The sequence below is a fragment of the Rufibacter latericius genome (genome assembly GCF_003721515.1).
In the GTDB taxonomy this organism is placed as follows: Bacteria; Bacteroidota; Bacteroidia; order Cytophagales; family Hymenobacteraceae; genus Nibribacter; species Nibribacter latericius.
Genome location: NZ_RJJD01000003.1, coordinates 1 through 230,686, shown reverse-complemented (window position 1 = coordinate 230,686; position 230,686 = coordinate 1). Strand labels below are relative to the sequence as shown.

At 48.7% G+C, this 230,686-nt stretch carries 186 protein-coding genes, 5 tRNA genes and 1 riboswitch (1 of these 192 cut by a window edge); of the genes, 94 read left to right on the top strand and 97 right to left on the bottom strand.

Annotated elements, in window-relative coordinates; translation table 11 throughout:
• Window positions 1-398, top strand: the end of a protein-coding gene (locus EFB08_RS06670) for a PD40 domain-containing protein (protein WP_123126166.1). The gene continues 490 nt to the left of window position 1, outside the view; 398 of the gene's 888 nt are visible here — the last part of the coding sequence; the start codon falls outside the window, past its left edge; its stop codon occupies window positions 396-398.
• An 85-nt stretch (window positions 399-483) separates the two neighbouring features.
• Here the strand turns inward: EFB08_RS06670 and EFB08_RS06665 are convergent, their stop codons facing one another.
• The 3 genes from EFB08_RS06665 to EFB08_RS06655 form a co-directional block, all read right to left on the bottom strand.
• Window positions 484-1,791, bottom strand: coding sequence for a metal-dependent hydrolase family protein (locus tag EFB08_RS06665; protein ID WP_394342954.1), 1,308 nt, complete (start codon window positions 1,789-1,791; stop codon window positions 484-486).
• Window positions 1,784-2,710, bottom strand: a complete 927-nt coding sequence (locus EFB08_RS06660; protein ID WP_123126165.1) for a PhzF family phenazine biosynthesis protein — start codon at window positions 2,708-2,710, stop codon at window positions 1,784-1,786. Before EFB08_RS06660 ends, EFB08_RS06665 begins: the two co-directional genes overlap by 8 nt.
• 152 nt (window positions 2,711-2,862) lie before the next feature.
• Window positions 2,863-3,666, bottom strand: a complete 804-nt coding sequence (locus EFB08_RS06655) for a DUF1206 domain-containing protein (protein WP_123126164.1) — start codon at window positions 3,664-3,666, stop codon at window positions 2,863-2,865.
• Window positions 3,667-5,249: 1,583 nt separating this feature from the next.
• Here EFB08_RS06655 and EFB08_RS06650 point away from each other — a divergent pair.
• The 7 genes from EFB08_RS06650 (at window position 5,250) to EFB08_RS06610 (ending at window position 9,127) form a co-directional block, all read left to right on the top strand.
• Window positions 5,250-5,332 (top strand) — tRNA-Leu (locus EFB08_RS06650).
• Window positions 5,333-5,839: 507 nt separating this feature from the next.
• Window positions 5,840-6,148 (top strand): hypothetical protein, encoded by a 309-nt coding sequence (locus tag EFB08_RS06640; RefSeq protein WP_125077668.1) that lies wholly within the window; start codon window positions 5,840-5,842, stop codon window positions 6,146-6,148.
• 14 nt (window positions 6,149-6,162) lie between these two features.
• Complete coding sequence (locus EFB08_RS06635) at window positions 6,163-6,507, top strand: hypothetical protein (protein WP_123126161.1); 345 nt, start codon at window positions 6,163-6,165, stop codon at window positions 6,505-6,507.
• A 325-nt stretch (window positions 6,508-6,832) separates the two neighbouring features.
• A complete protein-coding gene (locus EFB08_RS06625) occupies window positions 6,833-7,279 on the top strand; it encodes a hypothetical protein (protein ID WP_123126159.1) in 447 nt (148 codons plus the stop codon).
• 23 nt (window positions 7,280-7,302) lie between these two features.
• Entirely contained in the window at window positions 7,303-7,434 is a 132-nt protein-coding gene (locus tag EFB08_RS23865; protein WP_262707467.1) for a hypothetical protein, read from the top strand.
• Between the two features lie 361 nt (window positions 7,435-7,795).
• Complete coding sequence (locus tag EFB08_RS06615; protein WP_123126157.1) at window positions 7,796-8,221, top strand: hypothetical protein; 426 nt, start codon at window positions 7,796-7,798, stop codon at window positions 8,219-8,221.
• Between the two features lie 477 nt (window positions 8,222-8,698).
• Window positions 8,699-9,127, top strand: a complete 429-nt coding sequence (locus EFB08_RS06610) for a hypothetical protein (protein ID WP_123126156.1) — start codon at window positions 8,699-8,701, stop codon at window positions 9,125-9,127.
• A gap of 2 nt (window positions 9,128-9,129) precedes the next feature.
• Here EFB08_RS06610 and EFB08_RS06605 read toward each other — a convergent pair whose 3' ends face one another.
• The 5 genes from EFB08_RS06605 to EFB08_RS06590 all read right to left on the bottom strand — a co-directional run bounded on the left by EFB08_RS06605 (window position 9,130) and on the right by EFB08_RS06590 (window position 10,930).
• Window positions 9,130-9,312: a hypothetical protein gene (locus EFB08_RS06605; protein WP_125077667.1), complete on the bottom strand. Its 183-nt coding sequence runs from the start codon at window positions 9,310-9,312 to the stop codon at window positions 9,130-9,132.
• 16 nt (window positions 9,313-9,328) lie between these two features.
• On the bottom strand, window positions 9,329-9,658 hold the full coding sequence (locus tag EFB08_RS06600) for a hypothetical protein (protein WP_123126154.1): 330 nt from the start codon (window positions 9,656-9,658) through the stop codon (window positions 9,329-9,331).
• 372 nt (window positions 9,659-10,030) lie between these two features.
• Window positions 10,031-10,228, bottom strand: a complete 198-nt coding sequence (locus tag EFB08_RS06595; protein WP_123126153.1) for a hypothetical protein — start codon at window positions 10,226-10,228, stop codon at window positions 10,031-10,033.
• A 4-nt stretch (window positions 10,229-10,232) separates the two neighbouring features.
• On the bottom strand, window positions 10,233-10,385 hold the full coding sequence (locus EFB08_RS23445) for a hypothetical protein (protein WP_165864817.1): 153 nt from the start codon (window positions 10,383-10,385) through the stop codon (window positions 10,233-10,235).
• 50 nt (window positions 10,386-10,435) lie between these two features.
• Window positions 10,436-10,930: a hypothetical protein gene (locus EFB08_RS06590; protein ID WP_125077666.1), complete on the bottom strand. Its 495-nt coding sequence runs from the start codon at window positions 10,928-10,930 to the stop codon at window positions 10,436-10,438.
• A gap of 438 nt (window positions 10,931-11,368) precedes the next feature.
• Between EFB08_RS06590 and EFB08_RS06580 the strand changes: the two genes are divergently transcribed.
• On the top strand, window positions 11,369-11,854 hold the full coding sequence (locus EFB08_RS06580; protein ID WP_123126150.1) for a hypothetical protein: 486 nt from the start codon (window positions 11,369-11,371) through the stop codon (window positions 11,852-11,854).
• Between the two features lie 740 nt (window positions 11,855-12,594).
• Here EFB08_RS06580 and EFB08_RS06575 read toward each other — a convergent pair.
• Window positions 12,595-13,278, bottom strand: a complete 684-nt coding sequence (locus EFB08_RS06575) for a hypothetical protein (protein WP_123126149.1) — start codon at window positions 13,276-13,278, stop codon at window positions 12,595-12,597.
• Between the two features lie 110 nt (window positions 13,279-13,388).
• Between EFB08_RS06575 and EFB08_RS06570 the strand changes: the two genes are divergently transcribed.
• The 3 genes from EFB08_RS06570 (at window position 13,389) to EFB08_RS06560 (ending at window position 15,403) form a co-directional block, all read left to right on the top strand.
• The gene (locus EFB08_RS06570; protein ID WP_123126148.1) at window positions 13,389-13,868 is read left to right on the top strand and encodes a hypothetical protein; all 480 of its coding nucleotides are present in this window, start codon (window positions 13,389-13,391) and stop codon (window positions 13,866-13,868) included.
• Between the two features lie 289 nt (window positions 13,869-14,157).
• Complete coding sequence (locus EFB08_RS06565) at window positions 14,158-14,994, top strand: hypothetical protein (RefSeq protein WP_125077665.1); 837 nt, start codon at window positions 14,158-14,160, stop codon at window positions 14,992-14,994.
• A 13-nt stretch (window positions 14,995-15,007) separates the two neighbouring features.
• Window positions 15,008-15,403 carry a hypothetical protein gene (locus EFB08_RS06560; protein WP_123126146.1) on the top strand — a complete coding sequence of 132 codons (396 nt, stop codon included), beginning with the start codon at window positions 15,008-15,010 and terminating at the stop codon, window positions 15,401-15,403.
• A 49-nt stretch (window positions 15,404-15,452) separates the two neighbouring features.
• Here EFB08_RS06560 and EFB08_RS06555 read toward each other — a convergent pair whose 3' ends face one another.
• The 3 genes from EFB08_RS06555 to EFB08_RS06540 all read right to left on the bottom strand — a co-directional run bounded on the left by EFB08_RS06555 (window position 15,453) and on the right by EFB08_RS06540 (window position 18,870).
• Window positions 15,453-16,328 (bottom strand): DNA/RNA non-specific endonuclease, encoded by an 876-nt coding sequence (locus EFB08_RS06555; RefSeq protein WP_123126145.1) that lies wholly within the window; start codon window positions 16,326-16,328, stop codon window positions 15,453-15,455.
• 228 nt (window positions 16,329-16,556) lie between these two features.
• Window positions 16,557-17,552: a restriction endonuclease gene (locus EFB08_RS06550; RefSeq protein ID WP_165864816.1), complete on the bottom strand. Its 996-nt coding sequence runs from the start codon at window positions 17,550-17,552 to the stop codon at window positions 16,557-16,559.
• Window positions 17,553-18,465: 913 nt separating this feature from the next.
• Window positions 18,466-18,870, bottom strand: a complete 405-nt coding sequence (locus tag EFB08_RS06540) for a hypothetical protein (RefSeq protein WP_125077663.1) — start codon at window positions 18,868-18,870, stop codon at window positions 18,466-18,468.
• A 1,078-nt stretch (window positions 18,871-19,948) separates the two neighbouring features.
• On the opposite strand from EFB08_RS06540, the gene EFB08_RS06530 reads away from it, so the two are divergent.
• The gene (locus EFB08_RS06530; protein ID WP_123126140.1) at window positions 19,949-20,980 is read left to right on the top strand and encodes a hypothetical protein; all 1,032 of its coding nucleotides are present in this window, start codon (window positions 19,949-19,951) and stop codon (window positions 20,978-20,980) included.
• Window positions 20,981-21,185: 205 nt separating this feature from the next.
• Here the strand turns inward: EFB08_RS06530 and EFB08_RS06525 are convergent, their stop codons facing one another.
• Together EFB08_RS06525 and EFB08_RS23315 are read right to left on the bottom strand one after the other, a co-directional pair.
• Window positions 21,186-22,409, bottom strand: a complete 1,224-nt coding sequence (locus EFB08_RS06525) for a tyrosine-type recombinase/integrase (protein ID WP_123126139.1) — start codon at window positions 22,407-22,409, stop codon at window positions 21,186-21,188.
• Window positions 22,379-22,636, bottom strand: a complete 258-nt coding sequence (locus tag EFB08_RS23315) for a hypothetical protein (protein ID WP_125077661.1) — start codon at window positions 22,634-22,636, stop codon at window positions 22,379-22,381. Before EFB08_RS23315 ends, EFB08_RS06525 begins: the two co-directional genes overlap by 31 nt.
• A 210-nt stretch (window positions 22,637-22,846) precedes the next feature.
• Here EFB08_RS23315 and EFB08_RS06520 point away from each other — a divergent pair, with 210 nt between their 5' ends.
• From EFB08_RS06520 to EFB08_RS06510, 3 genes are all read left to right on the top strand, one after another.
• Window positions 22,847-23,257, top strand: coding sequence for a response regulator (locus tag EFB08_RS06520; RefSeq protein WP_123126138.1), 411 nt, complete (start codon window positions 22,847-22,849; stop codon window positions 23,255-23,257).
• 176 nt (window positions 23,258-23,433) lie between these two features.
• On the top strand, window positions 23,434-23,865 hold the full coding sequence (locus tag EFB08_RS06515; RefSeq protein WP_123126137.1) for a hypothetical protein: 432 nt from the start codon (window positions 23,434-23,436) through the stop codon (window positions 23,863-23,865).
• Window positions 23,866-24,117: 252 nt separating this feature from the next.
• Complete coding sequence (locus EFB08_RS06510) at window positions 24,118-24,558, top strand: hypothetical protein (protein ID WP_125077660.1); 441 nt, start codon at window positions 24,118-24,120, stop codon at window positions 24,556-24,558.
• Between the two features lie 156 nt (window positions 24,559-24,714).
• Here EFB08_RS06510 and EFB08_RS06505 read toward each other — a convergent pair whose 3' ends face one another.
• From EFB08_RS06505 to EFB08_RS06485, 5 genes are read right to left on the bottom strand one after another with little or no spacing between them, the layout of a single operon-like run.
• Window positions 24,715-26,274 (bottom strand): NFACT RNA binding domain-containing protein, encoded by a 1,560-nt coding sequence (locus EFB08_RS06505; protein WP_123126135.1) that lies wholly within the window; start codon window positions 26,272-26,274, stop codon window positions 24,715-24,717.
• 2 nt (window positions 26,275-26,276) lie between these two features.
• Window positions 26,277-27,038: an MBL fold metallo-hydrolase gene (locus EFB08_RS06500; protein WP_123126134.1), complete on the bottom strand. Its 762-nt coding sequence runs from the start codon at window positions 27,036-27,038 to the stop codon at window positions 26,277-26,279.
• Window positions 27,035-27,313, bottom strand: coding sequence for a hypothetical protein (locus EFB08_RS06495; RefSeq protein ID WP_123126133.1), 279 nt, complete (start codon window positions 27,311-27,313; stop codon window positions 27,035-27,037). Before EFB08_RS06495 ends, EFB08_RS06500 begins: the two co-directional genes overlap by 4 nt.
• A gap of 24 nt (window positions 27,314-27,337) precedes the next feature.
• Complete coding sequence (locus EFB08_RS06490; protein ID WP_123126132.1) at window positions 27,338-27,715, bottom strand: response regulator; 378 nt, start codon at window positions 27,713-27,715, stop codon at window positions 27,338-27,340.
• A 2-nt stretch (window positions 27,716-27,717) separates the two neighbouring features.
• Entirely contained in the window at window positions 27,718-32,982 is a 5,265-nt protein-coding gene (locus EFB08_RS06485; protein ID WP_123126131.1) for a PAS domain S-box protein, read from the bottom strand.
• Window positions 32,983-33,117: 135 nt separating this feature from the next.
• On the opposite strand from EFB08_RS06485, the gene EFB08_RS06480 reads away from it, so the two are divergent.
• Together EFB08_RS06480 and miaA are read left to right on the top strand one after the other, a co-directional pair.
• Window positions 33,118-34,203 (top strand): glycosyltransferase, encoded by a 1,086-nt coding sequence (locus EFB08_RS06480; protein WP_123126130.1) that lies wholly within the window; start codon window positions 33,118-33,120, stop codon window positions 34,201-34,203.
• A complete protein-coding gene (gene miaA / locus EFB08_RS06475) occupies window positions 34,200-35,120 on the top strand; it encodes a tRNA (adenosine(37)-N6)-dimethylallyltransferase MiaA (protein WP_123126129.1) in 921 nt (306 codons plus the stop codon). The genes EFB08_RS06480 and miaA overlap by 4 nt, the downstream gene beginning before the upstream one ends.
• A gap of 98 nt (window positions 35,121-35,218) precedes the next feature.
• On the opposite strand, the gene EFB08_RS06470 is transcribed toward miaA, so the two are convergent.
• Window positions 35,219-36,262 (bottom strand): aldo/keto reductase, encoded by a 1,044-nt coding sequence (locus EFB08_RS06470; protein ID WP_123126128.1) that lies wholly within the window; start codon window positions 36,260-36,262, stop codon window positions 35,219-35,221.
• Between the two features lie 225 nt (window positions 36,263-36,487).
• A complete protein-coding gene (gene pfkA, locus EFB08_RS06465) occupies window positions 36,488-37,459 on the bottom strand; it encodes a 6-phosphofructokinase (RefSeq protein ID WP_123126127.1) in 972 nt (323 codons plus the stop codon).
• Window positions 37,460-37,825: 366 nt separating this feature from the next.
• Here pfkA and EFB08_RS06460 point away from each other — a divergent pair, with 366 nt between their 5' ends.
• Window positions 37,826-38,191 carry a tellurite resistance TerB family protein gene (locus EFB08_RS06460; RefSeq protein WP_227006238.1) on the top strand — a complete coding sequence of 122 codons (366 nt, stop codon included), beginning with the start codon at window positions 37,826-37,828 and terminating at the stop codon, window positions 38,189-38,191.
• A 12-nt stretch (window positions 38,192-38,203) separates the two neighbouring features.
• On the opposite strand, the gene EFB08_RS06455 is transcribed toward EFB08_RS06460, so the two are convergent.
• From EFB08_RS06455 to EFB08_RS06400, 12 genes are all read right to left on the bottom strand, one after another.
• Complete coding sequence (locus tag EFB08_RS06455) at window positions 38,204-38,845, bottom strand: hypothetical protein (RefSeq protein WP_125077659.1); 642 nt, start codon at window positions 38,843-38,845, stop codon at window positions 38,204-38,206.
• 95 nt (window positions 38,846-38,940) lie between these two features.
• A complete protein-coding gene (locus EFB08_RS06450; RefSeq protein ID WP_123126124.1) occupies window positions 38,941-40,707 on the bottom strand; it encodes an SLC13 family permease in 1,767 nt (588 codons plus the stop codon).
• A 160-nt stretch (window positions 40,708-40,867) separates the two neighbouring features.
• Window positions 40,868-42,061 (bottom strand): aspartate aminotransferase family protein, encoded by a 1,194-nt coding sequence (locus tag EFB08_RS06445; RefSeq protein WP_123126123.1) that lies wholly within the window; start codon window positions 42,059-42,061, stop codon window positions 40,868-40,870.
• 547 nt (window positions 42,062-42,608) lie between these two features.
• Window positions 42,609-43,064 carry a Spy/CpxP family protein refolding chaperone gene (locus tag EFB08_RS06440; protein ID WP_123126122.1) on the bottom strand — a complete coding sequence of 152 codons (456 nt, stop codon included), beginning with the start codon at window positions 43,062-43,064 and terminating at the stop codon, window positions 42,609-42,611.
• 10 nt (window positions 43,065-43,074) lie between these two features.
• Entirely contained in the window at window positions 43,075-43,494 is a 420-nt protein-coding gene (locus EFB08_RS06435; protein ID WP_125077658.1) for a hypothetical protein, read from the bottom strand.
• Window positions 43,495-43,550: 56 nt separating this feature from the next.
• Window positions 43,551-44,090 carry an RNA polymerase sigma factor gene (locus EFB08_RS06430; protein ID WP_123126120.1) on the bottom strand — a complete coding sequence of 180 codons (540 nt, stop codon included), beginning with the start codon at window positions 44,088-44,090 and terminating at the stop codon, window positions 43,551-43,553.
• Between the two features lie 174 nt (window positions 44,091-44,264).
• Window positions 44,265-45,218: a transketolase family protein gene (locus EFB08_RS06425; protein WP_123126119.1), complete on the bottom strand. Its 954-nt coding sequence runs from the start codon at window positions 45,216-45,218 to the stop codon at window positions 44,265-44,267.
• A gap of 1 nt (window position 45,219) precedes the next feature.
• Complete coding sequence (locus EFB08_RS06420; protein ID WP_123126118.1) at window positions 45,220-46,608, bottom strand: vWA domain-containing protein; 1,389 nt, start codon at window positions 46,606-46,608, stop codon at window positions 45,220-45,222.
• A 56-nt stretch (window positions 46,609-46,664) separates the two neighbouring features.
• The gene (locus EFB08_RS06415; RefSeq protein WP_123126403.1) at window positions 46,665-47,522 is read right to left on the bottom strand and encodes a transketolase; all 858 of its coding nucleotides are present in this window, start codon (window positions 47,520-47,522) and stop codon (window positions 46,665-46,667) included.
• 140 nt (window positions 47,523-47,662) lie between these two features.
• Window positions 47,663-48,109 (bottom strand): thioredoxin-dependent thiol peroxidase, encoded by a 447-nt coding sequence (gene bcp / locus EFB08_RS06410; RefSeq protein ID WP_123126117.1) that lies wholly within the window; start codon window positions 48,107-48,109, stop codon window positions 47,663-47,665.
• Between the two features lie 158 nt (window positions 48,110-48,267).
• Window positions 48,268-50,193, bottom strand: coding sequence for a M23 family metallopeptidase (locus EFB08_RS06405; protein ID WP_123126116.1), 1,926 nt, complete (start codon window positions 50,191-50,193; stop codon window positions 48,268-48,270).
• The gene (locus EFB08_RS06400; RefSeq protein WP_123126115.1) at window positions 50,180-50,791 is read right to left on the bottom strand and encodes a fumarylacetoacetate hydrolase family protein; all 612 of its coding nucleotides are present in this window, start codon (window positions 50,789-50,791) and stop codon (window positions 50,180-50,182) included. The genes EFB08_RS06405 and EFB08_RS06400 overlap by 14 nt, the downstream gene beginning before the upstream one ends.
• A 237-nt stretch (window positions 50,792-51,028) precedes the next feature.
• Here EFB08_RS06400 and EFB08_RS06395 point away from each other — a divergent pair, with 237 nt between their 5' ends.
• A complete protein-coding gene (locus tag EFB08_RS06395) occupies window positions 51,029-51,823 on the top strand; it encodes a M48 family metallopeptidase (protein ID WP_317125585.1) in 795 nt (264 codons plus the stop codon).
• 202 nt (window positions 51,824-52,025) lie between these two features.
• Here EFB08_RS06395 and EFB08_RS06390 read toward each other — a convergent pair whose 3' ends face one another.
• The gene (locus EFB08_RS06390; RefSeq protein ID WP_123126113.1) at window positions 52,026-52,847 is read right to left on the bottom strand and encodes a 3'-5' exonuclease; all 822 of its coding nucleotides are present in this window, start codon (window positions 52,845-52,847) and stop codon (window positions 52,026-52,028) included.
• 10 nt (window positions 52,848-52,857) lie between these two features.
• Complete coding sequence (locus tag EFB08_RS06385; RefSeq protein ID WP_123126112.1) at window positions 52,858-54,240, bottom strand: UDP-N-acetylmuramate--L-alanine ligase; 1,383 nt, start codon at window positions 54,238-54,240, stop codon at window positions 52,858-52,860.
• 463 nt (window positions 54,241-54,703) lie between these two features.
• On the opposite strand from EFB08_RS06385, the gene dnaB reads away from it, so the two are divergent.
• The 6 genes from dnaB to EFB08_RS06355 all read left to right on the top strand — a co-directional run bounded on the left by dnaB (window position 54,704) and on the right by EFB08_RS06355 (window position 62,601).
• Entirely contained in the window at window positions 54,704-56,263 is a 1,560-nt protein-coding gene (gene dnaB, locus EFB08_RS06380) for a replicative DNA helicase (protein WP_227006258.1), read from the top strand.
• 159 nt (window positions 56,264-56,422) lie between these two features.
• The gene (locus EFB08_RS06375; RefSeq protein ID WP_125077657.1) at window positions 56,423-56,998 is read left to right on the top strand and encodes a glycosyl-4,4'-diaponeurosporenoate acyltransferase CrtO family protein; all 576 of its coding nucleotides are present in this window, start codon (window positions 56,423-56,425) and stop codon (window positions 56,996-56,998) included.
• Between the two features lie 188 nt (window positions 56,999-57,186).
• Window positions 57,187-57,636, top strand: coding sequence for a hypothetical protein (locus EFB08_RS06370; RefSeq protein WP_125077656.1), 450 nt, complete (start codon window positions 57,187-57,189; stop codon window positions 57,634-57,636).
• Between the two features lie 175 nt (window positions 57,637-57,811).
• On the top strand, window positions 57,812-59,773 hold the full coding sequence (locus EFB08_RS06365) for a S41 family peptidase (protein WP_123126108.1): 1,962 nt from the start codon (window positions 57,812-57,814) through the stop codon (window positions 59,771-59,773).
• 280 nt (window positions 59,774-60,053) lie between these two features.
• Window positions 60,054-60,992 carry a GlxA family transcriptional regulator gene (locus tag EFB08_RS06360; protein WP_123126107.1) on the top strand — a complete coding sequence of 313 codons (939 nt, stop codon included), beginning with the start codon at window positions 60,054-60,056 and terminating at the stop codon, window positions 60,990-60,992.
• Window positions 60,931-62,601, top strand: coding sequence for a serine hydrolase (locus EFB08_RS06355; protein WP_125077655.1), 1,671 nt, complete (start codon window positions 60,931-60,933; stop codon window positions 62,599-62,601). Before EFB08_RS06360 ends, EFB08_RS06355 begins: the two co-directional genes overlap by 62 nt.
• A gap of 15 nt (window positions 62,602-62,616) precedes the next feature.
• On the opposite strand, the gene EFB08_RS06350 is transcribed toward EFB08_RS06355, so the two are convergent.
• Window positions 62,617-64,710, bottom strand: coding sequence for a S9 family peptidase (locus EFB08_RS06350; protein WP_123126105.1), 2,094 nt, complete (start codon window positions 64,708-64,710; stop codon window positions 62,617-62,619).
• Window positions 64,711-65,018: 308 nt separating this feature from the next.
• On the opposite strand from EFB08_RS06350, the gene EFB08_RS06345 reads away from it, so the two are divergent.
• Window positions 65,019-66,485 (top strand): carbohydrate-binding protein, encoded by a 1,467-nt coding sequence (locus EFB08_RS06345; RefSeq protein ID WP_123126104.1) that lies wholly within the window; start codon window positions 65,019-65,021, stop codon window positions 66,483-66,485.
• Between the two features lie 225 nt (window positions 66,486-66,710).
• Here the strand turns inward: EFB08_RS06345 and EFB08_RS23440 are convergent, their stop codons facing one another.
• The gene (locus EFB08_RS23440) at window positions 66,711-66,884 is read right to left on the bottom strand and encodes a hypothetical protein (protein ID WP_165864815.1); all 174 of its coding nucleotides are present in this window, start codon (window positions 66,882-66,884) and stop codon (window positions 66,711-66,713) included.
• A gap of 257 nt (window positions 66,885-67,141) precedes the next feature.
• On the opposite strand from EFB08_RS23440, the gene EFB08_RS06335 reads away from it, so the two are divergent.
• The 8 genes from EFB08_RS06335 to EFB08_RS06300 all read left to right on the top strand — a co-directional run bounded on the left by EFB08_RS06335 (window position 67,142) and on the right by EFB08_RS06300 (window position 71,901).
• A complete protein-coding gene (locus EFB08_RS06335; RefSeq protein WP_123126102.1) occupies window positions 67,142-67,522 on the top strand; it encodes a PH domain-containing protein in 381 nt (126 codons plus the stop codon).
• Window positions 67,523-67,702: 180 nt separating this feature from the next.
• Window positions 67,703-68,089: a methionine-R-sulfoxide reductase gene (locus EFB08_RS06330; RefSeq protein ID WP_123126101.1), complete on the top strand. Its 387-nt coding sequence runs from the start codon at window positions 67,703-67,705 to the stop codon at window positions 68,087-68,089.
• Between the two features lie 12 nt (window positions 68,090-68,101).
• Window positions 68,102-68,560: an AAA family ATPase gene (locus tag EFB08_RS06325; protein ID WP_227006237.1), complete on the top strand. Its 459-nt coding sequence runs from the start codon at window positions 68,102-68,104 to the stop codon at window positions 68,558-68,560.
• A complete protein-coding gene (locus EFB08_RS06320; RefSeq protein ID WP_123126100.1) occupies window positions 68,553-68,867 on the top strand; it encodes a peptide-methionine (R)-S-oxide reductase in 315 nt (104 codons plus the stop codon). The genes EFB08_RS06325 and EFB08_RS06320 overlap by 8 nt, the downstream gene beginning before the upstream one ends.
• Window positions 68,868-69,142: 275 nt before the next feature.
• Window positions 69,143-69,997 carry an ABC transporter ATP-binding protein gene (locus EFB08_RS06315; RefSeq protein WP_123126099.1) on the top strand — a complete coding sequence of 285 codons (855 nt, stop codon included), beginning with the start codon at window positions 69,143-69,145 and terminating at the stop codon, window positions 69,995-69,997.
• Entirely contained in the window at window positions 69,981-70,757 is a 777-nt protein-coding gene (locus tag EFB08_RS06310) for a hypothetical protein (protein ID WP_123126098.1), read from the top strand. The genes EFB08_RS06315 and EFB08_RS06310 overlap by 17 nt, the downstream gene beginning before the upstream one ends.
• Window positions 70,758-70,772: 15 nt before the next feature.
• Window positions 70,773-71,153: a GntR family transcriptional regulator gene (locus EFB08_RS06305; RefSeq protein WP_123126097.1), complete on the top strand. Its 381-nt coding sequence runs from the start codon at window positions 70,773-70,775 to the stop codon at window positions 71,151-71,153.
• Between the two features lie 10 nt (window positions 71,154-71,163).
• Entirely contained in the window at window positions 71,164-71,901 is a 738-nt protein-coding gene (locus tag EFB08_RS06300; protein ID WP_123126096.1) for a hypothetical protein, read from the top strand.
• Between the two features lie 95 nt (window positions 71,902-71,996).
• Here EFB08_RS06300 and EFB08_RS06295 read toward each other — a convergent pair whose 3' ends face one another.
• Window positions 71,997-72,674: a peptide-methionine (S)-S-oxide reductase MsrA gene (locus EFB08_RS06295; protein WP_123126095.1), complete on the bottom strand. Its 678-nt coding sequence runs from the start codon at window positions 72,672-72,674 to the stop codon at window positions 71,997-71,999.
• A 389-nt stretch (window positions 72,675-73,063) separates the two neighbouring features.
• Between EFB08_RS06295 and EFB08_RS06290 the strand changes: the two genes are divergently transcribed.
• A complete protein-coding gene (locus tag EFB08_RS06290; RefSeq protein ID WP_123126094.1) occupies window positions 73,064-75,550 on the top strand; it encodes a TonB-dependent receptor domain-containing protein in 2,487 nt (828 codons plus the stop codon).
• 251 nt (window positions 75,551-75,801) lie between these two features.
• Window positions 75,802-76,845, top strand: coding sequence for a ferredoxin--NADP reductase (locus EFB08_RS06285; RefSeq protein WP_123126093.1), 1,044 nt, complete (start codon window positions 75,802-75,804; stop codon window positions 76,843-76,845).
• 93 nt (window positions 76,846-76,938) lie between these two features.
• On the opposite strand, the gene EFB08_RS06280 is transcribed toward EFB08_RS06285, so the two are convergent.
• Both EFB08_RS06280 and EFB08_RS06275 read right to left on the bottom strand, forming a co-directional pair.
• Window positions 76,939-77,379: a hypothetical protein gene (locus tag EFB08_RS06280; protein WP_123126092.1), complete on the bottom strand. Its 441-nt coding sequence runs from the start codon at window positions 77,377-77,379 to the stop codon at window positions 76,939-76,941.
• Window positions 77,380-77,818: 439 nt separating this feature from the next.
• Window positions 77,819-78,991, bottom strand: coding sequence for a transglutaminase domain-containing protein (locus tag EFB08_RS06275; protein ID WP_125077654.1), 1,173 nt, complete (start codon window positions 78,989-78,991; stop codon window positions 77,819-77,821).
• Window positions 78,992-79,168: 177 nt separating this feature from the next.
• Between EFB08_RS06275 and EFB08_RS06270 the strand changes: the two genes are divergently transcribed.
• On the top strand, window positions 79,169-79,504 hold the full coding sequence (locus EFB08_RS06270; protein WP_123126090.1) for a hypothetical protein: 336 nt from the start codon (window positions 79,169-79,171) through the stop codon (window positions 79,502-79,504).
• 154 nt (window positions 79,505-79,658) lie between these two features.
• Window positions 79,659-80,036, top strand: coding sequence for a hypothetical protein (locus tag EFB08_RS06265; protein ID WP_123126089.1), 378 nt, complete (start codon window positions 79,659-79,661; stop codon window positions 80,034-80,036).
• A gap of 109 nt (window positions 80,037-80,145) precedes the next feature.
• On the opposite strand, the gene EFB08_RS06260 is transcribed toward EFB08_RS06265, so the two are convergent.
• Window positions 80,146-80,904, bottom strand: coding sequence for an MBL fold metallo-hydrolase (locus EFB08_RS06260; protein WP_123126088.1), 759 nt, complete (start codon window positions 80,902-80,904; stop codon window positions 80,146-80,148).
• Between the two features lie 169 nt (window positions 80,905-81,073).
• Window positions 81,074-83,017, bottom strand: coding sequence for a glycoside hydrolase family 2 protein (locus EFB08_RS06255; RefSeq protein ID WP_123126087.1), 1,944 nt, complete (start codon window positions 83,015-83,017; stop codon window positions 81,074-81,076).
• A gap of 502 nt (window positions 83,018-83,519) precedes the next feature.
• Here EFB08_RS06255 and EFB08_RS06250 point away from each other — a divergent pair.
• Window positions 83,520-84,644 (top strand): glycoside hydrolase family 43 protein, encoded by a 1,125-nt coding sequence (locus tag EFB08_RS06250; RefSeq protein ID WP_123126086.1) that lies wholly within the window; start codon window positions 83,520-83,522, stop codon window positions 84,642-84,644.
• Between the two features lie 386 nt (window positions 84,645-85,030).
• Here EFB08_RS06250 and EFB08_RS06245 read toward each other — a convergent pair whose 3' ends face one another.
• The 5 genes from EFB08_RS06245 to hppD form a co-directional block, all read right to left on the bottom strand.
• Entirely contained in the window at window positions 85,031-86,041 is a 1,011-nt protein-coding gene (locus tag EFB08_RS06245; protein WP_123126085.1) for a PorP/SprF family type IX secretion system membrane protein, read from the bottom strand.
• A 4-nt stretch (window positions 86,042-86,045) separates the two neighbouring features.
• A complete protein-coding gene (locus EFB08_RS06240) occupies window positions 86,046-88,661 on the bottom strand; it encodes a gliding motility-associated C-terminal domain-containing protein (protein ID WP_123126084.1) in 2,616 nt (871 codons plus the stop codon).
• 901 nt (window positions 88,662-89,562) lie between these two features.
• Window positions 89,563-90,246 carry a hypothetical protein gene (locus EFB08_RS06235; RefSeq protein WP_123126083.1) on the bottom strand — a complete coding sequence of 228 codons (684 nt, stop codon included), beginning with the start codon at window positions 90,244-90,246 and terminating at the stop codon, window positions 89,563-89,565.
• Window positions 90,247-91,042: 796 nt separating this feature from the next.
• On the bottom strand, window positions 91,043-92,791 hold the full coding sequence (locus EFB08_RS06230) for a phospho-sugar mutase (RefSeq protein ID WP_123126082.1): 1,749 nt from the start codon (window positions 92,789-92,791) through the stop codon (window positions 91,043-91,045).
• 72 nt (window positions 92,792-92,863) lie between these two features.
• Window positions 92,864-93,964 carry a 4-hydroxyphenylpyruvate dioxygenase gene (gene hppD / locus EFB08_RS06225; RefSeq protein WP_123126081.1) on the bottom strand — a complete coding sequence of 367 codons (1,101 nt, stop codon included), beginning with the start codon at window positions 93,962-93,964 and terminating at the stop codon, window positions 92,864-92,866.
• A gap of 158 nt (window positions 93,965-94,122) precedes the next feature.
• On the opposite strand from hppD, the gene EFB08_RS06220 reads away from it, so the two are divergent.
• The gene (locus EFB08_RS06220) at window positions 94,123-94,518 is read left to right on the top strand and encodes a hypothetical protein (protein WP_123126080.1); all 396 of its coding nucleotides are present in this window, start codon (window positions 94,123-94,125) and stop codon (window positions 94,516-94,518) included.
• Between the two features lie 313 nt (window positions 94,519-94,831).
• Here EFB08_RS06220 and trpS read toward each other — a convergent pair whose 3' ends face one another.
• From trpS to EFB08_RS06190, 6 genes are all read right to left on the bottom strand, one after another.
• A complete protein-coding gene (gene trpS / locus EFB08_RS06215) occupies window positions 94,832-95,806 on the bottom strand; it encodes a tryptophan--tRNA ligase (RefSeq protein ID WP_123126401.1) in 975 nt (324 codons plus the stop codon).
• 96 nt (window positions 95,807-95,902) lie between these two features.
• Window positions 95,903-96,556: an alpha/beta fold hydrolase gene (locus EFB08_RS06210; RefSeq protein ID WP_125077653.1), complete on the bottom strand. Its 654-nt coding sequence runs from the start codon at window positions 96,554-96,556 to the stop codon at window positions 95,903-95,905.
• A gap of 29 nt (window positions 96,557-96,585) precedes the next feature.
• A complete protein-coding gene (locus EFB08_RS06205; protein WP_123126078.1) occupies window positions 96,586-97,380 on the bottom strand; it encodes a queuosine precursor transporter in 795 nt (264 codons plus the stop codon).
• 337 nt (window positions 97,381-97,717) lie between these two features.
• A complete protein-coding gene (locus tag EFB08_RS06200; RefSeq protein WP_123126077.1) occupies window positions 97,718-98,635 on the bottom strand; it encodes a ribonuclease Z in 918 nt (305 codons plus the stop codon).
• 19 nt (window positions 98,636-98,654) lie between these two features.
• Window positions 98,655-99,032 (bottom strand): STAS domain-containing protein, encoded by a 378-nt coding sequence (locus tag EFB08_RS06195; protein WP_062545662.1) that lies wholly within the window; start codon window positions 99,030-99,032, stop codon window positions 98,655-98,657.
• Window positions 99,033-99,100: 68 nt separating this feature from the next.
• A complete protein-coding gene (locus tag EFB08_RS06190) occupies window positions 99,101-100,036 on the bottom strand; it encodes a phosphoribosylaminoimidazolesuccinocarboxamide synthase (RefSeq protein WP_123126076.1) in 936 nt (311 codons plus the stop codon).
• A 203-nt stretch (window positions 100,037-100,239) separates the two neighbouring features.
• Window positions 100,240-100,354: riboswitch (SAM riboswitch) on the top strand.
• Between the two features lie 279 nt (window positions 100,355-100,633).
• Between EFB08_RS06190 and EFB08_RS06185 the strand changes: the two genes are divergently transcribed.
• From EFB08_RS06185 to EFB08_RS06175, 3 genes are read left to right on the top strand one after another with little or no spacing between them, the layout of a single operon-like run.
• Window positions 100,634-101,971, top strand: coding sequence for an O-acetylhomoserine aminocarboxypropyltransferase/cysteine synthase family protein (locus tag EFB08_RS06185; protein WP_123126075.1), 1,338 nt, complete (start codon window positions 100,634-100,636; stop codon window positions 101,969-101,971).
• A gap of 4 nt (window positions 101,972-101,975) precedes the next feature.
• Entirely contained in the window at window positions 101,976-103,031 is a 1,056-nt protein-coding gene (locus EFB08_RS06180; protein WP_123126074.1) for a homoserine O-acetyltransferase family protein, read from the top strand.
• Window positions 103,010-104,257, top strand: a complete 1,248-nt coding sequence (locus EFB08_RS06175; protein ID WP_123126073.1) for a homoserine dehydrogenase — start codon at window positions 103,010-103,012, stop codon at window positions 104,255-104,257. The genes EFB08_RS06180 and EFB08_RS06175 overlap by 22 nt, the downstream gene beginning before the upstream one ends.
• A gap of 390 nt (window positions 104,258-104,647) precedes the next feature.
• On the opposite strand, the gene lysA is transcribed toward EFB08_RS06175, so the two are convergent.
• The 12 genes from lysA to EFB08_RS06115 form a co-directional block, all read right to left on the bottom strand.
• Entirely contained in the window at window positions 104,648-105,793 is a 1,146-nt protein-coding gene (lysA, locus tag EFB08_RS06170; protein WP_123126072.1) for a diaminopimelate decarboxylase, read from the bottom strand.
• Complete coding sequence (locus EFB08_RS06165) at window positions 105,786-107,120, bottom strand: aspartate kinase (RefSeq protein WP_123126071.1); 1,335 nt, start codon at window positions 107,118-107,120, stop codon at window positions 105,786-105,788. The genes lysA and EFB08_RS06165 overlap by 8 nt, the downstream gene beginning before the upstream one ends.
• 118 nt (window positions 107,121-107,238) lie before the next feature.
• Window positions 107,239-107,835, bottom strand: coding sequence for a T9SS type A sorting domain-containing protein (locus EFB08_RS06160; protein ID WP_123126070.1), 597 nt, complete (start codon window positions 107,833-107,835; stop codon window positions 107,239-107,241).
• A 342-nt stretch (window positions 107,836-108,177) separates the two neighbouring features.
• The gene (locus EFB08_RS06155; protein ID WP_123126069.1) at window positions 108,178-109,395 is read right to left on the bottom strand and encodes a beta-ketoacyl synthase N-terminal-like domain-containing protein; all 1,218 of its coding nucleotides are present in this window, start codon (window positions 109,393-109,395) and stop codon (window positions 108,178-108,180) included.
• A gap of 31 nt (window positions 109,396-109,426) precedes the next feature.
• Window positions 109,427-110,713, bottom strand: coding sequence for an adenosylmethionine--8-amino-7-oxononanoate transaminase (gene bioA / locus EFB08_RS06150; protein WP_123126068.1), 1,287 nt, complete (start codon window positions 110,711-110,713; stop codon window positions 109,427-109,429).
• A complete protein-coding gene (bioD, locus tag EFB08_RS06145) occupies window positions 110,703-111,356 on the bottom strand; it encodes a dethiobiotin synthase (protein ID WP_123126067.1) in 654 nt (217 codons plus the stop codon). Before bioD ends, bioA begins: the two co-directional genes overlap by 11 nt.
• On the bottom strand, window positions 111,305-112,468 hold the full coding sequence (locus EFB08_RS06140; protein ID WP_123126066.1) for an aminotransferase class I/II-fold pyridoxal phosphate-dependent enzyme: 1,164 nt from the start codon (window positions 112,466-112,468) through the stop codon (window positions 111,305-111,307). The genes bioD and EFB08_RS06140 overlap by 52 nt, the downstream gene beginning before the upstream one ends.
• Window positions 112,469-112,477: 9 nt before the next feature.
• On the bottom strand, window positions 112,478-113,515 hold the full coding sequence (bioB, locus tag EFB08_RS06135; protein ID WP_123126065.1) for a biotin synthase BioB: 1,038 nt from the start codon (window positions 113,513-113,515) through the stop codon (window positions 112,478-112,480).
• A 370-nt stretch (window positions 113,516-113,885) separates the two neighbouring features.
• Window positions 113,886-115,211: a toxin-antitoxin system YwqK family antitoxin gene (locus tag EFB08_RS06130; protein ID WP_123126064.1), complete on the bottom strand. Its 1,326-nt coding sequence runs from the start codon at window positions 115,209-115,211 to the stop codon at window positions 113,886-113,888.
• A 71-nt stretch (window positions 115,212-115,282) separates the two neighbouring features.
• Complete coding sequence (locus tag EFB08_RS06125) at window positions 115,283-116,467, bottom strand: acetyl-CoA C-acyltransferase (protein ID WP_193553961.1); 1,185 nt, start codon at window positions 116,465-116,467, stop codon at window positions 115,283-115,285.
• A 424-nt stretch (window positions 116,468-116,891) separates the two neighbouring features.
• Window positions 116,892-117,806 (bottom strand): tetratricopeptide repeat protein, encoded by a 915-nt coding sequence (locus tag EFB08_RS06120; RefSeq protein WP_123126063.1) that lies wholly within the window; start codon window positions 117,804-117,806, stop codon window positions 116,892-116,894.
• A complete protein-coding gene (locus EFB08_RS06115) occupies window positions 117,803-118,771 on the bottom strand; it encodes a VWA domain-containing protein (protein WP_123126062.1) in 969 nt (322 codons plus the stop codon). The genes EFB08_RS06120 and EFB08_RS06115 overlap by 4 nt, the downstream gene beginning before the upstream one ends.
• A 282-nt stretch (window positions 118,772-119,053) precedes the next feature.
• Between EFB08_RS06115 and EFB08_RS06110 the strand changes: the two genes are divergently transcribed.
• The 14 genes from EFB08_RS06110 (at window position 119,054) to EFB08_RS06045 (ending at window position 142,057) form a co-directional block, all read left to right on the top strand.
• Window positions 119,054-119,141, top strand: a tRNA-Ser gene (locus EFB08_RS06110).
• Between the two features lie 111 nt (window positions 119,142-119,252).
• Window positions 119,253-119,326: transfer RNA gene (locus tag EFB08_RS06105), tRNA-Pro, on the top strand.
• 65 nt (window positions 119,327-119,391) lie between these two features.
• Window positions 119,392-119,465: transfer RNA gene (locus tag EFB08_RS06100), tRNA-Arg, on the top strand.
• 428 nt (window positions 119,466-119,893) lie between these two features.
• Window positions 119,894-122,692 (top strand): hybrid sensor histidine kinase/response regulator transcription factor, encoded by a 2,799-nt coding sequence (locus EFB08_RS06095; RefSeq protein WP_123126061.1) that lies wholly within the window; start codon window positions 119,894-119,896, stop codon window positions 122,690-122,692.
• A gap of 579 nt (window positions 122,693-123,271) precedes the next feature.
• Window positions 123,272-124,609, top strand: coding sequence for a sugar porter family MFS transporter (locus tag EFB08_RS06090; RefSeq protein WP_123126060.1), 1,338 nt, complete (start codon window positions 123,272-123,274; stop codon window positions 124,607-124,609).
• Window positions 124,610-124,621: 12 nt separating this feature from the next.
• Complete coding sequence (locus EFB08_RS06085) at window positions 124,622-125,539, top strand: carbohydrate kinase family protein (RefSeq protein ID WP_123126059.1); 918 nt, start codon at window positions 124,622-124,624, stop codon at window positions 125,537-125,539.
• Window positions 125,540-125,550: 11 nt separating this feature from the next.
• Window positions 125,551-128,625, top strand: coding sequence for a SusC/RagA family TonB-linked outer membrane protein (locus EFB08_RS06080; protein WP_123126058.1), 3,075 nt, complete (start codon window positions 125,551-125,553; stop codon window positions 128,623-128,625).
• Between the two features lie 21 nt (window positions 128,626-128,646).
• On the top strand, window positions 128,647-130,344 hold the full coding sequence (locus EFB08_RS06075) for a RagB/SusD family nutrient uptake outer membrane protein (protein WP_123126057.1): 1,698 nt from the start codon (window positions 128,647-128,649) through the stop codon (window positions 130,342-130,344).
• A gap of 133 nt (window positions 130,345-130,477) precedes the next feature.
• Window positions 130,478-132,445: a glycoside hydrolase family 32 protein gene (locus EFB08_RS06070; protein WP_123126056.1), complete on the top strand. Its 1,968-nt coding sequence runs from the start codon at window positions 130,478-130,480 to the stop codon at window positions 132,443-132,445.
• 70 nt (window positions 132,446-132,515) lie between these two features.
• On the top strand, window positions 132,516-133,886 hold the full coding sequence (locus EFB08_RS06065; RefSeq protein ID WP_165864814.1) for a DUF4960 domain-containing protein: 1,371 nt from the start codon (window positions 132,516-132,518) through the stop codon (window positions 133,884-133,886).
• 282 nt (window positions 133,887-134,168) lie between these two features.
• Window positions 134,169-135,725, top strand: coding sequence for a glycoside hydrolase family 32 protein (locus tag EFB08_RS06060; RefSeq protein WP_123126054.1), 1,557 nt, complete (start codon window positions 134,169-134,171; stop codon window positions 135,723-135,725).
• A gap of 196 nt (window positions 135,726-135,921) precedes the next feature.
• Window positions 135,922-137,433: a glycoside hydrolase family 32 protein gene (locus EFB08_RS06055; protein WP_123126053.1), complete on the top strand. Its 1,512-nt coding sequence runs from the start codon at window positions 135,922-135,924 to the stop codon at window positions 137,431-137,433.
• A gap of 241 nt (window positions 137,434-137,674) precedes the next feature.
• A complete protein-coding gene (locus EFB08_RS06050; protein ID WP_123126052.1) occupies window positions 137,675-140,266 on the top strand; it encodes a membrane or secreted protein in 2,592 nt (863 codons plus the stop codon).
• Window positions 140,267-140,452: 186 nt separating this feature from the next.
• Window positions 140,453-142,057 carry a M1 family metallopeptidase gene (locus EFB08_RS06045; RefSeq protein WP_227006236.1) on the top strand — a complete coding sequence of 535 codons (1,605 nt, stop codon included), beginning with the start codon at window positions 140,453-140,455 and terminating at the stop codon, window positions 142,055-142,057.
• A 98-nt stretch (window positions 142,058-142,155) separates the two neighbouring features.
• Here EFB08_RS06045 and EFB08_RS06040 read toward each other — a convergent pair whose 3' ends face one another.
• The gene (locus EFB08_RS06040; RefSeq protein WP_123126050.1) at window positions 142,156-143,748 is read right to left on the bottom strand and encodes a M20/M25/M40 family metallo-hydrolase; all 1,593 of its coding nucleotides are present in this window, start codon (window positions 143,746-143,748) and stop codon (window positions 142,156-142,158) included.
• A gap of 108 nt (window positions 143,749-143,856) precedes the next feature.
• Window positions 143,857-144,288 carry an acyl-CoA thioesterase gene (locus EFB08_RS06035; protein ID WP_123126049.1) on the bottom strand — a complete coding sequence of 144 codons (432 nt, stop codon included), beginning with the start codon at window positions 144,286-144,288 and terminating at the stop codon, window positions 143,857-143,859.
• 435 nt (window positions 144,289-144,723) lie between these two features.
• Here EFB08_RS06035 and EFB08_RS06030 point away from each other — a divergent pair, with 435 nt between their 5' ends.
• Window positions 144,724-146,520 (top strand): glycosyltransferase, encoded by a 1,797-nt coding sequence (locus tag EFB08_RS06030; protein WP_123126048.1) that lies wholly within the window; start codon window positions 144,724-144,726, stop codon window positions 146,518-146,520.
• Window positions 146,521-147,085: 565 nt separating this feature from the next.
• On the top strand, window positions 147,086-148,447 hold the full coding sequence (locus EFB08_RS06020) for a glycosyltransferase family 4 protein (RefSeq protein WP_165864813.1): 1,362 nt from the start codon (window positions 147,086-147,088) through the stop codon (window positions 148,445-148,447).
• Window positions 148,448-148,755: 308 nt separating this feature from the next.
• Here the strand turns inward: EFB08_RS06020 and EFB08_RS06015 are convergent, their stop codons facing one another.
• Window positions 148,756-150,750: an alpha amylase C-terminal domain-containing protein gene (locus EFB08_RS06015; RefSeq protein WP_317125584.1), complete on the bottom strand. Its 1,995-nt coding sequence runs from the start codon at window positions 150,748-150,750 to the stop codon at window positions 148,756-148,758.
• A gap of 220 nt (window positions 150,751-150,970) precedes the next feature.
• On the opposite strand from EFB08_RS06015, the gene EFB08_RS06010 reads away from it, so the two are divergent.
• A complete protein-coding gene (locus EFB08_RS06010) occupies window positions 150,971-153,793 on the top strand; it encodes a DUF4961 domain-containing protein (RefSeq protein ID WP_123126044.1) in 2,823 nt (940 codons plus the stop codon).
• 206 nt (window positions 153,794-153,999) lie between these two features.
• On the opposite strand, the gene EFB08_RS06005 is transcribed toward EFB08_RS06010, so the two are convergent.
• Both EFB08_RS06005 and EFB08_RS06000 read right to left on the bottom strand, forming a co-directional pair.
• Window positions 154,000-154,737, bottom strand: a complete 738-nt coding sequence (locus tag EFB08_RS06005) for a ThuA domain-containing protein (RefSeq protein ID WP_227006235.1) — start codon at window positions 154,735-154,737, stop codon at window positions 154,000-154,002.
• A 292-nt stretch (window positions 154,738-155,029) separates the two neighbouring features.
• On the bottom strand, window positions 155,030-155,902 hold the full coding sequence (locus tag EFB08_RS06000) for an arylamine N-acetyltransferase family protein (protein ID WP_123126042.1): 873 nt from the start codon (window positions 155,900-155,902) through the stop codon (window positions 155,030-155,032).
• A gap of 695 nt (window positions 155,903-156,597) precedes the next feature.
• On the opposite strand from EFB08_RS06000, the gene EFB08_RS05995 reads away from it, so the two are divergent.
• Window positions 156,598-157,200: a porin family protein gene (locus EFB08_RS05995; protein ID WP_165864812.1), complete on the top strand. Its 603-nt coding sequence runs from the start codon at window positions 156,598-156,600 to the stop codon at window positions 157,198-157,200.
• A gap of 185 nt (window positions 157,201-157,385) precedes the next feature.
• Here EFB08_RS05995 and EFB08_RS05990 read toward each other — a convergent pair whose 3' ends face one another.
• The 4 genes from EFB08_RS05990 to EFB08_RS05975 form a co-directional block, all read right to left on the bottom strand.
• Window positions 157,386-157,919 carry an SRPBCC family protein gene (locus EFB08_RS05990; RefSeq protein ID WP_123126040.1) on the bottom strand — a complete coding sequence of 178 codons (534 nt, stop codon included), beginning with the start codon at window positions 157,917-157,919 and terminating at the stop codon, window positions 157,386-157,388.
• A 103-nt stretch (window positions 157,920-158,022) separates the two neighbouring features.
• Window positions 158,023-158,493: a VOC family protein gene (locus EFB08_RS05985; RefSeq protein ID WP_123126039.1), complete on the bottom strand. Its 471-nt coding sequence runs from the start codon at window positions 158,491-158,493 to the stop codon at window positions 158,023-158,025.
• 7 nt (window positions 158,494-158,500) lie between these two features.
• Entirely contained in the window at window positions 158,501-159,049 is a 549-nt protein-coding gene (locus tag EFB08_RS05980) for an SRPBCC family protein (protein WP_123126038.1), read from the bottom strand.
• 12 nt (window positions 159,050-159,061) lie between these two features.
• Window positions 159,062-159,514: an SRPBCC family protein gene (locus tag EFB08_RS05975; protein ID WP_123126037.1), complete on the bottom strand. Its 453-nt coding sequence runs from the start codon at window positions 159,512-159,514 to the stop codon at window positions 159,062-159,064.
• Between the two features lie 234 nt (window positions 159,515-159,748).
• Between EFB08_RS05975 and EFB08_RS05970 the strand changes: the two genes are divergently transcribed.
• On the top strand, window positions 159,749-160,735 hold the full coding sequence (locus tag EFB08_RS05970) for a GlxA family transcriptional regulator (protein ID WP_123126036.1): 987 nt from the start codon (window positions 159,749-159,751) through the stop codon (window positions 160,733-160,735).
• Window positions 160,736-160,871: 136 nt separating this feature from the next.
• On the opposite strand, the gene EFB08_RS05965 is transcribed toward EFB08_RS05970, so the two are convergent.
• A complete protein-coding gene (locus tag EFB08_RS05965) occupies window positions 160,872-162,848 on the bottom strand; it encodes a sialate O-acetylesterase (protein WP_193553960.1) in 1,977 nt (658 codons plus the stop codon).
• Window positions 162,849-163,091: 243 nt separating this feature from the next.
• On the opposite strand from EFB08_RS05965, the gene EFB08_RS05960 reads away from it, so the two are divergent.
• Together EFB08_RS05960 and EFB08_RS05955 are read left to right on the top strand one after the other, a co-directional pair.
• The gene (locus EFB08_RS05960; RefSeq protein WP_123126035.1) at window positions 163,092-163,775 is read left to right on the top strand and encodes a response regulator transcription factor; all 684 of its coding nucleotides are present in this window, start codon (window positions 163,092-163,094) and stop codon (window positions 163,773-163,775) included.
• The gene (locus EFB08_RS05955; protein WP_123126034.1) at window positions 163,772-165,139 is read left to right on the top strand and encodes a sensor histidine kinase; all 1,368 of its coding nucleotides are present in this window, start codon (window positions 163,772-163,774) and stop codon (window positions 165,137-165,139) included. Before EFB08_RS05960 ends, EFB08_RS05955 begins: the two co-directional genes overlap by 4 nt.
• A 201-nt stretch (window positions 165,140-165,340) precedes the next feature.
• Here the strand turns inward: EFB08_RS05955 and EFB08_RS05950 are convergent, their stop codons facing one another.
• From EFB08_RS05950 to EFB08_RS05925, 6 genes are all read right to left on the bottom strand, one after another.
• Window positions 165,341-166,033 carry a hypothetical protein gene (locus tag EFB08_RS05950; protein WP_123126033.1) on the bottom strand — a complete coding sequence of 231 codons (693 nt, stop codon included), beginning with the start codon at window positions 166,031-166,033 and terminating at the stop codon, window positions 165,341-165,343.
• 260 nt (window positions 166,034-166,293) lie between these two features.
• On the bottom strand, window positions 166,294-169,434 hold the full coding sequence (locus EFB08_RS05945; RefSeq protein ID WP_123126032.1) for an efflux RND transporter permease subunit: 3,141 nt from the start codon (window positions 169,432-169,434) through the stop codon (window positions 166,294-166,296).
• A gap of 109 nt (window positions 169,435-169,543) precedes the next feature.
• The gene (locus tag EFB08_RS05940) at window positions 169,544-170,653 is read right to left on the bottom strand and encodes an efflux RND transporter periplasmic adaptor subunit (RefSeq protein WP_123126031.1); all 1,110 of its coding nucleotides are present in this window, start codon (window positions 170,651-170,653) and stop codon (window positions 169,544-169,546) included.
• 38 nt (window positions 170,654-170,691) lie between these two features.
• The gene (locus tag EFB08_RS05935) at window positions 170,692-172,002 is read right to left on the bottom strand and encodes a TolC family protein (RefSeq protein ID WP_165864811.1); all 1,311 of its coding nucleotides are present in this window, start codon (window positions 172,000-172,002) and stop codon (window positions 170,692-170,694) included.
• A 209-nt stretch (window positions 172,003-172,211) separates the two neighbouring features.
• Entirely contained in the window at window positions 172,212-173,000 is a 789-nt protein-coding gene (locus tag EFB08_RS05930; protein WP_123126029.1) for a transporter, read from the bottom strand.
• A 269-nt stretch (window positions 173,001-173,269) separates the two neighbouring features.
• Window positions 173,270-173,611, bottom strand: a complete 342-nt coding sequence (locus EFB08_RS05925; protein WP_123126028.1) for a tetratricopeptide repeat protein — start codon at window positions 173,609-173,611, stop codon at window positions 173,270-173,272.
• A 62-nt stretch (window positions 173,612-173,673) separates the two neighbouring features.
• Between EFB08_RS05925 and EFB08_RS05920 the strand changes: the two genes are divergently transcribed.
• From EFB08_RS05920 to EFB08_RS05910, 3 genes are read left to right on the top strand one after another with little or no spacing between them, the layout of a single operon-like run.
• A complete protein-coding gene (locus EFB08_RS05920) occupies window positions 173,674-174,411 on the top strand; it encodes an electron transfer flavoprotein subunit beta/FixA family protein (RefSeq protein ID WP_123126027.1) in 738 nt (245 codons plus the stop codon).
• Between the two features lie 2 nt (window positions 174,412-174,413).
• The gene (locus EFB08_RS05915) at window positions 174,414-175,388 is read left to right on the top strand and encodes an electron transfer flavoprotein subunit alpha/FixB family protein (RefSeq protein WP_123126026.1); all 975 of its coding nucleotides are present in this window, start codon (window positions 174,414-174,416) and stop codon (window positions 175,386-175,388) included.
• Window positions 175,389-175,398: 10 nt separating this feature from the next.
• A complete protein-coding gene (locus EFB08_RS05910; protein WP_123126025.1) occupies window positions 175,399-176,010 on the top strand; it encodes a bifunctional nuclease family protein in 612 nt (203 codons plus the stop codon).
• A 209-nt stretch (window positions 176,011-176,219) separates the two neighbouring features.
• Here the strand turns inward: EFB08_RS05910 and EFB08_RS05905 are convergent, their stop codons facing one another.
• Both EFB08_RS05905 and EFB08_RS05900 read right to left on the bottom strand, forming a co-directional pair.
• Window positions 176,220-177,026 carry an ABC transporter ATP-binding protein gene (locus tag EFB08_RS05905; protein WP_123126024.1) on the bottom strand — a complete coding sequence of 269 codons (807 nt, stop codon included), beginning with the start codon at window positions 177,024-177,026 and terminating at the stop codon, window positions 176,220-176,222.
• Window positions 177,027-177,068: 42 nt separating this feature from the next.
• Complete coding sequence (locus tag EFB08_RS05900) at window positions 177,069-177,797, bottom strand: MlaE family ABC transporter permease (protein ID WP_123126023.1); 729 nt, start codon at window positions 177,795-177,797, stop codon at window positions 177,069-177,071.
• Window positions 177,798-177,906: 109 nt separating this feature from the next.
• Between EFB08_RS05900 and EFB08_RS05895 the strand changes: the two genes are divergently transcribed.
• The 6 genes from EFB08_RS05895 to gldG all read left to right on the top strand — a co-directional run bounded on the left by EFB08_RS05895 (window position 177,907) and on the right by gldG (window position 183,820).
• Window positions 177,907-178,620 (top strand): SDR family NAD(P)-dependent oxidoreductase, encoded by a 714-nt coding sequence (locus EFB08_RS05895; protein ID WP_123126022.1) that lies wholly within the window; start codon window positions 177,907-177,909, stop codon window positions 178,618-178,620.
• Window positions 178,621-178,637: 17 nt separating this feature from the next.
• A complete protein-coding gene (locus EFB08_RS05890) occupies window positions 178,638-179,426 on the top strand; it encodes a DUF695 domain-containing protein (protein ID WP_123126021.1) in 789 nt (262 codons plus the stop codon).
• A gap of 183 nt (window positions 179,427-179,609) precedes the next feature.
• Complete coding sequence (locus EFB08_RS05885; RefSeq protein WP_123126020.1) at window positions 179,610-180,326, top strand: SDR family oxidoreductase; 717 nt, start codon at window positions 179,610-179,612, stop codon at window positions 180,324-180,326.
• Window positions 180,327-180,335: 9 nt separating this feature from the next.
• Window positions 180,336-181,256, top strand: coding sequence for a gliding motility-associated ABC transporter ATP-binding subunit GldA (gene gldA, locus EFB08_RS05880; protein ID WP_123126019.1), 921 nt, complete (start codon window positions 180,336-180,338; stop codon window positions 181,254-181,256).
• Between the two features lie 132 nt (window positions 181,257-181,388).
• Window positions 181,389-182,117 (top strand): gliding motility-associated ABC transporter permease subunit GldF, encoded by a 729-nt coding sequence (gene gldF, locus EFB08_RS05875; RefSeq protein ID WP_123126018.1) that lies wholly within the window; start codon window positions 181,389-181,391, stop codon window positions 182,115-182,117.
• The gene (gldG, locus tag EFB08_RS05870) at window positions 182,111-183,820 is read left to right on the top strand and encodes a gliding motility-associated ABC transporter substrate-binding protein GldG (protein ID WP_123126017.1); all 1,710 of its coding nucleotides are present in this window, start codon (window positions 182,111-182,113) and stop codon (window positions 183,818-183,820) included. Before gldF ends, gldG begins: the two co-directional genes overlap by 7 nt.
• Window positions 183,821-184,116: 296 nt before the next feature.
• Here the strand turns inward: gldG and EFB08_RS05865 are convergent, their stop codons facing one another.
• Window positions 184,117-185,163, bottom strand: a complete 1,047-nt coding sequence (locus tag EFB08_RS05865; protein WP_123126016.1) for a LacI family DNA-binding transcriptional regulator — start codon at window positions 185,161-185,163, stop codon at window positions 184,117-184,119.
• A 349-nt stretch (window positions 185,164-185,512) separates the two neighbouring features.
• Here EFB08_RS05865 and EFB08_RS05860 point away from each other — a divergent pair, with 349 nt between their 5' ends.
• The 5 genes from EFB08_RS05860 (at window position 185,513) to EFB08_RS05840 (ending at window position 195,839) form a co-directional block, all read left to right on the top strand.
• Window positions 185,513-188,614 (top strand): SusC/RagA family TonB-linked outer membrane protein, encoded by a 3,102-nt coding sequence (locus EFB08_RS05860; protein WP_123126015.1) that lies wholly within the window; start codon window positions 185,513-185,515, stop codon window positions 188,612-188,614.
• A gap of 68 nt (window positions 188,615-188,682) precedes the next feature.
• Window positions 188,683-190,167 (top strand): RagB/SusD family nutrient uptake outer membrane protein, encoded by a 1,485-nt coding sequence (locus EFB08_RS05855; protein ID WP_123126014.1) that lies wholly within the window; start codon window positions 188,683-188,685, stop codon window positions 190,165-190,167.
• 19 nt (window positions 190,168-190,186) lie between these two features.
• Window positions 190,187-191,644: a hypothetical protein gene (locus tag EFB08_RS05850; RefSeq protein ID WP_123126013.1), complete on the top strand. Its 1,458-nt coding sequence runs from the start codon at window positions 190,187-190,189 to the stop codon at window positions 191,642-191,644.
• A gap of 264 nt (window positions 191,645-191,908) precedes the next feature.
• Entirely contained in the window at window positions 191,909-194,152 is a 2,244-nt protein-coding gene (locus tag EFB08_RS05845) for an alpha-amylase family glycosyl hydrolase (protein WP_123126012.1), read from the top strand.
• Window positions 194,153-194,270: 118 nt separating this feature from the next.
• Window positions 194,271-195,839, top strand: a complete 1,569-nt coding sequence (locus EFB08_RS05840) for an alpha-amylase family glycosyl hydrolase (protein ID WP_123126011.1) — start codon at window positions 194,271-194,273, stop codon at window positions 195,837-195,839.
• A gap of 152 nt (window positions 195,840-195,991) precedes the next feature.
• On the opposite strand, the gene EFB08_RS05835 is transcribed toward EFB08_RS05840, so the two are convergent.
• The 5 genes from EFB08_RS05835 to EFB08_RS05815 all read right to left on the bottom strand — a co-directional run bounded on the left by EFB08_RS05835 (window position 195,992) and on the right by EFB08_RS05815 (window position 204,703).
• Entirely contained in the window at window positions 195,992-197,317 is a 1,326-nt protein-coding gene (locus EFB08_RS05835) for an MFS transporter (RefSeq protein WP_227006234.1), read from the bottom strand.
• 133 nt (window positions 197,318-197,450) lie between these two features.
• Complete coding sequence (locus EFB08_RS05830) at window positions 197,451-199,208, bottom strand: alpha-amylase family protein (protein ID WP_123126010.1); 1,758 nt, start codon at window positions 199,206-199,208, stop codon at window positions 197,451-197,453.
• 229 nt (window positions 199,209-199,437) lie between these two features.
• Window positions 199,438-201,756, bottom strand: a complete 2,319-nt coding sequence (locus EFB08_RS05825) for a glycoside hydrolase family 65 protein (protein WP_123126009.1) — start codon at window positions 201,754-201,756, stop codon at window positions 199,438-199,440.
• A 335-nt stretch (window positions 201,757-202,091) separates the two neighbouring features.
• The gene (gene pgmB, locus EFB08_RS05820; protein ID WP_123126008.1) at window positions 202,092-202,754 is read right to left on the bottom strand and encodes a beta-phosphoglucomutase; all 663 of its coding nucleotides are present in this window, start codon (window positions 202,752-202,754) and stop codon (window positions 202,092-202,094) included.
• A gap of 50 nt (window positions 202,755-202,804) precedes the next feature.
• Window positions 202,805-204,703, bottom strand: a complete 1,899-nt coding sequence (locus EFB08_RS05815; protein ID WP_123126007.1) for a glycoside hydrolase family 13 protein — start codon at window positions 204,701-204,703, stop codon at window positions 202,805-202,807.
• A gap of 399 nt (window positions 204,704-205,102) precedes the next feature.
• On the opposite strand from EFB08_RS05815, the gene EFB08_RS05810 reads away from it, so the two are divergent.
• A complete protein-coding gene (locus EFB08_RS05810) occupies window positions 205,103-206,254 on the top strand; it encodes an alpha/beta hydrolase-fold protein (RefSeq protein WP_123126006.1) in 1,152 nt (383 codons plus the stop codon).
• 126 nt (window positions 206,255-206,380) lie between these two features.
• Here EFB08_RS05810 and EFB08_RS05805 read toward each other — a convergent pair whose 3' ends face one another.
• Complete coding sequence (locus tag EFB08_RS05805) at window positions 206,381-206,584, bottom strand: hypothetical protein (protein WP_123126005.1); 204 nt, start codon at window positions 206,582-206,584, stop codon at window positions 206,381-206,383.
• Between the two features lie 279 nt (window positions 206,585-206,863).
• Between EFB08_RS05805 and EFB08_RS05800 the strand changes: the two genes are divergently transcribed.
• A complete protein-coding gene (locus tag EFB08_RS05800) occupies window positions 206,864-208,108 on the top strand; it encodes a family 1 glycosylhydrolase (RefSeq protein WP_123126004.1) in 1,245 nt (414 codons plus the stop codon).
• A gap of 209 nt (window positions 208,109-208,317) precedes the next feature.
• Here EFB08_RS05800 and EFB08_RS05795 read toward each other — a convergent pair whose 3' ends face one another.
• The 3 genes from EFB08_RS05795 to EFB08_RS05785 form a co-directional block, all read right to left on the bottom strand.
• On the bottom strand, window positions 208,318-209,874 hold the full coding sequence (locus EFB08_RS05795) for a tail fiber domain-containing protein (protein WP_123126003.1): 1,557 nt from the start codon (window positions 209,872-209,874) through the stop codon (window positions 208,318-208,320).
• Window positions 209,875-210,272: 398 nt separating this feature from the next.
• Entirely contained in the window at window positions 210,273-211,793 is a 1,521-nt protein-coding gene (locus tag EFB08_RS05790; RefSeq protein WP_123126002.1) for a tail fiber domain-containing protein, read from the bottom strand.
• 460 nt (window positions 211,794-212,253) lie between these two features.
• Window positions 212,254-213,231, bottom strand: coding sequence for an ROK family protein (locus EFB08_RS05785; RefSeq protein WP_123126001.1), 978 nt, complete (start codon window positions 213,229-213,231; stop codon window positions 212,254-212,256).
• 729 nt (window positions 213,232-213,960) lie between these two features.
• Here EFB08_RS05785 and gyrB point away from each other — a divergent pair.
• Together gyrB and ppk1 are read left to right on the top strand one after the other, a co-directional pair.
• Window positions 213,961-215,916: a DNA topoisomerase (ATP-hydrolyzing) subunit B gene (gyrB, locus tag EFB08_RS05775; RefSeq protein ID WP_123125999.1), complete on the top strand. Its 1,956-nt coding sequence runs from the start codon at window positions 213,961-213,963 to the stop codon at window positions 215,914-215,916.
• A gap of 157 nt (window positions 215,917-216,073) precedes the next feature.
• Window positions 216,074-218,176 (top strand): polyphosphate kinase 1, encoded by a 2,103-nt coding sequence (ppk1, locus tag EFB08_RS05770; protein ID WP_123125998.1) that lies wholly within the window; start codon window positions 216,074-216,076, stop codon window positions 218,174-218,176.
• Between the two features lie 77 nt (window positions 218,177-218,253).
• Here ppk1 and EFB08_RS05765 read toward each other — a convergent pair whose 3' ends face one another.
• A complete protein-coding gene (locus EFB08_RS05765; protein WP_123125997.1) occupies window positions 218,254-219,180 on the bottom strand; it encodes a Ppx/GppA phosphatase family protein in 927 nt (308 codons plus the stop codon).
• A gap of 267 nt (window positions 219,181-219,447) precedes the next feature.
• On the opposite strand from EFB08_RS05765, the gene greA reads away from it, so the two are divergent.
• Both greA and EFB08_RS05755 read left to right on the top strand, forming a co-directional pair.
• Window positions 219,448-219,921, top strand: a complete 474-nt coding sequence (greA, locus tag EFB08_RS05760) for a transcription elongation factor GreA (RefSeq protein ID WP_123125996.1) — start codon at window positions 219,448-219,450, stop codon at window positions 219,919-219,921.
• Between the two features lie 8 nt (window positions 219,922-219,929).
• Window positions 219,930-220,340 (top strand): HIT family protein, encoded by a 411-nt coding sequence (locus tag EFB08_RS05755; RefSeq protein ID WP_123125995.1) that lies wholly within the window; start codon window positions 219,930-219,932, stop codon window positions 220,338-220,340.
• A gap of 102 nt (window positions 220,341-220,442) precedes the next feature.
• Here the strand turns inward: EFB08_RS05755 and ruvC are convergent, their stop codons facing one another.
• Window positions 220,443-221,015 carry a crossover junction endodeoxyribonuclease RuvC gene (gene ruvC, locus EFB08_RS05750; protein WP_123125994.1) on the bottom strand — a complete coding sequence of 191 codons (573 nt, stop codon included), beginning with the start codon at window positions 221,013-221,015 and terminating at the stop codon, window positions 220,443-220,445.
• Here ruvC and EFB08_RS05745 point away from each other — a divergent pair.
• From EFB08_RS05745 to EFB08_RS05705, 9 genes are all read left to right on the top strand, one after another.
• A complete protein-coding gene (locus EFB08_RS05745; protein WP_123125993.1) occupies window positions 221,007-222,017 on the top strand; it encodes a lysylphosphatidylglycerol synthase domain-containing protein in 1,011 nt (336 codons plus the stop codon). The genes ruvC and EFB08_RS05745 overlap by 9 nt on opposite strands.
• Complete coding sequence (locus EFB08_RS05740; RefSeq protein WP_123125992.1) at window positions 222,017-223,144, top strand: glycosyltransferase; 1,128 nt, start codon at window positions 222,017-222,019, stop codon at window positions 223,142-223,144. The genes EFB08_RS05745 and EFB08_RS05740 overlap by 1 nt, the downstream gene beginning before the upstream one ends.
• Window positions 223,141-223,398 (top strand): hypothetical protein, encoded by a 258-nt coding sequence (locus EFB08_RS05735; RefSeq protein WP_123125991.1) that lies wholly within the window; start codon window positions 223,141-223,143, stop codon window positions 223,396-223,398. The genes EFB08_RS05740 and EFB08_RS05735 overlap by 4 nt, the downstream gene beginning before the upstream one ends.
• A 186-nt stretch (window positions 223,399-223,584) precedes the next feature.
• Window positions 223,585-224,808, top strand: coding sequence for a PP2C family protein-serine/threonine phosphatase (locus tag EFB08_RS05730; RefSeq protein WP_123125990.1), 1,224 nt, complete (start codon window positions 223,585-223,587; stop codon window positions 224,806-224,808).
• Between the two features lie 167 nt (window positions 224,809-224,975).
• On the top strand, window positions 224,976-225,575 hold the full coding sequence (locus EFB08_RS05725; RefSeq protein WP_227006233.1) for a polysaccharide deacetylase family protein: 600 nt from the start codon (window positions 224,976-224,978) through the stop codon (window positions 225,573-225,575).
• A gap of 3 nt (window positions 225,576-225,578) precedes the next feature.
• On the top strand, window positions 225,579-226,670 hold the full coding sequence (locus EFB08_RS05720; protein WP_123125989.1) for a glycosyltransferase: 1,092 nt from the start codon (window positions 225,579-225,581) through the stop codon (window positions 226,668-226,670).
• Window positions 226,671-226,756: 86 nt separating this feature from the next.
• Entirely contained in the window at window positions 226,757-227,518 is a 762-nt protein-coding gene (locus tag EFB08_RS05715; protein ID WP_123125988.1) for a TatD family hydrolase, read from the top strand.
• Between the two features lie 4 nt (window positions 227,519-227,522).
• Entirely contained in the window at window positions 227,523-228,596 is a 1,074-nt protein-coding gene (locus EFB08_RS05710; RefSeq protein WP_123125987.1) for an asparaginase, read from the top strand.
• 81 nt (window positions 228,597-228,677) lie between these two features.
• A tRNA-Ser gene (locus tag EFB08_RS05705) sits at window positions 228,678-228,767 on the top strand.
• Between the two features lie 777 nt (window positions 228,768-229,544).
• Here the strand turns inward: EFB08_RS05705 and EFB08_RS24005 are convergent.
• Together EFB08_RS24005 and EFB08_RS05695 are read right to left on the bottom strand one after the other, a co-directional pair.
• The gene (locus EFB08_RS24005) at window positions 229,545-229,760 is read right to left on the bottom strand and encodes a PLD nuclease N-terminal domain-containing protein (RefSeq protein WP_165864810.1); all 216 of its coding nucleotides are present in this window, start codon (window positions 229,758-229,760) and stop codon (window positions 229,545-229,547) included.
• 149 nt (window positions 229,761-229,909) lie between these two features.
• Entirely contained in the window at window positions 229,910-230,530 is a 621-nt protein-coding gene (locus EFB08_RS05695) for a hypothetical protein (RefSeq protein ID WP_123125985.1), read from the bottom strand.
• Window positions 230,531-230,686 lie beyond the last annotated feature (156 nt).

Here is a 230,686-nt window from a genome sequence, read left to right as displayed (position 1 = left end):
AGCAACCTCCCATGAGCCTGTACCTGGCTGTACCTTCCACTAAAACTACCGTGAAACTGGAAGAATCGGTGGGCCGAAGCCTGCATAAGGTTCCTAAGAAAGCAGCGATCTCCTACCTGGTACCCCTTTCTGATTCTATAGCCGAGATCAAGCTTTGGAACCCCAAGACAGGCGAGAAGGAACTACTCATCCAGGCTCTGCCAGGAAGCCAGGATTATGCGTGGCTACCCGATGGCCGGCTGCTCATGGCCCAAGGCGCGAAACTCTTCGTCTACCGCCCCGGCACCGATCCCCGCTGGAAAGAAGTAGCCGATCTAAGTAAAAGCGGCATCAAAAACATCACCCGCCTGGCGGTAAGCCCTCAGGGAAACCACCTTTCCTTTGTAGCCAATCATTAGAAACTTCCTCTAAAAGAGAAATCCGCTTTGGGCCTGTTTTACAGAAAACAAGCCCAAAGCGGATTTCTCTTTTTAAAGCAGAGCCTTAAGGCTGCCGATAGATTTGGCCGCCTTTCATCACCAACTGTACTTTACGGATCGCCGCCACATCCTGGGTTGGATCTCCTGAGACCGATATCAAATCAGCGAGAAGGCCAGCCTTAACCATACCCAGGCGATTGTCCAGGTGAAATCGTTTGGCGTTACCTGAAGTAGAGGATCGCAGTACCTCCAGTGCGGGCATACCATAATTCACCATCAACTCCAGTTCGCGGGCATTGTCGCCGTGGGGGTAAACTCCCACATCGCCACCCATGACTATGGGTACTTTGGCGGCAAGGGCAGCCTTGAAGTTGGCCCGTTTTTGGGCGATGCGGGCTGGTTCAGGGTCTTGCCCTTTACGCCAGCCGTTGTATTGCAGAATGGCATCGCCGGCGGCAAGGGTAGGGCAGAGGGCCACATCTTTTTTGGCCATCAGTTTGAATACCTCCTGCGTAGCACCGTCCCCGTGCTCAATAGTTTCTACGCCGGCTTCCACGGCCCTGCGCATTCCTTCGGGGGTGCTGGCGTGAGCCACTACAGGTCGTCCACTACTAGAAGCAATCTCAACTATCAGTTTCAACTCGGCTAGGGTGAAGGTTGGCATGGCTTCACCGTTGGGTCCCCAACGGGAATCGGCGTAGACTTTCACCAGGTCGGCCCCTTTGCCTATTTGGTCGCGTACCACGCGGGTGATGGCATCAATTCCGTCGGCGGCCTCGGCTCCCTGCGGAACCTCGAAGGCGGGATCAAAGCCCTTGGGCCCGTAACTGCCCGTCGCGATCATTGCCTTGCCGGCCACCAACATCCGCGGTCCCGGGATAATGCCTTGGTCTATGGCTTGTTTCAATCCCACATCGGCGTACTCGGCACCTTCGGAACCAAGGTCACGAACGGTAGTGAAACCAGCCAGGAGCGTGTTTTTAGCGTGTACCGTGGCGCGGGCAACCCGCAGGGCATCGGCTTCTTTCAAGACCTGATCGTTCCAGGAGGTCTCGTTGTAAGGGTGCAGCAACAAGTGGGAATGTCCTTCTATGAGTCCGGGCATCAGGGTTTGGCCGGATAAGTCCAGAACTCGGGCATTCTGCGGAAGGGTGGTTGACTTGGCAGGTCCGGCGGAAAGGATTCGTTCGCCCTGCACCACTACTACCCAGTCTTTCTGCAGGATTTGTCCGTCAAAAACTTGGCTGGGCTTTAAGACAAACACCGAATCGGTTTTGGGCTTGTTTTGGGAAAATCCCTCTGAAAACGCCATCGCTACCAACAGAAGAGGCAACACTCCCTTCAGGAAACTTCCTTTGAAGAGCTTACACATACCATACCCCCTTCGCGATAAGTTGCACCTGACCCCCTACTTTCAGGTCAAAATGGTCACCGGCGGTTAAGCGGCCTTGCAGTTTTATGGTAGCGTTGCGGTTGATCTCATACCCTTGCTCCACCAGCAGGTCTAACTCCTCTTTCTGAAAATACCGATGCCGAAGCAGATAGGCAAGTAAACAGCCGTTGGCACTGCCTGTGGCGGCGTCTTCAATGACTTGGCCATTTTCCAGGGCCAGCATGCGGGCGTTTACCTGGTGTTCTGGGGAGTAGGTCTCAGGGCAGAAAAAGTAAAGCGCAACCGAGAGGCCATCTGGGCGCTGAGTTTTATACAATCCGTACTGCTGAAGAAAGGCCAGGAGTTTGGCGGGTTGCACCTGCAGTTGCTGAATATCGGTTAATCTCTTCAGCGGAACGATCAGGAAAGGCAATCCGGTAGATACTTCCTGCACCGGAAAATCAGGATGAATCGTGTCTGGGGAAACCCCGAGCAGGTGAGCCACGGCTTCTCGGGGAATAGGCTCCCCCAAGTTGGGTTGGATTTGCTGCATCATCAAAAAGGCTGGCTTTTCTACCTGATAGGAGAACGAAACGGGAATCTGGCCCACCTTCACCTGCAACCGGACCTCTGGTACCTGCTTCTGCAGCAGAACTTGCTGGATGACGAAGGCAGTGCCCAATGTAGGATGCCCGGCAAAAGGAACTTCGTATTCCACCGTGAAAATTCTGGTAGGAAAGGCATCGTCAACCGGTGTTTCAGACAAAATGAACGATGATTCGGCGAACCCAATTTCCTGAGTGATTTGCTGCATTTGCTCGGTGCTCAGGTTCTGGGATTGTAGAAACACAGCCAATTGGTTTCCCTTGTAAGGAGCATCGGCGAAGACGTCTACAATGTAGTAGGGTATGGTTTGCATGGCCGGAAGTTAACAAGTATCCGGCAGAAGAAATAGAACCATGGGCTTTGGACCTAGTTTTCAGAAAACAGATCAAAAACCAGACCGGTGTCTTCTGCCCTGGTTCGGGAAAGGAGACACCGGTCTGGTCTATGGTTTCTTTGGTTGTGCCATTAATGAATGGAGATGTTGCTATACCTGGATTGCACAAACATAAAGATTCCATAACCAATTAAGCCCAGCGCAACAATGGCTAATAAGAGATTCCCAAAGGGGGAGGTTTGTAGAAAGGAGAAGGCACTTTCGGTACCTCCGGCTTTATTGGGCTGCTGTAACCAGGCCGCTTTTACAAACAAGAAACCCACAATTCCGAAGACAATTCCTCGGGCAGAGAACCCCGCCTGACCGGCTTTTTTGAGGACATCAAACCGGTCACGGGGAAGTCCGGTAACATCCTTCATAAAGGACGCAGTAATACCTTTGTACAATTGATTTAGCCCTTTTCCTATAATAATTAACCCGATAATGATGGCCATATATTTACCGAAGGGTTTGTCTAGTAGGGTGGAAAGCATGTCCTTTTCCCGGGAGCCCCCACCACCAGATCCTCCTCCATCACCAGTGGCCATTTTGAAGGCGACAAAAGCAAGTGATCCGTAAAGTAATCCGCTAATAGCATAACCAATCCGCTTCAACATCCCTTTTGAATCAGAGCCTTTGTTCTCTGTGTCTTTAATAGCCTGAATGAATCTCCAAAGCGCATACCCCAACAAACCAACCGCTAAAATACCCAGTAAAAAACTACCTCCAGGGAAACTCTTTACCTGAAGAAGAGCATCTGAGTTAGAGGCTTTCTTACCACCCATTCCTAAAGCCGACATGGCAGTTAGCGCACCAACCAAAATGTATACTATACCTTTGGCTACATACCCTGCCTTGGCGAGCGATTCAATTTCATGCTTTCTTTGTCCGTTCATTTGATTGTTTGTTAATGTATTTAAAGGCGATAGTTGAAAGGTAATAACGTTTTAAGCTAAAATATTATGAGGTTATATAAATCCTTAATATGGTAACGTGTCTGTAAAAATTTGATTAGTTGTTTCTGTTCTAAAGCCTAATTGAACTAACGTTAAAAACAGTAGTTTACTAGAAGGACTTTTTATTAAATAATTAATTCACTAGTAATTAAATTAAAATTATTTAAAGCTCTTTTGCTTTCCTTGTGTATTGATAATGATATTAGCAAATACCTTTATGAACAGGCGTTGATTCCAATTTGAACCTTCTTGAACCACATCTTTAGAGATTCCTTAACTTAAAGTAAAGCATGGGGTTTGAAAGCATAATGCATTGAAAAGCAATCGGAAAATATTCTTGTTTAAATAAATTACTTTAGGTATGCTCTTGTTTTGGTGAAGAGGGTATCTAAGAACCTATTTGATCTGGTACTTCAAAGAATCTGTCCCTTACCAGAGATTTCTGGTGAAAGAACTTTTCTCTTCCTTAATAAATACGGACTAAGTTAATTGGAGTTGTTAACAGCAAGATTTAGGATGCTTAAAGTGTTAGGTGAAAACTAAGTTTTGGTTTATACTTTGCTGATGCTTGCTACCTTATATTTCTGATAGGAATACATACTGACTTAGGATGGACTCCAAATAAGGAAAGATTATAAGTATTTTGAATGAATATAATAAGATATGCTTTAATTTCTTATAAGATTAGGTATAATGTTTTGTATTTGCTTTAATATATTTAAATAAATACCCGTGAAGTTTTAATATTAAATAGTTATATTATTTTTTAGTTATAAATTAATTAAAACGATAATCATTGAGTTGTCTTACAAGACTTTTTTTATAAAATTTTTAAATGTATAGGGTATGCATATCTAAAAAACAACAAGTTTTTTATTGATTAAAGAGTACTATTTTTATTTAATTTAATTTCTAAATGAATTCTTAATGATGGTGAATGTAAAAGGATTAGCAGATACTATTGTTTTGTTCAACTAATTTGAAATAAGATATGATCTGTGTAAATAAATATTGCTTAAGCTTGGTGGTTGTATGGATTAAAATACACTTAAAGTAATTGTTATATATATTGGTTAAGATTGAAGTAAAATAGTAGATTCTATAATGTTTAGAAATATTTCGTAATTAAAGATATGGGATAATAATGTAGCAAATTTAATTGCATGTTTGGCTTTGGGAGGATGTAAGCTTAGAGATATTGAATTAAGTTATTTATTACTGGTTGGATTAAAATGGATTTTGGTAAACCTTGATTTTCCTTTTTGTTAAGTTGTTTATTTGGCGTTTTTTTGGAAAAATGCCAAATAAACAACTTATTCATAATCAGTTTTTCTTGAGTGAACTTGTTCTGTACATTCGGCGCTTTAAGTACATAATTAGAGGCAATTGTTTGTAGTATCCATTACAATAATGGAGTGCAGGGTGCTTTGATGGGTCAAAACTTTTTTAAAAGAACTTGCAGGGAAAGGAAGGAAATAATACATTTGTACCACAAAACGGGGAAGCGACCTTGTTTGTGCTTTGCGCACGTGGTGAAACTGGTAGACACGCCATCTTGAGGGGGTGGTGCCCTACGGGTGTGGGAGTTCGAATCTCCCCGCGCGCACTGATTAATTATGAAAGCCCTGTAACTTAGATAGTTACAGGGCTTTTTTGTTTTGGTGTGTGTAAAAGTGTGAGTATTTCAGATCAATTCCATAAGAATTTGAATATATTTTGGTAGGAATGCCTTAGGGTATGTGTCATTAGAATAGCACCTAATTTTTGATATAGCTTACATATTCCTTCAGGTTACCTTTCTTTATGGTTCCTCCATTCTCTAAACCCAACATTTTAAATTTTGGAGGCATTGATACGGAGACAAGCCCGGTTTCCTGTGTTCCTAAGACCAGCTGTAGGTAGATTGACGTCTTGGCTGCGTTTGGGAGCAGGTACACATAGGCGAAACTTGGTGTGCGGTTAAGGATGGCGTCCTCAATCTCCTTTGTTTCCATTATCCGGTAATTCAGTCCGTAGTTCTCCTGTATCTCCTGTTAACAGCCATCTGGGAAGCGGCAGCGAGGTGGAACTCTGAGGGGTTGGTGTGGGTTTCTCTGGGGACCAAACTACCCAGATGAACAGGAACGAGAACCATTTTTTGTTGCTGGGCCTCCTTCTCCGGGAGGCCAAAGAACACCAGTTAAAAAAGTCAAGCACCCAAGCCGCTTTTGACCTGCTGGATGAGATCAAGAAAACAATCTCCATAATTAACTGCGAAGATGAACAAGACGGGATAGCCCTTTTGGAGTTAGGGTCTGCCTCGAAGAACCTTTCGGTTGCCGAGGGTCTGCTATACCAAGGGAAGGTTACCCATGCGCTTACGCTCACAAAATTCAAATTGACTAAGCTTCTCAACAAAGCGCCTTTGTTTGGGCAACCGTAGGTATCTTTGCCCCTGTGAACGAATTCAAGGTATACTACATCAGAACCAAGCGTACAGAAAAGGCAGACTGGTACATGGCCGGCTTCCTTGAGCGGGATGGGGTGTACTTTGCCAAAGGCTACCTCTACTCCAAACTAGAGAGCAGGTACAGCAAGATCTTCGATGGGCAGGTGCACGGCGTAAAACCGGCCTTGGCGAAGCAGTTCCTGAATAAGCATCCGGGTATCAATGGCTATGCCTCCACCGGCTGGATGAACTATCTCAAGATTAGCGAGCGGTCTCCTTTTGGAGAGGACGTGATGGCCAGCTTTCGCAGTGCGCTTACTCTGTTTGAGGCGCAGTATGACCTCGCCCCGTAGTGGCTGCTGGTGTTTAGCGTGGCAAGGGGGAGGTAACAATAACTTAATTCCCTACATCCAAACTTAACACCCCAGCAACATGCCCTGCCCTACCTTTGGACTGTTAAAAATGGTTTTTGGGGAGATGGTGGTTCGTCTCCCTTTTTTTTGCCTAACTCTCCCCTTTTCTCCCCCGTAAAACAGATAGTTCAATGTAAGTCTTGTAATTGAAGGGAGGTTCTTGGGGAGCCTCCCTTTTGTTTTAACAAAAAGCCCCAATTCAAAACAATCGCTATCTTTGGGGAACTTCAAATAATTCTAAATGAATAGACTTTTACCTATATTCATGCTACTTCTTGTAGTATTCTCTTCTTGCAGCGACAATTTAAGCCAAAGTTACGAGGAAAAGGTGTCCCTTCTTCAAGGCAGGTGGAAGCAGGTGCAGCAAACCAGCGAGCTTTATGCTTCTAGTGGGGTCTACCTTAGGGGCAACAAAATGAAACTTACCGAAGATATAGCCCTGCTTGTTTTCAAAGATAATATCATGGGCTATTTAGCCAACACGTCTAGAAACGGAGAGCCCGTTCTTGTAGAGGGCACGCCCTACAAAGTCTCGGATGTCGAGGGACAAACAGTAATTGAAAAAGCAGGCGTCAGATACAAATTAGATTTAATCAACCGTTTCAATCTCCGTTTACGCCTTGAGGAACCCACCAAAGAGGGGAAAGTTGTTTGGATCCTTGATTACTCAAGGGTAAATAGCACCAAACCAACCACACCAGGTTTCAACTAACCAATAACCCTATACTAAATTCAATGAAAAGATTATTCCTCTTCCTGATGCTTGCAGCATTTTCAGGTTGTTCCAGTGACGATGAAGATGAAAAATCTCTAACTGTGGAGGGCACCAAAGCTCTCCTGCAGGAGAATGGCGAGAAGAGTCAATAAAGTTCGAAGAACTCACTCCTGACAGATCACGAATGGTAGTATGGTCCCACACCATCGATCACCTTTTGATATATACCGAAATGCTCTTCTCAAACAATTCCGTCATATCACACCATTACAATAAAACAAATGGCAATCCTGACTCCATTGTTCTGTCTTCAACGGAGGAATTAATACTTGTAGAAAGGGAAGTGAATAAGTACTTAATGCTTCAAGGCGTAGAGAAAAAAGTGATCAACTTGAACCGCGATAGTTTACAATTAATGGAGACAATCACTGGAAGGTACGAAGGCAATCCTAATATAGTGGAACAAACCACAACCTTCAGAAGAATCAACCAATAACCCTATTCCAATATTCAATGAAAAGATTACTACCCTTCTTACTTCTAGTTTCAGCCTTTTTCTGCGCATGTGACAACAAGGATGAAGGCAGTGACCTGACAGTTGATGAGGCCCATAGATTACTACAGGGTAAATGGATTGATTCCCGGGGGTGGGTGGAGACCTATGGTACAGACGGCAAGGTGCATAGTAAAAGTGAAACTAGAAGTGGGACAGTTATCCTTGAATTTGAGGGAGACACCCTGCGGGAAAGCCCTAATAAAGGCCCTGGTACAACAGGACCTTATTCACTTATGGACCGAGATTCTAACATATCCATCATCTTCTATAGGCAAGAACACGAAATAAGCAATCTGAAGATTGATAAGATGCGGCTCATATTCAGATATCCCCAAAGCGACCAACAAGTGATCACCATTACCGATTACCAAAGGATTGATTAATCCTATATCCTTTACTAAATCGAAATTCAATGAAAAGCCTGTTACCGCTATTGTTGCTATTCCTTGTGGTATTCACCGGATGCAAGGACGATAAGGAAGACGATACTTCACCCTTAGCAGAAACGAAAGCCTTGCTTCAGGGGAAATGGCGAACCGTTGCTGTGAAGGACAATGAGTATTCTCAAGACGGATCAACATTGATTAGCTCTACCACTAAGCCAGTAAATCATACAGAATTTATCTTTTCAGGCGGTTCTGTCATTTTCAACTATTACAATCCGACAGATAGCTCTGCGGTGTATTCCATTAAAGAAGAGTTAAAGCTAAGTGAGAGAACAGGCAACAGGTACTTAATGCTTAATGGGATAGACCACCAGATATCCTCCTTGATTCAGGACACTCTGAAACTATCGGCTAGATACACGAGGCCTCCCCACCTTCTAGAACAAACAACCACTTTTAGAAAATTAAACCACAATGAAGAAACTCCTACCCTTGTTGGTGTTATTAATTCTAGTATTCTCCGGTTGCGGAGATAAAGACGAGGAGGAGGTTACCCCAGAACCTACCGAGACCAAAGACCTCATAATTGGGCGATGGGTCGCTACTGGTGCCAAGGAGGAAGCAATCAGCTCACAGGGGCAAGTGGTGGAGACCCGGTCTCACCCCTCACACGGAGTTGAATTTGAGATAACCCAAACAAACCTGGATTCTTATATTGGTGACAAACTAACCTATCCAAATCCCTACACTTTAGAGGAAAGGCAGGGTAAGTTTTTTATTGTTATGAATAGGGCTGAATATGAGGTGGTGACAGTCACCAAAAAAGACCTAATGCTGCAGTATACCCAAGTCGAAACAAACGATTCTAAACTATTTATATATTTATACTTCACTCGTAAATAAACTTAAACCAATTTGAGATTCAATTGAAGCAGACCCAGCAAGGGACTGGTAGCGGGCGGAGGTGGGTTGAAGACAAAACTAGCCAGGTCCGGAGTGATGTTTACCTGATGTTGGAGGTGGTGCTGGGCGGTTCTGGTGAGCGGCATGTTTTGTTTCTTCAGGTGGATAAAAGGCTTGGTCATCATTCCGGTAACCTAGCGTTTAGCAGAAGGCGTGTGGGTGTCTCATTTTTACCGCATCCGGCACAAACGCCTCGCCTTTCCTGCCGTCCTCATCCATCCACTGCCAAGAATAGCGGCCATTCTTAAGCCAGCGGATAATGTCTTCATTGTCCTCTCTCCTTACATTGGTCCTGCTATCAGTATAAGCGAAGTAGATGACGAAAGCTAGGGCTTGTTCATGCTTGAAGGCAATCTCCTTTAAAGGGGTGGCGATGTCCTCCGGGTCAAAGAAACCAAGATGAGGGCGGCCCTCAGCGGTAATGCCGGCGTGCTTGCGGTGGTGCAGCATGGTATGTTTCTCCACCTCCATGGTGTTGAGCAGGATATGGATCTCGGCCTCTACCGTGGTTTAGGAGGTAGGCTGTTTCGTTTCTACCGGCTCTGGCTCTGGTATCCCGAAGAAGGAGCCTACTCAAGGCTGCTCAGAAATTGTGACATTATTCCCGAAGGACTGCTTTGGGATATTGAATGAAGGGTTTACTGAGGAAGGGGTGATTTGGAGCTGTAATGCGGTTTTCATATATTTGCGTGATTGATTATTGTAAGTATTTGATTGAGAGGATGGTTGCAACCTTCCTTTTCCGTTAGGCGGCAATCCCTAGAAAGCGCCTAACTTCTAATTCAGTGACCCTGTAGCCCTTTGATTTGCCTAGGGTAGGGGCCAGCTTGATCTTGCCGCTGTCTATGAGATTATCGGCCGTGGCCCGGCAGCACTCCAGGCGCTTGGCCAATTGGGGATGGTGTAGACCCTGTTCCTGATCTCCTCCTCCGCTAGCTTCCCCGCGAGTCTTTCTGCCGCCAGGTTGATGACTTCCTGCTGACCTTCCTCGTTGAGGACCAGCTTTGCCCCATTATGTGAAATAATGACTTCTGCCTTCATGTGTTTAGGGGATGATAGGGGCGAAGTGGTCTAATCTTAGAAGCAGCTTTGTGATGCGCTTTTTGGCCTTCTTTTCGGTGGCGTATCTGGGATTAGGGGTTTCCTTTAGTTTTGACAGGATGTAGTCGCTGAAAGCCTCGCATTGTGACGCCTCCATGCCCTCCCCTTTTTTTAATCTCTTCCACAGATAGGATGCGTTTTCGAAACTTAGAACCCCGTTTCTATAGCCTTCCTTGGCAATGACAGTAAGCCTGCAGGAATATCTGCAAGTTGTGGTAGAAAAGCATGGATTCTTTTTTCTACCACCTGAGCCCGTTTAACTTTCAGCGAGAACTTATATTCCTTAAGACGGTCCTGAAGGTTCCTGAACGCCGTAATAGAATCATATTGTGCTTTCAGCCCTTCGATATCAAGGGTGCCTAGCTTTTGGGTGACCTCTTCGGCCTTTTCTACTGTAAGGGTTCCATTCTTGACCATTTGATCAATATCAAACTGGATCAACTGAATCAAGGTATTTGTGGCAGAAGCAATTTGAGCGGCTTTTCTTTCTGCTTCCTTAGCTTCCATTTGGGCTATTTTGGCGTTCTGCTCCGCTACCAACTTTTGCAAGGCTTTCACCTGTTGTGATTCTTTGCTCACAACTGGAGTAGACTTTTTGAAGGGAGTTACTAATGTTCTGGGTTGGGTTATTTGGGTTTTCATGGCTTGAAATATTTTAGTTAAATTTTTGATTTTCTGTAACAACGACTTGTATATAGCGTTTAAAGATTATCTGCGGCGTCCTGCCGATGGTTACTTCAAGCACCCCCTAATTTTTTGAGTAGCTTTTCCTCAGCATCTCTTGCTGCCTTTGTCTCTGCGGCCAGCTTAATAGCCTCTGAGTAGATTTTATTCCCTTTTATCTCTCCGTTCACCACGTCATACACTCGCTGTCTACTTTTTAGGCCACATCGTTCACGCAGGATTTGCCCATAGTTCTCCGGCATTAGGTCTTTAAGCCGGGTTTGATTGGTGTTGCTTATGGTTATCATGGGACAATGATTTGGTGTATATTTGGTTATTCTCTAATTATTATTTCAAAAATTCGTCAAAATGGAAATAAGATACAACAAAGAGGAAAATTAATTTCCAATTTATAATATGGCTGTATTAACAGATAATGAAAAGTCTATAAGCGAGAGAGTTGTATCCCGCTATGAACTGCTTGGATACAATAAGATGAAGGCAGGTAAGACTGAGTTTGCTCAAGTCTTAGGTGTGAGTAATGCTAATCTAAGTAAGTATATGTCTTTAGATAGGCCCTTTCCAATTGATTCTATTGTCAAATTGGCAAATAAACATAATCAATTGTCTACAGATTTGATTCTATTCGGTAATGACCCCATTACTAGGGGCAGTGTTTTTGTTCCTTATGTAGAATGGCGTGATTTCCCTGATTATATTCAGCGATTGATTAATGGTGATACTAGTGAACCTAAAAACTTAATAAACTTTCCTTTTAGGCCTTATAATTGGGATGAAAGTCATCATAAAGAGAAATACTTAGATGAATTTGGATTTCCAAGCAATAGTTATACTGCAAAGAAGTTCAGGGCTTTTCAAAATTATACAAATAATATTACTTGAATACCTGCAGGCACAATTGTTCTTTGCTTCAGCACGAAGTCAGATTATAGTGATTTAATTAAAGGTAGGCCGTATTTTGTCTTAACTAAAGTAGAGACAACCACTGTAAGATTTGTTGAGCAGAGAGAAGGAAAGATTTACTTTGAAACAGACTTAACTGATGTAGATGGAATTGATTTCAATATTGATGATGTTTTAGAAATGTGGTTAGTAGTCAGCGCAATTGTGAGGGAATTTCCTAGGGCAACCATATATCCTTCCAAGAATCTATCATATAAACTTATGGACTTATCTAAGCAGTTAGATGAAATTTGACAAGAGTGGGATAAGGTTATTGGTATTAAGTAATTAAATCTTTTTACCCTCTTTCTTTAATATTTTACGGCTAGACTAAGCATCAAGGAGAGAGTTCCCTCTCCTTGAAATACTACTTGCTCAGCCAGAACACAGCCACCACAATCACCAGCAGCAGCCCCATCAATAGGTAACCGGTCCTATCCAGTTTCTCATCCTCTTCGCCCCCGAACATCAGGTGAGCTCATCCAAGAAAGCCTTTACAAGTCTCTTAATAAACCCCATTATGGCCAAGTATATCCAATGGTCAAATGGTTACAATTGCCTGACTCAGGTTTGATTCCAATAGGAATCGAGCTAAAGCTGTGTTGATAATCCATGGTTAAGTTGGGGAATAAAAAGGAGAGCAGTTCGCTCTCCTTCAATCCTACGATAATAAGTAATTCTTATTGAGCTTGCCGTTGCTTTAGAGAGCCTTTATTGGTCCTAAACATCAATCCAAGGGTCAAAGAGTTACCGCCTGCATGTTGTAGGTAGTATTGCCCACTTCTTCTCTCAAAATACTTTTGACTGTCAAAGTCACGGCGATAATTTAAAAAGAGGTAAGCGTTATTGAAGTAAAAGCCGAGTTCGGCGCCGCCAACAGGGGAGGCCATAATTGCCGGAGTCTCTATGATAGAGCCTGGCTCGTAGTTGTCCTTGTTATACTTGACCGGCACCACTGCAACATTCAAAGCCGCCCCGCCTTCCACAATCAATCTGACCTTAGAGGAAAGGGGTAGCTTATATCCAATCAAAGCTGGAATCTGGAGATAAGTCACTGTCTTGGGCTTGTTTTCATAAAAAGAGCTGCCCACATGGTCTGCTCCCTTGACAATACGGTTTGCCTCAAACTTCAATTGCAGAGACTTGTTTAGGTCAGTTGATAAAACTGCCCCGAATGTGTGATCCTTATGAGGGACATAGTCATCCCCGCCGCTTCTGCGAAGCTTAACCTCAGTGCCTTTAACTGAAAACTTAGTAATACCTCCTTTTATGCCGAGATAAGTCTTAGTGGTAAAAGGTGTATCCTGGCCATAGGATGCCTTGGATACTTCAAGTACTAATAGTAGCGAGTAGAATTTCTTCATTAAAGATAATTATAAATTCTTGAGTTTTTAATCAGTGGCAAATGTAGGTACTATAGTCCTAATGTTTTCTTCTGCCAGTATTGTTCTTTAACCTTTATAAATATTTAACTATGTCCAAACTACCAGAACATTTTATTTGGCTTAATTTCAAGTACCTGATCGAGCTCACTACATTATTTAGTCCTGATGTATTACATGCTGTTGATGAGTTAAATGCAGACATTACATTCCAGCACCTGGATGATGATGATGAACATGTTGGAGAGCCTGTTATAATAGGAGAACTGGAGCTTCTGTATTTTAATTTAGGATGGGTTAGAGCTAACCTTGTAGATCACATGTCTTTGGGTAGACCATACTCATCCAGTGAAGATGCTTTGATTGATATGAGGGTATGGAGAATCAAGGATAATATAAAGCAACAAATAGGGGGAGTCTCTAATGGCAATATTCTATTTGTAAATAAATTCATTATTTATCCTGAGTTTAGAAACCAGGGGCTTGGTGAAGAGGTGATGAGAGGGGTCATCAAGCACTTTGAATTCAAATGTGGCTATGTCGGGCTTAAGAGTACCCCTTTGCAGTGCTAGGCTGAGGACTTAACAATGAAGCATTATGGGTTTAGAAAAAGGTTGAGGCTTGATGATTTGGAGCAGAACCCTGAAAAGGCTCAAGTGAAACTCAATGAGTTCTTTGGAAGATGTGGTTTTACTGAGCTGGAAAGTCACCCTAATATATTTGTATTGAAAGTTCATTCAAAGAAGTAAAATAAGCGAACTAGGTACTTCTGGTCCATCTTCTCAAAGGCCCAAGTGCCTTGCTGTTTAAGAACTTGGTGGTATTTTTACTCTCCAACCTAACTTGGCTAAGGACCCTGCAATGAAACAACTGCTTCTACCTCTATCCTTAATCTTGCTATTTTTCGGCTGCCAGGAAGAGGATTCTCCCATAGAACCAGAAGGGCCCTGCCACATAAGCTTGGTCTCTTTCCCTAACTACTTCATCCCACATTCCTATGGTTACTACTTCAACGAGAAGGAGCAGCTTGAGCGCATCACCGTCAACTCGGTAGACTCCTTGAGCAAACCGCAATCCTATGACGTTCTTTTATCCTATGACAAGGACGGAAGATTGGTAAGGGAAGAATCAAAGGATGTAGCTTGGGAGAACATGTACAACGATAAGGGGCAGTTAACCCAGCAGAATAAGAGTGTCAACACTCCCCCTGGAAGACAGACATATGTTTATCTCCATAGTTTCAATTATCTGGGCCGGCTCTTCCTTACCTCCATCCACACGGCTGATATGTCATACGCCTTGTCCATTGCTACCTATGACTACAGCCCTGAAGGATTAGTGTATCAGATCATAAAAACAACTTATGCAGAGGAGGGGGAGTTGCCAGACCCTTCTAAAAAGTATGTGTACAGTGTCTATGTCACCTTTGATGGGAAGAAGAACCCATTTCCATCCTTACCAATCATGTCCTTGGGAGGGCATCCAGGATATGTTGATCAGCTTCCTCCAATGCTTTCGTCTGGAAACATCACCCGCTACAAATTAACCAGAAGGTTCCAATTCGGCGCAGGCTTCTCCGATTACTCGATCCGCTACACCTACGATGAAGAGGGATACCCTTTGGAATCTAACATTGTCCTTCCTGATGGATACATATTGAGTGATACAAAGCGCATCTTCACCTACTCCTGCAAATAAACTCTTCTGCTTCATGGTCATCTACAATAGCGGGTTCTTGATATTGGATTACGATCCAACCACAGACATTCTGACGGTCAGCTTTCCACCTGTAGACGATATTCTCTTTCCTGAGATCAGTAGGTCCTTTGGCCTGATCGTGGAGCATGCAAGGAATTACGACATCAAGAAGGTCCTGATTGATGCAAGGAATACACAGGTAGACCTGCAGGAGGTGGAGTTTGCTGTGGTTATTGAGGAGTTTGTCAGATATCTCTCCACCACAAGAGTGGAAAAGATAGCGCGCCTATCTTCCCCGAGCTTTTTCAGGGAGAATTTGGTTGAGAAAGTGTTTATGGAGAATCATAGCCATATTCAATTTCAAAGCTTCAATGACTCCGAAGTAGCAATTGAGTGGCTGAAGGGGTAACGATTAGGTCTTATCGTATCAATCTGCTTGCCAGAGAGCAAAGGTCTCGCTATTGGGTAGGGCCCGTATCTGTTTTCGCTTCCAGCACCTGTTCAATGTTGTCAGGGAGCACTGAAAGGAGGTTGTATCCAGTCTCTGCCTCAATAGCATCTACTGAGGTCCTGTAGGAGCCCCAGGAGGAGTTTATAGAGTTGATGTTAAGGGTATTCACAGCTATCACCCTGGTGCTGGAAGTGATCCTGGAAACATCATCCTCACCCTCGGGAAGGATTACCTTTACCTTCCAAATCTGGCTTGGCACAGTGACCCGCCCGTTGTCAATCGTGTTCTTGGCTCCCATGCTGCCCGTTCCTCCCACACCGTAGCTTCCCATGATGACATAGACTTCGTTTCCGTCCTGCACCAGATCGCGCGTGTAGTCCTCCAGCCTTGCCCAGGTCTGCTGGTTGTAGTTGGATGCCTGGGGAATCATGTTGGGCATCAGAAAGGAAGCGGAGTTGTCCTGAAAAGACCTAGTTCTGTCCGCAGAAGGGGTGTTGTGGCCTCTGTCAAAGACGCTTCCTGTATAGCTGCTGGCCGTCACCCGGTACCAACCGATAGGCAGGGAACTGTCCGGTGAGAAATCGTCTTGCCGGGGAACGCTACCCATCCAATCTTGGGTCAAATGCCAACTTACCCAATTGGGGGTGCCTCTATTCCTACTGTATGACAAGGCATACTGGGGCTTTCCCATCAGGTAATTGTTGGAGTTGCTTATGTCGGTGGTGGCGTTGCTCGGGTTACCAAACGTAAGGTGCTCACTGTAAATTTGGTCAGGGCTCTTTTTTGGTACTACCTCGGTCTCCTTACAGCCGGCAAGAACAAGGAGCAATAGGGTAAGGCTGGTAAGGTAGTTTCTCTTATGCTTAACCTTTGGTGATGACATGCGATAAGAGTTTACTAAACTAATCCATGAACAGAGCAGAAGTATGGATGATGTTTTGTAATTAGAGGTTAAATATCCTTAATTTTTGATTGGTGTAAACTGAATGGTTTCTGCATTTTTATGATAACATTGTAAGCAAGTCTTAACATCGCTTTAATGGTGTTATATTTTGTTGAATTAGGTAAAAAGCCTTGTATAGTTCATGAAATCTATACAAGGCTTTTAGATTTATAAATTTTTATTCAATAAATTAATTCCTGCATTCAGAAGCATTTTAGAAAACTCCATTCCATTGACTAATTGAATTTGGTTTTCTTTAGCAAGGTTTTCTGCCCTTGAATCAAACTTGCTTGCTGTAGTTATTACCCATGCAATTTTATTATAACCATCAGCAATACTTTCCTTGTTAGTTTTGTAGTCAAGCACTTGAGTAGTTCCCCATTCATTAATTTGCCCTGTTTGGAATTTTGCTTGAATGTAAATTATTAGTTTAATGTTTTCAAAAACAGCTACTATATCTGCATCACCCTCTTTGTTGCTTTCATTTTTTGCAGGAATAGTAACCTCGTTTGCCCCAATAGTTTTGAAGTATGTTTTTACTAGCTTCTCAAATTTGTCGGGATTTAATTCACTTTTGATGGATTCTAAAACTAATCCCGCTGTTTTTTCAACTATTATAGAATGTAGATGGATTGGTTTATTCTTTTTATAGTTATCAATGCTATTCTCAATGCTATTTTTTAAGTCATCAATCTGAGCATTTGTTTGTCTGATCTTCATTCTTGAAGTCAGCTTCGAGTCAGCAAACTTGTCTCTGGGAATGTTTTTGTAGAGAACGTTAACCTTTCTGGCAAAGCCAAGATCATAACATGACCCATCTTCTTTTAGTAACAAATTGCTATTTGTGAAAACCTTTTTTTTATCCCAAGTTGTTAAACCATCAGAATAGGTTTCACCAATGATAAAGGGTTTTTCATCAATTATTTCGCAAACGTAAAACGTCCCCCAACTAGGGACAATGACTATATCTCCCTTATTGAATTTTAAGAAGTTCCATAGGTTATGTCTTGTCCTAGGGACAGTATTCCAAACTTCCTTAAACTTTGAATTGAAGGAATTCCAATAATTCTTCAAGACTTGATCAATAATGTCGTTACTTGTCAGGTCTGAGAATCCAATGGTAAGATATCCCTTGTCTTGTAATGGATATGATAACTCAGCCATGTGAGATATCCGGTGTAGCCAATAGTGCATTAGGTGTTCTTGAGAAATTAAATTGTGAGTAAATGTAAGTTTCAATGGTATTGGAATTTGTAATCTTTAGTTTCCCACCAACCAATGGTTAATCATTAATAATCAATTAATTTGAAGCAGTTACTATTTTTTTGTCGATTATAAGAGATGATGCATGATCCAGAAAAATCGAAAAAGAGTAAAATGCGGCCTATCCAATATTTAGCCTGCCTCAAAAAGTAAAGTCTTTGGATTACTCAAAGTCATAATCGTTGGGGCTTGTGTTCAAGAAATACAACACATGATTCCCGCCAGACTAGGCCGATGCTTTGCATCTGGGTGATCTAAAAGTGGTGAAGTTATCCGGCTCCTGAAGCATAAATTGGTAAAACTTAGACCTATTCTCTCTTAGGTTTTTTGTTCACGGTTAGTTCCTTCAAGTTTGACCCAGGCACTCAGCCATTACCTCTTCCGGTACATTTCTTAGGAACATGGAAATGATTGATTTCAGAAGAAAGGCACTGCCAAACGTGAGCCCTCTTTTTAACCTGTTGATGCTCTCCTCTAGGTACTGGAGGCAGTACCCAATCATTTTTGCTGTCTGCTGATCGCAGTAATCGTTATTTGAGAAGCAGATCAATAAACCCCGCGTTTCTTGCATGTAGCAGAAAAGGTCAGAGGAAGTCTCTGGTCCTTCCATTTGGATACTCTCCACTTTATCTTTAATCCCTATTAATTGCTCAATACAGGAGAGCTCAGATTCCATTTCTTGTGTTAATGTTCATTAGTGAATTTGAACGAGCCTTTCAAATGGCTCTTCCCATCCCAATCCACCCTTGTTAGCCAACAGAAAAGGACCTTTTGATTTGTTAGAAGCTTACAAATGGCAGTTGGAGTACCAGAATTACTGCTGCTCCAAATACTCTAACTTATGGGTGGTGTCGTCAAAATATATCTCTATGGGATATCCTGATTGGTTATAGATATAGGAAAGTTTAGACTCCAGAGTGGGTGCGTATTTGACGCTAACGGGATTGTTGGGGCTGAGATGGTAAATGAAGCTATTGAGATAAGAATGGGGAAGCCCATAAGGGGCAATGATAGAACCCAATTGATAGAAGGGGTTTTTCTTATCGTCGTAGCTGATAGCCATGTCAAGGAAAGGATCCTCCCTGGCGCCTGAAACCGAAAGTGGGTGTAAGCGGTAGCGGACCACGTTGCCCTTGCCGTCATATTCCAAGACATGCTCAGACTGGGGGGCTGCCGATGCTCTGTTGCCGGATAGAACTGATGCGCCCCTGGCCATCATAGGATAAGGAGTAGGTGATAGAGTAATAATAATCCGAAGGGGTTTTAAGCCAATGGGTGGTTGAGGTTACCTGGGATATCCTCCCGTTTGCATCATAGGTTATTTCGTTCCGCCTGTCAATCATCGTTGAGGGGCTCGGGTTTTGGTAAGGATCAAGTATAGAAATCATCCAGGACAGACGGGCAAGGTTGTCATATTCATGCACGGCATTTACGATAAGCTTGCTGTTGATATCCATCTCTTTATAATATCTGAGGAGTCCTTCATGATAGTCGAAGGTAGCGGTTAACTAATATCCGGGGCGCTCGGTGCCCGTGGCCGTCAACTTGGAAAGGTGCATTAGCTCAGGTAAGGGCATAGCTTACTCCTCTGCCTTATCATCGGAGCAGGAGATGGCCGCAAAAGACAGAAGCAAGAGGGCAAGAAATGGTAGAATGTTTTTCATGTGGTTTGTTGAGGTTCGCCTATGAATGCAATGCATTAATTCTCATCCAAGCTTCATGGCCAAAGCATGAAGAGAACAACTAAATGGGGTGAAATATAAGACATTTATTTTTGACCCAATCTATCAAAAGCTGTCGGCAGCCATGGCAAACTGCTCCCTCTTCAATTACCTCCTTTTGGATTAGTCTGGTGTGATCCTGTTTGGGATCGAAGCAAAGACCTAATGCTTTTCAGATTTTTAAAGCCAAAAATCAATCAAGTGAAATTAAGGAGGTATTGCTTTAGTTCGAATCCGCTCGTTACATCAACCCCTTTTTTAAACCTGATCTTGGTTCGATTCCATTTGGGATCGAACCAATGTTGCTTTGATAAATAATAAGTTATGTTAGTTGGGCCTATTTCCCCGATCTCGAAGATTAATCAGCTGTCAACGTGTTCTGAGTAGATGTTCTCCTAGGGGGGCTAGGTTCTTTCCCGTTGAGATTAGAGTAAAACGGTGTTAGATTGTCAGTTTTATGTGTTAGTTCCTAGGTCACATCCTTGAACGGCTCATTAAATTTTAACTTTACTAGGGATAAAATAATTTAATTGGTATATTCTCCATCTATTAATTAGAATAATTAAAATACAATTTATGGAAAATATTAATATCGAAAAGTTAAAAGATTATATACGTTGTCATTTGCCTTTGATTTTGGGGGTCTTAGGAATCATATTTTTGTGGGCAGGAGAATTCTTAGATGGTTTAAAAGGAACATACGATTGGAGTGAAGGCTTAAGAAAAGCATCTAGATATGCTTTCAAAACAGGAGGTGTTACAATTTTGACTTCAGGGGTATTTGCTGCTGTACTTAAATCATTCCAGTATTCTGGTGTTTTCAGGGAAGAGATAGAAAAAGTAGTTTTTGGTAATCACTTCCTTGAAAGGAGAAAAGATCTGCCTGAATTGTGGAAAAATATAACCAATGCTGTGTACCAAAGTAAATTCCCTGATGTATCTAATGATATAAACGAAATGATATTTTCAACTTACCTGCCAAGAGATAAAAAATATTATTATAGAAACTTTCATGTGACAATTGACATTTCAAAATTGGAACAAAATGGAATGATTACATATAAACAGGCCTCACGTTATGAGATTATTCCAGCTCATGGATTGAATAATATAGACCTTGATATTTATGCTACTATAGATGTAAAGGGGAAGTTTTTTAAAAATGGCATCACCTCTTACAAAATAGATGGCAATGAATATAAGTTAGATGGCAATGAATATGTAAATGACTCAGCTAATTCAGCAACAAATAAAGTTCATGGGCAGATAGAACATAAAACTAAAAAGATTGGCCAAGTTGAAAGGCACGAATACACTATCAAAACAAAATTAACTGGAAAAAAAGTATATTCGGTAGAGAAAATTGAGGAAAGGGCATATTCAATTAAGGAAGATAACATAAAAATTTTTCGTGTAGGTACATTTACCAAGGGTATGGAAGTCAATGTTTTCTTTCCTAGGAATATGTGTGTATACTTTTTTGATATAGGCGTAATTGAAGAATTCAAGTCTGAGAACGATCAAGTTAGTAACCACTTAAAAAAAGTTCACAAAGACGGAGTTATACTACCTCAACAGGGTTGGGGGTTATATTTTATAAGAAAATGAAATAATCCGTTAAAAGTTAAAACTTTTTCGTTTATTGGTTGTTATATATTTAGTAGTAGGTCCTAAGTATCAGCTTGAAAGCACGAATTTCAACATTATAAACTTAATTTGTCATGGTTACAAGGATAAAAGAATTAGTTTAACAAATGGTTGAGGACAAGTTGTCTGGGACTAAACGGGAGATTCTACATGTTTATGTAAGTCTTTACTTTTTAGCTATTCGCTCAAACGCTGCCAGCGTCTTGGCAAACTGCTCCCGGTCAGCGTTCCTCACATAGATCCGGGTAGACCTCGGGTCATCATGACCCAGCACGTCCTGCACAGTCCGATCATTGGCGCCTCCCTCAAACAGGTTTGTGGCACAGGTCGCTCGGCAGCGGTGACAGCTGGCCAGCTCCCACTTCTCAAAGGATTTCTCCACCCGTTTCCCGTGTTTGTAACGCACCCGCTTCACAGGAGCCTTGATACCAGCCAACCGGCATACCTCCTTTAAGGCTTCGTTCAGCTTCTGGTTGGAAGGGACGGGGAGGAGCTTCTTCTGTTTCCCTTGGTACTTGGCCACGATGGCCGCGGCCTCCTGGTCCAGCGCTACCCGGCAGGGGAACTCTCTCTGCTTGCCTCCCTTGATCTGGTAGTACTCCAGCACCTTCACCGCTTGGCCTCCCGGAAGGTCAAAGTCATACACGTTGCTGGGGTCCAGGTTGTGCAGGTCTGACCACCTAGGTCCTGTCTTGAAGATGAACACCATCAGGTCCTTGGCGAGGCTCAGAGAGGCCCTACGCGCTCTTAGGTCCTGTGAGCGTAGTTCCTTGCTCTTTTCCCCTGCTTCCTTTGGTAGGCCTGCAAGGGCCTCCGCTGAGGCGGTCTCCGGATCGAAGGCAGCGATCTTCGCCTGCTCTTCCCGGGTGAACACGATGCCCGCCGAGCTCTTGGTGGCGGCAATGTCCAGCCAGTCCAGCCCGTGCACGTTGATGCCTGCCTGGGTAAGGGTGCTTTTGATGCACCCGATGTGTTTGGCCGCGGTTCGGTCAAAGATCTCTTCGGTTTCGGCTAGGTATTCATGGTAGTCGGCAATGAAGGCCTCGTTGATCACGGAAGGGGTGAAGCCTTCGCCGGCGAACTTCTCCAAGTGCTCCACCACCGTGCGGCCATTCTTAAGGTGCTTCTCGGATACCCGGCCCCGGTTGTTCTTGGCCCACACCTCATACCAATCCCGGAAGGTGACGGGTTCATGATGGGTTCCTTTGGCGTTTTCCTGCTCCCTGAGGAGTTTCTCGGGCTGCAGTTCTTCCAGTACCTTAGCCCTGAGTTGTTCCTTCAGGAGCTTCCTTTTGGCTACCCTGGCGGCTTCCAGTTTCTCGCCCACCAAAAGCTCAAATCGGCGCAGGTGGTTGTTGATCACCTTGAAGTTCTTTTGCTTGGAGCCCACCTTCTGGCCTTCCTTGCTGAAGTGGGCCCCGCCAGGCAGGAGTAACCCGTGGACATCCGGAGCTCGTGCCGGTCAGTGATGGGGTCCCGAAGCCAAGGTGACCGGATCTCGGCATAAATTGCCTGCTCGCCGTTTTTGTTTACCTTCGTGTGCAGATAAAACCGAGTTTCCATTGAGTATGCAAGGCTAGTGTGCGTGATGGTGTGCGTGATTCTCCCTGAATCCATAGTAATTTATGGATAATAAAGCAGGCAGGAAAGCCAATTAAAGGTCTTTGTTTCCTAAAGAGTTATATAGAATAACAAAGGTTCGAATCTCCCCGCGCGCACTGTTGATTTAAGCCTTGTAACTTAAAGAGTTACAAGGCTTTTTCTTTTTTGTGTTAAATGAGGGTGAATACCTTGGGTATTTGCTGGATCGCTGTTCAAACTTGAAGAATGATTAAGAAACTGAACAAGGTATTGTTGATTGACGATGACGAAGTCACTACTTTTTTGAATTCCCGGCTTATAAGTAAAATGGGCATTGCAGAGGAAATTCTAACTGCCAGAGATGGAAAAGAGGCCTCCCAAATGTTGCTTGACACCTGTTGTGCAAAAGAAGTGGGCAGTTGTATATTGGACCTTGTTGTGGTGGACATCAACATGCCTGTTATGGACGGCTTCGAATTCCTGGAGGCTTACGCCTCAATGCACTTAGGCTGCTCTCCCAAAGTGGTCCTTTTGTCCTCTTCCTCTGATCCGAGGGATATTGAAAAAGCAAAGGAATTTAACTTGCTTGGTATCATCCCTAAGCCTTTAATGGAGGAAGCCCTAAATTCTCTTTTGGCAGAATTTTGCCAAAACTAATCCAGTTGCTGCTTGTCTCCAATTTCTTCAAACTGGTAAGATTTGCCACGGTTTTATATTACGACAAGATACATTCAACGAGCCGTTAGATTAATTCATCGGCCATAAAGGACTTTTCAACTAGTCTAGGTTTCTGAATTGGTACCTTGGTTTTAGATTTAGGAAAGTTTCCTAACATGGTCATTCTCAAAAATTGGTTAATCACCATCAGCTACGAACCAGCCGACGACATCATGTTCGCCAAACTTCCCAACGTGGAAGAGTTTGGTGCAAGGGAGCTAAAGCATGCTCTTGAAGTAGTGTCCGAGAATGTAGTGAGTTATGTCGTTAAGAACCTTCTCCTGGATTCTAGTGATGTTTCCGTAGTTAAAATGGAGGATAGGGTGTACCATGCTACCGTGAAGGACTTTATCTTAAAACTTACCTCCACCCAGCTTGAGCGATTGGCAAGGCTGAACAACTCTATTCAGAACCTTGAATCACGAGCTGTGTCAACCGTCACTGAAATTTTCCATCAAGAAAACTCCAAAATTCAGTTCAGGGCCTTCAACGATAAAGAAGCTGCAATGGATTGGCTGCGAACTCCTAAGTTTACCGACCCTCTCTAAGGCAATCTTATTCCTAACACGAAGAAACCTACTTATTGCGCCTTAATTCCTTACAGCGCGTTCTTAAAGCTATTTAGCCCATCCTTCTGGTAGGTGACCTTCCCGTGGGTTCCCGTTGTTCTTTATCGACCCGAAGCATCTCAAGGTAATCCTGTCTTCTTGCCTAAATGATTTCTGGCTTTTGGGATGACTGGGCTTATGCTTTGCTACATAGAAAACATCTTTATATTAATCAATCCATCCGAGGTTTCCATGAGAAAGCATTGTTTTCTTCCCTTGTTGTTCCTTCTTGCTTTGGTGTCTTGTAAAGATGAAGATCCAGTTCCTCTTAGCAAACAAATCCTTGGCGAATGGAAAGAAAACCGCACAACATCCATCTTTTTTGATCAGGCTAATCGGGAGTTATACCGGGAAGTACACGGCCTTAATGGGAAGTACGTATTCGGGGAGACCACCTTTGGAACATATAAGGTCACTATTTCGCCGAATAGCTACTATATCGTAAGAGAAAACGGCAAGGACTACCTCGTCCTTGAGAACAGCCCGGTAGAAAAGTATTTGCTTAAGATAAGAGGGGGTGTGATGACATGGTCTTGGGAGAATTACCAATCGCAGTACTATGACCCTTCCACAGACGAACTTAAACCTTCGGTTCGCCAAAGCGTCTCAGTGGAGTTCATAAGGTTGGAGTAGCCCCTTGAAGAAATGGGTTGTAACCCTTGGATTTATATTGGCTTAGACTAAGCCGTCTTCCTTGAAAAACAGAGAAGTCCTTTGGAACACCAAAGGACTTCTCTGTTTTAGGCTTGAATTAAGCAAACCAGGCCTAAAACGATTACTATGTAGTTGTTAGAATTGCTTAAAAGGATTTTCCGGCTTCACCAGGAGGACCTTTTCTCGTTCTACTATTACAGAGCCTGGTGTGGCTCCTTTGGCTTTACGGACGTACTTTTTTGGGGTGTACAGAACCGGACAGAGGCTATCGCTTTTCCGCTTGGAGTAAAAGGCCGCCAACTGGGCTGCCGTTTGAATCACGGGCAGGGGAAACGTTTTTCCGGATTGGAATTTGATGACTACATGAGAGCCAGGAACATCTTTGGCGTGCAGCCAAAGGTCATCTTTGTGGGTGTGTTTTAGGGTCAGCTTGTCGTTTGCCTTAGCGTTTTTGCCTACCAGAATTTTAAACCCCATGGTTTCGAAGGTATGATAGGGTAACTCCACCTGGCTCACGGCCTGGGTAGGGGTGTACTGTTTCAGAAATTGCCGTAGCTGTGGGGCGTTCCCCAGGCTTTCCAGTTCCTGTAATTGGCGGGTAAGGCGTTCTACTTCTTCTTCCTTGCGGGTGGATCTTTCTTCCAGGAGTTGGAGTTCTATCTTTTGGTTTTTGGCTTTTCGGTAAAGCCGCTCGGCCGTTTTCTGGGGCGTTTCTGTAGCGCTGAGTTTAATCACCCGGTTGGCATCAGTGTAGAAGTCATATAATTCCACTTCTTTGCTGCCCGCTGGGATGTTGGTGAGATTGGCCATGATCACATCAGCGGTTTGGGAATAGGGGGTGCCGTGGTGCCACTTTTCTAACTGCTCCTGAATCTGCCACCAGATCTTCTGAGCACCCTCCAGTTGTCGGCTAATTTGACGGTGGGTGGCGGCATAGTTCTTCTGGAAGTACTCTTGTGCCCGATATTGGGGTACAAAGGCGTTAAGGGCCGTAATTGGGTCAGAAAAGGAATCCAAGATGTCTCCTAAAGGAAGAAGCGAAAGCCGGAGGAGCTTATTGATAGTAATAAGTTGATAGGAGGGAGGATTCTCTAATAGGGAAAGCATCTCCTGTACCATTTCCCATTGTTGGGCTGGGTTTTGGTTTTCATAGCCTTTTTCCTGCAAATACAGCCAGGGAACATCCCCTAGGGTAGGCAGCAGTTTCCGGAGGTTTAGAGGAGCCTGGAGAAAAGCCTCCTTTTCCAGGTGCCAAGGTTGGTCCATCTGCCGGTAGTCCAGCTCCAGGTCTTTGGAAAGCTTCTTATGAAACAACTCCACTGCCTCATCTTCCACAAACAAAACCACATTAGACCGGTTACCAAAGAGTTTGAACAGCAGCACTCGATGGTTCGAGAACCTGATATAAAAGCTCCGTTCCTGTTGGTGTACGCGTACCTCCTGCACTTCTTCTCCAATAAGCGCAGAAAACAGATCCACGGAATTTTGCCGAGCCCGATTAAAGTTCTGCGGAAATTGCAGGCTGGAAAAAGTGGATGTCTGAATGGCTTTAATATAGAACTCGCGCTCCCCTTGGTAAAAAGCTAGCATCAGCTCGTCTTTTTCCTGGCTGAAAGCTGCTTGCAGGGTAAAGCCGCGTAGCTCTGAGTCAAGCTTATAGGCTAATTTCCGTAAAAAGAAGTAATTCTGATGCACGGTTATAAGGTAAGGGCGAGCCCGTCATAGGCCAGCTTCGCAAAGGAAGGCAATTCCTTTTCCACTACCCGGTGCAGCCCCAGTAAATGACTGATGTGGGTTAAATAGGCTTGCTCCGGTTCCAGTTCCTCCAATACTGCCAAAGCTTCAGAAAGGGAGAAGTGGGAAATATGCGGCTCTTTGCGAAGGGCGTTTAAGACCACAATTTTTGAGCCTTTGATTTTTTTCTTCTCCGTTTCTGAGATGTAATTGGCATCGGTGATGTAGGTGAAATCCCCGATCCGGAAGCCGAACACCGGCAACCGGTGGTGCAATACATTTATAGGGGTGATGGTGATGCCGTGGACCTGAAAGGGTTCATTCTGGATAGGGTTCAATTCAACCCGGGGCACCCCGGGGTACGTTTTGTTGGTGAAGATGTAGCTGAATTCCTGCTGTAACTGATTAAGGACCCGCTGATCGGCGTACAGGGGCATGTCAATGTGCTGCATGAAATTGAAAGCCCTGATGTCATCCAAACCAGCGGTGTGGTCTTTGTGTTCGTGGGTAAAAAGTACGGCGTCTACCCGTTTCACCCGCTCACGCAGCATCTGCTGCCTGAAATCAGGTCCTGCATCAATGATCAGAGATTTTCCGTCTACCTCCACCAGAATAGAAACCCGCAGCCGCTTGTCTCTGTAATCTAAGGAACGGCAAACCTCGCATTCGCACCCAATGACGGGTACGCCCTGAGAGGTGCCAGATCCTAAGAAGGTTATTTTCACGCAGACGTTATAGTTTGGTGTTTGATGGCCAGGTACAGCTCCTGACTTTCAGGGCGCAGACTCTCCGGACGTAAGTCCACCGCCCGGAGAATCTCCACCAGACAGTTGATTTTCCCTTCCAAAGGGAAATATTTATTCACTACCGCTACTTTGGTGTCCTTCAAAATACAGAAACCTGATTTAAAGGTACCCTTCTCATATCGCAGCATGTACTCAGACTCTGCAAAAATATCTTCTAACCGGTTTAAAAAGGGCCGGGTATATTTCAGCTGCATATGTTATTTTAAATTGAAGACGTCTTAGTGCACGTATTCCTTTACGGTCTGCACCAGCATGTCAAAGTCCAGAGGCTTAGGGAGGTACGCGTTGATACCCGCTTCTTTGAATTGTTCTAATGTGTAGTTGTTCGCATTACCCGTAACAGCAATAATGGGAATTTGAGCGATCTGCGGATCCTGGTTGGCGCGAATCTCACGGGTGCATTCCATTCCGTTTTTTACCGGAATGTTCAAATCCATTAGGATAGCGTCTATTTTCTGATCCTGCACCTTTTTTAGAACTTCTCCGCCGTTCTTGGCCGACACTACCGTGTAGTTCTGCAGTTCTAGGATTTTCTTGGTAAGGTTCAGAATCACAGAGCTATCCTCTGCAATCAAAATGGTTTTAGACTCGGCCATGGCTAGTTCGATAAGATTTTATTTCGATAGTTTGCTCTAAAATTAGTAAAACTTGACTCTAAATCAGAAAAGGTGGTGTCAACAAATGTGAATTTCCCTTTTTTAATGTCGTGCTCCAGTTCTTGGGCAAGGGTAGATACAGAGTCAAGGCCCAAGGTGGAGGCTGTCCCCTTGATTTGATGCAGTGTACTTAAAATACTCTCATAATGTTGTGCGTCCACTTCTTTTTTGGCTTCTTCCAATAATTCAGAGGTTTCTTCCTCAAAATCAACGTACAACTGCAGGGCAAACTCGTCTCCGCCTATGCTTCTGAGTTGCTCTACCACGCTCATATCCAGCGCAAAGTCGGCACTTTCAGGCACCGTATTTAGATCAGAAATATTTTCATCTGGTTGGGTTTCTGCGGGTACTCCGTTGCCCAGCCATTTCATAATCCGGTCATGCAGGTCTGCAATCTTAACCGGTTTAGAGATATAATCGTCCAGTCCTTTGTTCAGAAACTTCTCTGCATCATCTTTCATGGAGTATGCCGTCATGGCCACAATAGGCGGACAATCAACCCCTAAAAGCTTTTTAAGCTCGTGCGTAGCGGTGACTCCGTCCATCTCGGGCATCTGAATGTCCATGAAGATGAGGTCGTAGGTTTTATTGGTGGCTTTCTCAATAGCCTCATAGCCATTAGAAGCAACGTCAGCGTGGCAACCCATTCGTTCCAGAAGTTTTAACGCTACTTTCTGGTTTATTTGGTTGTCATCTACCAGGAGCAATACCGGCTCGGGATCAAAGGTGCCCACTTCTTCCAGTTCCTTGGATAGCTGGAGCTGCTCATGGATCTGGTTGATGTTCTCAGCTTCCTGGCATTTGATGGTAAACCAGAACGTACTTCCTTTCCCGGCCTGAGACTCTACGCCAATCTCACCGCCCAATAGTTCGCTTAGTTGTTTAGAGATTGCCAGCCCCAGCCCGGTTCCTCCGAAGGTTTTAGAAGAGGAGTTATCCAACTGAGTAAAATTGGTGAAAAGTAACTGTATATCTTCTTCACTGATGCCAATTCCAGAGTCTTTCACCCGGAATATGAGTTTATGCGCCTCGCCCTCTCCGCTCACTCTGCTCACTTCTACCCGCACGCTGCCTTCGTTGGTGAACTTGATGGCGTTTGAGGTCAGATTTGATAAAACCTGCAGTAAACGGGTTTCATCGGTGACGATGTACCGCGGGGTATCCTCTGAGATGTCAAAGGTGAAAGTGAGGTCTTTCTGAACGGCGCGGTTGGCAAACAGGGCATGAATTCTCTCCAAGGAGTTATAAAGATCAATACCGCCTAAATTCAACTGCAGTTTACCCGCCTGTATCTTAGAAAGGTCCAGAATGTCATTCAGGATCTCCAGCAAGGCATCTGAGGACTTCCGCAGGGTGTCTATGTAGTCCATCTGCTCCTCGTTGTTAGCCGTATGATGCAACACGTCAATCATGCCAATGATCCCGTTCATAGGGGTCCTTAATTCATGGCTCATGTTGGCCAGGAACTGGTTTTTCACCTGCAAGGAATTCTCGGCTACTTCTTTCGCCCTGATCAACTCGCGTTGGGTGTCTTTCAGTTCAGTGATGTCGCGGCAAACACCTTCAATGGCCACGGGTTCCTGATCAGCGTTCAGAATGAGGCGGGAGTTGATTAACACCTCAATTTCCTGTTTCTGAGGCGTTAGAAGGGCAGTCTCGAAGTTCCTGACGCTTTTCTGCTCAAAGAGCATACGCAGCAATTCGTCCCTATCCCCTGGATGGGCATAGAGTTCGTTAGCGTTCATGCGCATGGCCTCGTCTGGGGTGTACCCCAACACCTCTTGCATGGAAGGGCTGATCAGCTGGAACTGGCCCTGCATGTCTGTTTTGTAGTACAAATCCTGAAAAGACTCAAAAATCTGCCGGAACTTCTCTTCATTCACGGCCAACGAAAGCTGTGAGATCTTCTTCTCGGTGATATCCAAGGCAATGGCCGATACGTCTTCAAAGCTGCCGTCTTCCAGGTAAATAGGGTTCAGCAACACTTCGCGCCAGAAATTGGTCCCGTTGGGATGATGCAACTCCACCTCAAACTGCTGCGGCTGGCCGGTAAATGCCCTTTCATAAGCCTCCTTTATCAACCGGAAGTACTCCTGGGAAACAATGGAACTCACCACCTGGCTCAGTTTATTGCCTACTGCCGGTGCATTCCCTGACCATGATTGGATTTCACTGGAGAAATTTTGGTTATAGGAAGTTAACTGGTATTGCCGGTTGATGGACCACATCAAATGGGTGCCGCTTTCAAAAATGGCCTTCAGGCGGGCGTTCTGGATGTTGATCTGCTCCTCGTTTCTTTTCCGCTCAATAGCCAGGGCTACCTGGTTGGAGATAAAGTGAAGAATCTCAATATCTGTCTGCACGTAGGCCTCGGGGTTCTTGTAGTCGCGTACGGCAATTACCCCAATGATGCGTTCACCAATGGAAAGAGGGGAGGAGAGCATCACCTCCGGCACTACCCCGTTCACCTCAATCTTACCGTTGTTCACCAATTCCATGAAATCGGCTTTGGAGGCATACAGAGGTTTGCCGGTTTTGATGATGTACTCGGTCATGCCCAGCGAGAAAGGCCGAGGTGCTGCCGGCACATTCGAGAGCTGGTCTACATAGTACACGAAGTTGATAAGGTCTTTCTCCTCGTCAAACAGGGCGATGTAGAAGTTGTGCGTCTCAATAATCTTGCTGAGTTCCCGGTGAATGGCGCTGTACAAAGACGGCAAATCTTTGGAGCTGATAGCCAGGTTAGCGATACTGTAATATACCTTCTGCAGGCGCTCAGCCTTGATCCGGTCAGTAATGTCGTGGAGGATGGCGCGGGTGGCAATGGGTTTGCCGTCTTGCCAGCTGCAGTTGATACTGCCAATCAAGTGAATCGGCTTGCCGCTTTTGGTCAGGAAAACCGTTTCTATTTTATTTACATCCTCGCCCTTGTACAGGTTGCGGAGCTGGTAAATGAGCTTGGCCTTATAATAGGGGTGCACAATGTCATTGAGGGTAAGGTTCTCAATATCGAAATCATTGTACCCCAGCTTCTCTTTCCAGGCGCGGTTAACGAAGATGAATTTATTGTCGGTGGAGATGTTCTGGATTAAGTCATGGGCATTGTCAAAGAGGTCCTGGAGCCGGATTTTGTTGTCCTTCAGGGCTTCCATGGCAATCCGCTTGTCAGTCATGTCTTTCCCTACGGCGGTAATGCCTACCACTTTGCCTTCCACGTCCATCTCGAACATGATGTTCCAGCGCAGGATCTTCACCGATTGCGATTTGGTGATCAGGTCCCACTCATAATAGCTGCGCAAGGTCTGGTTTTGCAGCGCCTTCCGGATTTCCTGGATTCTGGTAGCTCTTTCCTTCTCTGGAACGAACAACTCATAATAATTCTGCCCGATGACTTCTTCACGCTTATAGCCCGTGTACTGCAGGAAATAATCGTTCACGTACACCACCCGCAGATCCAGGTCCATGCTCACGTAAGCCAAGTTTACCTGACTCAGGAAAGAGCGGAACTGGTGCATGGATTCGCGTAGTACCTCCTGCCGACGGATCAAAGCCTGGGCTTCTTTGCGGGAAGTGATGTCGCGCACAATACACTGGACAAAACTCACGCCCTCCAGCATAATGGCACTGAAACTGATTTCACTGTCCAGAATGGTGCCGTCAGATTTCTCAATGCGCCACTCCAGGCTACGGGGCTGTCCGTCGTGTAAGGTGCTTTCAATCAGGTGCAGCGATTTCTCTACCGAAGAGGAATGGTCTGCCTGTAAACCCGGGGAGAAATCAGCCAATCGTTTACCGATGATGTTCTGTTTGTCACAGTCCAGGAGAACCGTGGCCTGGAAGTTACAGTCAGCTATCTGGGTATGGTTAAGCAGGAAGATGGAGTCGTTGGAAGACTCAAACAGGGTCTTGTATTTCCCCTCTGAGTAATGCAACTCCTGCCGCAGTTCAAACCTGGAAAGGTAGGAACTGACTTCGAAGCCTAAATGATTGATGAACTCCGTGAGGCTAGTAGTCATGTTCATGGCATCATCTATCAGCAGGATGATGGTGGCCAGGTACTGTTTGTCTGTGCTGATGGGCATAGCCAGTACCTCCCGTTTATTGAAAAGGTGCTGAAAGTTGCGCGAAATACTTAACAGCGACCGGTTCTTGTTTTTATTCTCCAGCTGGCTTAAAAAATCAGGATTCAGGGCCAGCACGCTTTTATCTTTTAACAGGGATGTCTGGTCTCCCTTGCAGGAAATCAGCTGCACCAGTCGGGTGGAAGGTTGGAACACAAACACACCGCCTCCGCAGATGTTGGGATGGGAAACCAGCTCATGGAGCACCCTTGTAAGAATGTCATCCGCGGTTTTCAGGTTGTTGAGCAGGGGAAGGAGCTTGGCCATGAATTCCTGCTGTTCCTGTCGTTGCCGACCGCCTTCTGAGGTTCCGCGGGAATCTTCCATGGGTTTGGCTGTGCCCAGAATCACATCCTGACCGAAGTATTTACCACACCTGAAGGACAGCCAAAGCGGGAAATGGGTACCGTCACTACTCTTAAACCACCAGTCGAACCGCTGGGTTTTGCCCTCACAAGCCTGCAAAATCCTTTTCCGAAAAGCGATCCTTTCAGAGGGATTTAAGTCAAATGCCTCAAAAACGCTCTTGCCCACCAGTTGCTGCTTTTCTACCTGTATTAAGCCCGCTGTTTCTTTGTTCATGTCAATGAACAGACCCTTTTTATCCAGGATAAACAAAGGCTCGGTGCTTTCCTCAAAAATAGTGCGGTAGCTGGATTCTGTAGCGAACATGTCCCCGGCAGGCATCACCTCGGCCGAGGCCGCCCGCACGGCAATGTACAACAGTTCAAATCCGTCCTGGTGCACCAGGCTGGATTTGAAGTACAGCAAGTTGGTATCCAGAATCTTGACTTTGGGCTGAAAGAAACCGCTTAAGTTCTTGCGGGAACGCAGCAGGCGCACGTTGCGGTCAAAGTCATGGCTCTGCTTCTCGTCCAACATTTCCTTGATGTTCATTTCCTCGGGAATGTCCTCCCCTTTGAAAATGGCCTCTTTTGCCTGTTGGTTCGTGGCCAGCAGGGTGCCATCAGTAGTGCACACAAACATGTATTTCCGGCTACCGCTCACATGCTCCGCAAAGTCAATCAACTGCGATGCTGCGGCTTTTTGGGCTGTCCTGTTTACTGCTGTGGTGCTCTGTGTCATCTGCTTAGGTCTGCTTTACAAGTAGCTGATTTCCTTTTGAAGGTACTTGGCGGGAAAACAGCTATTTTAGCAAAAATAACCGAAAAATTGGTTTTTTTACATAGAAGGCACCCGCAACCTTGAATATCCCTGAATATGGTTAAATCCATTGTTTTCACGGTCACCACCGATCTTACCCATGACCAACGAATGCAGCGGATTGCCTCCTCTCTGACTCAAGCCGGGTATGACGTGACCTTGGTTGGCCGAAAGGTGCCCACTTCTTCTGATTTGCCGAAGAGGCCTTTCCAGCAACACCTTTTTAAGTGTCTTTTCCTGAAAGGACCCTTGTTTTACCTGGAGTTTAACCTGCGCCTGGTCTTCTGGTTTTTAAGGCATCGGTTTGATATCTACGGGGTAGTAGACGCTGATACCGCCCTCGCTGGGCTGCTAACCGTTACCTGGCGCCGGAAGCCCCTGGTGTTTGATGCCCATGAACTTTTCCCAGAAATGCCGGAGGTAGTTAACCGTCCCTTGGTGAAGGGTTTTTGGGCAGTTTTAGAGAAAATGGCCTTTAAACGGGCCTCGCTCGCCTATACCGTCAGTGCCTCCCTGGTAACCTACTTTCAGGAGAAATACCAACGACCCGTGCACCTGATCCGGAACATGCCTCTTCGCCAGTTTGCCTTGCCCGTGCCGCAAACTTCCCCTTATTTTATCTACCAGGGGGCTCTGAACGTGGGCCGGGGACTGGAAGTAACCCTGCAAGCCATGCAACAGGTACCCGCGAGGTTAGTCATCTGTGGCGAGGGGCCGTTAAGGCCTCAACTTGAAGCCCTTTCCCTTGAGTTAGGTTTACAAGACAAAGTCACTTTCAAGGGAAACCTGGCTCCGGATGCATTGGCTGAGGTTACGTCCCGGGCCTTGGCTGGCGTCATGCTGCTGGAAAATCAAGGATTAAGTTACTTCTACTCGCTGGCCAATAAGTTCTTTGACTACGTGCAGGGCGGCATCCCGCAGGTTTGCGTACCCTTTCCCGAGTACCAGCAGTTAAATGCTCTCCATGAAGTAGCCCTTTTCGCAAATACGCAGGTAGAGGAAGTACGGGCTGCGCTATTAACTTTGCTGCACGACCAGGAAACCTACCAACGGTTAAGGCAAAACTGCCTGCGTGCCCGCGAGGAGTGGAACTGGCAGACCGAAAAGCAACACCTTGTTGACCTATACGCCGGAATTCAATGAAGCAGCCCCGATTTTTAATTGTAGTGGTGGGCCCCACCGCTGTAGGTAAAACTGATTTCTGCGTCCAATTAGCCCAGCATTTCCAAACCGAGATATTGTCCATGGACTCCCGGCAGTTCTTCCGCGAATTAAGCATCGGGACCGCGAAACCCAGCCCAGAGGAGCAGGGAGGCGTTGTCCATCATTTTATTGATTCCCACTCCATTTTGGAGGAATATAATGCCGGGGCCTTTGAAGAAGATGCCTTGCATTTGCTGCAGAAGCTGTTTCTAGAGCATCAGGTGGTCATCGCCACGGGCGGATCTGGACTTTACGTTCGGGCACTGTGTGAAGGACTGGATGCCATGCCCGAGATCTTGCCCGGCATCCGGGAAGAACTGACTCAAAGATTGGAGCGGGAAGGCTTACCGGTTCTGGTGCAACAACTTCAGGAACTAGACCCCGAATACGCAATTCAAGTTGATGTGCAGAATCCCCAGCGGGTAATACGGGCGTTGGAGGTTTGCCTGAGTAGTGGACAGCCGTATTCTTCCTTCCGGGTTAAAAGCGGAGAACGGGAGCGGGACTTTCATATCCTCAAGATCGGGCTGAACCGTGACCGGCAGGAACTCTACGATCGCGTTGACCAACGCATGGACTTGATGCTGGAGCAGGGGCTTTTGGAGGAAGTGGAAAGCATGTTACTTTATCGGCAGCACCAGGCGCTACAAACCGTTGGATACACCGAGTTGTTTGACTACCTGGACGGCGCTTATCCTTATGAGGAAGCCGTCAGGTTACTCAAGCGCAACAGCCGCCGCTACGCCAAACGCCAGCTCACCTGGTTTACCCGCGACCCGGAGATCAAGTGGTTTCATCCCAGCCAGTTTACCCAAGTTCTGGCGTACGTCCAGAGTGAGATTTCAAGATTAGGGTAAGATTGAAAACAAAAGCTGCGGTTGTTTCAAGGCCTTTTTAGTAAAAGTTACCTTAAAACAACCGCAGCTTTACCTTGAAGGGGCTGCCGATTAATGGTTTATTTAGAGTAAAAAGGGGGCAGGGGATTTAGCTTGGTGTTCTGCCGTTGGTGCCAATAAGGGTAAATAGGCGGGGCTTCGCTGGCTTTGTCCAACCGCTTGACTTGCTCTTGGGTGAGGTTCCAGCCAACGGCGCCTAGGTTTTGTCTGAGCTGTTCCTCGTTTCTGGCGCCAATGATGATGCTGGAGACCGTGGGGCGCTGAAGTAACCAATTCAGCGAAATCTGGGCTACCGTTTTGCCGGTCTCTTCGGCAATCTGATCTAGCACCTCAATGATGGTATAGAACTGTTCTTCGTTGATGACCGCCTCTGGTACGGGGCTGCCGCCTTGCGCCACCCGGCTGTCTTGCGGCAGAGGCTGGCCCCTCCGGTATTTTCCGCCTAAGCGCCCGGCTGCCAGCGGTGACCAGATGATGGCACCTACATTTTGATCAAGGCCCATGGGCATCAGTTCCCATTCGTACTCGCGGTTCGTGAGGGAATAATACACTTGATGCGCAACATAGCGGTTCCAGCCGTATTTCTCAGAAACGGCCAAGGATTTCATGAGGTGCCACCCGGAAAAATTGGAAGCTGCAATGTAGCGCACCTTGCCGCTTTGCACCAGATCGTCGAGGGTTCGCAGGGTTTCCTCCACGGGCGTGTTCCCATCGAAACCGTGCATGTGGTAAATATCAATGTAGTCGGTATTGAGGCGTTTAAGGCTGCCTTCCACCTGGCGCATGAGATGGAAACGGTTAGAGCCTTGGTTATTGGGACCCTCTCCGAAGGGGAAAGTGCCTTTGGTGGAGATCAGGACATCGGGTCTACGGCTTTCCAGGGCTTTCCCGAGAATCTCCTCAGACATCCCCTGGGAGTAAATATCGGCGGTGTCAAAGAAGTTAACGCCGGCCTCCAGGCAGAGGTCTACCATGCGGCTGGCTTCGGCTACTTGTGTGTTGCCCCAGGCTTTGAAGAAATCGCCGGTGCCCCCAAAGGTGGCTGTCCCGAAACTGAGCACCGGTACCCGCAACCCAGATGCACCCAAAAGTCTGTATTCCATATCAGTTGGTTTGAGATGAATGCTTAAAAACGGCATTCGCCCAGATTGGGTTTGTAAAAGGCGGGAAGGGAGAGCCCCCTGATTTTAAAAGGAGAAAAGTCAACTTCTTTTATTTGCTAGTTTATGGAAGCTGATGCCGAACGGCTTAAAAACAGAAATGCGTTTTGAAACCGTTTCCTTAGAATCGGGGCCAAAACGCCTTTCTGAATGGTTCTGAGGTGTGGGCTACACGCTCAATACTTGCACTAACTTCAGGAAGCTCTCGCTGATTGGCTTTTTCTTGGTAATGGTGTCTATGAAAGGAGTATACACCAGCTCGCCGTTCATGACGCCTACCATCTCGTTGGAGCGACCGGCAATGAGGCCTTCTACGGCGGCCATGCCCATCTGGCTGCTCAGCAGGCGATCGGCGGCGGTGGGAGTACCTCCGCGCTGCACATGCCCGATGATGGTCACCTTGGCATCCATCTGGGGCAAGGCTTGCTTTACCTTGGCGGCAATTTCAGTCGCTCCGCCTTCTTCGTCTCCCTCGGCCACGATAATGATGAACGAGGTTTTGGAGCGCCGCCAGCCTTGCTGCAGGGTTTCAATCACTTCAGACATAGAGGTGATGGTCTCAGGGATCATCACCATCTCGGCCCCGCCGCCAATGGCGCAAGGCAAGGCAATGTAGCCTGAGTCGCGGCCCATCACTTCCACAAAGAACACGCGTTCGTGGCTGTCGGCGGTGTCTCTGATTTTGTCAATGGCGTCAAGGGCGGTGTTCACTGCGGTGTCATACCCAATGGTGTAGTCGGTGCCGAACAGGTCATTGTCAATGGTGCCGGGGCAGCCGATGATGGGAATGCCGTATTCCTCAAAAAAGATCTTGGCGCCGGTGAAAGTACCGTTCCCGCCGATGGCCACAATGCCTTCGATCCCGAATTTGGAGATCTGCTCAAATGCTCTCTTTCTGCCCTCAGGGGTTTGAAACTCAAGGCACCGTGCCGATTTAAGGATGGTGCCGCCTTTTTGGATAATATTGCTCACGGAATGGGAGAACAGCCGGTAGATCTCTCCTTGGATCATTCCGTTGTAGCCTCTTCCAATTCCGTATACTTCTAACTTATGGTAAACTGCCGTCCGCACAACGGCGCGGATACAAGCATTCATGCCTGGTGCATCTCCTCCAGACGTAAAAACAGCTATTTTCTTCATCTTTACTTCTAAAACGAGCCGCAAAGTAAGGCATTACCCAAGAAAACTCAAGCTTTTTGGTGAGTCAACTACCAAAAACTAAAATACGCCCTTCGTTTTGCGACCAGTGATTTGTAAGCTTTTTCTTCTTACTGTACGATTAAAAGACCGGAATAGAAAAATTTAAATACTTTTTGCGCAATGGTGCAGCAATTTTTTCTAAAAGTGCGTAGATTATAAGGTGAAATTCGGATTGCGCAACATTTGTGCAAAAGGCGTGCAACCACCCGAAAAAATCTTCCACCATCAATCATCTAACCTATGTTTTCAATTTTTGAGAGTGAAGAAACAAAACGGCTTAAGAGCCATATTGTTAATCTAGGGGCGTTGGCAAAGATTGATGGGCACATAGATTCGGCGGAGATGGAGCATATCATCGCCATTGGCGAACGAAAGGGCATGCGGGCGCAGGATGTGCGGGCGCTGCTGGCCAACTGCGGAAACGTAAAGCTTACCATGCCCAATAATGACATCGACCGCTTTGACCAGGTGTATGACCTAGTGGAGATGATGCTGGCCGACGGAATTGTAGACGACAGTGAGATGGATTTCTGTATTGACATCGCCACCAAAATGGGTTTCCGGAAGGCAGTGGTGGGCGTGCTGGTCAAGAAGATCACTACCGGGGTGAAAGACGGACTCTCCCGCGAGGAAATCAAGAACGAAGCCATTCATTTCCTGGAGCTCCAGTAAGGACCCCTTCTTTTAGTCTCCTGTCTCTAGTTTATTGAATTTCCCTTTCTCCCAAAAGTACGTAGCCGTGTAGTTTTCGGCACCCACTGAGATTCCATCGTGCGGTATTCTTACGCCCTTTTTGCGGGTGGCGTAATCATAATACGTTGCGGTGTCAGGGGCCAGCCTTAAGTAGTGGATGCTCCTTTTTTTTTCTTCTATATCATACAAGCGGTCCCGTACCAGCACAAACTCCTGGAACTCATTATCTGCCTTTTTCAGGAAAGCATACACAAAAGCCGAATCCCGTTCCAAGAGTTGAACGGCGTAATCCACTTTTTTGTCACCGTTGAAATCTGCCTGTAGGTAATAAGGTCCCTGCTCTTCCTTGGGAATGCGCTGCACATCAAAGGTACTAAGCACGGGCAGTTGCCATAACCCATGGGTGCGGTCCAGGTGCACCTCTAACTCGGCAGGAAGCTGTTGCTTTACATCCTGGGGCAGGGTTGTGGTGGCGGTGCCGTCAATTGGGGTATCGGTAACCGAATCAGCTACCTGGTCAAGGGAAGCGGTGTCTTGGGCAATGGGTTCAGTAGAAAGCGTTTCCTGGGCTTTTTCGGGAGAACAGCCCCAAAACAGCAGCAGAGTGACAGAAAGCAAAAAAGAACGGTTCATGCGAAAAGGAAGTGTTGCCTTCTCTTTACGCATGAACCGTTCTTCTGGCTACCTGGGCCAGTTCTGTTTAGAGCCTATTTTAGCAAAAAGAGGCTTTAAGCTTCTTTCAGGGGCCAGAAAATAGGCACCATAATCAGGATGATGATGACCAGCAAAAGGGTGAGGCCAGAGCCAATCTTCAGGAAATCTTTGAACGAGTATTTGCCCGGTCCATACACCAGAATACACGAGGGCTCAAACGGTGTCACCAACGAGACGGAAGCAGAAAGCATTATGGCAATAGCGAAACTACGCGGACTTGCACCTAGCTGTATAGCCGTCTGGATCGCCACGGGCAGCACCACCAACGCCGCCGCCGCATTGGACATGGGTTGGGTCAGGAAAACCGTCAAAATGACAAACCCAGCCAGAATTACGATGATCCCGAAGGGTTCCAGCAAGCCTACAATGGTATTAGCCAGGAACTTATCGGCACCGGTGTTTTCCATGGCCATCCCGAAGGCGGTCATCCCCCCGATCAGAATAAGCAGGCGCCAGTCAATTACCTGGTAGGCCCTGTCGGTGGAGATGCACTTAAACAGAACGCTCAGCACCGCTGCACCCAGGAAACAGATAGAAAGGGGCAACAGATTAAAGCTGCCCAATATAATAGCCAATAAAAAGAAGGAGAGAGTCAATATTCCCTTGCGCTTCTTGAACAAGATAGGAGTGAACTCATCCAGAACAGCCAAGTGCTGGTGGCTTTTCAGGTACTCCAAACGATCCGCCGATCCTTGTACCAGAAGCATATCGCCTAGTTGCAGTTGCACATCGCCAATCTTGGTCCTGATGGTTTCGCCCTGCCGTGATACTGCCAACACCACTAGCCCATACCTCCGGAGAAACTCAATCTGTTTGATGTTGTTCTGCAGAAGCTCTGATTTTCCCGTGATCAGGATCTCCGCCAACCGGATATCGCCTCCTACTAGGTCGTCTTCCACAATGACATCGGCCAGAATCTGAATTCCCTTGGTTTCTTTCACCTTAATCAGGTCTTCAATTTCGCCCTCCACCAGCAACACATCATTTGTTTTAATGCGGGTTCGGTAATCTGGCAGGAAATTCTCTTTGCTCCGGATGATGTTCAGAATCCTGAAACCCATTTTGGAGAGATCAGAGGTAAAGGCCACCTGACCGATCAAAGGAGAATCCTCCTGGACAATGATCTCGGTAAGGTAGGTTTTGATGTTGTACCGGCTGGTCAACCCTTGGGTAGTGGTGTTGGGCAGCATGCGCTTGCCAATGGTCATCATATAGGCAATGCCCACCAAAAAGATGACAAGGCCAACCCCGCTGAATTCAAAGAACCCGAAGGGCTCGTAGCCGGCTTTGCTCATGTATCCGCTGACGGCCACGTTGGTGGAGGTGCCTATAAGCGTACAGGTCCCGCCCAGAATAGAGGCATAGGCCAACGGCATCAGGAATTTGGAACTGCTGGCCCGCATTTTCTTAGCCACACCCACCACTGGTGTCACAAAGAGGGCCGTCACGGTAGTGTTGTTCATGAAAGCCGAAACCAGCCCCGGAAAAAACATGATGAAAAACAGCAGGGTATTAGGCCGATGGCCGGCATGCCGCATCAACCAGGTTACCAGGAAATCCAGAATACCCGTGTCTTCCAGCGCTGACCCGATCACGAATATGGAAGCCAGAATGATGATAAAATCACTACTGAAACCGGCGAAGGCCTCGGCGGGGGTAATGATCTGGAAGCTGGTTAAGACAATCAGCAGAATGAGAGTGACCACGTCTACAGAGAGTTTCTCTGAGGCGAACAGGGCAACGGCAGCCAAAAGTAAAAAAAGAACTAAGGCTATCTCCATGAGGGCTGCACAAGGTTAAACAGAAAGGTTTGGTATAAAAAGTCAGGTAAGGCAAAGTTGAAAACTTAGCTTAAACTAATTCGTGTCTTGTACTCAAACAGGATGTAAAAGGTTCAGGATTAAAAGAAGGATGATTTGATCTGATTTCTTCGAAAACATGCTATAAACGGACTTCCGGAGATATAGCCGCCAGTATAATGTCACAGGCCTCGTCAATCTCGGGGAAGGTGATGGTGAGGGGAGGGGCAATGCGCATGGACTTGTCACAGAACAAAAACCAGTCAGTGAGCGCACCTTTCAGAATGGCGTTGTCAATGATGGGTTTCAAGATTTCAAAAGACTCAAACTCTACGGCCATCATCAAGCCCAGGTTCCTGATTTCCCGAATTGCCGGATGTACCAGCCGTTCTTTGAACCGAGCCGCCTTGGCTGCAACCTGCGGCAGCAAGCCCTCTTCCAGAATCACCTGTAACGTAGCCAGCGAGGCCGCGCAGGAAACCGGGTGTCCGCCAAAGGTGGTGATGTGCCCCAGCATAGGATCGTTCTTCAGGGAATGCATGATTTCCTGGCGGGAGATAAACGCCCCGATTGGCATTCCGCCGCCCATGCCTTTGGCGCAGGTAAGAATATCAGGCACAACCCCAAACTGCTCAAACGCCCAGAAGGTACCGGTCCGGCCAAAACCGCTCTGAATCTCATCCAGAATCAGCAACGCACCTACTTCCTGGCACCGTGCCCGCAAAGCCTGCATATACTCCACCGAAGGTACCCGAACCCCAGCCTCTCCCTGCACTGTTTCCAAAATGACCGCCGCCGTACGGGATGTGATCTGCGCCAAGTCTTCCATTTGGTTATGGCGAATATGCCGAACATCGGGCAGAAGCGGACGGAACGCCTGCTTAAAGCTTTCTGATCCGTTCAAGGACAAAGCTCCCTGAGTAGACCCGTGGTATGCATTCGTAAAAGCCACCAACTCGGTACGGCTCGTGAAGCGCTTCGCCAACTTACAGGCACCCTCCACCGCCTCGCTCCCCGAAGAAACAAAGTACACATTGTCCAACCCGGCTGGGAGCGTTTCGGCCAACGCATGCGCCAGCTGAGCCGGAGGCGCCTGCACGATTTCTCCATATACCATTAGGTGCAAGTACTTGTCTAACTGCTCCTGAATGGCCTGCAATACCCTTGGATGCCGATGCCCCACATTACTTACCCCAATGCCCGAGATCAGATCCAAGTAGCGTTCACCATTGGGGCCATGCATGTAAACCCCCTCAGCCCGCTCCACTTCTAAAAGCAACGGAAAATCAGTGGTTTGGGCCTGGTGTTTCAAAAAAAGCTGACGCGGAGAGAGCATGGCAATTCAATTTAGTTTCAAGCAAAGATACGAAGAAGTAAATAGGGCTATTCTTCCTGTCGAGAATGGTTAATTGTTGCAGGTATGGGTTTTGTTTAAGAGCAAATTTCTGGAAAGTAGTTATTAAACACATTTTGCCTACCATGAGAAGGATGGAAGAAGAGTGGGGATGCAGGTTTAGAAATAGGATTGGTGAGAGCAAACCTTTTTGTGGCCATCGCATCACTGATTTGCAAACTTCAGATCAAGGTAGGTCCAAGTCTCAGACTTGAACCATGAAAAAAAGATCAGCAGAAAAAATCATCTCCCTACACACTTCAAAAGGGGACATGCGCTTGGTAAGCAGTAAGGAGGTCGTTGGTGAGAACACCAAAAACGGCGGGCACAGTGGTAGCTTCTGGACTAATAAGAAAGAAAGAGGCCCTAAATAAGACCACTCCAGAAAATCAATTATTGGATCTCAGTTTTACAGCTCATTTCCAAAAAATATCCTTAAAACAAAAAAAAGGGAGACTTTCGCCCCCTTCTCTCCACTAAAACCAACTCTTTATTTACTGGCGGTCTGAAGCCGTTCCAGCAGAAGTTTCGTGAATTCCCGCTCAGCCCGGTAAAATTGTGCCAATTGGCGCGGGCTTACAATGCGCAGGTACTTGTCCATATATTCTTTATCCAAATCCAGTTCGCGCTGGCGGAAGTTCAGGCGGGCTTCTAAACCGGCCTGGATCTGGGCATCGGTGTAGTTGTTCAGGTTCTCTTCCCGCAGGGAACGGCTTTTTTGGCGAAGTTCGCTTCTCCGGCGGTCATGCTCCTGGTACAAAGGCCAGAAACGCTGGGCCTGATCTCCGGAAAGGTTTACTTTGTCGGTGATGAACGCAATCTTGGCGGTTTCAATCTTCTCAATTCTGGCTTTGCGTTCCTCAGGGGTTTCCTTTTTCTGACCCTGGGCCAGGGCAACGGAACCCCAAAGCATCAGAAACAGAAACAATACGTTTGAAAACTTCATTCTTATACAATTAACGGTAGTCATACTCTTCTTCCAACAGCTCCTTTGCCTGTTCCTCACTTAAGTCGGTGCGGCGCACATCCAAGAATTCCAGCGACGGATTCGGCTTCACGGCGGGCACTTCGGCCAGGTCCGCGGTTTCCAGTTCTTCATGGGTCACCAGGTACTGGTAAATATCTCTTTGCGAGATCTGGGCCATTTCCATGTTCGCCGAAAAATCAGGGGAAAAGTACTGGGTGGCTAGGAAAGACAAAGCAAATACTACGCCCAAAGAAGCGCCTGCCAAGGCCGTCCTGAACTGCCAGAACCAGGACACCGGCGAAGCAGATCGTGCCTGGGCAAAGGCCGTCCGCTGCATGATGCGCGTGGGCAGGGCATCGAAATAATGCTCCGGTACGGTAAAGCCCGGGTCTTTGGGTAAATCTGCCATATCAAACTCCTTTTTCCTTTCCATCTGATTCTTAGATGTGTTTAGTGCCGAGTGGTTTAATCTTTCTTTAAATATTCTTCAATTTTTTTCACAGCGATGTGATAGGAGGCCTTGAGGGCGCCCACCGAAGTACCCAGAATCTCAGAGATTTCCTCGTACTTCATCTCATCAAAGTATTTCATGTTGAAGACCAGCCGTTGCTTGTCGGGCAGACGCAGAAGTGCCTTCTGGAGTTTCAACTGGATCTCGTCGCCGGAGAGCGCGTCTGTAGAATCAAGCTTCTCAGAGAGCTCCGCAGCCACGTCGTGGATGGGCAGAAAAAAACGTTTCTTTTTAGCGCTCAGGAAGTTGAGGCACTCGTTGGTGGCAATGCGGTAGATCCAGGTATAGAGCTGAGAATCTTTCCGAAAATTTTCCAAATGGGTCCAGACCTTCACAAAAACCTCCTGGGTCAGGTCATCGGCATCGTCATGGTCAATCACCATTTTGCGCACATGCCAATAGACCTTCTGCTGGTACTTGCGCACCAGTTGGTTGAAGGCCAGGTTCCGGGAATCGGGGTGCTGGAATTTCTCAAGAATCTCTTTGTCTTCCAAGGGAAGTGGATTGTTCGTGTTGGGTACTAGTCTTTAGATAGGAGTAGAGGTGTCGTCAAATTCTGGGTCGGTTATGGAAAGAAAAAGAACTTCCGTTTTGAGCCCGTTTTACGTAAATCGGGCTCAAAACGGAAGCATATTAAATAGCTAAAGATTAGAAAACGAACAATGTCCCTATTTACGGGCGATTACGCGCTGCACGGCGGCCACAATGCTCTGTTCGTTGAGGCCGTACTTCTCCATGAGTTCCTCTGGGGTTCCACTCTCCCCGAAAGAGTCATCCACGCCCACCAGTTCCAGCGGAAGGGGCAGGTTCTGGGCCAGCAAACGAGCCACCGATTCGCCCAGGCCGCCGTTGAACTGGTGCTCCTCGGCGGTCACCACGCAGCGGGTTTTGCTCACCGATGCCAGAATAGACTCCGTGTCTAATGGTTTGATGGTGTGGATGTTGATGATCTCGGCATCGATGCCCTGTTGGGCCAGCAGTTTACCTGCAAGTATAGCTTTCCAAACCAAGTGACCCGTGGCAATAATGGTTACGTCAGTGCCTTCGTTCAACATCACCGCTTTCCCGATTTCGAATTTCTGATCAGCAGGGGTGAAGTTAGGCACCACCGGACGGCCGAAACGCAGGTACACCGGGCCTTCGTAGGCGGCAATGGCAATGGTAGCGGCTTTGGTCTGGTTGAAGTCACAGGGGTTGATGACGGTCATGTGCGGCAACATTTTCATCATGCCGATGTCCTCCAGAATCTGGTGGGTAGCCCCGTCCTCACCCAGGGTCAAGCCCGCGTGCGAAGCGCAGATCTTTACGTTCTTACCCGAGTATGCCACACTTTGCCGGATCTGGTCATACACCCGGCCGGTAGAGAAGTTGGCGAACGTGCCGGTGAACGGAATTTTGCCCCCAATGGTCATACCCGCCGCCAAGCCAATCATGTTGGCCTCGGCAATGCCTACCTGGAAAAAGCGCTCGGGGAATTCCTTAATGAAATCACCCATTTTAAGGGAGCCCACCAGGTCGGCACAAAGGGCCACCACGTTAGGGTTGGTACGACCTAGTTCCAGCAAACCGGCCCCAAAACCGGAGCGTGTATCTTTAGATTCTGAGTAAGGGAAGTCCTTCATCTTAGTTGAAAAGTTTTATCGTAGTCGTTAAATTCGATTTAATGCTGAAATTCTTCACATCGGTGAATTTGCTGCCCTTCGCAGACTTAATCCGGTACACCAAACGGTAGTTGCCGGGTTGCAAAGGTACGCTTATTTTACTGCTGCCTTCGGGCAGGTTCCAGATCCAGTCCTGGGTTCCGTCATTGTTCAACAGGTACAGGCTTCCGTAGCCCTGCAGGTCCTGGGTGATGTTAAGCGAGCCGGGGGGCGCAAAAGTAACTTCCGTGGCCTGGCCCTGCCGAATGGTCACTGTCTTTTTAATGCGGGGCAGCGTCAGAAGCTCCACTTCATACGAACCGGTAAGGTATTTCTGTTGGCTGGGGAATCGCTGGGTCTGTAGCAGGTTTTGGTCGCCTTTTGCCCGCACCAGGGCCGTCACATAGCCATAGGAGGTTGGGGCATCTTGCCGCAGGTACAGGTAGCCTTGGGGAGCCTTCACTTTAAAAACATTGTGCCTTCCCGGCTTTATATCCAGGTTGCGTACCTTCACCGCCGGAATGGTGTTCACCACCAAGTCATAAGAAAGCAAGGCGTCAATCTCCAGTTCATCGGGTTTGCCCGCATTATCCAGGTAATGGACATAATTGTACTCGGGTTGGTCTGTGACGCTGTTCAGGAACGTCAGGTTCACGTTGGTTTCCACAGAGCGACCTCCTTCATCGGTCAATTCCACGGAAACCGTGGTTTTCTTCAGGGTGATGTTGATGACGTTTTCCAACACCTTTTGGAAGGTCTTGATGTCTGAGGCGTTGTAATACTGCCCCATGCACCCAAACTGCTGCGCATACCCCGGGTCGTCACCCAAACCAATGATGAAGGGCTTAAGGAAAACCCGCTTTTTCTGCAAGGCCAGGGAAGTGGCACAAGGGTCACCGCCGCAGCTTTCCAACCCATCGGTGATGATAACGATAACGTTTCGGGAGTTGGGGTCCTGCGGAAAATCATTCGCCGATTGTTCCAAAGAATAGGTGATAGGCGTATTTCCTTTGGGCGTGATCTGCTGCAGCTTTTTTTTGATGTTGCCCGCATTGTGGGCGGCAAACGGAACCTCCAGCTTGGTGTCTTTGCAGTTCTTGAGGTTGACCGGCGTCTGGTGCCCGTACACCCGCAAGGCGATCTCTAAGTTGGCATAGGAATCCAAGGAGTCTACCATGCGGGTGAGCATGGTTTTAGCCACTGCCCAGCGCTGGCTGGTTTCCCATTTGGCTTGCATAGATCCCGAGGCATCCAGCAGAAACAAAAGGCGGGTTTTTTTGGGCGGCGGCGCGGGCCTGTTTTGCGCGGTGGCAGGCAAAGCCAGCAAACCTCCTAACAGAAGGCAGATCAGCCACAAACAAACAGACCGCATCAGTTTCATTCCGCAGAAAAAACGGCAGGCACCCGAAGGCACCTGCCTGCTCTTTATTAATAATCGTTGAGGGTTTCCTTGAGTTGAACCAGGGCCTGCTCCAACTGCGCATCATTGGGCGCTACGCCATGCCATTTGTGGGAGCCCATCATGAAGTCCACACCGTAGCCCATCTGGGTATTCATAAGGATACAGATGGGAACACCTTGGCCAGTTAAGGCTTTGGCTTCGTCCAGAACGGGTAGCAGTTGCGCAAAGTCGTTGCCATTCTCGCAGTGCAGCACTTTCCAGCCGAAAGCCTCAAACTTGGCGCGCAAGTTGCCCAAACTCATCACGGCATCCACCGGACCATCAATCTGCTGACCGTTGTAGTCTACGGTCCAGATGAAGTTGTCTACTTTGTGGTGGGCGGCGTACATGGCGGCTTCCCAGATTTGGCCTTCCTCCAGTTCGCCGTCGCCGGTGAGCACGTACACCAATTTATCATCGCCGTTCAGTTTTTTCACCTGCGCCGCGCCAATGGCAACCGACGGACCCTGGCCTAAAGAACCAGATGCAATCCGGATGCCCGGTAAATGCTCCTCGGTGGCGGGGTGGCCTTGCAAACGAGAATTCAACTTACGGAACGTAGCCAATTCTTCGGGGTCAAAATACCCGGCGCGAGCCAGGGTGCTGTACCAAACCGGAGAGATGTGGCCGTTTGACAAAAAGAACAGGTCCTCGCCGATGCCGTTCATGTCAAACTCGGGCTTGTGGGTCATCTGCCGGAAGTACAGCGAAACCAGGAATTCGGTGCAGCCAAGGGAGCCGCCCGGGTGCCCCGAGTTCACGGCATGTACCATGCGCACAATGTCGCGGCGTACCTGGTGCGCCACGTTCAGCAGTTGATCCGCGTCGTAGTTGAATGGGTTCATATGATTCCTAAGGTGAGGTAATGGGTTGAAATTCTGAAAGGAAATTTGCGTCAACTCTGCTTCTGGCTCGTTTTCCTGAAAGAAGGCCAGAAACACAAAGGGGCCGCCTTCCCCTTTACGGAAAAAGCGGCCCCTTGCTTTTATTTCAGGAGTTGCGCCGTATGGTTCTTGGTATCTACTTTGGTGATGATGTCTTCGATGGTGCCTTCTTCATCTATCACGAAGGTGTAGCGCATGGTGCCCATGTACTTGCGGCCGTACATGTTTTTCTCTTGCCATACCCCGTACTTCTCCACGATCTCGTGCTCGGTATCGGCTAACAGAGGAAAAGGCAGATCAAACTTCTGGATGAATTTCTGGTGCGATTTCTCATCGTCTACGCTCACCCCCAACACCACGAAGCCTTTGGCCAGCAACGCATCATAGTTGTCGCGCAAGTTACAAGCCTGGGCCGTACAGCCGGGAGTATCGTCTTTGGGGTAGAAGTAGAGCACCACTTTCTTTCCCCTGAAGTCACCCATTTTCACCGGCAATCCGTTCTGGTCTTTCACCTCGAAATCTGGGGCCGCATCACCTATCTGTAGCATGCTTTTTAATTGTTAATTGTTAGTTGTTGATTGTTAATTGCTGGAGCTATCTATTATACCCGTTTTAGGCCTGATTTTAGGAAAACTGCCTTGAAACAGTTTACAAATCTATGAGATGGTTGAATTACCCTCCCAGACTAAATAAACAATCAACAATATTAAATCTTGGTAGTGTAAACGGCTTCGTTGCCCATGGCATCTTTCACGCGCAAAACCACCTCTCCGGCCAAAGGTACAGTTTTATCTAATTTCTCTGAGGTGAGCGTGGAGTTTTTGTGCTCCCATTTCAGGAGAAGCCATTGGCCGTTCACTTCACAGGACCAGGACGCAATCCCCGACAAATTATCCCAGATCCTGAAGCTGATTTGGTTAGCCGATTTGCTCGTTAATTTGATGGTGGGCGCGACAGTATCCGTTAAGACTTTGAACTTGCCCAGGTCTTTTGCGCTGAAGGTGATGGCGTCTCCGTTCCAGGTTCCGCCCAGGAAGCCGGCTCCTTTGCCCCAGCCCAATGCGTACACAGCCGCCTTGGTTTTGTCTACTGGAAGTTTCGAAGGACGAAGGGTTACTTTAGCCGGTTGAAAGAGTGTGGTCAACGGATTGTTGATGCTGAAGACATCCTGCGCATCACGGCTGGCTTGAAGGATCAAGGTGTCATACAGCGAGTTCTTTCCGAAGGTAATGTCCATAAACCGGTTAGAGTACAGGTACTCGGTGCCCGGCGGTACCAGGTGGCTGAAGGGGAACCGAACGCGCGTACCCGCTACCTCAGCGGAGTCTGGCAAGCCACCGATCATATTATATAGGTACACCGATCCTGCTTTGGTGGTGTACGAGGGGATGACTGCATATTTGTAGTTCCCCATGTACAAGTCCAGGTTACGGGGTGCTTTGGCCGTATCTGCGACCGTGACTTTCAGGATACTCTCTACTACCTCATGCCCAATTTTAGGAGTAGAAACCACCGGGGTACCTAGGGCTTTGTAGGCACTACTTTCCCCTTTGATATGGAAACGCAGCTGGGATACGTTTTTGTAGGAATCCGAGAGATCAACTAAGACTTCGTAGACTTTGCCTTCCTCAATCCGGAAGCGGCCGCGGGTTTGGTCTACCTCATAAATGGGCAAAGTATTGCCATCCACTACGTACAGCCGCTGGAACGCACGGTTCTTAAGTTTAATAACCGGATAGTTGATGTGCGCCGACACCTGCCGCTGCTTGTCAAAGGGAACACCGTCAATGGTATGCCGGTACACCGGTTCGCCGTTGATCTTGAGTTCCATGGCTTGCACGCCGTTGGTATTCGCTGCCCCGTTGTACTGGTCAATGGCTTGAATCTCCAGCCCCAGCAAGCCCGCAGCCGAGATGGTATCCCGAATGGAGTAGATGTTGCCTTCCTTAACAGGGGTAAACTCGCGGCGCAGGAATTCGCCGTTCACCCGGGCATCCAGGCTTTGAGGATTCAGGGCGAAGTTGTAAACGGTAGGCGGGATATGGTCTATGATCTCGGTGAAGCCGTAGCGCAATGGGTTAAGCAGGTTGTCCTTGGCATCTCGTACCTCAAAGTGCAGGTGCGGTCCGCCCGAGCCCCCGGTGTTCCCTGAGTAAGCAATGATGTCGCCTTTCTTCACCGGAAACTGGGCCTCATTGAAGAACGCATCCACATCAAACGCTTTTTTCTGGTATTGCATACCCAGCATGTAGTCGGCCAGCGCCGGGGCAAAGTGGTGCAAGTGTGCGTACGTGGTCACCAGTCCGTTCGGGTGGGTCACATAGATCAGGTACCCGTACCCGTAGCTGGAAACCTTCACGCGCGAGATATAGCCATCGCCGGCAGCGTACACGGGCAAGCCAATTTTGCCCTCGGTCTTAATGTCAATTCCCCCGTGGAAGTGGTTGGGCCTGATCTCGCCCATGCTCCCCGAAAGGAAGTTCTGGGTGCCGGGTTTAATGGGAAAGGTAAACGGGTTGGCAGCGAAAGGAGCTACAGGAGCCGAAGCCGGCGCCGGGGCCTGCCCTAGGGCAGCCCCGCTACTTCCCACCAGAAAAGCTACTACAAGTGAGCGGAATCTATTTAACTTCAAAATTCAATAGGTTTTTGTCTTCGATAAACGCCTCAAGTCGGTCTCCTATTTTAACGGGGCCAACGCCTGCCGGAGTACCGGTGAAGATAAGGTCGCCTTTCTTTAGCGTGATAAATCGGGACATATACGCCAGAATCGCGCCAAAGTCATGGATCATCATGCCAGAATTTCCCTGTTGCTTCAGCTCGCCGTTCAGTTTCAACCCGAAATTAATGTTATCAAAGGCGGCGAATTCTTCAACCGGTAAAAAGTCTGAGATGGGGGCAGAGCCGTTGAAGCCTTTTGCCAGCGTCCATGGCAAACCCTTAGTTTTAGCCTTAGTTTGCAAATCCCGGGCGGTAAAATCAATGCCTATGCCAATGCCATCGAAATACTTACTGGCGAACTTTGGCTGGATGTTCTTGCCTTCTTTGCTGATGCGCAGCACCAGTTCTACCTCGTAATGGATATCAGTGCTGTAGTCAGGGAAGTAGAAGGGTTCGTTGTTGCGCAGAACGGCGGTGTCGGGTTTGAAAAAGATCACGGGTTCATCGGGTACCTCGTTTTTCAGCTCAGCAATATGTTCAGCGTAGTTACGACCTATGGCAAGTATTTTCATGGCTAAATTTTTGTTTTCAAAGATAGGACTTTCTCGTGCTCGCCTCAAGCTTGGCAAAAAGAGATAGGCAAAAATAAAATTGGCATGGAATTGTATAGAGGATACTTAATAGATTTGCGCCCGGATTCTGGAGAGCTCAACACTTTGTCTTCGAATCTCCGTATAGGTCATCGTTCCTAGACAGAGGCAGTGCCGCGGCAGGATCTAAATTGTATTACTCTTAACCTATCTATGAAAATGAGCATGTTTAGAAATGCACTCCTCACATTGGCGGTTCTGCTGATGGTAGGGTGTACCACCGTTCCCATCACCGGCCGTCGGCAATTATCGTTGGTGGGTGACCAAGAGGTGATCCAGATGTCTTTCCAGGCCTATAGTGACCTGATGAAGCAAAGCAAACTCTCCACCAACGCCACCCAGACCGCTATGGTGAAACGGGTAGGTCAGCGAATCCAACAGGCCGTGGAAAGCTTTATGCGGCAGCAAGGTGCCTCTGCGCAGCTGGAGGGCTACCAGTGGGAGTTCAACCTGATCCAGGACGACAAACAACAAAACGCCTTCGCCATGGCAGGTGGTAAAACCGCAGTTTACACTGGGCTGCTTCCGATCACGCAAAACGAAACCGGTTTAGCCGTGGTTATGGGCCATGAGATTGCTCACGCCATTGCCAAGCACTCCAATGAGCGCATCAGCCAGCAGTTGGCCGCTGAGTTCGGGGGAGCAACTTTAGGATCTTTAGGCGGAGGCGCTTCATCCCAGGTGATTAATACTGCTTATGGTATCGGTGCCGGCGTAGGTCTGATGAAGTTCGGGCGTACCCAGGAATCAGAGGCCGACCGCTTAGGCTTGATCTTTATGTCCATGGCCGGTTACAACCCTGAGTCTGCTGTTTCTTTCTGGGAGCGTATGGCCGCCGCCAGCAACGGTCAGTCAACACCAGAGTTCCTGAGTACGCACCCTTCCAACGAAACCCGTATCGCGGATATCCAGAAGAACATGCCTGAGGCCAAAAAATACTACAAAGCACGCTAAGCCATGAAAGCCAGAACCAAATGGTTTATCTTCAGCGCTGTCCTGATAGCGCTCTTGTTGAAGTCTGACAAAGCAAGGTAGGATCCCTTTGATACTCCTTAACAGAAAGGCCTCTTTCATATGAAAGAGGCCTTTCTGTTTATTGGCAGTTTTTAGAAAATGGCTTTTAAAGGATTTTTAAAGCCTCATAAGCTGATTCTGATCACAGCTTCAAAGCTGTTTGCTGCAAAGCGCCTCTAAGCTTGATGCGAGTCAGCACCTTCTTGGTATACAACGGGAAATCGCCTTTCATCATCCAGTCATAGTAGCTGGGTTCTTTCTTGAGCACATCTACCACCGACACGTTTTTGTGTTTTCCAAAATTGAAGACTTCCACGCCGTTATTGTTAAACACAATTCGGCCAGCCAAATCTGCGGTTTTCTGGAAGGTGAATTTATGCAGGGCCTGCATATCGTTCTGTACGGGGAAAATTGCTTGGTCTTCGGCGCCCGGAAGAGGCACTTGCTCGTACTTTTCTACTTGAGCTTTCAGAATCTCGTAAGTGGCAATGTTATCTGCTTCTGCGCTGTGGGCGTTTTCTAAGGGCTTGTTGCAGTAGAACTTGTAGGCCGCCGAGAGCGTGCGCTGTTCCATCATATGGAAGATGCGGCACACGTCCACAATAGAGCGGTTCTCAATGTCAAAGTCTATGTCTACGCGCAAGAACTCCTCGGCGAGCAGGGGAATATCAAACTTGATGAGGTTGAAGCCACCCAGGTCACAGCCGCGCAAGAAATCATCCAGCCACCGCGCCAGCTTGGCGAAAGTAGGGCAGTCGGCCACGTCATCGTCGTAGATCTTGTGGATCATGCTGGACTCAATGGGAATAGGAATGGTGGGGTTGACGCGGGTGGTCTTGAGGATTTCCTCGCCATTGGGCATCACCTTCAACATACTGATTTCCACGATTCGGTCGCGGCAAATGTCCACTCCCGTGGTTTCCAGGTCAAAGAAGACGATGGGTTTGCGCAGATGTAATTTCATTGACGAGGTTTTAGGAAGCGGTAATGGTATCTGCCAACTGCTGCAAGTCCAGGTTCCCGAAGTTGCCGGACGTCATCATAAGCAGGTTTTTGTCTTTCCAGTTGTTGTTGAGCAGATACTCCTGCAGGGCCTGGTTATCGGTGTACACCTCGATTCCTTCATCGCCGAAAGCTGCCTTCAAATCCTGCGGGTCAAGTGGAGGCATGCGTTTGTGCTCCAGCGTTTTCGGGTTGAAGTAGACAATCTTCACATCCGGCGACAGGAAGGTGCCTTTGTATTGAGGCAGGAAGTCTTTGTTCAGGCTGCTGAAAGTGTGCAGTTCCAAGCAGGCAATAAGTTTTCTGTCCGGGAATTGTTTCTTCAGAGCCTCAGACGTGGCTTTCAGTTTAGACGGTGCGTGCGCGAAATCTTTGTAAACCAGCGTGTGCTCGTTTTCGCCTATTTTCTCTAAACGGCGGGCGGCTCCTTTGAAGGTAGCCAGAGCCTCATAGAAGGCTTGTCCTTTGATGCCGATTTGCTTGCAAACTTCCTTTGCGGCGCTGATGTTCCGCAGGTTGTGCTCCCCGAAAAGCTGGATTTCTACATCGTCCTTCTTGGTTTTAAGCACGGTTTTGCCACTTTTCTTTATTTTGTGCTCGTGGATGGTGTAGCCAATGTAGTTCACATCCGAGTTATTGGGCACGCACACTTCCTGCACCTGCTCATCGTCCTGGTTGTAAATGAGGGTACCGGCCTTGGGCGTCATGTCCACGAAAATTCGGAACTGCTCGCGGTAGTTTTCCTCCGTGGGGAACACGTTGATGTGGTCCCAGCTGATGCCGCTGATCACCCCGATGTGGTGGTGGTACTTATGAATCTTCGGCACGCGCTGGATAGGCGAGGACAGGTACTCATCACCTTCAATCACGATGATGGGAGCCTCCTCCGTGAGTTTCACCATCAGGTCAAAACCTTCCAGCTGGGCACCTACCGCGTAATCAAACTTGCGGTTGTGGTATTTGAGCACGTGCAGAATGACAGACGTGATAGACGTCTTGCCGTGGCTGCCCGCAATGACAATGCGCTGCTTGTTTTTGGACTGCTCGTAGATGAACTCAGGGAAAGAGAAAATAGGAATGTTGTGTTCCTGCGCGTAGAGCAGCTCGGGATTGTCCGGGCGGGCGTGCATACCCACAATCACGGCATCGGGGGTGGAATGAAGCTTTTCGGGGAACCAGCCTTCGGCTTCGGGGAGCAACCCTTCGGCGGCTAATCGGCCTTTGGCCGGTTCAAAAATCTCATCGTCTGAGCCTGTAACTTTCAGGCCTTTCCGGTGCAATGCCAGGGCGAGGTTATGCATAATGCTACCCCCAATGGCAATCATGTGAATGTGTTTATACGCCTCTGTACTCATGTAGTCTCAATCAAAGAGAGCAAATGTAGTGATTTTAGAATATGCCCTTCTACGAGAGCACCAACGGATTTGTGGATATCTCACCTGAAATTTGTGGATTACTCTTGAAGCCTGGTCCTGAAAATGCCTGTTTTAAGCCCGAGTCTCTATGTATTTTGGCCCGTTTTGAAGCCGTTTTTCCGAAAAGAAGCCTAAAACAACACTCCGATATTTTGTTTCTTGCCCGTGTTGTAGCCTAATCAAAAAAGATGTTACACCCTAAGCAGCAATGCCTATATTGCTTTCTCGGCTATTCAGCCGGAAATTCTTGAAAATACTTTGTTTGGGTTAACGCCTGAATTCAATCTGAGAGTCAAGGAAATAGGGGCTAGTCAAAAAAGGAACGGCCAGAGTGTGGATATGTAGGTCTTTTTTGTGGATTACCTGAGGCGGTAACATCATTACATTTGCTTTTATGGAGGAGATGAAATTAAAAGCGACGCGAGGTAAGGCTGCCTGGAACCCCAAGCAAACCGTATCTCCAGGAATGGGAAAGCTTCCGCCGCAGGCGTTGGAGCTGGAAGAGGCGGTGTTGGGTGCGCTCATGTTGGAGAAAGACGCCCTTACGGCCGTAATTGACTTATTAAAACCCCAAAGTTTCTACAAAGACGCGCATCAGCGCATTTTCAGGGCGATTCTGGCCCTTTTTGACAAATCAGAGCCGATTGATATTTTAACGGTTACCCAGGAACTGCGTGAGCAGGGCGAACTGGAGTTTGTGGGCGGGGCCTTTTACGTGACGCAGCTCACCACCCGCATCAACTCGGCAGCGAACATTGAGTTCCACGCCCGTATCATCACCGAGGCTGCCATCAAGCGCGACCTCATCAGTATTTCCTCTGAGGTACTGGGCCGCGCCTACGAAGACACCACCGACGTGTTCGACCTGCTGGACTCCACCGAGGCCAAGTTGTTTGAGGTGTCTGAAAGCAACATCCGGAAGAACTTTGATGACATGCAGTCCTTGATGCACAAAGCCATCAAGGAACTGGAGGCCAAAAAGAGCCAGAAAGAGGGGTTGACTGGGGTACCGAGTGGTTTTACTGCCCTGGACCGCGTGACCTCCGGTTGGCAACCTTCCGACTTAGTGATCCTGGCCGCGCGTCCGGCGATGGGAAAGACGGCGTTCGTGGTGTCGGCCATGCGGAACGCCGCCGTGGACTTCAACAAAGGGGTGGCTATCTTCTCCTTGGAGATGTCCTCCATTCAGCTCGTAAACCGTCTAATCTCCGCTGAGGCTGAGTTGGAAGGGGAGAAGATCAAGAAAGGAAACCTGGCAGACTACGAGTGGGCGCAGCTGAACCACAAGATCTCCCGCCTGAGCCAGGCGCCTATTTTCATTGACGATACTCCGGGCCTTTCCATCCGGGAGCTCCGGACCAAGTGCCGTCGTTTGAAGGCGCAGCATGATATCCAGATGGTTATCATTGACTACCTGCAGCTCATGAGCGGTAACACCGAGGGCAAAGGTGGCGGTAACCGTGAGCAGGAAATCGCGTCTATTTCCCGGGCCTTGAAACAGCTGGCCAAGGAATTGAACGTGCCGGTAATTGCGCTCTCGCAGCTTAGCCGGGCCGTGGAAACCCGTGGCGGCGACAAGAAACCAATGCTCTCCGACTTACGTGAATCTGGGTCCATTGAGCAGGATGCCGACATGGTAGTGTTCCTGTATCGTCCGGAATACTACGGTATCACCGAAGATGAGATGGGTAACCCGACGTTGGGCGTGGGTGAAGTCATCATTGCCAAACACCGGAACGGTGAGGTAGGCAGCGTGCACCTGAAATTCATTGGTAAGTACACCAAATTCGGGAACCTGGAAGACGGCTTCGGCGGCGGCATGGACGGCGGTGGCGGATTCCCGACCTCAGACTTTGACGGACCACCATCAGCGGGAGGACCAAATACCATCAGGTTAGGCAGCAAGATGAATGATGGCGGCGGTTTCCCGGCTTCCTCGTTTGACGATGCTCCTCCGTTCTAAACCAAACCATTTACTTGCCAAAAAAACACATCGGCCATTTCTGCAAAGGAATGGCCGATGTGTTTTATGGCAGTTTTCAGAAAAGTACCCCCAAAGACCTATCCCTAAAAGCCCTCTCTTCTAAGACCAATTCCTATCTTGTTGCTTATTTAGTCTTGAATGAAGAAAACTTTCTCTAAGTGGGCAATGGCAGTGGGCGCCACTCTGGCCACAATCTTATTGTGCTATTTCATTGCCGATAGTTTTGGAACCCAAAGTTTTGTGTTCAGTTGGGTGCTCAACTTTATGCTGATGGCATGGTATACTGTTTTGGTGACCTTGTTTCCACTCAGGCTGCATGCAGGATACTTCAATGCGCAAAATTGGGAACGCAGCGGGAGGGTTTATATTTACCTGGGAGTGCCACTCTACCGAAAACTGCTGAAAGTGATAGGTTGGGAGAAACTAAACAAGAAAGGCAACCCCATCAAAAAAGATATTTCGGCGCTCAGGGACCAGGAGCGAAATACCCGCAACTCGGAGTTCGGCCATTTGATTATCGGCATTATCGTTTTTAGTACTGCATTCCTTGTGAGCGATTCATGGGCAGAGGCTAGATGGCTGCTTTTGTTAAATATCCTCCTGAATATTTATCCCGTTCTATTGCAGCGTTATACCCGGCCCCGGTACACAAGAATCATTTCGGTTTTGCAGAGCCAAGAGGTTTCTAAAGGTCAACAGGATAGGGTGCTTTGAAAGGGGAGGGGCGCAGGTGTTTCCAATCTTTTTGCTTTTAAGCTTATTTTTAAAAAATAGCCTTAAAACAACCCGAGCCAGAAAGCGTTTCCTGAGTAAAACCGTATTAGAACGGGCCAGCTTTGGGGAGATTTCCGTTTCTGCTTAGGTTGTGGTAAGTTCGTGGTAGTGTTGCTTAGATTCATCCAATGAATACGTTTCAGTTAAAAAGAGGCATCCTCCGGATGGAAGGGGACCGGATTTTCATTAGCGGTCACCAAGCCAGGTATGTGAAAGTGCTGCATTTGGTGGCATCCATCTGCTGGAGTGTCTTTTTCTCCATACAGGCGCAGAAGCACTTTAAAACTTATCAGCTTACCCAACAAACCCACCACCTGCTTTTTACCGGAATCACGGCGGGCATTGTGTTATTCTGGCTGTACGTGGGCTACACCCGGGGCATCCTGGATTCGGGCCGAGACGAGTTTGATGTAAAGCAGATCGTGAAGGCCCAGAAAAAAACGCGCGCTTCAGATGAAGTGCCCATGATCACCCTTTTCCTGGACGATAACCGCCGCCGTACCCTGGAGTTCAACAACCTGGATGACCTCCATTTCGCTGATTCCTTAGCAGGACGCGGGGTACTCATTGTGGAATAGCAAAATAAGCTGGCGAAGTCTGCCGTTTTAAACAAAATAGGCTTTGGAGCCGCTTCCCAAAAAACAGGCCCAAAACCTTTTTAAACAGGAGAAGATGCCTTTGTGTAGGTGCAGATACAAAGGAAATGAACGTGCCTTTCGGTTTCAGTTTTGAACGGCCCAGAGAATTTTACTTATGAAGAACCACTACCCCCCACAATCTCTTGCCGCACCCGTCATCTTGCAGGTGACTTTCCCTCGGGCGATGTTCCTGCTGGTGATGGCTTTTCTGTTAGGTCTGGGACCCGCTTTCGCGCAGAATGACTTCGAGACCGAAAAGCAGCTGAACTTCTTCCGGATCTGGGGACACCTGAAATACTACCATCCTTCCTCGGCAATGGGGATGCTCCACGCCGATTCCCTGTTTCTGGCAAACCTTTCCAAAGTAGACTCGGCAAAAAACCAGAAACAAGTAAATGCTGTGTTCAAGCAGCTTCTGAAGGAAGTAGGCGTACCTGCTGGAGACAAATCGGGCGCGCAGAAAGACAATCCCAAAGGAGCTTTCCTGCTCAAGAACCTGGATGATACCTGGCGCACCAAATCAAAGTTCCTGTCTTCTGATAACCGCAAAATGCTCAACCAAATCTTTGAGCGGCGCTACACGGGTGACAAACACTATTACACCTATGTGCGCAACAACCCGTACGGCGGCACCATGCCCCACGAACCAGACTATACCACGGACCCCAAGGAGAACTTGCCTTATCCATTGCGCATGCTGGCCCTGGCTAAGTTTAAGGCCTTTGTAGATTATCTCTATCCCTACAAGCATCTCATGGACGAGAACTGGGATGTAGTCATTAGCCAGAACATTCCGCAGTTTGCCCAATGCGCTACCCGTGAGGAATATGAGCGTTTGTTGCTAGGCGTAAATGCGCGGCTGGATGATACCCAGGCCTATTCTTTTTTCCGGCAATTGAATTATCGCGAGAAGCTGTTCAAAAACCATTATTATCCCCCCTTTGATTACCAGGTAGCCGAAAAGAAGATCCTGGTCACCGCCGTCATTGACGAGGCTCTCTGCAAACGATCCAACATCCGGCGGGGCGATATTATAGAAGGGTTGGACAGTGTTTCGGTAACTGAGTGGGTAAACGCCCTGGGTGCGGTGCTGGCCGTCTCTAATCAATCCTCTTTGTGGTCAAGGGTAGGAGAGTGGGGCGATAACCTGCTGTTCCGCTCAGAAGACCCTGTGATGCAGGTCCAGCTCACCCGGGGCGAAGAGAAACTCAACACCACCCTCCGGCTCATGGATCCTTCGCAGGCCGCCAAAGCAAAGCTCATTGATACCTATTTCAAAAAGAAGCAAGCGGTGCCCCCCAAGAAAAGCAAAGGCTTGGTTTATGCCGCCAAAGGCATTGTCCACTTCAAGATTGACGATACCTTCCGGATGATCAAAGACGAAACCTCTGAGGAAGATTACCGACTCATGGATTCCCTCTTCAGTCGGGCAACCAAAGCCCGAGGCATCATCTTTGACATGCGCGGCGAGCCTGATAACAGCGATTTCGTGTTCCATTATGCATTCAAGAAGTTTGGGAAACCAGACCATTACTTTGCGCGGTATTACCAGTTGAATCCGTACCAGGTGGGCTCCTATCGGTTGCTTACCCAACCTGAGGTGTATTACCCTACCGAAATCAAGCCTGAGGAAACTGCCTATGCCGGGAAAGTGGTAATTCTGGTAAACGGCACCACGCAAAGTATTGGCGAGTGGCACACTATGAGCCTTCAGCGGCTGTTTCCCGGGAGCATTACCCTGGGACAACCCTCCGCGGGAGCCGATGGCGATGTGAAAAGAATGGTGCTTCCTGGTAAGTACGTGGTGGCGCTCTCGGGCAACGGCATCTACTATCCTAACAATGCTGTTACCCAACGGCTGGGCGTTCGGCTGGATGAAGAAGTTCACCCCACCCTCAAAGGCGTTCTCTCCAGAAAAGATGAATTGCTAGCTAGAGCCATTGAACTCATTGGCGTGGAAGAGAAAAAGGACGATGAACCTTCTGTCACCAAGAAGACTGAGGCAAAGAAACCCGAATCTAAAAAATCAGAACCCAAAAAGGCAGAGACCAAAAAGGCTGAAACGAAGAAAACCTAGCCTCTAAAAGGTAGACTTTTTCTTGACGTAAAGCATATCTTTAAAACGCAGCGGCCTAATCATGATCAGATTAGGCCGCTGCGTTTTTAGATATGCCCATAGAGTGCCTGGAATGCCAAAGGCAAAACCATTTCGGCTATTTGAATTTGTATATTTACAGGCAATTACAACAAGCCATCACCTTGAGCCTGCCCAACTGTACACTTAAAGCAAAGGAACTTAGATTCGCCTGTCGCTTTAGAGAAAAAATCAGACGGCAAGTTCCTGCCCTTACCTTCGCATGAAAATCGTCTTCATAGTTCCACCCTTGGTTCACTTGCTTGACATCACCGGACCAGCACATATCTTCTATGAGGCCAAAGTGTTCCAACCTGAGCTTGAGCTGTGCTTCGCCTCCATTGACCCCCCCGCTGAGATAGAAAGCTCCGCTGGACTATTTTTCTCCAGATTGACTACGCACAGCTCCTTCTCGCTAAGCAAGGGGGACTATGTCTTCATACCTGGGATAGAATCTACCCTCCTTTCAGATCCCGCTTTCCTGGACTCTGCGCAAGATTTCTTCGGGTGGTTGAGGGAGCAGCATGCCTCAGGGGCGAACATCTGCTCCGTCTGCACGGGGGCATTTCTTGTGGCCGAGGCTGGTCTGCTGAACCAGAGGTCCTGCACCACCCACTGGGGGTATTTCTCCAGGTTCGCGGCCCGGTTCCCGGAGGCGGTACTGAAGCGCAACCGTCTTTTTGTGGAGGACAGGGGAATCTTCACCAGCGCGGGCGTAAGCTCTGGCATTGACCTCTCCTTATTTATTCTGGAGAGGCTGTATGGACAGAGACTTGCCTATGAGGTTGCCAAGATCACCGTGGTGTATTCCCGTAGAGGGACTGATGACCCGCAATTGAGTGTTTTCCTGCGCCACGGGAACCATCTGGAAGACAGGGTGCACGCCGCCCAGCAGTACATCTTTGAACACCTGGGAGAGAAACTGTTGACTTCAACCATCGCAGACCATGTCAACATGAGCCCACGGAACCTCACCCGGCTCTTTAAGAAGGCGACCGGGATGACGATTATTGAGTACCTCAACAAGGTACGGGCAGAGAAAGCCGGCCATCTGCTGAGAGAGGGCCATAAGCTGGACTACGTGGCAGCGCTGTGCGGCTTTGAGGGGGATAGCCAGCTCAGGAAGCTTCTCAGAACTTTCCCTAAAGAAAAAGGTCAATAGAGCGGCATTCTTGTTTTGTCCGGATAGAAGCCTTTTTTGTCCTTCCGTCTGCTTTTCTTCAGTGGTAGCTTTGCCTCGAAAGAAAACAATTAGCATGAAGAAAGCGGTCACTACCTCCCTGATACTCCTTTTTATTACCACCGTTCACGCCCAGATTGACCCACGTCTTAGGGGTTTAAAAATTCAGATAGAGAAGATACTGGAAGTCACCCATACGCCAGGCTGCGCAGTAGCGGTGGTGGAGGGCCACAAGGTACTCTATGCCCAGGGTTTCGGCTACCGTGATTATCAGCGGAAAATAGAGGCTGATGCCCACACCGTATTCCCAATTGGTTCTGTTACCAAAGCATTCACTGCCGCGCTCCTGGGGCAGCTTAGGGATAAAGGAAAGATTTCGTTTGAAGAAAACCCTTTAAGATATGTTCCCGCTCTAAAGTTCTACAATGAGGAGCTAAACAATGACTTGATCGTCCAAGACCTATTAACCATGCGAACCGGCCTTGCCCTTCATGACAAGGCTTGGTCAGGAATCCCGGTGAATGACAGGGATAGTCTGATAAGAAGAATCCAATACCTAGAGCCGGCGCATAAACTTAGGGTAAAATGGAATTACAGCAACTTCTCCTATTTTACCTTAGGTATGATAGGTGAGAAGCTTACGGGAAGAACCTGGGAGGAAAACGTAGAATCTTCGCTCCTTAAACCCTTGAGGATGAACAGCTCAAGCATTGGTTTAAAAGGATTAAGGGAGACCAGGAATGTGTCCTTGGGGTATAGTTCCATTAACGGCAAAATAGAAGAGGTAGAGTACCTGGACCTTACGGCCATGGCCCCGGCTGGAGGAATCAACAGCACTGCCCATGACATGGCCAACTGGCTGCTGGCCTGGATCAATAAGGGAAAATTAGAGGGACAGCAGGTACTACCGGAACAATATGTAGCGGAAGCCATAAGGCCACATGCAATTTTGCCAGCAGGCTATTTGCCGGATGAGGAATTCTCAGGAACTTATCTGGCAAATCTGGCAAATTACGGCTACGGATGGATTCTCTCTGACTACAAGGGGCATTATCGGGTTGAGCATGGGGGCAGTATAGACGGGTTCAGGGCATCCGCCGCATTTTTCCCTGACAAGAACCTGGGAATCGTTGTTTTAACGAACCAAGTCAGCTATCAGGCAGCCATGATGATCAGGAATACTCTCGCGGACAAATTGCTGGAGGTAAAAACGACGGATTGGATGGCGCTCTATCTGAAGAACCAGGAACCAAGCCAACCTCCTGCTGTATCACCGGTTAACCACCCAACTGCCCAATCAGCCACTTTCCTGTTCCCCAAGGGCGTGGCAGGTAGTTATACAAATCCCGGATATGGGAGAATCAAGCTATTTTACGAAAACGGCGAGCTGCACACTTACTTCAGGAAAAGAAAACTTACGATCATCCCTTCCCCGGCGGGAAAGGATGTTTTCCAAGCCATCACCACCGTTCCGCCCTATAGGACAGCGATGCCACCCATTCATTTTAAAAATAACCCAGAGGGTGAGGTAGTCTCCCTTTCCATTCAGTTCGAGGATGAGGTAAAGCCCATTGAGTTTGCCCGCGACTAATATGACGGCTTCTGTTTACTCCACCGGCAAGGCTGGTTCCGCTTCCCCAAAGAGATAGTGGTTAAACCATTGCCAGTTGTGCCAGGTGGCAGCCAGCCGTTCTTTGGGTTTATTGATACCGTGTCCGAAACCTTTGTAAACAATTAAGCGGGAAGGAATGCCCCGATCCTGGAGGCCTCGGTAAAGCTCGTACGCGTTAGGAATTGGAACCCGTCTGTCAAACTCCCCGTGCTGGATCAAGGTAGGCGTACTGGCCTTGTTGATGTTGGTCATAGGGGAGGTTTTTAGATAGATGTCCATATCGGCCCAAGGGGTGGCTTGCAGGTATTGCCGGGTGAAAGGAGTAATATCGGTGTTGACGTAGTAAGTGACCCAGTTGGAAATACCGGCACCAACTGAGATGGCTTTGAAGCGGTTGGTATTGGTGGTGAGGAATGCGGAGATATAGCCGCCCTGGCTCCAGCCCATAGACCCCATGCGGGTAGTATCTATCATTCCTTTTTTAGCCAGAAAGTCTACACCGCTCATGACATCCCACATATCCCCAACCCCCAGATTTCGCACGTTGAGCGACCGGAATTTTTCGCCGTAGCCGGCGCTTCCCCGGTAATTTACCCGCAAGACCAAGGCCCCTTTTTCTACCCATTGCAGCATGGGATAGACGTAAGAGGGAGTAGGGTCAGGAAGATCTATTCCGGTAGGACCGCCGTGGATGACTATCAGCAGCGGGTATTTTTTGGAAGCATCGTAATTACGGGGTTTGAGCAAAACTCCGTCTATGGAAGCTCCATCCGTACTCTGCCAGGTGATTACCTCGTTTATGGGCGTGTTCCAGCCTTTGATCTGTTCAGTGTTGGCGGTGATTTTTTTTAGGGGCTTATTGAGCTTTCCAGTATAGATTTCACCAAGGTCGGCGTGGTTACGGCCGCTTATCGCTACCACATCGGTGTTTTTGCTGAAGGCAAGGGTGTTTACTAAATCTAACTTGATATTCAGAGGTTTGGCCTTACCGCTTTTGGGGTCTACTTCAAACACCTTCTGTTTGGTCTTCTCTAAAGCACCAAGGTAGATGCCTTTTTCATTCCAGTCCAGTACATTTTTGTTTTCATCTATGGTTTGGGCTATTTCCCGGCTTTTGGCGGTTGGGGTATCATAGATAAATAAGCGATTGTTTTTGAAGAAATAGGTGGTGGAATCATCCAGGGAACTGCTATACACAAAGGATTTGCCATCTGGGCTCCATTTGCTGAAGAAATCACCGGTGGGGTTTGAAACCAAGGTTTTTACTTCTTTGGTGACTACGTTGAGGATGGCAATGTCTGACCGCAGACTGCTATTGATTAAAGGGTTGGGTTGCCGGTTAAACGCGATGGTTCTGCCATCTGGGTGCCAGGCGAAACTGGTCACGTGGAAATCTCCAGACGTGACTTTTCGGGCTACCGGCAGTTTAAAGCAGTCGTGGGGTTTGGCCGGCGGAGTAGCTCCTGTTTGCAGGGAATCCTTCTTAACCGGGTAACACGGCACTTGTCCCGCCAGGGCAATGGAGTCATAGTGGAAGTTCAATAACCAAAGGTGGCTTTGCTTAAAATCTTCGCCTTCTATTGTGAATGCCCCAAACCTTTCCTTCGTGGTTTTCTCTTTTTTGCTTTCAGCCTCGGCTTTGGTATAGGCCAGCCGCTTACCGTCTGGGCTCCATTCATAACTGCCTACTCCGTCTTCGTCTTTTGACACTTGCAGCGCTTCTCCGCCTGTCACCGGAATGATGTACAACTGGTTTTTCTCGCCTCGGTCGGCCAGAAAACTCACGAATTTGCTGTCTGGGGTAATTCTGGCCGAGGTGCTGCTACCTTTGGCTGTTCTGGTGAGGGGCATGGGAGCGCCGCCTTCACGTGAGAGCCAGATTTCCGTGTCATAACTGTTGTTGGTCCAATCGGTGCTGGTGACACTATACACCACCGTTTTCCCGTCTGGAGAGACCAAGGGAGAGCCCACCTGTTTGAGGCTGATCACTTTCTCAAAAGTGATGGAGGAGCCCTGCTGGGCCATTACGTTCCCTGTAAGCCCGAGAATCAAAAGGAAAACGAACCCGATTTTTTTAAAGGTGGCCATTTTGTTTACCCAATATAAGATGCTTCTAAATTGTTTAATCTTAATAAATTAAACACTTTTGTGCCAAATAGTCCAATATCTCGTACTATTAATATACTAGTACTAGTTACTTTTTTATTCTTCCATCTAAATCTCTAAGAACATGGGCTTGTTTTCAGCCATTTTTGGGAGCGCGGGTGTCGTTAACCAGGAAGAATTACTTAGAGAATACGGAAAGCTCCTCACCCACGGGGCAGAAATAGAATTAGGTTTCAGACTGTTCCGGGACACGTTTTTTTACCACCAAACGGCTCATCCTAATAGGAACTATGATAAAACTAAAGACACTTCTTTTATTGAGCATCCTGGCTCTGGGGCCTCATCCGTTCAGATCTGAGGCGCAGCAAAAGCCCCATTTAGGTGCACCACGTGAACTTCCGGCCCGGGTGGAAGGTGAGAACTTTGACCGCGGCGGCATGAATGTCGCTTACTACGATAAGACCGTCGGAAACCGCGACCAGGCTTATCGCACGAGCGAGGACGTGGATATTGCCCGTAACGTCCACAACACAGGCTACCACATCAGCTCCATCCAAAACGGCGAGTGGCTGGAATACACGATTAAGGTCGCGGCAGGGGGCGATTATGATTTCACGGCATCCGTAGCAACCACCACTTCCGGCAAGAGCTTCCAAATCCTCATTGACGGCGTTAACCTAATGGGGAATATCGAGGTCCCCAACCGGGGCAGCTATCAAAGCTACTCCCTCACCCCCGTCAAGCGCGTGAGACTGAGCGCAGGCCAGCATCTTCTGCGGTTCCAGAGTAAGTCTGAAACTTTTGATGTCGATTACTTTGAATTTAAAAAAGCAAGCATCAATCCTCCGCGGTCTACCGGCAAAGTGAACCTGATTTTGGATTTAGACATCATCAGCGACTCAGACGATGCCGGGGCCCTGGCCGTCGTGCATAGCCTGATCCGGTCCGGCGAGGTCAATGTCCTTGCGATGATGATCACGGTGTCTTATCCATATAGCGCCCGGGCCACCGATGCGATCAATACCTACTACGGTCTTCCCAATATCCCGATCGGGACCCTTAGGGATAATACACTTCTATCTACGGGCGGCTGGTACAATCACATCTCCGCCAACTACCCCCACGATCTTGTTAATGCACCTAATGCGACGACTCTCTATAAGCAAATTTTGTCCCGGCAGCCGGATAAGAGTGTCGTGATCGCGACCATAGGGCCGCTCCGGAACATCGATAACCTGATGGCCTCCCCCGGCGGAATGGACTTGATCCGGCGAAAAGTGAAGAGGCTGGTCACCGCGGGCGGGCGGATCAAGGAAGACGGCTCTTCCGGAACTTCCTTTAACTTCAAAATGTCGGCAGCCAGCACCCAACGGGTCATCAACAATTGGCCGGTGGAGGCTTGGTTTGTGCCCAACCAAGTGGGTGACAAGATTGCCACAGGAAATCGTCTCTTGGCGGCCAAATCCAACTCCAATCCTGTGCGCAGGGCTTATGAAATCGCGAAGAACCGATACAACGGCCCTGATTTCCGGCCGAGCTGGGACCAAATGGGCGTGCTGATTGCGGTGCGTGGCCTCTGGGGCGGGAAGCTGACTTCCGTGACCAGTGGACAGCTGAGATCAGACCCGGGCGGCAATGTCTCTTGGAAATACCCTTCCTCTACCTACCCAGACAAAAATCACCACTGGATTAAGCTTAACACGAGCACGCCCGAGATGAGGACCATCGTAGAGAATATGATGATGATTGATCCGTAAGGTGGAGAACTACCGTTCTTGAAAATGATCCAGGGCTGGTTTGAATTCCCGGGCAGCCCTGGATCATTATGTTTGACCGACAGATCTCTTTAAAGGGCCGGGGGATGTAGCTGCTTCCAACTTTTGGGCGGTACCCGCCCGATCCGCAAGCTTTTTCAAGCGGCCGCAAGCTTGGCTCCCGTAAGTTTTTGCGCTTGGGTGTATGCTTTAGGGACTACCAAGGCTTCACCGCCCGTCCCCGGGATAATGTACAACTGGTTTTTCTCTCCCGTCGGGCAGGAACCTCAAGAACTTGCCATCTGGGTTAATGCCCGCCGAGGTGCTGCTTCCTTTGGCCATGGGGGTGAGGGGCAGGGGAGCGGCACCATTTCGGGAGAGCCCACTTGTTTCATATTGCATGACTTTCTCAAAGGAGATGAAGGACTCCTACTGAACCCAAATGTTTCTTAAACAACCCAGAAATAAGAACCGATTTGTATTTGACTAACAGTGTTCTATTGGCCGTGAAGAAATTGCTTATAAATAGTTTAAACGCAATAAAATATAGGCTTTTCTTGCATATAGGCTAGTACCTGGTAAATTTAATTTATCTGGGTAGGAGAGAGCATCCGTCTTTACCCAATGCTTTCTTATCCGTCCACCTAAAACTGTAAAACATGGGATTATTTTCAGCATTGCTCGGAAACGCCGGCGCGGTAAACCAGGAAACGCTCATGAAAGACTTCGGAAAGTTGCTGGCCGAGGGCGAGTTGATTGAATTGGGTTTCAAGCTTATCAGGGATACCTTCATCTTTACTTCTAAAAGACTCATCCTCATTGAAGTGCAGGGCCTAACCGGCAATAAGGTGGAGTACTTGTCTGTCTCCTACAAAAGCATTTCCAGGTTCAGCGTGGAAACCGCCGGGACTTTTGAGCTGGACGCGGAGCTTAAGATCTGGGTTTCCGGCGAGGTGGAGCCAAGCATCAGGAAGAAATTCAACAAGGCAGTAAATGTCTACGAGGTGCAGAAAGTATTGGCGCTTCATGTTTTAAGATAAACCCGGACTAAACCAGCGCGTTGTTTCCTGCCTCAGGTTGTTTCCGTTTTGGCCTTGATTTGGCGAAAACGGCTCCTAAACACGCTTGGGTAATTCTGCGTACCTTTGCCGCGTTATCTTTACAGCAACGAGACTGCGCTAAAGTCAGTACTACTAGCAGAAGTAAATAGAGACTTAACCATGGAAAACGAAGAGAAAAAATATAACCAGCTTACCCCAGAGGAAGAATACGTGATCCTGCACAAAGGCACGGAGCGTCCTTTCACGGGCAAACTCTACACCGTCAAGGAGCCTGGCACCTACGTTTGCCGCCGATGCAACGCGCCGTTATACCGCTCAGAGGATAAGTTTGAGTCGCACTGCGGCTGGCCCAGCTTTGACGATGAGATACCGGGTGCCGTCACGCGCGTACCAGACGCTGACGGACGGCGTACCGAGATTGTCTGCTCCAATTGCGGAGGCCACTTGGGGCACGTGTTCCTGGGAGAACGGTTTACCTCCAAAAACACCCGCCACTGCGTGAACTCCATTTCCATGGCGTTTGTGCCGGCCAAGGAAAACGCCTAAAGACCAGCGCGGGTGGAGGCGATTCTTTTCATGGGCATGCAGGCATCTGGGAAGTCAACGTATTACAAAAAGTACTTCTTCAATTCCCATGTGCGCATCAGCATGGACCTGCTCCGGACCCGGCACCGCGAGCGCCTGTTTTTGCTTCTTTGCCTGAAAACAAGCGCAAAGCTGGTGATTGACAACACCAACCCCCGAAAAGAAGACCGCCAGGCGTACCTCCCGCTTCTGAAGGAACGCCGCTACCGCGTGATAGGATATTTCTTCCAGACCTCCCTGCCCGAGGCGCTTGCCCGAAACCAGGCTCGAGGAGGCCGGGATCAGGTAAAAGACATCGCCTTGTATGATGTGCGCAAAAAACTGGAGCCCCCATCTTTTGACGAGGGGTTCGACCAGATTTTCAGCGTACGCATCCACGGCGATGATTTTTTAGTGGAGGAGTGGGCTAAAACCGAAGAAGGGCATGTTTGAGAACCGGCACATCAACTGGGAGGCCAAACCCTCAGAAAACGGGTTGTACGTCTGTAGCCGCTGCGGTAATCCTTTGTTTTCATCTGCCCAAAAGTTTAATTCCAGGACCGGCTTCCCAAGTTTCTGGGGCCATCTGGAGGAAAATGTCCAACAACATCTGCTGGAAACCTACGGCCGGGATCGTATTCAGCTTCTTTGCCGCCAATGCGGCCTACACCTGGGCCATTTGTTCCAGGATAAAAGAACCCCTTCGCAGGTGCGCTACTGCATCAATTCAGAGGCTATTGCCTTCCAAAAGGAAAGGTAACTTTCTTTCAAACCCCTTCTTTCCTTTCTTCAACCATGCTGCTTTGGGGCTATTTTAGGTAAAATGGCTCCGAAGCAGCATGCCTTTATTTTGCCAGAGGCTTGTTGCTTCAACATGGGAGTAAGGTTTCCAGGCTTACCAAGGCTTTTTCTTCACTTTGATGAAATGAGGATTAAAATAAAAAATTCAAAATAATCTAGGGGAAAGTTGCAAATCTAAAAACTACTTCTACATTTGTAGTGTACTAAGTAACTAATACAGTAAACAAGGTGACTATGATACACATCAACAACATGAGTTTCGGGTACCGCAGGGGAGCTTTGATGTTCCAGAACCTGCACTTGTCGCTCTTCCGTGGCCATATTTATGGGTTGCTCGGGAAGAACGGAGCCGGTAAGTCCACGCTGCTGAAGAACATGATCGGGTTGGCGTATCCTACCGCCGGAATCTGCACCATAGACGGCGTTGACACTTCTAAACGCTCCCCCAAAGTATTGGAGAACCTGTACTTTATTCCGGAGGAGATTTATGTGCCTTCAATCACCACGGCCAAGTTTATTTCCAATACCGCCTGCTTCTACCCCAAATTCAACAAAGAGGAGTTTTACCAGTACCTGGAAGAGTTTGACGTGCCCCGCGATTCTGTGATGGACCAGCTTTCGTTTGGGCAGCAGAAAAAAGCCATGATCGCGTTTGGGTTAGCCACCAACACCAACCTCCTGATCATGGATGAACCTACCAATGGGCTGGATATTCCCTCCAAAGTGCAGTTCAGGAAAATCATTGCCTCGGCCTTGACCGAAGAACGGTGCGTGATCATTTCCTCGCACCAGGTACGCGATCTGGAAAGCCTGATTGACACCTTGCTGATCGTGCATGACCACGAGGTTGTGGTGAATCATGAGTTAGACAAGATCGCGGAGAAATTGGTGTTCGCTACCCTGCCTTCTACGGAGGGGTACGAGGTCTTGTATGCCGAGGAGTCTTTCCAGGGGAAAAATGCCATTCTTCCAAACCATGAGGGCGTGTATAGCCGGGTAGACATGGAACTGTTATTCAACGCTATTGTAGTTGGAAACCAACCGCTGCTTCACCTCTTACAAACCGAACAGTATGAAAACGCAATTTAGCTTTACCCGCTTCTGGTGGTTGTTCAAGAAACACACGGCAGAGCATTTCAGATATTACCTGATGTCGGCGGCCGTTTTGATGGGGATTATGACCTTGTTCCTGGGTTTCCTGATTATTTCAGAATCTGAGCCCATGAACGCCCAAAAGCAGACCTTTGTTTTTGTCATTCTGCTGTTGCTGACGGGTCCTATCTTCACCAGTACCATTTTCTCCCACTTAGGAGATAAGAAAAAAGCCATCGCCACGCTTACCTTGCCGGCTTCTCATTTTGAAAAGTACCTGGTAGCCTGGCTTTATTCCTATTTGCTTTTTCAGGTGGTATACATCGGCAGCTTTTACCTGGTTGCCTCCATCTTATTACCCCTGGATAACTGGAAAGGCCAAGAACTGGAAATGATGCGCTTGTTTTCTAAGGAAGATGGCCAACTATTTGCCTTGAACGGGTATTTTCTCCTGCACGCCATGACCTTTCTGGGTTCCATCTTTTTTGAGAAGTGGCATTTCATCAAAACTGCGTTCATCTTTTTCACCTTAGGCTTGGCACTGGTTATACTTAATAAACCCATCTTGCAGGCTATTACGGGCCGAGAACTGGAAGATGCTTTCCCTTTTTCAACGATAACTTTCCAGGAAGCAGGAGAATACTTCTTTGTTCAGTTTCCGCATGGCAATGACTTCCTGATGACAATGGCTTTAGTGGGAACCACCCTGTTTTTATGGGCAGGTGCCTACTTTAAGCTGAAAGAGAAAGAAGTGTAGGGTAAACCAAAGACTATGGAATTTAGAAACAACGAAGCCATTTACCTGCAGATAGCCGCGTACGTGAGTGAGAACATATTGCTGGGCAAATGGCAACCCGATGATAAAATACCGTCTGTACGTGAATTAGCGGTGGAACTGCAGGTAAACCCCAACACGGTCATGCGCACCTTTGAATACCTCCAAAACCAGGAGGTTATTTACAACAAGAGAGGAATAGGCTTTTTTGTAGACGCAGACGGCGTAAGCAAGGTGAAGAAACACCGGAAAGAGCGCTTCCTGCAACAAGATTTGCCCGAGTTTTTCCGCAATGTCTTCCTGTTAGACATTCCCCTGGAAGAACTTCAGGAACGCTACGAACAATTCAAATCAGAACATTTCACCCTTAACCCTTAAGTGGAAAGTCATGAAAAGAAGTACTATTTTAATAGTGGCAGCTTTGGTTTTATTCCTTGGCTCCTTAACGGCATTCAATTTCGTCATGAAGGCGGAGTTTGAAACAGGGAATTACAAAGATCCGCTGGCTGGTTTTGTTTCTCAGAATTATACCAACTTTCAGGTGGTAGAGGTGAACGGCGGCAGTAAGATAAGTGTGAAAATTGAGCAAGGCCCCTACAAAGTCTTTTTGCACAACCGAGTTCAGGAAAGTGTACAGGTAAAGCAACAAGGCAATAAACTGGTGGTGGATGTGAACCAAAAGGACGAGGCAATCTGGTCGAACGGGCGCTATGTGGTGTACATTTCCTGCCCTGAACTAACTAACCTGACTACTTCGGCGCGCTACACCTTAAAAGGAAAACCACAGGTGGACTTGTTTGATGACAACCCTTACGGTTCTAAAATTGTATCAATAGAAGGTTTTAAACAAGACAGCCTCAGCCTTCAACAGGACCATGGCACGGCAGTGAAATTGGTCAAAACGAAACTCAATAATCTTCACGCGATTGTGGGCGCTACCCAAGGAAGCGGTTCAAAGCTTTTCCTTGGCAAAGGAAACCAAATCAATTCAGCCGCTTTGGATATTAGAAACAAAAGCTTCTTACACATGAATGATGTGGTGATTCCGTCAGTGGCTTACCAATTCTCAGATAGTGCCCGAGCAGATTTCACCGGTGCTGCTTTGGCTTATCTTAACAAGAAGTAGAATAAGGTTCCCTAAGCAAGACACCTCCGTTTACCGCTTGTTTTGGCAAAATCAACTCAAAACGAAGGAGGCTTTTCATAGTTTAGAAATGCGTTTCAGGAACAATGGGCTACGTTTCGTAGGAGGGGTTGAGCTAAGATGATTTGTTTTCTGGCTTCGCTCAACGGCATTTTTTGTAACAAGAACTCTGCTTTGGGTTTTGGCCAGAACCCCGCCAGGTAAGCGTTCAGCTGAGAGGCAGCGGTGGAGTTCAGAAACTCAGGGAAATTAGGAAAGCTTTTGAGTAACTCGCTTCTTAAAGCAGGGTTGCGCTGCAGGTACCATTTCTGATGACGTTCTTCTGCCAAATAGAACTTTTGAAAGGGAAGAACCAAGGTGAATAGCTTCTGCTGTATCTTTTTTTCTTCCTGGGCGATGCGTTGCCGTATTATTTCTTCCTGCCCCGGCGAGCGGAAGAAGATAGCGGAGGTATATTGTCTTTTCCAGGGTGCTTTAGTAGGGGAGTGGTTGGTGAAGAATAGGTCCAGAAGCTGTCTGTAACTTACCAGTGAAGTATTTATCTCCAGTTGAACTGTCTCAATATGTTGTCCAAGATTCCAGTAAGTAGGATTATCTGAATCTCCGCCGACATAACCTACCCAGGTTTTCTGTACGCCTTCCACCCCTCCAAACAATGCCTCTGGTTTCCAGAAGCAACCCATGCTGAAGGTCACTAAGGATGATTCCCCTTTTACTGGATTTTGGACGGAGGTGGTTTGTTCTGGAGGTCTCATTGCTGTTTTAATGGTATTTTCTCCAAATTAGGCTTAAATCAGGTGATAGCTTTTAATAGGTAAGCTGCTTCGGTTCTTTTATAACGGTAACATTTACGACCTGTTTTCACAGGGCAATGGAACGTGCTTGCCCTTTGCTTTAAGGACAGTTCTTTTTAAACAAGAAAATTGACTTTAAACAGATAGATTCACTAAAAGGCAAAGTTCTGGTTTGTCACATTTTTTAGGGATTTCATCACATTTTATTTCCAAAGCGCTCGGGGGTAGCTAATCTTGAACCATGAATACTTTCACTCTCGGTCTTAACCTACTCCTGGAACAGGACCTTTAGAAGTAGGCCGGAGTTTAATCTGATAGGTGATTCTTTACTATTCTTAATCAACAAACGTATGAAAAAAGTACTACTCATGGCGGTAGCCGGAATTCTGTGCGCGCACCAAACTTTTGCCCAGGCACCCACTCCTCCCAAATCAATGGCCGTTGCCGCACAACCAACCCCTAAAGGAAACGGGAAAATTGCCGGGGTGATTTTGGAGGAAACGGGCCAGAAACCCATTGAATTTGCCACCATTTCCCTGGTAGAGAAAGCATCAGGGAAAACGGTAGACGGCACCGTGTCTGATGATAAAGGAAGGTTCTCTCTGGGGAAGGTTGCGGAAGGACAATATAAGTTGTCGGTGAGTTTTCTGGGCTTTGAAACCAAGGTGTTTGACAACATCACGGTGGGCAACAAAGAAGAGGTGAACATTGGGGTAGTGGCCCTGAAGGGAGGAGCTAGGACGTTAGACGAGGTTTCAGTGGTAGGCGATAAACTTCTGGTGGAGGAAAAGGTGGACCGCATGGTGTACAACGCCGAAAAAGACATCACCAACGCCGGGGGTACCGCCACCGATGTCCTGAAGAAAGTGCCCGGGTTGACCGTTGATCTGGAAGGGAACGTGGCCCTGCGCGGTAGCTCCAACATCAGGGTGTTGATCAACAACAAACCATCGGCGGTAATGGCAAGCAGCGTGGCCGATGCTCTGCAGCAGATTCCGTCAGATATGATCAAAAGCGTGGAAATCATCACCAGTCCCTCGGCGAAGTATGATGCCGAGGGTACGGCCGGAATCGTCAACATCATTACCAAGAAAAACAACCTGCAGGGGGTAAACGGCATGGTGAACGCTTCCTACGGAAACCGCATTAGTGTTGTGAACGGAACGGTGAATTACCGCAAGGGTAAATTAGGGGTGAATACCAGCCTGGGGTACAACTGGCGCAATAATCCCGCCGAAAACATCCGCGAAACCGTGTACCGCGGCATTCCCGGTATTGATCGCCTGAGCCAGTCTATGAAAGGCAAACGCGAGGGCGAGTTCCAGATGCTGCAGTTCGGGGCCGACTATGAACTTACCAAAAGAAGCAGCCTGTCGGCTGGAGTTAGGATGCAGAGCGGCGAGTTTGTTTATCTGACAACCCAAACCTCCACCCAATACCTGAACGGAGGCGTCATCGGGAGCAATACCCGGGTGAACCGAAACCAGTTCGATAACATGAACTACGACATCAACCTTGATTTCACCCAGCAATTTGCCCAACCAGGACGTGAACTGAGCGTTCTGGGTTTGTTGAGCCGCAACGACAGAGAGAATTCCAATCTCGCCGATGTCTACAACCTGGATCAGCAGTTGGCCTTGAAAGAGCAGAACCTGAACGATGCCTACAATGAGGAGAAAACGTTTCAGGTAGATTACACGCATCCGTTCAAAAACAAGCACCTGCTGGAAGTGGGCGGAAAAGCCATTCTGCGCTATGTAGAGAGTGATTACCAGTTTCTGGTGGCCAATCCTGCGGCAGCTCCCTTTGTGACAGAACCCTCCCGGACCGATGTTTTTGCCTATCACCAGAATGTGGGGGCGGCCTATGCTTCCTATGAATTCAGTGTGAACAAGAAATACAACTTCAAGTTGGGAACCCGCTATGAACACACCAAGGTAGACGGCGACTTTACCTCAACCCAGACCTCTGTGGCGCAGAGCTACGATAACTTTATTCCCAGCTTTGCCGTCTCTAAAGCCCTGAAAAACAACCAGACGCTGAAGTTCAACTACACCAAACGCATCCAGCGCCCGCAGTTGGGTCTGCTTAATCCCTATGAAAACCGCGCCGACACCTTTAACATCCAGGTGGGAAATCCTAACCTGAACGCCGAGATCACCAATGCCTATGAAGTGGGCTACAGCACGTTTTTCAAAAGCGGGTTCTCCGTTAATGCCACCGCTTTCTGGCGGCAAACCAACAATTCTATTGAGGCCTATACTCTGCCCACCGATGAAGGCGTGAACTACACCCGGTTCGCAAACATCGGGCGGAATGCCAGCTACGGACTTAGTTTGTTCAGCAGCATGAAGTTCCTTAAGAAGGGTAACGTCAGTGCGAATTTGAACGTGTTCTACCTGGACCTGCAAAGCGAAACTTCGCTCCTGAATGCCTCTAACGCCAGCGTAATGTACAATGCCAACCTGAATACCTCGTATGTTTTCGGGAAGGGAATCAGTGCGCAGGTTTTTGGGCAGTTCAATGGACGCCGGGTAACCCTTCAGGGCAGAACTTCTTCTTTCGCTGTTTTTAACCTCGCTTTGAAAAAAGACATCTTAAATAAAAACGGAAGCATCACGGTAGGAGTGGACAACCCATTCTCTGCCTCACTGCGGCAGCGGAATATCTTCAAAACACCATCGGCCGAACAGGTCAATACCATGTATATCTATAACCGACAGGTGAAAGTAGGGGCCAGCTATAAGTTTGGGAAAATCACCGCGAAAACCCAGCCCAAGCGTAAAAAGAAAATCAACAACGATGACGCCAAGTCTGACGGCGATTCAAACAACTAGATTGGGTTGAACCTTCTCCTCCTCCTGGTGACCTGATGGATTCCACCCGGGGAAGGAGAAGTTTAGCTTGCTTCCGTTTTGAGGCTATTTTTGATAATAAAGCCCTTAAACGGAAGTAGGGTAGAAGTGGGGCTTTCAAAAACTTTGGGAAGGCCTTGTCCTCAAGCAGGAAGTGAATCTTTCAAAATCTAAATTGTCTCTGCCAACCTTAAATCCGTTTAGAGATTATTTGGCTTGAAAGTATTCTTTTGATGGATTCTACGTATCACTCGCTTACCATTACCCAGATCAGAGAAGAATTGCCCGGGGTGAAAACCTTTGTTTTCGGGGGAGAAGATGCCAAGGCTATTTCCTACGTGGCTGGTCAGTACCTCACTTTAGTGACCCAGGGAAAAAAGGAGGAAATCAGGAGGTCGTATTCCATCACCTCGGCCCCGGTGCTGGGTGAATCCCTGGCGATTGGGGTAAAACGCGTGGAGAACGGTTTTCTTTCCCGTAAGTTGATTGACCAGGCCAAGGTGGGCGACCAAATCCAGACCATTGGCGCGGCCGGTTTCTTCACTTTGCCCGAGGATCTTTCTACCTACGGACAGGTGTTCTTCTGGGCCGCCGGGAGTGGCATCACTCCTATATACTCCTTATTGAAAACGCTGCTCCACGGGCATCCCGACATTTCGGTGGTGCTGGTGTACAGCAACCAAAGCCCTGAAGTGACTATTTACCGGCAGGAGTTAACGCAACTGGGAAAAGAACATCCAAATCGGTTTGTGCTTCATTTCCTGTTCAGTAATTCGCCCAGGTTAAACCAGGCCCGCTTGCACAAAGAACTTTTAAAGCAACTGGTGCGGCAATACAGCAAAGTGTCTTCGGCTGAAGTATTATGTTATGTATGTGGGCCTGAAAATTACCGGCGCCTGTGTCTCTATGGCCTAAGGGAAATAGGAGTGCCAGCGGCCAACATCCGCCAGGAGACTTTCAGTACCACTAAAATCCAGGTGAAAGTTACTCCACCGGATACCTATCTGCATACTCTTGAAATCATATACCAAGACCAGGTACATCGCCTGCAAACCCAGTACCCCGATACCATTTTACAATCGGCGAAAAAAGCGGGGATAGCCTTGCCCTACAGCTGTGAAGCCGGCCGATGCGGGAACTGCGCTGCTACCTGCCGGCAAGGCAAAGTCTGGATGTCATATAATGAAGTGCTCACCGAGAGGGAAGTTAACCGAGGGCTTGTCCTCACCTGTGTTGGCTATGCGGTAGGGGGAGATGTGGTGCTGGAGGTACCGTAGCGCTTAGGGCCCATTTTAAGATAACTAACCTGAAAACTAAAAAGGCATCTCCATTCTAAAGAGATGCCTTTTTTGGTGCCTTGATTTCTGCTGTTACCTGCCTGAAGAAAAGATGGTGTTTTCATTTCCTACCTGCATCAGCCAGTCAAGAGCGGGTGCCACTTCTTCAAACATTTTGATCTGGAATTTATCACCAATGTGCTGGTGTAGCTGGTGAAACGACATCTGGCCGTAAATTCCGGGGGCCAGCACCTGGCTCATGTACTGTAAACCAAGTTCCATGACTTTAGGAGTCCAGAACTGCACAATCCAGTCGTTGGCTACGTTCCAGGGTCCAATCAATTCTTTGTGGTTGTTCAGCAAACGGGGGCACGGCTGCTCCTGCAGCATCTTGATATAATGGGTGCCACCCTGCATCACAGTATCTAAGGTCTGGATGCCAACCCATTGGGCATGAATGTATTCGTTATTTTGGGTCCGCTCAGCAATGAGGAAGACATCTCCATTCGGTTTCTTCAGTTCAACTTTCGTCATTGGAGTGAGTAATGTCCATGGATGACACAAAGGTACTATTCTTTTGCTTTCAACGTGAATTCACTGTAGGTACCTACTTTCTTCCTACGTATAAAAACGGATCAAAGTAACCCAATCCTTCCCTCACAAGCCACTTTTTACAAACTATTTTGGCCTTACTACCTGGTTTGCGGCTAAGGCTTGTCTTTCCTGTATTTTCCCAACGGCTGTTTAATTTTCCAATGTATTTGCATAATAGATCATTAGCCGCGAAGATGTAGTGACGAGTTTGCAGCAAGTACACCTATTGCTAAGAGCCGTGTGAATAGCCATAGAGCAGTATTTTGGGGGATTGCTAGAAGTAAATGGAGGCCTTAATGGAGCTCAGATACGTTTAGGGGCCGTATTCCAAAAAACAGGCCCTAAACAGAACGCACTTCAAATCGATTTTTCCGATGGTTCAGTTCTTATCGGCTAAGGCTTGTCGGTAAAACAAGGTGTGGCGCTGGCTTGCGGGAGTTTTCAGGTACCTTTTTAAAAATATTTCCTGTTTCGCTACCTGGACAAAAGCCTTCTCTACCATGGCCTTCATGTTCTGTAAAGACAAAAAGAGATTTGTATTATCGGCGGGTTTGATCTTCTGGAGAAGGCGTTTGGTCTGGCTGAACTGAGAGTTAAGGTCGTTTGTCATCTGCCGAAGTTCCTGGTCAGGCTTGATCGGTTGAAACCGGTTGTTCCGGTACTGAATAAATTGGTTTAGTTGTTCTATGCCGGTGTTGAAGGAAACCACGGCTTCGTTGTACAAGTCAATGGTCTCGTTTTCGCGCACAACCGAAAGGTTCTTTTTCAGGTGGTTCAACTGGTCAAGAGCCACCGCGGGAATCGTAGGCTGGATTTCTATTCTTCTGATGGCACCTGTAAGTTGCGCTTTTTCAGAGGACGCTTCATAGGTGGCAAGGGAATCCTTGAAATGGAAAACCGGTCTGGGTTGAGGCGCGGCACCTCTGGAAGTAAGGAATTCCTGGTAGGTAAGAGGCTGGGCCAGAAACTGCCAAAGGGGATCAAACGGAAGGTGCGTCTGCACCATTTTGGCGGGCGACACCATATAATACTTCGGATTGATGCGCGGAACAAACTTCCCTCTCTCCACCATTCCGGCTCCCCAGGTAGGATCAAAGAGGTACCATTGGCCTCCCAGATTAGCGGCACACCAGGCATGCGACATGGGCGCAGAAGTTCCTCGGGGCACTACAAACCCAGTGATCAGGTAAGAAGGAATACCAGTCTTGGCGCATAGTTCATGGAAAACCTCGGCATAGCCCTGGCACACGGCTTTTCTGGTAATAAGCGTCTGCGCAATGAGCGACTGCTTTTCATAGTACAGCGGCATACGCGACAGCGCCTGCACATCATAGGCAATGTTGGAGGTAAGCCACTGGTAAATGGCTTTCACTTTATCCTGGGGTGATTTGTAGTGGGTGTTGATGAACCGGGCAATACCATCAATGCTTCTGGCCTGGGCAGCCGGAATCACCGGGGCGGAGGTAGACACCTCATGTGGTTCAGCGTAATTCTGCCCCGAAACCTGAAAAGAAAGTACAAAAAGAAAAAAAATGGCAACCAGCTTAGACATGGTGTAAGTCCCTGAGAAAGAAAGGAAATCCTTGTTTTTGTAACGAAATAACACCGCCAGATGAGATAACGTTTCCGGGTTTGTTTTATATGATTGCCGGAGAACCCCTTTTTATAATTTATTTGGCTTTATACTTGTAGTTGCCTTTTAAAATATTTCGCAACTCAGATAAAGATTATGAAAAGACAGATTGTACAATTAGTGGTTTTGGTGCTTTTCCTGATTAGTGCGGCTGCCTGCTCCAGTTCCAAAAACACCAGCAGTTCGCGTTACCCAACCGGTACCCGTACTTCCAAAAGCCAAAGAACCTCAGATTCATTCCCCGGTATCCATTTCCCAGACGGTAGAACCAACTCCTCCACCAGAGGCCTTCCTCCGGGACAAGCCAAAAAGGTGAACGGTGACCAATCTGCCCGTGCCTATGCCCCAGGCCAGCAGAAGAAACACGGAAAAGGCCACGGCAATGGCAATGGTCACTACGGTGGGAAAAAGAAAAAAGGTAAAAAGCATTAGAACCCGTTATAAAAGGGATTTATATAAAGGAGGGCTTGCCAAAGGCAGGCCCTCCTTTTTTGATTAAACCACCATTTCTAACAGTATAGCAGGGGTGGTTCTAAACAACCCGCCTTCGTCCTCGTAAACGGGTATACACCTTACTTTAAAGACTATGGCTATTCTAGATATTTTTGACGACGATAATAAAGACTCCAAAAAGGCGAACAACCTGAACGATGAATACCATCAGCGAAACGCGCCCGGAAACCAACCAGACCCATCGGCCAAGCGGAACATAGGTTTGGGCGGCGATACCGAACGCAATGACCAGAAAGACAAACTGGAGAACCTGCACATCGGGGGGAACGAGATCACCGGTTACGGGGCTAACGACCCTGCCAGCAAGGAGTCTGACACCCAGGGCCCTGGCTTTGAAATGGAAGGAAGTTATGACGCCATGGACGGTAGTGCCAACGGTCTGCGCATGAACGACCAGCCGCTGGACAGCAAAGAAACCAATTCTGAAGAAGCCGATTACAACCGGCTCTAAGAATGCGTTCTAAAACGAAAATCGGGGTTCCCACTTGCAGAAAGTGGGAACCCCGATTTTCGTTTAAGGCCCTTTTCAGGGAAATGGCCCTAAAGGAAAGCGTTGTGAGCTAGCTCTTAGGATACCATTCCCGCAGGCGGACCTCAATCTGCTTTTTACCGGCCTCCACCTGGGCTTTGAACGCGTTTACATCACTCAGTCCCTCCTTGCCCCGGTAATGGTACGGGTACACGACTTTCGGTTTGAATTCCAGCACAGCGGAGGCGGCCTGGTTTACATCCATGGTGTAAGGCAGGTTCATGCACACGAACGCCACGTCAATGTTTTTGAGGGCCCGCATCTCGGGGATATCCTCAGTGTCACCAGACAGGTACACGTTTTTGTTCCCCATTCTCAAAACATATCCGTTCCCGCGGCCTTTGGTGTGCATGGCATCGGCAGATTCTGGCAGGTTGTACATGGGGATGGCCTCAATGTCAACTCCTAGCTGTTGGGTTTTGGCGCCGTTCTTCAGCACCACCGCTTTGGCTTTCATGGCTTCGGGTAACTGGTCTACCACTGCCTGTGGGGCAACTACCATGGCAGTAGTGGTGGGTAGGGCCTGCAAGGTTTTGGTATCCAGGTGGTCAGGGTGGATGTCGGTGATCAGAATCAGGTCTGGCTTGGCCAGGTTGGTGAACAGGGCAGCTCCACCGTACGGGTCTACCCATATAGTTTTCCCGTTCCACTGCAAGACCACCGAACCATGGGTGACGGGCTGAACCACCAAGTCCCCTTTTTCGGTTTTGATGCGGTCGGGCTGAGGCAGGTTTTGCGCCCCAACTTGAAAAGTGCCGATGCTGAAAAGCAGGAGCAAGAGTTTTTTCATAGGTGTATTCATTAGATGGATATACTGAATATAGGACAATTTAACCTAAAATTTGTTTCCTGTAGTTTTACGCAGCCAGGAGGCCTAAAGATAAAAGAACCTGTTTCAGAGGCGGTTCTTTGAAAACGGCCCTGAAACAAGTTCTTCCTTTTTTTTTTAACTAAGCGGGTTATTCCTTTTTCTTCTTCTTACGCCCCACCCGTTTGCTGGCTTGTGGCTCTATACCACAGTCCTGGGTACTGAGCAAGCCCGCCGGAACCGTCAGTTCTCCCGTATGGAAGTCAAGGAGCCCGTTTTTCTCCTCTTCAATGTTGGTGGCCTGGGTATAGACATCTCCCGCAATGCGGCGTTTCCGGAGTTCCTGCTTAAAAGCTCTGATGGACTCGGTGCGTTCGTCAGAGCTTTGGGGTCCGCCGTAATCTGAGAACCCGAAACCTCCCCATTCGCTTACAATCAACGGTGTTTGTCCGCGGTAGAAGTACTGGTCACCAATCACCAACGGCAGCACGGCTACGCCTTCCATTTCGCCGGCGGTCAGTTTATCAAGCAGCTTCTTCCACTTGTTCAGTTTAGGTGTGTACAGGTGAGCGGTGAGCAGGTCAGACTTCAGCTTTCCTTCAAAAGAAATGTGCTGCCATCCGTCGTTATCCACTACCAGGAACTGCGGATACCTGATTTTCATGAAGTGGAAGATATCCATGATGTACTGGCGGGTCTCGGGGTTGGTCGCAATGTCCTGGGCGCCCCAGTCTTCGTTGTACAAACTCCAGATCACCACTGAGGGGTTGGTTTCGATGAGGGCCAGCATGCGCATAAGCTCAATGCGGTGGTTCTCGCGGCTCCGCTTGGTAGAAGAGTGCGGACTTGGCACCTCCACCCACAGCAGCAACCCAATTTCATCAGCCAGGTTATAGATCCTTGGATCGATACCGGCTATGTGTACGCGTACCAGGTTACAACCTAGTTCTTTCATGGCGTACATGTGGCGTCGCATTTCCTCGTACGTAGCGGTACCGGGCTGGTACAGGATTCCGTCTATGTAGATTTCCTGGTTGTTGAGGTAAATGTGCCTTCCGCGGGCCTCAATCTTGCGCAACCCGAAGTGCCCTTCTATTTCAGCGGAATACCCCGAGCTGTCAATCAACTGCGCCTCGAACCGGTACAGGTGAGGGTCCTCGGGGCTCCATAATCGGGCATTGGGCACTTCAATGGCTACATACTGGGCTTTCTGGCCAGCTTCCAGCCTTAGGTTGAAGTCGGAGGTGGAAATAGGTTCTGCGTGAGGACCTGCTTCCCGGTCATAGATGTTCAGCTTCAGGGTGTACTGGCCGGGATCATGAATTCTGGTGGTAAAATTGAAGCGCACCATGGAGTCTTCAATGATTCCCTGCACGCCTACGCGCGAGCGGAGGCGGTTGCGCTCAACGGTTTCAATCCAAACGCTGCGCACGGCTCCGGCGTAGGTCTGGTACCAGATTCCCCCGCGTTTGTACACGTGAGATTCCTGCTTGCCCCGGGGCACCTCGGCATCCATGCTGTGCGAGATGCGCACGGTAAGCCAGTTCACCGGCAGCAGGTGGTCTTCGTTGATCTCAAAGGAAAAGGAGTTGTATTCGCCGTAATGCACCTCGCCGCCCTCAATGTCGGTGAGCAGGCGGCCGTTAAGCCAAACCCGGGTTTCATACCCACACGCCCCAAAGGTGATCTGGTAAATGCTTTTCCCGCCGCTTTCCAGTTTCTCGGGTCGGGTGAACTCACGCTCATACCAGGCAATCACTTTGTCTTGCCAGGCGGGGGTTTGCAGCGTTTCTTTGTTCTGGGCCATGTGTTCCTCTACAGAACCTGGCCAGTTGGCGGTGTGCTTGTATTTATACCCCAGGTACCAAGCCTCCTGTAAGCCGCGGTCATCCTGGTCCAGGGAAAATTTCCACTCACCGTCCAGCAACGAGTACGTATTAGGCCGAAGCACTACCCGGGGGAGGGGGTTATCGGCGCTTATAAAAACATGGGAGCTATCTTCAAAATCAGCCTCTTTAGACTCCTCAATATTCTTGGAAACAATAGATTCTTCAGAACTCTCGGTCACGCTGAGGTTAGGGTGTTTAGAAGTCATGGTTGTAGATAATTGGTAAGGGTGATTTTTCTCTTTCTTTTCTTAAACGAGGTTTATTTCCGCTAAGGTTGTCTCTTATGGAAATCAGTTTAGATAAATGCTATTTTTCTTTTTCCTTATTTTGGGCCTTGTTTTAAGAAAGCAGGAGTAAAATGTTTGGGTATAAATGGTTTGAATTAAGCTTGAGACGGATTGTAATTCAAGCAGACGTTGAATTTAGACTAAACGTTTGTTAGGCCTTGATTTTCTGAAAATGGCCTGTAAACTGGTATTCAGCAAGAGAATAAACTTATCTTGCTTATAGAGGCCCTACTAGTGACGAGAACTCTGGAGTAATTAAGAAAAAGAAGTGGGGAGGAGATTGGTTTAGGAACCAGTCAAAGTAGAGAGGAGTGGCTTTCCCCTGATTATTGGGGACTTGACATTTTTAATTGCAATCGGTTGCGGAAGCCAAGGGGATTTGAGTATATTCACCTGATAAATCCTAACCCACAAACAAAAGATGACAAAGTTTAGAACCGCCAAGTATCTGCCTTTGGTATTGGTAGCTGCTTCTGCCTTGAACAGCGCCTGCCAAAAACAGGACGGAGCAGACACGAAAACTTCGGCCGATGAGAGCAGCACCCCTGCCGCTACCACTTCCCAGACCGATACTTCTAAGTACCTGTCTCAGCCACTGGTAAAAGACCTGTTCACCGCAGATCCGTCGGCGCACGTATTCAACGGCAAAATCTACATTTACCCTTCGCATGATACCGCCGCGGGTACCCCGGAGAATGACAACGGCGATCACTTTGACATGCGCGATTACCATGTCTTCTCAATGGATGATATTAACGGCAAGGTAACCGATCATGGGGTGGCCTTGCGCGTGAAGGATATTCCGTGGGCCGGTCGTCAGTTGTGGGCTCCAGACGCGGCGTTCAAAAACGGCAAGTATTACCTTTACTTCCCGGTGAAAGACAAGCAGGATGTGTTCAGAATCGGCGTGGCTACTTCTACCTCGCCATCGGGCCCGTTCAAAGCCGAGCCTAAACCTATTGAGGGCAGCTTCAGCATGGATCCCGCCGTTTTCACGGATGAAGACGGAACTTCTTACATGTACTTCGGCGGAATCTGGGGCGGTCAGCTGCAGCGTTGGGCTACCGGCAAGTATGATTCTACCGCGGCTCCGGAGCCAACCACCGGAAACGCGCTCCTGCCCAAAATGGCTAAGATGCGCAAAGACATGCTAGGGTTTGATGGACCGGTAAAAGACGTGCAGATTCTGGACGAAAACGGAAAGCCTTTCCCTGCCACTGACCATGACAGACGTTTCTTTGAAGCCGCCTGGGTGCACAAGTACAACGGCAAATATTACTTCTCATACTCCACCGGCGATACCCACAACATTGTGTACGCCATCGGGGATTCACCCACCGGACCGTTCACCTACAAAGGCGTGCTCCTGAAACCGGTGCAAGGCTGGACCAACCACCATTCGGTAGTGGAGTTCAAAGGCAAGTGGTACCTGTTCTACCATGACACGCAGCTATCGGGCAAAACCCATCTACGTAACGTCAAAGTAACCGAGCTAACCCACAACCCAGATGGCACCATCCAGACCATCAACCCGTTGAAGTCCTAAGTTTTATTCGATTTCAAATTTAAAGCCCGGCCTTTTATTTAGAGGTCGGGCTTTTTTGTGTAGGGGCAATCTCTGGTGGTAACCCTTTCTGCTTTGGCGGCGTTTTCAATAAAACATGTCCTAAAAGCAACCCTTGTTTAAAAAGCCAAGGTGTTTTAATCAGTGATTTACCGTGAAGGGCAACCACCAGGGATTGCCCATACTTTTCTTTGCCATCTTGGAGACAAGGCAGAGCTTGGTCTCTACAAGCAACCAAAAACGTTTAAATACAAGGCATAGTTGACTTCAGGTGAATTGGGGCAGTTTTCCTGAAAATAGCTCAAAATCAAGAGAGGCCAATCTCCTAGGAAATTGGCCTCTCTCTTTTAGTATCTAAAGAACCTGAATCAATGCATCCAGCGCGGACAGATTACTTTCCCTTTGTTGAAGAGTTTCAATCCCAGAACTACTTCGTGGGTGCCCGAGTTGGCGATGTTCAACTCTGAGGTGTTGTAGTCATAAGAGTAGCTGGCATCCATGATATGGCTGATGTTCACGCCCGCCATGAAGGCAAACGCATCCTGGTTTCGGAAAGAGACACCTGCCCAAACCCTGTCGGCGTATAGGGCCCTTAAGTTGAAATCTAGGGTGGTGGGGCTAGGCTCGGTGAGTTTCACCAAGACAGATGGTATCAAAACCACTTCGCGCCCTACGGGAAGTTTATAGCCTGCTGTTCCAATAAAATGCTTCTGTAGCACATTGTTCGAGGTTTCCTCTTCCTCGGCGGGGTTCAAGTCTCGGTTGCTTTTCAGGAGCTGCGCGCCAGATAGGCCAACGAAAAAGGAATTCGAGTAAATCCAGGTTCCTATTCCCAGGTCAAAGTAGTTCCGGTTCACGTAGTCGCTGGAAATGGCCGGGTCAGACGGATTGGTGAACGTAGCCTTGCTTGGATTGAACCCGTTGCGCAGGATACCCGCACTTGCCCCCATAGACACCGTGATGGTTTTGGTAATGGGTAGGTGGTAGGCGTAAGTAAGGTTCACATTCGTCCGGCTTAGAGGGCCCGTCACATCCTTGATCGCCTGGATTCCCACGCCATGGTGCGGATATGCCCGAACAAATCGGTTCTGGTTCACCTTGCGGGTGCTGGTGATGCCCTTGCCCCCCGTACGCACACTGGCTACCTGTTTGTTAAGTGGTGTGTGCGCACTAACATGGAAGGTTTTAGGAGCGCCTTCCAGTCCCATCCACTGCTGACGGGTTCCAATTTTTACCTCGGTATAGTCTTCAATCCCCGTGATGGCGGGATTCAGCAAATATCCATTTATCATGTATTGGCTGTACTGCGGCCGTTGTTGTCCCCAAACCGGGGCGGTAAGAAGCAGTAAAACCAGAAAAGTGCCTAAATATTTCTTCATCTGATTATTTGATAATGGTAATACTGCCCGTGAATGGTTTCTCGTCTTTCTTCAGGCGGATGATGTAATAATAGGTGGCCAACGGAAGCGGACTGCCGTTGTGCATTCCATCCCACGGTTGGCTGTACCCGTTTGAACTGAATACCTTGGCGCCATAGCGGTTGAAGATCTCTACCGTGGCATCGGGGTAATTCTCAATGTTCTTGATCTCCCAGAGTTCATTGATCCCGTCACCGTTAGGGCTGAACGTGTTCACCACCACAATTCTTGGCAACACAGTTACGGTTATATCATCCACAGCCTCACAACCGGCTCCGCTGGAAACAGTCACGGTGTAGGTAGTGGTGACATTTGGAGTAGCCACTGGATCCGCCACGTTCGGGTTGCTTAACCCGGTGGTAGGCGTCCATTTGTAGGTATTACCTCCTGTGGCTTTCAGTTGCAGCGATTGTCCCTGGATGATGGTAGTATCTCTACCTGCATTGGCCGAAATTGGGGCTACGGCTACCCTTACCGCGGTACGCAGAGGACTCACACAATCATTGGCACTAACTGCTTCTACATAGAAGGTGGCGTCGCCTGTCAAGGGTGGGGTGGCGAAAGGTGAACCGGAACCGATAGGGGAGCCGCCTGTAGCCTCGGTGTACCAAACATAAGTAAAAGGTCCGCCGGTGGCTGGAAGCACTTCCAACTGGGCCGAGCTTCCCTGGCAGGTGCTTACATCGGCTGCCTTCACAATCGGGGCTTGAGGCAACTCTTCAATGTTAATTAAAATGGCCTCCGCCGATGGTACAAAATCGCAGGTTGTGCCCTTGTATTTGGCAATCCTTCTAAACCAGGTTGGCTGCGACACGAAAGCTGGGGTAAAAGAAGCCCCGTTCTTGTTGTCAGTGCCGGGAGCGGCTGCGGCATCCACAAAACCGGTGGTGGCGCTGGTGGTGCTGCTTTGCCATACATATTCAATATCGCCGGAAATAAGGTTTCCGGTGAACGTAGGTGCATCGCCACGACAAACCAAGACCCTGTCTGCCTGAATCGTATTTTCACTTGGAAGAATAACCGGAAGGACCTCGATGATGATCTCGTTGCTGAGGTTCGGGGTATCACAGCCTTCAAAAGTCACCGTCCGGCGGTAAGCAGTAGTTTGCGACAAGGCAGCCGGTGAAAAGCTCTGCTGGTCGTTTCTTCCATCGGCCGGGGAGAATTCAGTTTCACCTACGGCACGGCTTTCCCAAAGATAGATTGGGCGGTTGGTGCCTACGGTGGCATCGTTCCCAGTTAAAGCAGCAGGTTTAGTATCTGCGCAAATGGTTTGAGCGGTACCAATGGTGTTCTGAATGTCCTGTTGTATGATATTGATGGTGAACTCGCTGCGCTCCAGGCTTTCGCAACCATTTTCCACTGCCGTGATATAGAACACCGTTCTGCTGTTCACCGGGCCGGCAAAATAACTGGATACCGGACCACCAGTATTCAGAGGTTGGGTACCGGTTGGGGTTGCGTAGAAATTATATCCTTTGGTGGGATCATTTGGACTAGGGGCTATCTGGTAGGTGCCGCCCACGCAGATAGAGGTTTGCGTCACCTGTAAAAAGGGCTTGGCCGGCCGAGGAGTAAACTCAACCGTGATGAGCGTAGGCGTTCCTTCCAAAGCATCAGAGCTTTCGCACTGATTTTCGAATTTCACCGATAAAACGTAGGTGCCTTTCTTTTCTGGAAACGTGATGGTTGGGTTCTCTTCGTTAGGATTGCTGATGGTAACCCCGGTACCCTGCACAACCTTCCACTCAATCGTTTCGGGTTTAATTGGTTCAGGGGTATTCGGGTCAAAAGGAGCAAGGGCCTTTCCGTTGGTAGTAAAGGGTACGCCAGGTTCTTCACACTCATTTAAGCCCTGTGGAGTCACCTGCGGATAAACGATCACTACCGTTTCTTCATGTACGTACCGGCCGTCTGATTCAGCATCTGGGTTTTCAGGATCAACAGGGTCTTCTGGGCCGTCTGGGTTATTTGGATCAAAGCAAGGCCCTTGGATTCTCAATTTTATGGTGTATTGGCCTTTTGCATTGAATTGGATAATCGGATTCTCAGAAGTCTCAGAAGTACCTTCAATGTATTTGGCAGTGGCTGGGTCTACCGGGTCTTCTCCATTCAGAATTTCCCATTTGTAGGTTAAACCAGTTTCCGGTGTAGACTCATTCTTTAGGGTTACTTTAACTGGAATTCCGCAGGAGTCTGGATCGGTACTTTGTGGGGTCATCGCTTCCCTTTTCTCCACACTGAACTTTGCTTCCTCTTTGTTGACGGTCATAGCCACCGCATCTGAGGTATCGGCGGCGCAGGAAGGTCCCAATACAATCACCGTGTAGCTCCCTGATTCCTCCAGCGGGAAAGTACTTTGATTGGCGTTTGGTATGTTAACCCCGTCTTTCTGCCACTGGTAGAGAAATCCGGCCCCGGAGGGAGTGGCTGTCAACGGAGTTCCGGAGCAGACGGTGGTTTGAGCTGGTGGAGTGATGGCCGCACCGCACGAAGGGGGCGGAGTAGTCTGTCCGAAAAGGAAAGAGGAGCTATAGAGATAAATAGCAAATATCAGCAAATAGCTTTTGAATGAATGCATTCGGTTTTCTGGAAAAAGTAAACAACATCAAAAACAGGTAAACAGGAGGAAGAAGGAAACTTCACAGAACTATTGCGTCTGCCTATCCAGAAACGGGGTTACAGGGGATGATCCAGATGTAGGAGGGTAGTAATAGTTATATCAAATGTCTTTCTTCTTAAGTGTATGAACCTCTTACTATTTATCGAAAAAAAGGCAACTTTATTATATCACAATCTTGAAAACGTCATCAAATTGTAAGAAAAGCCAAGGAGAGACTTGCCGAGGTAAACGTTAGTCCTTTCTTAGCAAGGTAGCCTTGATTAAAATTAAAAATAATATTGGATACACAATCCTGAACAGGCGAAATCTTTTAATGTACTATGCCTTACTTTCAAGATTGGATCTCATGCCAGATTTACCTTTACTCTAAAGACAATACTCTAACATAAAGCTTTTGTTTTATTTATAACTTAAAAAAAGAATATAGGAAGAAAGGATTTTAATATAGCTTTTTGGCTTAAAGAAAGAGGGTTCGTGGTTAAATTCAATTGAGGTAACCTTACATTGACGCATTTCAACTTTAGAGGGAAGTGTTTTTAGCTTAGTTTCCTGAAACACCCTCCAAAACGGAAAGCCCTTCCTTTATAGCGTAGGAGGGGCTTTCTGTTTTGGAGGATGTTACAGTAGGTTTGGGAAAAAGTTGGGCTTTTGTATTGGCTTTCAGGTGATTATTCAAGTAAATCAACTGGTCCAATGACTCACAAATGCTTAAGGAATTGAATCTAGATCCAGTTCTTTCATCGGCGAAGGTTCAGGTAAGTCATTTGAAATACACAAATGGAAAGGAGAAGGGATCCCATCCTTCAGACTATGAAGCCTTGGCAACCAGCTTTAGCGCAAAGTTGAGGTTCTCAAAATTCTAGTATTCAATCCAACCTTCCACGTTATAGCCGGCATCATTGGGATTCGTGGGGTTGAAGAAAACAGTTAAGTCTAACTCACCGGTTGCATTGGCAAATTTACCTCTTCCGCCAACCACTGCTAACTTGCCACTTAGATTTAACCTGGTAGCTGACACAGGGGTGATAATGGAAGGACTTGTGGGGGTAGTAAATAAGGCATCACCGCTGCCATTGAAAATTACCGAATTAATTACTCTGCCTGAAGCATCTGTAGCCGGCATTTGAAGCCAAGCATCTGCGGATGTGAGGGCAGCGAAATCTCCAGCCTGTATTAAAGGAAGTGGCCCGCCCAAAACAGGAAGGGTAGGAATTAAGGACACCGAGGCGGGGAGTGTGCCTACGGGAACCGGCTGAGGGACAGTGGCATCAGAAGTATAAGCCAATTGATTGAAGAAGGTGGTGATGCTTCCCATGTCTGTAGCAGTTCCGGTGCCCCCGCCAGGTAAGTAAGCAAAACTTGTATAGTTTGTACCGTTTACAACGGCCGGGGCAGGTGCAGTAGGTGAAAAGCGGTACCAGGTGGTACTAGTCATTTCAAAGAATACTCTTTCTGGCCCTTCATCGCTTTCCTCACAAGAAGTTAAAAGGCTGATGATGAACAAGGGGAGGGCTCGTTTTATGTACTGGAATACCTTTTTCATAAAATAAATAATAAGGGTTTACTCTTTTATAGGATATTTTATGCGCCATACCTTCCATTTGGGTTAAGTGGGAACCATATACTTCAACAATGCAGCTGGTTGCGTTTAAACATAGGTACTTATCAAAAGCAGCCATGCTTTGTACTATTTGTAAAATGTTGTTTAGGCGATAGTTATGGAATCTTAAAGTGAAAGTATCATGCCTTGCGTTTATACTTGCACAAGACACCCTATCCAATAACATGAAAAACGGAGGTCGATAATCTAGTTTGTACTTTGTAAGATTTACAAGATAAAATAGCCTTAGAGTTTATCCATAAGGCCGGTGCCCGTGATAGCCTGGCAAATGGATGGTACCGTCTTAAAATACCTTGCGTCATTCCAATCTTCTCAGGACTTCCATTTGATGCATCTCCTTATTCCGCGTTCATAGGATAGCCTGTTACCTTGTACTTTATAAGTAAAAGGTTGAAGCAGAAAAGTGTAAAAAGTAGTAAAGGTATTTCATTGGTTTAGGCCCAGATAGTAAATAATGAGCTTCAACTGAAGACACTGCACCATGGGACAGGTACAATTGTGTGTAAGGCGAAAGGGAGTTTTTGGATAAACCCAAAACGAAGATCAGGGGGATCTTATATGATAAGCTTAAGTTAATCAATAGTTTATATAATGCAAAGTAATTCAAGGCTTTGGTTTAGGGAGAGGAACTTTGTGCTTGTTTTGAGTAAAATGGCTTTAAAACAGAAGGGCCTTCCTGTAGCTTACAGGAAGGCCCTTCTAAGTTGAATAGGTAAATTTATTTCAGTTTAAGGTCTGAGATAATCGCCTGAATTTTGTCATTCAGTTTTTGGCCTACTTTTTCAAATTCATTGGCGGAAGCCAGGGGTTCGCGTACGCTGAAGTAGAACTTGATCTTCGGCTCGGTGCCTGATGGCCTGGCCGATACCTTGGTGCCGTCCTCGGTGAGGAACTGGAGCACGTTGGAGCTTTCCAGGCCGGTGGCGCTTTCCTCGCCGGTACGCAGGTTTCTGCGGAAGCCGGTTTTGTAATCGATCAGTTCGGCAACAGGTGAACCGGCAATGGTGTGGGGAGGATTCTCGCGCAATTCCTGCATCATCTCCTGGATTTCTTGCGCTCCGCGATGGCCTTTCTTCATCAAGGAGATAAGGTCTTCTTTGTAGTAGCCGAACTCCTGGTACATCTGGATCATGAGCTCATAGAGGCTCTTGCCCTGGTCTTTGGCTGCAGCCGTCATCTCCGCAATCATGGCGCAGGAAGATACCGCGTCTTTGTCACGCACGAAATCACCCACCAAGAAGCCGTAGCTTTCCTCGCCGCCGCAAATGTACTGGGCCTGGCCTTCTTTCTCGCGCATGATGGTGGCGATGTACTTAAAGCCTGTTAGAGTCTCATAGCAATCGACCCCAAAGCCTTCTGCCACGCGGTTGATCAAATCAGTAGTTACGATGGTGTTCACCACGTACTCTTTGCCGGTGAGTTTGCCCGCTTTCTTCCAAGCCTGCAGAATGTAGTAGGTGAGGAGTGCGGCAGTCTGGTTCCCGTTAAGCAGCACGAACTTCCCGTTCAGGTCACGTACGGCAATGCCCACGCGGTCAGCGTCTGGATCAGTGGCCAAAACTAGTTCGGCGTTCAATTCCTCGGCTTTTTGCATGGCCAGATTCATGGCATCTTTCTCTTCGGGATTCGGGTACACCACCGTCGGAAAGTTTCCGTCTGGGGTAGCCTGCGCCTCCAACACGTGCACGTTCGTGAACCCGAAACGCTCCAGCGCGCGTGGCACCAGGGTGATACCGGTTCCGTGGATAGGAGTGAAGACGATGCTCAGGTCTCTCTGGCGCTGGATCATGGCTGGATCCACCGACAAGGTCGCAACTTTGTCTAAGTAGGCTTGGTCTACTTCGTCCAGAATGAATTCAACGTTTGCCTCGTTGCGCTCAAACTTCACCTGGTCCAACGAAGTGATTTTGTTTACCTCGGCGATGATGTTTTTATCGTGTGGGGCGGTTACCTGACCTCCGTCGTTCCAATAAGCTTTGTAGCCGTTGTATTCTTTGGGGTTGTGCGAAGCAGTCAGGACCACACCGCTCTGGCAACCCAAGTGACGAATGGCGAAGGACAGTTCCGGCGTGGGGCGCAGTTCACTGAAGAAGTACACCTTGATGCCGTTGGCGCTGAATACATCGGCGACCACGTTGGCGAAATAAGGGCTGTTGTTTCGGCTGTCGTGGGCAATAGCCACGCTGATCTGCTGGCCGGGGAAAGACTTCAAAAGATAATTGCTGAGGCCTTGGGTAGCCATGCCCACCGTGTAACGGTTCATTCGGTTGCTGCCTACGCCCATGATGCCGCGCAAACCGCCGGTTCCAAACTCCAGGTCCTTGTAGAAGGAATCCGTGAGGGCATCGGCATCCTGGCTGTCAATAAGACGTTGCAATTCGGTTTTGGTGTCCTGGTCATAGGCACCTTCTAACCAGGTATTTACCTTGGTCAATACGGCTGGCTCCAGCGATAGATTGTTTTCCATAGTGTAGTAGAAAGAGACGAAAGCGTTTAGGGCCTGTTTTGCTGAAAACAGTTCCAGAACGGCTTTATTTGTTTATAGGTTACCCCGCAGGGCTTGTTCACGTTCAATCGATTCAAAAAGTGCTTTGAAATTCCCTTTCCCGAAGGATTTAGCCCCTTTCCGCTGGATGATCTCATAGAAAACGGTAGGTCGGTCCTCCACGGGTTTGGTGAAGATCTGCAGCAAGTAGCCTTCGTTGTCGCGGTCCACCAGAATGTTCAGGTCCTGCAGCGGTTTTAGGTCTTCGTCAATGGAGCCTACGCGGTCCAGCAGGTCTTCGTAGTAGGAACTGGGCACGCTCAGGAACTCTACCCCGCGGCGGCGCAACTCGCCCACAGTGGTCACGATATCATCCGTCGCGATGGCGATGTGCTGCACGCCCGGGCTGTGGTAAAAATCAAGGTACTCTTCTATCTGCGATTTCTTCTTGCCCTCGGCGGGTTCGTTAATCGGGAATTTCACGTAGCCGTTGCCGTTGCTCATCACCTTGCTCATAAGGGCCGAGTACTCCGTGGAGATATCCTCGTCATCAAAGGTGAGCAGCAACTGGAAGCCCATGACCTTGGCATAGAAATCCACCCAGGTGTTCATCTCGCCCCAGCCCACGTTACCTACGCAATGGTCTACGTGCTTCAACCCTACCGGTGCCACGGGAACCATGCTTTTGCGCGGCTTGAACCCGGGCATAAACGCACCAGTGTAGTTCTTGCGCTCCACGAAGGTGTGGATGGTCTCGCCGTACGTGTAGATAGAGGCGATGCGTACTTCGCCAAATTCATCGGTGAGGGTCTGCGGCTCGCCCGCTGATCTTGCCCCGCGTTTGATTGTCTCCTCGTAGGATTTGTAGGCATCGTCTACCCACAGGGCCATGACTTTCACACCATCGCCGTGCAGGCGCACGTGCTCTGAGATAGGTGAGTCTGGCAGGAGGGAAGTGGTGAGCATAAACCGCACTTTGCCCTGCTGAAGAACATAAGAAGCCCGGTCACGTACTCCGGTTTCAGGGCCGGCGTAGGCCACTAACTCAAACCCGAAGGCACTTTGGTAGAAGTAGGCGCTCTGTTTGGCGTTGCCTACATAGAACTCGATGTAATCTGTACCGTTGAGGGGAAGAAAATCAATGGGCTCGGCCATAGAAGAGGTTTTGGGATGAAAACTCTGGTTAGAATGACTGTTTTGTGTAAAAATAGAATAATTGTGCAGGAAAGAAAATAGGTTTTTAGCACAGGGATTTGGCCCGTCTACTTGGAAATAGTCTCAGATGTTATAAAATTTGTAAAAAATTAGAACGCATGAATATCCAGGAACTGAATACTGCGCTGGTAACCATCATCCAGAAAAAGCAGGAGCTAAGCAAACTCTCTTACAACGATGACCGCTATGACGACGTGGAAGAAGAGTTGCATGATTTGGAAGATGAGTTCAACGACAATTTCGGGGAGTATCTGGAAGACGTCCTCGGCGATGTGCACATGAAGGTTTGCCCAGATACAGATGTCCTGCTCCCTACTGCTTACCTGGCAGAAACCCTGAACGCAGAGGAGCTGAACGGCAAGCAAGGCGTTTGGGTGGAAGCCGATGCTTACCCTAACAAAGAGGCGCGTCTGGTGTTGGTGCCCAGCCCTACCCGCCTGATCTTAAGCGTAGGCAAAAACGTGCGCGAAGAAGTTTGGACCGCAGACGTATAATCTTTGCGTAAAGCTTGTTAGCCAAATTTACTTGTTAGAAATACGGCTCCTGCTAAGCAGGAGCCTTTTCTGTTTTAAGGCAGTTTTTAAGAAAACAGAGCAAAAACAAAACCCATTTGTAAGCCTTTCTCTTTTTGCAATAAGGCCTGATATTTCTAATATGAAGCAGGAAGTTTTTTCATTCTCTGTTTTCAGCTGACACCTTTTTAACTTATTTTATCAAAAGTGGTCGTAAACAAGAAAGCCGAAGCTGTTATGCTTCGGCTTTCTTGTTTATAGGTCATGCTATCAGATAAGCATTAGGGAAAACAAATCAAAATCCCAGCTTCTCGCGCACGCGTTGCAACACCGGTCCGCCTATGGCGCGGGCCTTGGCGGCTCCTTCGGCCAACTTGGCGTCAATTTCTTCCAGGTTGTTCATGTAGTAGTGGAAGCGCTCGCGGGGCTCAGCGTATTTGGTGATGATGAGGTCATAAAGGGCTTGCTTGGCGTGCCCATAACCATAGCCGCCGGCAAGGTAGTTCTGGCGCATGGTCTCAATCTGCTCAGGCGAAGCCAGCAGTGAGTACAGTTTAAAAGTATTGTCAGTAGCCGGATCTTTAGGGTCTTCTAATGCCTTACTATCTGACACGATGCTCATGATGCGTTTTCGCAGGTCTTTGTCTGGCAGGAAAATATCAACGGTGTTGCCGTAGGATTTGCTCATTTTCTCGCCGTCAATACCCGGCACGGTCATCACGGTTTCGTCTACCTTTACCTCAGGAATGACAAAGGTCTCGCCGTAGATGTGGTTGAAGGAACTGGCCACATCACGGGTGATTTCCAGGTGCTGGACCTGGTCCTTGCCTACGGGTACAAAGTTGGCATCGTAGAGCAGGATGTCGGCGGCCATGAGAATAGGGTAAGTAAAGAGACCGGCGTTCACATCGGCTAAGCCGCGGCGCGCCGATTTATCTTTGAAAGAATGCGCATTGGCCAGCATAGGGTACGGCGCGAAACAGCTCAGGTACCAGGTCAGTTCAGTGACTTCGGGCACGTCTGACTGGCGGTAGAAAATGTTTCGGTCTGTGTCAAAACCGAAGGCCAGCCAGGCTGCGGCCACAGCGTAGGTATTCATCCGGCGCTCCTGCGCATCCCGGATGGAGGTAAGTGAATGTAAGTCTGCGATGAAATAGAGCGAGTCGTTCTCTGACTTTTTAGAAAGCTCTATTGCTGGTAAAATGGCGCCCAGCAGGTTGCCCAGGTGCGGACGACCACTGCTTTGGATACCGGTAAGAATTCGTGCCATGTTGTACAGAATATTTGTGCAAAGAAAGCGATTGAAGGCCAAACGGGAAAGCCTTTCTGTTTTACCGCTGTTTTTAAGAAAAAGGGCTAAAACCTATCATGCTAAATATCGGTTGAGGATCGCACTTACTTCCTTTGCCCGACTCATCACCATGAGGTGTTCTCCGCCTTTGATGAGATGAAGAGAGGGGTGTGCCGGAACAGGTAAAACCTTGTCCCGGTCACCGTGCAAAACGATTACATTCTCCTGAGAAGCCTGGTGCCGCCAATCTAAAATCTGCTGCAACGACCAGCGCAGAAAAGGAATGTCCGTTTCCTGGAGGATGGTTTTCAATATGCCTTTCTCTTCTTGGGTTTTTGCCCCGAAAAGCCAATACGCAGGCAAAACCATTTGTTTGAATAGACTCAAGGGAAGCCAATGTTGCATCTGCAACGCCCCCGCCACGCGATAATGGAGCGGGAGTTTCCGGGTATCTGCCAGGCTTGACAACAAAATCACGCGTTTCACCTTGATCTGTTTGGCTATTTCTTGCGCCATCATGCCCCCGAAACTCAGGCCAATCAGCACGGGCGGATCCTGACCGGGTTCCATCTGTGAGATAAGTTTGGTGGCGTAAGTGGCCATGGTGTCTTCAGGATCAGGCGAAATCCACTGGATGACTTTAGGCGAAGGATGATTCAGTTGCAGGAACTGGAACAACCGTTCATCGGCGCAAAGACCGCTCAGCAGGTACAGAGGAGGTAGGTTCATGAAGCTCAGAACGGGTAAAGCTTCCCAGATCAATCCTGGGCGATAAACGTTTCCAAGGCTACTTCGCGGTCACCGGCCAAGTATCGGTCAATGATGGAGTGCGCCACGTACAGAACAGGAGTGAGGATTACCGCCACCGTGAATTTGTACAGGTAGTTGATCACCGAAACAGAGAGCACCGTCTTCAAATCCCAGTTCCCGAAGATATAAAAGGCGATGAACAGCACCACTATTGTATCTACCAGCTGAGATACCAGCGTAGAACCCGTTGCCCTTAGCCATATCTTGCGACTACCAGTCAAGTGTTTCAACCAATGAAAAACGTGGGCATCCAGTAATTGTCCCAGCAGGAAAGCCACCAAAGAGCCCACAATGATGCCCAGGCCCTGCCTGAACACTTTGCTGAAAGCAAAGTCCATGTCAAAGGCGGTGCCATTTGGTCCCTGACTGTTGATCTCTTGCCAGAACTGTGCCGGAGGCAAAGCAGTAGCAGCGATGATGACCAGGAAAGCATACGCAATCAGCCCAGCCGTCAAAAAGCTGATTCGTTTGACGCCATCCTTCCCGAAGTATTCATTGATGATATCGGTGGTAATAAACACCACCGGCCAAATGATGACCCCAGCTGTTAAATTGAAATCCAGCTTGGTTCCCAACACTGGGATTTGCGCACCTGATAACCCGAAGACACCCTCGCCTGAGAAAATCTTCACCCCAATTAACTCCGCCAGCAACGCATTCGTCAGGAAAATACCGCAGAGAACCATGAAAAGCTGCCGCTTCTTAAAGCCCATGCTTGATTTGAAAGAAGAAGGTTGCTGCATTGTGTGAGTTAATAGAAAGTTGATGAAAAGGGATGTAAAGATGAAAGAAACCGGTTAATAAGCAATAAAGATAAAGCTGGGAGTTTCCGGCTTGATTTGATTAGAATAGCCTTAAAATGTTGAAACTCCCTTAAAAGAAGTATGCTTTGTTTCTTCAATAAATGGAAAGAAGCAACCGGGAAAGCTGGTGTTTGCTTCTTGCTTTAATCGACATGCATTAATACTGAAAAAAAGGATCATCTGTCACTTAAAGCAAATTGCGTCACAAACAAACTCGTTGTTTTAAGGGCAAAATCACCAAAACGGGCTAAAAACAATAGATGTTATAGAAGCACTTCTACTCCAAAACACTAATCGTCTTCCCCTCGGTAGCCAAAGCGGTATTCGGGAAAATGGCTTGGGCCTCCTCCAGCAGAGGAGTAAGGTCTTTGTAGCGCGCGGAAAAGTGCCCGATGAGCAGACGTCTGACCTGTGCTTTCTGGGCCAGGGTAGCGGCCTGGGCGGCGGTGCTGTGGAAGGTATGCGTGGCGCGGTGCTCCATGTCGCTCAGGAAGGTAGACTCATGATAGAGTAAGTCCACGCCTTTCACAAAGGGCAAAATGTCTTCCTTGTACTTGGTGTCTGAACAGTAGGCGTAGCTGCGGCTGCGTTTGGGCTCGGTGGTCACCTCCTGGTTGCGCACCAGAATCTCGCCTTGCTCATTGCGGATGTCTTCTCCCCATTTAAGCCGGACCAATTGAGGGGGAGTCAGAAATTGGGGTAACTTCCCTTTGAGTAGATGACGGGGTTTGGCTTTTTCCTTGAAAAGGAAGCCACAGCATGGCACCCGGTGCTGCATAGGCAGTGAGTGCACCGTCATGTACTTGTCTTCAAAGATTTTTTTGCAGACAGTGGTATCTACCTCCACAAAATTGATGGGGTAGGGGAGTTGGGTGCCGCCGTATTTGAATTGAAGGGTGATGATCTCGGCCAAGCCTTTAGGGCCGAAGAGGTTCAAGTGGCCGGTGCGCTGCTGCAGGTGCATGGTAGAAAGCAGGCCTGCTAAGCCAAAGTAATGGTCACCGTGGAGGTGACTTATGAAGATATTACAAATGCGCTGATGCTTTACTTTGTATCGCATCAGCTGCATTTGTGTACCTTCGCCGCAATCAATCAGGTTAATCTGATTGCCAACTGTGAGTAGTTGGGCTGTATGATTTCGTTCAAAAGACGGGGTGGCAGAGGAGCTCCCAAGTATTTTCAGCTCAAAGTCCAAACTGCAGCCCGCTTAATATCTATTCTTCTTTTTTGGTTAGATCGCTCTCAATCTCGTGCAGGAAAACGCGGTCAATGCCTTCTTCTACGGTTGGCAGAATGTTCAGAACAGACTCTAATTTAGAGATAGTGATCAGTTTGGTTACGTGCTCTTGCAAGCCAGTTAAGATAAGAACACCTCCGGAAGAGTTGCAAAGACGGTTAGCAATCAGGATAGAGGAAAGTCCGGAAGAATCGGTATATTTTACGTTGGTAAGATCCAAGATCAGGTTAGTGATACCTTCTGCATTCAACTTCACAAACTCAGACTTCAAATCGGGCGCGATCGTGGTGTCTAGTTTTTTTTCATCTATGGTGATGATGGTGTAATTTTCTTTTTTATCAATTGTGTACTTCATAAGTAACAGCAAAAAGGTTTAGAGTGCGAATCTACCAATTTTTGGTGGAATATCTGTAACAATGTAAGCTAAAAAATGTTGGCGGCAATGCTCTCCTGCAACGTATGTGGCTGGCTTGCATACTCTTGGGGAGCAAACTTTTTGCCTAACAACTGCTCGTATAATTCTATGTAACGTTGGGAGATTTCCGAAATTTTGGAATCTGTCATTTCTGGTACCTGCTGCCCCTCTTTTCCCTGAAAGCCGTTCTCAATGAGCCATTGACGTACAAACTCCTTTGAAAGTTGCCGCTGTGGTTCACCCTTTTCCTGCCGCTCCTGGTAACCCTCTGAGTAAAAGAATCTTGAAGAGTCTGGCGTGTGTATTTCATCAATCACATAAATGATGCCATTTGCTTTGCCAAACTCATATTTTGTATCCACTAAGATAAGTCCTCGCTCAGCGGCCAATTCTGTACCCTTTTTAAAAAGCGCTCTGGTGTATTCCTCTAATTGGACATAATCTTGTTCCGCTACAATGCCCTGACGCAGAATTTCCTCTCGGGAGATGTCTTCATCGTGGCCTTCAGAAGCCTTGGTAGTAGGAGTGATGATGGGCTCAGGGAATGGATCGTTTTCGCGCAAACCTTCAGGTAAAGCAACTCCGCAAAGCGTACGTTTTCCGGCGCTGTACTCCCGCCAGGCGTGGCCTGCCAGGTAGCCTCTGATTACCATTTCCACTTTGAACGTTTCGCACTGCCGACCGATAGTCACGTTAGGAGCTGGATGGCTCAAAACCCAATTGGGCACTACGTTGGCCGTTGCTTCCAGAAAGGAAGCCGCAATCTGGTTCAATACCTGTCCTTTGTAGGGAATAGCGCGAGGCAGCACCACGTCAAACGCTGAGATGCGGTCTGTGGCCACCAAAGCCAACTTGTCTTTGAAATAATAGACATCCCGAACCTTGCCCCGGTAAAAGCCGGTCTGTTCTGGAAAGTGGAAGTTCGTTTCTTTTAAGGCTTGCATAGAGGATAACTAACGGTGACAAAGTTAGGAAAGGATATAGACGGGGCAAGAAAAATTCTATTAAGGAAGGCCTGTTTTCCGGGGATCACATTTACTAACATTTGTTGGTTTTTGAAAGTATTTCACAAATTATTTTGAAAATTATTTGTGTTTAAAGATTTCGTTGATAGATTTGCAGCATCAAGTCAATTATTCCGGTAGTTGATTTATAAAGAAGAGCGGAGAGACAGGCTCAATGAAGCTCTAGCAACCTACCAGCCGTGTAAGGTGCTAAGTCCTGATCCCAGGGGACATATTGCCACCTGGGGAATATAAATTGATACGAAGATGGAAAACCAATTCAACGCCACTTCTGACAATGCAGCGCCGCGCCTGACCATGGCGGCAACAGGTATCACCTCTAATCACATCTCTTCCATTACGCGAATGCGCACGATTTCCATTATGGATATTTGTTGCTGTTGTCGCTAATCCCTCCAGTTAAATAAATTTTTCTCAGGGGCCTGACGCACAGCAGCGACAGGAGGAAACCTATTACCTGTTCGTTTTACTGGCTCTTGAATTTGTTCAATTTTTCAATTGTAACCGGCTATTATCATGTCTAAGTCATATCATTTTGAAACTCTTCAGCTACACGCTGGCCAAGAAATAGATCCTACCACCCGCTCGCGGGCAGTGCCTATTTACCAAACTACTTCGTACGTGTTCGAGAACGCTGAGCACGGTGCCAACCTGTTTGCCCTAAAGCAGTTCGGGAATATTTACACCCGCATCATGAACCCTACCACCGATGTGTTTGAGAAACGCATTGCTGCCCTGGAAGGGGGCGTGGCGGCTGTAGCGGTGGGTTCAGGCCAGGCAGCCCAGTTTATTGCCCTGAACAACATCCTGCAGGCCGGCGACAATTTTGTGGCTTCCAGCAATTTATATGGCGGGTCTTACAACCAGTTTAAGGTGGCATTTAAGCGTTTGGGCATAGAAGTGAGATTCGCCAAAAACGATGATCCGGCAACTTATGCCGCTCTCATTGACGAAAATACCAAAGCACTTTATTTGGAGACCATCGGGAATCCCCGGTTCAATGTGCCTGATTTCGAGTCTATTGCCGCTGTGGCCAAAGGGCACCAGATCCCGTTGGTGGTGGACAATACCTTCGGGGCTGGTGGTTACCTGTTCAGGCCGTTGGAACACGGAGCAAACGTGGTGGTAGCTTCTGCTACCAAATGGATCGGTGGCCACGGAACCAGCGTGGGCGGCGTGATTGTAGACGGCGGTAACTTTAACTGGGGCAACGGCAAGTTCCCGCAGTTCAGTGAACCGTCTGAAGGCTACCATGGGCTCAATTTCTGGGAAGTGTTTGGTGCCAACGGACCTTTCGGAAACATTGCTTTCGCTATAAGAGCCAGGGTAGAAGGTTTACGCGATTTTGGTCCGGCGCTGAGTCCATTTAACTCTTTCCAGTTGATCCAAGGCTTGGAAACGCTTTCATTGCGCGTAGACCGCACGGTACAAAATGCTAAGGCTTTGGCCGAGTGGCTGGAACAGCATCCGTTGGTAGAAAGTGTTAATTATCCGGGCCTTGCCTCCAGTCCTTACCATGAGTTAGCGAAGAAATACCTGAAACGCGGTTTTGGCGGGGTTTTTAGTTTTAACCTGAAAGGCGGCAAAGAGGAAGCTGAGGTATTTGTGAACAGTCTGGAACTGGTGAGTCACCTCGCCAATGTGGGTGATGCCAAAACGCTGATCATCCATCCCGCCTCCACCACGCACCAGCAATTGAACGAAGAAGAGCAGTTGTCTGCGGGAGTGAATCCAACCCAGTTGCGGGTATCTGCAGGCATTGAGCATTTGGATGATATCAAAGCAGATTTTGAACAGGCGTTTGCCAAAGTGAAAGTACGGAAACCCAAGTTGGAGGCAACATTATCAGAGTAAAGCCATGTTGAAAGGACGCGTTTTTGAATACTATGAGGAATTTACCTTGGAGTCCGGGCGATCTTTGCCCGGCTTCCAACTTTTCTATACCACCTGGGGCACGCTGAACGAAGACCGCAGCAACGTAGTTTGGGTGTGTCACGCTTTTTCAGGCAATGCCTTTGTAAAAGACTGGTGGGGCGATCTGTTTGGCGAAGGCAAAACCTTTGATCCCGCTAAACACTTCATTGTCTGCGCTAATTCACTGGGTAGCTGCTACGGCTCTACCGGACCCTTGAGCGTAAACCCAGATACGGGCAAGCCATATTATCATGCTTTCCCCACCTTAACCAACCTAGATGTGGTGCGGGCCTTTGATGCCTTGCGTGAGCACCTAGGCATTGAGCAAATCAATGTCTTGATTGGAGGTTCTATTGGCGGACAGCAAGCCTTAGAATGGGCAGTGGAGTGCCCCGAGGTTACCAAACGGTTGGTGCAGATTGCCGGCAATGCCCGCCAAACTCCCTGGGCAGTTGCCCTGAACGAAAGCCAGCGCATGGCCATTGAGCAGGATGTCACCTGGCAGCTAGCCACCGATGATGCCGGTTTGCAGGGTATGAAAACAGCCAGGTCTATTGCGCTGCTTTCTTATAGAAACTATAACTCCTATAATCAATCGCAGAAAGAGCCTTCTTCAGACCTGAAACGTACTTATAGGGCTGCTTCTTACCAACGGTACCAAGGCGAGAAACTGGCCAAGCGCTTCAATGCTTTTTCTTACTGGCACCTTACCAAAATGATGGACAGCCACCATGTGGGAAGGAACAGAGGTGCTGTAGAGGAGGTATTGCGGCAGGTGCAGGCAGAGACGCTGGTGATTGGCGTAGATTCAGACCAACTATTTCCCCTGAATGAGCAACGCTTTGTTGCCAGAAACATCCCAAACGCCACGTTGCAGATCATCCGCTCTGAAGCCGGGCACGATGGCTTCCTTTTGGAAACCGATCAGTTAACTCATTACCTGGATACTTTTTTACAGAAAAAACAACAAAGAAAAACATGGATTCCCACCGTCTTCTAAAAATAGGTCTGTTTGGTTTTGGCTGCGTAGGGCAGGGTTTATACGACATCCTTTCCCGTGAAGAGTCACTTCCTTATAAAGTGGAACGCATCTGCGTGAAAGACCCAAAAAAGCTTCGGCCATTGCCCACTGAAAGCTTCACCTATGACTGGCATCAAGTCCTTCAGGACGACAGCCTTGATATTCTGGTAGAAGCTATCAGCGATGCAAACGAGGCTTACACCATTGTGGCTGAGGCGTTGCGCCGAGGCAAGAAAGTGGTAACGGCGAACAAAAAGCTGGTGGCCTATCATTTGCCTGAGCTGCTGAATTTGCAACGGGAATTCGGTGGAGCTTTGCTTTACGAGGCAGCGGTGGCCGGAGGCATTCCTATCATTAGAACGGTAGAAGAATATTTTTCAAATGAACCGCTGGAACGAGTACACGGCATTTTGAACGGTTCTTCCAATTACATCCTGAGCCAGATCTTTAAACTACAGAAAGGCTACGCCGAGGCCCTGAAGGAAGCCCAGGACAAAGGCTTTGCCGAGCTGGATCCCTGGCTGGATGTAGCCGGAGCTGATTCGCGCCATAAACTATGCATCCTGAGTGCGCACGCTTTCGGCCGCACCATTGCCCCCGAGGAAGTGGCTTTCTTCGGGATTGATTACCTCAACGGCCAAGATTGTGACTACGCCAAGCAAAATAATTCCGTGATCAAGATGGTCGCATCGGTGCATCTCACGGCGGATGGAGAGCTGGTACCGGTAGTGTTGCCTAGCTTGGTAGACAATTCTGATGATTTGTTTGTGGTAGAACAGGAGTTCAACGGCGTGGTGGTGCAAGGGACTTACTCGGGTGCGCAGCTGTTCAAAGGCCGTGGCGCCGGAGGGCACCCAACGGGGGCAGCTGTATTGTCAGACATTGTATCCATCAGCAACGGGTATTCTTACGGGTACAAGAAACTCCACAAAACCACCAATGCACCGGCTTTGGCGCTGGATTTCGAGTTTGACGTGTACCTGAGAAGCACAGAACCGGAACTGGTAGTGGAACTGGGTTTGACTAACCTGCAGAACGTGCAGCGTGAAAACGAATCCTTCAGCGTCACCGGAACAGTTTCACTGGGCAACCTCATCAAATCGCAGGAGCACATCAGAAAGGCCGGTGCTTACATCATGGCGTTGTCCTCTGATTTCGTGGGCGCTCCTGTTAAGAGATCGAAGGTAAAAGAAGAAGTGTCTTAACGTCTTTCCTCCCGAGGAAAAGATTATATAAAGCATAGGAACGGAGACTACCGTTTCTCAAAAGTAGCTTGTTTATTTAGTTCGTTTAATTTCCCAAAACACCTGGCTTCTGGCCGGGTGTTTTTGTTTTAGGCCTGTTTATAGGAAAAGGGCCTCAAAACAAAATCACCACTTGAGGCTTCGAATTTTAAGAAGAGCAGAAGTACACCAGATATGTATTTAGCCCTTTTTCTTGAAAATGGTCTTTAAACGAAAATTAAAGCTTCTCACATAAAAGCAGGCTTTTGATTCTGGCAGTAAAGAAAGGAGCCTCGGTTTCAGAGCCGTTTTTGGTAAAACAACCCTGAAACCGAGGCTCACTTGATAAAATTTAAGTCTGCCTAGGGCGATTTAAGAAAGATAGACCGCCTTAACCCGGTCGCGAAGGTTATATTCAGAGACCATCACTTCGCCGTACGCACCTGCCGTTCTGATGGCTACCAAGTCACCGCGTTTGGTTTCTGGCAGCTCCACGTCTTTGGAGAAGCAGTCGGTAGACTCGCAGATAGGGCCTACTACATCGTAAGTCTTAGTCGGCAATTCACTGGACAGGTTCTCAATCTTGTGGTACGCCTGGTACAAAGCGGGGCGCATGAGTTCGGTCATACCGGCGTCCAGAATCACGAAGTTCGTTTTCTGGCCGTGTTTCAAGTACAGAACTTTGGAGATCAGGTTTCCGCTGGCGGCCACCAAGGCTCGGCCCAACTCAAAATGCACCACTTGGCCGGGGCGTTTTATAAGTAGTTTGTTGAAAATGGCAAAGTAGGCCTCGAAGTCTGCGATGGGGTTTTCCTCGGGGGTACGGTAATCCACGCCTAAGCCGCCGCCTACATTCAGGTGGGGGAAGGTGAGTCCGCGTTCCTCGAACCACTGTTGCAGTTCGTTCACACGCAGGCACAGGTTCTCAAAAGCCCGTAGATCGGTGATTTGGGACCCGATGTGGAAGTGCAGGCCAATGAGTTTCAGATTAGGCCACTCGGCAAAGCGCGGTACCAGTTCCTCCAGTTCCCAGGCATTAATCCCGAACTTGTTTTCCTCCAGCCCGGTGGTAATGTGCTTGTGGGTGTAGGCATCTACGTTCGGGTTGATGCGCAAGGCAACCTGCGCCACTTTCCCTTTAGCAGCCGCCAACTCCTGGATTACCTCCAGTTCCTGCACCGATTCTGAGTTAAAGCAGAAGATATCAGAATCTAAGGCGAAGTTGATTTCGGCATCAGATTTCCCAACCCCGGCAAAAACCACCTGCTCCGGCGCAAAGCCGGCTTCCAAAGCACGGCGTACTTCGTTTCCGCTCACGCAATCGGCCCCGAAACCTCTTTTCAGGATCTCGGCCAAAATAGGGGCATTGGCATTCGCTTTTAGGGCGTAATGCACATGGTAACCGTATTTCCCAGCTTCGGCCTTAGCCGCGTCTAGGGTCTGTCCAAGAAGGGAAAGGTCATAGGCATAAAAAGGGGTTTGTTGCTGGGAGAACGCCCGAAGTTGTTCTTTAAGCATGGTTTTCCTCTCTTTCCTGAAAAACACCCTCGTTAATGGACACAAGCGCGTCTTCTTTATGCACGGTATTCACCAGGAAGCTGATGTTGTTTTTGCTTCCGCCGTAAGAGATCATGCGTAATGGAATATGGCCCAAAGACTGCACTACCCGCAGCGCCGCGCCAGGTTTGTCTTCCATGAAGTCGCCTACCACGCAGACAATGGTTAATTCTGTGTCGATCTCTACGGTGCCGAAACGCTGTAGTGCCTCGGTGATCTCGGGCAGGTAGGTCTGGTTGTCAATGGTCAGCGATACAGCCACCTCAGACGTGGTAATCATGTCAATTGGCGTTTTGAACCGCTCGAAAACCTCAAACACGCTACGCAGAAAACCATATGCCAGCAACATGCGGCTAGACTTTATCTTAATGGCAATGATGCCATCTTTTGCGGCAACTGCTTTGATTTTGTTCCCGGTTTTCTTAGAAGAAATGGTGGTTCCCTGCGCCTGAGGCTGCATGGTGTTCAACAACCGCACGGGAATGTTGTGCTGCTGCGCCGGAAGAATACTGGAGGGGTGCAGAATCTTCGCCCCGAAGTACGCCAACTCCGCCGCCTCGTCAAACGACAACTCCGCGATAGGGTAGGTGTTCTTCACGATGCGTGGGTCGTTGTTGTGCATCCCGTCAATATCGGTCCAGATCTGGATCTCGGAGGCTTTCACCGCCGCCCCGACAATGGAAGCCGTGTAGTCGCTGCCCCCGCGTTTCAGGTTATCAATCTCGTTATTGGCGTTACGGCAGATATATCCCTGGGTGATGAACAGCTGCGCGTCTGGATACTGGGCCAACTGTTTTCTCAGGTTCTCCCGGATAAAGGCATGATCAGGCTCCTCATCGGGCGTGATTTTCATGAACTCCAAAGCCGGAAGCAAAACAGAAGCAATCCCGTTCTCTTCCTGGAAAATCTGGAAGAGCTGGGTTGACAGTAGTTCCCCCTGGGCTAAAATGATTTTCTCTGAAGCAGGGGAGAACGCCCGGTTAAAGCAAGCCCGAATGTCAGTGAAAACCGTCTGTGCAACCTGTTTTCCCTTTTCCTTTGAAGTGTCCTGTTTATATAAGTCGGCAATCACCTGTTTATAGTGTTGCTCTAATTGCACTGTGAGAGATTCTGCCTGGGCTACATTGCCCTGGGCCAGTTGCTGCCCAATCTGCACCAGGTGATTGGTGGTTCCTGACATAGCAGAAAGCACTACAATCACGGGCTCCTGCGTGGGAAGCAGTTGTGAGACGGCACCCATCCGCTCGGCTGAGCCTACGGAGGTGCCCCCAAATTTCATGATTTTCATAGAAATAAAATAAAACCTGCGAATTTACTAAATGGAACGGGGATTATATAAAAGAAAACCCCACGCAGCGCTAATTTTTAAATAGCACCACGTGGGGTTTTCAAAGCAGGAGGGATTATCAGTCTTTCTTCACTACCCTGATTACTTCAGATAAGGAATAACCTGTTACCCTCAAGATATACACTCCGTCGGCGATTCTGGAGAGGTCTTTGGTGAGCGTGACTTTACCAGAGGATACGTTCACCATTTCTTTGTAGATCAGTTTCTGGTTTAAATCAAACAGTTCCACTAACAGGGTTCTATCTTCTGAACTGGTTACGGAGAAAGATATTACCCTTGTGAATGGGTTGGGAGAAACCTCGACTTGAGCAGTTGCTTGATTTCCTGTGCCCTGCACTGAGACAACTTTGCTGTATTCAAATTTGCCATCTAGGTCAACCTGCTTCAAGCGGTAGTACACGGAACCCGAAGGAGCAGAGGTGTCAGTGAAGCGGTAGTTCTGCGCTACGTTGCTTGTTCCCTTCCCTTTTACCTGGCCAAGGCTGGTGAAGTTTCTGCCGTCTACCCCTCGTTCTATCTGGAAGTAGTCATTGTCTTTTTCTGAGGCAGTGGACCAGGTCAGTTCAATGCCATTAGAAGTCTGAGTTGCAGTGAACTGTTGTAAAGTTACCGGAAGCGGAGCAGAATCAATGGTAACGGAGGAGAACCCTTTCATGGTTACATTGCTGCACCCACCGATACCAATAGCTTGAACGGTAAGGGTTGTTGTTGTTTCTGTGATGGGCCCTGAAGTTAACGAAATTGCTCCACCCGTACTTCGTACGCGGTTTCCGGTTGGAGTGCTTCCATTGTAAATCTGGTATTCTACACCATTCTGAGAGGTAGGCAACTCAATAGTAACTAAGTTTGAAAATAAAACTAAGATAATTCTGAGAAAATGAAGATTAAAAAATGTGATTTTAAAAAGGCGTGTAAAGAGACAAGGTAATTTTAATGCTGTAAAGTAGATTACAAGGAAAATTAGTTGAATGGCTTACATTGGGAAAAATGGGCTAAATTACCTGCTTTCAATGTATAACAGCAAACTTACAGCATTTCCGCCGAAACCAGCAGCATTTACCAAAACATTATAACTGGAACTTAACTTAGGACAAATTTTAGTAGGAGTTAAGTTGTCAATTGGTTTATTTATGGAGTTGATGTGCAAGGCCATTTCAGCAGATAAAGCACCTGAAGCACCCAAGGTATGACCAATCAAATTCTTGTTTGTATAAAAAAAAGGAGAATGTTCTTTAAAAATTTTTTGGATCGCCTGAATTTCTGACGCATCACCGACTTTAGTGCCGGGAGCATGAAGCACAAGGACATCAATATCTAGAGGTGTTAAGCCCGCTTGTTTCAAGGCATCTCGCATGGCCAGTTGAAAGTGAAGCCCTTCCTTAGAAATTCCAGTTTTAGAGGGGCTTCGCTCGTACCCCATTCCAACAGCTTTCACTACAACCATTTCTTTCAAGCCTGATTTCTCTATTTCCGCTTGGTTCATTCTTTCCAAGGCAAAAATGGCAGCTCCTTCGCCTAAGACGAACGTATTATGTTCCTCATTCAAGGGGCGACAAGGATGATCATGGGCAGCAAACTTGGAATAGATGCCAATGGATTTCATCTGGGCTATGGTGAAGGGAGTAAGCGGAGCCTCGGTCCCGCCTACCAGAAAACGTTTGGCCATCCCTGATTTGAGCCAGGCAACGCCATTGGCGAACGCTTGCAAGGCGGTGCTGCAGGTTACGGAATGGCTAATGAGCGGCCCCTGCGCTTGCAAGTCATTTGCTACCCAACTCGCCACGTTCCCCAAAGTAGTGCTGGGGGAGACAATAGGGGAGAGCCGTTTTTCGGGTGTTTTCAGAAAATCGGAGTGAAACTGTTCAAACAGGCCTGTAGCCCCCCGCGAAGATCCAATGTTGATGCCCACGGGATTTTGGGTCTCCATTTTCCAGCCCGCTTGAGCCACGGCTTGCCTAGAGGCAAGGATGGCTAATTGGACGGATCTGTCCAGAGAAGCATACGTGGGGTTTTCCTCTAACAGGTTCTGCAGGAGGTTTTCCGCCGAAGGGGAGAGGGGAGCAACGGGTGTATCGTTTCCCAGATGGGGTAGGGTTTTAAAGGCGGTTTTCCCGCTGGCGTAAGAAGCTTGTACTTCATCCGGCGTGCAGCCCAATCCTGAGACTGATCCTATTCCCCGTACCACAATCCACTCCTGTTCTCCGCTTCTCTTCATCTGTTTTCTGGGTGATTTTCTCAAAACAAGGCTAAAATGCCTGTACTACAAATTGACGCATCTGTTCAAGGACGTCGTACACTTTTTCAAGTTGGGCTTGGGTGATGCAGTAAGGCGGCAACACATAAACAATGTTACCCAAAGGACGCAACAGCACGCCGTTCTCCAGTGCCAGATTATAAAGTTGGTCCCGAAGCGAATGGAAATAAGTTGTTTCGCCTACCTCAAATTCTATGGCCAGAATGGTTCCTGTTTGGCGGCAGGACTTTATGCCGGGCAAACCTACCAAGCTCTGAGCAAAAGCTGAATGCGAGGCGCTGATTCTGTCCAGGTTTTCCAAAAACGATTCATCTTCCACCAAATCAAGACTGGCCAATGAAGCGGCGCAGGCTACCGGATTGGCTGTATAGGAATGTCCGTGGAAGAGCGCTTTGGTTTTGTCATCGCTTAGGAAAGAGTCAAAGATGGTTTTAGAGCAAGTTGTTACTCCTAAGGCCATGGTACCACCGGTGATTCCTTTGGAAAAGCACATCAGATCCGGCACTTCGTTGACATAGTCACAGGCGAAGCGTTTGCCTGTTCTGCCAAAGCCTGTCATCACCTCATCGGCAATCACCAGAACTCCCCGGGAGCGGCACAGGGCCATCATCTTGCTTAAAACTTCGGGGGTATACATGACCATGCCGGTGGTTCCCAGTACCAAAGGCTCAAAGATGAAAGCGGCAATGTCTTCTTGTTGGAGCAGCGTTTCTAATTGAGCCAAGGTTTGTTCTTCTTTTCCGGGTACTGGAACGGGCAAAAACTCCACATCAAACAGGTACTGCTGGAAGGGCCGGGTAAAAACAGAACGCTCACTCACTGACATCGCCCCGAAGGTGTCGCCGTGGTAGCTACCTTCCAGCGCGATGATCTTGGTTTTGTTTATGCCCTGGTTGTGCCAGAACTGAAGGGCCATTTTAAGGGCCACTTCCACGGCGGTTGAACCGTTGTCTGAGTAAAAAACCTTGGCTTGGTTCTGCGGAAGAAGCTTCAGGAGCCGCTCGGAGAGTTCCACGGCGGGAGCGTGGGTAAACCCTGCGAAAATGACGTGCTCCAGCGTACGCAACTGCTGACTAACCCGCTCCGCGATGTGCGGATGGGCATGCCCATGGATGTTCACCCACCACGAAGAAACCGCATCAATGTATTCTGTTCCGTCCTCGGCGTAAAGAACTGCGCCCTCTGCCCGCACTATTCCAATGGGAGGAGGAGCGGTTTGCATTTGGGTATACGGGTGCCAGTTGACCTGTTGGTCGCGGGCGGATAGGCTATTGTTCATGGCTAATCAAATTTTCCTGAAAGGTGGAGGCGTAGCGTAAAACCGTATTCTTATCAACGCTTTTTTCCTGCCGCAGCCGCGGGAAAGCGGGCAACTGGGTATAGTTCAAGATAAACTCCTCCGAGGAAGCATTTGGCTCTCCGTTGAAGATGATGCCGGCAATGGAAAGGTTTCTGCTCCGGAGTACTTCCACGGCCATCAGGGTATGGTTGATGCTCCCCAGGTAGTTTCTGGATACCAGAATTACCTCTAGTTGGAGTTTCTGAATGAGATCCAGCACCAGTTCCTTGTCATTGAGCGGAACCATTACGCCGCCGGCCCCTTCCACAATCAGGTGGTTTGTAGTGGAAGGCAAGTGCATGTTCTCCAGGGATAAACGGATACCTTCTGCGGCAGCGGCAGTGTGCGGGGAAGCAGGCATCTTCAGCCGGTAAGCCTCCGGGTGGAAAACCGTTCGGGTGTTAGTGATAAGACTTTTTACGGTGTGCGTGTCTGAGTCTTCCAGGTTGCCGGCCTGCACGGGTTTCCAGTAATCCGCCTGCAGGGCTTCGGTCAGGACCGCCGAGGCAATAGTCTTGCCCACGTCGGTGCCTATGCCGGTAACGAAATATCTTTTGGGGTGTGCTGGTAAAGCAGATTGCATAATTCTTGTACTTGCGCAGGTGTGTTGTAGGCATGTAGCACCAATCTGAGGCGCTCTTTGCCCGTCGGAACGGTAGGGCTGAAGACCGGCCGCACATCAAAGCCCGCCGTTTGAAGATGTTGGGCCAATTGCCGAAGCGCTACCGGATTTGCCAATTCCCAAGCCTGGATGGGGCTTCCGTTTAGCGGCCGTTTTGGAGAAATCGGCCCCGAAAAGGGTAAACCGCCGGTAAGGGTTTGGTAAAGCGAAGACAGTTCCTGTACGTGTTGTCTTTCGGACGTAAGACCAGGAAGGAGGGCGTATGCTTGCCGAATTGCGGCCAAGGAAGACAAAGGCAAAGCGGTCGTGTAGATGAAAGGCCGGCTGAAATTCAACAGGAACTGTTGCAAAACCTTCGGACCCACAACTGCTGCCCCGTGACACCCAATGGCTTTCCCGAAGGTCATGACGCGGGCGAACACCTGCTTCTCCAACTTCAACGCTGAAACCAAGCCTTCGCCTTTTTCGCCGTACAGGCCGTTGGAATGCGCCTCATCCACCACCAGGTACAAGCCCTGTTCCTGGCAAAAAGCCACCAGATCCTGTAGCGGGGCGAAATCCCCATCCATAGAATACAGCGACTCTACCGCCACGTACACGTTCCCCTGCGCTCGTTTCAGTTTGCTTCGAAGGTCCTCCAGATCATTGTGCCGGAACGGAAAACCCTGGGCAAAACTGAGCCTGATTCCCTCTTTCATGGAAGCGTGGCTGGCCTCATCATAGAAGATGGTATCGCCGCGCTGCGGAACCGCCGAAAAGAAGCCGCAATTGGCTGCATAGCCCGAGTTGAACAGCAGCGCCGCCTCCGCCCCGTGAAAAAGAGCGAGCTCTTCCTCCAGTTTTTGGGCATTTTGAGTATTCCCGCTTAAAAGCCGCGAGCCCGTTGACCCATGGGCCGGAAATTCCCCAATCTCTTCTGCAATGCGACGGGCCAAAACGGTGGATGCTGCTAAGCCTAGGTAATCGTTGGAACTGAAATCGACCAGGTTGGGTGCCGGCGAAGTCAATCGGCGCAGGGTGCCTTGATGGGCTCTGCTCTCCAGTTGACGCAATAAACGGTCCGGAACCTTCATGGCAAGAGGTTATTCAGCAGCTACTACGGCTTCGGCTGGAGCATCAACGGTTCCGCCGCAGGCTGTTTCGGCCTTGAAAGATTTTCGGGGCGTTAAACCCAGCAACTCAAACATGGCTTTGTCATCGGCGAAGCCCGGGTTAGGCGTGGTCAGGAGTTTGTCACCAGAGAAGATGGAGTTGGCGCCTGCCAAAAAGCAAAGAGCCTGCTCACTCACGGGCATTTCCTGCCGTCCTGCTGATAAACGCACCATCGTCTTCGGCATAAGAATACGGGCGGTGGCAATCATGCGCACCATTTCCCACACGCTCACGCGCGGTTGCTCGGCCAAAGGCGTACCTTCAACAGGCACCAACGCGTTTACCGGCACACTTTCTGGGTGCTGTGGCAGGTTGGCCAGCACGTGGAGCATGGCAATACGGTCATCATCAGTCTCGCCTAAGCCAATGATGCCACCGCTACACACAGAGATTCCGGCTTTGCGCACGTTCTCAATGGTGCCTAAACGGTCTCCGTAAGTACGGGTGGTGATGATGTTGCTGTAGTTCTCCTCTGAAGTGTCCAGGTTGTGGTTGTAGGCGTAAAGGCCGGCTTCTTTCAGGCGCTCGGCTTGGTACTCGTTCACCATACCCAGGGTACAGCAAACCTCCAGACCCATCTCATTCACGCCTTCCACCATCTCCAACACGCGGTCGAAATCGCGGTTGTCACGTACTTCGCGCCAGGCAGCACCCATGCAGAAACGGGTAGAACCGCCTTCTTTGGCTTTGCGGGCCGCATCCAGCACCACTTCGTTGCTGAGAAGTTTATGCGCCTGTACGCCGGTGTGGTAACGGGCCGCCTGCGGGCAATAAGCGCAATCCTCGGGACAGCCGCCGGTTTTCACCGAAAGGAGCGTGCAGACTTGCACTTCACCTGTTGCCTGAAATTTTTTGTGTACCTGTGAGGCCTCCACGATGAGTTCCAACACGGGCTTATAATAGATGGCGCGAATTTCATCCATGGTCCAATCCGTGCGGAGTGGGGCGGTGTTCAGGGCGTCCGTCATAGTCTGTAAAGTCTTGTTTAGGGGACTAAAGTACGGCGGAAAATGGAATAGGAGAAATTTTCGCTTGGGTTGATGTGGGGAAAAGGAGTGGTTTTATGGTTGTTTTCTGAAAATCAGGCCTGAAACAGATGCAGCGGCGTTACCCTGTAATGGCGTGGTACTTTGGAACGCAGCCCTGCCTCTTGGGTAAAGCGGTTCTTTTAAAGAAGGTTTTGAAGGTTCCTGTTGCAAAGGCGGTTCTATCTATGGCTTCCTTTGCGGCTGCGTGGTACCATGGCTTTACAGGGTAACGCCGCTACATCTGCTTTGGGCCTATTTTCCAGAATTCTGGCCCAAAACAAAAAGCAGCAACTAACAATCAACAAGCAAATTACTTTTTGTCTGCGATGACCTGGCCGTTTCGGTATTCTACTTTCTTGGTGGCTTTGCCGTTCTCATCGAAGTAGGTCCAGGTGCCGGTTTCCCGGTTGTTGCGGAAGGTGCCGGCCATTTCGGTTTTGCCGTTCTCGTAAAGTTGTTTGAACGTGCCGAATTTCAGGCCGTCTTTGTACAGCGTCTCTGATTTCACCTTGCCGGATGGAAAGTAGGTGATGAGCGTGCTAACGATCTTGCCGTTTAGATACGTCGCCTTGGATTCAATTTGGCCGTTGTCGTGGTAAGTGAGGCGTTCGCCGTTGACACGGCCGTTCTTGTAGGGTTCAACAGTTTTGGGCTTCTTGTTCTCGTGGAATTCCTGCCAGGTACCCACCCGTTTGTTATCCTTGAACTCTTCCTGTGCGGCGATGGTGCCGGAAGGGTAGAAGCGGGTGATTTTGCGGTCTCTCTCGGCGTTGCCGTACCGGATTTCCTGTTGCAATTTCCCGTTCTCGTCAAAAGATTGAGCTAAGCCTACGCGTAAGCCTTTGCTGTAGGTGAGGGTGGCTTTGCGCTGGCCGTTTTCATAGTAGGCTACTGATGGGCCCTCGGGCTTGCCCGCCACCACGCTGCCCTCGGTCATGAGTTTGCCGGAGCGGTAATAGGTTTTGAATTTGGCAGGTTTGGTAGGGCCCTCGCTGATGGTTTCGGTTTCCAGTTGGCCGTTGTCATAATAGGTGCGGTAGCCGCCCTCTATCATGCCGTTGCGGTAATTGGCCTCAGATTCCTTTTCGCCGTTAGGGTGGAAGGTGCGCGCCACCCCGCTTTGCGACTTTTTAGCGTACGTGATCTCGGAGCGCAGCTTGCCGTTGGGGAAATACTCTTTCACGGTGCCTTCGGGGAAACCCGCCACAAAGTTGGCTTCCTGTTTCAATTGTCCGTTTTCATAGTAGCTTTTGAAAGGTCCGCTCTGCAGATCGTTCACGTATTGGCCTTCCTGAAGTTTATTGCCGTTGGCGTAAACCGCCGAGAAAGGTCCGTTCTTCTTGCCGTCCTTGTAGGGAACCGTCAGCTTGGGTTTGCCAGTGGGGAAAAACTCGGTGTAGAGACTGTCGCGCTTGCCTTCCACCACTTTCACCATGGCCTCCAGCTCTCCGGTGGGATAGTATTTGCGGTAATAGCCATGCATCACGGAGTCTTCAGCGCCTTTTATGAAGTACACCTCTTTGATCGCCGATTGCAGGGAATCATGGTAGGTGACCACACGGATTTGGGCCTGGGACTCTAGTCTAAAACCAAGGGTGAGCAGCAAAAACGCAAATAGAAACAGAATCCTTTTCATGGATACAAAACAATAAAAAAAGCCTTACTTATAACGTAAGGCTTTTTGGAATTAGTATAGTTCAAAAAGGTTTACACCCGCTCCAGCACAATGGCCGAGGCTCCGCCGCCGCCATTGCAGATGCCGGTCACCCCAATTTTACCGTTGTTTTTGTGCAGAACATTGATAAGCGTAGTCACGATCCTGGCACCAGATGCTCCCAGTGGGTGGCCCAAGGAAACCGCTCCGCCGTACACGTTCACGTTGCCGCCTTCCAAACCCAACTTTTGGTTGTTGGCCAGCGAAACTACGGAGAAAGCCTCGTTGATCTCGTAGAAATCTACCTCATCCGGAGTCACGCCTGATACTTTCAGGGCTTTAGGGATGGCAAGGGCCGGGGTAGTGGTGAACCACTTAGGCTCCTGCTCGGCATCGGCAAAGCCACGGATTTTGGCAATAGGGGTTACGCCCAGTTCCTCGGCTTTCTCTTTGCTCATGAGCAGCAACGCCGCGGCTCCGTCATTGAGGGTTGAGGCGTTTGCCGCCGTTACCGTGCCTTCTTTGTCAAACACCGGACGCAGACCCGGGATTTTCTCGAAGTTCACTTTGCTGTATTCCTCGTCTTCGGTGATGAAGATGGAATCTTTGCCGCGTTGCGGGATTTCAACAGGCACGATTTCGTCTTTCAGGAAACCGGCTTTGGCGGCAGCCGCCGATTTACGGTAAGAGTTGATGGCGTACTCGTCCTGCATCTCGCGGGTGATGCCCAGTTCGCGGGCGGTGTTCTCGGCGGCGCTGCCCATGTGATAGTCATTGTAGACATCCCAAAGGCCGTCTTTCACCAGACCGTCAATCATTTGGCCGTGGCCCATCTTCGCCCCGAAACGGGCTTTGTCCAGGTAATAAGGCACGTTGGACATGCTTTCCATTCCGCCGGCCACAATGATGTCTTTATGACCTAACATGATGGCCTGCGAAGCGAACATGATGGCCTTTGAACCCGAGGCACAAACTTTATTGATGGTGGTACATTCCACTTCGTATCCCAGGCCGGCACCGATGGCTGCTTGCCGCGCGGGCGCCTGTCCCACGTTCGCTGACAACACGTTGCCCATGATCACTTCCTGTACCAGGCTTTTGTCTACCCCGGCTTTCTCCAAAGCGCCTTTGATGGCGATGGCTCCCAACTGAGGAGCTGTCAGGCTGGCCAAAGCCCCTCCAAAACTCCCGATGGGGGTACGAACAGCCGAGATAACGTATACTTCTTTCACTTGCATATCAGTAGTGTTTGCTAGATTATCGGTTTGAAATTAGAGTTTCTCCAGATAAAAACCAAACGCTTGTTAGGGTAAATGAGTTCGGTGGTTTTTATTTGAATGAAGTTCAGCTTAAGTAAAATTGCTTAAGAATTGAGGATGAAAGAGAGCTTATAAGTAAACCTATTTAAACGGTAAATTCCAGAAAAGCGGCTTAAAACAGATTTATCTGCTGGTATTCTTTTAGAATTAGCAAAAGGGAAGGTTGGTGTATTTTAAAGCTGTTGCTTTGGACTTTCACTTTGATGATGAGCAAAGCCTTTGGCGAAAAGATGAATAATCTTGTAGGTAATTCCTCATCTAACTCCTAAGTTATTTTAATGGAACCCGCTTCTGTTTTTGGCTAACTTTCGAAAAAACAGGCGCAAAACAGATAGCCTTATTCCTACCAATCAGGAGTGTTTTTGTTGGTCTGCTTAGTTTTCGTGCGAGGAACCTGTTGCAGGTACTGGGCTTCTTCCTGTCTCATAGCATCCAGTAGTTGGCGGGCCTTTTCGGGGCTTAGTTGCATTTTCTGTAGCCGTTCATAACGGGTTTGAAGCAGGGCATCTTCCTCCTTACCTTGTTGATTGCTTCCCTTGTTGCCGCCGGAGGAGTTGCTTTCCTTTGTTCCATCGTCGCTGAGTCCCTGGTTTAAGCCTGGGTCCTTACCGAAGTTCTCCATCTGGTTTCTTTGGGCGGGGCTGCCCTGGTCCTTTTCGGGTCCTCCGGCCGGTGTGTTGTTTGTGCCTGGGGCGGGAAGGCTGCTAGAAGCACCTACCGTTGAACCACCAGAGGCGTTGGGCTGCTGAGAACCACCGGGTCCTTTCTGGGAGGTTTGATTTTGCTTGGGAGGCATCCGTTGGTTCTGCCGTTTCTCGGGATGCAACATAAGGTACTTCTGGAGCAACTCGAAATTGTAGCGGGCCGCCAGGTTGTTTTCATCTGCTTTTAAGGCCTGTTTGCTGAAATTAACGGCATGGGTGTAATTTCCTTCCTCGGCCTCAATGACGGCTAACTGAGTAGCCACCGTGGAAAGCAGGTCTCGGTCATTGGTCTTCAGGAGCAAGCGGTACAGCGGAGAGGCCCGGGTATACTCGTGCAGGTGGAAATAGGAGTGCGCCAGGTTCAGTAACACCGAAGCGTGGGGTTTTCCGTCTTCATACTGACGCACCTTTTCGTACAGGGCCGCCGCCCGCAGGTATTCCTGTTTCTTGTAAGAGGTTTCTGCTTCCTGGGTATACTGGTTCCGTAACGCAATGCGCTGAAGGCTCTCCAGCGGAGAGGAGGCGAGCAAAAGTAACAACCACCAGTATCTCATATCCTAAGTACCTGAATTGTCCATAAAACGTCCAAGGCAATAAGTAAAAGGGCCATCAGTAAGGGATACAGGTATTTGTTTGCGGCTACTTCCACTACTTTGGTCTGGCGCAGCTCACTTTTTACGGAGTTCACCGCACTTAATAGGCGAGGGGTCTCACTCAGGTTCTGGTTTATCTCAAAGTAATTTCCCTTGGTACGTTGAGCCACCTCTTTCAGGGCATCGGGTTCCAGTTTGGTCAGCACAATTTCTCCACTGGGGTCTTTCTTGAAGGTTTTTCCCTCCGGAATCTTGCCGCCCGAGTACGTTCCTATACCCACGCTGTACACTCGGACTCCTTGGTTCAGGAGCGCGTTCACTCCTGCCTGCACGTTCTCCCCGAAAGTCTCGCCGTCGGAAAAGATCACCAGTATCTTGGACCGTTCCATCTCGCGGCTGGTTTCCGATTCTCTGAATTTCAGTTGGGCTAGTTCCAGTAATGGTCCTAACTGGGCAGCTTCTGGAGGAGCAAGGGTGGTGCTCAAGGATTCTATAAACAGTTCTAGGGCGCTTTGGTCATAGGTGAGCGGGCTTAACACAAAGGCCTCTGAGGAAAACCCCAGGAGCCCTACTCGGTCGGCATTTGAGTTCCGGATGAATTCCAGAAGCTCCAGTTTCACCTTTTCCAACCGGGAAGGCGGCACGTCCTGGGCCTTCATGGATTGCGACAGATCCACGGCCAGGAATACATCCTTACCATTGGTTCTGATTTCCTTGGTCATCGCCCCGAAGGAGGGACCTAATAAAGCTACTACCAGCAAAACCATGTAACTGCTCCGCACCAGCGCCTTTATCCAGATAGAGTTGCCCTTTTGGGCGAATTGTTGGGCCAGGCGCTTGATCCGGTAAAGGTAGCCCCCATAGAGCACCCCAAATAGCAGGAAGAAGAAAAACTCTATGGAAGTAAAAGGCAGGTACCAGGTCATTGAAGTAGGAGTGGTGCTTTCAGACGCAGCGGCAAGTTAAAAAGAAAGAATCAAATGCGTTTTGGGCATAAAAAAGCCTTAGCAAGGGCAAAAAGAGCTTTTTCTTTTCTAAAACGCTTTGGCCTAAAATAAATTTTAAATTTATCTCCTCTGCTAAGCCGTTGTGCAAGAAGCTGATGGTGGTTTCAAGGGGGGTACAGGTTAAATTTTTTCAGGGGTTGCTTTGGTAATCTCATTTTAGTTCGGCTATATTTGCACACTCTTTAACAGAAAGGGATGCCCGGAGAGATGGGTGAGTGGCTGAAACCAGCAGTTTGCTAAACTGCCGTACCTCTAAAGGGTACCGGGGGTTCGAATCCCCCTCTCTCCGCGAAGTTTTTTTGAAAATTAATTTTGGAAAGAAAGCTTCAATTAATATCTTTGCACCGCGATTACGGAGAACGGAAGTTTGAGAAGTTGGTACCTTTGTAATTGCAAGACTCGGGGTGTAGCGTAGCCCGGTATCGCGCCACATTTGGGATGTGGAGGTCGTAGGTTCGAATCCTGCCACCCCGACGAAAAAAGATGAGTAATGTTGGATGACTTCAAAGACATTCTCCATTACTCATTTTTGTTTCGATGGTCTCGTAGCTCAGCTGGATAGAGCAACTGCCTTCTAAGCAGTAGGTCTTTGGTTCGAATCCAAACGGGATCACTTAAAAATCAGCCACTTATAAGCTAAAACTTGTAAGTGGCTTTTTTATTTGCAAGCAATTTGCACACTCGGTAAGCCTGTTTCTGGTTTTTAATTTTCCAATCATCCCGCATTTCTCTTATTTTTTTCCTCCGGCTGATTTCAATTAAACTGTTTCTGACCCATTTTCAGAAACTAGCTCCAAAACAGGCATTGCTTTTTCTTTGATCACTGCCTCTTTCTTTGGGTAAATTTCCTGGAATCTTACATCTCTTCCATATATCCGCGGTTCCGGAAAAGGCAGCCTACCCCTCCGATGATGGAATTTGAAGATTCTTTAAAATGGCGTACTTTAGGAGTGGAATCATTGGGTTTTCTGTGGAGGAAAACAGTTTTTGGTGATTTTTTGAAAAATTATCCGCTAAATAAGGCAGGCAAACACCCAATAAATGAAAAAGTTGGTTTTTGATAAGTGGGTGACGGTACTCTTGTTGGTCTTGGTTTCTTGTTTTTCTTCTTGTAGCGAAGACCAGGAAACGAAGGAGTTTACCATTGGTTTTTCCCAGTGCACCGAGGGAGATGCCTGGCGCAAAGCCATGCACAGAGAAATGCTACGGGAGACATCTTTTCATCCAGAGTTAAAACTTCAGATCAAAGACGCCAAAAACAGCAGTGCCACTCAGGTAAAGCAAATTAAAGAGTTCATAGAGCAAAAAGTTGATCTTCTCATTGTCTCACCCAACGAATCTGAACCGATTACGCCCATTGTGGAGGAAGCCTTTGAAAAAGGAATTCCGGTGATTCTGGTAGACCGGAAAATCAGTTCCTCCGCCTACAGCGCTTACGTGGGAGCCGATAATTTCCAGATCGGGAAATTGGCGGGAGACTATGTCGCTAACCTATTGAAGGGCAAAGGCAAGGTCATTGAGGTTTGGGGCCTGCAAGGTTCTTCCCCGGCCATTGAGCGCCACAGGGGTTTTTTGGAAGCCATCAGCCAATTTCAGGATGTTCAGGTGGTGGCAGAAGTAAAAGGTGAATGGGAAAAGGAAGTAGCCAAAAAGCGTTTCCCGGCCGTTTACCGGCAACACCCAGATGCTGATTTGGTATTTGCCCATAACGATGTAATGGCGTTAGGTTCCTATGAGAGCCTTAACGGCCTTAAACAACAGAATAGCCTTAAGTTTATCGGGTTTGATGGGCTTGCCGGTCCAAATGGAGGCCTGCAATTGGTGGAGGACGGTATTCTGGATGCCACCTTTCTTTACCCTACGGGCGGTGAGGAAATCATTCAACTGGCGTACAATATCCTGCACAACCAGCCTTACAAAAAGGAAAATTTATTGAACTCTACTGTCATAGATGGGCGCAACGTGCACATCATGAAACAGCAGTCAAATAAAATCCTGAGCCAGGAAGAGAATATAAACCGGCAGCAGAACAAAATCACCGAACAGATAAAGATTTACAAAAACCAACGCACCCTGCTGTATATCCTCATTATAAGCCTGGTGATTATTATTGTTTTGGGAGCCTATGCGGTCTATTCACTTTGGTTAAGGCATGAAACCAACCGGGCCTTGATGGCCAAGAACCGCGAAATCCTACAACAGCGCAACGAGATTGCCGAAATGGCCAAAAAGGCGGAGAAGGCGAACGAGGCCAAGCTCAAGTTCTTCACCAATGTTTCGCATGAATTCCGTACGCCCCTTACCCTGATTTTGGGTCCGGTAGAGGATGCTTTGCAAAGCAATATCTCCATGGGGCTGAAGAAAGACATGCTTTTGGTGCGCCAGAATGCCCTGCGCTTATTGAAACTGGTGAACCAGTTAATGGATTTCAGGAAAGTGGAGCGCAAGAAAATGCGTCTTCAGGCCTCTGAGAGTGATCTGGTCAAATTTGTGGAAGAGGTGGTGCAGTCTTTTGAGCGGTTAGCCCGCAAACGACACATTCAACTAAAGGTCATCTCCCGGGTGAAAGAAATAAACGTCTACTTTGACAAGGATAAGGTAGACAAAATCCTGTTCAACCTGTTATCCAACTCTTTCAAGTTCACGAAGGAAAACGGACGCATCACCATTCTGATGGAGTTGTCTGAGGACCGGAACCACGTTCTGGTTACCGTTGAAGACACCGGCAAGGGAATGACGCCTAGCCAAGTAGCCAATGCATTTGACCGGTTTTATACCGCCGAAGATAATGCCAGTCTAGGTACCGGACTAGGGTTAGCCCTTTCAAAAGAGTTCATCAAACTGCACCACGGTGAAATCTCGGTGGTAAGCAAAGAACGGGAAGGCACCCGTTTTACTTTTAGCCTTCCTTTGGGAAAAGAGCACCTAAAAGAAGAAGAGATTGTTCTGGAAACTTCAAAAGCTGAGCAAAGTGCCCCTCTGATGGCAGGCGTTCTGGATGCAGATCTGGAGCTATTCACAGACGCACAAGTTCAGGAGTCTTCCCAAGTGGTAAAAGAGCACACTATTCTGGTCATTGAAGACAACAAGGAACTGCGCGAATTCCTGGTTTCACGCCTGGCCACCGATTTCAATGTGGTAGATGCCCCGCAAGGAGCCTTCGGTCTGCAGCAGGCCTTTGAAATCATTCCAGACCTTATTATCTGCGATGTTACTTTGCCCCAGAAAGACGGCCTGGAGATTACCGCACTGCTTAAGAAAGACATGAGAACCTCTCATATTCCGGTCATCCTGCTTACCGCCAAAGACAGCTTGGAGCAGAAAATAGACGGCATCCAAGCCGGGGCCGACCTGTATGTGACCAAGCCCTTCAGTTACCTGTATTTACTGGAGCGGGTGAAAGGGCTACTGAGAAACCGTGATCTGCTCAAAGTCTACTACAACAGCGCCATTGCCGTTGATACCAAAATCCAGACGGCTCAACCGAAACAACTGGATAAGAAGTTCATCAATGACGTGGCCGCTTTGGTAGAGAAAAACCTCCAGAACCCAGACCTGAGTGCCAATGACATTGCCGAAGGCTTAGGCATGTCCCGGGTGCATGTGTACCGTAAGATGAAGGCTTTGCTGGGATATTCTCTCAATGACTACATCGTAAACACGCGGCTCAAGAAAGCCCGGCACCTGCTGCTCAACAGCCAACTGAATATCTCGGAGATTGCTTATGAAGTGGGCTTTTCGTCTCCGGCCTATTTCTCCACGGCCTTCAAGAACCACTTCAATATGAGTCCTTCCGATTTTAAATCTTCCCGGCCTGGTAAAGAAAAGAATCTGGTGTAGAACTAAGTAATTTCCTCTTCAAAAGCCATTCTGTTTAAGGACTGTTTTCATAAAAACGGCCTTTAAACAGAATGGCTTTCTTTTTTATTTAAGTTGAACAGAGTAGGGGCAATCCCTTGTGGTTACCCTTTGCTTCTAAATCAGGTTAGGGCAACCACAAGGGCTTGCTCTTCCATTTCTGAGCTTTATAGATAGGGAACTTTGAGGATAGCAAAAATAAGCCGATGGCTTTCTGAAAAACAATCCTTTAAGCAACTGGGCAGTCAGGAGAATTGCCCGCCTTTTGAAGAACTTCTAAAAGGGTGCCTGGTTCACATTCGTTTTTACACATTTTTCAAAAAACAGGGCCTAAACCGGAAAACATGATTTCAGGTGTTCTTCAAATCGTTAAGTGATGTATCAATATTGTAACCTGTGTTACAAATATGAAAGTAGATTTAAAGTTTATATATTTTAAAACATTGAAAATCAATAAGTTGAAATGTTTTAACCTGAAGTAACAAAATGAATGCTTTTTGAGAAACCAGTGAAATGGAATGGAGGAGAGGGCAGATACCTTTGAGAAAAACATTCACATCCATGGTAAGCAAAAAAGTATTCTTCTGGTCCATTGTGGTAGCGTTGGGCGGATTCTTGTTCGGGTTTGATACCGCAGTAATCTCAGGGGCTGAAAAGGCCATCCAGAAACTGTGGAACCTGAGCGTATTTGAGCATGGCCTCACCGTAGCCATTGCCTTAATAGGAACAGTCTTGGGATCACTCACCGGGGGCATTCCTTCAGACAAGTTCGGGCGTAAGAACACCTTATTTGGTATTGCGGTGCTTTACCTGTTGGCTTCGGTGGGCACGGCCCTGGCCCCGGACTGGTACACCTTTCTTATCTTCCGGTTCTTAGGAGGAATTGGGGTAGGGGTTTCCTCCGTCACGGCTCCCATGTATATCTCAGAAATCGCTCCGGCCAAATCTAGGGGGAAACTGGTAGCCCTCTTCCAATTCAACATTGTGTTCGGCATCCTGATGGCGTATGTCTCCAACTATGCATTTGCCGGCATCGGGGAACATGACTGGCGGTGGATGCTGGGTATACAAGCTGTGCCTTCTATCATCTTCCTGGTCACTATTCTTATGGTACCGGAAAGCCCAAGATGGCTGTTGCTCAACCGGGCCAATAAGGTGGAAGACGCCAAAAGAACCCTGCAGATCGCCAACCCAGACGCGAACATCAACCAGATGGTGACCGATATCCTGATGTCTGCCCAGGAGCGGGACGACCATGGAAACAAACCGGTTCTGTTTTCGAAGAAGTATTCTCTTCCGATCACCCTGGCCGTACTGTTTGCCTTCTTCAACCAGGTTTCAGGCATCAATGCCATTATCTACTATGCACCCCGCATTTTTGAAATGGTAGGACTAGGCCAGGAATCGGCTTTGCTTTCCTCCGCCGGGATCGGGTTCGTGAACTTCCTTTTCACCCTGCTGGCTATGAACGTGATTGACCGCTTCGGCCGCCGCACGCTTATGTTCATCGGGTCCCTGGGTTTGATTGCCACGCTGGGGTTGGTAGCCAAAGCCTTCTACCTGGAGGAGTTCAGCGGAATAGCCGTTCCTATTTATTTGTTTGTGTACATCGCCTTCTTCGCCTTCTCTCAGGGAGCCGTGATTTGGGTATTTATTTCAGAGATCTTTCCTAACCAAGTGCGTGCTTCGGGTCAGGCGTTGGGCAGCTTCACCCACTGGATCATGGCTGCCATCATTGCCTTCAGTTTCCCTTACATTGCGGAGACCCTTGGGGGCGGAAACACCTTTATGATCTTTACCGGCATGATGGTTTTGCAGCTACTGTTTGTGTGGCGCATGATGCCCGAAACCAAAGGAACCTCCCTGGAGAAAATAGAAAAAAGTGTCGTCTTCCATTAAGCCATACCTTATATGCTGCAAAAAATAGTTTGTTTCGGAGAAACCCTGTGGGACATTTTGCCCAGCGGTAAACTGCCCGGTGGGGCCCCTATGAACGTGGCCATTAACTTGCGCCACAATGGCTTTGACCCGGTGGTGTTGAGCCGGGTAGGCAACGATGACCTGGGCAAAGAACTGATTTCGTTTCTGGAAGAGCAGAAGATCAATACAGAATGGATCCAGACGGGGCAGACCCACTTAACCGGGGTTGTGAAAGCCAACATCTCGGACCGCAATGAAGTCACTTACAAGATTGTGGAGCCGGTTGCCTGGGACTACATCCAGTACGAAGAGCGCATTGCCCGCCTTATCTCGGAGAGTGATGTTTTCATCTATGGTAGTTTGGTGGCAAGAAGCCCCCTTTCTCAGGAGACCCTTCTGCAGTACTTGCCCCTCGCCAAAACCAAGGTCTTTGACGTGAACCTCCGGCCACCGCATTACACTCCTGAGCGGGTGCTCGCTCTTCTGGGACTTGCCACCATTGTGAAGATGAACCACCAGGAACTGGAGGAGATCTGTGGTTGGCTTGGGAGCGCTGGAGACTTCGCGCAGAAGATGCAGGCCATCAAAGACCAATATGAATTAGAGTTGGTCATTGTGACCCGGGGCGACGAAGGGGCGGCCGCTTTAACCAGGGAGGGCTACTTTGAGCATGAGGGATTTCAGGTGGAAGTTGAGGATACCATAGGGAGCGGAGACGCTTTCCTGGCTACTTTCCTGACCAATTACTTCCAGCAAAAGCCCTTATCGGAAACCTTGGAAAGGGCCTGCCTGATTGGGGCTTATGTCGCTACCCAAAGAGGAGCTACTCCTTTATATGATCCTCAGGAGATTACCCCAGCGTCTTTGACTCCTTCTAAGCAGCATTCATCACTCCATCCAAAAAGCTAACCTCAATCCATATGAAAAAATTCTTACACCTATTCCTTCTATTGCTTTGCTTGGCGCAAGTTGCCAAGGGGCAGGAGGCGGTGGAAATTACCGGACAAGTGGTTTCCGCAGACAAAAACGAACCTCTCATTGGAGTATCGGTGGTGGTGAAAGGCACTACCACGGGAGCAACCACCGATTTAGATGGAAAATTCTCCTTTAGAGCCCCAGGCAACTCGGTTCTGGTAGTCACCTACATTGGCTTCGTATCTCAGGAAGTAGCCGTGAATGGCAGAAGTAACGTGCAGATTACGCTTCAAACAGATGCCAAAGCTTTGGAAGAGGTGGTGGTAACCGGTTACCAAACAGAACGCAAGAGGGATTTAACTGGAGCTGTATCAGTGGTGGATACGGAGGAGATGAAGAAGCAATCCGTTGCGAATCCTATCAAAGCCTTACAAGGTCAGGTTGCCGGGATGTTTGTGACTGGAAATGGCTCACCTAGCTCTCCTGCTACTGTGCGTATCCGGGGGATAGGTACCCTCAATAATAATGATCCCTTGTATATAGTGGATGGTGTGCCTACCAAAGCGGGTATGCATGAACTGAATCCTGCAGACATTGAATCACTACAGGTATTGAAAGATGCCTCGGCAGCCAGTATTTATGGGTCACGGGCGGCAAACGGAGTAATTATTATCACTACCAAACGTGGAAAGGCCGGAGTAGCCCAGATCAGCGCTAATGTCTATTCTTCCATCTCCCGGTATACAGACAGGACTGAAATGCTAGATACCGAGGGATATGGTAGAGCCCTGTGGCAAGCGCATATTAACAACGGAAGCGATCCTAACGCGAATAGTGTCCAGTACAGATTTGACTGGAGTGTTGATCCTGCAACAGGAACCCCTGTTTTGAACAAGGTTTTAGTGCCAGAATATCTAGATGCCGCCCAGACCATGCGGGCCTCTAACACCGATTGGTTCGATGAGATTTCCCGTACCGGGGTAATCCAGAACTATGATGTATCCCTCTCCAATGGAACAGAGAACGGAAGCTACCTTTTGTCTTTAGGATACTTTGACAACCAAGGGGTTATTAAAACTTCGGAATTCAACCGCCTGTCTGCCCGCCTGAATTCTGACTACAAATTCTTCAAAGGGAGGATCACGGTAGGTCAGAACCTTAGCTTGACTAAAACGAATGAGGTTGGTGCCAGCCCTATGAACGAAGCGATGCAAGCGTTGCCTCTGGTGCCGGTCAGAACAGTAAATGGGTTAGGTTGGGGCGGCCCGGTTGGCGGAATGAATGACCGTCAGAATCCAGTACGCCTGATTGAAGACAACAAGCAGAACGGATATGACTTCATGCGACTGTTCGGGAATTTCTTCGCTGACGTTAAGTTGCTGGAAGGCTTAGTCTTCCGGACGAATGTGGGGATTGACTACGGCAACTATTCGCACCGGAGATATCGCAAGAGATATGTTTCAGGATTCCTGAATAATCCGGAAAACAGGCTGGAAACCAACCAGAGCCATAGTGTGAAAACCACCTGGAGCAATACCCTGAACTACAACTATGCAAAAGGTGACCATAGGGTAGACGCATTGGTGGGTACAGAGTACTATGTAGACAACTTCAACTCGTTTTGGGCTTCTAGGGAAGGATTTGTAGTGGAAGACGATGACTTCATGTATTTGGATGCTGGGGTAGGTGACAAAGACAACGGAGGCAGCGGCGCCAAGTATGTGTTGTTTTCCTACTTTGGAAGAGCAAACTACTCCTTTAAGGACAAATACCTGGCTTCTGTTACTATCAGAAGAGATGGTTCATCTAGGTTTGGCCAAAATAACCGTTTCGGTACCTTCCCGGCTTTTTCCTTAGGCTGGCGCTTGAGCGAGGAAGGGTTCATCAAGGACAATACTACCTTCTTTGATGACCTGAAATTACGGTTTGGCTGGGGGATGACGGGAAATCAAGAGATCGCCAACAACGCCATCTACAACCTCTACTATACTGATTATGCTAATACTGCCTATGATATAACGGGCAGCAAAAGCGGAGTATTGCCCTCCGGTTTTAAACTAACGCAGAATGCTAACCCAAATCTGAAGTGGGAAGCAAGCACCATGACAAACTACGGCATTGACTTTGAATTCCTTGATCAGAGATTCTATGGCAGTGCTGAGTACTATATCAGGAAAACTTCTGACATCCTTCTGCTGCCTCCTTATATAGGCACTTTAGGAGAAGGCGGTAACCAATGGGTAAACGGAGCCTCCATGGAAAACAAAGGCTTTGAATTAAGCTTAGGCAACCGAACGACTATTGGTGATTTATCCATCAACCTAAATGGAAACATCAGCACTTACCGCAATAAGGTGACAGAACTGCCTGCTGAGGTAGTGAATGCTTACGGTGGAGACGGAAGAGGGCAGAACATTTTGGGTCGCCCCATCAATTCCTTCTTTGGCTATGTGGCAGACGGTCTTTTCCGCACACAGCAGGAGCTTGATGCCCACGCAGATCAGAATGGCAAAGGGCTTGGACGAATCCGCTACAAAGACGTGAACGAGGACGGAGTCATCAATGACTTTGACCGTACCTGGATCGGCACACCTCACCCAGATTACACCTATGGTATCAATGCCAACTTTGGTTATAAGGGTTTTGACCTCTCTTTCCTGCTGCAAGGGGTAGCGGGGATAGATGTGGTCAATGATTTCAAGTTCTCCACTGATTTCTGGAGTGTGTCTGAGACCGGGTCCAATAAAGGAACAAGACTATTGGATGCATGGTCTCCCTCAAATCCAAATTCAGACATCCCAGCGGTTGCCTTGACAGATGCCAACTTTGAGTCCCGGTTTTCCACCTATTTTATTGAAAACGGTTCTTATCTGAAGTTAAGAAATGCGCAGGCAGGATACACGTTCAGTGGGGCATTGCTTAAAAAAGCTAGGGTGCAATCACTTCGGATTTATGTGGGTGGAGACAACCTGGGTATTTTGTTGAAAAGCAAGTCCTTTACCGGGATAGATCCTGAAAACCCTGGCTTTGGCTATCCTAACCCCATGGTGTTGACCACTGGCCTAAATGTTAGATTCTAATAATTTCTAAAATAGAAGTTCATGAAAAAGTTTTTGATGCTATTAGCGGGAGTAGCCATGCTGGGTTCCTCCTGTGAAGATAAGCTGGATGTAAATCCGCGCGGGGTTTTAAATGAAGGCCAGGTCAGTAATGCTGAGCAGGCAGAAGGATTTGTGATTGCCGCCTATTCTCATCTGGGGAATGATGAAATCAATAGAGGGAACAGCCTCTGGCAATATGGGAACGTGCGGGCTGATGATGCTTACAAAGGCGGGCGTGATCCGGGAGATGGTCAAGGGTTTCATTTCATGGAGACCTTCGTGAACACCCGTCCTGATATGTGGGAACTAGACGGAATGTGGTTCCAACAGTATGTAGGAATTCGCAGGGCTAATGAGGGGCTACGCATTTTGAATAATCTCACAGTAGAAGAGTTTCCATTGCTGAATGTGAGGAAAGCTGAGTTACGTTTCCTACGAGCGCATTACTATTTCCAGTTGAAGATTCTGTTCAACCGCATTCCCTATATGGATGAAAACGTTCCCGCTGACCAATACAAGTTTGTAACTAACGTAGAGTTTACCAGTGATGAGCTTTGGGAGAAGATCGCCCAGGATTTTGAGTTTGCTGCTGCTACTCTTCCTATTACCCAACCCCAAATCGGGAGGGCTAATCAGACTGCGGCCTATGCTTATCTTGCCAAAACAAGATTGTATCAAGCTTATCAGCAAAATGAACAACATGCTGTCACCAGCATCAATCAGCAACGTCTGCAGCAAGTGATTGAAGCGGCAGATAAGGTGATCTCGTCCAAGTACAGCCTGCAACCTGATTTCGCCAATAACTTCCTGACAGGAACCTATGAGAATGGAATTGAGTCCATCTTTGCGGTTCAGTTTTCAAAAGGAGACGGAACAGCTAATGGGCGTTTGAATTGGGGAGACATGCTTACCGTTCCTCAGGGGCTTGGATGCTGTGACTTCCAAAAACCTTCCCAAAATCTTGTAAACGCCTACCGTACCAATGCTACTGGGGTTCCACTTTTAGATTCCTACAATACTACGAATGTAGATTTCTCCCAGAACACGGTAGACCCAAGACTGGATCATACAGTTGCCCGTCCAGGTAATCCATGGAAATATGAGCCAAGCCGGGTGTTTACCGAGAGTTGGAGCCGTACTCCTCAGATCTACGGCTATTACAATTCCATGAAAGAGAATGTGTCTCCAGATGATCCCGGCTTTACCAATGTGGATCCGTTTTACGGCAACACCAAACCCAGAATTGTATTGCGCTATGCAGACGTGCTTCTCTTTAAAGCCGAGGCTTTAATTGAGTTAGGTCGCCATAATGAAGCTTTGCCGCTCATCAACCAAATCCGCTCTCGGGCAGCTGCCAGTACCGCCCGTTTGAAAAATGAGCAGGGTGCCTTCACTGCCAATTACCTGGTGAAACCCTATGAGTCAGGTGTAAATATAGATTGGACCCAGGAGAATGCCCGCCAAGCCCTTCGTTTTGAGAGAAGATTAGAAATGGCAATGGAGGGCAGTAGATTCTTTGACTTAGTCCGTTGGGGTGTAGCTGACCAGGTGATGAATAGCTATCTGACCGTTGAAAAGACCCGAAGGGAGTTCTACAAGGATGGGTTCTTCACCAAGGGCAAACATGAGTATCTACCCATCCCACAGAACCAGATTTTCTGGAGTGAGAACCGCTACGTGCAAAATCCAGGTTATTAACACCTATGCTAAAGGCAAACACTATTCTGTTTCTGGCTTGTTTTCTAAAAAGTAGGTCAGAAACAGGATATCCTCTCTCAAGTAAGCTTGCCCTAAATCTTCCTTAACCAAAGGATAAGAAAGCCCAACTACCATGAAATACCAGAAACACCTATTAGGGATAGGCATGATGCTGTCATTGCTGCTTGCTGGTTTGGAGTCACAGGCCCAGTACAATGAAAAGTACCGCCCCCAGTTCCATTTCAGCCCTCAGAAGGGTTGGATCGGAGATCCGGACGGTTTGGTCTTTACTGAAGGCAAATACCACTTGTTTTGGTGGGGACATGCCGTCTCTGAAGATTTGGTTTATTGGAAAGAGTTGCCACATCCCATGAAAGGTGGTGACGGTTCCTTTTCTTACTTCTCAGGCTCTGTGGTAGTGGATAAAAACAATACCTCAGGATTTGGAGCCAAAAGTATGATTGCCGTCTATACCAAACATTTACCTGGTGATTCCTTGCCGGAAACTCAGGCTCTTTCGGTTAGCAATGATGGTATTTACTTCCAATATTACCAACACAATCCGGTCTTGGACATCAAGAAGGTGTTCTTCAGAGACCCACAGGTGTTTTGGTACGAGCCAGAAAAGAAGTGGGTCATGGCCGTAGTTCTGCCAGATGTACAGAAGATCCATCTATATGACTCAAAGAACTTAAAAGATTGGAATTTCCTGAGTGAATTTGGTGGCTTGGGCGCCCAAAGTGCCTTTTGGGAATGTCCTGATTTGTTCGAGCTCCCTATAGAAGGAACCAAAGAAAAGAAATGGGTGATGCTCATTGGCCGGGGACCTAATCGGGTGCAATACTTCTTAGGATCCTTTGACGGAAAAACCTTCAGGGCAGATGAAGAGACATCAAATTACCTGCTCCAGGGTAAAGGGTTGCCCGGACAGCTTTTTGCTGGATTTGATGAGCCGAAGAATGGGAATTGGAAGGCCACCGGTACTGCCTTTAGCACTACCCCAGTAAACAAGGACTCAGTTGTCCATTTAGGAAAAAGCTTTGCCTCTTCTTACAGTAAAGCAGCGAATGAAACCGGAACCCTTACTTCATCCTCCTTCACCATTCAGAAAAATGCCATCAGTTTTTTAGTAGCCGGGGGAAATTTTCCAGAAAAAGCATCCATCAATTTAGTGGTGGATGGCAAAGTGGTGAGGACTTCTACTGGAGATAATAGCCATGTTTTCAAATGGAATGGATGGGATGTTCATGACCTCAAGGGAAAGAAAGCGACCATCCAACTGGTAGATAATGTCACGGATAGTAAGTGGGGCTATCTAGCCATTGACCACATCCTCTTTTCCGATGTTCTGATGAACCAAAAACTAGAGCATGCCCTTTGGTTGGATTACGGACCAGATTTTTATGCGGCTAGAACCTGGCGGGATTTAGATAAGGTGAGCAAACGCACTGCTATGCTGGGTTGGTTAGGCAACTGGGATTATTCCAGGGATGTGCCTACTTCCTGGGGTAAAGGATTTGAATCAGTTCCAAGAGAAATCTCCATTATAAAACAACCTTTCGGGAACCGTCTTGTGCAAAAGCCAATCCCAGAGTTGCAAAAGCTTCGCAAGAATGTACATCAGTTCACAAACCGGTTGATCAGCAACTCAAGTGAGGTAAAGGAATTCAAACCAACTAAGAATACCTATGAACTGGAGGTGACATTTGACACGAATACCTCCGCTACATTCGGGTTGAACTTATTGGTGGGAGAGGGAAGGAAATTGATGATTCAATATGATCCCCTTACCTCTAACCTTAGCGTGGACAGAACCCAATGTACTGACTTCACTACCAATCAAAACTTCAACCAGAAGTTTCTGACCAAGTTTAACGCTTCAGTTAGGCCGGAAAAAGGAAAGGTTAGACTCCTTATACTGGTAGATCAGTCGTCGGTAGAAATTTTCACAAACCAAGGAGAGGTAGTTCTCAGCGCTTTGACATTTCCCGCAGAAAGCCAAACCGGAATAGAGTTATATGCTACCAACGGCACTGTGAAAGTGCTGGATTTCAAAGCATGGGAGTTATCCTCCATATGGAAAGATATACCTAAGCAATAAAATGAACCTAAACGATTTTTAAGGAGACATGACTATGTTTAATACTTCTATGTATAATGCTGGCAAACTAATGGCCAGCCTATTTTTCTCCATGCTGTTTCTATTGTTTTCCTGTGAGGACGATAATGAAAACGGGGACTTTGTCCTGGATGTACCTGTCCAGATCGGTTCTTTTAAAATTAACGGGACAGATGGAGCTATTGACCAAAAGACCGGGGTTATTTCTTTGTCACTTCCTTACAACAGCAATATCACCTCGGTTACCCCTGAGGTAAGTTTGCCGGAAGGCTCCTCTATTAGCCCTTCTATCAGCACACCTGCTAATTATAGCCAGGAAGTGGAATACATTGTAACAAATGGAAACCTTTACAAGAAATATAAGGTGCGGGTACAAGTGCTTCAACCAATCCTTAAATTCTCAATAAATGGGGTTGACGGAGTAATAGATAATTCAGCAAAGACCATTTCCGTAGTCCTTCCATCGGGTACCGATGTGTCAGCGTTGACGCCTTCCATTGAATTGTCTACCGGGGTTACCATCAGTCCGGCTTCCGGGGTGGCCGTTGATTTCTCCGCTCCTAAGGTGTATGCCATTACCGCCGGTGGGCGCACTGAGAATTATACCGTTACCGTGAGCCAACAAACCATGGGGTTGAAAGTAGCCTTCTTGGGTGTTTCCTCTGCCCGGGGAGGAATCTCAAACTTAGATGAGAAAGCCGCTGCTGACTGGCTCTTTACAAAGTTCTCAGACGTTAGTTATATCTCGTTTGATGATATCATAGGAGGGAAGGATCTGAGTGAGTTTGACGTAATCTGGTGGCACTTTGACGCTTCTATGGACATACCTGCCGTTGCGTTTGAGGCCAAAGCCGTGAATGCCCTTAAGACCTACCGCGCCGCCGGGGGTAACCTGATGCTGACTACTTTTGCCGCTAAGTATTTAGAAACCCTGGGTGTGATCCCGCAAGGAAAAGGCCCTAACAATGTGTTCGGGGATTTCCTTCCAGCCGGATTTGTGGACCAAAATAGCTCTTGGGGTATTTCATTCAAGGGCCATGAAGATCATCCTATCTTCGCTGGACTCCAGACCTTTGAACCCGGAAAGGCCAATTTGCTTGAGAAAGGTACTTTCCGGTTGAACCATACGGCCTGGTGGTTCTTACCAGAGTGGGGAGGCTACGGAAATGGTGCTGGCTGGCGCCAACAGACCGGAGGTGTAAACCTGGCTAGCGAAGCTTGGGACAATGACCTGAATGGGCGCGTTGGCATTGCAGAGTTCCCCGGCAATGGAACCTCTGACGGCAACGTGGTGGTGATTACCTTCGGGGCATATGATTGGTACAATGAGGCAGATGCCAGTGGCACGCCTAGCCAGCCAAATGGTTTCCGCTCCAACATTGAGCGCCTCACGGAAAATGCCATTAAATACCTGGCTGAATAATAATCTGACATCCAACTTTATATCTTTCCCTCCTGGCGCTTTTAGCCACTTTTACAAAAAACAGGCTATAAACGCTGGGAGAGATTTCTTCTGAGACTGGCATTGATAAAGTGGCAATGGTAACAGGCAGGAGGTTAGGCCAGATGTTGGGTACTATGCCTTCTCTCTTTAGAGGTCATCAAATAAGAAAGCAGAGTTTCGCCTATTCCAAACAAGAACTGACGAAACCAAACATCAATAATATAACTTCAGGGATCAGGTCCCTGTACAACATTCGTAACTATGAAGTTGAATAAGTGGGTAGTGGCTCTGGTGATAGCAGGTTTATCGGCCTGTGGAAATAATGATGACCCAGCTCCGGGTCCTGGAACAGAGGAGGTTAAAAACTCTAAAAGTATCTACCCGCAGCCTCCTTCGGGTTGGATGGGAACAACGTCCCCGTACAACACAACCGGGTGGGTAGGGGATCTAATGCCCTTCTATGATAACGGCAAGTTCCATCTTTTCTTTTTGCATGATGCTCAATCAAAACCAGCGGGGCAGGGCTTCCATGACATCCATAAGTTTGAGACGTCCAATTTAACTGACTTCTCCTACTCCGGCCGCATGATTCCCTATGGCACCACTAACGAGCCTGACTTTGCCATTGGTACCGGGTCTACTGTGAAAGTAGGGGATACCTATTACATGTACTATACTGGCCACAATGGCAATGCGAGTTACGTGCAGAGCCACCCACGTGAAAGTGTGATGTACGCTACCAGTAAAGACCTGAAGACTTGGACAAAGTCCTCTAACATCCTTACGGCTCCAGCTGGTTATTACAACTTTGATTTTCGGGACCCGCAGGTGTTCTTCAATTCAGAAAAGAACGAGTACTGGATGCTGATGAGTACGCAGACCAGCGCCAGAAAAGCGGTTGTCCTCTTGTTTACGACTACGGATCCGGCATTGAACAACTGGACTCCCAAAGGCCCGCTTTACACCACCACACCAGAAGACAACTACCTTATGATGGAGTGTGCTGACGTTTTCAAGATGGGAAACTTCTGGTACCTGTTTTTCTCAGAAGATTGGAGTGGTATGAAGGGTACCCATTATCGTATTGCTACTTCGTCTGAAGGTCCCTGGACCAAGCCAGCAAATGATATGCTGGACGGGCAGTATTTCTATGCTGCAAAGACAGCCTCTGACGGGAACAAGCGATACCTTTTCGGGTGGACTGCCCGAAAAAACCCAGAGAATGACAGCGGCAACAAAGAGTGGGCGGGTAACATTGTTTCCCATGAACTTACCCAAGCACCGGATGGTACTTTAGGAGTGAAAGTCCCGGACATGGTGACTGGTATCTTTAAAAAAGAAATATCCCTTCAGCCAAGCAAATCATCCGGCACCGTGTCGGGTTCGGGTAATTCCTTCGTGGTAAATGGCTCACCTTCGGCGGCATACCAAACCTTTGGAGCAATCACAGGCACGAGGAAGATAAGTGCCAAGATAAAAGTGGACACAAATACCGGGACTGCGGGCTTTATCTTCAATGCTGATAATGCCTTACAACAATCCTACAAAATAGTATTGGAGCCTGCCAATAACAGGATTGCAGCCTATCAGGTCTCCGGCACCAATGAGCAATTAATTACCAGAGTTCCGGTAACACTTCAAGCAGGTACTACCTATGCGGTTGATGTGGTGATAGATGGTTCCATTTGTGTCCTTTATGTAGATGGTAAGGCCGCTCTTAGCAACCGGATCTACAGCCTGCCCGGCAAGTCCTGGGGAATTACTTCAAATGGTACACAAGCCACTTTCTCAGATGTAAAACTATATGGCTTGGAGTAGTCTTCAAAAAAGACTTCTTCCCGATTTAACAAATAGAAGTCACCCCTCTGTGACCTTCAAAAACATTCTTTTAAACCATAATTGGAATCAAATGAATATAAAACAAGTAGTAAGCAGCCTTACTGTTTTTTTAGGGGCGGTTGCAATTGGTTGTACCACTGGCAAAGCTCCCAATGATGCGACACCATCTGTCACTATGGCGGAAACAAAAAAACAAGGTGAACCACACCGGCTCCAATACCACTTCACGCCTCCGTCCAAGTGGATGAATGACCCCAACGGAATGGTGTACCACAAGGGAGAGTACCACCTTTTTTACCAGCATAATCCAGGTGGAACAACCTGGGGACCTATGCACTGGGGCCATGCGATCAGTAAAGACATGGTTAGTTGGGAGCATCTGCCCATTGCCCTGTTTCCAGATGAAAACGGGACCATTTTCTCGGGTAGCGCTGTGATAGACGAGAACAACACCTCGGGCTTGGGCACCAAGGCGAACCCGCCCATGGTGGCCATCTACACCTACCACAATGAGAAACTGGAGAAAGCCGGCCGGACTGATTATCAGACCCAGGGATTAGCCTTCAGTTTAGACAATGGGCGTACCTGGAAAAAGTATGACAAGAATCCTGTCCTGAAGAATCCGGGTATCAGAGACTTCAGAGATCCCAAAGTTTCCTGGAACGAGAAAGCCGGCCAATGGGTGATGACCTTAGCGGTACTGGACCATATTGAATTTTACGGCTCCAAAAACCTGACTGAGTGGACGAAGCTAAGCGAGTTCGGGAAGAACAGCGGTGCCCACGGAGGCGTGTGGGAATGCCCAGATTTGTTTCCGCTTAAAGTGAACGGGCAGGAGAAATGGGTACTGTTGGTGAGCATCAATCCGGGTGGCCCCAACAAAGGTTCTGCTACCCAGTACTTTTTAGGCGACTTTGACGGAAAGACCTTCAAAAACGACAACCCCGAACAAACCACTTTTTGGGTAGACTACGGCACCGATAACTACGCGGGCGTGACCTGGGACAACATCCCTAAATCAGACGGCAGACGCCTGTTCCTGGGTTGGATGAGCAACTGGTTATATGCCAACGAAGTACCCACCGGAACCTGGCGTAGCGCCAACACCTTGCCCCGCGAATTGAAACTGGTACAAACCCCAGAAGGTATCCGGCTGGTCAGCGAACCGGTGAAAGAACTGCAGAAGCTGCGGGTGAATACAACTACCCTTAAGGCCCAACCGGTAAGCGGACCCCTGGACCTGAGCAGCCAATACAAACTGAATTCTCCCTTACAGGAACTAGACCTGAATCTGGACGTTTCCCAAGCCCAGGAAATAACCGTGCGGTTTTCCAACACCAAAGGCGAACACCTGGACGTGGGATATTCTGTTTCTAGAAAAGAAATGTTCATTGACCGCACCAAGGCAGGGAAAATAGATTTCAAAGATACTTTTCCGGGCAGGCACACCGCTCCTTTAACCTTAGAGAATGGTAAATTGAACCTGCACCTCTTCCTGGATGTGGCCTCGGTGGAGGTCTTCGCCAACGGAGGTAGAGCCGTGATGACCGATATTTTCTTCCCCAATGAAGATTTCACCAAAGTGGAATTGATTTCATCAGGCCCGGTACAGTTACTGGAAAGCAAGGCATATAAAATGAAGCCTTCCATGAAAAGTGCTTCCGGATTGACAATGGGAGCGAAGTAGAAGCCAGTTCATCCATAAAAAGTAAAAACAATCGTAAGCCTTTGCCCGGTATCAACGCTGTGGCAAAGGCTTATTTGCTTGTTCTGGTTTTAGGCTTTCAGAAAGACAAGTTTCCTCCCTGTTCAATTCTTTCCTGGCTAGTTTTGATTTAATTGGAGGATATTGTTAGGGCTAAAGGCGCGCTCCGCCGTAAGTTTGTCCTTGGCAGAACTCAAGCACAATCCTGTTTTAATAGCAATATATGAAAATCAAACACAAAACCCTGTCCCTTCCTTTCCTGTTACTTTTTTGGCTGGCAACGCCTGGAACCCTTTGGGCCCAGAAAAAGGAAGCCAAAGAAGCGGATCTGGTCTACATAGATCAGAAAGGAATTTTACGCTGGAAAAAGAACAACCAGGAGGCTGCTTTCTTCGGGGTGAATTATACCGTGCCGTTCGCGTACGGATACCGATCCGTGAAGGCCAGAAATGTGAATCCAGAGAAAGCCATTGACCAGGATGTCTACCACCTGGCCCGGTTGGGGCTGGACGCGTTCCGGGTGCACGTATGGGACACCGAGATCACAGACACGTTGGGCAACCTGCAGAACAACGAACACCTGCGCCTCTTTGATTACCTGGTGTTCAAGCTGAAGGAACGCAACATCAGGATCATGCTAACACCTATTGCCTTCTGGGGCAACGGCTACCCTGAGAAAGACGAGAATACCCCCGGCTTCTCCCGCTTGTACGGCAAGCAGAAAGCGTTGGTAAATGAATATGCCTTCAAGGCGCAGGAAAACTACATCAAACAACTACTCAACCACGTAAATCCCTATACCCAACTCACCTACGGGGCTGATGCGAACATCATCGCAGCCGAGGTAAACAACGAGCCCCACCACTCCGGTCCCAAGTCCAGAACCACCGAGTATGTCAACCGCATGATCGCGGCGATGAGGGCCACGAACTGGACTAAGCCTATTTATTACAACATCAGTGAGTCGCCTAAATACGCAGATGCTGTTGCGAAGTCAAAGGCAGACGGGTTCAGTTTTCAGTGGTATCCCACGGGTCTGGTAGCCAATCACACGTTGCAGGGCAATTACCTTCCCCACGTAGACCGCTACCACATCCCCTTCGATTCCATACCTGAGTTCAAAAACAAATCCTTGATGGTGTATGAGTTCGATGCCGGTGATGTGCTGGGTTCTTACATGTATCCGGCCATGGCTAAGAGTTTCCGGGGCGCCGGGTTCCAGTGGGCAACGCAGTTTGCCTACGATCCCCTGGCCACGGCCTACGGCAATACCGAGTACCAGACCCATTACCTGAACCTGGCCTACACGCCTTCCAAAGCCATCAGCCTGATGATCGCATCTAAGGTGTTCCATCAATTGCCGCTGCGCAAAAGCTACGGCGTTTATCCCGCTGACAGCGTGTTTGATGCCTTCCGGGTGAGTTACAAGGAATCGTTGAGCGAGATAAACACTCCCCAAGTGTTCCTCTACTCTAACACCACCAAATCTAAACCGGTGAACGCCGCCAAACTGACGCAAGTGGCGGGGGTAGGAAGCTCTCCGGTGGTGCAGTACAGCGGCTCAGGAGCGTATTTTCTGGACAAATTAGAAAAAGGTGTGTGGCGACTGGAAGTAATGCCCGATGCCATCCATATCCGGGACCCGTTCGCGAAAGCATCGCCCAGCAAAGAAGTGACCCGTATCCAGTGGCAAAACCAATCCATGCAGATAAGGCTGGCGGACCTAGGCGAGACCTTTACCATAACGGCGGTAAACGAAGGAAATAATCATAGCGCCACTGCTAAAGCAGGAGGTTTCCAGGTGCAGCCCGGCACGTATTTACTGACCAAAAAACCAAAAACGGGGGTAAAACAGGATGCCTCTTTCGGGAACTTGCTGGTGAAGGAATTCGTGGCCCCGCAGCCATTTGATTTAAAACCGTTTGTGGCGCATCAGCCTTTAAAAGAAGTTTCTTCAGGCAGACCATTCCCGATCACCGCGCAGGTGGTAGGTATTTCCGGCACCGCAAAAGTATCGGTGCAGCTCAACAACCAGGCGGCAGTTTACAAAACCGTTTCTATGGAGAAAGTAGGCGCTAATGAGTATAGGGCCCAGGTGCCGGTGGAGTTGTTGTCTCCGGGTCTGGTTAATTACCGAATCATGTTGCAGGACGGAGACAAGCACATGACGTACCCGGGTGGTTTCGAAGGTAATCCCTGGGCTTGGGACTATTACCAGAATGAAGCTTACCAGACGTTTGTGGCCGCTGAAAACGGCGCACTGTCTCTGTTTAACGCCACTACTGACCGTTCTCTTTACATTTTCCCCAACCTCTGGAAAGCCGATGAACGCCAACTCATTGCCGCTTCAGAGCCGGGCCAATTGGTGTTGAAACTGACGGCCAAAGAACTTCCGGAGGAAAAAACCATGGGCTTCCAGCAATTCATCGGAAATAAACTGAAAGGGAGGGAAACTGAACTGGCCGGTTTTGATAAACTGGTGATCAGGATCAGGAGTACCAATGCCCGCCCGGCGCCGGTGAAAGTAAGCCTGATCACAGCTACTGCCTCGGCCCATTCGGCAACCGTTCCGGTGAGCAACAGTTTCAAGGATATCGAAATACCGCTGAACACCTTGAAACCAGATTCCATGATGCTGTTGCCTCGGCCTTACCCGGGGTTCCAGCCGTTTTGGTTCAACGCCGCCAAGCCTGAGGCTTTCAATTTGAAGGAGGTTGAAAAACTGGAGATTTCGGTAAAGCCAGAAGCCAATGCCGCATCGGCCGGGCAGGCCCAGGGTTTTGAGGTGGAGGCGGTTTGGCTGGAGAAGAAATAGATCCGGAGGAGAAATAATCTCCGTTAAATTTGAGCGCTTCTGATTTCGGGTTATTTTTACCAAAAGGGCCTGAAATCAGAGGCGCTTTTTTTGTCCTGAATAGGCTTACCCTCCACCTCCAAAGCATATCCTAACATGCACAATCGGTTTCAAATTCTTATGGCACTGGCCTGCTTCCTTGGGCTGATGAGTCCATCCGTTTCACAGGCCCAGACCACGCCAACGTTCACCAGGCAAGACACACTCAGGGGCTCCATCACGCCGGAACGCGCCTGGTGGGATCTGGTGCATTATGACCTAAGCATGAAGGTGAATCCGCAGGACAGTTCCATGCAAGGGGTGAACCGGGTGCGCTACAAAGTGCTGAAGGCCAACCAAGTCATGCAGATTGATTTGCAGCCGCCCATGCGCATTGAACAGGTGGTGCAGAACGGGAAGAAGCTTACGGTGAAGCAGGACGGAAATGCCTGGTTTATCCAGTTGGCGGCCAAACAGGTGCCCGGCAAATTGAATACCGTAGAGGTGACGTACGGTGGAAAGCCCCAGGTAAGTACCAATCCGCCGTGGAGCGGGGGCGTGACCTGGAAAAAGGATTCCAACGGAAACCCGTTTATTGCCACTTCCTGCCAGGGAGACGGGGCTAGCCTATGGTGGCCCTGCAAAGATCACATGTACGACGAGCCCGACAGCATGATGATCAGGGTGACGGTGCCGCAGAACCTCACAGATGTCTCCAACGGAAGACTGCGGAAGGTGGACCAGAACTCAGACGGCACTAAAACCTTCCATTGGGCAGTGACCAACCCCATCAACAACTACGGCGTGAATGTGAACATTGGCGACTATGTGAACTTCTCAGAGACCTACGCCGGTGAGAAAGGCAAACTGGACTGCAACTATTATGTGCTGCGCGAAAACCTGGAGAAAGCCAAAGAGCAGTTCAAGCAAGTGCCCCAGATGCTGAAAGCCTTTGAGCATTGGTTCGGGCCGTACCCGTTCTATGAAGACAGCTACAAACTGGTGGAGGTACCGTATTTAGGGATGGAGCACCAGAGCTCGGTTACCTACGGAAATAAGTACCAGAACGGCTACCTGGGCCGGGATTTAAGCGGTACGGGGTGGGGCCTGAAGTTCGATTTCATCATCATTCACGAAAGCGGCCACGAGTGGTTCGCCAACAACATCACCTACAAAGACGTCGCCGACATGTGGATTCACGAGAGCTTCACCAACTACTCTGAGAACTTGTTTGTGGAGTTTTTCCATGGCAAGAAAGCGGGGAGTGAGTACGTGATAGGAACCCGCCGCGGAATCAGAAACGATAAACCCATCATCGGGAAATACGGCGTCAACAACAGCGGCTCAGGTGACATGTACCCCAAGGGCGGAAACATGCTGCACACGCTTCGGCAAGTGGTGAACGATGACGAGAAATGGCGGAAAATCCTGCGGGGCCTCAACAAAGATTTCTACCACCAGACCGTGACCACCCAGCAGATTGAGAAGTACCTGAGCAAGCAAGTTGGACGTGATCTCACGCCATTCTTCAACCAGTACCTCCGCGACATCCGGATTCCGGTGCTGGAGTATAAAGTAGAAGGGAACACATTGTCGTACCGCTGGAACAACGCAGTTACCGGCTTCGACCTGCCGGTAAGGGTTTCGGTGGCAGGAAAGGAAATGTGGTTAAACCCTATCGGGGAGACTTGGAAAAAAGCCCCTTTAACAGCAAGTGCCCAGGACATTGAGGTAGACCCTAATTTCTATGTAACCCAGAAGAAAGTGCAGTAAAGAAGCACTGGTTTACAGATAAAATAAAAGCGGTTGGCTCTTAAGCCAACCGCTTTTATTTTAGGGCTGTTTTCAGGAAAACAATGCCAAAACAAGGCTTAGTCTAAACCGCCTTTGCGGGTGGGTTTGGTTTGGGGAGGCCAAATGCCAGGCTGGCCAGTCCGTTGGTTTGCCGGTAACACACTGCGGTCGCGGGGAGTGGTGGTGGGGTCCTCGCTGGCCATGTACGCTAAGATAGCCGTAAGGATGGCGTTGCTGCGCACATCGTCAAACACGATCTTGTCGTACGTGTCGCGGTTGGTGTGCCAGGTGTAGGTGCCGTAAGACCAACTCAATGAACTCAGCGAAAAAGCCGGCGCACCAGCCGCTACAAAGGAGGAGTGATCAGAGCCGCCGCCCGCAGGGGAGCCCGGAAAGTTGGTTTGAATATGAGACCTGATTGCCTCAGGTACCGGGGCCAACCACCGGTTCAGGTATTCATACGAGTGCAGGAACCCTGAACCACCCAAATTAGCCACGCGGCCGGTGCCGTTGTCCTGGTTGAACACCGCCTGTATTTTGCTGACAATTTCGGGATGATCTTCCACAAACGAGCGGGAGCCGTTCAGGCCTTGTTCCTCGCTGCCCCAATGGCCCACCAGAATAGTTCTTTTAGGGTTAGGGTAGACTTTCTTAAGGATGCGCATGGCCTCCATCATCACCAGCGTGCCGGTGCCGTTATCGGTGGCGCCGGTACCGCCGTCCCAGGAGTCAAAGTGGGCCGAGAGCACCACGTACTCGTCTGGTTTCTCTGACCCTTTCATCTCCGCGATGGTGTTGAAGGTAGGAACCGTGCCTTTTTCTTTTGACTCGGCCTGTACCGAGATCTTAGGTTTCTGACCCGAGGCCGTTAAGCGGTACAATAAACCATAATCTTCCAGGGCGATATCCACCGTCGGGATTTTCTTGGTGTAGGCGCTGAAGATTTTGTTTACCCCAAATCCATTGGACCAGTTAGACATCACCACCCCGGCGGCTCCTGCTTTTTCCAGCGCTACGGGCAAGGTACGGGTGGTGTAACCCATTTTGGTCATTTTGTTGCGCCAGGCCTCGGTTTGGGCAGTGCGCTGGGTTTTCATCTTCTCAAAAGATTCTTTGGTGGCGAATTCCTGCCAGTTGTAGTCTGGGCGGCCAGTGGGTTGGGGCATGGAGATCAGGACAAACTTGCCTTTCACGGTGGGCAGCCACTTCTGGAAAGCAAGGGAATCTGTCACTGTCTCGGGGAGGGTGATGGTTTCGGCGGTCACGCCTTTGCCTTTGGTGCTGGGGCTCCAGGCCAGTTGCATTCCTTCCAGAGACTTTACCCAAGGGGCAACCATGTCAATGTGCGAAAGGCCGCGTTGCCAGCCGCGCCACTCGCCCCATTTTTCGTTTCTGGCCGAGATGCCCCAGCCTTTGTATTTGGCTACCGCCCAGTCATTGGCTTGCTGCATCTGGGGCGAACCCACCAATCGGGGACCGATCTGGTCCATCAGTTCATGGGCCAGGGTTTCCAGTTGTGAGTTTTGGGTGGCTTCCTGAAGAATGCTTTCTACCACCGGGTTTTTGGTTTGAGCCAAACCCACCTGGGCAGAAAAGAGCAGTGAAAGAAGCAGGAGCCTGGGAGCACTTGGTGCAGACCCCAGGCGGGGAGGAGTAAAGAGACGTATCATGCCCCTAATTTAGGCAGGCCGCCGAGAAGAGAAAGCAGGAATAAAAAAATTGAGTGCTGAAACTGTTTAAGGGCTGCTTTAAAGAAAACAGCCCTTAAACAGAATCCTTTAATCCATCTGGAAATCCTCGGCCTGGGGCAAGCTCATAAACTTCTGGGCTAAGTCCTCGGGCAAGGCGGCAAGCTTGCGTTTTGCAAGGTCAATCCAGGCACCTTCAACGTTGATGATGGCGGCTTTTACGCCATCTCCGCGGTACAATTCATGCCTTATAGACCAGCGGGAGCCATCTGGCCGCGACTTCGTCAACACCGATTCAATTTTGATGGTATCGTTGATGCCCACTTCGCGCAGGTACTGCAGTTCTTCCCGGAACAGGATTGGTCCCAGTTTCAGGTGTTGGAATACTTTGAAGTTCAGCCCCAAAGAGTCCAGCATAGAGATACGGGCCTGGGCGGCAAAATCGGCGTAAGCCGAGTGACGAAGGTGCATGTTGGCGTCCACCTGGGCCCAGATCACGTGCCCTTCATAAACAATGCTCATAGTTTTCTTTTGTACAGTGGTTCAGTCAAAAACAAATAACCGGGCATCCGGCGGGAATTGACTTATAGACCAAATCTACCTTTTTGTTTTGTTTCGGTTGAAAAATAAGTTGGAAGGAACGCCTTGGCAGAAGGAAGCTGCAGGGGCTTCGTGTTGAATTACAATCCTTTGGATTCTGCTCTGAAAATGCATTTCTATTAACGCCCGAAGGAAAAAGAAGGGTAAATATCTGTACGAAGCAGGGGAGAGGTATGAAATCTGTAAAAAAGGTTTAGCTTTGGGATACATGGAGAAGGCTTCTGGTCTGAGGGTGAAAGGGTTAGGTGTTTTAGCTGTTATTCATGTTCTGAAACCATTGAAAAAATGTAAATAGTTTATTTTTTCTATATCCCTTTTACCCTAATTTGAGTAAAATAGGCCTAAAATGACCCTCCCATGCAACAACTGTCTTCTGCCTCCCCGCACCTTCTGGAAATAGCCTGGGAAGCATGTAACCAAGTAGGTGGCATCTATACGGTAATCCGTTCTAAAGTACCCGCCATGATTGAATACTGGGGAGACCAGTATTGCCTTATAGGACCTTATTTTCCGCAACAGGCCGCCCACGAGTTTGAACCTTCTGATGACTATTCAGATGTGTATGGGCAGGCGGTGCAGGATCTCAGGGCGCAGGGCGTGGAGTGTTACTATGGCACCTGGCTGGTGACGGGCCGTCCGCGTATTGTGCTTATCAACCCGTACAGCGCCTTCGGCCAGTTGGGCGAGATCAAGTACTTCTTGTGGGAAAACCATAAAATACCCACCTCCAATGAAGACCTGCTGCACCAGGTGCTGGCTTTCGGGCAATTGGTGAAACAGTTCATCACGCTGCTGGCAGACAGAACCCAGGTGGTGGCGCACTTCCATGAGTGGATGGTGGGTTCAGCCATTCCGGACCTGCGGCGCAACCAGGTGCCCGTGAAAATTGTGTTCACAACCCACGCTACCTTGCTGGGCCGGTACCTGGCCATGAACGACCCCAACTTCTATGACCAGCTCACCTCGGTGGATTGGCAGAAGGAAGCGCAGCATTTCAACATTGAACCCGCCGTATCCATTGAACGAGCCGCCGCGCACGGGTCGCACGTATTCACCACGGTGAGCGAGGTAACCGTCCGGGAGTGTATCTATCTTCTGGACCGGATTCCTGACACGGTCTTGCCAAACGGTCTCAACATCCGGCGGTTCACGGCCATGCACGAGTTCCAGAACCTGCACTTGACCTATAAAAAGCGGATTCACCGGTTTGTGATGGGGCACTTTTTCCAGAGTTTCCCCTTTGACCTGGATAAGACCATCTACCTGTTCACTTCGGGCCGTTTTGAGTACCGGAACAAAGGGTTTGACCTGACTCTGGAAGCCTTAGCCCGTCTGAACCACCGCATGAAACAGGCCAAAAGCGACATGACCGTGGTGATGTTCTTTGTGACCAAGCAGCCGTTCACTACCATTAACCCCCATGTGCTGCATTCAAAGGCTCTGATGGAGGAAATACAGGAAACCTGCGAAGCCATCAAAGACCAGATAGGGGAGCGCTTGTTTTATGATGCCGCCGCCAGTTCTGACCACAAGTTGCCTTCCCTGAATGATTACGTAGACGATTACTGGAAACTTCGGTACCGGCGCACCATCCAATCCTGGAAAACGCACCTGCTTCCGCCCGTAGTGACGCATAACCTGATCAACGACCAGTCAGACGAAATCCTGCATTTCCTGCGCAGTTCTAACCTGGTGAACAACGCCGATGACCGCGTGAAAATCGTGTACCACCCCGATTTCATCTCGCCCACCAACCCGCTGTTCGGGATGGAGTACGGCCAATTTGTGCGCGGATGCCACCTGGGCATTTTCCCGAGTTACTATGAGCCGTGGGGCTACACGCCGCTCGAATGCGTAGCCAGCGGAATTCCGGCCGTGACCAGTGACTTATCAGGCTTCGGCGATTACGTGAAGAAGAACGTGAAAAAGCACACCGACAAAGGTATTTACGTGATTGACCGCCATGAGCGCAGCTTCCATGATTCTGCCGAACAACTCACCCAGCACCTTTTTGACTATGTGGAGATGAACCGCCGCGAGCGCATTACCCAGCGTAACAAAGTGGAAGGGTTGTCTGAGATGTTTGATTGGAAAAAGCTCTTGGTGCATTATGAGCGCGCCTATCAATTAGCTTTGAGTTCAAACCAGGATTAAGAACGTTAACTACTGCTTTAACCAAGCGGCGAATAAAAGAGAGTGCCTGTTTAAGTAGTGTTTTCCCAAAAACACCGCTTAAACAGGCACTCTCTTTTATTCGGTCGAGACGAGCGTTTTGTGTTCCGTTTTTAAACAGGTTAGGAAAAGCTCCTATGAATTTGCCTTTGGTTTTAAATTTAAATTCTGGAATATTGTTAGAGTTAGTATCTACTTTGAGATCTTCCCTACTGCCACGGAGATAAATGGAATATTGGTCATTTTCTTCGTACTACATAATGGTACTTCTGAAGTATTCTTCTAGTTTACTCCCAAACTAGTGATCATTAGAGTAGATTTAAATAGGATTATCCAAATAAAAAATGATAACCATAAGAGAGTGTGAAGATAAGTGGCTTTACCGTATAAATTCACATAAAAAACCGCATTATTACTGAATGTTTGCAAATTTTCGCTTTGAGGGGATGAACAATGTGAAAAATCTGTTCTGAAAACCTTGTACTGGGGGGTGAATTACTTATCTTTACAAGGAGTGCCTCTACGAAGTCCGATGAATTTAGTTACAATGAAAAAACTGCGTGTATTAATGTTAGGTTGGGAAGACCAACCTATTTTGAATGGAGGAGTGGGCAAGGCCTGTTTTCATCTGGCCGAGGCCCTAGCAAAGCAAGTAGAACTTACCATGATTGTGCCGCAGGCCGATCATATGGCAATAGATCACCATGCCGAGATCGTGGGTTTGGATGCCCTTGACTTAGCCGAGGTAAAACAAGCACCCGTTGCTAAAACCTTTGAACGGTTTGCCACAACCCACCGGGTTCCTGCTGCTCTGTTTCCGTATGAAGAACCGGGTCTGCTTTCCAGCAACTCCCCGGAAGAGGAAGAAGAAACAACTACGGTAGAGACTCCGGTTGCAGAAACTCCCAGCCCTTCTGTTTCTGATACCTCTGTGGCGCAGAAATTCACCAACGGACAGCCTCAGATCAATGTAATGCAGAGTACTAAAGGAACCCTTAATTTTGAAGTGATTCAATTTGCGCGCTTTGCGGCGCGGTTGGCTTCACACAAAGAGTTCGATGCGGTGTATGCCCACGACTGGATGACGTTCCTGGCCGGTATGGAGATAAAGATTCAGCGCAAAGTGCCTCTGATTGTACACGTGCACAGCCTCTCGTTTGACCGTCAGGTGGGAGAGCCGCTAGGCTGGATTTACGAGTTGGAAACCAAGGCCATGAACGAGGCAGACCTGATTTTGACGGTAAGTGACAGAACGGCCCGCATGATCACCAAACGCTATGGCATTCCGGCCAAAAAAGTTCAGGTGGTATACAACGGTTCTGATAAAGGTACTCCTTCACCAGTGGCCCCCATTAATCGCAAGCAGGTGACATTCCTAGGGCGTTTAGTGGCTCAAAAAGGTCCGTTGCAGTTCCTGAAGGTAGCCAAGCAAGTGCTGAAGCAAGACCCAGAGGTAAACTTTGTAGTTGCCGGCCACGGTCCGCAACTGGAAGAAGCGAAGCAGATGGTGAAACGTTTGGGAATAGAAGATGCGGTAACTTTCACCGGATTCTTGCCACCGGCTAAAGCCGAGGCCCTGTTGAAAAACTCCACCGTGTTCTGCTTACCGGCACTTTCTGAACCTTTCGGACTGGCTGCCATTGAGGCAACACAGGCCGGATTGCCCGTCGTGATTACGCACCAGACCGGTGCCGCTGAGGTATTGCCCCAAGCCAGCGTAGCTGATTGTAACGATACCGCAGGCTTAGCCGAACTGGTGCTCCAACTTCTGCAAGACACCGATTTGCGCAAGGAGCAAGTTGAGGCAAACCAAAAAGCTGTGAAGCAACTGACCTGGTCTGGTACCGCCGATCAAGTGATGGAAAGTCTCCACAGCGTGTTGCAAATGCAAGGCAAACTCGTTAACTAATCTTCTGTTTTAGAGCCGTTTTAAAAAAAATAGCTTCAAAACGGCAGATTAGATAAAGAACATACTCTCAAAAGAAAAGCCGCTGCAGAAACCTGCAGCGGCTTTTCTTTTGAGAGTATGTTCAGGAAGACGATTCAAGCTCTTACATGTTGGGCTTCAAGTATCCATTTCATTTTATAAAGATTCAGGAAGGAAGCTGAGGGCCTCTACCTCCATTTGTAAAGCCATATAATACAGAAAGTCGTTTAGGAGCCGTTTTCTGAAAACAGCCTCTAAACGACCTCCTGTTTATCCCGCGCATTTTACGGTTAGTCCTCTCTTTTCAGAACCAAGGCGGTACGGTTGGGGAGGTAAATGCTCAGTCTTGGGCCATACTTTGTGGGAACCGTGAAGTACCGGATGGAAGTATCTACCCGGTCATGTCCTCCGGTTTCAGGAGAGTCAGAAGTTAGGATCAGGCTGTAGCTTCCGGGAGCCAGAACCGGGAACCGGTAGTCGGGGACGGAATTCTGCGGGTGAAAGTTGAACAGAAAGATTAACCCGGCCCGTTGGTAAATAAGCACGTTGTTGTGGTTGTCCTGGTGCAGTTTCTGGGCAGGGCCGTGTTCCAGTAATCCGTATCCCTCGGCTAGGGAAAGCATTTCTTTTTCAAACTGCCATAGGTGGCGATACCGTAAATCTGGGTTGTCAACCAAAGACCACTGTCGGCGCGCGTACTGGTAACTCCAGTTGTTGCCCAACCTTGGGAAATCCACCCACTCAGGGTGCCCGAACTCGTTACCCATGAAGGTCAGGAAAGCCTCACCGCCCAAGGACATGGTAAGTAACCGAATCATTTTATGCAGAGCCACGCCGCGGTCTACCACAGGACTTTGGTCAATGGTTCGCATGTGAAAGTACATGTCTTTGTCCATCAACCAGAAAGCGAGAGTTTTGTCACCTACCAACGATTGGTCATGTGATTCAGCGTACGCCACAGTTTTTTCGCCGAGGCGCCGATTCGTGAGTTCATGCCAGATTTCGTCCAGGTTCCAGTCTTCGTCGCGTTTGTGTTTCAGGGTTTTGATCCAGTAATCTGGGATACCCATGCCCAGGCGGTAATCAAACCCAATGCCTCCCTCACGGATGGGTCTGCAAAGGCCGGGCATGCCGCTCATGTCCTCGGCAATGAGCAGGGCGCCGGGGGTAAAGGCATGAGTTAACTCTGAGGCGAGTTGTAGGTAAAGAATAGCGTCTTCGTCTACACTTGTATCAAAATAGTTGTCATAATGGCCAAACGCTACGCCCTCGCCGTGGTGGTGGTACAGCATGGAAGTTACCCCATCGTACCGGAATCCGTCAATATGGAATTCTTCCAACCAATACCGCACATTAGAGAGAAGGAAGCGACGCACCTCGGGTATTCCGTAATTGAAAAGCTTGGAATCCCAACCCGGATGGTGCCCGCGTGGTCCCTGGTGAAAATACTGACCACCCGAGCCGTCAAAATCAGCAAGGCCTTCGGCTACGTTTTTCACGGCATGGGCATGGATCAAATCCATCACCACGGAAATGCCCAGCCGATGCGCTTCGTTGACCAGATACTTCAAATCCTCGGGAGTACCGAACCTAGAGGTAGGGGCGAAGAAGTTAGACACGTGGTAACCAAAGGAGCCGTAATACGGGTGTTCCATCAGGGCCATCAGCTGGAGGCAATTGTAGCCCGTCTCCGCCACGCGGGGCAGAATATGGTCGGCGAATTCGCGGTAGGTGCCTACGCCGTGTTTCTCCTGCGCCATGCCCACGTGGCACTCATATATGAGCGGTTGCGTGAGCTGATTGCTTTCAAAGGAGGCATCGGTCCAGGAGAAGGATTCCTCCGGAGCCCAGTACTGCCCTGAGAAGTCATAGGTCTCTGGGTCCTGGATGGCTCTGAAGGTAAAAGGAGAAACCCGGTCCCGACCCTCGCCGGTGGCCCCGATAACGTGCACTTTGTACCGATGGCCGTGCTGCACCTGCACCTGGCTCTCTGGAAGAAACACCTCCCAGATTCCGTTTCCAATCTTTTGCAGCGGATGCGCTCCGCGGTCCCAGAAATTGAAATCTCCTATAAGGAAAAGTGCCTGAGCGGCAGGAGCCCATTCGCGGTAGCGCCAACCCTTGTTTTCCGGTTCATAGTGAAGGCCCATCTGGTGGTGCCAGGAGGCATACTCTGGCAAAGAGCCAAAATCTTCTGCAATGGATTGTTGGTTCTGTTCAAACCGGGCCAGTCGTTGCAGGATCTGTGGCGCGTACGGGGTTAACCAGCTGTCGGATTGTAGCAAGGGTAGAGTTGGAGTTACCTTAGGCATAGGTGCGGGTTTGGGAATGGGTTAAGTTACACTTCCATACGGTAAGGTGCAACTTAGGTCCATGGTTAGGTTAGGGTTCTGGAAAGTTGGTAATAAATTAATGCTGTTATGGGTAGAATTTAATAAATTCGCAAGGAAATCGATTTCGTAAAGAAGTCGCTTTCCCATTCATTAAACTAAATCTGCCTATTGCATGAAAACTACGTTCCGTTTGCTTGGCTTGTTACTGGTGTTGCTGCTGGTGCAAGGAGTACAAGCGCAGGTGGTAACCTGGTCTCCCGCTTTCCCGGTCCATAATGAACCTGTAACCATTACTTTCGATGCTTCCAAAGGTACCGGTGGACTGGCGAACGTGTCTGAACCAATTTACGCTCATACAGGTGTCTTAACCAACCTCAGTACCTCGGAGGCGGACTGGAAATATGTGAAAGCCCCTTGGACCACCAACTTACCGGCGGCCTTGATGACATCTTTGGGGAATAACCGCTACCAGATCACCCTCACCCCAAGGACGTTTTATAACGTTCCGGCAAATGAGGAGATCAAAGCTTTGATGTTCGTTTTCAGAAATGGCAACGGAAGCAAAGAAGGAAAAGACACCGGGGGCAAGGACATCAAAGTACCTATCTATGCATCGGGCGCGGTCAGTGTTTCCTTCGCCCAACCGGTTGTAGGCCAAAATGGTCTTTTCGTGAACAAGGACCAAAGCATTCAGGTAAAGGGGAATTCCTCGGTGAGTTCCAAGCTCAGCCTCTTTGTGAACGGGGCGAAAGTGAAAGAGGAAGCCTCGGCCACAACCCTGGAGGCCCAGGTTATCGCGACCACCCCAGGTTCCAACAAGGTGAAGATTGTGGCCGAGAGCGGCAACGTGACGGCGGTAGACTCATTCACGTTCGTGGTTCGGCAGGGGGCTATGGTACAGGCGCTTCCGGCAAACGCCAAAGATGGGGTGACGTACCTCAATGCCACCAGTGTGTTGTTGAACTTTTATGCCCCCCTCAAGCAGAATGTGTACGTGGTAGGAGACTTCAATAATTGGACCGTGGGTGCCACGCCCATGAACCAAACGCCCGATGGAACGCGGTATTGGGTACAGATTGACAACCTTACCGCAGGACAGGAATACGCTTATCAATACTTGGTAGATGAGACCCTGCGGGTAGGCGATCCTTATACCCAGAAAACCCTGGATCCTAACGAAGACCAGTACCTTACTGCAGAGACGTACCCCAACCTGAAGGCGTACCCAGTAGGAAAAGCAACGGGCATGGTTTCCGTGTTTCAGACAAATCAATCGGCTTTTAACTGGACCGCCTCCTCCTATTCCAGGCCAAAGAAAACAGATTTGGTGATCTATGAACTGCTGGTGCGTGATTTCATCGCCAAGCACGATTACAAAACCCTCACCGATACCCTTAATTACCTGCAGCGCTTGGGCGTGAATGCCATCGAACTGATGCCAATTCATGAATTTGAAGGGAACCTGAGCTGGGGCTACAACTCGGTCTATTACTTTGCGCCCGACAAGTATTACGGTCCTAAAGAAATGCTGAAGCGGTTCATTGACGAGGCTCACGCCCGCGGAATGGCGGTAATCCTGGACATAGCCTTGAACCATTCATTCGGCCAATCACCCATGGTGCAGCTGTACTATAACAGCGCCACTGGTAAAACTACCCCGGAGAATCCCTGGTTTAACCCAGACCCTACGCATGAATACAACGTGGGCCATGACTTCAACCATGAGAGTGCCGCTACCAAATACTTTGTAGATCGGGTCACCGAATTTTGGCTGAAGGAATACAAGGTAGACGGCTATCGCTTCGATTTATCGAAAGGCTTTACCCAAAAGCAAACGTTAGGGAGCGTGGATGCCTGGGGAAGGTTTGATCAAACCCGGATTGACTTGCTCAAGCGCATGGCGGACCACATCTGGTCGGTAGACAACAACGCCTATGTGATTCTGGAGCATTTTGCCGAAAACAGCGAGGAAACGGTTTTGGCTAACCACGGCATGATGCTGTGGGGCAACCTGCACGGAAACTACAAAGAGGCCATTCTGGGGAATACCTCCAACTCCAACTTCAACTGGATCTCCTACAAACAACGCGGCTGGACCAGCCCGCACGTGGTAGGGTACATGGAAAGCCACGATGAGGAGCGCCAGATGGTGGAAGCCCTGCGTAACGGCGTCACCTCCGGAACCTATAGTGTCAAGACGCTTGCTACCGCTTTGCAGCGCATGCAATTGGCGGCGGCTTTCTTCTTCACCATTCCCGGACCTAAAATGGTGTGGCAGTTTGGGGAGTTAGGTTACGATGTCTCTATCAATGAGAACGGCCGAACCGGTAACAAACCCATCCTGTGGAATTATTACCAAGACGCCGAGCGCAAGAAACTCTACAACGTGTACGCCGCGCTCATCAAGCTGAAGATAAACCAACCCGCCTTTGAATCCGGGAACTATACCTTGAACTTAGCCGGAACCCTCAAAACCATCCACATCCAGGATCCGGACATGAACGTGGCTATTTTGGGGAACTTCGGAGTGACCCCTGGCAACATAGACCCCAAGTTTCAGTACACGGGCACCTGGTATGATTTCGTAACTGGCGAGGCCCTGAACGTGACCAATGTAAACCAAGCCATTACGCTACAGCCCGGTGAATACCGCGTGTACACCACCAAGCGCCTATCTAACGCCAGCATTTTGTTGAGCTCCAAGGGAGAGAAAGATGCCCTGGCCAAAGGAGTAGTGGCGTTCCCGAATCCTTCCAGAACAGGAGAAGTGACGGTGCGCTACCAACTGGTTTCCGCTGCCGAGGTGTCTTTGCAGGTTTTTGACCAATTGGGTCGTTTGGTGATCAATCGGTCAGTGGGGAAACAAGCCGCCGGAGCGCACTCAATTACCCAGACTCTCACTACCGGCACCGGAAAGCGCCTGGCTCCCGGAATGTACTTCTGCAAACTTATCACGGGTACTTCCGCCAACACCATTCAAGTGGTAGTGCAGTAACCAGGCTGTTTTGGGCATGCAAAGGATTTCAGTTTCTTGATTCAGCTTTATGTTTAAGGCCTTCTTTCAGTAAAACAGCCCTTAAACATTCGGTCGAAGTTTAGGATTTGAGAAGCTTTTGGGGCTTTAAATGAAAGAGGGCCTTTGCTATGGTAGCAAAGGCCCTCTTTCATTTAAAAACTTGCCTATTTTATTAACCTCAAAATTCAATCTTTTAAGACGTATTGAATGCCGCCTAGAAGGTGCCGAAGGAATAGAGGCTCCTGGTAGCTTTCATCTGTGTGGCCACATGCGGTGTAGAAAACCTTTCCGCCGTCAAAGGTGTGGTACCAGGCAATTGGGTGATTAGCACCGTTTTTTCCTCCTTTGTAAGTGGTCTCATCCAGGGTAGCCAGAACCTTTATCTGCGGATTGATGCTTTTGAAATTGTACCACTCATCCCGACGGTCCCACCGAGCTGGGAGAAACGAAGTGGAGGCGTGGTTTTTGTCCAGTATCTGGATGGTGGCGTTCTGGATCTCAGGATGGCTTTCAAAATAGGCGCCCACCAATTGGTTGTACCAAGGCCAGTTGTACTCGGTGTCAGTGGCGGCGTGGACCCCTACAAAGCCTCCGCCAGCTTTGATGAATTGCTCAAAAGCACCTTGTTGGGCATCGTTCAAGACATCCTGCGTAGTACTCAGGAAAAGAACGGCTTTGTATTTCTTAAGGGTATCGGGTACGAATACCGCTGCGTTCTTGGTCGTATCTACCTTGAATCCGTTTTCCCTCCCTAGTTTCTGAATCGCTGCCAAACCTGCAGGAATGGAGGTGTGGTAAAACCCCGCTGTTTTATAGAATACCAGAACGGAAGGTCCCTTGGAACTGGCACCCAGGCCGTTTTCAGAGGAGCAATTGGTGAAGAAGCAGAGGCTGAGAACCAGAAGAAGGTACAGTTGTTTCATAAAGAGGGTAAGGTTCATTTCGCTTTTCCCAACCGGAAAAAGCCTGTGGATAGTCTGTGATAAGTCTACCCATTTTTAGCCTGATTTGCAAAAAGTAACCCTTAAAACAAATGAACAGACCCAGACCAAGGAATAAAAAAAGTTTCAGGCCCCGGCAGAACTTCTTTAATGGTTCCGGCGGGGCCTGAGGGTTTAGTAGATAAAATCTGAAAGGAACCCCATAATAGGGCTTTCGCTTTGGTTAGCAGAAAAGAAAGGGTCCTAAATAAAAGAATTTCAAATAGAGCCCAACCTAATCCAGCGGTTGCATGATCAGGTGAAGGGCTTGGTCCAGTTCCTGGGTAGTGGGAAGGGGAATCTTAAACACCTCCTCAATGACGGTTTTCACCTGACCTGGATTAGATAGTACCTGCTTTTCGGTGATGCCGTTGGTGTAGTGGATGCTCAATTCATAGTTCCGGAGGCCGTAGCGGGCTTCTGGAGTGGTTTTGGCGAACATCAGGCCGTTCACAAAAGGTGAGCGGGGGTGGGTAGAGGTAAACCAGTTGGCCATCTCATAGTCGGGGGTAAACTGTTCCTGTAACCCGATTCGGTACAATGGCTTCCAGTTTCCCTGGATCTTTGCCTGTAAAACAAACTCGTCTTCTACCGGTACTACCCTAAAGGTTTCATGCGGTGTTTGTTGTTCTTTCTGTTCATATAGTTTGACTGGCGCGGTTAAAGTCAGACCTCCAAAACCAACATCGGCTAAAAAGGCTTCTCCTTCGGCCTGAACCAGCAGCAGCATGTGGCCACGCGCCGTGGTGACGCCCGCGGGAACATTCCAAAGCACCCGGGCGGCCAAACCTCTTACCTGAAAGCCCAGGCTCCTGAGGACTTCGGCAAACAGTAGGTTCTGCTCAAAGCAATAACCACCCCGGTTTTCCTCCACTAGTTTCCGCTGCAAAGACTCCATGTCTAGGGGTACCGGCTGTTTCAGAAAGGGATTCAGATTTTCAAATGGAATGGAAACGGCGTGCTGGTAATGCAACTGCTGCAGCGTTTCTACAGTTGGGGAAAGCGCCCCGGTATAGTTGATTCGTTTAAAATAACGCTCCAGATCAATGCCGTCCTTTTTGATCTTGAAGAATGTCTTTTCAGGTGCGATTGGAGTAGTTGATTTCATGTGTTTCAGGAATAAAGGGTCGTGTATTGCTTTTTAGAATAGGTTAGCGGGGAAATTAATCTACTTCTACCCAGATAATCAGAGCCATCCAGCCAGAAGCTTAAGAAAGGAGAAAACAAGGGATTGCGCTATTCCAAGGAAAAGCTAAAAGAAGCCTTTTACCTAGGTTTCTTTTAGAAAGAAGAAATATCCCTACTCCTAAGATAGAAAGATTAATTGAAATTTTATAACAATAATTGAAAATTCCTTGAGAAAGTTCCTCTCCTCGTTCAAGGAAGCTGTTAAATGTGTAAAAGTTTATTGACTATGTTAAATTTATGAAAGAACAATTTATAGGATTCGTGCAACAGATCAGATGAAAGGAAGGGATTTAGGTGGCTGCTGGATACCAACTCTTGAGAATGGAATACCTACATATTTTAAGTGGGTAGACAGTAAGTTCTTTTTGAAGGAAGATTTCTCTTCTTATACAAGGGAATTCAAAACATCCCGGCAAAGGTGCCAAAGGAGGTAAATTGAGGGAAGTTGTGCCTAGATAGTAATATTGATTTTAAAGGAATTCATCTGTTTCAAGGTCCTTTCTTGAAAAACGCCCGTAAAACGGGGTGCGGTTTCCCGTATTTGGATTTAAGTCAGGCAAGCCGTTATTTAGCCTCAGTTAAACCGTTCTAATTTTACTGATTATGAAAAAACATTTGCTTTTACTTGTAGTACTGCTTTCCTCGGGCCTCATGGCCCACGCTCAAGTCTTTACCTTGGGCTTAAAAGCAGGGGTTAGTTCTTCCAGCATAGACACGAAGAATCCGAGTGCCAATTCTATCTATACCCAATTCAAGGAAGAAGATAACATCACCGGTTTCCATGCTGGCGTGTTTACCCGGTTCAACCTCTCCGGATTCATTCTTCAGCCGGAACTGGTGCTTTCTTCCTCTGGAGGCAAGTTTCAGGTACCCGATGACAATAGCGGTGCCAATGCCACTACGGTAAAAGAAATGGGCTTCACCAATCTTGATCTTCCGATACTGGTGGGCTACAAACTCCTTTTCCTTCGGGCATATGCTGGCCCCGTGGCCTCTGTGCTCATCAAAAGCGATTTCGATGCAGAGGATTATAAAGATTCCTTCAACTCCGCCGATTGGGGGTACCAGATTGGCGCCGGCGTAGACATTTCCCGGCTTACCGCCGATGTTCGTTACGAAAGCCTGAACCGCTCCTACACAGACCCTAACACCGGTAGCGTAGACTTCAGAAACAAGCAAGTTATCCTGAGCCTTGGATATAAGATCATCGGGAACTAACCGCCGCTTTTCTTACTTTTGGGCCCTGTGTTTAGGGTCTGTTTTCCTGAAAACAGACCCTAAACACAGGGCTTTTTCCTGCCTTCTTTTGGAGCCTGAGGTAAAAAAGTAGAGCCGTTTAACGCCTGTTTTACAAAAATCAGGTGCTAAACGGCTCTATTACTTAAAGGAGTCTGATAGGAAGGCTACTTCGCTGAGTTGATCTGGTTTAGGTAAGAGATCAGGTTTTCGAAGGTACCTTTAAAACCTTGTTGCATAGATTCAATACCGGCAATATAGGTTGCGTTTTCTTCTTCAGAGGCATTGTAAGGAGTACCCTTCAACGTAAGGGTGGTAATCCCGTTCGCCTCGGTTAGGGTAAGTACATTGAGCATTTCAAGGGGCCAAGTAGAACTGAACGGTGCCCGCAGAATGGAGCCTTCCTCGTCAGCGAAGGAGTTGAGGAAGACCAATCGCTCGGGAGCCTGAATTTCCTGGTACACGAATTTGCCCCACATTTTTGGTTTTTCGCCTACCTGCATGCTGTAATGAAAAGTGCCGCCCGGTTTTAATTCAAACTGCTTTACGCCTAACGTAAAACCTTTAGGCCCCCACCAATGAAGAAGGTGTTCTTCCTGGGTCCAGGCTTGCCAAACCAATTCGCGGGAGGCCGCTATTTTATGGGTGATCACCAGGGCATCTACCTCGGGTTTTGAAACGGTATCTGCGTTATCTTTCATGTACTTTAGACTTTGGCTTGTTTTTGCGTTTTCAGGTGGTTTTCTGGAAAAGAAACTTAAAGCAGCCTTCCTTTTTCAACAGAACCTCCTCTAAATTCCAGGATTAATGTTGGGCGAATTGGGTTTCGGCCGTTTGGCCGGTCTTGGCTTGGGTTTCTTCTTCATAGCTTACCATCCATTGTACGCCGAAGGGGTCGGTGAGCATGCCAAAGTAGGAACCCCAGAAGGTTTTCGCCATGGGCATGTTGGCCTGACCACCCGCCGATAGACTAGCATAAATCTGGTCTGCTTCTTCCCGGCTTTCGGTGTTGAGCGAAAGGTGGAAATTGTTGCCGGGAGTTAGTTTATGGCCCATCGATTCAAGGGAGTCTGTGCCCATGAGAATGGTTCCCTGGCCAATAGGTAAGGCAATGTGCATGATCTTCTCCTGTACATCCGCCGGGATTCGGCTTGAATCACCCACGTCTTTGAACCGCTGCAAGGTGATGAACTCGCCCCCGAAAACAGATTTGTAGAACAGGAAAGCTTCTTCGGTGTTGCCATCGAAATTGAGGTAAGGGTGTACGGTAACCATGGTAAAGTTAGTTTGAGGTTAGTTGTTCCTTTTCAAGTATTCCTTTCAGGGTGATAAGGCTGGTTTCAATGTCCTTGCCCAACAGCGGGTCCATGATGAGGTGCATCAGGTTAAAAGGGTAGGGGTTGCCGCCCGACATTCCCCAGGTTACTTTGGTTTGGTTCTCTGAAACCGCGGTGGTGGTAAAAGGCGTGCGGGCATTTACTTCCATCGGTTTCTGGAACCTGATCTCAATATCCAGCTTTTCGCCGGGAACAATGTTCTTGATTTCCTGCTCGCCTTTGCCGGCGTCATCGTTGCCGTCCCAGGCGTAAACAAAGCCCACCGATCCGTCGGTACCTCGGAAGCTTTTTTTCATCTCGGGGTCCTTCATCACCCATTTGCTGTAGTAATCCTGGTTTTTGAGGTGCTTTATATAATTGAAAACCTGATCTTTAGGCTGGTTGATGACAATCTCGCGTTCAATGTGGTACTCACGGGAAACGAACAAGGCTCCCACCAACAAAGCGGCCACCAGGAGGGCTGCTCCAAGCAAAACTTTCTTTAAGAGGATCATAGGCAGCAGAACTTAGTTGGCGTGAACTTCGGCCAATTCCTTTATTTTAAGCAAAGCCTTATCCCAGGCCTCTGACATCATGTCGAAGTATTCCGGGGTCATGTCTCCTTCAATGGCTAACTGGGTTCCTCCGACAGAATCAAGCAACCGGTAGGTTTCATAGCCGCCTTGTACGGCTTTGGCGTCATCGCTCTGGGTATCTTCCTCGCCGTTGACCAGCAGTCCTTCGTAGCTTACAGACAAGAGCTCGTTGGGCGTATTTTCCACTACTTTAGCTATCATGCCGTTGTTAGTGGTATCTTTAAAGAGAACCTTGCTGCCCAACTGCCAATCGGTTTCGGCAAAGGCCCCTTCACTGAAGGCCGCGTACCATTGCCGGACGTACTGATCCTCCAGCAGAATATTCCACACTTTTTCTTTAGGAGCATTGATGTCAATTTCTTTTTTGATGGTGGTTTTTTCCATGGCTTTTATCTGGTTTGTTGAATAATTACTTCCTATGGCGGCATTTTTCCTTTAAGAGCCCGTTTTTAGAAAACACCCTCTAAACGGTTCTTGCCTGGGTAAAGGGGTTTTCACATCCCTTAATATAGCGGAATTATATATGACAAACCTACAGAGATTTACCCAATCTAAACGTGGGTGAATGCGACATTTCAAGGGGTTGATTACGACAACAAACCTTTTTAACTTGTAATCATGAAGCACATCTCCATCCTCATTCCCGAAGGCGATATTAGTTTTAGCAATATCGAGGCAACCTACAAGATGTTCTCCAAGGTCAATGAGGCTCTGGAGCGCACGGGCAAGGCTCCGTTGTTTAAAGTGCAGCTTTTGGGGCTCTCCAGAGACACCAGAATCACCAATGGGCTGTTTAGCATTACCCCCGAACTGGTGGTGCAGGACACCGTCAAAACCGACCTGATCATCATTCCGGCGGTACACGGTGAGATGCACAAGGTAATTGAGGCAAACAAAGACTTTGTCCCCTGGATTGTTCGGCAATACAAGAACGGGGCTGAGGTGGTGTCGCTTTGCATTGGGGCCTTTATCCTGGCATCTACGGGTTTGCTGAAGGGCCGAAGTTGTACCACGCATTGGCTGGCCGCCGAGGAGTTCCGGCAGATGTTCCCCGACGTGCACCTACTGCCCTACAAGATCATCACCGATGAAGGCGGCATTTACACCAGCGGCGGTGCCTATTCATCCCTGAACCTCATCCTGTACCTGGTGGAGAAGTTTGCCGGCCGCAACATGGCGGTGCGGTCCTCCAAGATCTTTGAGATTGACATTGACCGCAACAGCCAGTCACCTTTCATTATTTTCCACGGCCAGAAGGAGCACCAAGACGAACCCATCCGGAAAGCACAGGAGTTCATTGAGCAGAATTTTCAGAACAAGATCACGGTAGAAGAACTCGCCGACATGTCTTTCCTGGGCCGCCGCAATTTTGAGCGCCGTTTCAAGAAAGCCACCTCCAACACGGTGATAGAGTACATTCAGCGCGTAAAGATTGAAGCTGCCAAAATCGGGCTGGAGACCTCCCGCGAAAACGTGAACGAAGTCATGTACTCAGTGGGCTACTCAGACACCAAGGCGTTTAGAACCACCTTCAAGAAAATTACCGGCATCTCTCCGCTGGAGTACCGAAACAAATACAACAAAGAGGCCATGGAACTGGCCTAAGTTAATGTTTTGAGGGCCACAAAATTAAACAAAAGGTTTGTTCCCCTTGTGTCCAATAAAAAGCCCGTTGGGTGCTTAGCAGGGTTTTGGTTCCGTTCTAAGCGCCCAACGGGCTTTTTAAGTCCACCAGGAAGTTTTATTTAATTCCTTCTGCTTTGGTTACAGGTGCGGGGCTGTCGGTTCTGAAAGGGGCGGCGGGCAAATCTTCTTTGTTGTAGAGGTTAGCGCCCTCGGGGTTGTCTGCCCAGGCGTAGCGCACCGCCTCGGGCGAGGCGATCTCGTCACTCCAGACGATCACTTGGTTTCCTTTGATCTGCGCTTTGGCCCATTTGAATTTCTTGTCTGCGCCAGCCACCGCAAAATACTTCAGCTCTCCTCCGCCTTTGGCCACCAAGCCACTGCCGGTATTGGTGAAAGACAAGATGATCTTGTTGCCATCCTTCCGCATGGATTTGAACGTGGGGCCCGAGGAGACCAGGTTTTTGGCACCGTATGCCAGTGGTTGCACCGCCAGCGCCACCCGATGGGCCACATCTTTCTTGTTCAATGGGTGGATGTCGTTCCATTCACCCAGGTCAATGGCGACGGCCATCGCGGTGTTGGGCAGGGCCAGGGCACCGGCCTGCGCTTCGCGGGTCATCGCCCAGCCACTTTCACTGGGTTGCGGTTGGGCTTTCATGAAGTTGGGGAGCTGCACAAACACAAAAGGAAAATTCCCTTGGTTCCAGAAGTTTCTCCAGTCTTTGATAAGCGTGGGGAACAAGGTGCGGTATTCTTCGGGCCGGCCCGCGTTAGACTCGCCTTGGTACCAGATCACGCCTTTAATTTGGTAATTCCGCAGTGGAGCGATCATGGCATTGAACAGGCCAGTAGGCTTCATCCGAACATTGACTTGGCTGCCCATGGGCTCCATGCGGGCACCCAATTTGTATTTCCATTCTCCCTTCAGGTCGATGGTGGTGCCGCCGGCGGCAATTGAATACGGCTTGTCTTCCACAAAACCACCCCGGCCACCGTTACTGATGACACGCACGACTAATGTATTCTTTCCTTCTTTCAGAACCGTGGCCGGTACGTCATACCTTCTGGGCGGATATTGGTACCCGGTGGTGCCCACAAACACGCCGTTAATAAACGTAGAGTCTGCATCCACAATAGTTCCCAGCAGCAGGTACGCGGGTTTACCTACCATGGCCGCTGGCACCTGGATGTCTTTTCTGAACCAAACTACGCCATTCATCGGACCCAGCGGCTGGTCTGCCCAATAGCCGGGTATTTTCATGGTGCTCCAATCAGCGGTAGGCAGGTCGGGGCTGGTCCAGGGACGATCTTTCTGCTTAAAGCCCTCGTCGTTCTGCCGGAGCTGGGTGTACCAGGCCCGGTTCATTTCGCTGTTTGTTTTCTCAATCTGGGCGATAAGCTCCTTGTCTTTGAAGCGTTGGGCCTCCTGGTAGTGGGTAGGGAACGCTTTAATGGACTCTTCGCTGATCCAGGCTTCGGCAGGAGAGCCTCCCAGGCTGGCATTGACCAACCCAATGGGAACCTTGTACTTCTCCTGCAGCTCTTTGGCAAAGAAATAGGCCAACGCAGAGAAACCGTGGATGGTCTTGGGGGTCACGGTTTGCCAGCTGCCTTTTTCCAGGTCTTGACGGGGACCGGTGTAGTCAGGGTTTTTGGGAACCTCGAAATACCGGATCTGTGAGTTAGCCGCTGTGGCGATCTCCTCTTTGTACAAAGGGGCAACCCGGCTCATAGGTGTTTCCATGTTGGATTGGCCTGAGCACACCCATAAGTCGCCCACCAGAATATCGTTCAGGGTAATGGTGTTGCTTGCCCGCAGGGTCATGGTATAAGGGCCACCGGCTTTCTGGGCGGGCAAAGTCACCTGCCAGTTACCTTCCGCGTCTGCTTTCGTTTTAAAGTCCTTTTGGTTAAAACTGCCTGAAATCGCTTCGTTCTTACCGGCCCAGCCCCACAGTTTTATTTCTTTGTCGCGCTGCAGCACCATGCCGTCGCTGACCAGTTTGGGCAGGCGCACTTGGCTTAAGGAAGGGAGGGAGGCCATGAGAAGCAGCCCCAGCAGCGAGATTTTTGTTTTCTGGTGTAGATTCATGAGGGAAGATAGATTGAAAGTCTGGTTTGAAATTGGCCTATGGTTAAGCCAACGTTGGCATTGAATTTACCAGTCTTCCTTCTAATTTCCCATAAATGGAAGAATATTCTTTTCGCTTCTACAGAAAAAGAAAATAAGAATGCTGTTTACAGCCCATTTTTCAGAAAATAGCCATAAAGCAAAGGACGAGGGCATTTTAAGTTTACTTTTGTTTTAGCAGTTCAAACAGGCAAGCATTAATCTATGAGAATACTGGTCATTGAAGATGAGCCTAACGTGGCGGCATTTATTAAAAGAGGTCTTCAGGAACAGACGTTTGAAGTGGAAGTGGCCTATGATGGACTTACCGGTAAACGGTTGGCCCTGCAGAACGAGTACCAGGTCATTGTGCTGGACATCATCATGCCTCACCTGAGCGGGCTGGACCTTTGCCGACAACTGCGGCAAGAGCAAATCAAAACCCCCATGCTGTTGCTGACCGCCTTGGGAGCAACTGACGACATTGTAGACGGATTAGAAGCCGGGGCCGATGATTATTTGACTAAGCCTTTTAAATTTAAAGAATTGGTAGCGCGGGTAAGGGCTTTGGCCCGACGGGGAGAATCCTCTTCCTCCAGCAATCTATTGCAGGTCGGTGATCTGCAACTGAACCTGGATACCAAAGAGGTCACCCGAGACGGAAAATTGATTAACCTTACTGCCCGCGAATTTGCCTTGCTGGAGTATTTCATGAAGCGGCAAGGGAAAGTATTGTCCAGGATTGATCTGCTGGAAAACGTGTGGGACCTGAATTTTGATTTGGGCTCCAATGTGGTGGATGTATACGTAAATTACCTCCGCAACAAGATTGACAAAGAATTCCCCACTAAATTAATTCATACGGTGGTGGGCATGGGGTACATCCTTAAGAAACCGGAGGACGCGTGAATTTCCGGAATCAACTCACCCTCATTTTTTCCGGGCTTACCACGGCGGTGCTCATCTTCATGGGCATCATCATTTACTTTTTCGCGGAGCAATATACCCGGCGTCAGTTCTTCCAGCGATTGATGGACCGAGGCGTCATCTCGGCGCAAATGTACCTTGAGCGGGACGAGCTCAGTGTCGCTAGTATGAAGAAGGTGCAGCGAAAATACCTTCAGAGCCTGTCTGAGGAAACGCTCACCATCTATAACCGCGCCCGAACCCCGCAAGTGACGCCGGAAGCCCGGAGGCTTTCAGTTCCTGGCCGCGTATTTGACGAAATAGATAAAAACAAAAAAACCGAGTTTTGGCAGGGAAACAAACAGGGGGTGGGGCTATGGTATGAGGACAACCAAGGCAACTTCTATATCATTGTCTCCGCGGTGGATGTAACCGGAACAAGCAAGCTCCGAAACCTGCAGGAAATACTGCTCACCAGTGTTCTGATTGGCATCCTGGTCATGGTGGTTGCGGGCCATTTCTTTGCTAGAAAGGTCTTGCAGCCCATCGTGTCTATAGTACAGGAAGTGAACAAGATCAGGGCCTCCAACCTTCATTTGCGGGTACCGGAGCGGGAGAACCGTGACGAGATAGGAAATCTGGTGCAAACCTTCAATCAGATGCTGGATCGCCTGGAGACTTCCTTTTACATGCAGAAAAGCTTTATCGCGAATGCCTCCCATGAACTCCGCAACCCCTTGACTGCCATCAGGGGAGAGTTGGAAGTGACGTTACTGAAAGACCGTTCACCTAAGGAATACAAACAATCACTGGAAACCCTGCAGAAAGAAACAGAGCGGCTGGAAAAGCTTACCTCTGACTTAATTTTGCTGGCCCAGACGGGGTTTGATGAGCAAGCCGTTCGGCAAGAACTAGTACGCCTAGATGAAGTTTTGCTGGAGGTGAAGGCAAATTTGAATCAGTTGCTACCCCAGAACCAGATACAACTGGACTTATCGGCTTTGCCCGATAATCCTGATTTAATAACGGTTTGGGGAAACCGGAACCTGTTGCAGATTGCCTTGAAGAACGTGCTGGAAAATGCCTCCAAGTTCTCAGACCACAAAGAGGTGATTGTTACTCTTATTTTACAGGAGCAGCAGGTAATGGTGCAGGTCCAGGACAAGGGAATAGGTATTCCAGAACAAGAACTGAGCAGAGTTTTGGAGCCGTTTTACCGGGCCCAAAACGCCCGCACCCGCACCGGAACGGGAATCGGCTTGGCCATGACCGAAAAGATTTTGCGGCTGCATAGCGGCTCCATTCAAATCGACTCTTCTTTACAGAAAGGAACCACCGTAAGGCTTATATTTCCTGTAGCCTACTAATTACTGTTTTAGGCCTAAAATCTGAAAATAAGGCTCAAAATAGATTAATAAATTTAGGTGGCTTGGAGCCGTTATTCCTAAATTGTTCCTGCTTCAGTTAATGTTCATAAGAGTGTTCATAAGAGAAGAGGAGCATGGTTAAGACTAAGCATAATAAATAGTAATAATTGAGAACTTTTTTGAAGCTACTAGTAAGTGGATTTATGTAGAGATACTATCCTTTTGCTTCTCAATACCAAGGTATTGTTTATAGTACTCACCTTGATTGTTAAATGAGTTTTTTAGAATTTGACTAATCATGAATGATAAAGTTAATTCTACTTTTTTGTTAAAGTGTTTTAAGTCCTCTAGAAGATCGTAATTCTCAAACTCGTATTTTTTTACCAGTAGTTTAATTTTGTTATTCTCCAGATCTTGCCTGGAAAACTCATAAAACCTAAACTGATTTTTAAATCCAGCCAGGTTGCTTCTGAAATGAGTAGCGTGAGCTCCAAGTTTGTTACAAAGGTTTATAAGAGAAGAGCTATTCAAACCAGAAGAGATTTTTTCCTTTTCCTCCATCTTGTAAAGCTCCAATAGGTTTTCAACGGCCAACTTTTGCTGATAAACGGCACTTAAAAGTCCATACAGCCTTAAATAACGCCCACCTACTTCTGCTTGCCTTGAGGGTGCTTCCAACCCAAATTTCAGAAAGTTCTTTTTAACTAATTCACCCACGTCAATCAGGTAGATGGAATTGTGAAGAATATCTAAATTTACATATTTACCAAGGTAGTAATAGTCTTGTAATTCTTCTCTTGATAATGGATTTCCCTCATCTACCTTCCACTTTAAACCAACCTCGCTTAGAATTTGCTTTTGGAGATTGTTGTATTTCTCAATTAGAGTTTCCATATAGATTCTTTGAAAGTAGAGTTGGATAAATGAAATATTTGCTAATAGGGGTACCTTTAGGAGAATATGAACCTGATATAAAACTTGAATTATTTGGACAAAATATTCCTTAAATCACTCCTGATAACCTACCGTGCGTTTAAAGCCTTATTTGATAAAAACACCGAAAAAAGAACTAGTCTAAAATAACCGGGGCGGCACAAAGCCACCCCGATTCACTCAAGCACGGAACAATAACCAAACAGTTTAACCTATTAAAACTAAGCGGGCACGGCACCTGCATTCCGAGCTACGCGGGATGTGTTCCGTTTCTTGAGTGTTCTTTTATAAACGCTGTCAAAAAGCAGCGGAAAAATGAGCAAGGTTAGAATGGTAGCGCTGATAAGACCGCCAATCACCACAATGGCCAAGGGTTTCTGGGTCTCGGAACCAATGCCGGTGGAAAGGGCCGCGGGAAGTAGTCCGATGGCCGCCATCATGGCCGTCATCACCACCGGACGGGTGCGTTCTTTCACGCCCTCCTTAATGGCTTTGGCTAGCGGCATATCCTCTAAAAGGTTCTTCTTGAAAACCGAGATTAGGATGACCCCGTTTTGCACGCATATTCCGAAAAGAGCGATAAAACCAACCCCTGCTGAGATACTGAAATTGGTATGGGTAATCAGTAGGGCTAGAATACCGCCAATTAGGGCGAAGGGCACGTTCAGGATCACCAGCGCCGCGTCTTTCCCGTTGCCGAACAAAGCAAACAAGATCAGGAAGATGAGCACCAGACTCACCGGCACCACTTGCATCAGGCGGTCGGTGGCGCGGATCTGGTTCTCAAATTCGCCTTTCCACTCCAGGTGCATGCTTTTGTCCAGCTTTACGTTTTGGATTACTTTTTCCTGCGCCTCCTTAATGGTGCTGCCCAGGTCACGGCCTCGTACCGAGAACTTCACAGCAATAAAGCGGGCGTTGTCTTCGCGGTACACAAAGGCAGGACCGGTCACGCTACTGATCCGGGCGATTTCCTTCAGGGAGATGTTGCCGCCATGGCTGGTGGGAACCCGAAGGTTCTCTAACTGCTCCTCGTTATTCCGGAACTCCTGTTGGTAGCGTATTCTGATAGCAAACCTGCGCTCGCCTTCGTAGAGGCTGCTGGCACCTTTCCCGCCAATGGCCATCTCAATCACGGCCTGCGCATCGGCGGTGGAGACGCCGTAAGAAGCCATGCGCTGCTGGTCCAGTTCAATCTGCATTTCGGGCTGCCCGATTAAGTTGATCACGCCAAGGTCATCAATCCCTTCAATCTTGTTAAGGACGTTGTAGACCTTTTCGCCTACCACCTCCAATTGTTGCAGGTTATCGCCGAACACTTTCACAGCCATGGAGCCTTTCACCCCGGACACTGCTTCTTCCACGTTGTCCATGATGGGTTGCGAGAAGTTAAAGCTGATGCCTTGGTATGCCGCCAACTTGGTCTGCATTTCACTGATGAGTTCTTCTTTGCTTACTTTCCGCTGCCAGTTCTCTTTGGGCTTCAGGTCTACGTGCATCTCTATGTTGAAGAAACCGGTGGGGTCCGTTCCGTCATTAGGCCGGCCCGTTTGTGACATTACCTGTTTCACCTCGTCAAAAGAACCGATGGTTTTCCTGATCTTCTCTGACATTTCTATGGACTGTTTCAGGGAAGTACTCATGGGCATGCTGGCCCGCACGTATACCGCTCCTTCGTTCAGCTGCGGCAGAAACTCCGAGCCCAGGAACTTGAAGGTGAAAAGCCCCGCCGCCATGATGGCCAACGCCACTATCAGGCTTGCTCGCTTGTGCTTGTAAGTGAAGCTGAAGCCTTTATAAACGTACTTGTTCAGGAAGTTCACAAAAGGATTGTTTTTCTCCCGCACGTTTTTGTTCAAAAGCATGCTGGAAAGCACGGGCACCAGCGTGAGGGTAAAGAACAATGCACCCAGCAAGGCAAAGCCCAATGTGTAGGCCAACGGCGAGAACATTTTTCCTTCCACCTTCTGGAATGCAAAAATGGGCAGCAGGGCGGTGATGATGATTAGCTTAGAAAAGAAAATAGATTTCCCCAGATCAATGGCGGTTTTTTTAATGATGCCGCGCTTGGAAAGCAGATTATAGCGGGCCATACCTACCTCATGTGCCTTTTTATCCAGCACCACAAAGAGGCCTTCCACCATCACCACGGCTCCGTCAATGATAATCCCGAAGTCAATGGCCCCCATGGACAGCAGGTTCGCTGACATGCCTTTGAGACGCATACATACGAATGCAAAGAGCAAGGCTAACGGAATAATGATAGCCACCGTGATGGTCGTGCGCCAATCGGCCATGAACAGGAACACGATGGCCGTCACCAGTACAATCCCTTCCAGTAAGTTGTGCGATACCGTTTTAGTGGTGAAGCCAATCAGGTCTGAGCGGTCATAGAAAGGTTTGATCTGCACATCATCAGGCAGCACCTGCTCGTTCAGTTCGGTGATCTTGTTTTTAAGCGAGGCCAGCACTTCGCTGGGGTTCTCGTTTTTGCGCATCACCACAATGCCTTCGACCAGATTGGTTTGCTCGTCCCGACCCACATAACCTAGGTTAGGCAAGTGCGATTCTGTCACCGTAGCCACGTTCCGGATGAGCACGGGTACGCCGTTGCGGTCGGTGACCATCACGTTTTCAATCTCCTCAATGTTGTTGAGTTGCCCGATGCCCCGCACCACGTAGGCCTGGCCGTTCTTCTCGATCACATCGCCGCCCACGTTGAGGTTGCTCTTGGCAATGGCCTCGTACACGTCGGGCGCGGTGATGTTGTATTTCCCAATCAGGCTGGGGTCTACGCTCACCTCGTAGGTCTTTACTTCTCCCCCAAAGCTCACTACATCGGCAATCCCGGGCACGCCTTTCAGCTTGCGATCGATCACCCAGTCCTGAATGGTTTTAAGTTCGCGTACATCCTTGGTTTTGCTTTCCAGGGTGTAGCGGAAGATCTCGCCGGTAGGCCCCGCGGAGGGCTGCATTTCGGCGTCAATGCCCTCGGGCAAGTTCACGGTTGCCAATTGATTGGCCACCAACTGACGCGCATGGAAATCGTCTACCTCGTCTTCAAAGATCATGGTCACCACAGACAACCCGAAAAGCGAGATAGACCGCAGGCTGGTCTTTTTAGGTACCACGTTCATCTCCACCTCAATGGGAATGGTCACGAATTTCTCTACTTCCTCTGCGCTGCGGCCGGGCCATTGGGTGATGATCTGCACCCGGGTGTTGGTCACATCAGGGAACGCCTCAATGGGCGTGTGCAGGAAGCTGAAGATACCTGCCACCACAATGCCCGCGGTGATGAAAAAGACTAGGAACCGATTCTTGAGCGAGAACCCGATTATATTTTTGATAAATGAATTCATGGCAATTCTGAATAACTAGGACGTAGGTTACCCAATGCCAGACACAGAGTGCCCGACAATTTGAGTTTGCAGCCGTTTTTAAGAAAAGAGGCACAAAACGCTGGTGCGTTTATTTTGCTTTGGAGGCATTGTACACCAACAGCGGGTACTTACTGATGACGCTTTCTCCTTCTTTAAGGCCGTTTTTGAGGTAAGCAGTTTGGCCTACAGTTTTGGAGATCTGAACTTCCCTCATTTCCACATCACAACGCTTGCGGTACACCATCACGAAGTTTTTGCCCTGATCAAAGACAATGGATTGGGCAGGAATTGCCAACTGGTGGTCTCCATCTGGGTATTTCAACCGTATGTTGGCGAACATCTCGGGTTTCAGGGAGAAGTCTGGATTGACCAGGCGCACTCGTACTTTCATGGTGCGGGTCTCGGGGTCCAGCACGTTGAAGATGCGGTCTATTTTGCCTTTAAATACCTTGTCTGGGTAGCTGAGCGTGGTCACCTCGGCCTCATAGCCTTCTTTGATTTTAGAGATATCAGACTCAAATACGTTGGCCATGACCAAGATCTCGTTCATGCTGGAAATGGTGAAAATGTTGGTGTCATTGTCTGACCGGATCTGCATATCAGCGTTGATGTTTTTCTCTACCACGAATCCGGCAGAGGGGGCTTTCACCACGTACTCTGAGCCCTTGCCAATGCTGTAGATGCCATAGATCTGCTTCAGGCGTTGGACTTCCGCGTCAGCATTCTTCTTTTCCTGCTGGGCAGAAAGAAGCTCTTTTTCAGAAATAAGGCCCGAAGCGAGCATGTCTTTGGCTACTTCCAGGTTTTTCTGCGCCACAAGCTGTGCAGATTGTCCGGCAATGCGTTGCTGCTCAAATTCAGCGATCTCACCACTTCTGATTACAGCCAGCGTCTGGCCTTTCTGTACGTAATCGCCCAGTTCTACTTTTACGGTTTGCACGTGGCCACCTACCAACGGAAACACCTTGAACACTTTCTTTTCATCCAAGGCAATTCTACCGGCTAACTGCAATTGGTTCGCCACTTGCTGAAGCCGGGCAGTATCCATTCTTACTAAGTTGGAGAGCGTGTCTGTCAGGCATAGCTCATGAGGAGCCAGGGGAGAGGAGGCGAGGGATTTCTTTTCTTCCGAGCAGGAAGTGAAGAGGGCTGTTCCACTTAGCAAGGTAAGAAGCGGAAGTACTGCTATTCTTTTCATATACTTTCAAGTATTGGGAGATGATAGGGAGGGTTGACTTAGTAAGTGATGACCGGCTTGCCCACGGCGAAGTTGATTTCCTCCAGGGTGCGTAACCGATTGGTGCTGAGTTCCAGCAGTTGGGTAATACTATCAGTATAGGTCTCATAGTAATCAAGGAACTCAATGAGGCTGATGTTGCGGCGCACAAAGCTGGAGGTGACGCCTTCCAGTAGCCGGTCGAAGTCTTGCCGGAAGTTGGGGTCAAAGGAGGCGTAGAACTTCTGTGCTTCCTGAGCTTTTTGGTACGCCTGCATGACTTCATTCTCCACTATCAATTGCTGTTGGGTCAAAAGTTGCTGACTGCGTTCTATTTCATGTTTCGCCATTTTAATGTTTCCCTGGTTGCGGTTCCAAAGCGGGAGCGGCATGGACAGGTTCAACCCCACATAATCTCGGATGAAGTTGCTCTGGCGGTCATAATTCGCTCCTACCATTAGGTCTGGTACTGCCAGCGCTTTCTGTAATTTCAGGTTAGCTTGCTGTAACTGCACGTCCGTTTCAGCGGATTTCAAATCGAAGCGGTTTTCCTGGGCGGTTTCCAGTAATTGTAAATAAGAGAGTTGATCTCCTTTGGTATGGGTGAGGGCTGTTTCATCTACCACGGGTACCATTGCCGTCTTGGCGGGTGTGCCAGTGAGCAGCCTTAATTCCGCTTGCTCTTCCTGTATCTCATTCAGCAAACTCAACTGTTGGTTGCCTAGTTGAAAGGATAGTGCTTTAAGTCTGGTGATCTCTTTTAAAGGAATGTTGCCCTTTTTGTATTGTCCGTCTAAGGCCGTGACCAGCCGCTGCACCGCCTGGGTTCTTTCCTGCAATACTTGGTAGCCCTGTAGTTTGTAATGCAATTCAATGAAACTGGTGCGCAGGGCAAAGCGCAAGGTGCGAAGCAAATCAAAATAGGCTTGCTCGGTGAGCTGGGTATTCAGTTGCTCTACCTGTACCCGTTTGTTTCTTTTTCCGGCCAGGTAAAAGAGCTGATCTACTTGCATGTAGGTCTGTCCTTGTTTAGACAGGTCAAAGTACCGGCTGTTGGTAGGGTTATAGATACCTTGGTCTATGCTCAGGGTAGGATTCTCAAACAATCTGGCTTGAATAATAGCCGCACGGGAAGCCTCAATGGCAGATTTCTGTGCCAACAGCGGGATGTTTCGTTCCTGAAAGAGCTGTTCTGCCTCAGAGAGCGTGAGACGGAGCGAGTCTGAAGTCGCAAAGGTTTGGTTGGCGGGAGTTAGGGTACGTTGCGCAAGTACCGGCTGGAGGGTAAAGGCCAGCAGGAAGTGCAAAAAAATCAATTTGGGTTTCAACATGAGCATTCTGTTTAAGAATGTCCAAAAGTAGAGTGCCCAGATTAGAGGCTGATTAGAGCCAGATTAGAAAGTGATTAGAGAGGGAAGATGGGGCTATGAAGTGCTCTAAAGTACAGGTTTCTCGTTATTTGATGCCGTATTATACAAATTATTTTTCCTTTAGCCCTGCAAAGACCTCTTCTGCACAGCCATACATCACATTAGGTGTTTCACCTGGGAATCCTGAAACTCATGCCGGCGCCCAGGTAGTAGTCTGGAGCATTTTCTGAGATCCCGATGGCTGCTGAAAAATCAAACTGGATGTTGTACCATGGCGAGAACGTGATGCCTCCATCAGCCGAATGGCTCCAATTCAGGTTCTCGGGTTTTTCACCGAACAGCTCAATGTAACTGCCCCACCTATCAGAGAAATCAGTTCCCAAGGCCAGGGTATAGATGCCTGTTCCGGTAGGAGTGTCTCCATCCCATTCATAACCCAGGTTATAGCCCAAACTGAGTTTATCGGTGAGGGTGTGGGACAAAGAAAACCTGATTTCTGGGGCCACAAACGCCGGCCTGAATTCTGAGGAGCCGGATGGCAGCGTGAGGTGGCCAATAAAGGAAATCTCGGGCAAAAGACCTTTCTCCTCGGTTACATAGATTTTGGTGCCCACCGCAATAGCATTGAGACCCGCGGCTCTCAGGCGGCTTCTTTCCTGGTTTAATCTGCTTTGGCGCAGCTCCGTGATCAGGCGCAGTTCCATTCGGTCCAGCACCCCCCAACGGATCAGGGTGGAGGGGTACAAGTACTCTTCAGACCTAAGGCCTTTCTGATTTGTGACCTGTTTCTGAAAACCATTCTCAAACTGGAAAGTGCCCCTCGGGACAACGCTGGATGCCTCCGTCTGGTCAGGACGGTCGGTCTGAAGGGGAGAATGGGCCTTTGTGCTATCCAGAACTGCCTGGCCGAAACACAAAGAAGGAAGCAGCAGCAAAGTGAGTAGGGTAAAGGTTTTCATAGGCCTCAGCGTTTGAATTCACCCTTAAGGTACAGATAAACCTAATTAAAAGTTTAGGTTTGTCTAAAATAAAATTAAGGGAAATTAGAACGTAGGCAAAATGCTAGGAAAGGCCAGACCCATAAAAGAAAAAAAACGCTTACACCACCAGTAGCCCACAGGGTAAAGAGCCTGTTGTTTACTGGAGTGAAAGCGCCTTTTCTGCCGATTTTTAAATTGATTTGGGTAAATCGGGCTTAAATCGTAAAAATAGTATGCATGCCAACTATTTATTCATCATCTTCGTAATCTAAACCCATCATCTTGTTGTAGGCCTGCTGCAACTCGGAGAAGGCGTGGAGTTGGCCCGACTGCCGGCTCACCTGCATGCCTTTCTGGTACGCCTGTTTGGCAAGCTCCGGCTCCTCTAGCTGCAGATAGAGACTGGCTGCGTGGTAGTAGGTGCCTACATACTCTGGATGTTCGGCCAGCAGTTTTTCGTAGAAGAAGCGCGCCTTGGCGGGGTCTGTGGGACGGTACTCCGTCGCGATGGCGTACATAGTGAACGGATCGTTCGGATCTTCTTCATAGAAGGTCAGGAGTTGCGTCAATCTGCTGTTGGTCGTTTCCATTTGATGAATTATTCTTTTAAATTGCCCACAAAATTAACTTAATTAAGCTAACCCTAAGTTAAATGAAGATCTTAGTTTGCATTAGCAACGTGCCTGATACCACCACCAAAATAACCTTTTCGCCTGACGGCAAAGCGTTTAACACGGCCGGTGTTCAGTTTGTCATTAATCCATACGATGAATATGCCCTTACCCGCGCCATTGAGCTGAAAGAAGCCCAGGGTGGAAGTGTGACGGTTTTGAACGTAGGCGAAGCTGATACGGAGCCAAACATCCGTAAAGCCTTGGCCATTGGAGCAGATGACGCCATCAGAGTTAATTTGAAACCTACCGATGCTTTCCTTGTGGCTCAGCAGATTGCCCACTACGCCAAAGAAGGCGGTTATGACCTTATCTTGATGGGCCGCGAATCAATTGACTACAACGGTTTCCAGGTGCACGGCATGGTGGGCGAGTTGTTAGGCATCCCTACCATCGCGCCAGCCATTAAACTGGACGTGAACGGTTCTACCGCTACGTTAGAGCGCGAGATTGAAGGCGGTAAAGAGGTGATTGAAGCTGCGCTACCGTTGGTGGTGACTGCCCAGCAGCCTATGACGGAGCCCCGCATCCCTAACATGCGCGGGATCATGACCGCCCGCACCAAGCCTTTGAAAGTAGTGGAGCCGGTTGGCCAGGATGCCAAAACCAGTGTCCAGAACTATGAGTTGCCGCCTGCCAAATCTGGGGTGAAGATGATCCCCGCCGAGAGTGCCGGTGACCTCATTAAATTATTGCGTAACGAAGCTAAAGTTCTATAAGCATGTCAGTATTAGTAGTGATTGAATGCGCGAACGGCGAAGTGAAGAAGTCTTCCCTGGAAGCAGCTTCGTACGGGAGCAAAGTAGCCTCCGCCCTGGGTACCTCGGCCACCGCCGTTGCCATTGGTGATGTGCAGGCAGATGCCCTTACCCGTCTTGGCGAGCAGGGAATCTCCAAAGTATTATTAGACAATGACACCCGTCTGCAGGATTTCGTGGCTGCTGCCTACGTGAAAGTTATCGCCAAAGCTGCGGAAAGTGAAAACTCCACCGTGATTGTGCTGTCCAACTCCAACATCGGCGCAGCCATTGGCTCTCGCTTGGCGGTGAAACTAGGAGCTAGCTTGGCTACCAATGTGGTGTCTTTGCCGCAGATCAACGGTTCTTCGTTCACTGTGCGCCGCGGGGTGTTCTCCGGCAAGGCGTTCTCAGACGTGGAATTGACTTCCGATAAAAAAATTATCGCTGTTAAGAAAAATGCATTAGACATTGACAGCACTGCCGGCGGCACCGCTACGGTAGAAAATTTCTCCGCTGATCTTTCTGAGGCTGACTTCGCGACGGCGCCCAAAGAGACCATCCGCCAGTCTGGCGACATCCTGTTAACCGAGGCTGATCTGGTTGTTTCTGGCGGTAGAGGCTTAAAAGGACCTGAAAACTGGCATTTGATTGAGGATCTAGCGAAAGAGCTGGGTGCCGCAACTGCTTGTTCCAAGCCCGTGGCCGACGTTGGCTGGAGACCGCATCATGAGCACGTAGGTCAAACCGGTATTACCGTAAGCCCTAACTTATATATTGCTGTGGGTATCTCCGGAGCCATTCAGCACCTGGCCGGGGTTAACTCTTCTAAAGTAATTGTCGTTATCAATAAAGATCCGGAGGCACCTTTCTTTAAAGCCGCAGATTATGGCATTGTAGGAGACGCTACTGAGGTTGTACCTAAATTGATAGAAGCCGCCAAAGCTTTAGACAAATAGAAGAGAAACTGTGAAGAAAATTGAGCTAGAGATTCTTGGTTTGTCCTCAAGCCAGTCGCAATCTGGATCATTCGCCCTGGTGTTGGGCGAAAAGGAGGGAAGTCGCCGCTTGCCTATCATCATTGGTATGTTTGAGGCGCAGTCCATTGCCATTCAGATTGAAAAGATAAATCCTACACGCCCTCTCACGCATGACTTGTTCAAGTCTTTTGCTTTGCAGATGGAGGTGAACGTGCAGGAGATCATGATTTCGGATTTAAAGGAAGGGGTATTCTTCTCCAAAATTGTGTGCACCGACGGCGAAAAGGAGTTTGAACTGGATGCCCGTCCGTCAGACGCCATTGCCATTGGCCTGCGGTTTGGGGTGCCTATTTACACGGTAGAATCCGTTCTGTCTGAGGCCGGTATCATTTTAAGTGATATGGAGGAAGACGAGGACGAAGAGGAAACCGATGAAATCCCCACCACTTCTTCGGCCAGTGCCACCCCGTCCAGCAGCGGGAAAAGCAACCTCAAGGAAATATCTGTGGAGGAGCTTAACACCATGTTGAACGATGCCCTTGAAAAAGAGGACTACGAACGGGCCGCCAAAATCCGCGACGAATTGAACAAACGGAATTAAGCTGATTTGACCTTAAAAGAAAAAGTCTCAGGTGTTCGCCTGAGACTTTTTCTTTTATAGAAACTGAGAAATTTCTTCAATCTATCCCTTCAGCCTTTCATCAAGGGGTGAAGTATTTTGGGGCTTTTTTCTTGAAATCAGGCTCAAAACAAAATCTATTAACCAAGACCAGTTTTACGTTAATTTCTTGAAACCAGCCTTGAAACGGATTAGTGTTTCTCGTTGCGGTTCTGTTCTTCTTCCTGACGTTCTTCTTCCTCAATCTGCTCCACTTTCTTGGCATCGCGCATGAGTCGGTTAGAGAAGATGAAGTCGTTGAGTTCTTTGACGCGGGTGTCCATGATGGTACTGCTGTGGCCTTCCCAGAGTTTCTTGCCCTTGTAGAGGAACATCACGTTGTCGCCGTATTCCAGCACCGAGTTCATGTCATGCGTTACCACAATGGTGGTAATATCATACTCCATGGTAATTTCCTTGATGAGCTCATCAATGGTGATAGCGGTGAGGGGGTCAAGGCCTGAGTTGGGTTCATCGCAGAAGAGGTAGGTACAGTGCGGCGCAATGGCGCGGGCAATTCCCACCCGTTTCTTCATCCCGCCGGAAAGCTCAGAAGGCATTTTGCCGCCCGCGTTCTCCAGACCCACGCGTTTGAGGCAGAAATCTACCCGCTCTATGCGTTCCTCCCGATTCATATCGGTGAGCATGCGCAGGGGGAACTCTACGTTCTCAGACACCGTCATGGAGTCAAACAGGGCACTGCCCTGGAACAGCATCCCAATCTTGCGTCTTATCTCTTGTTTGATGTCAAGTTTGTTGTTGGCGAAAACGCGTCCGTCATAAGTGATGCTTCCCAGATCTGGTTTCACCAATCCTACGATGCATTTGAGCAGAACGCTTTTCCCGGTACCGCTGGCGCCCAAAAGCATGTTCATCTTGCCAGACTCAAAGTTCCCGCTGATGCCGTCCAGTACTTTGGTGCCGTTAAAGGTTTTATGGATGTTGTGTATTTCTATCATGATAGTTCAGCCTAATTTCAAGTGCTTTTCTCTAAAACGGCCTCAAAGCAACAACTGGGCACAGACAAAGTCGGCGATCAATACGGCAATCACACTATTGGTAACGGCCTTTGTACTTGCCCGGCCAACCTCCAGCGCGCCGCCTTCGGTGAAATATCCCTGGTAAGAAGAGATGGAGGAAACCAGGAACGCAAACACCAGCGATTTAATCAGCGCGAAGGTGATGTTGTACGGGATAAAATCTGACCGAAGCCCGGTAATGTACTCCTGCCCAGACAACGCCCCGGATAAGCTACCGGCCAGAAAACCGCCCAGGATTGACAGGAACATGGACACCACCACCAACATAGGAAACACCAGTAGGGCAGCCATAATTTTGGGTAGTACCAGATAGGAGGCTGAATTGATCCCCATCACTTCCAGGGCATCTACCTGCTCAGTGATCCGCATGGTGCCCAATCCGCCCGCAATGTTGGAACCAACTTTACCGGCCAACACAATGGAAGTGATGGTAGGCGCCAGCTCCAGGATGGTCATTTCCCGTACCATGAACCCGATAGTGGACCTTGGGATAAGGGCGTTAGTCAGGTTATAGGAAATTTGTACGCAGGTAACCGCCCCAATAAAAGTGGAAACCACCGCCACGATAAAGATAGAATCAATGCCAATGAGAATGGCTTCGTCTATGGTTCGGTTAAATAAAATCCTAGGGGACTCCCCTCTTTTGACAAGGTTAGACAGAAAAAGTAAAAATGCACCAAAGGTTTTCATGCAATAGGTTCAAAGAGGTCCTTGCGGGGCCGCCGCAGTGAGGGATGGTTAGGTCAATCTTAGTTTCAAATGCCTATATTACGTTGAAAAAAGAAAAAACATCATTCCCATGCAAAAATATCTAGTGGTTACAGGCGGCACCAAAGGGATAGGGCGGGCTATCATCGGCCGTTTTGCCGCCGAGGGTTTCCACATCATCACCTGTTCCAGGAACCAGCAGGACCTGGAGAAACTGAAATTGGAGATAGAGGAGTTGTACACCTTTTCAAAGGTGTTCTACCTGGCCACCGATGTAAGCCAGGAAGGGGAAATCCGGCGTTTCCTGGACTACATCCAGTCGTTGAATGTGAAGGTAGACGTGCTGGTGAACAATGCCGGCTTCTTTATTCCGGGAACCATCCACAACGAAAACGAGAACGTTCTGCGCGAGATGATCAACACCAACCTGTACAGCGCCTACGACCTCACCAAAGGCCTGGTGGGAGACATGATCAAGCGCCGCGACGGACATATCTTTACCATTTGCTCCACGGCTAGCATCACGGCGTATACCAACGGAGGCTCCTACTGCATAGCCAAGCATGCGCTTTACGGCATGACCCGGGTGCTGCGCGAAGAATTGAAAGACCACAACATCCGGGTGACCGCCGTCTTACCCGGTGCCACGTATACCGCTAGTTGGGAAGGCGTAGACCTGCCCAAGGATCGGTTCATGAAACCCGAGGATGTTGCCAATGCCATTTGGAACGCGCACAGCATCTCTAAACAAACCGTGATTGAAGAACTGTTGCTTCGGCCGCAGCTAGGCGATATTCCAGGGTAAAGACTAATTCAAACCAAATGGAAACAAACCTGCAACAACCCGACTGGGAGGTATATTTCTGCCACATAGATAACCGGCCCGCTTTTATTGGCCTGGACCTGAACCTGCATCCGCTTGCGCCCATTGAAGGACTCTCCAAAATCATTGAGGTCACCGTGCCGTTGACCGATCCGCAGGAAGACGGTTTCCCGGGAGAGGCAGAATGGGAGCCCTTGGGTGACATAGAAGATTCCATTGCCGATACGCTGGAGACCACTTTGGGCGCTTTGTTCGTGGGGAAGACCTTGAACCACGGCCTCCGGAAATTCTATTTCTATGCCGATGAAGTTCTCCTGGCCGATCATTACGTGGCCCAAGCCATGGAAGGGTTCCCCAACTATAACTACGAGGCAGATACCTGGGAAGACCCCAACTGGGAAACCTACCTGGAATTCTTGTTCCCGGAACCCGAGGACCTGCAGAAAATCCAGAACGGGAAGTTGCTCCGCCATCTGGAGGAAAACGGAGACAATCCCTCTATTGCCCGGCAGGTAGACCACTGGATCTATTTCAAAGACGAAGCCAGCCGGCAACACTTCTGGCGGAAAATAGAAATTCTGGGCTTCCAGAAAGTAGAGGAGAGCTTTGAGCCCGAAATTCAGGAAACGCCCTATAAACTGCAGGTGGCCTCTGAAAGCAAATTAGAGGAAGAAGCCATTAACGGGCTGGTGTTGTCTCTCTGGAGCCTGGCCCAGGAATATGGGGCTGAGTATGATGGCTGGGAAACCTCGGTAGAAACGGGGGAGGACACGGCTCCGCTTTCATGACTTTTCAGGAAATCGCCCTTAAAACATGGAAATGCCCTTTTAACCCCTTGGCAGAATACATGCGAAAAGGGAGGAAAGAGGCGTTATTACAATTTCTGCCCTAGTTTTGAAAACCGGGGTGGAAAAAATAACTATTAGAATTCGGTAAATCTCTTTTGATTAAATTTGAGCAAATTCTAAGATATGGAACTAGAAGGAAAAGTAGTTGTGATCACCGGTGCCAGCAGCGGGATTGGTCTAGCTGCCGCCAAACTGTTGCTGGAGCAAGGAGCCACGGTAGTGAGTTGGAGCCGTTCGCGGCCCAAAATCTCCCACCCAGATTTCTATTTCTTTGAGTGCGACGTGCGTTTTGAGCATTCGGTGCTTACCGCGTACGAGCAAACCGTGGAGCGGCTTCGGCAGAACATCTCGGTGCTGATCAACAACGCCGGTCTGGGCATCCAGGGATCCATTGACACCATGAGCCCCCGTGACTGGCAAACCATGATGGACACCAATGTGAACGGTATTTTCTACTGCACGCGGTTGGTGTTGCCTCAGATGAAAAAGCAGCTGGAAGGCCATATCATCAACATTTCCTCCATTGCGGGCTTAACCGGTATTGAAAACATGAGCGGGTACTGCGCCACCAAATTCGCGGTGCGCGGTCTGTCACAGGCTTTGTTCAAAGAGGTACGCCCCTTCGGTATTAAAGTAACCTGCATCTATCCTGGGTCAACCGCCACTAGTTTCTTCGACGGGTTTGAGGGCACCGGCACCGCCCCTGAGAACATGATGCAGCCAGAAGAAATTGCCTCTACCATTCTGCACGTGCTGCAGTCGCCGCCCAACTACCACCACGTAGACATTGAGGTGCGACCGCTTATGCCCAAGGGCCGTCCAGAGAAAAAGAAAGCCTAACCCGCACGCATGGGAATTGAAATAAAAGACCTGACCAAACTGTATGGTCCGCAGGCCGCCGTAGACCACGTTTCGTTTACGGTAAGCTCCGGAGAAATTGTAGGGTTTTTGGGACCGAATGGGGCAGGCAAATCCACCACCATGAAAATTGCCACCTGTTACCTTCCGCCCAGCAGCGGTACGGTACTGGTGAACGGGCACGATGTCCTGGAAGAACCCAAAGAGGTGCGCCGCCAGGTAGGTTACCTGCCCGAACATAACCCTCTTTACCTGGACATGTACGTACGCGAGTACCTGCATTTCGTAGGCAAACTCCACGGTCTTGGCGGTGCACAGGTGAAAGCCCGCACTGAAGAGATGATCAACCTCTGTGGACTCACCCGGGAACGGCATAAAAAGATAGGTGCTTTATCAAAGGGGTACCGGCAGCGGGTGGGGTTAGCCCAGGCGCTCATCCATGATCCGCAGGTCTTGATTCTGGACGAACCCACCACCGGTCTTGACCCTAACCAGATTGTGGAGATCCGGCAGTTGATCAAGGAAGTGGGCCAGGCAAAAACCGTCTTGTTTTCCACCCACATCATGCAGGAGGTAAGCGCGCTGTGTGACCGCGTACTCATCATCAACCAAGGCAAATTGGTAGCCGATAGCCCCGTAGCGGATCTAAAGAACATGGGCCGCCAGGATACCCGCATCTTAGCCGAGTTTGAGGCCGAGGTAAACCCGGAGCCATTGTTGGCTTTAGCAGGAGTAGAGCGGGTAGAACCAGCAGGACCGTTGAAATACAGAGTCATCGCCACCGCCAAAACCGATCTCCGCTCCGCCATCTTCCGGCTTGCCGGAGAGAAAGACTGGCCATTGGTGGGTTTGCAACAAGAAGAGAACTCCCTGGAGAAACTGTTCCAGGATTTGACAAAGCCTCCCAAGTAAGCTTACCTGTTTCAAGGCTGGTTTGGCAAAAAGTACCTCAAAACAAATTACTTACGGGTTGAGTTTTACCCTCACCAAAATCAATCACTTAAAGATCTGATATTGATCCTGGGTTAAGGGATCTCCCAAGATATGTTCGCAATTCTTTCCAAAGAGTTTAACTCCTATCTCAACTCCCTCATCGGCTACATTGTCATTGGGGTGTTTCTGGTAGCCACAGGCTTGTTCATGTGGGTCTTTCCTGACAGCAGCGTGCTTGACTACGGCTACGCCGATTTGCAATCGGTGTTCATGTTGGCGCCGTGGCTGTTCCTGTTTCTGATTCCGGCCATCACCATGCGCGCCTTCGCCGAGGAACGGAAGGGCGGCACCATGGAATTGCTGCTCACTAAACCACTTTCTGATACCCAGTTGCTCTTGGGCAAGTATTTCGCCTGTCTGTTGCTGGCCCTCTTTGCCTTGCTGCCTTCGCTGCTGTATTATGTAAGCGTTTACCAATTGGGTGATCCAGTGGGCAACATTGACTCTGCCGCTGTGGCGGGTTCTTACCTGGGATTAGTATTTCTGGCGGCGGTGTTCGTGGCCATGGGCATATTTGCTTCGTCCCTCACCGAAAACCAGATAGTAGCTTTTATCTTAGCGGTGTTCCTGTGTTACCTGGTGTATACCGGTTTTGATTTGCTGGCCTCCATTGATGCTTGGGGCACCACTTCGTATTACATCGCGCAATTGGGTATTTCCTACCATTACAACTCCATTAGCAAAGGCTTGGTAGACTCCCGCGATGTACTGTATTTCATAAGTGTGATCACCATCATGCTTTTAGGAACCAAATTGGTATTAGAGAGCAGAAAATGGTAGACCAAACTTCCCAAGAAACTCAAAAGCCGAAGGTAGAAAGTCGCCGCGGCCAAAACTGGACGTTCTTTCTGGTAGCGGTGGGGCTGCTGCTGGTGCTGAACTTTGTGGCCAGCCGCTATTTCTTCAGGATAGACCTCACCGAAGACAAACGCTATTCCATCTCAGACCAAACCAAGAACCTGCTGAGCAGCCTCCGTGAACCGGTTCAGGTGACCGTGTACTTGGAAGGGGAGTTCCCCGCCGGTTTTAAAAGGTTGCAGAACAGCACCCGCGAGATGCTGGAGGAATTTCGGCTGTACTCAGACGGAAACGTGCAGTACCAGTTTGTAGACCCAAACACCAATACCAACGAGCAGGCCCGCAATCAGTTCTATACCCAATTGGCCCAGAAAGGCCTTCAACCTACCAACCTGTTTGCGCAGGAAGGCGACAAGAAAGTAGAGAAAATCGTTTTTCCTGGTGCCCTTATCTCAGCCGGAAACAAAGAAACCGCCGCGGTACTGTTAAGGGGAAGCCAGGCCGCTCCGCCCGAGGAACGCCTGAACCAATCCATAGAAGGGTTGGAGTATGAACTGGCCTCTGCCATCCTGAAAGTTGCTTCCACCAGTGCCGGCAGGATAGGAGTGCTGCAAGGGCACGGAGAACTTTGGTTACCCCAAGCCGCCGACTTTTTGGGCACACTTTCGGAATATTACACCGTAAACAGGGTAGACCTCTCCCAAGTAGCGGACCTGAACAACTTCAATCTAGTGGTGCTCATGAAACCCACCAAACCTTTCTCGGAGCTGGACAAATATAAAATGGACCAATTCCTGATAAGGGGAGGGAAGATGCTGTTCATGTTGGATGGCGTTCGTGCTTCCCTGGACAGTGTACGGGAAGAGGGTTTTCTAGCCTTTCCCTATGACCTGAACCTTCAGGATTTACTTTTCCGATATGGTGTGCGGGTGAACCCAGACCTGGTCCAAGACCTGAACGCCAGTTTCATTCCCATGGTCACTGGGTACATGGGCAACCAACCCCAGACTCAACTGGTGCCGTGGCGCTTTTACCCCTTGATCAGTAATTTCAGTAAACTTCCCCTCACCCGCAACCTGGATGCCGTCCAAACCCGGTTTGTTAGTTCCTTGGATACTGTGAAAGCCGTGGGCATCAAAAAGTCACCCCTTTTGTGGACGTCTCAGTATTCTCGCAAGCGTGATTCACCCGTTTCTATTTCTCTGAATGATCCCCGCGTGGATCGTGATCCAAGGTTGTTCAGCCAGAATGCCATTCCGGTGGGGTATTTACTGGAGGGCAAGTTTCAGTCGGTGTTCAAGAACCGTCCGGTACCTGAAGGAACCAACATTCCGTTTCTGGAGCAGGGCCAAGCTTCTCAGTTAGTTATTTTCTCTGACGGTGATTTAGCTGCAAATGATGTAGACCCGCGTTCCGGACGGCCGTTGGAACTGGGCTTCGACCGGTTTAGCCGTTCCCGTTTCGCCAACAAAGAACTCCTGAAAAATGTAGCCGATTACCTGCTGGATGAGAAGGGGTTAATTGAACTACGCGGGAAAGAAATAAAACTTAGGCCCCTGGACAAAGCCAAGTTGCGCGAGGAACGTACCAAATGGCAAGCCATTAACCTGGGCATTCCATTGGCCTTGCTGCTGCTTTTTGGGCTGGCCAAGTTCTGGCTCCGGAAACGCGCCTACGCCCGATAGTACGTGAATCAAGGATATTCGGAAAAGGATTTCTTTGAGGCTAAGAATGAATGCCTACGACACTACATGATAACGTCGTTGCAGAATAACGATGTTAGCCTCGTTACCCTGTAACGTGGTACGCCTCAGAGCTTAGCTGATGCTTTACGGAGCACTTCCCTAAAAAGTAAACAATTAAAGGTGTTCAACCAATCTCTATAACTAACATAAGAAAAACCATAAAAAGGAAATCCCTGCTTTGGACTTGTTTTGCATAAAACAGGCCCAAAGCAGGGATTTCCTTTTGTCTTTTCTTTTTAAGCTATCGGATTCCGGACCGAAGACTCCCGTACCACCAGTACTGGTTCCAACACTATTTTCTTAGGTTCTTCCACAACATCCTCCCCGTTTGATCCTGCTGTTTTTTTAGCCATTGCTTCCAAAAACAAGGTAAAGGCTTCTTCCCCCATGCGGGCGGGTTGTTGGTCAATGGTGGACAGGCTAGGCGTGACATAGGGACTGAATGATTCATTCCCGAACCCGATCATGCCAATTTTCTCCGGCATTTTCACGCCGGCTTGCTTCAGGTACTGCAAGGCCCCAAGGGCGGTAAAATCAACGGCCGCGAAAATGGCGTCCATGTCTTTGTTTCTGGCCAGCAAACGCTCGGCGCTCGCCCTACCTGATTCAATAGAGTTCCTTCCGTATTGGATTAAGTCATCGTCTACGGGCAGGTTGTTAGCTTTTAGGGCGTCTACATAGCCGCAAAGACGGTCATTGAAAATCTTGATATGCTGGGGTCCCGAGATATGGGCTATGCGGGTGTACCCTTGCTGAATAAGGTGTTCAGTGGCCATGTAGGCGCCTTTGTAATCGTCCACCACCACCGATGGGGAATTCAGCTCGTCTTTCACCCGGTCAAACAAGATCAACGGCACCTTGCGCTTTTTCACATCATAGAAGTGATCCAGGTTGGGTGTGTCTTTGGCAATGGAAACAATGATGCCGTCTACGCTGGTCTGTAACAGGGTTTCAATTCCTTCAACCTCGTATTCACCGGTTTCTTTAGACTGGAACAAAAGGATATTATAGCCATTACTGCGGGCCAGTTTTTCGATGCCGTGGACCACACCGCCAAAGAATCCGATGTCTGAGCTGGGAATGACGATCCCGATAATATTTGTTCTTCCTGACCTCAGAGAGGAGGCCAACCGGTTTTGGCGATAATTCAGGTTTTGAGCAGCGGTCCTTATCAGTTCTTTCGTGGCCGCACTTATCGAAGGGTGGTCATTTAAAGCTTTGGAGACAGTAGAAGGGCTGGTGTTCAGTTCCTTGGCTATATCATGTATGGTCGTTCTGCTCATAGAGTGTTATCGATTTCGTGATAAGGTGGAGGAGGCTTATGATGAAATTTCCTTCTTCAAACGTGCATCTATCGCAAAGCTAATTAAACATCTGTTAAAATGTTGCTGCTTAAAATCTATATTTTAAATAAAGCTTCATTTTTTGTTCGTAATTTTGGCAAAACGTTAAAAAAAATATTTCTTTTGATGGCCAAAATCTTTGAAATGCAGTAAAAAGTTGGTAAATCGGTAAGGAAATCGATTTCCAAACTCTGGAAAATATTTCAAGTATTTGGTTTTCAATCGAGTAGGTTTTTGCTGATTTTTTAAAAGTTGTCCCAACTACTTCATTTACCTTAATCCTTCATCTATGACTAATTTATTACCTGAGAAAAAGTTGGCCCCTCAGGGCTGGCTTAGTTTTTGGCAGCTGAGGAAGGGTTCTTCCTTTTTGTTGCTGTTGTTAGCCTTTTTGTCTTTGGGCATAGGGCATGCATCGGCACAACAAAGAACCATTTCCGGTACCGTTACTGGTGATGGTACCTCTCCACTGATTGGTGTATCGGTTGTACTGAAAGGTACCACTACCGCTACAGCCACTGACGTGAACGGTGCCTATTCTATTCCGGTAACCGGTAGTGCCGGAACCTTGGTGTTCTCTTATATTGGGTATATAACCCAGGAGGTACCAGTAGGAGCGCAGTCTACCTTGAATGTAAACCTGCTGACCGATGCCAAAGCCTTGGAAGAGGTTGTGGTAGTTGGTTACGGTACGCAAAACAAAAGAGACTTGACCGGTTCTGTTGCTTCCATTGATGAGAAAGACTTCAACGCCGGGCCGGTAACAAGCCCACTGCAGCAAATTGCTGGTAGAGCCGCTGGGGTGAACATCAACCAGGTAGGTAGTGAGCCGGGCCAGAACCCTAACATCCGGATCAGAGGGATTACTTCTTTGATCGGTGGAAATGACCCGTTGGTGGTTGTGGATGGTATCCAGGGTGACCTTGGCTTGTTGAACCAGATTCCACCCAGCGAGATCAGCTCTATTGAAATTTTGAAAGATGCTTCTGCTACCGCTATCTACGGTTCAAGAGGTGCGGCCGGGGTTGTGTTGGTAACTACCAAAAAAGGGAGAGCCGGTGAAACTTCCGTTGAATATAGCGGCGTAGGCTCTATGGACGTAATCGCCAAGAAATACGATATGCTGAATGGCTCAGAATACAGAGCTGCGGCTGAGGCAAGAGGAATTAACTTCAATGACTATGGTGGAAACACCAACTGGTTTGATGAAATCACCCGCAGAGGTTATACCCAGACGCACAATGTGGCTGTAGCCGGTGGTAGTGAAACTTTTACTTACAGAACTTCTTTGACCGGAATCCTGCAACAAGGTATCATCAAGAATTCCAGCTATGATAACTACATCGGCCGTTTCCAGGGTAGCCAGAAAGCATTGAAAGACAAGCTTAACTTAGACTTCAACCTGAATGCCTCGGTTAGGAACAATGAGTACAACAATGGAAGCAGAATAGGGGAGGCAACCAACCGCCGTCCTACAGACCCTATCTATACAGATGAGCCATTGTACAAAGACACGGGTCCTTATTTCCTGGATCCGCAAAGCTTTGGATACCTGAACCCGGTAGCTAGAACCAATGAGATTGTGGACGGTGACAGAACAAATAACCTGTTCGGGAGTCTGCGAGCTGAATACAGAATTATTGGTGGTTTAAGCGCTGGGGTGTTTGGCTCCTGGAGAAGGACTGACCGTCTGTATGAAGGGTACACTTCTGCCAGAACAACCGTTGAAGGTGCCCGCAACCTGGGTGAAGTGCCAGCCAACCTGACTGGGGAGGAAAGAGACGCTTTCCTGAACAACCTGCCGGATGGTATCGCTACCAAAACTACCAATAACTCAGATGAGAAGTTGTTCAACGCCTTTGTAAACTATAAAACTGATTTTGGTGACAACCACCTGGATTTCATTGGGGTGTATGAGTACCAGAAGCAGATTTATGATGGATATAGCGCCACAGCAAGAGGTTTCTTAATTGACAATGAAAATAACCTTAGCTCTCTGGCTTCTGCAGATCCTAACTTATTCCAGCAAGGCAACATCACTTCTTTTAAAAACGACAGAACCCTTGCCTCTTTCCTGGGAAGAGCCAACTACTCCTTTAAAGACAGATATATCTTTAGCGGAAGCTTCAGAAGAGACGGATCTTCTGTGTTTGGTGAAAACAACAAATGGGCTAACTTCTTCGCTTTCTCCGGTGCCTGGAGAATCTCAGATGAAGCTTTCATGCGTGACCTTACCGTTATCAATGACTTAAAACTGAGAGTGGGTTACGGGGAAACTGGTAATCAGCAAGGCCTGGGCCCGTTGAACTCTGTTCGTTTGGCCAATAACGCCGGAACAGCTTTCTTCGGCGGTACGCTAATCCCTAACTTCGCTATCACCCAGAACGAAAATGCTGACCTGCGTTGGGAAGTGAAAAAGATGTACAATGCCGGTATTGACTTCGGTTTCTTTGGTGGCAGCAGACTTTCCGGTTCATTGGATTTCTATTATGGCAGAACCAGCGACCTGTTGTTTGACTACGCAGTGCCGCAGCCTCCATACCCTTTTGGATCAATAAAGGCTAATATTGGTGAAATCCTTAACAAAGGTGCAGAGCTTGGATTGTCTTATGCTTTGATTGACAAAGAAGATTTCTCCCTGAACTTGGCGGGTAACCTAACCACCAACAGAACTGAAGTTAAGGAGCTGAGCGGAACTTTAAACGGAATTCCGTTGACTACTAATTTTGTGGTTTGGGGTTCTGGCGGTACAACCGGTGTTGGTTCGACCAATAATGCCATCTCTCACCTGATCATTGGCCAGCAGTTGGGTACCTTCTACCTGTTCAAGCACGCTGGTATTGATGAGAACGGAAACCAGATCATTGATGACTTGAACGGAGATGGTGTTATCTCAGACGGTAATAGAGAAAACCCAGACCGTTACATTGCTGGTCAGGCATTGCCTAAATTCACCTGGGCTTTCACGCCATCTGCCAGATACAAAAACTTTGATATGAACCTGGTTTTCAGAGGTGCCCATGGCCATAAAATCTTTAATGCCAGAAAAGCGACTTTGAGCACCTTGAGCCAATTAGGACAGGTGAACGTGTTACAAAGCTCTTTGGATCTTGGTCTGCAGAATTTGACCTATGCCACTGACCTTTGGTTAGAGGATGGTGACTTTGCCCGTCTTGAAAACCTTACCGTTGGCTATAACTTCAACAAAGCCAAAATGGGAGCCATTAAGAACCTGAGACTTTCCTTCACCGCCAATAACTTGTTTGTCATCACAGACTATACTGGTATTGACCCAGAGGTAAGTTCAACAGGAGGAAGCGGTTTTGGTATTGATTATGGTATCTATCCACGTACCCGCAACTTTGCTGTGGGAATCAATGCAACTTTCTAAAAACCAATGAATTCAACCGTCTGACTTTGTGTTAGATATTATTGAAAAAGAAACTCTAAGAATTTCCCATGAAAAAAATAATTTATTCACTTTTGGTTGCCGCATCAGTCACCTACGTAGGTTGTACTGATTTAGAGGAGGGCACTTACGGCACACAGGTTGCTGATGAGTTCTATGCCACTGACGCGGGAATCAACGCTGCCCTGGCGAGTATTTACAATGAGGTAAGGGGTGACTGGAACGGAAAAGGGATTGCCGGCGCAGACAGAGGCTGGTATGACCTGAATGAGACTTCTACCGATGAAATGGTTGTTCCTACCCGCGATGACGGAGGTTGGAATGACAACGGTATCTGGCGTGCCATGTACCAACACACCTGGACCGGATCTCAGGAGTTCATCGGTAATACCTGGAACTGGTTGTATAGAAGCGTTTTCAAAGCCAACCTGGCAATTGAGTTGCTGGAAAATGCGAACGCAGACCAATCTAGAATTGCCGAGGCAAGAATACTAAGAGCCTACTTCTACTATATGCTGATGGACGGATGGGGAAACATCCCATTCTATACCCAAAACAACGTTACGGTAGACCAGATTCCTCAAACGCCCCGCGCTGAAGTTTTCAACTTCATTGTTAAAGAAATCCAGGATAACGTAGAGTTTCTCCCTGCTACTAAAGGTGGTCAGTTCTACGGTCGTTTTAACAAATGGGCAGCCTACGCTCTGTTAGCGAAAGTGTATCTGAACGCCGAAGTGTACACAGGTACCCCACGCTGGACAGAAGCTATCGCAGCCTCAGATAAAATTATCAACGAAGGTGGTTTTAACTTAACCCAAAATTTGTACACCAATGCAGGTGCGAGCCCTGTTTTTGGAGACAGATTAGATGACCAGGAAGTGATTTTAGCGGTGTATGTAGATGCCTTGAGCGCTCCTCGTAACATCATTGGTATCCGTACTTTACAGGGGCCGCATGGCAATGCCTTGTTTGGATTCAGTGCCTGGAATGGAGCAACTGTTCACCAGGACTTCCTTAGCAAGTACAGCAATGATGACCTTCGTAGGAAACAGTGGTTGGTTGGTCCTCAGCCAGGCGGTGTAACCTACACTTCTACCCTTTCTTCCCTCACCAGTGCCGGTCAGTCAGAAGGTGCCAGAAACGCCAAGTTCCTTCCTGTTCCTCCGTTTGAGCCAGGAAACAGCTCCTCTAATGACTTCCCTGTATTCCGTTACGCAGATGTGCTGTTAACCAAAGCTGAGGCTTTGCTGAGAAGCGGAGGTTCTGAAGCTACTGCCAGAGAACTGGTGGATCAGGTTAGAAACCGGGCTGGTCTGGCAGATTTCTCAGGTACTTTAACCTTGAATGAAGTGTATGACGAGAGAGGTAGGGAACTTGCCTGGGAAGGTCACCGTCGTCAGGATATGATCCGTTTCGGGACTTTCACCGCTCCACGTGCCTTCAAAGCGGCTAGTGCAGACACTTATAAGCTTTTCCCAATTCCTGCTGAGGCTATTGCCAACAACCGGACATTGGTTCAAAATCCAGGTTATTAAGCTTTAAAACAGTATGTATATGAGAAATTTTAAAAGTCCTTTTTTGTTTTTCAGCTTCTTCTTGAGCTTGTTCATTGTAGGCTGCAGCGAGGATGAGGTAGAGCCTTCCTTTGAGGAACTGCGTAACCAAGCCTATGACTTGGTGGTGGTATCTGATGCAAATGCTTTTGTGCCGGTTTCATTTACCGCTGCTGGTACAGACCTGGAAAGAGTGATTGTAGAAGTCACTCCAAAAGGTTCGACTACAGTAATTGCTACCAACAGCCTGAACAAAATCACTGCTGAAAATCTGAATAGAGTTAACATGACCGTGCCTTTTCCAGGTAACAATGTTGCTCCATCAGGTTTGTATACCGTGAACTACAGAATGATTGCCAAAAACGGAGAGCAGAGTGTTGGGACCTATGATATCAACGTGATCAACAATGTGGCTCCCGTTTTCTGTACCTACACCAACAACCTGCCAAATGGTAAAACAGTTTGGATTAGATTGTATGTGCCAGAGGGAGAAAGTTTACCAGCCAACGATAACACAATTTATCTGACTGGTAGCTTTGGCACCAGAGAAGGAGGAAAAGATTGGGATGGCGGCGGAACAGGTAACCCTCACACGTTTACCCGTCTGAGTGCAACTTGTTATGAAATTGCCATGCACCTGGAATCTGGGGATGAATTCAAAATCACCCGCGGAAATTGGGACAAACAATTAGCTACTGCTACCGGTGCTGAAGGTTCTAACATTAAATATAATGGTGAGAGCACTATCTCCATTACTGCCTTTAACTGGAGAGACCAACCAACAGTTACTCCAACTGTAACTGGAGGAGAAATCCTCAATATTCCATCAGAGGCCGTTAAATCTGGAATGCTCACTGTAGTTGCTACACTTGATAACTCACTTGATGCAACCAGCGGCAACTATTACGTAGTGGAGAAAGGCGCTACAAGCGTAGCCAATGGGTACAAAATGGTGGCCTTTGATAAAAAGCTGGCTGCAGCTGTTCCTAAGAAAACCGGCGTGGAGTATGTGGTGGTAAAAGATGATGCCTCTGCAACAGGAAAAAACAGATATGGCTTTGTTCAATCTACCGTTTGGGATGGCCAAACTAACCCAGCTAGAGTATCCGTTTCTACTTTTGGTCAGCCAGGATTTACTCTGGGTAATAAAATCGTGATTGTAGGTGGTGCTACGCCAGGTGACTGGGGTGTTACTTCTGGTCAGGATTTTACCAAAACCGCTGAGGGTAAATATTCCATTACAATTCCTCTGAAAGCGGACAGTCCATATCTGATTCTCCCTGAATATAATCAATATGGAGATAAGTGGGCCTTCGGTTCAGGAACACCCGCAAAAGGCAATTTTGCTCCTCAGGGAAGTGGTGAAGACTTCAGAACAACTGGCTTAGCCGAGGGAACCTACAGAATTGATGTTGACTTCACTGTTGGTAACGGATCTTATACGCTTACCAAGATATAAGGCGTCACCTTACCTGTAGTATGAACCTGTAGAGGCTATCTCAAATTTTAAAGATGAGATAGCCTCTACTCTTTTTACCAAAAGAGAACCTTCCTTCAAGAAACCTGAGAGCCTAGAAGATACATCTATTTTAAGGCTGTTTTCAAGAAAATAGGTCCTAAACAAAAGCTTAATTAAAGTGGGTTTCTAAAGCCTTAAAACCAGTTAAAGGCTGGTTTTTTTTAAGATAGTAGGCCTCCTTTTGTTTTCCTTTATCTGATTTTTATGAAAAGAATTTACCCTTGCCTTTTATTTGTACTTGCCCCGCTTTACGGAGCAATGGCCCAACAGGTACAACTTACTTTGAGAGTGAACATGAGCCAGCAGACCGTTTCCCCCAATGGCGTTCACGTGGCGGGGAACTTCCAGGCTCTGGCTGGTGGAGCCTCTGATTGGAACCCTGCTACCCTTGCCCTCACCGACCTCGATAAGGACGGTACCTATGAAACCACTGTTACCCTGCCCACCGGCGGTTTGTTCCATTACAAGTTCATCAATGGCAACAGTTGGGCCGGGGCCGAGATAGTACCTGGCGCCTGTGGATTAAATGACGGAGCCGGAAATTTTAACCGGACCGTTGATGCAACGGCCGCCGTCACCAGAACACCTTCTTACTTCTTTGGTACGTGCGAGACAAATGAAGTCACCGTTCCGCAGACAGATTACAGCACCTATTGGTGGAACGATGCCGTGTTCTATGAAGTGTTCGTGCGCAGTTTCAAAGACAGTAATGGAGATGGCAAAGGTGACTTCAGAGGACTGATGGAAAAGCTGGATTACCTTAATGACGGCAACCCTAACACCAACACCGATTTAGGCGTAACCGCGCTTTGGCTGATGCCCATGATGGAATCGCCCAGTTACCATGGGTATGATGTCACCAATTATTACGCCACCGAACCAGATTATGGAACGATGGCTGAATTTGAGGCTTTTTTGGATGCCGCCCACGCAAGAGGCATCAAGGTCATCATTGACTTCGTGATGAACCACTCTTCTGACCAGCATCCCTGGTTTACTCAATCCAGCAGCAATACTACCAACACCTACCGCAACTGGTACATCTGGTCAGATACCCATCCCGGATTCACGGGACCTGTTGGCCAAAATGTATGGCACCAGAAAAATGGGAAGTACTACTACGGTATTTTTTACAGTGGCATGCCCGACCTGAACTGGAGCAATGCCCAATTGAAAAGCACCATGTGGGATGTGACTCGGTTTTGGCTGAACAAAGGCGTAGACGGGTACCGCATTGATGCCGTGAAGTATCTGGACGAAAACGGAAGCACTGTAGAAAACACTCCCGAAACGCTGGAACTTTTCCATGAATTCCATGATGTGGTGAAAACCGCAAAAGCTGATGCTTTTACCATTGGCGAAGCTTGGTCGAACACGGCGGCGGTTGTTCCTTATGTGCAGAACAACCGCTTGGATGTAGCTTTCGAATTTGATTTAGCTTCTTCTATACTTTCATCGGTGAGAGACAATAATCCTACGGGGTTGCGCAACCAGTTAAGTCTGGTGAACAGAGTGTATCCAAAGCTCCAGTACGGGACCTTCCTTACCAACCATGACCAGAACAGAGTGATGGGCGAGTTAGGAAGCAATCTGGCGCACATGAAGCAAGCTGCGGCCCTTTACCTGACCATGCCGGGTGTTCCGTTTCTGTATTATGGCGAAGAAGTAGGCATGCTGGGCTCCGGGGTAGATGAAGACAAACGCAAACCCATGCAGTGGACGCAGGGGGCTAATGCCGGGTTCACTACCGGTTCTCCCTGGCGGGCGGTAAATTCCAACTTTGCCCAATTCAACGTGCAAACCATGGAAAGCGATCCTGCCTCTCTGCTGAACCATTACAAAAAGCTGATCCGCATACGGCAGGCACAGCCGTCCCTCAGAAAAGGCTATCACCAAGATGTGACTTCCGCAAACTCCTCGGTGCTGAGTTATGCACGGGTATTTGAGAGAGAAGCGGTGGTAGTGGTTTCCAACTTTGGTAGTGCTGCTGTTTCAAGCCCGGTTCTTTCCATGGCGGTTTCTTCATTGCCGGCGGGCAGCTACTCGGTGCAGGACCTGTATTCAAACCAGAACATGGGCACGGTAACCATCAACGGTCAGGGTGCTTTTAGCAACTGGTCAGTTTCAGGTGGTTCTCTCAACCAGGACCAAACCTGGATTTTGCGCCTTTCCCAAACCACCACCGGAATTGCTGATGAGAAAGATAGTTTGCCAGTGCAACTGTACCCTAACCCAACCTCGGGAAAAGTAAGCCTTTCCTTAGACATGAAGGCCAGCGCACGAGGTACCATCACCGTGTATGATGCAGCCGGCCGATTGTTTAAGTTAGAACAGATGAACGGCAGCACGCATACTTTTGATACGCAGGCTTGGACCAACGGCATCTACTTTCTGAAAGTGAAATCAGGTGGGCTGGAAACCATGAAGCGTTTGGTGGTAACCCACTAAAAATTTTCCCCTCGGGAGCGTGGAAGTGTCTCCTGAGGGAAAATGCTCCTTTGAATTATTCTTCCGCAGCACCTAAGGTGCTTCCATTATTTCTTCAAATCAAAACCCCTAACCCCGAATGAAAAAACCAACCCTTTCCAAATTGTTCCTCGGTGCTTCCCTCTTTTTCTCGGCGTTCACGCCAATGCAGGAGGTTCAAGCGCAGCAAAGCAAGGCAAGTCAATGGCCCCGCGGCATCACCTATGAAATCTTCGTGCAATCTTTCGCTGATTCAAACGGGGACGGCATTGGTGACATTAAGGGCATGATCTCCAAACTGGACTACCTCAAAAACCTGGGGGTAGAAGCGGTTTGGCTGATGCCCATGAATCCATCGCCATCTTACCACAAATACGATGTGACGGACTACTACGGCATTCACCCAGATTACGGGACCATGGCCGATTTCAAGGAGTTCATCAACCAGGCCCATAAACGGAACATCAAAGTGGTAATGGACATGGTGTTGAACCATTCCTCCAACAAACATCCCTGGTTTATTGATGCCGCAAAAAACGAGAACAGCCCGTACCGCGACTACTTCGTCTGGACGCATAAAAACGATCCACAAACCCAAAAAGAGGGAAAAACCACCGGAGCCGACTCCTTCAACACCCAGCACTGGCATAAAGTAGACGGTAGTGATTACCTTTATTACGGCTACTTCTATTCAGGCATGCCTGATCTGAACTTCGATAGCCCCAAGTTGCGGGAAGAGGTTTTCAAAATCGGGCGGTTCTGGTTCACCGAAGTGGGGGTAGATGGTTTCCGTTTGGATGCTGCCCGCCATATCTTCCCCGATGAGCGTCCGCAGGATAACCATAACTGGTGGGTGTATTTCCGGAACGAGATGCTGAAGGCGAACAAAGACGTGTATTTGGTAGGAGAGGTATGGGCTCCGTCTGACATTGTGGCGCCTTACCTGAAAGGGTTACCCGCTTTATTCAACTTCGAGATGAGCTGGGACATTGCCAAGGCTTTGAACCAGGGAAGAGGTGATTCTCTGGCCATCAAACACGCGCAGATCACCAACTTCTATAAATCAGTAAACCCCGATTTCGTTGACGCTACTATCCTGAGCAACCATGACCAGAACCGGATCATGAGCACCTTGAACAACGATGTAAACAAAGCCAAAATGGCTGCTTCCCTGCTGTTGACTTTGCCCGGGTCTCCTTACCTGTACTACGGCGAGGAAATTGGCATGACCGGAAAGAAACCAGATGAGCAAATCAGAGAGCCGTTCCTTTGGGATGTCCAGGCGAAAGACAAAAGCCGCACGACCTGGATGAAACCGGTGAACACCACAGAGGCCACGGTAGCTCCGGCCGCTATGCAGATGAAAGACAAAAACTCCATCTACAACCATTACAAGACGTTCATCAACCTGAGGAACAACAGCAAAGCCCTTACCTACGGAGACGTGGTGCCGCAACAATTGGGTAATCCAGGCCTTAGCGCCTTCACCAGAACTCAGGAAAGCGAGTCAGTGCTGGTGTTGCACAACATCACCCAAAACGAGATCAGTGTTGATTTGCCAGAAAACCTGCAGGCCTATGGCAAGGTACATTTCCAAAGCAAAAAAGCAAAAGTGGGCAAAAACCAGGTAGTGGTTCCTGCTTACAGCAGCCTGATCCTGAAAAAGTAATCTGGCCTGGAGAGAAGGAGGAACCTATATAGATACTTACTTCTCTCCTAAAGCTCTCAACGCTTTGAAGCCCTTTTGCTAAGAATTGCCTTAAAACAGAAGAGCCCGGGAGATTGTCCCGGGCTCTTCTGTTTTAAGGCAATTCTGGTTCATTAGCCAGCATTCTCATCCACGTCACGCACCATCAGAGTCATAAAACCAGCCAGGATCATGGAGCAGCCGCCCACCACTAGCACATAGATAGATTCACCCCCAAAAATGTTCTTGTTGATGAAATCCAGCATAGACCCTGCAAAAATCTGCGGAATCACAATGAAGAAGTTGAATACGCCCATGTAATAGCCCATCTGTTTAGCAGGCAGGGAGCCAGCCAGAATCGCGTACGGCATGGTAAGGATACTTGCCCAGGCAATGCCTACGCCCACCATAGACACCAGGAGCAGGGTTGGGTTAGAGATAAAGAAAATAGAAATCAGCCCTAAACCACCCATGATGAGGCAGATCAGGTGCGTCACCCTACGGTTAGTTTTCTTGGCGATGACCGGCAACACAAATGCAAAAACCGCTGAGATACCGTTGTACACGGCAAAGCAGATGCCTACCCAGTCAGCGCCCTCGTTGTACAGTTTGGAGGTGGTATCTGAAGCTCCGTATACATGGCTGGTCACCGCAGGGGTGGTGAAAATCCACATCGCGAAGAGGGCAAACCAGGTGAAGAACTGCACCAAGGCCAACTGAAGCATGGTCTTGGGCATTTTGAAAATCCCCATAAAGGTTTCAGAAACGCCCTGCCAGAAAGTAGTCTGATTGTTTTCGCGCTTGAACTCCTCCAGGTCTTCGGGTGGATATTCCTTTGTCTTGATCACAGTCCAGAGAACGGCTAGAAAGAAAACCACCCCTCCACTGTAGAAAGCCCATTTAACAGAGGGTGGAATCTCACCTGCCGGAGCGGTGTTGGGCAACCCGATCCAGTTGTTGAAAATCCAGGGCAGGGAAGAGGCCACCACGGCACCAACACCAATGAAAAAAGTCTGCGCCGCAAAACCTGAGGTACGCTGATCTGAGGGAAGTAGATCTCCCACCAAAGCCCGGAACGGTTCCATGGAAATGTTGATGGAGGTATCCAGGATCCAGAGCATGCCGACGGCCATCCAAAGCACGGAGGCATTGGGCATGATAAGGAGGGAAAGCGAGGCTAGCAAAGCCCCTACCATGAAAAAGGGTTTCCGACGCCCCCAGACGGGGCTCCAGGTGCGGTCACTCAGGTACCCGATGATGGGCTGCACCAATAAACCGGTGACAGGAGCCGCAAGCCAGTAAAGGGCGATCTCAGTTCCTCCCAGCGTTTCGAATATCCGGCTCACGTTGGCGTTCTGCAACGCGAACCCAAATTGTATTCCCATAAACCCGAAACTCATGTTCCAGATTTGCCAAAAACTTAGGCGGGGTTTGGCTTGCGCCTGTACTACTTGTGCCATGGGCAATGGGTTAGATATGAATGTTTGTTTGTGTAGTAGGTTCTGTTTTTAGCTTAATTTCAGGAAAACAGGCTAAAAGGTTAATACCTAAATTAAACCAATTACACCTCAAGTTTTGAACCCGATAAGTGTTTTATTTCTTCTGTAACAGGAAAATATGCGCACTCAAAGGAGCCAGGGTGATACTGGTTTTCACCGATGGCTGTAAAAACAGGGGCGGCGTATCTGCCAACAAATCCTGCAAAATAAACGAGCCTTTGTCTTCCACTCCCATGGCAGCCAGTGCGGCAGAAGGCAGAGTTAAGGAATAATCGGCACCTTGGCGGTTGAAGTTTACCAGGACTAAAACCTGCTCCTCTGCTGTGTGACGAAGATAGGCATATACCCCGGCCGGGGCAGTTCCTTCCTGGGCCGTAAGTGCGTAGAACTTTCCTTTTTTAAGTGCTTCGCGGCTGGTACTCAGGTTCAGGAGTTTGCCGTAGTAGTCGCGTAAGTTTTTCTGGTCCTCGGTGAGTTTGGCTCCGTCAAATTTGCCCCCGTTCATCCAGGCCTGGTGCGTGGGAACGCCCCAGTAGTCGAAGATGGTGGTGCGGCCGTCTTCGCCCTGGAATCCTTCGTGACCTTTGCCGGGTTCCCCAACTTCCTGCCCAAAATACACCATTACCGGACCGCTTCCTAAAGTGGCGCTTACGGTCATGGCCGGAACCGCCGCCCACGGTGTACCTGCAAACTGGGGAGAGGCAATGCGTTGCTCATCATGGTTTTCCAGGAACCGCAACATGTGGTTGGAGATTCCCTGGCTTTCTTCGCGCCAAACTTTGGTGATCTCAGCGGTGTTGCCCTGGCCTTTGTTTTCCATCAGGCGGCGCAACGCGTCATACAGCCCTACTTTGTCATAGAGGTAGTCAAAGCCTCCGGTTTTGATGTAGTTGCGGTATTCTTTGGGGTTGTAGATCTCGGCAATGAACGTAATACCGGGGTGTTTTGCCTTCACCTGCGGAATAACCCAAGCCCAAAACTCTACCGGCACCATCTCGGCCATGTCACAGCGGAAACCGTCTACACTTTTGCCTGCCCAGAACAGTAGGACGTCGCGCATCTTGTTCCAGGTGTCAGGCGTGGGGGTGAAGTGCTTGGTTCGGTTGTTCTGGTAGTCTACACCGTAATTTAGTTTCACGGTTTCAAACCAGTCATCTATACTGGGGGAGGCGCTGAATACATCGTTGCCCGTAGCCTTGGCCGGAGTCTCCTTGAACTTGCCGTCTTCCTGCGGACCGCGGTTAGCACCACTTAAAGGATTGTAGGTAGCGGGCACCTGAAGGGTCTGCCCCGGAATGTAATAGAAGTTGTTGTTCGGCTTGAAGGAGACAGATTTATCGTCTTGGCTCCCAAAGTCTTCTACCCCGGCAGGTTTCGCGTCTGATACATAGAAACGGGCCACGTGGTTGGGTACAAAGTCTATCAGCACCTTCAGACCGTTGGCATGCGTGCGCTGCACCAAAGCCTCAAACTCCGACATCCGCTTGCGCACATCGGTGGCTAGGTCTGGGTTCACGTCATAGTAATCCTTGATGGCATACGGTGAGCCGGCGCGTCCTTTCACCACATCGGCATCGTCTAAGGCTACGCCGAATTTGGTGTAGTCCGTCAGGACAGCATGCTCAATCACGCCGGTGTACCACACGTGCGTGGCTCCCAGTTTTTTGATCTCCAGCAGAGCGGTGGCCGAAATGTCGTTAAACTTGCCCACGCCGTTTTCCTGCACCGTGCCATAGGTTTTGTTGGTGGCTTTCCGGTTTCCGAACAGGCGTGTCATCATCTGGTAAATGACCAGTTTATTGTCCTGTACTTCTTCCGGGGTTGTATTAGGGTCAGGGGTAGAGGTAGTCATGGTAGGAACCGATGCTTTTGTACCCGAAGTACTGGTGGAAGTAGGGGCGGAGGAGGTACAAGCTCCCGCCAAAGCCGCCAACAGCACGCAGGAAAGTAAAAGGCGTTTGTCTTTAGTTTGTATCATGTAGCTCGAGTTGATCACAATGGCAGCTTAGAATTTGTTTCCGTTTGGGGCTTGTTTTCGGAAAACAGGCCCCAAACGAAAGTTATTAAGGGTGAAAGTTGACCTAGGCAAGTTGATGCGCAAACTCGCCTTTGGCGTTCGCCTCAATGGTTTGCGGTTGATCAAACACATTCAGGGTTATTTCCTTGGAACCCTGGTTCTCAATGGTCACACTTTCCTTGGTTACCTTGATGTTGAGCAGGTGTCCTCTGAACCGTATTTTAAAGGAATAAGAAGTCCAGCTGGAGGGGATGAACGGGTTGAAATGCAGTTGGTTATCACGCACGCGCATTCCCCCGAAGCCCTGTACCACGCTCATCCAGGTACCAGCCATACTGGTGATATGGCAGCCATCCTCGGTGTCGTTGTTGTAGTCATCCAGATCAAGACGGGCGGTGCGCAGGTAGAACTCATAGGCACGTTCCTCGTCGCCTAATTTGGCGGCCAGAATGGCGTGCACGCACGGAGAAAGAGAAGACTCATGTACGGTGCGCGGCTCGTAGAAATCAAAGTTCCGGCGGATGGTCTCAATATCGTACCGGTCCTCAAACAGGTAAATGCCTTGGAGCACATCGGCTTGTTTGATGAACACCGAACGCAGGATTCTATCCCAAGACCATTTCTGGTTCAAGGGGCGGTCAGCCGGATCAAGGTCTTTCACCAGGGTCTGTTCTTTGTCAAGGAAGCCGTCTTGCTGTAGGAAGATCCCCAAGTCTTTGTCCTGGGCATAGTACATGTTGTCAATGACATGCTGCCACTTCCTGGTTTCCCTAGCTTCGTCCAGATTAAGTTTTTTCACCAGTTCCTGGTAACGCGCAGGATCTGTCTCCTGAACGTGCTGCAACGCTTTGAGCGTGTATTCCAGGGTCCAGGTAGCGATGGTGCTGGTGTACCAATTGTTGTTGACGTTGTTCTCGTACTCGTTGGGGCCGGTAACGCCCAGCATCACGTACTGGTTCTTAGCCGCTGACCAGTTCACGCGCTGTGCCCAGAAGCGGGAAATTCCTACCAGCACTTCCAACCCATATTCGGCCAGGTAGCTGTCGTCACCGGTATAGCGGATGTAGTCATGGATGGCGTGGGCAATAGCTCCGTTCCGGTGGATTTCCTCAAAGGTGATTTCCCATTCGTTGTGGCACTCCTCGCCATTCATGGTCACCATGGGGTATAGGGCCGCGCCTCCGGTAAAACCTAGTTTCTGGGCATTTTCAATGGCTTTCTCCAGATGCTTGTACCGATACACCAAGAGGTTGCGTGCAATCTGCGGATCGGCGGTGGCCAGGTAGAAGGGCAGGCAGTAAGCCTCGGTATCCCAATAAGTAGTTCCGCCGTATTTCTCGCCGGTAAAACCTTTCGGGCCGATGTTCAGGCGCTCGTCTTCGCCGGTGTAAGTTTGGTTTAGTTGGAAAATGTTGAACCGGATACCCTGCTGGGCCGTGGCATCTCCTTCGATCACGATGTCGCTCTCTTCCCATTTTGCGGCCCAAGCAGCGGCCTGTTCCTGCAGCATTATCTCAAAGCCTTTTCCTACCGCCGCAGCAAGGACCTTTTTGGTGTTTTCCAGCAGGTCTTCTTTGGGGTGGTTCTCAGAAGAAAGGTTCGCCGCGAATTTATAAAGAACGATTTCCCTGTTTTCTGAAACGGGTAGCTCAAAGGTAGAAGCCACGTATTTGGAACGCTCAATTGGAGAAGCCTGCACGGCTACTTCCTGACCGTTCTGCGTCACGAAGAACTTCTGGCCGGTGCACACGTGGAAGAAGGTTTTCTTGGTCTCGGCAATCAGATACCCTTCCGAAGGTTGGGCTTCCTGCAGTACCTCGTTCCAGAACTTCTCATCGTAGTTAGAATCGGCGTTTTTAATGTCGGCGTCTACGTACGGTGTGAGGGTAAGCGTTCCGCTGAAGTTTAGCGGAGTGAAGCTGTAGCGGATGGCCCCAACTTCATCGTCCACGATGCTGGTGAACCGCTTGGCGTGTATGCTTACCTGTTTGCCGCTGGGCATTTGAGCCGTGAAAGAACGTTCCAGCCAACCCTCGCGCATGTTCAGTTCGCGACGGAATTCCAGAACCTGGCACTGGTTTAAATCAAGAGTCTCACCGTCTACCTGCACGTCAATCCCGATCCAGTTGGCGGCGTTCAGTACCTTGGCGAAGTACTCAGGGTAGCCATTTTTCCACCAGCCCACGCGGGTTTTGTCTGGGTAGTACACACCGGCCACGTAGTTTCCCTGCAGGGTTTCGCCGGTGAACGCCTCCTCGAAGTTAGCGCGCTGGCCCATGCGCCCGTTCCCCAAACTGAAGACACTTTCTGAAATCTGGTTATACTCTGGATGGAAACCCTCTTCAATGATGGACCATTCATCAACGGTTAGATATTGTTTCATAATAGTTTGTATCAAGTATCAAGACACACGTATCTAGACTTATTTATTTCTATCGTTCTGTTGCTACTGCTTTGTTTAGAGGCCGATTTCTGGAAACCACCCTCCAAACAGAATTACTTCTATTACTTCTTCGTCCCCCTCTAAAGGGGAGAGAGGGATGATTCTCAAGCCGATTATGGCGTTCTAGAAAATCTTCTTGTAATGCCTTTGGCTGTTGCTTTTTAGTTCTTTTAACGGCTTAGTTATCCCCCAACTCCCTTCGAAGGGTGACAAAAATTCCTTCTGATTTCAATAATGTTTTAAGGCCGATTTCTGGATAACAGCCTTAAAACAAACTAGGCTTTTTGCTCCAGGGAATGTAGACGTTCAACGGTTATCTCTGTCATGTCTTTCACCACAATATCTGCCTGGGTGAGCACTTCTGGCTGGCCTACGCCAACGCACAGCATGCCTCCGTTTTTGGCGGCTTCTACCCCGGCAACAGCATCTTCAAACACCACACATTCGGTAGGGAGGACGCCTAAGGCTTCGGCTCCTTTCAGGAACACTTCAGGATCTGGTTTTCCGTTGATGACGTGGCGGCCGTCTATGATGGCATCAAAGTAGGGGAGAAGGTTGGTGCGTTCCAGAATGAGCTGAGCGTTTTTACTGGCCGACCCTAGGGCTATTTTGATACCTTCGGCTTTCAAAGCTTGCAGGAAATCTTCCACGCCAGGCAGAATTTCGGCTGGGGTCATTTTAGCAACATCCTGCAGATACTCGGTGTTTTTCAGTTCGCAGAGGGCCAGCATTTTCTCCTGTTCCATAGTTTGATTGCCAATCTCCAGAATGATCTCCAGAGAGCGCACCCGACTCACACCTTTAAGGCGTTCGTTGTCGTGCTCGGAGAAATCTATGCCCAGGGTTTGGGCCAGTTGGCGCCAGGCTTTAAAGTGGTACACGGCCGTGTCTACCAGTACTCCGTCTAAATCAAAAAGGCAAGCTTTGATGGTGCTCATACGTGTCTTTCGTTTTTATGCTGTTTTGGGGGAATCAGGTTAAAAATAGGTTACTTCTGTAGCTCTAACACCAGGGCGGTCTTAGCCGGAATACTGATGCTGGTTAAGTTATTTAGGGTTGTGCCGGTTAGAACATTCTGGGCTTTGGAGAACCCGGTGAGGCGTTCTGCGTACCGTTCGGTTTTCATAGTTGCTTCTTTGTCAGTGCTGTTGGTTGCTACCATGACGGTTTTACTTTCATCATAGCGGAAGTACACATAGAGGCCTTCCTGGGGCACAAACTGCATGAATTTACCGGAGTGCAGAGCGGGAGTGTTCTTGCGGTAATTAGCCAGTTTCTTTACGAAGTTGAAGGCATCATTCTCTCGCTCGTTCCGGCCCGCTGACGTGAATTTGTTTTCTTTGTCACCAGCAAAACCGCCGGGGAAATCTCTCCTTACCTCAGCATCTGAAGGGTCTTTGAAGTTCTTCATCAGGATTTCGGTGCCGTAGTAGAGCGAGGGAATGCCGCGCGTGGTGAGCAGCCAGGTCAGGCCCATCTTGTACTTGTCCAGGTCTTCGCCGATGACAGAGAAATACCGGTTCATGTCATGATTGTCCAGGAAGGTGACCAGCTTCATGGGATCCTGGTAAACGGCATCCAAAGCCAGAACCTGGTGCACTTTGCTCACGCCTTCGTCCCAACCGAATTTCTGGTTCAAGGCATCGTTCATGGCGTTGAATAACACAAAGTCAAGGGTGCCGGGTTGGTTGCTTTTGAAGGGGAAGCTGATGTTGTTGCGCGTGAACCGGGCCTGCGCCACCACGTTGTTCACCCAGGATTCCCCGAAAATGTGAATGGAAGGGTACTCGTCCAACAGAGCCTGGTTGCAGTCGTTCATGAACTGGTCATCGTTGTACATGTAGGTATCGATGCGCCAGGCATCCACCCCGAAGTGCTCTACCGTCCAGAGGGCGTGCTGAATAAGGTAGTTTGCCACCAGCGGGTTGTTCTGGTTCAGGTCGGGCATGAAGGGGGTGAACCAGCCGTTCATCATCACCGTCCAGTCTGCCTTGGAGCCGTTGGGGTCAATGATGGGCTGGAACTTGTGCGAGGTGTTGGTATAGGTGGGGAACTGGTGTACCCAGTCTTTGGAAGGCTGATCTTTGATAAACCAATGGTTAATGCCCACATGGTTGTACACCGCGTCCTGCACCACTTTCATGCCTTTGGCGTGCGCAGCCTGGATCAGTTTCTTGTAGGCCTCGTTTCCGCCTAGGCGCTTGTCAACGGCATAATGGTCAGTGAAGGCGTAGCCATGGTAGGCGCTCCGCATCTGGCCGCCTTCATCGGTGAGGGGCTGGTTGTTTTCAATGATGGGGTTGAGCCAAAGCGCGGTCACGCCCAGTTCCTCAAAGTAATTCAGGTGATTCTGAATTCCCTGTATGTCTCCGCCGTGGCGCAAAAACGGATTGTTCCGGTCAGCGGAAGGGTCGGCCATGTCCTTGAACTTGTCGTTTTTGGGGTCACCGTTGGAAAAGCGGTCGGGTAGCACCAGGTACACGAAATCGGCGGAGGTGATTCCCTGGGCTTTGGCTTCCTGGGTGCGGGCCTTCAGTTCGTACTTGCGGGTAAGTTTTTGGTTTCCGTTTCGGCCCGTGATGGTGAAAGAACCGGGTTTCGTGTCAGGGGCGATGGTCAGATCCAGAAAGGCATAGTTGGGGTTTTCTACCTTTTGGGTTTTCACCAGTTGTACCCCAGGGTATTCTATGGAATAGGAGTAGGTGCCTGCATTAGGGCCGTACACCAACAGCTGTAGGTTTTGGTTTTTCATGCCCACCCACCAGAATGTTGGATCAATGCGGGTGATCGCTGCTTTTTTCTGGGCGTGGGTGGTAAGTGAAAGCAATAAAATGCCTATCAAAGCAAGTCCATTGGCAAAGGCAAGGGAAATGGCTTGGTGCTTCATGTTTGGTCTTTTCAGGTTCTAAGTTTGCCTTGGTTGGCAAGTCTAGCGTTTTGTTATTTGTTAAATAGGAAGGCCTTTCCTGCCAGGTTCCTTCTGATTTCTGAATTCAGGCCGTTTTCAAGAAATCGGCCCGAAAACGATTTACTTAAACTCTCCGTCCGCTTGTTTTACCTGCATTTTCTGGTAAAAAGATTTCAGTTTAAGCCTTATTTTGGGAGAGTAATCCTCCTGAGTCAGAAAGAAGCCTTAAATCAGGCCTTTTCTGCTCTTGTTTTCCCTGCTTCGGCCTGCATTTTGTTCAATTTATTTTGCAATATTGTTAATATTGTAAAATCATGAAGGTAAATCTACGCTTTTTTAATTAAGAAATCGATTTCTTAGATTTATAAATGCCAAATTATGAAAAGAACTAAAGGGGCACTATTCCTCTTTTTGCTGTTAGTGCTATGTGCTTTACACGTTGAGGCTCAGGTTACTATTGAAATCCGGAAGGTGCCCGCAAAGACGCCACCCTCTGATACGCTGTACCTGGCCGGGAACGTGAACAACTGGAAGACCCGGTCCGCTTCCTTTGCCTTCCGGAAGGCTGCCAACAACCGGTACTATCTCACGCTTCCCCCGAGGGAAGGAGAACTGGAGTATAAGGTTACCCGCGGAAGCTGGGAAACCGGAGAAACGTTGGCCAACGGGGCCGGTAGGGGGAATAGGTTTTACCAAGTCAAACCGGGGAAAGACACCGTGCGTATAGAAGTAGAAAACTGGCAAGATAATTTTCCTACCGCTACGAAAACCCACACCGCTACCCCAAACGTCAAGATTTTGAGTAATGAGTTCTGGATGCCTCAGCTCAAAAGGTCGCGCCGTATCTGGCTTTACCTGCCGCCCAACTATGCCTCTTCAGACAAGAAATATCCCGTGTTGTACATGCACGATGGCCAAAACCTGTTCGATGCCTTTTATGGTTTCAGCGGAGAATGGGGTGTAGATGAATCCCTGAACCAGATGTTCCAGTCCGAGGGGCAGGAGGTGATTGTGGTAGGCGTTGACAACGGTGGCGAAGAACGCATGAACGAGTACTCGCCATGGAAGAATGCAAAACACGGCGGCGGACAAGGAGATGCCTACGTTGATTTCCTGGTACAGACCCTGAAGCCGTACATCGATAAACATTACCGGACGTTAACCGGGCCTGAGCACACGGGAGTAGCCGGCAGCTCCATGGGTGGTTTGATTTCAATGTATGCGGCCCTTAAATATCCGCAGGTGTATGGCAAGGCCGGCGTATTTTCCCCAGCTTTCTGGGTGGCTCCGCAGGTGTATGACTATGCCGCCAAAACCAAGCCTTCAAAAGATCTGAAATTGTGCCTGGTTGCCGGGGCCAAGGAAGGGAAGGAGATGGTGCCAGACATGGCCCGTATGCGGGACCTTTTGGTAAAACAGGGCTTAAAGCCGTCTTCCTTGAAATATCAGGTTCACGCAGATGGCGAGCACAAAGAGTCGTTCTGGCAAAGGGAGTTCCCAGATGTTTTCCGGTGGTTATTTTCTAACTAGAAGGTAGTAGCCGTTGAAATTAAAAGAGGTGGGCTTTGGGAATGTTTTACTAAAACAGACCCAAAGCCCACCTCTTTTAATTTTAGATGGAAGTAGGAAGCGCCGGAGAAGCTTCGCCCACTTTTTTTAATGGTTGGTTTCTCCCGTTGTGGTGGTAGTGGTAGTGTCTTCCAGGTTCAGGGAGTCAAGGCCACCATCAGCGCCTTCTACCATGTCCTCGGTGGTGGTGTTGCCGGTTTTCTCGGCCGCTGGTTTGTCACCTCCGCAAGAAGAGAAGATGCCCCCCACCAAAGACAGGGCCATCAGGTTTGTCATAATGATCTTTTTCATAGCTAGCATAGTATAGTTGTTTTCTTTTCCCTGAAAAGTACGTAAGCTTTGTACGTACTTTAGGCAAATGAGGAGGAAACCATCTTTGGGCCCGTTGGGGGCACAGATGTTCGGTTCCTGCCACGGGAACCCGGAAGTGTTCTGGAGTTCATTCCCATCCTTTCAAATTTTAGGAATGACCTTTTAGGTTTCATCTACCTGATTCAACCCTGAGAGCTAGGAATTGGATCACAAAAAAGGCATTTGAAAAATTTATATTGGACTTTAGCGCTAGGACCTATGGCAAACCGACCCGGCATCTTCCCCACTTTCTTTATTTCAGGTTTTGAGTGTTCCACCTTCCTCTGGAAAGATAAAAAACGCCGCAACCTGGTCCAGGAAACCCAACATGACTTGTTTGTGGAGCAGGACTACCAAATCCTCCGCAAGCTGGGGATAGCGGTATCCCGCGAGGGCATTCCCTGGCCCCTGGTTGACACCGCTGGGAGGTATGATTTCTCCGTTATAGATCCTATGATTGAGGCTATGAGGAAGCAAAAGATTCTGCCCATCTGGGATCTTTGCCACTACGGTTACCCCGATGACCTTGATCCCTTCTCCGAGGAGTTCACCCAACGATTCGCTTCTTACTGCCGGGCCGCCGCTGAATACGTGGTGCCCAAACTACCAGGGCCATACTTCTTCACGCCAATAAATGAGATCACCTTCTTTTCTTTCTGCGGAGGCGAATGGGGGTGGGTGGCCCCTTACAAGAACACCAAAGAAGACCGGTTAAACCTTCGGGTTGCCCTCTGCAAAGCCGCCATTGCCGGAGTAAAAGCCATCAGGGAAGTGGTGCCCGAGGCCCGCATGGTGCACATTGATCCGCTGGTACAGGTGGTAGCGCCCAGAGACCGGCCTGATCTGCAGGAAGCCGCCCATCATGAAACCTACGTGGATACCTTTCTGGCCTGGGACATTATTTCCGGCAAAGAACACCCAGAATTAGGTGGCTCACCCGAGATCCTGGACATTGTGGGAGCCAACAATTATTCCTTCGGGCAGATGGAATACCGGGAGAAGGGTCCGCACGCCGCCTTGCCCCCTGATGATGACCGCATCAAACCGCTCTGCGACCTCATGCACCTGGTTTGGGAACGCTACAAGCGTCCTATGATCATCGGGGAGACCAGTGGCCTTAAAGACGGCCGGGAAGACTGGCTGCGCGATGTGATGGACGAGTCGTTGGCTGCGGTAGACGCGGGTATTGATCTACACGGCGTCTGCTTGTTCCCAGCCGTAGACATGCCCGACTGGCACACCGGCGAGTGGCTGCACAACGGCATCTGCGATCTGGAACCTGAAAATGACCTCCTTAAACGGATTGAGTGCGAACCCTACATAGCTGAATTGCGCCGTTGGCAGAAAGAACTGAACCGGGTAACCACCCTGGACGAAGACCCTTTCAACGATCCTGTGGAATTGCAGGATGTCATTGATGCGGCCAAAAGGCTAAAGAAGCAACCTGATAAAAATTGGCATTAGCCAAACTGTTTTTTACCGGTGAACGGCTTTTTAAATCTTCAACCAGATTATCTTTTTGGGTCTGTTTTCCAGAATTACCTCATAAACCGAAAGGTTTGATTGTCTTCAATCAGTTTGGTATGGTTTTCCAAACACCCCCTGCAAAAAGGGATAAAAAGAGAAGGCTGTTCATCCAGGAACAGCCTTCTCTTTTTGAAATTATTAAAAATTTACCGGGCAACCATCATGTGTTTTGAAGCGGCCGTTCTTCCATTTACGATCAAGGTATAGACGTAATTACCGGCAGGTAAGTCATTGCCACTCATCTGTAATCTGCCCTCAGCAGGAGCGGGAATGGTTTTCATTAGTTTTCCAGAAACTGCTTCATAAACATTTATTTGGGCGCTTGCCCCAGGTGGTATAGTGTACCGGAACGTGGTGGCCTGATTAAAAGGGTTCGGATGGTTTTGTTCCAGCAGAATACCTGATTTATTTACGTCTAGATAGGTTTTAGCCCCAGCGTTTGACTCTAGCTGCGAAATCCTCTCAGTTAAGGATGTAATCGTTTCCTGTTGTTCCTGAATCGCTTTGATGAGCAATGGAACCAACTCCGTGTAATTCACCGCTTTCAGGGAAATGGTTTCCTTTTCCGCTTTCGGTTGCATGGCTTTAAGGTTCATCTCCTTCTTGTCAGGGTATTCCATGAGGGAGGCATTTGTTGAAATCTCTTCCTGATCTACCACTTCATGTCTTGATTCCCTGACCAGATCCGGTAACACTTTTTCTACCTCTTGGGCCAGTAAACCATAGTGGTTTCCTTTTGGAAGGTTGAGCTTGGCGTAAACAGCATCATCCTTGAATTCATACTTTTTAGGTTTGAGCTGGTTAACCAAGCTTAGTGCGTTTTCTACCTCCTGCACATTTTTCTTCATGTTTTGATCGCTGCTTTGGAAGGAACCGAAGCTGGAGATTTGTCCTTCGAAAACAGCGGCGTAGGTGCCGTTTGTAGTGGAGGCAAATAAACCTGTACCGTCTAAAGAAGTGAAATAACCACCGGTTCCTTCAAAGCCTCTTCCATAAACGCCCGCCCCCTTGGAGCTTGATCCAAAGACGCCCCACCCGGAATTGGTGATTCCATGAACTCCATAGACATCTCCTGAGCCATAAATTCCGGTGTGTGCTGATTGGGCATATACCCCATAGCTATTTCCTATCGCACTTACCCCAATATAACCCGCATAAGTATGTACTCCTGTCCCATTTTTGCCGGCAATGCTGAAAACACCAATTCCAGAGTCAGTAGTTGATTCAGCTTGAATGGCATAAGCAGATCCTTTTGTTAGAATTCCGTTGGTGTTAGATTGTCCAATGACCTGCAACCTGTAAAAAGGAGTGAGCTCAGTGGTGCCCAAGGCAACATTCCCGTTGACCATCAATCCATTATGAGGAGGGGTTTGGTTGTAACCCACACTTACGCCCCCGTTTTTGTGGACCAACAATTTGGTGGAATTATTGACCAATACCCGCAAAGGGTCTTCTCGGGCAGGACTGTTGATGTAAAGTTTGGCATTTGGGGTACTGGACCCAATGCTGACTAACCCGAAGGCATTGATCCGCATACGCTCCTGATTATTGGTGAAGAACCGAAGGTGCACTCCGTTTGTGGTCCCCAACTTAGCTGTGCCCGCGTTGCTGTTACCGGCTAAACTCCAATAGGGGGTGGTGCTCTGGGCATTAGCCTCACCAAGGAGGAGCAATGTGAAAAGAGAGAGTAAGGTTTTCTTCATGGTTTTGGGTCTGTTCTGAAAAATGGACTGGTAAACGCAGGAAAACAGAAAAACCTGTATTGAATTAATGCTTTACAGGAGGTGGGAGGGTCTTGAGTTAATGGATTTATGCCTTATATAAAGGTATTATTATAAGAAGAAAATACTATACAGAAATAACCTATTCGTCCCAGCAGGATAGATTATTTTGATTTAAGGTAAACCTCTTTTAGCCTGCAACTTATAGGTTAAGGTGAGTCATTTACTTAATTACAGGTAATAGCCAATCTCAAGATTTAACCGGCAGAGGAAAGGAAGTATAGGTATCGATTTAACTATAAACTTTGTGCTGCCTTAGGTACTAAAAAGGCTGTTCTTCCAGGGAACAGCCTTTTCCTTGTTTTAAAAATTCAATCAACTTACCGTGTTACCATCATGTGTTTGGAGCCAGCCATTTTCCCGTTGACAGTCAGCGTATAGATGTAATTTCCAGCGGGTAAGTCACTGGTGTTCATCTGCACTTTGCCTTCAGTAAGAGCAGGTACGGTTTTGAGCAGTTTTCCGGAATTTGCCTCATAAACGTGGATCTGAGCCAAAGCTCCAGGTGGGATTCTGTACCGGAACGTGGTGGTTTGGTCAACCGGGTTGGGATGGTTCTGCTCCAGCCTGATGTCCGAGATATTAGCACCCGATGAATTTTGATTTCCTTTTCTTGGGGAAGCCTCTAATTGGGCCACCCTTTCTGAGAGCAGGGAAATGGTTTTCTGTTGTTCCTCCATGGTCTGTTGTTGCTCTTGCATGGCTTTGATCAGCAAGGGAATCAACTCAGTGTAGTTCACTCCCTTCAAAGTGATGCTTTCTTTTGGGATTTCTTCTCCCTGTATGTTTTTGTTGATTTTGCCATCGGCTGCAAGCCTCTTGCTTCCATTACTTGTTTCCTTTAAGTAAAGCGGCGCCTCTTTAACTAAATCAGGGAAAGCTTTTTCTACGTCCTGGGCCACTAACCCATAGTGGCTTCCTTCGGGCAGTCGCAGCAGGGCATATTTGCCGTCTTCCCGGAATTCGTATTGCACGGGTTTTAATTTGTTTAAGAGCGTAAGGGCGCTACCTATAGGCTGCACATTTTTCTTGAGGTTGCCGTCACTGGCAGCAAAGGAATTGGATAAGAAAATGTCACCTTCAAAAACTGCGGCATATTGGCCTTCTTCGGTACTGGCATAAAGTCCGTTGCCGGAAGTAGATAGAAACCAGCCCCCATAGGAATTGTCACTGAATCCGGCAACGCCATTCCCTTGCTCGCTGATGCCCATCACTCCATACAGATCTCCATTTCCAACCACACCAATGAAACCAGATTCGCCCACCACTCCAAACGACCCAATCTCCTGGGCTCCTCTTCCTTCTACTCCCGTGCGGCCACTTCCAAAGACGGCCGTGCCGAAAGTTTGCGATGCTTCTGCCCACAGGCCTGAGGCTTGTCCGCTGGTGTAAATGCCTACTCCCAGACTAGAGTCATTAACCACCTGTAGTTTGTTCACCGGAGAAAAGATTGTGGTGCCTATGTTTACTTTTCCTTGTACAAAAAGGCCATTAGCAGGGGGAGTGGTGCTTAGCCCCACACTCAACCCGCCATTTCTATGTCCCAGCAGCTTGGTAGAATTATTCACCAGTATCCTTAACGGGTCTTGGCTGGCGGCACTATTTATCTGGAGCCTGGCCGTTGGGTTTGCTGTGCCGATGCCCACTAAGCCCTGGGCGGTAAGGCGCATTCGTTCATTATTGTTGGTGTAAAGCCGGAGGTGAACTCCATTGGTGGTACCCAGTTTAGCGGTTCCTGCGTTGTTGTTACCGGCCAGACTCCAGAAAGGGGCGGTGTTCTGGGCATTAGTACTCCATCCTATCATGAACAGGAAAAGAAAAGGAAGTAAAAGCTTCTTCATGGGATTTACTTGTTTGAAAAAAGAAAACTGAAGGGGAAGCGGCAGGAAAGTTTCTGGAAAAGGGTATTTACCAGATGCTTTTCAAGAGGGAAGGAGGAGCCTGTAAGAAAGTTGCAAGTTCATTAACCACCTGGTGGTAGTTTCCCACGGCGCACTGAGTTTGCCAGATTGGCATTTGAGGAAGGTATGCTTTACCCCTTGGTAATCAATAGTGTACTGCTCTGTGCTGGAGCGTACCGGAGGTTTTTCCAAAAGAAGAAACCTTGTCTTGCCTTTAGCTAAAATAAGGTTTTACGCTTCTTTGGGCAAGGTTTTTTAAATCTATTCTGAAGCTTAGTACTCCGTCAGAAGGTAAGGCCAAGCAAGTTTGGAGAGTGCAAGGAGTTTTGATTCCTGATTATAAAACAAAAAGCCCGAAGGAGTAACCTTCGGGCTTTTATGAAATTGAGGGTATGTAGAATTATGCCACAGGCACACGCTCTAGTTCTTTCCAGGCAAGGGCGGCAGCGCCCATCACGGCAGTATTGTTCAAACCTAAGCCAGAAGGCAAGATCTTCACTTTCCCTTTGAAAATGCTCAAGAGGTTTTTCTCCATGTGGTAACGTACCGGGTCAAACAGGAACTCCTCGGCGCGGGTCAATCCACCGAAAAGGAAGATCGCCTCAGGGCTAAGGTGTGCTACGGTGTCAGCTAGTTTCATGCCCAGAACTTTACCGGTGTACTCAAAGCAATCAATCGCGATTTTGTCTCCGCGTTTGGCCGCCTGGGTAATCATCTCGGCAGTGAGGTCATTGAAGCTTACGCCGCGCAGTTCGCTGTAATCGGTATAATCGGCGAGAAATTTGTAGACAGTACGTTTGATTCCGGTGGCCGAAACATAGGTTTCAAGACAGCCGCGACGACCGCAACCGCACACACGGCCACTGCCTTTCACGTTCACCAAAGTGTGGCCTAGTTCGCCGGCGTTGCCATCATGGCCGTACACCAACTCGCCGTTCACCACAATGCCGCTACCCAGGCCTGTGCCCAGGGTAACCACCACAAAGTTCTTCATGTTCTTGGCACCGCCGTAAATCATCTCTCCAATGGCCGCCGCATTGGCATCGTTGGTCAGGTACACCGGAAGCTTGAAATAGGAGTGAAGCAATTCCACTAGGGGAACAGAGCCGTGCCATTTCAGGTTTGGGGCGTTCTCAATGGTACCGGTGTAGAAGTTACCGTTGGGGGCACCCACACCTACACCAATCACCGTGGCTTCGTCTTCAATTTTCTTGTACTTCGCTTGCACATCGCTGTAAAGAATGCGCAGGAAATCATGTACGGTTTCTCCCTCGGTAGTAGCAAGCTCGCCTTGGGCTAAGATGATGCCATCGCGGTCAATAAATCCAAATTTGGTGTTTGTGCCACCGATGTCAATGCCTAAAATTACGTCCTTCATGAGAGTTAGTAGAGATTGGTGCGGGTAAAAGGCACGAGGTCCACATGGAAGTCGTGCGGTTGATTTTTTAATAGGGTGGAAACTTAAGAATAAACCTCCATTTTGCCAAATATTCAGTTCTGCCGGGCTCTTTTATCATTCCCCTAGAACGAACATCGCGGTAAATAGCCGTATCCTCCGCAAAAAGCACTTCAAATCTACTTTGTCTTTCATTTCCAATTGAAATCAAGTTTGTTTGAAGCAAAAGGAAGTTCATGAGAGTTGGCTTGTTTCAGATCCGGGGTTTTAGGCTGGTTTTTAGAAAATGGCCATCAAGCAAGGAAAAGGTTGGTTAAAACTTAAAAGTACCCTTAGAGTAGTTCAGCAAACCAGGGGCTCAGACCCCTATAAAGCGTTTCTGAGCCGTTTTGGTGAAAGTGTCTGATTCCTGGAAACTGAGTTCTGGCGGAGCTAAATTGCTTCTGGGCTGCTAAGGGTACCTCTGAAAGCCTAGAGGTTGTTTTTACCTGAGGAATGGTTTGGTTTTGGGCCCATTTTTCGGATTTTACCTTGAAATCTACCTTTGGAAATCGTTTTCGGGGTAAAAAGGACCACCTTCTAAAGTTGACTTTCTTATTGGGTTAAAAAGCGTAAGAAATAATTAAATCGGCACTATATTTCAGGCGAAGACGCTAGCAAAAGCGGGTAAAATTTGGTATTTTTGCACGTTAATAATCCATCGAAAACTCAATGAGTGACATCGAACAAAACAACATGACCGCCTATTCCGCAGACAGTATCCAGGTACTTGAAGGCTTGGAGGCGGTGCGTAAACGGCCCGCCATGTATATTGGCGATATCGGCATCAAAGGTCTCCATCACCTGGTGTGGGAGGTAGTAGACAACTCAATAGACGAAGCCCTTGCCGGGCACTGTGACGAGATCAGCGTCACCATCCATACAGACAATTCTATTTCGGTTTCAGACAACGGTCGGGGTATTCCCGTCGATTTCCACCAGAAGGAAGGACGTTCTGCCCTTGAGGTGGTAATGACCGTTCTTCACGCCGGGGGTAAGTTTGACAAGGATTCTTACAAAGTATCTGGTGGTCTGCACGGGGTAGGGGTTTCCTGCGTGAACGCCCTTTCTACTGACCTGCACGTGACCGTTCACCGCAACGGTAAGTTGTACGAGCAGCACTATAACATTGGTATACCAGCTTACCCGGTGCGGGAAATTGGCACTACAGACAAGAGAGGTACCACTGTACACTTCCAACCTGATGCCAGCATTTTCACCGTTACGGAATACAAATACGAGACAGTAGCCAGCCGCTTGCGGGAATTGGCGTTCCTGAACAAAGGCATCAGAATCAATCTGACCGACCTGAGGGAAGAAGTGACCCCAGGTGAATTCCTGAGCGAGTCTTTCTACTCACAAGGAGGTCTGCGTGAGTTTGTGGCCTATATTGAGGAAACCCGGGTTAACCTGATTCCTGAGCCTATCTATGTAGAAAGCGAAAAGGGCGGTATTCCGGTGGAAATTGCCTTGAACTACAACACGTCTTACACAGAGAACATTTTCTCTTACGTAAACAACATCAACACCCACGAAGGTGGTACCCACGTGGCCGGTTTCCGGAGAGCGCTAACCCGTACGTTGAAAAGCTACGCAGAGAAATCTGGGATGCTGGAGAAAGCCAAAGTGGAGATCCAGGGCGATGACTTCAGAGAAGGACTGACAGCGGTTATTTCCGTGAAAGTGCAGGAACCTCAGTTTGAAGGCCAGACCAAAACCAAACTTGGGAACTCAGACGTGATGGGTGCCGTGGATACCGTGGTGGGCGAGATTCTGAACCGTTTTCTGGAAGAGAACCCCAAAGAAGCGCGTATTATCATCCAGAAGGTGATCTTGGCGGCGCAGGCCCGTTTAGCGGCCCGCAAAGCCCGCGAGATGGTGCAGCGTAAGAACGTGATGGGTGGCTCGGGCTTACCCGGTAAACTGGCCGACTGCTCTGACTCTGACCCTGAGAACTGCGAACTGTACCTGGTGGAGGGTGACTCAGCGGGCGGATCTGCCAAGCAGGGCCGTGACCGTAAGTTCCAGGCCATTCTTCCGTTACGCGGTAAGATCCTGAACGTAGAGAAAGCGCAGGAGCACCGCATCTACGAGAACGAAGAGATCAAGAACATGATCACCGCCCTTGGCGTGAGCTTCGGGACCCCGGAAGATGAAAAGGCCTTGAACATGGCCAAACTGCGTTACCACAAAGTCATCATCATGACGGATGCGGACGTGGACGGTTCTCACATCAGAACCCTTATCTTGACCTTCTTCTTCCGGTACATGCGCGATTTGATTGACTCCGGCTATGTGTACATCGCCTTGCCGCCGCTTTACCTGGTGAAGAAAGGCAAGGAAGAGCGTTATTGCTGGACCGAGCAAGACCGTTTGGAAGCTATTGCTGAATTAGGCAAAGGAAAAGAAGAAAGCGTAGGCGTGCAGCGGTACAAAGGTCTGGGTGAGATGAACCCAGAGCAGTTGTGGGAAACCACCATGCGCCCAGACACCCGTAGCTTAAAGCAAGTGTCTGTTGAATCGGCCGCTGAGGCAGATCACCTCTTCTCCATGCTCATGGGCGATGAAGTGGCCCCTCGTCGGGATTTCATTGAACGCAACGCCAAATACGCCAAAGTAGACGTTTAGGCCCAGTTTTTGATAGTACAAAGAAAAGCCTGCTTTATGCAGGCTTTTCTGTTGCGCTTGGGCTAAGAAAGCCGTTATTTAGCAAGGCAAGAGATTCACGTACCTACACGATATTACGTAGAAAGAAGCACCGAAACGAAGAAGTTGACCACCTGGTATGAATTCAATAAAGGCATCGGAGCAAATCCGGAGAAGTAACTACATCAGCCGTGACCTTAGCTGGTTGCGTTTCAATTACAGGGTGCTGGATCTTGCGCGCAACCCGCAGACCCCCTTGTTTGATAGAATGAAGTTTCTGGCCATCACCTCGTCTAACCTGGATGAGTTTTTCATGATCAGGGTAGGTAGCTTGTACAACTACATTGACTTCGGGAAAGAGCGCGTAGACTATTCAGGGCTGCGGGAACTTCCGTTCCGGAAGAAGCTACTGGATCTGGCGCACCGCTTTGTGGGCGACCAATGCCAAACCTATGAGGAGATAAAGCAGGACTTTGACAAGCACGGCTTCAATATCTGCAAGGTAGAAGACCTCACTGAGTCTGAGCAAACCAAAGCGGCTTCTTATTTCAAGAACACGGTGTACCCGCTGCTCACGCCTATGGTGTATGACAGCTACCACGGGTTCCCGCTCATGATGAACCAACTGCTCATCTTTGCGGTGATGACTCGCACCTCTGAGGAGGAAAAACAACAGAGCCGCATAACCTTTGTGCAGATCCCCGGCAATTTGAACCGGTTTTTCGAAATCTCGCGCAAAAACAAAATCATTTTCGTGCCCATTGAGGAGGTCATCCGGTGGAACATGGACAAACTTTTCCGGAACGTGGAAATCGAATCGGTGAACCTGTTCAGGATTACCCGAAACGGTGATTTTACGCTGGAGGAAAGCGATGACATGGACCAGGACTTCGTGCACGAGGTGAAGCAGAAACTCAAAAACCGGAAGAAGGGGAGAGTGGTGCGCCTGGAAGTGGAACGTACGCCGTCTGCCGGTGTCCTGAAAATGCTCAAAGAGCGTTGGGGCATTGACAACGGAAACATCTTTTCCATTGACCGACTCATCGACCTGAAAGCGCTGTGGCAGATTGTGCGCCACCCGCATTTCGCGAACAAAATTCAGCGGCCACCTGCACCTATTCCCGCGCCCAGCCTTCCGCCCGGGGCCATGGATAATATTTTTGAGTACCTCAAGCACCATGACGTGCTGCTGCACCACCCTTACAACAGCATTGAACCCGTAGTGACTTTGCTGGAGAAAGCCGCCGAAGACCCGTATGTTCTGGGAATTAAGCAAACCATTTACCGCCTCGCGGATAACTCAAGGGTAACGGCTGCTTTGTTAAAAGCCGCCGAAAACGGAAAACACGTTTCGGCGCTGCTGGAGGTGAAAGCCCGTTTCGATGAGGAACGCAACTTGCGGGAAGGAGAGAAGCTGGAGAAAGCCGGCTGTTTTGTGATCTACGGCATCAGCAAATACAAGACGCACACCAAGATGCTCATGATCATCCGGAAGGAAGGTGAGAAGGTGACGCGGTACGTGCACATTGGCAGCGGAAACTACAATGAGTCCACCAGCCGCACCTACACCGACATCAGCTTGCTCACTACCGACGACGTGTATGGCCATGACGTGTCTGAGTTCTTCAACGTAATCACCGGACACTCATACCCGGAGAACTACGAGTACCTGATCACGGCGCCCAAAGACATGCGCCAGCAGTTGATCGAACTGATTCGGCAAGAAACCCGCAATGCAGAGTTGGGGTTGCCTTCAGGGATTGTGATTAAGATCAACTCGTTGGAAGACAAAGAAGTGATAGATGAGTTGTACACCGCTTCCCAGGCCGGGGTGCAGGTAAGGCTCATTGTGCGCGGTATCTGTTGCCTGCGTCCGGGTCGTGAGGGCCTGAGCGAGAACATTCAGGTGAGTTCCATCGTGGGTGAGTACCTGGAGCACGCGCGCCTGTTCTACTTCCATAACAGCGGAAGCCCTCAGGTGCTGGGCGGCAGCGCCGACATTATGGTGCGCAGCTTTGAGCGACGTATTGAGGCCCTGTTCTACATCGTTCACGAAGATTTGAAACGCCAGGCCATCAACATCCTGCGCTACAACCTCATGGACAACCAGAACTCCTACATCATGCGTGAAGACGGATCTTACATCAAACGGCAACCCGCCGAAGACGAAGCTCCCTTTAATATGCACCGCGAGTTCTTCCACCTGGCCACCGATGTAGAGGTGGAGGCTTGCCTGTTTTAAACCTCCAGGGCGAAATATAACCTAAACAGAAGGGCCGCTCTGCAAGTAGAGCGGCCCTTCTGTTTTACGGCTGTTTTCTAGAAATCGAGCTTAAAATGATGCTGGGTGGCACCCAGGTGTCGCTCGTAAAGCGATTGCAGAATACCGTCTTTCAACCCGATCTGCGGCACCAGCATGTTGTCTATTTTGGCCCAATTCATGGCAGATAGGTAAATCTCCGCGGCCGGAACGATCACATCGGCCCGGTCGGCGTTGAGGAGGAGCACCTTTACCCGCTCTTCCATGGAATAACTGGAAATCTGCTGAACAATTTCCTCTATCTGGTCCCGGAAAATGGGTTTGCCACTCAGTTTCCCGGCCATCTCATAGATCTTGTTGATGTTACCGCCGGTGCCAATGGCATGCGACACGTGGTGCATCCGGGCTTTCTCCGTGACCCATTCTTTCATGTACTGCCAGATTTCCATGGATTCCTCGCCCTGCATGTGCCGGATGGATCCCTGCTCAAAGGACTGCGAGGCCACTTTCATGCGGTTCACGTAGATGTTGAACTCGGTGCTACCCCCGCCCACGTCAATGTGCAGGTAGTTCTGGTTGTCCAGTTGCTGGCGGATTACCAAGTTGATTAAATCGGCTTCGGTGGTTCCGTCAATGACCTGGATGGTAAGCCCCAATTTGTCCTGGATCTCCTCAATAAGCTCGGGGGCGTTGGTGGCCGAACGCATGGCAGAGGTGGCGCAGATCATGAAGTCATGCACCTCATGCACCTGCATGATAAGGTACAGGCCGTGCAGGAGTTTAATGAACTTATCGGCTTTGGGCCGCGAGATAACGCCCGAGGCAAAAACATCCTCACCCAAGCGCATGGGGTACCGAATGTATTCCACCCGTTTGAAAAGGGTATGGTCCTCGTAGCGAAAGACATTGGATATCTGGCATCTGACCGCGTTAGATCCTATGTCTATGGCGGCAAGCTTTAGGAAAGGTTCGGTGGCTGTTGACATATGATTGTAAAACTAAAACCAAAAGCCCTAGTTTGTTGCAAAGGCATGCGGCTTTTTGGTTGTTTTCTGAAAAATAAGGTAAAAACCGGCTAGCGGGTTTTCCTCTTCGGTAGGTTTTAAAGTAGAATCTTCAGGGTTGTACTGCTCTGCAAAATAATAGTTTTGATGCATGTACTTTAGATAAATTGTGCTACCTTAGCATAAGAACGGTCTCCAGACAGGAAGGCCGTTCTTCTTTTTTAATCATTGTACTAACCCATTACTAATATGGCAACAGTATCTTACTACACCCCAGAGGGATTGCTTAAGCTCAAGGAAGAGTTACATGAACTGAAGACAAAAGGCCGTGCCGATGTAGCCCGTCAGTTGGCGGAGGCCCGTGACAAAGGGGACTTAAGTGAGAACGCCGAATATGACGCTGCCAAAGACGCCCAAGGACACCTGGAGCTTAAGATATCCAAACTAGAGGAAGTACTGGGCAACGCACGTCTCATTGACGAGTCAAACCTGGATCTGACCAAGGCGCTGATCCTTTCCAAGGTGAAGCTGAAAAACCTGAACAACAACATGGAGATGCTTTACACCCTGGTAGCTGAGGAAGAAGCCAACCTGGCCGCTGGCAAAATATCGGTGAAGTCACCCATTGGAAAAGGCTTGTTGGGAAAATCAGTAGGGGAGATCGCCGAGATCACCGTTCCCGCTGGTAAACTTCGGTTCGAGATCCTGGAAATTTCCCGTTAATCGCTATCATGGAAACCATCTTCTCTAAAATCATCCGGGGCGAGGTTCCCGCCTACAAGGTGCTGGAAGACGATCGTTTTCTGGCCTTCCTGGACGTGTTCCCCTTGGTGAAAGGCCACACGCTGGTTATCCCTAAGGAACCGGTAGACTACATCTTTGACATGGCCCCGGATGACTTAGCTGACTTGCATAAGTTTGCCCAGAAGGTAGCCGGTGGCGTGAAAAGTGCCGTTCCTTGCATTAAAGTTGGAGTAGCCGTTATCGGACTGGAAGTACCACATGCGCACATTCACCTGGTGCCCATGAACCAAATAGCGGACCTGAACTTCAGCAACCCCAAACAGAAGTTTGAGGCCGAGGAAATGGAGGAAATTGCCGGTAAAATCAGGCAGGCCCTTAAAACCGAGGCGGGAAGTTAATTGAGGCTTCTTTAAACCGAATCAGCCGTTTACGGGCTCCTTTCCAGAAAAGGGACCGTAAACGGCTGATTCGGTTTTTAATGGAAGGGAAGGGTTGTGCCTTTACTTAGACATTCGGTCTGGGTTTTCGGTCAGGAACGCTTTCCAGGATTTCCCGCCGGCTTTCTGGTTGGCGCCTTGTGAATAGTGGTGACAGAGGGCCACGGCCAGGGCGTCGGTTGCGTCCAGGAACTTAGGGGCTTCCTTTATCTTGAGGATCTGCAACAGCATGGCCGCCACCTGCTCTTTGGAGGCGTTCCCGTTGCCGGTCACAGATTGTTTTATTTTCTTTGGGGCGTATTCCACGTACGGGATGTCACGGGAAAGGGCGGCGGCAATGGCCACTCCCTGGGCGCGGCCCAACTTGAGCATGGATTGTACGTTAGTCCCGAAAAACGGAGCCTCAATGGCCATTTCATCGGGGAGGTATTCGGTGATGAGGCGCAGGGTGCTGTCGTAGATTTTTTTGAGCTTCACGGCATGGTTCGCGTAGCTTTTAAGCTGGAGCACCCCATACTGGAGCACCGTTATTTTGGAGCCGTTTACCTCAATGAGGCCATAGCCCATGACGTTGGTGCCGGGGTCAACACCTAAGATTAATTTATTATTGGGAAGTACTGCGGTAGGATGAATCATGAAGCGCAAAATTACAAACAATCCCGCAAAGTGCGGGTATCACGGCGTCTTTTGGTGGGGCTTGGAAAACTGTTGGTTTTCGGCCTGACTTTATATTACCTCAGACAAGCAATTCTGGAAGCCAGTTCGCACAGCACGTTTTCTTTCTCCACAATTCAGAAAATCTGGTCTACCAACGGCATGGCCTTGTGCCTGGCTGCGGCCCTACTGCCGGTGAATTGGGGCGTAGAAGCCTCCAAATGGCAATACCTTTCCCGCAAATTCGAAAAGATTACTTTTCTGGAAGCCTACCGGGCAGTACTGGTGGGATTGACTCTGGGGTTTGTAACCCCAAACCGCATGGGTGACTACGCTGGCCGGATTCTGACTCTGCACCGGAAAGACCGCGCCGATGCCATCGGGGCCATTCTGTTGGGGCGCCTGTGCCAGTTGTTCGCCACCGTGCTGATGGGTTCAGGTGCCATCGCCTTTTTCGTGTTCAAATACTATGTTCCCTTGGCTTCGCCGGTTGGCATCTCGGTAGGGTTGGGCTTGCTGTTGGTTAATGGCTGGGCCTTGGCGTTGCTGTTCAGTTTCCAGTGGGCCATTGCCTTGCTGGAGCGGGTTGCCTTTCTCCGCCGGTGGGTACATTATTTTGCGGTGATCGGGACGTATTCTTCCCGCGAACTCCGGAAAACCCTGTTCATCTCGGGAGCCCGTTATTTGGTGTTTGTGGTGCAGTTTATTGCCTTGCTCTGGGCCTTTGGAGTGCATCTTTCTCCCGAGGAATACGTGTGGGGCGTGGCTGGTACGTTCCTGATGAAGTCGGTGGTGCCGTCAATTAATGCCTTGGCGGACATTGGCATGCGTGAGCTCTCCGCCATGCACTTCTTCGGGCTGATGGGCCAGGATCCGTTGCTGGTCCTAGGTGCTAGCCTAACCCTTTGGACGATGAACATTGCCTTGCCCAGCGCCCTTGGCCTTCTCTTTGTGCTTCCCCTGAAACTCTCCACTACCCGTTGATGCTGCTGGTATTGTTTCTGGCCTGCGTGTACGCGGCGGTAGTGCTGCGCTGCTGGCTTGCCTGGCGCAAAATCCCCCTGACCATTCCTTCGGGAGAAGCGCCGCCCGTGTTATTTTCGGTAATCGTGCCCGTCCGGAACGAAGCCCGCAACATAGTTTCTTTGCTGCAGGATTTGGAAAGGCAACAGTACCCCATGAGTCACTTTGAAGTATTGGTAGTGGATGACCATTCAGACGATGCTACCCCGGCGTTAGTGCGGCAATTCCAGGCGCAAACCCAACTTGATCTGCACCTATTGCTTTTGAGCGACTTTTCGGGAAAGAGGCAGAAAAAGGCGGCCGTAGAAACTGGTGTCCTTCATGCCAGAGGCTCCTGGATTGCCTGTACCGATGGTGATTGCCGCGTTCCTCCGCACTGGCTGGCTACTTTCAACCAGATCAGGCACCAGCAAAATCCCAAATTCATCAGTGGTCCGGTGACGTACGCACTGGTAACTACTTTGTGGCAACGACTACAGGCCCTGGAGTTTTCGGCTTTGATTGGGATGGGGGCGGCTTCCCTGGCCCTACAGAAACCCACCATGTGCAATGGTGCCAATTTGGCTTACGAAAAAGAGGCTTTTTTAGCGGTTGAGGGGTTCAAAGGCAATGAACAAGTCCCTTCGGGAGATGATGAATTCCTGTTGCACAAGATCCACCGGAGGTTTCCCGGGCAGATCACCTTCGCCAAAGCCAAGGAAGCCTTGGTGCAAACCCCTCCGGCGGCCTCGCTGACGCAGTTTCTGCACCAACGCATTCGGTGGGCTAGTAAATGGCGGCACTATGACACATATTTCTCCCAGGTTCTGGCGTTAGTAGTAGTAGGAGGGAACTTGGCGGTATTGGGTACCTTATTGGCTGCATTGGCGGGGTATTGGCCGTGGTGGTTTTTGGGCATCGTATTAACCACAAAAATGGGGGCAGATACCCTACTTTTACAGCAGGTTCTGAGCTTATTCGGTAAAAAGCATTTACTTTCGTGGCTATGGTTGCTACAACTAGTGTACGTACCCTATATGGTCTTCACGGCCGTTCTGGGGCTGCGCGGGCAGTACCTTTGGAAGGGCCGAGAACTCAGAACAGCATGACAGATCAGGAATTTGATATTTTAGATGAGCTTTATTTTGTAACCTCTTTTCAGGATTTGCAGAAAGAACTTGGAATGCCGGAACCAGAACTCAGGGAAGCGCTCAGAGGGTTGATCAGCATGAATTTCATCAAATGCCTTTTCCCAGATCAGGATTCCGAAGTACCTTTTGATCCTGATCATTTTGCGCGGGAAGGCCAACACTATTTTTTCCTGGCCACCAAAGAAGGGCTTCTCACCCACAACTCAAAGTAGCTTTAAACAAAACCATTTTGATGCTGTTTTGCCTAAATGAGTTCTAAAACGGCTTTCACTGTTTTAGGAGTTGGGTAAGAGAAAAATCATTTTATTTGAACTGCCGTTCTGTACGGAATTTTTGGACCGCCAAGTAGCTTGGGTACCTGGTTCGGGAGGCAGATGAATCGTTAACAATTGTTACAAATGTCTGATTTAAAGTTTCCTACAGTTGAGCAGGAACTGAACCTGAAGAAGTTGGAATTGGCGGCACTGTTGGAAATCACAAAAGCCATCAACAACAACCTTCCGGAAGAAGCGCTTTATAAGATTTACCATTTCACTCTGCTGGCCCAACTGAACATCCGCCGGTTGTCGCTTTTTCTCATTGACGAGGAATGGGAGTGTAAAGTGAGTTTCGGGACGCAGCACAATTTCCGGGAGATGGAACTTCCCGAGGAAATCACCGAGTTGCGGGAGATCACCTCTCTTTCTAACCTTGACATTGACCGCCGGTGGCACGATTTTGAGATCGTGATTCCTATCATGCACAACAACCGCATTCTGGCCTTTGTGATGATCGGGAACGTGAATGCGTATTACACCACACTGGGGGCTCTCAGTTTTGTGCAGACGCTGAGCAACATCATTCTGGTGGCCATGGAAAACCGTCGTCTGGAGCGGCACCGCCTCACCCAGGAAGCCATGCGGAAAGAGATTGAGATTGCCCGCGAGGTGCAGAACATGCTCTTCCCAAAGTCGCTGCCCAACAACCGGGACGTAGCCATCCATGCCACCTATATTCCGCACTCCTCCATTGGGGGCGATTACTATGACTTCGTGCCGATTGACAAAGACCAGTTTCTTTTCTGCGTGGCCGATGTTTCCGGGAAAGGGGTGCCAGCTTCCTTGCTGATGTCCAATTTCCAGGCAGGCCTGCGTACCATTCTTCGGCAGACCACCAACCTCAGCACCATTGTCAGCGAACTCAATGACCTTATCTACCGCAACGCTATTGCGGAGAAGTTCATTACCTGTTTTCTGGCCATTTTCAACAGAACCACCCGTCAACTCAGCTATGTCAACGCGGGGCACAACGCCTCCATTCTGCTCTACGAAAACAACACCTACCGATTGCTGGAGGAAGGCTGCACCATGCTAGGGATCTTTGATGAGCTTCCGTTTTTGCCGGTAACCACCGTGCATGTGCCGCACAACTCTCTGGTGCTCTGCTACACCGATGGCCTCACCGAAGTCTTCAACCAGGAAGAAGACGAATTCGGGATCGAGAACACCATCAAGGTGCTGCAGAACTGCCGGTTCGTGAGCTCCAAAAACATCCATCGGCAGTTGCTGCAGGAAGTGAACACCTACAACAGCGACACTTCCTTCAGTGATGACATTACCCTGCTTTCCTGTCGGTTTAAGTAAATCGGCTTTGAACCAGGGGGCCGTAGATGGAAAAGAATGTTTTAGAGCCGTTTTCGGGAAAACAGGCTTAATGCTATTTTCTTAGGATGAACGGTTTTGCTTAAATATAAACAGGTAAACGAAAAGGAACCTTGCTGCGCTTCTACAGAACTCCGCCGGTCTTACCCTTGCTTTACCGAAAGGTTTGGTGGAAGCGCCCTGCAAATGAGAAAACCATTTACCTAACCTTTGACGACGGGCCCATCCCCGAGGTGACGCCTTTTGTGCTGGAGCAATTAGCCGCGTTTAATGCCAAAGCCACTTTTTTTTGCGTAGGCGAAAACCTGGAGCGGCATCCTTCCCTTGCTCAACAGGCCCTGGCCCAAGGACACGTGTTAGCTAACCACACCCACCAGCACGTGAAAGCCTGGAAGCTGACCCCGGAAGAATACCGCCAGCAGGTAGAGGAATGCCAGGGCGCTTTACAGAAAATAAGGGCGGAAAAAGGCCTTAAAAAACTTTTCCGGCCACCCCACGGCCAACTGACCTGGCGGCATCTGCGTATGCTGGAACCAGAGTACCAGGTAGTCATGTGGAGCACCCTCACCTATGATTTCGATCAGACTTTATCGCCGGAGAAGTGCTTGGCCAAAGCCATCGCCGTTACCGGTCCGGGATCAGTGGTGGTGTTCCATGACAGCCTGAAGGCGGAGCGGAACCTGCGCTATGTATTACCCAGGCTGCTGCGCCACTTCTCTGCGCTGGGATTCGCGTTCAAACCCCTGTAGCGGATGCTGTTTTCCCTTGGTTTCCTAATCTTGTATTTCACTCTCTTTGGAATTCTGCTGGCTCTCTGGTGGAACCGCCACCCCAAGGCTTTGCCTCCGCTCACCCGCTTTCCCAAAGTCAGCATTCTTATTGCAGCCCGAAACGAAGAAGACCACATTCTTACCTGCCTGGAAGCCCTAGATCGGCTCAAATATCCGAAGGATAGAATAGAGGTACTGGTAGGGGATGACCGCTCCACTGATAAAACCCGGCAGTTGGTAGAAGCTTTTCGGCAAAGCCATCCGTATGTTTCCTGCCACGGCATCATCCATGACATCCAGGGCACCAAGGGAAAGGCCAACGTGCTGGCCCAATTAGCGCAACTGGCCACTTCAGACATTTTCTTTATCACCGATGCCGATATTGAGGTTCCGCCCCGCTGGTTAGAGATGCTGCTCCAACACCTGACGCCTGGCACCGGAATTGTCACCGGAATCACCACGACCAAAGGAACAAAACTCTTTGACCGGCTGCAAACCCTTGACTGGCTGTATAATCTGGGCCTCATGCAGGTGGTGGCTGACCGCAACCTTCCGGTATCAACCATGGGAAACAACATGCTGGTGACCCGCGAGGCTTATAAAGCAGTGGGAGGGTTTGAGAACATCCCATTTTCCATCACGGAAGACGTGCAACTTTTCAAGCAGGTGCTCGCCAAAGGGTATAAGACCAAGAATGTCTACCATCACCAGGTGTTGGCCCTTTCTTACCCGGCCCCTAACTTGATGACCTTGCTGCAGCAGCGCCGCCGCTGGATGCGGGGATCGGTGCATTTGCCCTGGTACATGCTCCTTTTGTTTGTGATCCATTCCTGTTATTACCCGGTTTGGCTTCCCTTTTTCACCCATGCTTCCGTGGGAATCTGGTTTGCTATTTTCCTGGCGAAGGTTTTGCTCCAGAGCTTGTTTCTCCAAAAATGCCTCACCCAACTGGGTAGGCGTACCATTTGGAAGGACCTAATCCTTCTGGAAGTTTACCTCCTTTTTACTTCCCTGATTCTGATTGCCTTTTTCTTTCTGCCGTTCAAGATCAGGTGGAAGGGGAGGTTGTATTGAGGCGTTCCGGCGAGGAATTATGTACCTTTGCCGCTTTAAGCCTTTTTTCAGGAAAATAGGCCCGAAATAGATTGAGCAGAACTTTCATGAAGTACATAGATTCACACGCCCACGTTTTCTCCCCAGACTTCGCCCAAGACCGGGAAGAGATGCTGCAACGCGCCCAGGAAGCCCACATTGCCGAGGTGTATATGCCCAACATTGACCTGGCCTCCATTGACACCATGTTCCAGATTGAGCAGCAGCATCCCTGGTGCCACTCTTTGATGGGGCTTCACCCTTGCCATGTGTTCCAAGATTTCCAGGAGGTGCTGGCCCAGATGGAAGAATGGTTTGAGAAACGTGCTTTTAAAGGGGTGGGAGAGGCCGGCCTCGATTATTATTGGGATAAAACCTTTGTGCCGGAGCAGAAAGAAGCCCTTCGCATCCAGTGCGGATGGGCTAAAAAGCACCGAATACCTATTGTGCTGCACACCCGAAATGCTTTTGAGGATACCCTGGAGATTATACAGGAAGAGCAGGACGGTACCCTTCGCGGAATTTTCCATTGTTTTTCTGGCACGGTAGAAGACGCGCAAGCCGCAGTTGATCAGAATTTTCTATTAGGCATTGGAGGCGTAAGTACGTTTAAGAACGGCGGATTGGAACCTGTTTTAAAGGCAATTGATTTAAAACACTTAGTATTGGAGACGGACAGTCCGTATCTTGCACCGGTCCCGAAACGCGGTAAGAGGAATGAGCCCGCTTATCTTCCTTACGTGGCCCAACGAATTTCCGAAATCAAGTCAATGACCCTAGATGAGGTAGCGGCAGCCACCACGGCCAACGCCCAGAACCTCTTTTCTTAATGCTATGAAGTTTCTAAAGGTAAATATCAATACGGCAGCCCCCAGTGACCCGGAAGCTTCCATTTTGCTTATTTACACCGGTGGTACCATCGGGATGGTATCTGACAAAGAAGACCATCACCTAGTGCCCTTTGATTTTAGTGAAGTGATTCACCGGGTGCCTGAAATGCGCCAGTTCAAAGTGATGCTGACGGTGCTTAGCCTTGATCCGCCCATTGACTCCTCCAACGTGGGAGTAGAGCACTGGATCAAGTTGGCCCAGATCATCCAGGTGAATTACCAGGAGTACGACGGGTTTGTGATTCTGCACGGTACCGATACCATGGCCTACAGTGCCTCTGCGTTGAGCTTTTTACTGGAGAATTTAGGAAAACCGGTCATTTTCACCGGAGCACAGGTTCCTATTGGGCGGATGCGCACTGATGCCCGCCGTAACCTGATCACCGCCATGGAAATTGCCTCCGCCCACCGTTCCGGGAAACCCTTGGTGCCCGAGGTTTCTATTTTCTTTAACACGTTGTTGTTACGAGGCAACCGGTCCACCAAAGTAGAAAGCCGTCACTTCAATGCCTTCCATTCCGGTAAATACCCACAATTGGCTAAGGCCGGAATTGATATCGAATACAATCCATCGGTGATCTTGCCCGCTCCGGTAGAACCGCTCAGAATCTACCAGGAACTGGAAAGCCAGGTAGCGGTTCTGAAACTTTTCCCTGGGATTAATAAATCCATGATTGAAGCCATGCTCAAGGCCAAAGGGCTTAAAGGGTTGGTGTTGGAAACCTTCGGGGCTGGAAATGCGCCCACCTATCCCTGGTTTTTGAAACTCCTGCGCGAAGCAGTAGACGAGGGGATTACCATTCTGAATGTGTCACAGTGCGAGGAAGGGGAGGTGCACCAGGGGCAGTACGAAACAAGTTTCTACCTGAAAGAAATGGGGGTAATTAGTGGCTCGGACATCAGTACCGAAGCCGCTGTTACCAAGCTGATGTTTGTTCTGGCCCAGAACCTTTCCCAAAAGGAAAAGGCCTGCATGCTGGAAAAGAACCTACGGGGGGAAATGACGCGCCGGGTTTAAGACAAAAATGAAGGAAAGACGTTTGGAAATCCCGCAGCTTCTGCCTTTCTTTGCATTCCGAAAAATAAAAGTACGGACCACGGAGAGGTGTCAGAGTGGTCGAACGAGCACGCCTGGAAAGTGTGTATACTGGTAACGGTATCGAGGGTTCGAATCCCTCCCTCTCCGCCACAACAATGTTTAAACCCTGTAAGCCAAAACTTACAGGGTTTTTCGTTTTGTTACGGACATATATCGGACACTTTTAGGTGCAAACTTGGTTCTAGTCTATCATATTTAGATATGAAAAAAATGCTTATGGCTGGTCCGTTTTAAATCTATGAAGAAAATAGTAGCTCTAGTTTGACGAGGTTGTTGTTCGACTTCCTGCTTAACCAGAGCCATAATTTAAAACGCCTGCAAGACATCCTCTTACAAGCGTTTTCTTTTAGTGCATACTACATATACGTACAACTTTTGCTTCCCTGCTGCATTTCATCCCTCAGAAAGCCATGTCTTAGGGTGCGTAATTTTCTAGGCACCTTCCCTTTTACGCACCATAGGGCTATGCACCGGTAGCTTGTATTTGATGGGAGGGGTATCTCACCTGATGGAAACGCTTTGGGTCAGACCGGGTGGACCGGGTTTTGGCGGGCCTGTTTCTCTGGTTGGCCACGCTATTGCAGAAAGGACAGGAATCGTAATTCCCCGTGGAGCCGGTACCAACCCAACATTCTATAATATTAAATGAGCAGCCTATTCCATAAATATGCTTAGACCCTAACTCTACACGCACACCCCAATATTCCAAATGGGTAGGACAGCGCATAAAAAAAGAAGTTTATTGATTCTGGAGCCGGCTGTGGCTCTTGGGTTAAGTTACCTTTGCCCAACGTACTTGTGTAAGCGGCGGCGAAGGCCGTCGGCCGAGGCTGCCGTTTAGGTGTTGTTGTGCTTTCGTGCTTTTTGCTAATAATTTAATAATCGTTTTCTTCTACCAATAAAAAGATAAAGAATTGAACCCGCAATGGGAACGAAGATTACAACAATTGTCCAAATAAGTTTATCACCATCTCTAAAATTATTTTTCAAGAGACTAATCAAGCAAACAATTTGTAAAATTATTGCGAACAATGAAATTGTCTGCCATATAATTAATCCAGTACTTGGTGTTAGTAATTCCATATCCATATTGGTTTATTGTTACTTCGGGTTTAGATTCTCTTTAATTTGGTGATTTATTATTTATTGCATGAAGCACAACGGCTAGTATAAAAAACGTGCAAGGCCGTCGGCCGAAGCATGATTTTTATGCAGTGTTAGCAACAGTAATTCTATTTTTTATCAGGAAAGCAATCACTGCCAAAGGCTGGGCCGCCGTACTGCACTAATATTCTATTGTTGATTTTCTTGAAGTTACAACCTTTGACAATTTCATCTATAATTGCCTGTTCGGGTATTGTATCAAAGATTAGGTATTCAAGGCCATACAAGTCATTAGTTGGATAGCCAATCGACGAGTAATCAATTTTCATCTTGTCTGGAATCGAGAAACTGTTGCTTATTGAGTTACAGTTTGCCTTTTCTAAATAGGTTCTAAGCTTTTCAATTTTCTCTTCATCCAGATTCACAATCCGGAAAGCATCCTCCAATTCTTTGTCGTCCAAGTCGATGTCAAACCTATGGAACTGTCCGTAATCATCAAATATGGCTTCTGTGTACCAAGTGGTTGTGTCGCGATAATTCTTCTGGTCTAACTTAAAATCTATATTATCATCAGAGTTGAACCTTATGAAAAGAGCTAATTCTTTAGGCTTTATTTTATTAAAATAGCTTACCAAGGAGTCTATTTCGCTCTTCTTCTCTTCGTAATTGGTGAAAACGCCCTTCGTAGCGTCACCACAACTTGTGAGACATAATGCAATCACAAACAGCACGAAAGAGATTATTTTCATTCTTATTGTTGCTAACGGACTAGTATAAACGACTGCGAAGGCCGTCGGCCGAGGTGACGTTTATACCTTCCTATGTTTGCAAAAACTAATTAACTTGTATAAAAGAGAAGAAAGGAAGGAACAAGATTCATTATACAATAAGGCCCTTGTAAGCCT

Coding starts and splice junctions, on each gene's coding strand:
- EFB08_RS05920 (WP_123126027.1), top strand. CDS start 173,674: ATGAAGATCTTAGTTTGCATTAGCAACGTGCCTGATACCACCACCAAA.
- EFB08_RS05815 (WP_123126007.1), bottom strand. CDS start 204,703: ATGAAGCACCAAGCCATTTCCCTTGCCTTTGCCAATGGACTTGCTTTG.
- EFB08_RS06160 (WP_123126070.1), bottom strand. CDS start 107,835: ATGAAAGGGTTCTCCTCCGTTACCATTGATTCTGCTCCGCTTCCGGTA.
- EFB08_RS06000 (WP_123126042.1), bottom strand. CDS start 155,902: ATGAAATCAACTACTCCAATCGCACCTGAAAAGACATTCTTCAAGATC.
- EFB08_RS05695 (WP_123125985.1), bottom strand. CDS start 230,530: ATGAAAATAATCTCTTTCGTGCTGTTTGTGATTGCATTATGTCTCACA.
- pgmB (WP_123126008.1), bottom strand. CDS start 202,754: ATGAGCACCATCAAAGCTTGCCTTTTTGATTTAGACGGAGTACTGGTA.
- EFB08_RS05830 (WP_123126010.1), bottom strand. CDS start 199,208: ATGACTACCTCTACCCCTGACCCTAATACAACCCCGGAAGAAGTACAG.
- EFB08_RS23315 (WP_125077661.1), bottom strand. CDS start 22,636: ATGGATTCAGGGAGAATCACGCACACCATCACGCACACTAGCCTTGCA.
- EFB08_RS06270 (WP_123126090.1), top strand. CDS start 79,169: ATGAAAAGACAGATTGTACAATTAGTGGTTTTGGTGCTTTTCCTGATT.
- EFB08_RS06305 (WP_123126097.1), top strand. CDS start 70,773: ATGGAATTTAGAAACAACGAAGCCATTTACCTGCAGATAGCCGCGTAC.
- EFB08_RS05965 (WP_193553960.1), bottom strand. CDS start 162,848: ATGAATCTACACCAGAAAACAAAAATCTCGCTGCTGGGGCTGCTTCTC.
- EFB08_RS06385 (WP_123126112.1), bottom strand. CDS start 54,240: ATGAGTACAGAGGCGTATAAACACATTCACATGATTGCCATTGGGGGT.
- EFB08_RS06580 (WP_123126150.1), top strand. CDS start 11,369: ATGGCTGTATTAACAGATAATGAAAAGTCTATAAGCGAGAGAGTTGTA.
- EFB08_RS06115 (WP_123126062.1), bottom strand. CDS start 118,771: ATGACCTGGTACCTGCCTTTTACTTCCATAGAGTTTTTCTTCTTCCTG.
- EFB08_RS06390 (WP_123126113.1), bottom strand. CDS start 52,847: ATGAAATTACATCTGCGCAAACCCATCGTCTTCTTTGACCTGGAAACC.
- EFB08_RS06275 (WP_125077654.1), bottom strand. CDS start 78,991: ATGTCTAAGCTGGTTGCCATTTTTTTTCTTTTTGTACTTTCTTTTCAG.
- EFB08_RS05745 (WP_123125993.1), top strand. CDS start 221,007: ATGAATCATGAAGCGCAAAATTACAAACAATCCCGCAAAGTGCGGGTA.
- EFB08_RS06625 (WP_123126159.1), top strand. CDS start 6,833: ATGCTACTTCTTGTAGTATTCTCTTCTTGCAGCGACAATTTAAGCCAA.
- EFB08_RS23445 (WP_165864817.1), bottom strand. CDS start 10,385: ATGGAGGCGTCACAATGCGAGGCTTTCAGCGACTACATCCTGTCAAAA.
- EFB08_RS05915 (WP_123126026.1), top strand. CDS start 174,414: ATGTCAGTATTAGTAGTGATTGAATGCGCGAACGGCGAAGTGAAGAAG.
- EFB08_RS06205 (WP_123126078.1), bottom strand. CDS start 97,380: ATGCAGCAACCTTCTTCTTTCAAATCAAGCATGGGCTTTAAGAAGCGG.
- EFB08_RS06295 (WP_123126095.1), bottom strand. CDS start 72,674: ATGAGACCTCCAGAACAAACCACCTCCGTCCAAAATCCAGTAAAAGGG.
- EFB08_RS06395 (WP_317125585.1), top strand. CDS start 51,029: ATGAGCATGTTTAGAAATGCACTCCTCACATTGGCGGTTCTGCTGATG.
- EFB08_RS23865 (WP_262707467.1), top strand. CDS start 7,303: ATGAAAAGATTATTCCTCTTCCTGATGCTTGCAGCATTTTCAGGTTGT.
- EFB08_RS05730 (WP_123125990.1), top strand. CDS start 223,585: ATGTCTGATTTAAAGTTTCCTACAGTTGAGCAGGAACTGAACCTGAAG.
- EFB08_RS06445 (WP_123126123.1), bottom strand. CDS start 42,061: ATGCTCTCTCCGCGTCAGCTTTTTTTGAAACACCAGGCCCAAACCACT.
- gldF (WP_123126018.1), top strand. CDS start 181,389: ATGTTCGCAATTCTTTCCAAAGAGTTTAACTCCTATCTCAACTCCCTC.
- EFB08_RS06365 (WP_123126108.1), top strand. CDS start 57,812: ATGAAGAACCACTACCCCCCACAATCTCTTGCCGCACCCGTCATCTTG.
- EFB08_RS05845 (WP_123126012.1), top strand. CDS start 191,909: ATGAAAAGAATTTACCCTTGCCTTTTATTTGTACTTGCCCCGCTTTAC.
- EFB08_RS05985 (WP_123126039.1), bottom strand. CDS start 158,493: ATGGTTACCGTACACCCTTACCTCAATTTCGATGGCAACACCGAAGAA.
- EFB08_RS05895 (WP_123126022.1), top strand. CDS start 177,907: ATGCAAAAATATCTAGTGGTTACAGGCGGCACCAAAGGGATAGGGCGG.
- EFB08_RS06375 (WP_125077657.1), top strand. CDS start 56,423: ATGAAGAAAACTTTCTCTAAGTGGGCAATGGCAGTGGGCGCCACTCTG.
- EFB08_RS06350 (WP_123126105.1), bottom strand. CDS start 64,710: ATGGCCACCTTTAAAAAAATCGGGTTCGTTTTCCTTTTGATTCTCGGG.
- EFB08_RS06330 (WP_123126101.1), top strand. CDS start 67,703: ATGGAAAACGAAGAGAAAAAATATAACCAGCTTACCCCAGAGGAAGAA.
- EFB08_RS06310 (WP_123126098.1), top strand. CDS start 69,981: ATGAAAACGCAATTTAGCTTTACCCGCTTCTGGTGGTTGTTCAAGAAA.
- EFB08_RS06165 (WP_123126071.1), bottom strand. CDS start 107,120: ATGAAAATCATGAAATTTGGGGGCACCTCCGTAGGCTCAGCCGAGCGG.
- EFB08_RS06550 (WP_165864816.1), bottom strand. CDS start 17,552: ATGGCTGAGTTATCATATCCATTACAAGACAAGGGATATCTTACCATT.
- EFB08_RS05950 (WP_123126033.1), bottom strand. CDS start 166,033: ATGGAAACTCTAATTGAGAAATACAACAATCTCCAAAAGCAAATTCTA.
- EFB08_RS06045 (WP_227006236.1), top strand. CDS start 140,453: ATGAGTCCATCCGTTTCACAGGCCCAGACCACGCCAACGTTCACCAGG.
- EFB08_RS06470 (WP_123126128.1), bottom strand. CDS start 36,262: ATGGAATACAGACTTTTGGGTGCATCTGGGTTGCGGGTACCGGTGCTC.
- bcp (WP_123126117.1), bottom strand. CDS start 48,109: ATGCTACAGATAGGTGATGCGGCCCCAGATTTCGAGGTGAAAGACCAG.
- EFB08_RS06600 (WP_123126154.1), bottom strand. CDS start 9,658: ATGGAGGTGGAGAAACATACCATGCTGCACCACCGCAAGCACGCCGGC.
- EFB08_RS05930 (WP_123126029.1), bottom strand. CDS start 173,000: ATGAAAACCTTTACCCTACTCACTTTGCTGCTGCTTCCTTCTTTGTGT.
- EFB08_RS06400 (WP_123126115.1), bottom strand. CDS start 50,791: ATGAAAATACTTGCCATAGGTCGTAACTACGCTGAACATATTGCTGAG.
- EFB08_RS06450 (WP_123126124.1), bottom strand. CDS start 40,707: ATGGAGATAGCCTTAGTTCTTTTTTTACTTTTGGCTGCCGTTGCCCTG.
- EFB08_RS05970 (WP_123126036.1), top strand. CDS start 159,749: ATGAAGCACATCTCCATCCTCATTCCCGAAGGCGATATTAGTTTTAGC.
- bioB (WP_123126065.1), bottom strand. CDS start 113,515: ATGACGGACGCCCTGAACACCGCCCCACTCCGCACGGATTGGACCATG.
- EFB08_RS06065 (WP_165864814.1), top strand. CDS start 132,516: ATGGCCAGCCTATTTTTCTCCATGCTGTTTCTATTGTTTTCCTGTGAG.
- EFB08_RS05925 (WP_123126028.1), bottom strand. CDS start 173,611: ATGGAAACGACCAACAGCAGATTGACGCAACTCCTGACCTTCTATGAA.
- EFB08_RS05790 (WP_123126002.1), bottom strand. CDS start 211,793: ATGAAGAAGCTTTTACTTCCTTTTCTTTTCCTGTTCATGATAGGATGG.
- EFB08_RS06230 (WP_123126082.1), bottom strand. CDS start 92,791: ATGGAAAACAATCTATCGCTGGAGCCAGCCGTATTGACCAAGGTAAAT.
- EFB08_RS06020 (WP_165864813.1), top strand. CDS start 147,086: ATGAAAAAACTGCGTGTATTAATGTTAGGTTGGGAAGACCAACCTATT.
- EFB08_RS06565 (WP_125077665.1), top strand. CDS start 14,158: ATGAAACAACTGCTTCTACCTCTATCCTTAATCTTGCTATTTTTCGGC.
- EFB08_RS06575 (WP_123126149.1), bottom strand. CDS start 13,278: ATGAAGAAATTCTACTCGCTACTATTAGTACTTGAAGTATCCAAGGCA.
- EFB08_RS05795 (WP_123126003.1), bottom strand. CDS start 209,874: ATGAAGAAAACCTTACTCTCTCTTTTCACATTGCTCCTCCTTGGTGAG.
- EFB08_RS05890 (WP_123126021.1), top strand. CDS start 178,638: ATGGAAACAAACCTGCAACAACCCGACTGGGAGGTATATTTCTGCCAC.
- EFB08_RS06040 (WP_123126050.1), bottom strand. CDS start 143,748: ATGATACGTCTCTTTACTCCTCCCCGCCTGGGGTCTGCACCAAGTGCT.
- dnaB (WP_227006258.1), top strand. CDS start 54,704: ATGAAATTAAAAGCGACGCGAGGTAAGGCTGCCTGGAACCCCAAGCAA.
- EFB08_RS05710 (WP_123125987.1), top strand. CDS start 227,523: ATGAAGTTTCTAAAGGTAAATATCAATACGGCAGCCCCCAGTGACCCG.
- EFB08_RS06075 (WP_123126057.1), top strand. CDS start 128,647: ATGAAAAAGTTTTTGATGCTATTAGCGGGAGTAGCCATGCTGGGTTCC.
- EFB08_RS05940 (WP_123126031.1), bottom strand. CDS start 170,653: ATGAAAAGAATAGCAGTACTTCCGCTTCTTACCTTGCTAAGTGGAACA.
- miaA (WP_123126129.1), top strand. CDS start 34,200: ATGAAGCAGCCCCGATTTTTAATTGTAGTGGTGGGCCCCACCGCTGTA.
- EFB08_RS06335 (WP_123126102.1), top strand. CDS start 67,142: ATGGGATTATTTTCAGCATTGCTCGGAAACGCCGGCGCGGTAAACCAG.
- EFB08_RS06005 (WP_227006235.1), bottom strand. CDS start 154,737: ATGAAACAACTGTACCTTCTTCTGGTTCTCAGCCTCTGCTTCTTCACC.
- EFB08_RS06220 (WP_123126080.1), top strand. CDS start 94,123: ATGAATATCCAGGAACTGAATACTGCGCTGGTAACCATCATCCAGAAA.
- EFB08_RS06185 (WP_123126075.1), top strand. CDS start 100,634: ATGTCTAAGTCATATCATTTTGAAACTCTTCAGCTACACGCTGGCCAA.
- EFB08_RS06320 (WP_123126100.1), top strand. CDS start 68,553: ATGTTTGAGAACCGGCACATCAACTGGGAGGCCAAACCCTCAGAAAAC.
- EFB08_RS06120 (WP_123126063.1), bottom strand. CDS start 117,806: ATGAGATACTGGTGGTTGTTACTTTTGCTCGCCTCCTCTCCGCTGGAG.
- EFB08_RS06425 (WP_123126119.1), bottom strand. CDS start 45,218: ATGAAGGACTTCCCTTACTCAGAATCTAAAGATACACGCTCCGGTTTT.
- EFB08_RS05715 (WP_123125988.1), top strand. CDS start 226,757: ATGAAGTACATAGATTCACACGCCCACGTTTTCTCCCCAGACTTCGCC.
- EFB08_RS06130 (WP_123126064.1), bottom strand. CDS start 115,211: ATGAAAAGGATTCTGTTTCTATTTGCGTTTTTGCTGCTCACCCTTGGT.
- EFB08_RS06640 (WP_125077668.1), top strand. CDS start 5,840: ATGAACAGGAACGAGAACCATTTTTTGTTGCTGGGCCTCCTTCTCCGG.
- EFB08_RS06570 (WP_123126148.1), top strand. CDS start 13,389: ATGTCCAAACTACCAGAACATTTTATTTGGCTTAATTTCAAGTACCTG.
- EFB08_RS06080 (WP_123126058.1), top strand. CDS start 125,551: ATGAAAAAATTCTTACACCTATTCCTTCTATTGCTTTGCTTGGCGCAA.
- EFB08_RS06035 (WP_123126049.1), bottom strand. CDS start 144,288: ATGAGCATTGTTTATGAAGGGCACGTGATCTGGGCCCAGGTGGACGCC.
- EFB08_RS06605 (WP_125077667.1), bottom strand. CDS start 9,312: ATGATGACCAAGCCTTTTATCCACCTGAAGAAACAAAACATGCCGCTC.
- EFB08_RS06490 (WP_123126132.1), bottom strand. CDS start 27,715: ATGGCCGAGTCTAAAACCATTTTGATTGCAGAGGATAGCTCTGTGATT.
- EFB08_RS06560 (WP_123126146.1), top strand. CDS start 15,008: ATGGTCATCTACAATAGCGGGTTCTTGATATTGGATTACGATCCAACC.
- EFB08_RS06050 (WP_123126052.1), top strand. CDS start 137,675: ATGAAAATCAAACACAAAACCCTGTCCCTTCCTTTCCTGTTACTTTTT.
- EFB08_RS06510 (WP_125077660.1), top strand. CDS start 24,118: ATGAGAAAGCATTGTTTTCTTCCCTTGTTGTTCCTTCTTGCTTTGGTG.
- EFB08_RS06285 (WP_123126093.1), top strand. CDS start 75,802: ATGGATTCTACGTATCACTCGCTTACCATTACCCAGATCAGAGAAGAA.
- EFB08_RS06440 (WP_123126122.1), bottom strand. CDS start 43,064: ATGAAGTTTTCAAACGTATTGTTTCTGTTTCTGATGCTTTGGGGTTCC.
- EFB08_RS06615 (WP_123126157.1), top strand. CDS start 7,796: ATGAAAAGATTACTACCCTTCTTACTTCTAGTTTCAGCCTTTTTCTGC.
- EFB08_RS05935 (WP_165864811.1), bottom strand. CDS start 172,002: ATGTTGAAACCCAAATTGATTTTTTTGCACTTCCTGCTGGCCTTTACC.
- EFB08_RS05805 (WP_123126005.1), bottom strand. CDS start 206,584: ATGAAAAAGATCATTATGACAAACCTGATGGCCCTGTCTTTGGTGGGG.
- EFB08_RS05975 (WP_123126037.1), bottom strand. CDS start 159,514: ATGGAAAAAACCACCATCAAAAAAGAAATTGACATCAATGCTCCTAAA.
- EFB08_RS06435 (WP_125077658.1), bottom strand. CDS start 43,494: ATGGCAGATTTACCCAAAGACCCGGGCTTTACCGTACCGGAGCATTAT.
- EFB08_RS05850 (WP_123126013.1), top strand. CDS start 190,187: ATGAGAAATTTTAAAAGTCCTTTTTTGTTTTTCAGCTTCTTCTTGAGC.
- EFB08_RS05835 (WP_227006234.1), bottom strand. CDS start 197,317: ATGGCACAAGTAGTACAGGCGCAAGCCAAACCCCGCCTAAGTTTTTGG.
- EFB08_RS05900 (WP_123126023.1), bottom strand. CDS start 177,797: ATGAAAACCTTTGGTGCATTTTTACTTTTTCTGTCTAACCTTGTCAAA.
- EFB08_RS06280 (WP_123126092.1), bottom strand. CDS start 77,379: ATGACGAAAGTTGAACTGAAGAAACCGAATGGAGATGTCTTCCTCATT.
- EFB08_RS06370 (WP_125077656.1), top strand. CDS start 57,187: ATGAATACGTTTCAGTTAAAAAGAGGCATCCTCCGGATGGAAGGGGAC.
- EFB08_RS06420 (WP_123126118.1), bottom strand. CDS start 46,608: ATGCGGTCTGTTTGTTTGTGGCTGATCTGCCTTCTGTTAGGAGGTTTG.
- EFB08_RS06255 (WP_123126087.1), bottom strand. CDS start 83,017: ATGACTTCTAAACACCCTAACCTCAGCGTGACCGAGAGTTCTGAAGAA.
- EFB08_RS06090 (WP_123126060.1), top strand. CDS start 123,272: ATGGTAAGCAAAAAAGTATTCTTCTGGTCCATTGTGGTAGCGTTGGGC.
- lysA (WP_123126072.1), bottom strand. CDS start 105,793: ATGCTTAAAGAACAACTTCGGGCGTTCTCCCAGCAACAAACCCCTTTT.
- EFB08_RS06480 (WP_123126130.1), top strand. CDS start 33,118: ATGGTTAAATCCATTGTTTTCACGGTCACCACCGATCTTACCCATGAC.
- EFB08_RS06610 (WP_123126156.1), top strand. CDS start 8,699: ATGAAGAAACTCCTACCCTTGTTGGTGTTATTAATTCTAGTATTCTCC.
- EFB08_RS06030 (WP_123126048.1), top strand. CDS start 144,724: ATGCAACAACTGTCTTCTGCCTCCCCGCACCTTCTGGAAATAGCCTGG.
- EFB08_RS05945 (WP_123126032.1), bottom strand. CDS start 169,434: ATGAATTCATTTATCAAAAATATAATCGGGTTCTCGCTCAAGAATCGG.
- EFB08_RS06595 (WP_123126153.1), bottom strand. CDS start 10,228: ATGAAGGCAGAAGTCATTATTTCACATAATGGGGCAAAGCTGGTCCTC.
- EFB08_RS05785 (WP_123126001.1), bottom strand. CDS start 213,231: ATGAAGGACGTAATTTTAGGCATTGACATCGGTGGCACAAACACCAAA.
- EFB08_RS06415 (WP_123126403.1), bottom strand. CDS start 47,522: ATGAACCCATTCAACTACGACGCGGATCAACTGCTGAACGTGGCGCAC.
- EFB08_RS06515 (WP_123126137.1), top strand. CDS start 23,434: ATGGTCATTCTCAAAAATTGGTTAATCACCATCAGCTACGAACCAGCC.
- EFB08_RS06360 (WP_123126107.1), top strand. CDS start 60,054: ATGAAAATCGTCTTCATAGTTCCACCCTTGGTTCACTTGCTTGACATC.
- EFB08_RS06345 (WP_123126104.1), top strand. CDS start 65,019: ATGATAAAACTAAAGACACTTCTTTTATTGAGCATCCTGGCTCTGGGG.
- greA (WP_123125996.1), top strand. CDS start 219,448: ATGGCAACAGTATCTTACTACACCCCAGAGGGATTGCTTAAGCTCAAG.
- EFB08_RS06095 (WP_123126061.1), top strand. CDS start 119,894: ATGAAAAAGTTGGTTTTTGATAAGTGGGTGACGGTACTCTTGTTGGTC.
- pfkA (WP_123126127.1), bottom strand. CDS start 37,459: ATGAAGAAAATAGCTGTTTTTACGTCTGGAGGAGATGCACCAGGCATG.
- EFB08_RS06530 (WP_123126140.1), top strand. CDS start 19,949: ATGGAAAATATTAATATCGAAAAGTTAAAAGATTATATACGTTGTCAT.
- EFB08_RS06195 (WP_062545662.1), bottom strand. CDS start 99,032: ATGAAGTACACAATTGATAAAAAAGAAAATTACACCATCATCACCATA.
- gldG (WP_123126017.1), top strand. CDS start 182,111: ATGGTAGACCAAACTTCCCAAGAAACTCAAAAGCCGAAGGTAGAAAGT.
- EFB08_RS06555 (WP_123126145.1), bottom strand. CDS start 16,328: ATGTCATCACCAAAGGTTAAGCATAAGAGAAACTACCTTACCAGCCTT.
- EFB08_RS05810 (WP_123126006.1), top strand. CDS start 205,103: ATGAAAAGAACTAAAGGGGCACTATTCCTCTTTTTGCTGTTAGTGCTA.
- EFB08_RS06250 (WP_123126086.1), top strand. CDS start 83,520: ATGACAAAGTTTAGAACCGCCAAGTATCTGCCTTTGGTATTGGTAGCT.
- EFB08_RS06660 (WP_123126165.1), bottom strand. CDS start 2,710: ATGCAAACCATACCCTACTACATTGTAGACGTCTTCGCCGATGCTCCT.
- EFB08_RS05720 (WP_123125989.1), top strand. CDS start 225,579: ATGCTGTTTTCCCTTGGTTTCCTAATCTTGTATTTCACTCTCTTTGGA.
- EFB08_RS05765 (WP_123125997.1), bottom strand. CDS start 219,180: ATGTCAACAGCCACCGAACCTTTCCTAAAGCTTGCCGCCATAGACATA.
- EFB08_RS05990 (WP_123126040.1), bottom strand. CDS start 157,919: ATGAAAGATAACGCAGATACCGTTTCAAAACCCGAGGTAGATGCCCTG.
- gldA (WP_123126019.1), top strand. CDS start 180,336: ATGGGAATTGAAATAAAAGACCTGACCAAACTGTATGGTCCGCAGGCC.
- hppD (WP_123126081.1), bottom strand. CDS start 93,964: ATGGCCGAGCCCATTGATTTTCTTCCCCTCAACGGTACAGATTACATC.
- EFB08_RS06655 (WP_123126164.1), bottom strand. CDS start 3,666: ATGAACGGACAAAGAAAGCATGAAATTGAATCGCTCGCCAAGGCAGGG.
- EFB08_RS05980 (WP_123126038.1), bottom strand. CDS start 159,049: ATGATCCTCTTAAAGAAAGTTTTGCTTGGAGCAGCCCTCCTGGTGGCC.
- EFB08_RS05885 (WP_123126020.1), top strand. CDS start 179,610: ATGGAACTAGAAGGAAAAGTAGTTGTGATCACCGGTGCCAGCAGCGGG.
- EFB08_RS05825 (WP_123126009.1), bottom strand. CDS start 201,756: ATGAAACAATATCTAACCGTTGATGAATGGTCCATCATTGAAGAGGGT.
- EFB08_RS06010 (WP_123126044.1), top strand. CDS start 150,971: ATGAAAACTACGTTCCGTTTGCTTGGCTTGTTACTGGTGTTGCTGCTG.
- EFB08_RS05755 (WP_123125995.1), top strand. CDS start 219,930: ATGGAAACCATCTTCTCTAAAATCATCCGGGGCGAGGTTCCCGCCTAC.
- EFB08_RS23440 (WP_165864815.1), bottom strand. CDS start 66,884: ATGCAATATGAAACAAGTGGGCTCTCCCGAAATGGTGCCGCTCCCCTG.
- EFB08_RS05855 (WP_123126014.1), top strand. CDS start 188,683: ATGAAAAAAATAATTTATTCACTTTTGGTTGCCGCATCAGTCACCTAC.
- EFB08_RS05865 (WP_123126016.1), bottom strand. CDS start 185,163: ATGAGCAGAACGACCATACATGATATAGCCAAGGAACTGAACACCAGC.
- ppk1 (WP_123125998.1), top strand. CDS start 216,074: ATGAATTCAATAAAGGCATCGGAGCAAATCCGGAGAAGTAACTACATC.
- EFB08_RS06210 (WP_125077653.1), bottom strand. CDS start 96,556: ATGAACCTACCTCCTCTGTACCTGCTGAGCGGTCTTTGCGCCGATGAA.
- EFB08_RS05960 (WP_123126035.1), top strand. CDS start 163,092: ATGAGAATACTGGTCATTGAAGATGAGCCTAACGTGGCGGCATTTATT.
- EFB08_RS06140 (WP_123126066.1), bottom strand. CDS start 112,468: ATGAAGGTTCCGGACCGTTTATTGCGTCAACTGGAGAGCAGAGCCCAT.
- EFB08_RS06175 (WP_123126073.1), top strand. CDS start 103,010: ATGGATTCCCACCGTCTTCTAAAAATAGGTCTGTTTGGTTTTGGCTGC.
- EFB08_RS06590 (WP_125077666.1), bottom strand. CDS start 10,930: ATGAAAACCCAAATAACCCAACCCAGAACATTAGTAACTCCCTTCAAA.
- EFB08_RS05860 (WP_123126015.1), top strand. CDS start 185,513: ATGACTAATTTATTACCTGAGAAAAAGTTGGCCCCTCAGGGCTGGCTT.
- EFB08_RS06495 (WP_123126133.1), bottom strand. CDS start 27,313: ATGCAGCTGAAATATACCCGGCCCTTTTTAAACCGGTTAGAAGATATT.
- EFB08_RS06290 (WP_123126094.1), top strand. CDS start 73,064: ATGAAAAAAGTACTACTCATGGCGGTAGCCGGAATTCTGTGCGCGCAC.
- EFB08_RS06190 (WP_123126076.1), bottom strand. CDS start 100,036: ATGCAAGCCTTAAAAGAAACGAACTTCCACTTTCCAGAACAGACCGGC.
- EFB08_RS06125 (WP_193553961.1), bottom strand. CDS start 116,467: ATGCAAGTGAAAGAAGTATACGTTATCTCGGCTGTTCGTACCCCCATC.
- ruvC (WP_123125994.1), bottom strand. CDS start 221,015: ATGATTCATCCTACCGCAGTACTTCCCAATAATAAATTAATCTTAGGT.
- bioD (WP_123126067.1), bottom strand. CDS start 111,356: ATGCAATCTGCTTTACCAGCACACCCCAAAAGATATTTCGTTACCGGC.
- EFB08_RS06070 (WP_123126056.1), top strand. CDS start 130,478: ATGAAATACCAGAAACACCTATTAGGGATAGGCATGATGCTGTCATTG.
- EFB08_RS06085 (WP_123126059.1), top strand. CDS start 124,622: ATGCTGCAAAAAATAGTTTGTTTCGGAGAAACCCTGTGGGACATTTTG.
- EFB08_RS06300 (WP_123126096.1), top strand. CDS start 71,164: ATGAAAAGAAGTACTATTTTAATAGTGGCAGCTTTGGTTTTATTCCTT.
- gyrB (WP_123125999.1), top strand. CDS start 213,961: ATGAGTGACATCGAACAAAACAACATGACCGCCTATTCCGCAGACAGT.
- EFB08_RS06665 (WP_394342954.1), bottom strand. CDS start 1,791: ATGTGTAAGCTCTTCAAAGGAAGTTTCCTGAAGGGAGTGTTGCCTCTT.
- EFB08_RS06055 (WP_123126053.1), top strand. CDS start 135,922: ATGGCGGAAACAAAAAAACAAGGTGAACCACACCGGCTCCAATACCAC.
- EFB08_RS05800 (WP_123126004.1), top strand. CDS start 206,864: ATGGCAAACCGACCCGGCATCTTCCCCACTTTCTTTATTTCAGGTTTT.
- EFB08_RS06180 (WP_123126074.1), top strand. CDS start 101,976: ATGTTGAAAGGACGCGTTTTTGAATACTATGAGGAATTTACCTTGGAG.
- EFB08_RS05840 (WP_123126011.1), top strand. CDS start 194,271: ATGAAAAAACCAACCCTTTCCAAATTGTTCCTCGGTGCTTCCCTCTTT.
- EFB08_RS06520 (WP_123126138.1), top strand. CDS start 22,847: ATGATTAAGAAACTGAACAAGGTATTGTTGATTGACGATGACGAAGTC.
- EFB08_RS05905 (WP_123126024.1), bottom strand. CDS start 177,026: ATGATAGAAATACACAACATCCATAAAACCTTTAACGGCACCAAAGTA.
- EFB08_RS06315 (WP_123126099.1), top strand. CDS start 69,143: ATGATACACATCAACAACATGAGTTTCGGGTACCGCAGGGGAGCTTTG.
- EFB08_RS06060 (WP_123126054.1), top strand. CDS start 134,169: ATGAAGTTGAATAAGTGGGTAGTGGCTCTGGTGATAGCAGGTTTATCG.
- trpS (WP_123126401.1), bottom strand. CDS start 95,806: ATGGCACGAATTCTTACCGGTATCCAAAGCAGTGGTCGTCCGCACCTG.
- EFB08_RS06155 (WP_123126069.1), bottom strand. CDS start 109,395: ATGAAGAGAAGCGGAGAACAGGAGTGGATTGTGGTACGGGGAATAGGA.
- EFB08_RS06260 (WP_123126088.1), bottom strand. CDS start 80,904: ATGAAAAAACTCTTGCTCCTGCTTTTCAGCATCGGCACTTTTCAAGTT.
- EFB08_RS06240 (WP_123126084.1), bottom strand. CDS start 88,661: ATGCATTCATTCAAAAGCTATTTGCTGATATTTGCTATTTATCTCTAT.
- EFB08_RS05740 (WP_123125992.1), top strand. CDS start 222,017: ATGCTGCTGGTATTGTTTCTGGCCTGCGTGTACGCGGCGGTAGTGCTG.
- bioA (WP_123126068.1), bottom strand. CDS start 110,713: ATGAACAATAGCCTATCCGCCCGCGACCAACAGGTCAACTGGCACCCG.
- EFB08_RS06245 (WP_123126085.1), bottom strand. CDS start 86,041: ATGAAGAAATATTTAGGCACTTTTCTGGTTTTACTGCTTCTTACCGCC.
- EFB08_RS06235 (WP_123126083.1), bottom strand. CDS start 90,246: ATGAAAAAGGTATTCCAGTACATAAAACGAGCCCTCCCCTTGTTCATC.
- EFB08_RS06540 (WP_125077663.1), bottom strand. CDS start 18,870: ATGATGGCCAGGGGCGCATCAGTTCTATCCGGCAACAGAGCATCGGCA.
- EFB08_RS05735 (WP_123125991.1), top strand. CDS start 223,141: ATGACAGATCAGGAATTTGATATTTTAGATGAGCTTTATTTTGTAACC.
- EFB08_RS06265 (WP_123126089.1), top strand. CDS start 79,659: ATGGCTATTCTAGATATTTTTGACGACGATAATAAAGACTCCAAAAAG.
- EFB08_RS06485 (WP_123126131.1), bottom strand. CDS start 32,982: ATGACACAGAGCACCACAGCAGTAAACAGGACAGCCCAAAAAGCCGCA.
- EFB08_RS06455 (WP_125077659.1), bottom strand. CDS start 38,845: ATGAACCGTTCTTTTTTGCTTTCTGTCACTCTGCTGCTGTTTTGGGGC.
- EFB08_RS24005 (WP_165864810.1), bottom strand. CDS start 229,760: ATGGAATTACTAACACCAAGTACTGGATTAATTATATGGCAGACAATT.